231 protein-coding genes, 3 tRNA genes and 2 riboswitches (1 of these 236 only partly in view) are annotated in these 226,076 nt (G+C 60.7%); of the genes, 97 read left to right on the top strand and 137 right to left on the bottom strand.

Annotated elements, in window-relative coordinates:
- The first annotated feature begins 65 nt into the window (after positions 1–65).
- From VOI22_RS10090 to VOI22_RS10130, 9 genes are all read left to right on the top strand, one after another.
- Positions 66–608, top strand: a complete 543-nt coding sequence (locus VOI22_RS10090; RefSeq protein ID WP_323796395.1) for a hypothetical protein — start codon at positions 66–68, stop codon at positions 606–608.
- Between the two features lie 55 nt (positions 609–663).
- Positions 664–754, top strand: a riboswitch (glycine riboswitch).
- A gap of 2 nt (positions 755–756) precedes the next feature.
- Positions 757–846, top strand: a riboswitch (glycine riboswitch).
- A 52-nt stretch (positions 847–898) separates the two neighbouring features.
- The gene (gcvT, locus tag VOI22_RS10095) at positions 899–1,996 is read left to right on the top strand and encodes a glycine cleavage system aminomethyltransferase GcvT (RefSeq protein WP_323796396.1); all 1,098 of its coding nucleotides are present in this window, start codon (positions 899–901) and stop codon (positions 1,994–1,996) included.
- A gap of 25 nt (positions 1,997–2,021) precedes the next feature.
- Entirely contained in the window at positions 2,022–2,393 is a 372-nt protein-coding gene (gene gcvH / locus VOI22_RS10100; protein ID WP_028466825.1) for a glycine cleavage system protein GcvH, read from the top strand.
- Between the two features lie 70 nt (positions 2,394–2,463).
- Positions 2,464–5,349 (top strand): aminomethyl-transferring glycine dehydrogenase, encoded by a 2,886-nt coding sequence (gcvP, locus tag VOI22_RS10105; RefSeq protein WP_323796397.1) that lies wholly within the window; start codon positions 2,464–2,466, stop codon positions 5,347–5,349.
- Positions 5,350–5,352: 3 nt separating this feature from the next.
- Entirely contained in the window at positions 5,353–6,063 is a 711-nt protein-coding gene (locus tag VOI22_RS10110) for an HAD family phosphatase (RefSeq protein ID WP_323796398.1), read from the top strand.
- Positions 6,064–6,216: 153 nt separating this feature from the next.
- The gene (locus VOI22_RS10115; protein ID WP_323796399.1) at positions 6,217–6,873 is read left to right on the top strand and encodes a response regulator transcription factor; all 657 of its coding nucleotides are present in this window, start codon (positions 6,217–6,219) and stop codon (positions 6,871–6,873) included.
- A 2-nt stretch (positions 6,874–6,875) separates the two neighbouring features.
- Positions 6,876–8,216: an ATP-binding protein gene (locus VOI22_RS10120; RefSeq protein ID WP_323796400.1), complete on the top strand. Its 1,341-nt coding sequence runs from the start codon at positions 6,876–6,878 to the stop codon at positions 8,214–8,216.
- Between the two features lie 107 nt (positions 8,217–8,323).
- On the top strand, positions 8,324–9,121 hold the full coding sequence (locus tag VOI22_RS10125; RefSeq protein ID WP_323796401.1) for a calcium-binding protein: 798 nt from the start codon (positions 8,324–8,326) through the stop codon (positions 9,119–9,121).
- A gap of 196 nt (positions 9,122–9,317) precedes the next feature.
- Complete coding sequence (locus tag VOI22_RS10130) at positions 9,318–9,785, top strand: YbaK/EbsC family protein (RefSeq protein WP_323796402.1); 468 nt, start codon at positions 9,318–9,320, stop codon at positions 9,783–9,785.
- Here VOI22_RS10130 and VOI22_RS10135 read toward each other — a convergent pair.
- From VOI22_RS10135 to VOI22_RS10155, 5 genes are all read right to left on the bottom strand, one after another.
- Positions 9,782–10,324 carry a helix-turn-helix transcriptional regulator gene (locus VOI22_RS10135; RefSeq protein ID WP_323796403.1) on the bottom strand — a complete coding sequence of 181 codons (543 nt, stop codon included), beginning with the start codon at positions 10,322–10,324 and terminating at the stop codon, positions 9,782–9,784. The two genes, VOI22_RS10130 and VOI22_RS10135, sit on opposite strands and share 4 nt — an antisense overlap.
- 10 nt (positions 10,325–10,334) lie before the next feature.
- Positions 10,335–10,895, bottom strand: a complete 561-nt coding sequence (locus VOI22_RS10140; protein ID WP_323796404.1) for a cytochrome b/b6 domain-containing protein — start codon at positions 10,893–10,895, stop codon at positions 10,335–10,337.
- A complete protein-coding gene (locus tag VOI22_RS10145) occupies positions 10,895–11,164 on the bottom strand; it encodes a PepSY domain-containing protein (RefSeq protein WP_323796405.1) in 270 nt (89 codons plus the stop codon). The genes VOI22_RS10140 and VOI22_RS10145 overlap by 1 nt, the downstream gene beginning before the upstream one ends.
- A gap of 137 nt (positions 11,165–11,301) precedes the next feature.
- The gene (locus tag VOI22_RS10150; protein ID WP_323796406.1) at positions 11,302–11,580 is read right to left on the bottom strand and encodes a hypothetical protein; all 279 of its coding nucleotides are present in this window, start codon (positions 11,578–11,580) and stop codon (positions 11,302–11,304) included.
- 66 nt (positions 11,581–11,646) lie between these two features.
- Complete coding sequence (locus VOI22_RS10155; RefSeq protein WP_323796407.1) at positions 11,647–12,108, bottom strand: MarR family transcriptional regulator; 462 nt, start codon at positions 12,106–12,108, stop codon at positions 11,647–11,649.
- 131 nt (positions 12,109–12,239) lie between these two features.
- Here VOI22_RS10155 and VOI22_RS10160 point away from each other — a divergent pair, with 131 nt between their 5' ends.
- A complete protein-coding gene (locus VOI22_RS10160) occupies positions 12,240–12,671 on the top strand; it encodes an organic hydroperoxide resistance protein (protein WP_323796408.1) in 432 nt (143 codons plus the stop codon).
- A 1,033-nt stretch (positions 12,672–13,704) separates the two neighbouring features.
- Here the strand turns inward: VOI22_RS10160 and VOI22_RS10165 are convergent.
- From VOI22_RS10165 to VOI22_RS10175, 3 genes are read right to left on the bottom strand one after another with little or no spacing between them, the layout of a single operon-like run.
- Positions 13,705–14,541, bottom strand: coding sequence for a PhzF family phenazine biosynthesis protein (locus tag VOI22_RS10165; protein WP_323796409.1), 837 nt, complete (start codon positions 14,539–14,541; stop codon positions 13,705–13,707).
- 16 nt (positions 14,542–14,557) lie between these two features.
- Positions 14,558–17,083, bottom strand: coding sequence for an ABC transporter permease (locus VOI22_RS10170; RefSeq protein WP_323796410.1), 2,526 nt, complete (start codon positions 17,081–17,083; stop codon positions 14,558–14,560).
- On the bottom strand, positions 17,083–17,820 hold the full coding sequence (locus VOI22_RS10175; protein WP_323796411.1) for an ABC transporter ATP-binding protein: 738 nt from the start codon (positions 17,818–17,820) through the stop codon (positions 17,083–17,085). The genes VOI22_RS10170 and VOI22_RS10175 overlap by 1 nt, the downstream gene beginning before the upstream one ends.
- A 166-nt stretch (positions 17,821–17,986) precedes the next feature.
- Between VOI22_RS10175 and VOI22_RS10180 the strand changes: the two genes are divergently transcribed.
- From VOI22_RS10180 to VOI22_RS10205, 6 genes are all read left to right on the top strand, one after another.
- Complete coding sequence (locus VOI22_RS10180; RefSeq protein WP_323796412.1) at positions 17,987–18,589, top strand: arylesterase; 603 nt, start codon at positions 17,987–17,989, stop codon at positions 18,587–18,589.
- Positions 18,590–18,833: 244 nt separating this feature from the next.
- Complete coding sequence (locus VOI22_RS10185) at positions 18,834–19,814, top strand: thaumatin family protein (protein WP_323796413.1); 981 nt, start codon at positions 18,834–18,836, stop codon at positions 19,812–19,814.
- A gap of 190 nt (positions 19,815–20,004) precedes the next feature.
- Positions 20,005–21,048 carry an NADP(H)-dependent aldo-keto reductase gene (locus tag VOI22_RS10190; protein ID WP_323796414.1) on the top strand — a complete coding sequence of 348 codons (1,044 nt, stop codon included), beginning with the start codon at positions 20,005–20,007 and terminating at the stop codon, positions 21,046–21,048.
- Between the two features lie 31 nt (positions 21,049–21,079).
- Complete coding sequence (gene thpR / locus VOI22_RS10195) at positions 21,080–21,703, top strand: RNA 2',3'-cyclic phosphodiesterase (RefSeq protein WP_323796415.1); 624 nt, start codon at positions 21,080–21,082, stop codon at positions 21,701–21,703.
- A 71-nt stretch (positions 21,704–21,774) separates the two neighbouring features.
- Positions 21,775–22,524 (top strand): DUF1194 domain-containing protein, encoded by a 750-nt coding sequence (locus VOI22_RS10200; RefSeq protein WP_323796416.1) that lies wholly within the window; start codon positions 21,775–21,777, stop codon positions 22,522–22,524.
- Positions 22,491–23,249: a DUF1194 domain-containing protein gene (locus VOI22_RS10205; RefSeq protein ID WP_323796417.1), complete on the top strand. Its 759-nt coding sequence runs from the start codon at positions 22,491–22,493 to the stop codon at positions 23,247–23,249. The genes VOI22_RS10200 and VOI22_RS10205 overlap by 34 nt, the downstream gene beginning before the upstream one ends.
- On the opposite strand, the gene VOI22_RS10210 is transcribed toward VOI22_RS10205, so the two are convergent.
- Genes VOI22_RS10210 through VOI22_RS10255 form a run of 10 tightly spaced genes read right to left on the bottom strand, consistent with a single transcriptional unit; the run spans position 23,246 to position 35,717 of the window.
- Positions 23,246–24,295 (bottom strand): histone deacetylase family protein, encoded by a 1,050-nt coding sequence (locus VOI22_RS10210; protein ID WP_323796418.1) that lies wholly within the window; start codon positions 24,293–24,295, stop codon positions 23,246–23,248. The two genes, VOI22_RS10205 and VOI22_RS10210, sit on opposite strands and share 4 nt — an antisense overlap.
- Before the next feature lie 27 nt (positions 24,296–24,322).
- On the bottom strand, positions 24,323–25,855 hold the full coding sequence (locus VOI22_RS10215) for an acyl-CoA carboxylase subunit beta (RefSeq protein ID WP_323796419.1): 1,533 nt from the start codon (positions 25,853–25,855) through the stop codon (positions 24,323–24,325).
- Positions 25,856–25,906: 51 nt separating this feature from the next.
- Entirely contained in the window at positions 25,907–26,602 is a 696-nt protein-coding gene (locus tag VOI22_RS10220; protein WP_323796420.1) for an ATP12 family chaperone protein, read from the bottom strand.
- A gap of 4 nt (positions 26,603–26,606) precedes the next feature.
- Entirely contained in the window at positions 26,607–30,005 is a 3,399-nt protein-coding gene (locus VOI22_RS10225; RefSeq protein ID WP_323796421.1) for an AsmA family protein, read from the bottom strand.
- A gap of 13 nt (positions 30,006–30,018) precedes the next feature.
- Positions 30,019–30,699, bottom strand: a complete 681-nt coding sequence (locus tag VOI22_RS10230; RefSeq protein ID WP_323796422.1) for an HAD-IA family hydrolase — start codon at positions 30,697–30,699, stop codon at positions 30,019–30,021.
- Positions 30,700–31,698 (bottom strand): RluA family pseudouridine synthase, encoded by a 999-nt coding sequence (locus tag VOI22_RS10235; protein WP_323796423.1) that lies wholly within the window; start codon positions 31,696–31,698, stop codon positions 30,700–30,702.
- Entirely contained in the window at positions 31,695–32,075 is a 381-nt protein-coding gene (gene crcB / locus VOI22_RS10240) for a fluoride efflux transporter CrcB (RefSeq protein ID WP_323796424.1), read from the bottom strand. Before crcB ends, VOI22_RS10235 begins: the two co-directional genes overlap by 4 nt.
- A gap of 14 nt (positions 32,076–32,089) precedes the next feature.
- Complete coding sequence (locus VOI22_RS10245) at positions 32,090–32,971, bottom strand: hypothetical protein (RefSeq protein WP_323796425.1); 882 nt, start codon at positions 32,969–32,971, stop codon at positions 32,090–32,092.
- A complete protein-coding gene (locus VOI22_RS10250; protein ID WP_416366165.1) occupies positions 32,961–34,271 on the bottom strand; it encodes a replication-associated recombination protein A in 1,311 nt (436 codons plus the stop codon). The genes VOI22_RS10245 and VOI22_RS10250 overlap by 11 nt, the downstream gene beginning before the upstream one ends.
- A 3-nt stretch (positions 34,272–34,274) precedes the next feature.
- Complete coding sequence (locus tag VOI22_RS10255) at positions 34,275–35,717, bottom strand: Do family serine endopeptidase (protein WP_323796426.1); 1,443 nt, start codon at positions 35,715–35,717, stop codon at positions 34,275–34,277.
- A 154-nt stretch (positions 35,718–35,871) separates the two neighbouring features.
- Here VOI22_RS10255 and VOI22_RS10260 point away from each other — a divergent pair, with 154 nt between their 5' ends.
- Entirely contained in the window at positions 35,872–36,993 is a 1,122-nt protein-coding gene (locus tag VOI22_RS10260; RefSeq protein WP_323796427.1) for a hypothetical protein, read from the top strand.
- 87 nt (positions 36,994–37,080) lie between these two features.
- Here VOI22_RS10260 and rplQ read toward each other — a convergent pair whose 3' ends face one another.
- The 43 genes from rplQ to VOI22_RS10475 all read right to left on the bottom strand — a co-directional run bounded on the left by rplQ (position 37,081) and on the right by VOI22_RS10475 (position 69,486).
- The gene (gene rplQ / locus VOI22_RS10265; RefSeq protein WP_028466802.1) at positions 37,081–37,521 is read right to left on the bottom strand and encodes a 50S ribosomal protein L17; all 441 of its coding nucleotides are present in this window, start codon (positions 37,519–37,521) and stop codon (positions 37,081–37,083) included.
- Positions 37,522–37,590: 69 nt separating this feature from the next.
- On the bottom strand, positions 37,591–38,607 hold the full coding sequence (locus tag VOI22_RS10270; protein WP_028466801.1) for a DNA-directed RNA polymerase subunit alpha: 1,017 nt from the start codon (positions 38,605–38,607) through the stop codon (positions 37,591–37,593).
- A gap of 119 nt (positions 38,608–38,726) precedes the next feature.
- A complete protein-coding gene (gene rpsK, locus VOI22_RS10275) occupies positions 38,727–39,122 on the bottom strand; it encodes a 30S ribosomal protein S11 (RefSeq protein WP_028466800.1) in 396 nt (131 codons plus the stop codon).
- 36 nt (positions 39,123–39,158) lie between these two features.
- The gene (gene rpsM / locus VOI22_RS10280; protein WP_028466799.1) at positions 39,159–39,527 is read right to left on the bottom strand and encodes a 30S ribosomal protein S13; all 369 of its coding nucleotides are present in this window, start codon (positions 39,525–39,527) and stop codon (positions 39,159–39,161) included.
- 183 nt (positions 39,528–39,710) lie between these two features.
- Positions 39,711–40,286 carry an adenylate kinase gene (locus VOI22_RS10285; protein WP_028466798.1) on the bottom strand — a complete coding sequence of 192 codons (576 nt, stop codon included), beginning with the start codon at positions 40,284–40,286 and terminating at the stop codon, positions 39,711–39,713.
- Complete coding sequence (gene secY / locus VOI22_RS10290) at positions 40,283–41,626, bottom strand: preprotein translocase subunit SecY (RefSeq protein ID WP_028466797.1); 1,344 nt, start codon at positions 41,624–41,626, stop codon at positions 40,283–40,285. The genes VOI22_RS10285 and secY overlap by 4 nt, the downstream gene beginning before the upstream one ends.
- A gap of 14 nt (positions 41,627–41,640) precedes the next feature.
- Positions 41,641–42,144: a 50S ribosomal protein L15 gene (gene rplO / locus VOI22_RS10295; RefSeq protein WP_323796428.1), complete on the bottom strand. Its 504-nt coding sequence runs from the start codon at positions 42,142–42,144 to the stop codon at positions 41,641–41,643.
- A 57-nt stretch (positions 42,145–42,201) separates the two neighbouring features.
- Positions 42,202–42,411: a 50S ribosomal protein L30 gene (rpmD, locus tag VOI22_RS10300; RefSeq protein WP_028466795.1), complete on the bottom strand. Its 210-nt coding sequence runs from the start codon at positions 42,409–42,411 to the stop codon at positions 42,202–42,204.
- A gap of 15 nt (positions 42,412–42,426) precedes the next feature.
- A complete protein-coding gene (gene rpsE / locus VOI22_RS10305) occupies positions 42,427–42,981 on the bottom strand; it encodes a 30S ribosomal protein S5 (RefSeq protein ID WP_323796429.1) in 555 nt (184 codons plus the stop codon).
- Positions 42,982–42,994: 13 nt separating this feature from the next.
- A complete protein-coding gene (gene rplR, locus VOI22_RS10310; RefSeq protein WP_323796430.1) occupies positions 42,995–43,357 on the bottom strand; it encodes a 50S ribosomal protein L18 in 363 nt (120 codons plus the stop codon).
- An 11-nt stretch (positions 43,358–43,368) separates the two neighbouring features.
- Positions 43,369–43,902, bottom strand: a complete 534-nt coding sequence (gene rplF / locus VOI22_RS10315; protein WP_028466792.1) for a 50S ribosomal protein L6 — start codon at positions 43,900–43,902, stop codon at positions 43,369–43,371.
- Between the two features lie 14 nt (positions 43,903–43,916).
- A complete protein-coding gene (gene rpsH / locus VOI22_RS10320) occupies positions 43,917–44,315 on the bottom strand; it encodes a 30S ribosomal protein S8 (RefSeq protein ID WP_028466791.1) in 399 nt (132 codons plus the stop codon).
- A gap of 15 nt (positions 44,316–44,330) precedes the next feature.
- A complete protein-coding gene (gene rpsN / locus VOI22_RS10325; RefSeq protein ID WP_028466790.1) occupies positions 44,331–44,636 on the bottom strand; it encodes a 30S ribosomal protein S14 in 306 nt (101 codons plus the stop codon).
- 18 nt (positions 44,637–44,654) lie between these two features.
- On the bottom strand, positions 44,655–45,194 hold the full coding sequence (gene rplE / locus VOI22_RS10330; RefSeq protein ID WP_028466789.1) for a 50S ribosomal protein L5: 540 nt from the start codon (positions 45,192–45,194) through the stop codon (positions 44,655–44,657).
- Between the two features lie 23 nt (positions 45,195–45,217).
- Positions 45,218–45,541, bottom strand: coding sequence for a 50S ribosomal protein L24 (gene rplX, locus VOI22_RS10335; RefSeq protein ID WP_028466788.1), 324 nt, complete (start codon positions 45,539–45,541; stop codon positions 45,218–45,220).
- The gene (rplN, locus tag VOI22_RS10340; protein ID WP_028466787.1) at positions 45,541–45,909 is read right to left on the bottom strand and encodes a 50S ribosomal protein L14; all 369 of its coding nucleotides are present in this window, start codon (positions 45,907–45,909) and stop codon (positions 45,541–45,543) included. The genes rplX and rplN overlap by 1 nt, the downstream gene beginning before the upstream one ends.
- Before the next feature lie 18 nt (positions 45,910–45,927).
- Positions 45,928–46,176, bottom strand: coding sequence for a 30S ribosomal protein S17 (gene rpsQ / locus VOI22_RS10345; protein ID WP_028466786.1), 249 nt, complete (start codon positions 46,174–46,176; stop codon positions 45,928–45,930).
- A 26-nt stretch (positions 46,177–46,202) separates the two neighbouring features.
- Positions 46,203–46,403 (bottom strand): 50S ribosomal protein L29, encoded by a 201-nt coding sequence (gene rpmC / locus VOI22_RS10350; RefSeq protein WP_028466785.1) that lies wholly within the window; start codon positions 46,401–46,403, stop codon positions 46,203–46,205.
- A gap of 17 nt (positions 46,404–46,420) precedes the next feature.
- Positions 46,421–46,834 (bottom strand): 50S ribosomal protein L16, encoded by a 414-nt coding sequence (gene rplP, locus VOI22_RS10355; RefSeq protein WP_028466784.1) that lies wholly within the window; start codon positions 46,832–46,834, stop codon positions 46,421–46,423.
- A 28-nt stretch (positions 46,835–46,862) separates the two neighbouring features.
- Positions 46,863–47,543: a 30S ribosomal protein S3 gene (gene rpsC / locus VOI22_RS10360; RefSeq protein ID WP_028466783.1), complete on the bottom strand. Its 681-nt coding sequence runs from the start codon at positions 47,541–47,543 to the stop codon at positions 46,863–46,865.
- A complete protein-coding gene (rplV, locus tag VOI22_RS10365; RefSeq protein WP_036554656.1) occupies positions 47,543–47,923 on the bottom strand; it encodes a 50S ribosomal protein L22 in 381 nt (126 codons plus the stop codon). Before rplV ends, rpsC begins: the two co-directional genes overlap by 1 nt.
- A gap of 16 nt (positions 47,924–47,939) precedes the next feature.
- A complete protein-coding gene (gene rpsS, locus VOI22_RS10370) occupies positions 47,940–48,215 on the bottom strand; it encodes a 30S ribosomal protein S19 (RefSeq protein WP_028466781.1) in 276 nt (91 codons plus the stop codon).
- A 13-nt stretch (positions 48,216–48,228) separates the two neighbouring features.
- A complete protein-coding gene (gene rplB, locus VOI22_RS10375) occupies positions 48,229–49,053 on the bottom strand; it encodes a 50S ribosomal protein L2 (protein WP_028466780.1) in 825 nt (274 codons plus the stop codon).
- A gap of 3 nt (positions 49,054–49,056) precedes the next feature.
- Complete coding sequence (locus VOI22_RS10380) at positions 49,057–49,380, bottom strand: 50S ribosomal protein L23 (protein ID WP_036554653.1); 324 nt, start codon at positions 49,378–49,380, stop codon at positions 49,057–49,059.
- 2 nt (positions 49,381–49,382) lie between these two features.
- On the bottom strand, positions 49,383–50,000 hold the full coding sequence (gene rplD / locus VOI22_RS10385; RefSeq protein WP_028466778.1) for a 50S ribosomal protein L4: 618 nt from the start codon (positions 49,998–50,000) through the stop codon (positions 49,383–49,385).
- 5 nt (positions 50,001–50,005) lie between these two features.
- Complete coding sequence (gene rplC / locus VOI22_RS10390; protein WP_323796431.1) at positions 50,006–50,782, bottom strand: 50S ribosomal protein L3; 777 nt, start codon at positions 50,780–50,782, stop codon at positions 50,006–50,008.
- 18 nt (positions 50,783–50,800) lie between these two features.
- On the bottom strand, positions 50,801–51,109 hold the full coding sequence (gene rpsJ, locus VOI22_RS10395) for a 30S ribosomal protein S10 (RefSeq protein ID WP_323796432.1): 309 nt from the start codon (positions 51,107–51,109) through the stop codon (positions 50,801–50,803).
- A gap of 43 nt (positions 51,110–51,152) precedes the next feature.
- Positions 51,153–52,343 carry an elongation factor Tu gene (gene tuf / locus VOI22_RS10400; protein ID WP_323796433.1) on the bottom strand — a complete coding sequence of 397 codons (1,191 nt, stop codon included), beginning with the start codon at positions 52,341–52,343 and terminating at the stop codon, positions 51,153–51,155.
- Positions 52,344–52,399: 56 nt separating this feature from the next.
- Complete coding sequence (gene fusA / locus VOI22_RS10405; RefSeq protein ID WP_323796434.1) at positions 52,400–54,475, bottom strand: elongation factor G; 2,076 nt, start codon at positions 54,473–54,475, stop codon at positions 52,400–52,402.
- A 23-nt stretch (positions 54,476–54,498) separates the two neighbouring features.
- The gene (gene rpsG / locus VOI22_RS10410) at positions 54,499–54,969 is read right to left on the bottom strand and encodes a 30S ribosomal protein S7 (protein ID WP_028464331.1); all 471 of its coding nucleotides are present in this window, start codon (positions 54,967–54,969) and stop codon (positions 54,499–54,501) included.
- Positions 54,970–54,980: 11 nt separating this feature from the next.
- Positions 54,981–55,352, bottom strand: coding sequence for a 30S ribosomal protein S12 (rpsL, locus tag VOI22_RS10415; protein WP_028464332.1), 372 nt, complete (start codon positions 55,350–55,352; stop codon positions 54,981–54,983).
- 455 nt (positions 55,353–55,807) lie between these two features.
- Positions 55,808–59,986 (bottom strand): DNA-directed RNA polymerase subunit beta', encoded by a 4,179-nt coding sequence (gene rpoC, locus VOI22_RS10420; RefSeq protein ID WP_323796435.1) that lies wholly within the window; start codon positions 59,984–59,986, stop codon positions 55,808–55,810.
- A 131-nt stretch (positions 59,987–60,117) separates the two neighbouring features.
- Entirely contained in the window at positions 60,118–64,299 is a 4,182-nt protein-coding gene (rpoB, locus tag VOI22_RS10425; RefSeq protein ID WP_323796436.1) for a DNA-directed RNA polymerase subunit beta, read from the bottom strand.
- A gap of 237 nt (positions 64,300–64,536) precedes the next feature.
- Positions 64,537–64,917 (bottom strand): 50S ribosomal protein L7/L12, encoded by a 381-nt coding sequence (gene rplL, locus VOI22_RS10430; protein ID WP_028464335.1) that lies wholly within the window; start codon positions 64,915–64,917, stop codon positions 64,537–64,539.
- A 49-nt stretch (positions 64,918–64,966) separates the two neighbouring features.
- Entirely contained in the window at positions 64,967–65,479 is a 513-nt protein-coding gene (gene rplJ, locus VOI22_RS10435) for a 50S ribosomal protein L10 (protein ID WP_028464336.1), read from the bottom strand.
- Positions 65,480–65,767: 288 nt separating this feature from the next.
- On the bottom strand, positions 65,768–66,466 hold the full coding sequence (gene rplA / locus VOI22_RS10440; RefSeq protein ID WP_028464337.1) for a 50S ribosomal protein L1: 699 nt from the start codon (positions 66,464–66,466) through the stop codon (positions 65,768–65,770).
- Positions 66,467–66,470: 4 nt separating this feature from the next.
- Positions 66,471–66,899, bottom strand: coding sequence for a 50S ribosomal protein L11 (gene rplK, locus VOI22_RS10445; RefSeq protein ID WP_028464338.1), 429 nt, complete (start codon positions 66,897–66,899; stop codon positions 66,471–66,473).
- Between the two features lie 82 nt (positions 66,900–66,981).
- Positions 66,982–67,512 carry a transcription termination/antitermination protein NusG gene (gene nusG / locus VOI22_RS10450; protein ID WP_028464339.1) on the bottom strand — a complete coding sequence of 177 codons (531 nt, stop codon included), beginning with the start codon at positions 67,510–67,512 and terminating at the stop codon, positions 66,982–66,984.
- Positions 67,513–67,516: 4 nt separating this feature from the next.
- Positions 67,517–67,714 (bottom strand): preprotein translocase subunit SecE, encoded by a 198-nt coding sequence (secE, locus tag VOI22_RS10455; protein ID WP_028464340.1) that lies wholly within the window; start codon positions 67,712–67,714, stop codon positions 67,517–67,519.
- Positions 67,715–67,781: 67 nt separating this feature from the next.
- Positions 67,782–67,857, bottom strand: a tRNA-Trp gene (locus VOI22_RS10460).
- Positions 67,858–67,927: 70 nt separating this feature from the next.
- A complete protein-coding gene (tuf, locus tag VOI22_RS10465; RefSeq protein ID WP_323796433.1) occupies positions 67,928–69,118 on the bottom strand; it encodes an elongation factor Tu in 1,191 nt (396 codons plus the stop codon).
- Positions 69,119–69,218: 100 nt separating this feature from the next.
- Positions 69,219–69,292, bottom strand: a tRNA-Gly gene (locus tag VOI22_RS10470).
- Between the two features lie 109 nt (positions 69,293–69,401).
- A tRNA-Tyr gene (locus VOI22_RS10475) sits at positions 69,402–69,486 on the bottom strand.
- 200 nt (positions 69,487–69,686) lie between these two features.
- Here VOI22_RS10475 and rlmB point away from each other — a divergent pair.
- Both rlmB and VOI22_RS10485 read left to right on the top strand, forming a co-directional pair.
- Complete coding sequence (gene rlmB / locus VOI22_RS10480; RefSeq protein ID WP_323796437.1) at positions 69,687–70,496, top strand: 23S rRNA (guanosine(2251)-2'-O)-methyltransferase RlmB; 810 nt, start codon at positions 69,687–69,689, stop codon at positions 70,494–70,496.
- Positions 70,497–70,646: 150 nt separating this feature from the next.
- The gene (locus VOI22_RS10485; protein ID WP_323796438.1) at positions 70,647–72,116 is read left to right on the top strand and encodes a hypothetical protein; all 1,470 of its coding nucleotides are present in this window, start codon (positions 70,647–70,649) and stop codon (positions 72,114–72,116) included.
- 21 nt (positions 72,117–72,137) lie between these two features.
- Here VOI22_RS10485 and VOI22_RS10490 read toward each other — a convergent pair whose 3' ends face one another.
- On the bottom strand, positions 72,138–72,788 hold the full coding sequence (locus tag VOI22_RS10490) for a c-type cytochrome (RefSeq protein ID WP_323796439.1): 651 nt from the start codon (positions 72,786–72,788) through the stop codon (positions 72,138–72,140).
- A gap of 147 nt (positions 72,789–72,935) precedes the next feature.
- The gene (locus tag VOI22_RS10495; protein ID WP_323796440.1) at positions 72,936–74,072 is read right to left on the bottom strand and encodes a zinc-dependent alcohol dehydrogenase family protein; all 1,137 of its coding nucleotides are present in this window, start codon (positions 74,070–74,072) and stop codon (positions 72,936–72,938) included.
- Here VOI22_RS10495 and VOI22_RS10500 point away from each other — a divergent pair.
- Complete coding sequence (locus VOI22_RS10500) at positions 74,071–74,256, top strand: hypothetical protein (protein ID WP_323796441.1); 186 nt, start codon at positions 74,071–74,073, stop codon at positions 74,254–74,256. The two genes, VOI22_RS10495 and VOI22_RS10500, sit on opposite strands and share 2 nt — an antisense overlap.
- 151 nt (positions 74,257–74,407) lie before the next feature.
- Positions 74,408–74,863, top strand: a complete 456-nt coding sequence (locus VOI22_RS10505) for a GNAT family N-acetyltransferase (protein ID WP_323796442.1) — start codon at positions 74,408–74,410, stop codon at positions 74,861–74,863.
- Positions 74,864–74,883: 20 nt separating this feature from the next.
- On the opposite strand, the gene VOI22_RS10510 is transcribed toward VOI22_RS10505, so the two are convergent.
- Entirely contained in the window at positions 74,884–76,131 is a 1,248-nt protein-coding gene (locus VOI22_RS10510) for an FkbM family methyltransferase (RefSeq protein ID WP_323796443.1), read from the bottom strand.
- A 418-nt stretch (positions 76,132–76,549) separates the two neighbouring features.
- Positions 76,550–77,317 carry a short-chain dehydrogenase/reductase gene (locus VOI22_RS10515; RefSeq protein ID WP_323796444.1) on the bottom strand — a complete coding sequence of 256 codons (768 nt, stop codon included), beginning with the start codon at positions 77,315–77,317 and terminating at the stop codon, positions 76,550–76,552.
- 616 nt (positions 77,318–77,933) lie between these two features.
- Between VOI22_RS10515 and VOI22_RS10520 the strand changes: the two genes are divergently transcribed.
- Positions 77,934–78,521 (top strand): 3'-5' exonuclease, encoded by a 588-nt coding sequence (locus VOI22_RS10520; protein ID WP_323796445.1) that lies wholly within the window; start codon positions 77,934–77,936, stop codon positions 78,519–78,521.
- A 10-nt stretch (positions 78,522–78,531) separates the two neighbouring features.
- Here VOI22_RS10520 and VOI22_RS10525 read toward each other — a convergent pair whose 3' ends face one another.
- From VOI22_RS10525 to VOI22_RS10560, 8 genes are all read right to left on the bottom strand, one after another.
- Positions 78,532–79,017, bottom strand: a complete 486-nt coding sequence (locus VOI22_RS10525) for a gamma-glutamylcyclotransferase family protein (protein WP_323796446.1) — start codon at positions 79,015–79,017, stop codon at positions 78,532–78,534.
- 4 nt (positions 79,018–79,021) lie between these two features.
- The gene (locus VOI22_RS10530; protein ID WP_323796447.1) at positions 79,022–79,486 is read right to left on the bottom strand and encodes a hypothetical protein; all 465 of its coding nucleotides are present in this window, start codon (positions 79,484–79,486) and stop codon (positions 79,022–79,024) included.
- A gap of 24 nt (positions 79,487–79,510) precedes the next feature.
- The gene (locus VOI22_RS10535) at positions 79,511–80,443 is read right to left on the bottom strand and encodes an acetamidase/formamidase family protein (RefSeq protein WP_323796448.1); all 933 of its coding nucleotides are present in this window, start codon (positions 80,441–80,443) and stop codon (positions 79,511–79,513) included.
- A 34-nt stretch (positions 80,444–80,477) separates the two neighbouring features.
- A complete protein-coding gene (locus tag VOI22_RS10540) occupies positions 80,478–81,080 on the bottom strand; it encodes a DUF2062 domain-containing protein (RefSeq protein ID WP_323796449.1) in 603 nt (200 codons plus the stop codon).
- Between the two features lie 155 nt (positions 81,081–81,235).
- Positions 81,236–82,051: a phosphonoacetaldehyde hydrolase gene (phnX, locus tag VOI22_RS10545; RefSeq protein ID WP_323796450.1), complete on the bottom strand. Its 816-nt coding sequence runs from the start codon at positions 82,049–82,051 to the stop codon at positions 81,236–81,238.
- A gap of 17 nt (positions 82,052–82,068) precedes the next feature.
- A complete protein-coding gene (locus VOI22_RS10550) occupies positions 82,069–83,205 on the bottom strand; it encodes a TIGR03364 family FAD-dependent oxidoreductase (RefSeq protein WP_323796451.1) in 1,137 nt (378 codons plus the stop codon).
- 77 nt (positions 83,206–83,282) lie between these two features.
- The gene (locus VOI22_RS10555; protein ID WP_323796452.1) at positions 83,283–83,831 is read right to left on the bottom strand and encodes a PAS domain-containing protein; all 549 of its coding nucleotides are present in this window, start codon (positions 83,829–83,831) and stop codon (positions 83,283–83,285) included.
- A gap of 220 nt (positions 83,832–84,051) precedes the next feature.
- Entirely contained in the window at positions 84,052–84,558 is a 507-nt protein-coding gene (locus tag VOI22_RS10560; protein WP_323796453.1) for a TIGR01244 family sulfur transferase, read from the bottom strand.
- Between the two features lie 169 nt (positions 84,559–84,727).
- Here VOI22_RS10560 and VOI22_RS10565 point away from each other — a divergent pair, with 169 nt between their 5' ends.
- The gene (locus tag VOI22_RS10565) at positions 84,728–85,933 is read left to right on the top strand and encodes a pentapeptide repeat-containing protein (RefSeq protein WP_323796454.1); all 1,206 of its coding nucleotides are present in this window, start codon (positions 84,728–84,730) and stop codon (positions 85,931–85,933) included.
- 18 nt (positions 85,934–85,951) lie between these two features.
- On the opposite strand, the gene VOI22_RS10570 is transcribed toward VOI22_RS10565, so the two are convergent.
- Positions 85,952–87,067: a hypothetical protein gene (locus VOI22_RS10570; protein WP_323796455.1), complete on the bottom strand. Its 1,116-nt coding sequence runs from the start codon at positions 87,065–87,067 to the stop codon at positions 85,952–85,954.
- A gap of 192 nt (positions 87,068–87,259) precedes the next feature.
- On the opposite strand from VOI22_RS10570, the gene VOI22_RS10575 reads away from it, so the two are divergent.
- The 7 genes from VOI22_RS10575 (at position 87,260) to VOI22_RS10605 (ending at position 94,710) form a co-directional block, all read left to right on the top strand.
- The gene (locus tag VOI22_RS10575; protein WP_323796456.1) at positions 87,260–88,501 is read left to right on the top strand and encodes a pentapeptide repeat-containing protein; all 1,242 of its coding nucleotides are present in this window, start codon (positions 87,260–87,262) and stop codon (positions 88,499–88,501) included.
- 211 nt (positions 88,502–88,712) lie between these two features.
- A complete protein-coding gene (locus VOI22_RS10580) occupies positions 88,713–88,874 on the top strand; it encodes a hypothetical protein (protein ID WP_323796457.1) in 162 nt (53 codons plus the stop codon).
- Between the two features lie 192 nt (positions 88,875–89,066).
- Complete coding sequence (locus tag VOI22_RS10585) at positions 89,067–90,356, top strand: imelysin family protein (protein ID WP_323796458.1); 1,290 nt, start codon at positions 89,067–89,069, stop codon at positions 90,354–90,356.
- Positions 90,357–90,467: 111 nt separating this feature from the next.
- A complete protein-coding gene (locus VOI22_RS10590; protein ID WP_323796459.1) occupies positions 90,468–91,967 on the top strand; it encodes a di-heme oxidoredictase family protein in 1,500 nt (499 codons plus the stop codon).
- 10 nt (positions 91,968–91,977) lie between these two features.
- Positions 91,978–93,072 (top strand): imelysin family protein, encoded by a 1,095-nt coding sequence (locus VOI22_RS10595; RefSeq protein WP_323796460.1) that lies wholly within the window; start codon positions 91,978–91,980, stop codon positions 93,070–93,072.
- Between the two features lie 5 nt (positions 93,073–93,077).
- Positions 93,078–94,205 (top strand): DUF1513 domain-containing protein, encoded by a 1,128-nt coding sequence (locus VOI22_RS10600; RefSeq protein WP_323796461.1) that lies wholly within the window; start codon positions 93,078–93,080, stop codon positions 94,203–94,205.
- Positions 94,206–94,326: 121 nt separating this feature from the next.
- A complete protein-coding gene (locus tag VOI22_RS10605; protein ID WP_323796462.1) occupies positions 94,327–94,710 on the top strand; it encodes a cytochrome c family protein in 384 nt (127 codons plus the stop codon).
- Between the two features lie 48 nt (positions 94,711–94,758).
- On the opposite strand, the gene VOI22_RS10610 is transcribed toward VOI22_RS10605, so the two are convergent.
- The 4 genes from VOI22_RS10610 to VOI22_RS10625 all read right to left on the bottom strand — a co-directional run bounded on the left by VOI22_RS10610 (position 94,759) and on the right by VOI22_RS10625 (position 97,694).
- Positions 94,759–95,733 (bottom strand): ChaN family lipoprotein, encoded by a 975-nt coding sequence (locus tag VOI22_RS10610; protein WP_323796463.1) that lies wholly within the window; start codon positions 95,731–95,733, stop codon positions 94,759–94,761.
- Positions 95,733–96,257, bottom strand: coding sequence for a hypothetical protein (locus VOI22_RS10615; RefSeq protein WP_323796464.1), 525 nt, complete (start codon positions 96,255–96,257; stop codon positions 95,733–95,735). The genes VOI22_RS10610 and VOI22_RS10615 overlap by 1 nt, the downstream gene beginning before the upstream one ends.
- 121 nt (positions 96,258–96,378) lie before the next feature.
- On the bottom strand, positions 96,379–97,263 hold the full coding sequence (gene sigJ / locus VOI22_RS10620) for an RNA polymerase sigma factor SigJ (RefSeq protein WP_323796465.1): 885 nt from the start codon (positions 97,261–97,263) through the stop codon (positions 96,379–96,381).
- The gene (locus VOI22_RS10625; RefSeq protein ID WP_323796466.1) at positions 97,263–97,694 is read right to left on the bottom strand and encodes a carboxymuconolactone decarboxylase family protein; all 432 of its coding nucleotides are present in this window, start codon (positions 97,692–97,694) and stop codon (positions 97,263–97,265) included. The genes sigJ and VOI22_RS10625 overlap by 1 nt, the downstream gene beginning before the upstream one ends.
- A 148-nt stretch (positions 97,695–97,842) precedes the next feature.
- Between VOI22_RS10625 and VOI22_RS10630 the strand changes: the two genes are divergently transcribed.
- From VOI22_RS10630 to VOI22_RS10650, 5 genes are read left to right on the top strand one after another with little or no spacing between them, the layout of a single operon-like run.
- On the top strand, positions 97,843–98,577 hold the full coding sequence (locus tag VOI22_RS10630; protein ID WP_323796467.1) for a DUF1538 domain-containing protein: 735 nt from the start codon (positions 97,843–97,845) through the stop codon (positions 98,575–98,577).
- Positions 98,578–98,579: 2 nt separating this feature from the next.
- The gene (locus tag VOI22_RS10635) at positions 98,580–99,410 is read left to right on the top strand and encodes a DUF1538 domain-containing protein (RefSeq protein WP_323796468.1); all 831 of its coding nucleotides are present in this window, start codon (positions 98,580–98,582) and stop codon (positions 99,408–99,410) included.
- The gene (locus tag VOI22_RS10640; protein ID WP_323796469.1) at positions 99,407–99,757 is read left to right on the top strand and encodes a P-II family nitrogen regulator; all 351 of its coding nucleotides are present in this window, start codon (positions 99,407–99,409) and stop codon (positions 99,755–99,757) included. The genes VOI22_RS10635 and VOI22_RS10640 overlap by 4 nt, the downstream gene beginning before the upstream one ends.
- The gene (locus VOI22_RS10645) at positions 99,754–100,155 is read left to right on the top strand and encodes a CBS domain-containing protein (RefSeq protein WP_323796470.1); all 402 of its coding nucleotides are present in this window, start codon (positions 99,754–99,756) and stop codon (positions 100,153–100,155) included. The genes VOI22_RS10640 and VOI22_RS10645 overlap by 4 nt, the downstream gene beginning before the upstream one ends.
- Before the next feature lie 21 nt (positions 100,156–100,176).
- Positions 100,177–101,544, top strand: coding sequence for an MFS transporter (locus VOI22_RS10650; protein WP_323796471.1), 1,368 nt, complete (start codon positions 100,177–100,179; stop codon positions 101,542–101,544).
- A 55-nt stretch (positions 101,545–101,599) separates the two neighbouring features.
- Here VOI22_RS10650 and VOI22_RS10655 read toward each other — a convergent pair whose 3' ends face one another.
- The 8 genes from VOI22_RS10655 to VOI22_RS10690 all read right to left on the bottom strand — a co-directional run bounded on the left by VOI22_RS10655 (position 101,600) and on the right by VOI22_RS10690 (position 107,535).
- The gene (locus VOI22_RS10655; RefSeq protein ID WP_323796472.1) at positions 101,600–102,043 is read right to left on the bottom strand and encodes a VOC family protein; all 444 of its coding nucleotides are present in this window, start codon (positions 102,041–102,043) and stop codon (positions 101,600–101,602) included.
- Between the two features lie 103 nt (positions 102,044–102,146).
- Positions 102,147–102,779 carry a 2-dehydro-3-deoxy-6-phosphogalactonate aldolase gene (locus VOI22_RS10660; protein ID WP_323796473.1) on the bottom strand — a complete coding sequence of 211 codons (633 nt, stop codon included), beginning with the start codon at positions 102,777–102,779 and terminating at the stop codon, positions 102,147–102,149.
- Positions 102,780–102,816: 37 nt separating this feature from the next.
- Positions 102,817–103,785 (bottom strand): zinc ABC transporter substrate-binding protein, encoded by a 969-nt coding sequence (locus VOI22_RS10665; protein ID WP_323796474.1) that lies wholly within the window; start codon positions 103,783–103,785, stop codon positions 102,817–102,819.
- Between the two features lie 78 nt (positions 103,786–103,863).
- Positions 103,864–104,667: a metal ABC transporter permease gene (locus VOI22_RS10670; RefSeq protein ID WP_323796475.1), complete on the bottom strand. Its 804-nt coding sequence runs from the start codon at positions 104,665–104,667 to the stop codon at positions 103,864–103,866.
- A gap of 27 nt (positions 104,668–104,694) precedes the next feature.
- A complete protein-coding gene (locus VOI22_RS10675; protein WP_028466384.1) occupies positions 104,695–105,078 on the bottom strand; it encodes a RidA family protein in 384 nt (127 codons plus the stop codon).
- Positions 105,079–105,194: 116 nt separating this feature from the next.
- Positions 105,195–106,136, bottom strand: coding sequence for a diguanylate cyclase (locus tag VOI22_RS10680; protein ID WP_323796476.1), 942 nt, complete (start codon positions 106,134–106,136; stop codon positions 105,195–105,197).
- 148 nt (positions 106,137–106,284) lie between these two features.
- Positions 106,285–106,713, bottom strand: coding sequence for a thioesterase family protein (locus VOI22_RS10685; RefSeq protein WP_323796477.1), 429 nt, complete (start codon positions 106,711–106,713; stop codon positions 106,285–106,287).
- A 3-nt stretch (positions 106,714–106,716) separates the two neighbouring features.
- Positions 106,717–107,535, bottom strand: a complete 819-nt coding sequence (locus VOI22_RS10690) for an alpha/beta hydrolase (RefSeq protein ID WP_323796478.1) — start codon at positions 107,533–107,535, stop codon at positions 106,717–106,719.
- 132 nt (positions 107,536–107,667) lie between these two features.
- On the opposite strand from VOI22_RS10690, the gene VOI22_RS10695 reads away from it, so the two are divergent.
- The 3 genes from VOI22_RS10695 (at position 107,668) to VOI22_RS10705 (ending at position 111,277) form a co-directional block, all read left to right on the top strand.
- On the top strand, positions 107,668–108,144 hold the full coding sequence (locus VOI22_RS10695; protein WP_323796479.1) for a MarR family transcriptional regulator: 477 nt from the start codon (positions 107,668–107,670) through the stop codon (positions 108,142–108,144).
- A gap of 134 nt (positions 108,145–108,278) precedes the next feature.
- The gene (locus VOI22_RS10700) at positions 108,279–109,247 is read left to right on the top strand and encodes a phosphate/phosphite/phosphonate ABC transporter substrate-binding protein (RefSeq protein WP_323796480.1); all 969 of its coding nucleotides are present in this window, start codon (positions 108,279–108,281) and stop codon (positions 109,245–109,247) included.
- Between the two features lie 86 nt (positions 109,248–109,333).
- Positions 109,334–111,277 (top strand): ATP-binding protein, encoded by a 1,944-nt coding sequence (locus VOI22_RS10705; RefSeq protein WP_323796481.1) that lies wholly within the window; start codon positions 109,334–109,336, stop codon positions 111,275–111,277.
- On the opposite strand, the gene VOI22_RS10710 is transcribed toward VOI22_RS10705, so the two are convergent.
- Both VOI22_RS10710 and VOI22_RS10715 read right to left on the bottom strand, forming a co-directional pair.
- Complete coding sequence (locus VOI22_RS10710; protein ID WP_323797018.1) at positions 111,274–111,975, bottom strand: GntR family transcriptional regulator; 702 nt, start codon at positions 111,973–111,975, stop codon at positions 111,274–111,276. The two genes, VOI22_RS10705 and VOI22_RS10710, sit on opposite strands and share 4 nt — an antisense overlap.
- A complete protein-coding gene (locus VOI22_RS10715; protein WP_323796482.1) occupies positions 111,972–113,348 on the bottom strand; it encodes a formimidoylglutamate deiminase in 1,377 nt (458 codons plus the stop codon). The genes VOI22_RS10710 and VOI22_RS10715 overlap by 4 nt, the downstream gene beginning before the upstream one ends.
- 91 nt (positions 113,349–113,439) lie before the next feature.
- Here VOI22_RS10715 and hutI point away from each other — a divergent pair, with 91 nt between their 5' ends.
- From hutI to VOI22_RS10735, 4 genes are all read left to right on the top strand, one after another.
- Positions 113,440–114,639: an imidazolonepropionase gene (gene hutI, locus VOI22_RS10720; RefSeq protein ID WP_323796483.1), complete on the top strand. Its 1,200-nt coding sequence runs from the start codon at positions 113,440–113,442 to the stop codon at positions 114,637–114,639.
- On the top strand, positions 114,636–116,183 hold the full coding sequence (hutH, locus tag VOI22_RS10725) for a histidine ammonia-lyase (RefSeq protein WP_416366181.1): 1,548 nt from the start codon (positions 114,636–114,638) through the stop codon (positions 116,181–116,183). Before hutI ends, hutH begins: the two co-directional genes overlap by 4 nt.
- Positions 116,184–116,198: 15 nt before the next feature.
- Entirely contained in the window at positions 116,199–117,866 is a 1,668-nt protein-coding gene (gene hutU, locus VOI22_RS10730; RefSeq protein ID WP_323796484.1) for a urocanate hydratase, read from the top strand.
- A gap of 111 nt (positions 117,867–117,977) precedes the next feature.
- Positions 117,978–118,856 (top strand): protein-methionine-sulfoxide reductase heme-binding subunit MsrQ, encoded by an 879-nt coding sequence (locus tag VOI22_RS10735; protein WP_323796485.1) that lies wholly within the window; start codon positions 117,978–117,980, stop codon positions 118,854–118,856.
- 6 nt (positions 118,857–118,862) lie between these two features.
- Here the strand turns inward: VOI22_RS10735 and VOI22_RS10740 are convergent, their stop codons facing one another.
- The gene (locus VOI22_RS10740; RefSeq protein WP_323796486.1) at positions 118,863–119,489 is read right to left on the bottom strand and encodes a 2-hydroxychromene-2-carboxylate isomerase; all 627 of its coding nucleotides are present in this window, start codon (positions 119,487–119,489) and stop codon (positions 118,863–118,865) included.
- Between the two features lie 135 nt (positions 119,490–119,624).
- Between VOI22_RS10740 and VOI22_RS10745 the strand changes: the two genes are divergently transcribed.
- Positions 119,625–119,777: a DUF2256 domain-containing protein gene (locus VOI22_RS10745; protein ID WP_323797020.1), complete on the top strand. Its 153-nt coding sequence runs from the start codon at positions 119,625–119,627 to the stop codon at positions 119,775–119,777.
- A 4-nt stretch (positions 119,778–119,781) separates the two neighbouring features.
- Here VOI22_RS10745 and VOI22_RS10750 read toward each other — a convergent pair whose 3' ends face one another.
- Entirely contained in the window at positions 119,782–121,308 is a 1,527-nt protein-coding gene (locus VOI22_RS10750) for a cryptochrome/photolyase family protein (protein WP_323796487.1), read from the bottom strand.
- A gap of 175 nt (positions 121,309–121,483) precedes the next feature.
- Between VOI22_RS10750 and VOI22_RS10755 the strand changes: the two genes are divergently transcribed.
- The 7 genes from VOI22_RS10755 to VOI22_RS10785 all read left to right on the top strand — a co-directional run bounded on the left by VOI22_RS10755 (position 121,484) and on the right by VOI22_RS10785 (position 126,953).
- The gene (locus VOI22_RS10755; RefSeq protein WP_323796488.1) at positions 121,484–121,891 is read left to right on the top strand and encodes a DUF2946 family protein; all 408 of its coding nucleotides are present in this window, start codon (positions 121,484–121,486) and stop codon (positions 121,889–121,891) included.
- Between the two features lie 56 nt (positions 121,892–121,947).
- The gene (locus VOI22_RS10760; RefSeq protein ID WP_323796489.1) at positions 121,948–123,069 is read left to right on the top strand and encodes an ABC transporter substrate-binding protein; all 1,122 of its coding nucleotides are present in this window, start codon (positions 121,948–121,950) and stop codon (positions 123,067–123,069) included.
- A gap of 70 nt (positions 123,070–123,139) precedes the next feature.
- Positions 123,140–124,216: an iron ABC transporter permease gene (locus tag VOI22_RS10765; protein ID WP_323796490.1), complete on the top strand. Its 1,077-nt coding sequence runs from the start codon at positions 123,140–123,142 to the stop codon at positions 124,214–124,216.
- Positions 124,213–124,995 carry an ABC transporter ATP-binding protein gene (locus VOI22_RS10770; RefSeq protein ID WP_323796491.1) on the top strand — a complete coding sequence of 261 codons (783 nt, stop codon included), beginning with the start codon at positions 124,213–124,215 and terminating at the stop codon, positions 124,993–124,995. Before VOI22_RS10765 ends, VOI22_RS10770 begins: the two co-directional genes overlap by 4 nt.
- A 108-nt stretch (positions 124,996–125,103) precedes the next feature.
- On the top strand, positions 125,104–125,778 hold the full coding sequence (locus tag VOI22_RS10775; protein ID WP_323796492.1) for an ABC transporter ATP-binding protein: 675 nt from the start codon (positions 125,104–125,106) through the stop codon (positions 125,776–125,778).
- Positions 125,775–126,374: an energy-coupling factor transporter transmembrane protein EcfT gene (locus VOI22_RS10780; protein ID WP_323796493.1), complete on the top strand. Its 600-nt coding sequence runs from the start codon at positions 125,775–125,777 to the stop codon at positions 126,372–126,374. The genes VOI22_RS10775 and VOI22_RS10780 overlap by 4 nt, the downstream gene beginning before the upstream one ends.
- 27 nt (positions 126,375–126,401) lie before the next feature.
- On the top strand, positions 126,402–126,953 hold the full coding sequence (locus VOI22_RS10785; protein ID WP_323796494.1) for a biotin transporter BioY: 552 nt from the start codon (positions 126,402–126,404) through the stop codon (positions 126,951–126,953).
- Positions 126,954–127,014: 61 nt separating this feature from the next.
- On the opposite strand, the gene VOI22_RS10790 is transcribed toward VOI22_RS10785, so the two are convergent.
- From VOI22_RS10790 to VOI22_RS10815, 6 genes are all read right to left on the bottom strand, one after another.
- A complete protein-coding gene (locus VOI22_RS10790) occupies positions 127,015–127,311 on the bottom strand; it encodes a hypothetical protein (protein WP_323796495.1) in 297 nt (98 codons plus the stop codon).
- Positions 127,312–127,421: 110 nt separating this feature from the next.
- The gene (locus tag VOI22_RS10795; RefSeq protein ID WP_323796496.1) at positions 127,422–128,378 is read right to left on the bottom strand and encodes a PLP-dependent transferase; all 957 of its coding nucleotides are present in this window, start codon (positions 128,376–128,378) and stop codon (positions 127,422–127,424) included.
- Positions 128,379–128,380: 2 nt separating this feature from the next.
- The gene (locus VOI22_RS10800) at positions 128,381–129,523 is read right to left on the bottom strand and encodes a hypothetical protein (protein WP_323796497.1); all 1,143 of its coding nucleotides are present in this window, start codon (positions 129,521–129,523) and stop codon (positions 128,381–128,383) included.
- A 21-nt stretch (positions 129,524–129,544) separates the two neighbouring features.
- Complete coding sequence (locus VOI22_RS10805; protein ID WP_323796498.1) at positions 129,545–131,089, bottom strand: acetolactate synthase large subunit; 1,545 nt, start codon at positions 131,087–131,089, stop codon at positions 129,545–129,547.
- 117 nt (positions 131,090–131,206) lie between these two features.
- On the bottom strand, positions 131,207–132,475 hold the full coding sequence (locus tag VOI22_RS10810) for a polyhydroxyalkanoate depolymerase (RefSeq protein ID WP_323796499.1): 1,269 nt from the start codon (positions 132,473–132,475) through the stop codon (positions 131,207–131,209).
- Between the two features lie 157 nt (positions 132,476–132,632).
- Entirely contained in the window at positions 132,633–133,589 is a 957-nt protein-coding gene (locus VOI22_RS10815) for a S1C family serine protease (protein ID WP_323796500.1), read from the bottom strand.
- A gap of 553 nt (positions 133,590–134,142) precedes the next feature.
- Here VOI22_RS10815 and VOI22_RS10820 point away from each other — a divergent pair.
- The 3 genes from VOI22_RS10820 to VOI22_RS10830 all read left to right on the top strand — a co-directional run bounded on the left by VOI22_RS10820 (position 134,143) and on the right by VOI22_RS10830 (position 137,420).
- Entirely contained in the window at positions 134,143–134,658 is a 516-nt protein-coding gene (locus tag VOI22_RS10820; protein WP_323796501.1) for an HAD family hydrolase, read from the top strand.
- Between the two features lie 125 nt (positions 134,659–134,783).
- Complete coding sequence (locus tag VOI22_RS10825) at positions 134,784–136,955, top strand: malate synthase G (RefSeq protein WP_323796502.1); 2,172 nt, start codon at positions 134,784–134,786, stop codon at positions 136,953–136,955.
- A gap of 9 nt (positions 136,956–136,964) precedes the next feature.
- Positions 136,965–137,420 (top strand): GIY-YIG nuclease family protein, encoded by a 456-nt coding sequence (locus VOI22_RS10830; RefSeq protein WP_323796503.1) that lies wholly within the window; start codon positions 136,965–136,967, stop codon positions 137,418–137,420.
- Positions 137,421–137,429: 9 nt separating this feature from the next.
- On the opposite strand, the gene VOI22_RS10835 is transcribed toward VOI22_RS10830, so the two are convergent.
- Positions 137,430–137,642 (bottom strand): hypothetical protein, encoded by a 213-nt coding sequence (locus VOI22_RS10835; RefSeq protein ID WP_323796504.1) that lies wholly within the window; start codon positions 137,640–137,642, stop codon positions 137,430–137,432.
- 375 nt (positions 137,643–138,017) lie between these two features.
- Here VOI22_RS10835 and VOI22_RS10840 point away from each other — a divergent pair, with 375 nt between their 5' ends.
- The 11 genes from VOI22_RS10840 (at position 138,018) to VOI22_RS10890 (ending at position 146,605) form a co-directional block, all read left to right on the top strand.
- Positions 138,018–139,088, top strand: coding sequence for a methyl-accepting chemotaxis protein (locus VOI22_RS10840; RefSeq protein WP_323796505.1), 1,071 nt, complete (start codon positions 138,018–138,020; stop codon positions 139,086–139,088).
- A 29-nt stretch (positions 139,089–139,117) separates the two neighbouring features.
- The gene (locus VOI22_RS10845) at positions 139,118–139,354 is read left to right on the top strand and encodes a hypothetical protein (RefSeq protein WP_323796506.1); all 237 of its coding nucleotides are present in this window, start codon (positions 139,118–139,120) and stop codon (positions 139,352–139,354) included.
- Entirely contained in the window at positions 139,351–139,497 is a 147-nt protein-coding gene (locus tag VOI22_RS10850; RefSeq protein WP_323796507.1) for a hypothetical protein, read from the top strand. Before VOI22_RS10845 ends, VOI22_RS10850 begins: the two co-directional genes overlap by 4 nt.
- Positions 139,494–140,549, top strand: a complete 1,056-nt coding sequence (locus VOI22_RS10855) for a Rieske 2Fe-2S domain-containing protein (RefSeq protein WP_323796508.1) — start codon at positions 139,494–139,496, stop codon at positions 140,547–140,549. Before VOI22_RS10850 ends, VOI22_RS10855 begins: the two co-directional genes overlap by 4 nt.
- Positions 140,546–141,307, top strand: a complete 762-nt coding sequence (locus VOI22_RS10860) for a hypothetical protein (protein WP_323796509.1) — start codon at positions 140,546–140,548, stop codon at positions 141,305–141,307. Before VOI22_RS10855 ends, VOI22_RS10860 begins: the two co-directional genes overlap by 4 nt.
- Positions 141,307–141,579: a hypothetical protein gene (locus VOI22_RS10865; RefSeq protein ID WP_323796510.1), complete on the top strand. Its 273-nt coding sequence runs from the start codon at positions 141,307–141,309 to the stop codon at positions 141,577–141,579. Before VOI22_RS10860 ends, VOI22_RS10865 begins: the two co-directional genes overlap by 1 nt.
- Positions 141,580–141,749: 170 nt before the next feature.
- Positions 141,750–142,931 (top strand): acetyl-CoA C-acyltransferase, encoded by a 1,182-nt coding sequence (locus VOI22_RS10870; RefSeq protein WP_323796511.1) that lies wholly within the window; start codon positions 141,750–141,752, stop codon positions 142,929–142,931.
- A gap of 12 nt (positions 142,932–142,943) precedes the next feature.
- On the top strand, positions 142,944–144,143 hold the full coding sequence (locus tag VOI22_RS10875; protein ID WP_323796512.1) for an acyl-CoA dehydrogenase family protein: 1,200 nt from the start codon (positions 142,944–142,946) through the stop codon (positions 144,141–144,143).
- A 12-nt stretch (positions 144,144–144,155) separates the two neighbouring features.
- Complete coding sequence (locus VOI22_RS10880; RefSeq protein WP_323796513.1) at positions 144,156–145,298, top strand: acyl-CoA dehydrogenase family protein; 1,143 nt, start codon at positions 144,156–144,158, stop codon at positions 145,296–145,298.
- 179 nt (positions 145,299–145,477) lie between these two features.
- Complete coding sequence (locus VOI22_RS10885) at positions 145,478–146,140, top strand: HAD family phosphatase (protein WP_323796514.1); 663 nt, start codon at positions 145,478–145,480, stop codon at positions 146,138–146,140.
- 180 nt (positions 146,141–146,320) lie between these two features.
- Positions 146,321–146,605: a GIY-YIG nuclease family protein gene (locus tag VOI22_RS10890; protein ID WP_323796515.1), complete on the top strand. Its 285-nt coding sequence runs from the start codon at positions 146,321–146,323 to the stop codon at positions 146,603–146,605.
- Between the two features lie 94 nt (positions 146,606–146,699).
- Here the strand turns inward: VOI22_RS10890 and VOI22_RS10895 are convergent, their stop codons facing one another.
- The 5 genes from VOI22_RS10895 to petA all read right to left on the bottom strand — a co-directional run bounded on the left by VOI22_RS10895 (position 146,700) and on the right by petA (position 150,789).
- The gene (locus VOI22_RS10895; protein ID WP_323796516.1) at positions 146,700–147,158 is read right to left on the bottom strand and encodes a tetratricopeptide repeat protein; all 459 of its coding nucleotides are present in this window, start codon (positions 147,156–147,158) and stop codon (positions 146,700–146,702) included.
- A 48-nt stretch (positions 147,159–147,206) separates the two neighbouring features.
- Entirely contained in the window at positions 147,207–148,094 is an 888-nt protein-coding gene (locus tag VOI22_RS10900) for an S-methyl-5'-thioadenosine phosphorylase (protein WP_323796517.1), read from the bottom strand.
- Positions 148,095–148,219: 125 nt separating this feature from the next.
- Entirely contained in the window at positions 148,220–148,990 is a 771-nt protein-coding gene (locus tag VOI22_RS10905; protein ID WP_281169434.1) for a cytochrome c1, read from the bottom strand.
- Positions 148,990–150,246 carry a cytochrome b gene (locus VOI22_RS10910; protein ID WP_028466425.1) on the bottom strand — a complete coding sequence of 419 codons (1,257 nt, stop codon included), beginning with the start codon at positions 150,244–150,246 and terminating at the stop codon, positions 148,990–148,992. Before VOI22_RS10910 ends, VOI22_RS10905 begins: the two co-directional genes overlap by 1 nt.
- Positions 150,247–150,258: 12 nt before the next feature.
- Complete coding sequence (gene petA / locus VOI22_RS10915; RefSeq protein ID WP_028466426.1) at positions 150,259–150,789, bottom strand: ubiquinol-cytochrome c reductase iron-sulfur subunit; 531 nt, start codon at positions 150,787–150,789, stop codon at positions 150,259–150,261.
- A gap of 198 nt (positions 150,790–150,987) precedes the next feature.
- Here petA and VOI22_RS10920 point away from each other — a divergent pair, with 198 nt between their 5' ends.
- The 4 genes from VOI22_RS10920 (at position 150,988) to VOI22_RS10935 (ending at position 154,107) form a co-directional block, all read left to right on the top strand.
- A complete protein-coding gene (locus tag VOI22_RS10920; protein ID WP_323796518.1) occupies positions 150,988–151,470 on the top strand; it encodes a tRNA (cytidine(34)-2'-O)-methyltransferase in 483 nt (160 codons plus the stop codon).
- A 316-nt stretch (positions 151,471–151,786) separates the two neighbouring features.
- On the top strand, positions 151,787–152,401 hold the full coding sequence (locus VOI22_RS10925; RefSeq protein WP_323796519.1) for a TetR/AcrR family transcriptional regulator: 615 nt from the start codon (positions 151,787–151,789) through the stop codon (positions 152,399–152,401).
- Positions 152,402–152,540: 139 nt separating this feature from the next.
- Positions 152,541–153,107 carry a peroxiredoxin-like family protein gene (locus VOI22_RS10930; protein ID WP_323796520.1) on the top strand — a complete coding sequence of 189 codons (567 nt, stop codon included), beginning with the start codon at positions 152,541–152,543 and terminating at the stop codon, positions 153,105–153,107.
- A 115-nt stretch (positions 153,108–153,222) separates the two neighbouring features.
- The gene (locus VOI22_RS10935) at positions 153,223–154,107 is read left to right on the top strand and encodes a lipid A biosynthesis lauroyl acyltransferase (RefSeq protein ID WP_323796521.1); all 885 of its coding nucleotides are present in this window, start codon (positions 153,223–153,225) and stop codon (positions 154,105–154,107) included.
- 39 nt (positions 154,108–154,146) lie between these two features.
- On the opposite strand, the gene VOI22_RS10940 is transcribed toward VOI22_RS10935, so the two are convergent.
- Positions 154,147–155,994, bottom strand: a complete 1,848-nt coding sequence (locus VOI22_RS10940) for an ABC transporter ATP-binding protein (RefSeq protein ID WP_323796522.1) — start codon at positions 155,992–155,994, stop codon at positions 154,147–154,149.
- 237 nt (positions 155,995–156,231) lie between these two features.
- On the opposite strand from VOI22_RS10940, the gene VOI22_RS10945 reads away from it, so the two are divergent.
- The 5 genes from VOI22_RS10945 to VOI22_RS10965 are packed head-to-tail and all read left to right on the top strand — an operon-like array spanning position 156,232 to position 163,338.
- Positions 156,232–157,815, top strand: a complete 1,584-nt coding sequence (locus VOI22_RS10945) for an ABC transporter substrate-binding protein (protein WP_323796523.1) — start codon at positions 156,232–156,234, stop codon at positions 157,813–157,815.
- A gap of 26 nt (positions 157,816–157,841) precedes the next feature.
- Positions 157,842–158,798: an ABC transporter permease gene (locus VOI22_RS10950; protein WP_323796524.1), complete on the top strand. Its 957-nt coding sequence runs from the start codon at positions 157,842–157,844 to the stop codon at positions 158,796–158,798.
- 13 nt (positions 158,799–158,811) lie between these two features.
- Complete coding sequence (locus VOI22_RS10955; protein ID WP_323796525.1) at positions 158,812–159,639, top strand: ABC transporter permease; 828 nt, start codon at positions 158,812–158,814, stop codon at positions 159,637–159,639.
- Complete coding sequence (locus VOI22_RS10960; RefSeq protein WP_323796526.1) at positions 159,636–161,300, top strand: ABC transporter ATP-binding protein; 1,665 nt, start codon at positions 159,636–159,638, stop codon at positions 161,298–161,300. The genes VOI22_RS10955 and VOI22_RS10960 overlap by 4 nt, the downstream gene beginning before the upstream one ends.
- A gap of 22 nt (positions 161,301–161,322) precedes the next feature.
- Positions 161,323–163,338 (top strand): CocE/NonD family hydrolase, encoded by a 2,016-nt coding sequence (locus VOI22_RS10965; RefSeq protein WP_323796527.1) that lies wholly within the window; start codon positions 161,323–161,325, stop codon positions 163,336–163,338.
- A gap of 12 nt (positions 163,339–163,350) precedes the next feature.
- Here the strand turns inward: VOI22_RS10965 and VOI22_RS10970 are convergent, their stop codons facing one another.
- From VOI22_RS10970 to VOI22_RS11015, 10 genes are all read right to left on the bottom strand, one after another.
- The gene (locus VOI22_RS10970; RefSeq protein WP_323796528.1) at positions 163,351–164,289 is read right to left on the bottom strand and encodes a methyl-accepting chemotaxis protein; all 939 of its coding nucleotides are present in this window, start codon (positions 164,287–164,289) and stop codon (positions 163,351–163,353) included.
- Between the two features lie 39 nt (positions 164,290–164,328).
- Positions 164,329–165,195 (bottom strand): hypothetical protein, encoded by an 867-nt coding sequence (locus VOI22_RS10975; RefSeq protein ID WP_323796529.1) that lies wholly within the window; start codon positions 165,193–165,195, stop codon positions 164,329–164,331.
- A 199-nt stretch (positions 165,196–165,394) separates the two neighbouring features.
- A complete protein-coding gene (locus tag VOI22_RS10980; protein WP_323796530.1) occupies positions 165,395–165,898 on the bottom strand; it encodes a F0F1 ATP synthase subunit B in 504 nt (167 codons plus the stop codon).
- A complete protein-coding gene (locus tag VOI22_RS10985; RefSeq protein WP_084608314.1) occupies positions 165,898–166,491 on the bottom strand; it encodes a hypothetical protein in 594 nt (197 codons plus the stop codon). Before VOI22_RS10985 ends, VOI22_RS10980 begins: the two co-directional genes overlap by 1 nt.
- An 89-nt stretch (positions 166,492–166,580) precedes the next feature.
- The gene (locus tag VOI22_RS10990; protein ID WP_028466437.1) at positions 166,581–166,805 is read right to left on the bottom strand and encodes an ATP synthase subunit C family protein; all 225 of its coding nucleotides are present in this window, start codon (positions 166,803–166,805) and stop codon (positions 166,581–166,583) included.
- 77 nt (positions 166,806–166,882) lie between these two features.
- Positions 166,883–167,617, bottom strand: a complete 735-nt coding sequence (locus tag VOI22_RS10995) for a F0F1 ATP synthase subunit A (RefSeq protein WP_028466438.1) — start codon at positions 167,615–167,617, stop codon at positions 166,883–166,885.
- Between the two features lie 11 nt (positions 167,618–167,628).
- Entirely contained in the window at positions 167,629–167,886 is a 258-nt protein-coding gene (locus VOI22_RS11000; RefSeq protein WP_323796531.1) for an AtpZ/AtpI family protein, read from the bottom strand.
- Positions 167,887–168,181: 295 nt separating this feature from the next.
- A complete protein-coding gene (smc, locus tag VOI22_RS11005) occupies positions 168,182–171,655 on the bottom strand; it encodes a chromosome segregation protein SMC (RefSeq protein WP_323796532.1) in 3,474 nt (1,157 codons plus the stop codon).
- Between the two features lie 46 nt (positions 171,656–171,701).
- Positions 171,702–172,319, bottom strand: a complete 618-nt coding sequence (locus VOI22_RS11010; RefSeq protein ID WP_323796533.1) for a DsbA family protein — start codon at positions 172,317–172,319, stop codon at positions 171,702–171,704.
- 126 nt (positions 172,320–172,445) lie between these two features.
- Positions 172,446–172,997 (bottom strand): DUF721 domain-containing protein, encoded by a 552-nt coding sequence (locus tag VOI22_RS11015; protein WP_323796534.1) that lies wholly within the window; start codon positions 172,995–172,997, stop codon positions 172,446–172,448.
- 60 nt (positions 172,998–173,057) lie between these two features.
- Between VOI22_RS11015 and mutY the strand changes: the two genes are divergently transcribed.
- The gene (mutY, locus tag VOI22_RS11020; RefSeq protein ID WP_416366248.1) at positions 173,058–174,116 is read left to right on the top strand and encodes an A/G-specific adenine glycosylase; all 1,059 of its coding nucleotides are present in this window, start codon (positions 173,058–173,060) and stop codon (positions 174,114–174,116) included.
- Positions 174,117–174,135: 19 nt separating this feature from the next.
- Here mutY and VOI22_RS11025 read toward each other — a convergent pair whose 3' ends face one another.
- The 11 genes from VOI22_RS11025 to VOI22_RS11075 form a co-directional block, all read right to left on the bottom strand.
- Complete coding sequence (locus VOI22_RS11025; protein WP_323796536.1) at positions 174,136–174,867, bottom strand: DUF3137 domain-containing protein; 732 nt, start codon at positions 174,865–174,867, stop codon at positions 174,136–174,138.
- 371 nt (positions 174,868–175,238) lie between these two features.
- On the bottom strand, positions 175,239–175,820 hold the full coding sequence (locus tag VOI22_RS11030) for a LemA family protein (protein ID WP_323796537.1): 582 nt from the start codon (positions 175,818–175,820) through the stop codon (positions 175,239–175,241).
- A gap of 137 nt (positions 175,821–175,957) precedes the next feature.
- Positions 175,958–176,968, bottom strand: a complete 1,011-nt coding sequence (locus tag VOI22_RS11035; protein WP_323796538.1) for a DUF3137 domain-containing protein — start codon at positions 176,966–176,968, stop codon at positions 175,958–175,960.
- Positions 176,969–176,978: 10 nt separating this feature from the next.
- On the bottom strand, positions 176,979–178,565 hold the full coding sequence (gene purH, locus VOI22_RS11040; RefSeq protein WP_323796539.1) for a bifunctional phosphoribosylaminoimidazolecarboxamide formyltransferase/IMP cyclohydrolase: 1,587 nt from the start codon (positions 178,563–178,565) through the stop codon (positions 176,979–176,981).
- A 70-nt stretch (positions 178,566–178,635) separates the two neighbouring features.
- Positions 178,636–179,568, bottom strand: coding sequence for a DMT family transporter (locus VOI22_RS11045; protein WP_323796540.1), 933 nt, complete (start codon positions 179,566–179,568; stop codon positions 178,636–178,638).
- 95 nt (positions 179,569–179,663) lie between these two features.
- Positions 179,664–180,554: a folate-binding protein gene (locus VOI22_RS11050; RefSeq protein WP_323796541.1), complete on the bottom strand. Its 891-nt coding sequence runs from the start codon at positions 180,552–180,554 to the stop codon at positions 179,664–179,666.
- A 96-nt stretch (positions 180,555–180,650) separates the two neighbouring features.
- Positions 180,651–182,381 carry an ABC transporter ATP-binding protein gene (locus VOI22_RS11055; protein WP_323796542.1) on the bottom strand — a complete coding sequence of 577 codons (1,731 nt, stop codon included), beginning with the start codon at positions 182,379–182,381 and terminating at the stop codon, positions 180,651–180,653.
- A gap of 7 nt (positions 182,382–182,388) precedes the next feature.
- Complete coding sequence (locus tag VOI22_RS11060; RefSeq protein ID WP_323796543.1) at positions 182,389–183,327, bottom strand: ABC transporter permease; 939 nt, start codon at positions 183,325–183,327, stop codon at positions 182,389–182,391.
- A gap of 3 nt (positions 183,328–183,330) precedes the next feature.
- A complete protein-coding gene (locus VOI22_RS11065) occupies positions 183,331–184,305 on the bottom strand; it encodes an ABC transporter permease (protein ID WP_028466450.1) in 975 nt (324 codons plus the stop codon).
- 88 nt (positions 184,306–184,393) lie between these two features.
- Positions 184,394–185,962 (bottom strand): ABC transporter substrate-binding protein, encoded by a 1,569-nt coding sequence (locus VOI22_RS11070; protein WP_323796544.1) that lies wholly within the window; start codon positions 185,960–185,962, stop codon positions 184,394–184,396.
- 179 nt (positions 185,963–186,141) lie between these two features.
- On the bottom strand, positions 186,142–188,583 hold the full coding sequence (locus VOI22_RS11075; protein WP_323796545.1) for an FAD-dependent oxidoreductase: 2,442 nt from the start codon (positions 188,581–188,583) through the stop codon (positions 186,142–186,144).
- Between the two features lie 282 nt (positions 188,584–188,865).
- Between VOI22_RS11075 and VOI22_RS11080 the strand changes: the two genes are divergently transcribed.
- From VOI22_RS11080 to VOI22_RS11105, 6 genes are all read left to right on the top strand, one after another.
- Positions 188,866–189,960 (top strand): ABC transporter ATP-binding protein, encoded by a 1,095-nt coding sequence (locus VOI22_RS11080; protein ID WP_323796546.1) that lies wholly within the window; start codon positions 188,866–188,868, stop codon positions 189,958–189,960.
- A 103-nt stretch (positions 189,961–190,063) separates the two neighbouring features.
- On the top strand, positions 190,064–191,170 hold the full coding sequence (locus VOI22_RS11085) for an extracellular solute-binding protein (protein WP_323796547.1): 1,107 nt from the start codon (positions 190,064–190,066) through the stop codon (positions 191,168–191,170).
- Between the two features lie 83 nt (positions 191,171–191,253).
- Positions 191,254–192,939, top strand: a complete 1,686-nt coding sequence (locus VOI22_RS11090; RefSeq protein ID WP_323796548.1) for an ABC transporter permease — start codon at positions 191,254–191,256, stop codon at positions 192,937–192,939.
- A gap of 3 nt (positions 192,940–192,942) precedes the next feature.
- Positions 192,943–194,121 (top strand): ABC transporter permease, encoded by a 1,179-nt coding sequence (locus VOI22_RS11095; RefSeq protein WP_323796549.1) that lies wholly within the window; start codon positions 192,943–192,945, stop codon positions 194,119–194,121.
- Between the two features lie 79 nt (positions 194,122–194,200).
- On the top strand, positions 194,201–194,740 hold the full coding sequence (locus VOI22_RS11100; protein WP_323796550.1) for a hypothetical protein: 540 nt from the start codon (positions 194,201–194,203) through the stop codon (positions 194,738–194,740).
- A 254-nt stretch (positions 194,741–194,994) separates the two neighbouring features.
- Positions 194,995–195,360 (top strand): hypothetical protein, encoded by a 366-nt coding sequence (locus VOI22_RS11105; RefSeq protein WP_323796551.1) that lies wholly within the window; start codon positions 194,995–194,997, stop codon positions 195,358–195,360.
- Between the two features lie 36 nt (positions 195,361–195,396).
- Here VOI22_RS11105 and VOI22_RS11110 read toward each other — a convergent pair whose 3' ends face one another.
- The 4 genes from VOI22_RS11110 to pdxH form a co-directional block, all read right to left on the bottom strand.
- Positions 195,397–196,137: an SDR family oxidoreductase gene (locus VOI22_RS11110; RefSeq protein ID WP_323796552.1), complete on the bottom strand. Its 741-nt coding sequence runs from the start codon at positions 196,135–196,137 to the stop codon at positions 195,397–195,399.
- A 74-nt stretch (positions 196,138–196,211) separates the two neighbouring features.
- Positions 196,212–196,571, bottom strand: a complete 360-nt coding sequence (locus tag VOI22_RS11115) for a hypothetical protein (protein ID WP_323796553.1) — start codon at positions 196,569–196,571, stop codon at positions 196,212–196,214.
- Between the two features lie 40 nt (positions 196,572–196,611).
- Positions 196,612–197,481: a universal stress protein gene (locus VOI22_RS11120; protein ID WP_323796554.1), complete on the bottom strand. Its 870-nt coding sequence runs from the start codon at positions 197,479–197,481 to the stop codon at positions 196,612–196,614.
- A 139-nt stretch (positions 197,482–197,620) separates the two neighbouring features.
- On the bottom strand, positions 197,621–198,217 hold the full coding sequence (gene pdxH / locus VOI22_RS11125) for a pyridoxamine 5'-phosphate oxidase (protein ID WP_323796555.1): 597 nt from the start codon (positions 198,215–198,217) through the stop codon (positions 197,621–197,623).
- Positions 198,218–198,492: 275 nt separating this feature from the next.
- On the opposite strand from pdxH, the gene VOI22_RS11130 reads away from it, so the two are divergent.
- Positions 198,493–198,966 carry an RT0821/Lpp0805 family surface protein gene (locus tag VOI22_RS11130; protein ID WP_323796556.1) on the top strand — a complete coding sequence of 158 codons (474 nt, stop codon included), beginning with the start codon at positions 198,493–198,495 and terminating at the stop codon, positions 198,964–198,966.
- An 83-nt stretch (positions 198,967–199,049) separates the two neighbouring features.
- Positions 199,050–199,997 carry a J domain-containing protein gene (locus VOI22_RS11135; RefSeq protein WP_323796557.1) on the top strand — a complete coding sequence of 316 codons (948 nt, stop codon included), beginning with the start codon at positions 199,050–199,052 and terminating at the stop codon, positions 199,995–199,997.
- Between the two features lie 50 nt (positions 199,998–200,047).
- On the opposite strand, the gene VOI22_RS11140 is transcribed toward VOI22_RS11135, so the two are convergent.
- Positions 200,048–201,373 (bottom strand): YihY family inner membrane protein, encoded by a 1,326-nt coding sequence (locus VOI22_RS11140; RefSeq protein ID WP_323796558.1) that lies wholly within the window; start codon positions 201,371–201,373, stop codon positions 200,048–200,050.
- A gap of 179 nt (positions 201,374–201,552) precedes the next feature.
- On the opposite strand from VOI22_RS11140, the gene fabI reads away from it, so the two are divergent.
- The 4 genes from fabI to VOI22_RS11160 all read left to right on the top strand — a co-directional run bounded on the left by fabI (position 201,553) and on the right by VOI22_RS11160 (position 205,826).
- Complete coding sequence (gene fabI / locus VOI22_RS11145) at positions 201,553–202,365, top strand: enoyl-ACP reductase FabI (RefSeq protein ID WP_323796559.1); 813 nt, start codon at positions 201,553–201,555, stop codon at positions 202,363–202,365.
- Positions 202,366–202,384: 19 nt separating this feature from the next.
- Positions 202,385–203,470 carry a chorismate synthase gene (gene aroC / locus VOI22_RS11150; RefSeq protein ID WP_323796560.1) on the top strand — a complete coding sequence of 362 codons (1,086 nt, stop codon included), beginning with the start codon at positions 202,385–202,387 and terminating at the stop codon, positions 203,468–203,470.
- A 93-nt stretch (positions 203,471–203,563) separates the two neighbouring features.
- Positions 203,564–205,333 carry a signal peptide peptidase SppA gene (sppA, locus tag VOI22_RS11155; RefSeq protein ID WP_323796561.1) on the top strand — a complete coding sequence of 590 codons (1,770 nt, stop codon included), beginning with the start codon at positions 203,564–203,566 and terminating at the stop codon, positions 205,331–205,333.
- 10 nt (positions 205,334–205,343) lie between these two features.
- A complete protein-coding gene (locus VOI22_RS11160) occupies positions 205,344–205,826 on the top strand; it encodes a hypothetical protein (protein WP_323796562.1) in 483 nt (160 codons plus the stop codon).
- A gap of 15 nt (positions 205,827–205,841) precedes the next feature.
- On the opposite strand, the gene VOI22_RS11165 is transcribed toward VOI22_RS11160, so the two are convergent.
- Complete coding sequence (locus VOI22_RS11165; RefSeq protein ID WP_323796563.1) at positions 205,842–207,467, bottom strand: acyl-CoA synthetase; 1,626 nt, start codon at positions 207,465–207,467, stop codon at positions 205,842–205,844.
- 157 nt (positions 207,468–207,624) lie between these two features.
- Between VOI22_RS11165 and VOI22_RS11170 the strand changes: the two genes are divergently transcribed.
- From VOI22_RS11170 to VOI22_RS11180, 3 genes are read left to right on the top strand one after another with little or no spacing between them, the layout of a single operon-like run.
- On the top strand, positions 207,625–208,422 hold the full coding sequence (locus VOI22_RS11170) for a phytanoyl-CoA dioxygenase family protein (RefSeq protein WP_323796564.1): 798 nt from the start codon (positions 207,625–207,627) through the stop codon (positions 208,420–208,422).
- 17 nt (positions 208,423–208,439) lie between these two features.
- Complete coding sequence (locus VOI22_RS11175) at positions 208,440–208,730, top strand: cupin domain-containing protein (RefSeq protein ID WP_323796565.1); 291 nt, start codon at positions 208,440–208,442, stop codon at positions 208,728–208,730.
- Positions 208,731–208,748: 18 nt separating this feature from the next.
- Positions 208,749–209,921 carry an amidohydrolase gene (locus VOI22_RS11180; protein ID WP_323796566.1) on the top strand — a complete coding sequence of 391 codons (1,173 nt, stop codon included), beginning with the start codon at positions 208,749–208,751 and terminating at the stop codon, positions 209,919–209,921.
- Here VOI22_RS11180 and VOI22_RS11185 read toward each other — a convergent pair.
- The 5 genes from VOI22_RS11185 to VOI22_RS11205 form a co-directional block, all read right to left on the bottom strand.
- Positions 209,918–210,682, bottom strand: coding sequence for an isocitrate lyase/phosphoenolpyruvate mutase family protein (locus VOI22_RS11185; RefSeq protein ID WP_323796567.1), 765 nt, complete (start codon positions 210,680–210,682; stop codon positions 209,918–209,920). The genes VOI22_RS11180 and VOI22_RS11185 overlap by 4 nt on opposite strands.
- Positions 210,636–211,751: a trifunctional transcriptional activator/DNA repair protein Ada/methylated-DNA--[protein]-cysteine S-methyltransferase gene (locus tag VOI22_RS11190; protein WP_323796568.1), complete on the bottom strand. Its 1,116-nt coding sequence runs from the start codon at positions 211,749–211,751 to the stop codon at positions 210,636–210,638. Before VOI22_RS11190 ends, VOI22_RS11185 begins: the two co-directional genes overlap by 47 nt.
- A 209-nt stretch (positions 211,752–211,960) precedes the next feature.
- A complete protein-coding gene (locus VOI22_RS11195; protein ID WP_323796569.1) occupies positions 211,961–212,767 on the bottom strand; it encodes a PhzF family phenazine biosynthesis protein in 807 nt (268 codons plus the stop codon).
- Positions 212,768–212,794: 27 nt separating this feature from the next.
- Complete coding sequence (locus tag VOI22_RS11200; RefSeq protein ID WP_323796570.1) at positions 212,795–213,499, bottom strand: alanyl-tRNA editing protein; 705 nt, start codon at positions 213,497–213,499, stop codon at positions 212,795–212,797.
- The gene (locus tag VOI22_RS11205) at positions 213,496–214,485 is read right to left on the bottom strand and encodes a threonine dehydratase (RefSeq protein ID WP_323796571.1); all 990 of its coding nucleotides are present in this window, start codon (positions 214,483–214,485) and stop codon (positions 213,496–213,498) included. Before VOI22_RS11205 ends, VOI22_RS11200 begins: the two co-directional genes overlap by 4 nt.
- Before the next feature lie 207 nt (positions 214,486–214,692).
- Between VOI22_RS11205 and VOI22_RS11210 the strand changes: the two genes are divergently transcribed.
- Positions 214,693–216,093 (top strand): PLP-dependent aminotransferase family protein, encoded by a 1,401-nt coding sequence (locus VOI22_RS11210; RefSeq protein ID WP_323796572.1) that lies wholly within the window; start codon positions 214,693–214,695, stop codon positions 216,091–216,093.
- 31 nt (positions 216,094–216,124) lie between these two features.
- A complete protein-coding gene (locus VOI22_RS11215; RefSeq protein ID WP_323796573.1) occupies positions 216,125–216,709 on the top strand; it encodes a GNAT family protein in 585 nt (194 codons plus the stop codon).
- 56 nt (positions 216,710–216,765) lie between these two features.
- On the opposite strand, the gene VOI22_RS11220 is transcribed toward VOI22_RS11215, so the two are convergent.
- The gene (locus VOI22_RS11220) at positions 216,766–217,977 is read right to left on the bottom strand and encodes a M20/M25/M40 family metallo-hydrolase (protein ID WP_323796574.1); all 1,212 of its coding nucleotides are present in this window, start codon (positions 217,975–217,977) and stop codon (positions 216,766–216,768) included.
- A gap of 389 nt (positions 217,978–218,366) precedes the next feature.
- Between VOI22_RS11220 and VOI22_RS11225 the strand changes: the two genes are divergently transcribed.
- The 6 genes from VOI22_RS11225 to VOI22_RS11250 all read left to right on the top strand — a co-directional run bounded on the left by VOI22_RS11225 (position 218,367) and on the right by VOI22_RS11250 (position 225,150).
- Entirely contained in the window at positions 218,367–219,320 is a 954-nt protein-coding gene (locus VOI22_RS11225) for an ABC transporter substrate binding protein (protein WP_323796575.1), read from the top strand.
- Entirely contained in the window at positions 219,317–221,236 is a 1,920-nt protein-coding gene (locus VOI22_RS11230) for an ATP-binding protein (RefSeq protein WP_323796576.1), read from the top strand. Before VOI22_RS11225 ends, VOI22_RS11230 begins: the two co-directional genes overlap by 4 nt.
- A gap of 94 nt (positions 221,237–221,330) precedes the next feature.
- Positions 221,331–221,492, top strand: coding sequence for a YqaE/Pmp3 family membrane protein (locus VOI22_RS11235; RefSeq protein WP_193173203.1), 162 nt, complete (start codon positions 221,331–221,333; stop codon positions 221,490–221,492).
- The gene (locus VOI22_RS11240) at positions 221,489–222,919 is read left to right on the top strand and encodes a mechanosensitive ion channel family protein (RefSeq protein ID WP_323796577.1); all 1,431 of its coding nucleotides are present in this window, start codon (positions 221,489–221,491) and stop codon (positions 222,917–222,919) included. The genes VOI22_RS11235 and VOI22_RS11240 overlap by 4 nt, the downstream gene beginning before the upstream one ends.
- 134 nt (positions 222,920–223,053) lie before the next feature.
- Positions 223,054–223,443, top strand: a complete 390-nt coding sequence (locus tag VOI22_RS11245; RefSeq protein WP_323796578.1) for a DoxX family protein — start codon at positions 223,054–223,056, stop codon at positions 223,441–223,443.
- A gap of 147 nt (positions 223,444–223,590) precedes the next feature.
- The gene (locus tag VOI22_RS11250) at positions 223,591–225,150 is read left to right on the top strand and encodes an adenosine deaminase (RefSeq protein WP_323796579.1); all 1,560 of its coding nucleotides are present in this window, start codon (positions 223,591–223,593) and stop codon (positions 225,148–225,150) included.
- A 12-nt stretch (positions 225,151–225,162) separates the two neighbouring features.
- On the opposite strand, the gene VOI22_RS11255 is transcribed toward VOI22_RS11250, so the two are convergent.
- On the bottom strand, positions 225,163–226,076 hold the 3' portion of the coding sequence (locus VOI22_RS11255) for a succinylglutamate desuccinylase/aspartoacylase family protein (protein WP_323796580.1). Its footprint extends 124 nt past the window's final position; the window shows 914 of its 1,038 coding nt (coding positions 125–1,038); the start codon falls outside the window, past its right edge; the stop codon is at positions 225,163–225,165.

The raw sequence follows: 226,076 nt of genomic DNA on the forward strand, positions 1-226,076 counted from the left end.
CCAATTGCGGGGGCGCCTGTGAGCGAGTAGTGTGGGCGCCGACCGAACCCTAGCAGAGCTGAGCCATGTTTTCTCAATCGCGATTCCGCTTTCCAACCCGCGCCCTGCTGCCGCTCGTGCTGCTGGCGTTCGTGGCCGCCTGCGCCGGTGACGAGGCCCCGCCCCCGGGATGCCCGGTGACGAATTTCGTCAACGATCTGGACCATGTGACGGTCTTTGTAGACGGCGCCGTCGGCGATCTCACCGATGTCCGATTCGACGCCCAATTGAGCAGCCTCAGCGCGATCTGCAATTTCGAGAGCGACGAGCTGGTCATGGATATCGCGTTCCAGGTCATTGCCACCCGCGGCCCGGCCAACAAGGACAATCAGGCGGCGGTGACCTACTTCCTTGCCATCGCAGACGAGACCGGTGTCGTCATCGCCAAACAGACCTTCGACAACACTCTGCCGTTCAAGGGCAACCTGCGCCGCGTCGCCATCAAGGACGAGTTCGAGCCGACCATCCCCTATCCGGCGGACCAAAAAACCCTGAACAGATATCGGGTGCTGATCGGCTTCCAGCTCACCCCGGAACAGCTCGCCTATAACCGGGCACGGCGGCGTTAGTCGCCAACGCCCCTTTTCTTTTTATCGGGCGAGGACTATTGTTTCGCCACTACCGACGACCCTCAAGGGAGAGACCGGCCACATGGTCGGCGCCGAAGGAGCAACCGCCCCCGGAAACTCTCAGGCAAAAGGACCTTGAGGCGAGGAACTTCTGGAAAGTAGACGGGAAACCGTCTCACCCACGGTGAAAGCCCGGCACAGAGTTCGCCGGGTGAATCTCTCAGGTTAGCGACAGAGGGGGCAGGTTCCGGCGTTTTGCCGGGGTGCCTTTACGCTGACCGGAGAGTGCCATGACGGAACAAACCCTTCTCAAGACTCCCCTGCACGGCCTGCATGTCGAACTCGGCGCCAAAATGGTGCCGTTCGCGGGCTATGACATGCCGGTTCAGTACCCCGCCGGGGTCAAGGCCGAGCATCTGCATACCCGCACCAAGGCCGGGCTGTTCGATGTCTCCCACATGGGGCAGGTCAAGCTGACCGGCGCCGATGCCGCGCGCGATCTGGAACGGCTGGTGCCCGGCGATCTCGACGGGCTCTCTGTCGGGCAGATGCGCTACAGCATGTTCACGAACGACAAGGGCGGCATTTTGGATGACCTGATGGTCTGCCGGATCGAGGATGGCCTGATGGTCGTCGTCAACGCTGCCTGCAAGGATGCCGATATCGCCCATATGCGGGCCAACCTTTCCTCCGAGATCACGGTTCTGGAAGACCGCGCGCTGATCGCCTTGCAGGGCCCCGGCGCCGAGGTCGCGCTGTCCGCCCTCGCCCCGGCCGCCGCGACACTCAGCTTCATGACCGGCGCCGAAATGAATGTGGACGGGGCAGCCTGTTTCGTCACCCGGTCAGGCTATACGGGCGAGGACGGTTACGAGATTTCCGTGCCCGCCGATCAGGCCGACGCGCTTGCCCGCAAATTGCTGGCGCAGAACGACGTGGAAGCCATTGGGCTTGGCGCCCGGGATTCCCTGCGCCTCGAAGCCGGACTTTGCCTGTACGGCCACGATATCGACGAGACCACAACACCGATCGAGGCCGCGCTTGCCTGGTCCATCGGCAAGCGCCGGCGGGAGGAAGGCGGCTTTCCCGGCGCGGATATCATTCTCGACCAAATCAAGAACGGCGCCCCGCGGAAACGGGTCGGCATCCTGCCGGACGGCCGGGCACCCGCCCGCGAAGGCACCGAAATCCAGGCACCCGACGGCACCAGCATCGGCATCATCACCAGCGGCGGTTTCGGACCTTGCCTGGAGGCTCCGCTGGCCATGGGATACGTCACCACCGAACACGCAGCCGCCGGTAGCGCTGTAAATGTTGTCGTTCGGGGCAAAGCCCTGCCCGCCAAAACCGCCAAAATGCCGTTCGTCCCGAATGGCTACAAACGTTAAAACAAAGCACCAGAGGGGATCAGATATGAGCGAGCGTCGCTTTACCGAAGACCATGAATGGATCGATCTCGACGGCGAGATCGGTACCGTGGGGATTACTGATTTCGCGCAGGAACAGCTTGGCGAAGTCGTGTTCGTGGAAGTCCCGGATGTCGGCAAGACCGTCGCCAAGGGGGACGAAACCGCCGTCGTTGAATCCGTGAAAGCCGCAAGCGAGCTTTACGCACCGGTGACCGGTGAAGTGGTCGAGGCCAATGCGGCACTGGCCGACACGCCGGATCTGGTGAACAGCGACCCCGAAGGCGCTGCCTGGTTCTACAAGATCAAGATTTCCGACAAGGCCGAGTTCGACGCCCTGATGGACGCGGACGCCTACAAGGCGCACGCGGAGGCCTGAGGCCGGGCGCCGTTCGGGCGCCTGATGCACGAGATGACGTATGGCCTGCGGGCCACAAGGAGCAGAAGAGATGATGGACAACAGGCTGGCCTTCGCCGAACAGGAAGAAAGCGAAGAGTTCATTCGCCGTCATATCGGCCCCGGCCCGGAAGATCAGGCAACGATGCTGAAGGCGCTCGGCTACGAGAACCTCGGCGCCCTGATTGATGCCGCCGTTCCGGCAAAGATCCGCATCAAGGAGCCGCTCGACCTGCCGCCCGCACAGACCGAAAGCGCGGTGCTGCAGAAGCTCCGGCAATATGCCAACACCAACACGGTGAACCGCACCCTGATCGGCATGGGCTATTACGGCACCCGCGTGCCCGCCGTCATCCAGCGCAACATCCTGGAAAACCCGGCCTGGTACACGGCCTATACGCCGTACCAGCCGGAAATCAGCCAGGGGCGGCTGGAAATGCTGCTGAACTTCCAGACCATGATCGGCGATCTGACCGGTCTGGAAATCGCCAATGCATCGTTGCTGGACGAAGGCACGGCGGCAGCGGAGGCCATGGCTTTCTGTCACAAGGCCTCGAAGAACAAGGGCAACGTCTTCTTCGTCTCAAAGAACTGCCATCCGCAGACCATCGACATTCTGCAGACCCGCGCCGCTCCAGCCGGGCTGACTGTCATGGTCGGCGACGAGAACGACACCCTGCCGGAAGACGCCTTCGCCATCCTGCTGCAATATCCGGATACCAACGGCGCCGTGCATGATTATGCCGGCATCGTCGAGAAAGCCCATGCCCAGGGCGCGCTCGCCGTGGTCGCGGCGGACCTGCTCGCCCTGACTCACCTCACCCCTCCGGGCGAGTTCGGCGCGGATGTCGCCATCGGCACCAGCCAGCGCTTCGGCGTGCCGCTCGGCTTCGGCGGCCCGCACGCGGCCTATTTCGCCACCAAGGACGAATACAAGCGCTCCATCCCGGGCCGCATCGTCGGCGTATCGGTCGACAAGAATGGTGACCCGGCCTACCGGCTGGCCCTGCAGACCCGCGAGCAGCATATCCGCCGCGAGAAAGCGACCAGCAACATCTGCACCGCCCAGGTCCTGCTCGCCGTCATGGCGGCGGCTTATGCCTGCTATCACGGGCCGGACGGGCTGACCAAGATCGGCCGCCGGGTGCACCGCCGGACCGCGATCCTCGCACAGGGCCTGCGCGAGCTCGGCTACACCATCGCGCACGACAATTTCTTCGACACCATCATCGTTCAGACGGACGACTGGACCGGCTCCGTCATCGAAGCAGCCCGCATTGAAGGCGTCAATCTGCGCATCTTCGAGAACAGTGTCGGCATCTCGCTGGACGAGACCTGCACCCGCGAGCTGGTCGAGCGGCTCTGGGCCATGATGGCCTTCGACAGCATGAAGGAACTCACCTACGAGGCCGTCGCCGACCGCACCCCGGACGCCATCCCGGCGAAACTGGAACGCAGCTCGGACTTCCTGACCCATCCGGCCTTCAACAGCTATCATTCCGAGACCGAGATGCTGCGCTACCTGCGCCGCCTCGCGGACAAGGACGTGGCGCTGGACCGGTCGATGATCCCGCTCGGCTCCTGCACCATGAAGCTGAACGCGACGACCGAGATGATCCCGGTCACCTGGGCATCTTTCTCCGACATCCACCCGTTCGCACCGCGCGATCAGGTCGAAGGCTATCATCTGATGATCACCGAGCTGGAGCACATGCTGGCGGAGATCACCGGCTATGCCGCCGTCTCCCTGCAACCGAACGCCGGCTCACAGGGCGAGTATGCGGGCCTCTTGGTGATCAGTGCCTATCATGAGAGCCGGGGCGAAGGGCATCGCAATATCTGCCTGATCCCAAGCTCCGCGCATGGCACCAACCCGGCGTCAGCCGCGATGGCCGGCATGAAGGTCGTGGTCGTGAAATGCGACGATCACGGCAATATCGACATGACCGACCTGAAAGCCAAGGTCGAGCAGCACAGCGACACTCTCGCCGCCTTGATGATCACCTATCCTTCGACCCACGGCGTGTTCGAGGAGACCGTCACCGAGATCTGCGATCTGATCCATGAACATGGCGGACAGGTCTATATGGATGGCGCCAACCTCAATGCCATGGTCGGTGTCTGCAAGCCCGGCCAGTTCGGCTCCGATGTCAGCCACCTGAACCTGCACAAGACCTTCTGCATCCCGCATGGCGGCGGCGGCCCCGGTGTCGGCCCGATCGGCGTCGGCGCGCACCTGGCGCCGTTCCTGCCCGGCCACCGCAACATGAACGCTCAGGAAACCGCCATCGGCCCGGTCAGCGCTGCGCCCTATGGCAGTGCCGGCATCCTGCCGATCTCCTGGAGCTATATCGAGCTGATGGGCGCCAACGGTCTGAAGCAGGCAACCGAGGTCGCGATCCTCTCCGCCAACTATCTGGCCCACCGCCTCGAAGAGCATTTCCCGGTGCTCTACAAAGGCAAGAACGGTCTGGTGGCGCATGAATGCATCATCGATCTCCGCCCGCTGAAGGACGAGACGGGCGTTACCGTCGACGATGTCGCCAAGCGCCTGATGGATTACGGCTTCCACGCACCGACCATGTCCTTCCCGGTGCCGGGCACGCTGATGATCGAGCCTACCGAGAGCGAACCTCTGGCCGAGCTGGAGCGGTTCTGCGCGGCGATGATCGCCATCCGGCAGGAAATCCGCGATATCGAGGACGGCAAGCTCACTCGCGACGAAAGCCCGCTGGCCCACGCGCCGCATACGGCAGGCGATCTGATGGCGGATGACTGGGACCGGAAATATTCCCGCGCCCAGGGCGCCTTCCCGGTCGAAAGCCTCCGGGCCGATAAGTATTGGCCGCCGGTCGCCCGGATCGACCAGGCCTACGGCGACAAGCACCTGATCTGCTCCTGCCCGCCGCTGGAGGCCTATCAGGACGCGGCAGAGTAAACCGTGCAAGGCGGCATCTTGCGGGGGACGAGCAAACGCCCCGTCCCTCTCCGCCTTGATGCGTTGCTATTCGATCTAGACGGCACGCTCGTGGACACCACCGAACTACATGTCGCCGCGACCAACGCCGCTCTCGCGACATTCGACCGACGAATCTCCCGCCAGGAGTATGAGGAGCACCTGCATGGCGGCGCCAATGACGACACCCGGCACTTTCTGTTTCCCGACGATCCCGAGGGCAAGGGCCGGGACTATGTCGAGCTGAAGGAACAGCTGTTCCGGAACAGCGTCGTCCAGCTGGAGAGAATGCCAGGACTGACCGAGCTTCTGGACTGGGCCGCCGAGCACAGTCTGAAAACCGCCGTGGTAACCAACGCTCCACGCGCGAATGCGGATCTGATGCTGCGCGCTCTTGGCCTCGCGGACCGCTTCGACGCAATTGTTGTCGCGGAAGAAGTGCCCTTGGGTAAACCGGACCCGGGACCTTATCTGGAAGGCCTGTCCCGCATCGGCTGCACGGCAGAGGCGGCAATCGGGTTCGAGGATTCGCCAAGCGGGCTGACCGCGCTGATCGGCGCCGGCGTCTTTTCAGTCGCAATTACCGGTGCGGGCGATCCAGCTCCACTCATCGGGGCTGATCTCTTAATTGACGACTTCCGGTCGCCCGCGCTTCAATCGCTTCGTCACGTCATCCTCAAGCCGGACCCCTCATAACAGCCCGTTCCGGAAGCGGCCCAAGCCAATCGGCTCCTATGTGCCGCGTGTTGGACCACGAGCCCGGATATTTGCATTTCCAGCGGCATTGCCGGAAGGTGTGCGGCATTGACGGAACGACATGTCGTCACAACCAGTTGAGAGAGGCTTTGCGTGCGCATACTCCTGATTGAGGATGAGCATCATCTTGGTGCGGCTGTCCAGGAGCAGCTTCGAAGCGAGAGCCATGCCGTCGACTGGGTGCAGACGCTGGCCGATGCAGACGCGGCGGCTGTCGCAACGGACTACGATCTCTTGCTTCTGGATCTGAATCTGCCGGACGGAAATGGCATTGATCTGCTCAAGTCCATGCGTGAGCGGGGTAGTAGCTGCCCTGTTCTCATTCTTACCGCACAAGACCAGATCAGCGACCGGATCGCAGGCCTTAACGCCGGTGCGGACGATTACCTTGTAAAACCCTTCGACCTGGAAGAGCTGTCGGCGCGCATTCATGCGGTGATCAGACGTTATGTTGGAAATCTGAAGCAGGTTGTCGATTTCGGTGACGTTTCGGTCGATATTACGGCCAAGCTGGTTCGAAAGAACGGTGAGGAAATTGCTCTCACGCGGCGGGAATGGGCGATACTCGACCAGCTCTCGCGCCGGCCCGGCACGGTCATATCGAAGGAAAAGTTTGAGGAAGCGCTCTACGAGTTCGGCGAGGAAGTCGAAAGCAACGCCGTGGAGGTGCATATCAGCCGTTTAAGGAAAAAGCTCGGCGCCGAGTTGATCAACACGCAGCGGGGCGTGGGCTACAATCTGGTGATCTGAATATGGCACGATGGAGCCTTACGCAGCGATTGACTGTCCGCCTGAGCGCGGCTCTCGCACTCCTCTGGATCGCGGCGGCGGTAACGACCGCGTTTGTTATCCGGTACGAATTCAACGAAGTATTCGACAGCGCACTTCAGGAAATCGCACAGCGATTGTTGCCACTTGCGGTCGAAGACCTGAAGGAGCGAGGCGAGCCCGTGGAATGGTCGCGCGAGATCCGCGAAGAGATCGTTGTCGCAGAGCATGAAGAATACCTCATATACCAGATCCGGGCATCAGACGGCCGCGTGCTCATCCGTTCGCACGATGCGCCGAAGCAGGGTTTCAAGACACCCCTGACCCCAGGCTACGCGAACCGGAATGGCTGGCGCGTCTATACCGAGCCGAGTGCCGGTCAGGATGTCTTCATCCAGGTCGCCGAAGCCCTGGATCACCGTGACGAAGCACTCTTCAATCTGGTGCTTACCCTGACGGCGCCTTTGTTCGTGTTGTTGCCCCTTTCCGCCTTCATCGTTCGCTGTTTCGTTCTGGGAACGCTACGTCCGATTACAAGCGTCCGCGCGTCGATCGCTTCTCGCGGAGGCGGTAACACAGCGCCTATCGACGATGAATCACTCCCGCAGGAACTGAGCCCGATCGTGGAAGATGTAAATCGGTTGCTGGAACGCCTGCAGAAATCACTGCAGGCGGAACGCGCCTTTGCCTCAAGCAGCGCTCATGAGCTGCGCACACCCGTGGCCTCTGCCTTGGCGCAGGTATCCCGCCTCAAGGCTGACCTTCAGCAGCATCCGGCAACGGATCGGGTTAGACGGATCGAAGAGATCCTTCGTGAGCTTGGTGGCCTGGTCGAGAAGCTGCTGCAGCTTTCAAGAGCAGAAGCCGGGGTGGCCCTGAAACGCGAGCCGATGAAACTCGGCTACGTCGCACAGTATCTCGTGGATGAATTCGACCGCAAGACACCCTATGCAGGGCTGGTGAAGCTCGTCAATGAGACCCACGAAGAAGGTCAGGATGTTGTAGAGACCGATCTCGATGCGCTCGCGATCGCCCTCCGGAACCTGATTGAAAATGCCTTGGTTCACGGCGCGAAGGATTGCACGGTGATCGTGCTGATCGGGAAAGACCGTTCGATTCGGGTGATCAACGAAGGCGCGGTCGTTCCCGGTGAGAAATTGTCTCACCTGACGGACCGGTTTTCCCGCGGCCGTTCCAGATCCGAAGGCAGCGGTCTCGGGCTCGCGATCGTGAAGACGATCGTGGAGCAGGCTGGAGGAACGCTCGAACTCCGGTCCCCGGCGACCGGACGCAATGACGGGTTCGAGGCGATCATCCGCTTTTAGTAACCCAACCGTTTTTTTTCAAAGCTGTCAGGTTCACGTCAGGTTTGCGTGAGAGTGTTACACGCTATACGGCGACTCTCGTCGCGAATGGAGCCGAGGAGAAACTAATGGCTAGCTTCGACGAACTCGATGACGACTGGAACGAAAAGTTGTTCGCAGAACTCGCCCATGACGACGACGACGACGACGATGATGAAGATGATCATTACGACCATCTTTATGATAGCGATGACGATGACGATGACGATGATGATGATCTGGATGATGACCATCTGGAAGGGCACGAAGGTCATGACGATCTGTATGGCGGCATCGGCTCGGACTTGTTGTATGGCCGAAACGGCGATGATGATCTCTACGGCGAAGCCGACGATGACATCATCTACGGCAACACTGGCTCCGATCACCTCGACGGAGATGATGGGTACGACATTCTCTACGGGGGACAAGACAACGATACCGTCCTCAGCGGGAACGGCGACGATTTTGCCTATGGCAACTTCGGCGATGACACGCTGGATGGTGGCGCTGGCAATGATTGGCTGCATGGCGGGCGGGACAACGACACGATCGACGGCGGTGACGGCAACGACGTCGTGAACGGCGGCCGCCATGACGATCAGCTGACCGGCGGAGCCGGTGCCGACACGTTCGTGTTCGCAGGCCAGTCCGGTCAGGACACGGTCTATGATTTCGCCCCGGACAACGGTGATGTCATCGCGTGGGACCCGATTGATGTCGAGGGTGATGCCAACGATGGTCCCGAAAGCGCTCAGGAATTGCTGTCTCGGGTTACCGAGAACGAAAATGGCGATGCGGTGATCGCGCTCGGTGGGGACAACACTGTCACCCTTATCGGCGTCGCGCCAAGCGATCTCAGTGCGGCAGACTTCTTGATCATCTGATTGCAGATTAATGTGGACGAGCCCCGCAATCACTGTTGCGGGGCTCGTTCTTTATTTCCAACCTCGGTTGAAGAGCCCGCCCAATTCCGCACGGCCAATAGAGAGACACGCGCCGCTGCCATCGGGTGGCGATTGACGACTCCTCCGCGCCTGCGCTCCACTCCTCTCTTGCCCCCCTCCTGAAAGACGGACCCCCATGAGCAAGAGCGTCAATCGTGTGAAAGCAGCCGCCGAGGCGGCCGGGCTGACCATCGAGATCCTGCGTATGCCGGACTCTACACGGACCGCCGCCGAAGCCGCCGCCGCCTGCGGCTGCGATGTTGCGCAGATCGTGAAGTCACTGATCTTCAAGGGTGGCGAGACGGGCGCGCTGAAGCTGCTGCTGGTCTCCGGCGCCAATCAGGTGGATCTGGAAAAGGCGGCGGCGCTGGTCGGCGAGCCGCTGGAACGGGCCGATCCGAAGGAAGTCCGCGAGATCACCGGGTTCGCCATCGGCGGTGTCTCCCCGCTCGGACATCTGACCCCGGTCACGACCTGGATGGACGAGACTTTGCTCGGCTTCGGAACAGTCTGGTCGGCGGCCGGAGCGCCGAACGCGGTATTCGAGATCACCGGCACCGCGCTGCGTGACGCCACCGGCGCCACAATCGCAGATCTCGGTTAACGCTCGGCCGAAGAGGTTTCTTCCGGCGCCTCCATCCCTGGCAATGGGCCGCCGAGCAGATCGTCAATGAACAGGCTGACCAGTTGGGAGCGGCTGGTCACCCCGGCCTTGGCATAGATACGGGTAAGCTGGGCCCTTACGGTGCTTGCCGCCGTCTTTCGGATCTCCGCGATTTCCGCAATCTCGAACCCCTTGATGGCAAGCATCGCAACGTTTGCTTCGGCACCAGTCAATTGCCAGTGCTTGAAATGCTCTCCGATCATCGTACCAAGCGCGCCGGACGCAATCGTCACCGCTTCTTCCGCCCTGCCCGCCTGCTCGATCGTACGGCGCATTTCAATTGCACCGAAGACGATGCCTGACACAAGTGCGACAGCAACAGCCGCCTCCAGCACATCGTGCCCGGACAAGCCGGAGAAGTGCAGATCCCTGATCGCGTCGCCGACAAAGAACACCGCGCAAACGGACTGCAGAACAAGAACGGCGGCGAGCCCATAGACCCGCCGCCGTAATCTGGCTTTTGAATCAGTGTCGCCCAAGAATGCCCCCTCACACAGGCCCGGACTTGCCGCGCCGGCTCCATGTCATTTGCCGGATCAGATTGATCCCGGAAAGTTTCGACTCCAGCAATACACCGCCGACATGCAGAGCCGCCATGAGAACCAGGAGATTTGCCGTAACCTCATGCACCTCTTCAGCAACCTCGCCAATCTGGCTGGCCTCACCGAAATTTTCCAGCAGGATGCCCGTTCCGGCAACCGCGAACAACATGCCCCACAGCCCATAGACCATCAGCGCGCCCAGCGGATTGTGGGACCGGCCAGCTTCCGCGTTCCCGTGCCTGCCGGGGCTCAACATTTTCCGGGCATGATCCCGCGCAGCCGTCAGGCTCGGAGGGAAGGAAGAGAACCGGGCGCGCCGGGTCCCGACGACACCCCAGATCATCCGCAACACGACCATCGCGAGCGCCACATATCCGAGCCATTCATGCAGTTCCGAATGTTCCGAAACGACAGTGAAATTCAGCAAAACACAAACCGCGACGGTCCAGTGCGTGATGCGGACGACCGGGTCCCAGTGTCGAAGAGACACCGGCCGACGCCCGTCCATCAGTGCTTGCGCTCCTGTTCGCGGATGTTGCCGGTCACCGGGTCGAGTTCCAGCTCCCAGGTCTCGCCATTGCGTTTCACATAGACTTCAATCTCATCGCTGTCGTGTTTCAGTCGGATGATTTCGTATCCCTGCTTTTCGAGCAGGGTCCGGACCTGTGCATCCGACAGCCGCTCACCGGACTTGTTGTCCGTTCCGGCAACGCTGTAACCGACCAAGGGAATGGCGATGAGCGCCGCAGCGCAGGCACCGAGCATCAGCTTCTTCATGACTGTCTCCAATCTTCAGATTGTCCGACAACATGATTGCCGCCGGTGATCTGCAGATGGCGCATGACAAAGCGTCGCGGAATGCGCTTTTCGCTTATGGCCGACTTTGTAAGCGGATGCTTACGCGGGAAATTGGCTCAGAGCTTCAGCCCCTTGCCGTCGCCGTCATTGTCGCCTGACTTGTCCGTCTCTCCGGCTTTTGGATTGACCCGTCGAATGATGATATCGCCGTTCGGCAAGACCTCCGGCGCTTCATATTGCGGGATCGAGGAAAAGAAGGCGCGCAGGCCGTCGAGCACCATCTGCGCTCCGCGCTCGATCGTGTCTGCAGGCGGCTCTTCGGCGGCCCTTGCAGGTCCGGTGGCGACGGCCATGGACAGGCCAAGAATTACTGCTAGCGACGGTAGAGTCTTCATCTATGGCTCCTTTGTCAGGACAACCCATCATAGCCATGATTTAGCCGATAAAAAGGCAAAGGCACGCTACCTGCCCCGGCCTGCGACCACGGCACCGGTGACACCGTTTACATCCTCGATGAGTGCTCCGATCTCTTCCCGGGTCATGCCGATAGTCTCAAACAGACAGGCTGCGACCTCTTCAGACCTCTGCTTCAGCGCCCGCCCCTCCGGCATGAGGGAGACCAGCACCTGACGTTCGTCATTGGCGGCGCGGCGGCGGCGTACCAGCCCCGCGCTTTCCAAACGTTTCAGCAAGGGCGTCAGGGTGTTCGATTCAAGATGCAGCAGCTCGCCAAGCTGACCGACGCTCTGATCATCCTGCTCCCACAGGGCAACCAGCACCAGATATTGCGGATAGGTCAGTCCGAGCTTCCCCAGAAGCGGCTTGTAGAACCGGTTCATGGCGTGATGGGCCTTGTAGAGTGCGAAGCACAGAAAGTCGTCCAGATGGGGCGGACGATGCTTTTCCGAATCCGAGTCCGTCATGGATCTCTCCAGAGAGGTTCAGAAGAAATTTAATCGCACACGATTTAATCGCAAGCCCTTGACGCTATCGGCATAGGCATTATTTATATCGTGCACGATATAAATACCCACTCAAACCAAGGAGCCACATCATGTCAGTGAATGTCCTCTATACCATCGGCGCCACCGCAACCGGCGGCCGGGACGGTCAGGCAAAAACCAGCGACGGCGCACTCGATGTCACGCTCTCGACCCCGAAGGAACTCGGCGGCGCGGGCGGCACGGGTAACAATCCGGAACAGCTTTTCGCGGCGGGCTATGCCGCCTGCTTCCTCGGCGCCATGAAGTTCGTCGCCTCCCAGGGGGACTCGTCGGTGAAGATCACGCCGGACACCACCGTCTCCTCCGAAGTCGGCATCGGCCCGCGCTCGGAAGGCGGGTTCGGGCTTGAGGTATCGCTCTCGGTTTCTGTCCCCGGCGCCAACAAGGACGCGGTGCAGAACCTGATCGAGAAAGCCCATCAGGTCTGCCCGTACTCGAACGCTACGCGGAACAATATCGACGTGAAACTGTCCGTCGGCTGAAGCCGAACGCAAATGAGAACGATGGCTAGATGTTGTCCTCGCATTTGATGTGCCAAGGGGGCGTAAAATTACGCCCCCTTTACTCTACTCGAATAAATTCTCATAAAAATCTCTACCAAACACCGCTCGCTGCATCGATGGATGGTTCTTTCGATCTTTGCTCACACATCAGCGATGGAGCCGTCAGGCTACGCCTGCTAACCTTCTTGCCATTCCCCTCGCATTGAATTCCTCACCTGTAGAAGCGGAAGATTTCATGCTGCCTCTCCACCGCACATTAGCGGTTATCGTCGCCACTCTTGCTCTCGCTGCGTGCCAAACTCCCCAGACCATACATGCACCAACAGCCATAACACTTGCCGCAGGACCAAAACTCCCACCGGCACCCCTCCAATACGCACCAGCCGGCACAAAGCTATATTGGACCGGGTGGAGACTTAAGCATGGCACGCGCACCAGCTGGGAGAACTCCCCGACGGTGTTCGAGACCGCAAACGGCATAGAAGCGAGATACCGCAATGAATACGGGAACGAACTGAGGCAAATACGCTTTTGTACTTACTGCGAAAACGCCCTTAACACGTTCGAGAAGGATAAATACCTGGCACTCTGGCCTCTTGAAACGGGCAAAAGGGTCACGTATCTACGCAAACGCAAGAGCCAAGATCTCGCTTGGCAACATACGGTCACGGTGCTGGGCACCGAAACCATTGACACCGGTTTCGGACCAGTGGACACATATGTTGTACGCGAAGACATGGCAGCCGTCTTCCGCACATGGCAAGGCACACGCACCCACTGGTGGGCTCCCTCAATAGGGTACGCGGTGAAAGCTATCAGAACTGATAATAAGGGATACAGTAGCGAGGTGCGCGTCGTGAGAGTCGAGCGCCCATAGCCCTCTTCGCCACTCTGTTTCTCTTCGTTGTCCAGATCTTGGCGGTGGCATTATTGCGCCACCGTCTCGGATACTGGAATACTTGGCTCGCGTGCGTCCGGATTAGCTATTCACTAATTGTCCGGTCACAGATACCTACTCCGCGGCCATGATCCGGGCCTGCCCGGATACCCGGATCGAACTCCCGGGCTCGGATGAAAACGCGGCATGCAGGCGTGAGAGCATGCCCATGTCTTCGCCCTGGATGACCTCAATCTTCCCCGCATGCGGCCAGCCGATATCCCGGAGGTATCCAGCGAAAGCTGCTGTCGCGGCACCGGTGGCCGGGTCTTCATAGACGCCACCCGATGCAAAGGGGTTCCGCGTGTGAAACATCTGCGGGCCTTCCGGGTAGACCAGCAGGATCGTCACCAAACCGTGCCGCCGCATCAGTTCCTGACCCGCCCCCAGATCGTATTTCATGTCGGCCAGTGCCTGACGGGAATTCAGCGCCAGCACGAAATGATCCGCTCCACCATGGATACGGGCTGGCGGGATATCCGAGTCCAGGTCCTCCGCGGAATAGCCGAACAGCGCCATCACCTCGGATGTGAGCTCGGCCGAAGGCGTGTCACTGCGGGTCGGCGGGGATTGCAGTGCCGCCGATAAGGCACCGTCTTGGTTGGCGCCCTCGACGGTGATGTTCGCATTGTTCAGTGTCAGCCCGAAAACGCCATCACCCTGCTTCAAAGCAAGCGCGGCTCCAAGGGCGATCGTTGCGTGCCCGCAAAACGGAACCTCGGACTCCGGGGAGAAATACCGCACCCGCCAGCTCTCGCCTTCCGGCACGGCGAAAGCTGTTTCAGAAAACTCCACCTCGGCAGCAACGCGCTGCATCTCTTCCGCAGGCGGTAATACATCGGCGATGACGACACCAGCGGGATTGCCGCCTTTGTTTCCTTCGGAGAAGGCCGAGATCCGTTGCACGTTCACTTTACAGACACCCTCTTCATTCGTTGCGCAGCAGCGGTCCGGCTTTCTGGGACAGGGCGCTCCAGGTGCCAATCAGGCCGAGCGTGATGGTGATCAGCGTCGAGAAGGCAGCCGTCAGCACCACCGACGGCGTGTCGAAGGCGAAATCGCCCCGCATCAGCTGGGTGATAACCACATAGCCGATGACCGTGCCGATCAGGGCCGCCACCAGAGAGGTGACGAGGCCGAGCAGGCCGTATTCCATGACATAGGCGGTCAGCACCTTGCGTCGGGTCGCCCCCAGCACCTTCAGCACGACCGCATCGTAGATCCGCCTCTGATGGCCGGAGATCACCGCCCCCGCCAGCACCAGCACGCCAGCCAGCAACGTAACCGACGCTGTAATCCGAATGGCAATACCGACCGCGTCCATGATCCGCCCCGCATTGTCGAGCGCATCCTTGACCCGGATGGCGGAGACATTGGCGAACCGGTCCGTGACCGCTCGCTGCACCGCTTCTTCGGCCTCCGGCGTTTCCGCATAGACCGTGGAAATAATGCTGTGCGGCGCCGCCTCCAACGTGCCTGGGGCAAAGACGAAGACGAAATTCATGCCCAGCGACTGCCACTCGATATTGCGCAGGTTATGCACCGTCGCGGTGATCTCACGGCCGAGTACGTTCAGGGTGATGGTATCGCCGACGCCAATGCCGTAGCCGCGCGCGATTTCCGCATCGAAAGAAAGCAACGGCGGTCCACTGTAATCCTCCGCCCACCAGTCACCTTCAACCAGATCGGTGCCAGCTGGCGGCGTGGCGGCATAAGTCAGGCCGCGATCGCCATTGATCGTCCATTGCACGTCCGGATCGACCTTGCGTTCCGCCACCGGGGTTCCGGCGATCTTGACGATCCGGCCGCGCACCAGCGGCGTGCGCTCCATCTTGGTGATGCCGGGCACGCTCTCCACCGTCTCGATAAAACCGTCAACCTGATGCGGCTGGATGTCGATGAAGAAATAGGACGGCGCGATTTCCGGAATCTGCTCCTTCAGCTGGCGCGACAGGTTGGCCTCGATCAGGGCAATCGCAACCAGCACCGTGAGGCCAAGCCCGAGAGATAGGATCACGCTGGCAGTCGGCGCACCGGGCCGGTGCAGATTGGCAATGGCGAGCCGCAGGTCCGGACGTTTTGGCGCCGGCATCATGCGGGCGCCCCGGACGATAAGCTGCGCCCCGCCGCCGAACAGCAGCAGGACACCCACCGCCCCGGCGATAAACCCGCCCGCGAGTTTCGGATCGTCCGTCGCGACCACGGCCAGACCGGCCAGGATCAGGGCACTGATCGCACTGGCGACAATGTATTTACCGGCAGGCCGTCCGGACGGCGGGACGATCAGGGCGCGGAAAAGTTGCGCCGCACGCACAGCCCCCGCCCGGCCGAGCGGCCAGAGCGAGAAGGCGACGGTGGTCAGGTAGCCGAAAGCACCGGCAGTCAGCAGCGGCTTCCAGTAAAGTCCGCCCGGCACCTCGAAAGGCAGCATGCCGGAAATGAGCTTGCCCGCCACCAGCGGTGACAGCGCGCCGATGGCAAGCCCAGCGCCGATGCCCACAGTGGCGACAGCCAGTATCTGGATGAAGTAGGCAGTGAAAACGGTTCCGGTCGTGGCACCAAGGCATTTCAGGGTAGCGATGGTCGCCATCCGCCGGTCGAGGAATGCCCGCACCGCATTGGCTATGCCCACACCGCCGACCAGCAGCGCCGTCAGCCCGACCAGAGTCAGGAATTGCGTCACCCGGTTGATGAACCGATCAAAACCCGGGGCAGCGCGGTCCACGCCGCGCAGGCGCCAGCCCGCATCCGGGAACTTCTCGTTCGTCTGCTCAATCCAGTCAGCGCCCGTGACACCCTGATTCAAGCCAATCAGATAGTGGAAGCGGATCAGGCTGCCGCGCTGGACCAGGCCGGTCTCCGGCAGGGCCGCCGCCGGGATCATCACGCGTGGCCCGAAAGAGGCAAAGCTGACGGCTCGATCCGGCTCCTTGGCGATTACGTCGCGGACCTCGAAGACGGCCTCGCCGATCTTCAGGCGATCGCCCGGGACAAGCTCAAGCCGGGTTGCAAGGGCGGCATCCACGACCGCGCCGTAAGTTCCATCGCGCAGCGCCAGTTCCGTCTGGATTGCGCCACCCTTCTGCAGATCGAGGGAGCCGAACAGCGGATAGGCGTCGCTCACCGCTTTCAGTTCCACCAGGGTGCGCCGGTCCGCGTCCGTTTTCCGCGCCATGGCGCGCATCTCGACCGTTTCGGCGACTGTGCCGGACCGGCGGAACCAATCCACCTGCTCCGGACCCGCCTCGCGATGGGTGTAGCGGATCTCGATATCGCCGCCGAGGATCTCACGAGCATCCCGCTCTACCCCCGCCATCATGGCAGAGGAAACGGACCCGACACCGGCCATTGCCGCCACGCCAAGGGCGAGACACGCCAGGAACACGCGGAAGGAAGAGACCGCACCACGCAGCTCCCGGCGGGCAATCGTCAGGGCAATAAAAAAATTTCGCATCAGGCGCGCTGCCGCTCGGCTGCCGCACCGTCATCCGGTTGGGCGACCTCACCGGGTGCCGCGCGTCTGGTATCCCCCACGATCTTGCCATCGGCCATGGAGATCACCCGGCTGCAATGCTCGGCCAAGGCCATGTCGTGGGTGATCAGCACCAGGGTAGTGCCGTGCGTCTCGCTCAACTCGAAAAGCAGTTCCATGATGGTGTCGCCGGTAGCACCGTCGAGATTTCCCGTCGGTTCGTCCGCCAGCAACAGTTTCGGCCGGGTGACAAAGGCACGGGCGATAGCCACGCGCTGTTGCTCGCCGCCGGAAAGTTGGTCCGGGTAGTGCGTCACCCGATGCGCCAGTCCTACCTTGGCGAGGCTCTCTTCTGCGACGGCAAATGCGTCGCGGGAGCCCGCGAGTTCGAGCGGTATCGCCACATTCTCCAGCGCGGTCATGGTCGGCACCAGGCGGAAGGCCTGGAAGACGATCCCCACCGTGTCCCGGCGAAACACGGCAAGCGCATCCTCGCTCATGGCGGAGAGATTGTGATCGGCGACGGAGACGCTGCCCGAGCTGGCTTGCTCCAGCCCGCCCATCACCATCATCAGGGTCGACTTGCCGGCGCCGGACGGCCCGACGATGCTAACCGTCTCACCGGCTGTGACGTCGAGATCAATACCGCGGAGGATATTGACCTCGCCCGCCCCGCTCCTCAGGTTAAGGTGCAAGTCGGACAACCGGATCAATGCCATGAGTGAGTCTTCCAAGATTAAGAGGCGGGTCAAAGTAAAACTCTGGGGCAGTCCGGCAATGCCAGACACCCCGGAACTGTGCGCACCTTCGCCATATAGGGTCACCATTGTGCATTGCAACGCCGTCAGCCGTGCTTTTCGCTTCTGTTCAGCGGCTGTTTTCCCTGTGTTCTTGTTGGTTTTTCTCGCGTTCAGCTCCGCCACAAAGGCCGAAGTCCGTCTCCTCGGCCTCGGTGACAGCCTGATGGCGGGGTACGGCCTGCCCCCGGGCGACGGCTTCCCCGATCAGCTGCAGGACGCACTACAGGCAGCGGGTATCGACGCCGAAGTGGTGAATGCCGGTGTCTCCGGCGATACCAGCGCGGGCGGGCGGGCCCGACTGGACTGGGCTCTTGCCTCCAATCCGCACGCAGTGATCCTGGAACTCGGTGCCAATGACGGACTGCGCGGACTGGAGCCGACGGAGACCAAGCGCAATCTCGATGCCATCCTGACCGTCCTCGGCGAGAAAGGCCTCCCAGTCCTGCTCGCGGGCATGCTGGCGCCGCCCAATCTCGGTCAGGAATACGGCACAGAGTTCGAGGCCGTGTTCCGCTATCTGGCCGAGAAGCATGGGGTGCTTTTCTATCCGTTCTTCCTCGACGGGGTCGTGGGAGACCCAGCGCTTAATCAACAAGACGGCATTCACCCGACCAAAGAGGGCGTAGCGATTATCGTCGAGCGCATCCTGCCGAAAGTGCTGGAACTCACCGGTCAAACTGGCCAGTAGCCCAACGGTTACAAGCCTCTCCGCAATCGTGACTTCATGCGGCCGCCTCTTCCGGCGGCACGAACATGTAGTAATGATATTTTTATCTTGTTTTACACGTTTTACGTGCATATAAATTGAATACTAAAATACTCACCCCGCTTTGCCGTCCCGGAAAAGGAGATTTGGCATGTTGGACCGGATTTCAGAAAGAATACGTTCATTCGCTTGCCTCGCCGGCAGGCTTTGTGCGGCAACAATACTGTTGCTCACGACCTTGCCCGCACTTGCCCAGGACGTCTCTACCCACCCCCGCCTCAAGATCATCAACGGATGCAGCGAAGTAATTTCAATCAACCACATCGTCGGTCACAACGGCGGAAAACTGACCGCACCGAACCCCGCTGTCCTGCAACCCAGCGGCCAGGCCGGGGATTCCGTGACATTCAATATTCCGGACAAAGGGCTTGCCGGCACACGGTTCTGGCCGAGCATGAAGGTGCAATGCGCCGATGGTAGCTCAGGCTGCTCGATCGGGGAAAGCGGCGGTCCGGGTCTCGTATGCCCTGCCGGGATCGGCTGCGCGCCGCCGGTCGACTCGAAATTCGAAGGGACCTTCGGCTGCTTCGCGGCGGAAGCGGCAAAAGGCAATTGTCAGATCAACCCGTCCGGTAATGGCGCTCCTCTTCCGGATACCGACGGCTGGGACACCAGCATGGTCGATGGATATACGCTGCCCTACAAGGTCGAGATAAAGGGAAGCTGCCCGAACGGTCCGAAGAAGAACAAGATCGATTGCAGCAAACTCAATCTCTCGCAATGCCCGACCAGTGAGGATCTCAGCACCAACGGCGCCTATCCGACGCTCGCCAACGAGGATCTGACCCTCAACTTCCCGACACCGAGTGGCGGCACAACCGATACTCAGACAGGCTGCTATTCACCCTGCTCCAAACTCTCCATCGGTGACTGGCAAAACATCCCGCACCCGCCATTCTCAAACGGCCCGACCACCTATGAGCCCTCCGCCCCCCAGGCCGACTATTATTGCTGCGGCGGGTCGGTCGGCGTTGAAGCCTGCCGGAATGGTCCTGTGGTCAAGACCGACTACGTGAAATTGATCCACAAAATCTGCCCGCAGACCTACGCCTATGCCTATGACGATGGAACCGGCAATTTCTCCTGCCCGGCCACCGCCGAGACGATCTACGAAGTCACGTTCTTCTGCCCGCTGCAAGACAGCTAGACCGCCCGGACGAGACACCCTGCTCGTCCGATGCTCCCACCTCAGGATCAGGGCTCGTTCAGGGCCTTGATCCTTCTTTCCGTTCCTTCCCGTTGATCCCGAACGCGCCGCGCGCTTAAACTCGCCGCCTTCGGGCCCGGCAGGCCCGGTCATCAACCGCCCGTCTGCAATCAATGGAAGTGAGTTGCCAATGGAATACCGCCCGCTCGGACGAACGAACCTGCGCGTCAGCGTCATCTGCCTCGGAACCATGACCTATGGTGAGCAGAACAGCGAAGCCGAAGGCCACGAGCAGATGGACTACGCGCTGGAACGCGGCGTCAATTTCTTCGACACGGCGGAAATGTATTCCGTGCCGCCCCGGGCCGAGACCTATGGTCGGACAGAGGAAGTCATCGGCACCTGGGTCAAGGCCAGCGGCAAGCGGGACAAGGTGATCCTGGCGACCAAGGTGGTCGGTCCGGGAGAGCGTTTCGCCCATGTCCGCGACGGCAATCCGAAGTTCAACCGCGAACACATCACAGCCGCTGTCGATGCCAGCCTGAAACGGATGCAGACGGACTATATCGACCTCTACCAACTGCACTGGCCGGAGCGCTCCACGAACACTTTTGGCAAACTCAACTATGTGCATGCCGAGGAACAGGACTGGACGCCGCTGGAAGAGACCCTCGGCGTCCTCGCCGACCTGATCAAGGAAGGCAAGATCCGGCATATCGGTCTTTCCAACGAGACGCCCTGGGGCACCATGAAATGCATCGCGCTGTCCGATGCCATGGGCCTGCCGCGACCCGTTTCGGTTCAGAATCCCTACAATCTGCTGAACCGCAGCTTCGAGGTCGGCCTCGCCGAAGTGGCGATCCGCGAGGATTGCGGGTTGCTGGCCTACTCGCCCATCGCCGGCGGTGTGCTCAGCGGCAAGTATCTTGATGGCGCTCAGCCGGAAGGCGCCCGCATGACGCTGTTCCCGGGTAATTTCTCGCGCTATCTGAAGCCGAATGCCGAGGAAGCCACAATCGCCTATGCCAAGCTCGCCAAGGAGTACGGATTCGCGCCTGCGGACCTCGCAAACACATTCGTTAACACCCGCCAGTTCACCACCTCGAACATCATTGGCGCGACAACGATGAAGCAGCTCGAAAGCAATATAGACACTGCCGAAATGGTGCTTCCGGAAGCCCTTCTGGAAGAGATCGAAAAGGTTAACCAGCTGTACTCAAATCCCTGTCCTTGACAGCCTGCGCGAGCGTGATAGCCAATTATGTATGAACAGGTTGTTCGTCGCGCTCGCGCTACCCGACCATGTCCGCGCCGCACTCTCCCGGCTGCGCCGCGGTTTTCCCGGCGCCCGTTGGGTCGCGGAAGAAAACTTTCACCTGACATTGAGATTTATCGGCGCGGTCGATAACCGGGCGATGGACGACATCGCCGCGCAACTGGATCGTGTCCGCGAGCCGGGTTTCGACCTTGAGCTCGACGGTTTCGGCTGCTTCGAGACAAAGGGCCGGGCCCGCGCGCTCTGGGCCCGGGTCCTGGCCAGCGACGAATTGCTTCATCTGCAACGCAAGATCGACACCGGGCTCGATGCGGTCGGCGTTGAACGCGAGACCCGCAGGTTCAAACCACATGTGACACTGGCCCGCTTCAAGGACGCGCCGCTCGGTCCGGTGAATGATTTCATCTGCGAGGCGAGCCCTTTCAGCACCGGGCCGTTCCCGATCGGCTCCTTCACGCTCTATCGCAGTTTTCTCCATCGGGACGGACCGATCTACCGTCCCGAAGTGGTCTATCCGTTGGACGGTGATGCCTTTTCAGATCCCTATTTCGACGAATTCAGGGACGAAGAGGATTACGAAATCACAGACGGCACCGCCATTTCGTCGCATTAAGGCGGCATCGACACGGTTTTTTCACAAAGACCTGCAAGGATAGCTGACCGGCAGGAAGGCTTTGGTGAACCATGCTTCGTCTCTTTTGTTTTGTGCTCGTGTTGGTCTGTTCCCTGCCGCGCATCGGTGCGGCTGATATCCCGGTCGATATCGAGCTGGTCCTGGCCGTCGACTGCTCCTCCAGTGTCGATGACGAGGAATTCGCACTGCAGGTCTCCGGCATGGCCAACGCATTCCGCGACCCGATGATCCAGGACGCCATCCAGAATGGCGTCGAGGGCGCCATCGGGATCTCCATCATCCAGTGGTCCAGCGAGCGCTTTCAGAATGTCGCCGTGCGCTGGCGCCTGCTGACAGGTCCTGACGACGCGCACAAACTCGCGAACGAGATCGAGGCAATGCCGCGCACCATCGGCACCGGCGCGACCTCGATCTCCAATGCGCTGCTCTTCGCCGCCAACAGTTTCAGCGGCAATGGCATGGAGGGATACCGCCGGGTAATCGACATGTCCGCGGACGGCGAAAACAATCAGGGCCTTGATATTCATATCGCCCGTGCACAGGTCCTGGCCCGTGGCATCACCATCAACGGCTTGGCGATCCGCAACGAATTCCCGAATCTCGATATCTATTTCGAGGATCGGGTGATCGGCGGCGACAGGGCTTTTACCGAAGTGGCGAAAGACTACGAGGACTACCGAAACGCCATCTTCCGGAAACTTTTCCGCGAATTGCGCGATGTCCCCGTTGCGGACGGGTCCGGCATTGCCCCATCATGGGATCCGTCATGGAAAGAAGCGCGGCTTATGCAGCGGCGCTGACGGGACACTTCAAACACGAAAAACAGGGTGACGGCTTGAGACTTCTGAAAACGGTTCTGGGCCTGCTTTTTTTCTGCGCCGCACCGTCTTCCGTTGCCCAGACCGAATATCCGGTCGATGTCGAACTGGTGCTCGCCATCGACTCCTCCGCCAGCGTCGACCGCGATGAGTTCGATCTGCAACTGCGCGGCCTTGCCCTCGCTTTCAACGATCCGGACGTGCAGCAAGCCATCAGGAACGGCGCATTTCAGGCCATTGCGGTGACTCTGGTCGAATGGTCCAGCGTCGACCGGCAGGCGATCAACATTCCATGGCGTCTCATCAACAGCGCCGAAAGCGCCGAAGCTTTCGCCACGGACCTCGCCTCCTCCGCCCGTGTGGTGGAGACCGGCGCCACCTCGATCTCGGCCGCCATTGCTTACAGCGTGCCCCTGTTTGCCGCGAACGGCTTCGCCGGACAGCGTCAGGTGATCGATATTTCCGGAGACGGCTTCAACAATTCCGGCCGGTTGATGCAGGAGGGCCGCGAGATCGCCAGCAATGCCCGCGTCACCATCAACGGCCTCGCAATCCAGAACCAGGTGCTGGATCTCGGCGGCTATTTCGAGGAAAACGTCATCACCGGCCCCGGCGCCTTCGTCATCACCGCCGCGGACTACGAGGACTACATCCAGGCAATCCGGCGAAAATTGCTGCGGGAAATCAAGGCAGCGCCGATTTCCTAGCCGCGCACGCCCTCGAAGCCATCCAGAAACGCCGCCAGATTGTCCCCAAGCTGGTCGGAGATATACCCGCCTTCCTGAACAAGCAGGCTTGGATACCCGGCCCCCGAGATCGTCCGCCCCATGCGGCGGAAGCCTTCCGTGGTGACCTTGCAGAACGCCAGCGGATCGGCCTCGGAGGCGTCGAGACCGAGGGCGACGACCAGCACGTCCGGCTTGAAGGCGGCCACGCTTTCCAGCGCGTCGGCAAGGACGTCCATATAGGCGTCGTCGCCGGTGCCTTGCGGTAGCGGGTAATTCACGTTGCAACCCGCACCGTCACCTTCTCCGGTCTCGTCGGCGAAGCCCGTGAAGAACGGATAGTAGGTCGCCGGATCGCCATGCAGGGAGACGGTCAGCACGTCGCCGCGCTCGTAGAAAATGCCCTGCGTGCCGTTGCCGTGATGCACATCCACGTCGAGGATCGCGACCTTTGCCGCTCCCTTGTCGCGCAGGCGCTGGGCGGCGATGGCGGAATTATTCAGAAAGCAGAAGCCCCCAGCCTGATCCGCATAGGCATGGTGCCCAGGAGGGCGGCAGAGGGCATAGAGATAGGCGCCCCGCTCTCCACCGCCGATATCCTGCGCCAGCATGTCCGCAGCGGTCACGGCGACGTCTGAGGAGGCCAGAGCACCTTCCCAGGTGCCGGCCCCGATCGGACAGGCCGTGTCCGCTTGGTAATGGCCGGACTGAGCCACGATATGCTGCGGCGGCTGCGCCATGTTGCGGCCGGAATGCACGTTCGGGATGATCTCGTCCGCATGGTCCGGCAGGGCGCACCAGCGCTCCCAGGCGTTTTCCAGAAAGTCGAGATAGCCCGCATCGTGTATCCGGGCCGCAGGAGCAGCACCGTGGGTACTGGTCGGGATCAGCGCATGGGCGGCATCCGTCGCCGCCTTGAACAGGATTTCCGCCCGCTCTGGCCGCTCCGGGCACTGCACGATCGCGCCCCGGGTAATGAAGCGTTTCGGGGCATGCACCGCATGCCCGTCCGTATAAACCACACGCATCTTGTCTACTGCCGCCAGAGAGGAAGGTTAGAGAGGAATGTTGTCGTGCTTCTTCCAGGGATTTTCGAGCTGCTTGTTCTTCAGCATCGAGAGTCCCCGGCAAATCCGCCGCCGCGTGTTATGCGGCAAGATGACATCGTCGATATAACCGCGCGCACCGGCCACGAAGGGATTGGCGAATTTCTGACGGTATTCCTCGGTCCGCTCGGCGATCTTCTCCTCATCGCCAAGATCGCCGCGGAAGATGATCTCCACCGCGCCCTTCGGCCCCATCACGGCAATTTCCGCCGTCGGCCAGGCGAAATTCAGATCGCCGCGCAGATGCTTCGAGCTCATCACGTCATAGGCGCCGCCATAGGCCTTGCGGGTAATGACTGTGATCTTCGGCACCGTGGCTTCTGCATAGGCATAGAGCAGCTTGGCGCCATGCTTGATGATGCCGTTGAATTCCTGCGAGGTCCCCGGCAGGAAGCCTGGCACGTCGACGAAGGTGACGATCGGAATGTTGAAGCAGTCGCAGAAGCGGACGAAACGGGCCGCCTTCTTCGAGCTTTCGATATCGAGGCAACCGGCCAGCACCATCGGCTGATTGGCAACGATCCCCACCGTCGAGCCCATCATGCGAGCGAAACCGACCAGGATGTTGCCGGCATAGTTCGGCTGAATCTCGAAAAAATCGCCCTCGTCGACGACCTTCTCGATCAGCTCCTTCATGTCGTAGGGCTTGTTCGGATTGCTCGGGATCAGCGTATCGAGGGAAATCTCCGGCCGGTCCATGGTGTCGGCGGTCGGCCGTACCGGCGGTTTTTCCCGATTATTCAGCGGCAGGAAGTCGATGAAACGGCGGAGCTGCAGCAGCGCCTCGACATCGTTCTCGAATGCCATATCGGCAACGCCGGACTTGGTCGAGTGCGTGATCGCACCGCCCAGTTCTTCCTGAGTCACCGTCTCGTGGGTCACCGTCTTCACCACGTCCGGGCCGGTGACGAACATGTAGGAGCTATCCTTCACCATGAAGATGAAGTCGGTCATGGCCGGGGAATAGACGGCCCCACCGGCGCACGGGCCCATGATCATAGAAATCTGCGGCACCACGCCCGAGGCCAGAACATTGCGCTGGAACACTTCGGCATAACCGCCGAGCGAAGCGACGCCTTCCTGGATGCGGGCCCCGCCACTGTCGTTCAGACCGATGACCGGCGCACCGACCTTCATGGCCTGGTCCATCAGCTTGCAGATCTTCTCCGCATGGGCTTCCGAGAGGGAGCCACCGAAGACGGTGAAGTCCTGGCTGAAGACGAAGATCATACGGCCGTTGACGGTGCCGTATCCGGTCACCACGCCATCGCCCGGCACCTTGTTCTCGGCCATGCCGAAATCGGTGCAGCGATGCTCGACGAACATGTCCCATTCCTCGAACGAGCCTTCGTCGAGCAGTACCTCGATACGTTCTCGCGCTGTCAGCTTGCCTTTGGCATGCTGCGCCGCGACCCGCTTCTCGCCACCGCCCGCACGCGCTGCATCGCGCATTTCCCCGAGCCGCTGAATGATTTCCTGCATACGTCTAATCTCCCTAGATTGCGCCACGATAGGCGCAGCCCGCGCGGTGCGTCAAACCCGGCAGAAGGTAATGAAACGGGCGGCGTTCGTCATGTCCTCCGCCATCGCCTTGCGACGGGCCGTCGCTTCCCAGTCCTCGCCCCAGCGCTCGGCCTGGAACAGCTCGTCCAGCAGTGCGTATTCGATGCCTTTTTCCGCCTCGATGCGGCCTTCCAGAACGGACAGCGCGATGACGAGCGAACCGAAACCGGTTGTCAGCTGATAGAGCCCGGAGAGCACCAGATGATTGTGATCGGCAATCCCGCCACGCAGTGCGGCAAGAGACTCTTCACTCTGGGTCAGAGGCATGATCCCCGCCGTGACAGCAAGCTCCGCCCCGAATCGCTCCCGGCACCAGTCCAGCAGCGGCTGCCAGGACTTGGCCTGCCGGACCACCAGATCGTCGGGATCTTCCGCCCGGTAGCAGACCAGATCGGAGCCGCCATAAGCAACGATCTGCTCGATCACGGCGTCGCGCTGCGGCGTCACCCGATCGATGCCGGTCGATGCCAACGACATGAACGGCATGGAAGCCGGGAGAATTTTCTCCTCCTGGGCATTCCATTCGGTCGCGATTTCCGCCGCGAGTTCCTCCCCCGGCAGCAGCAGCGGCGCCTTCGCCGGGGTAAGGACCGGTCGGTCATCAAGCAGAACCTGATAGCCGCCTTCCGCCGCCCCGACCGAGGCGGCCTTGTAGAACCGTTTCACGCACTTACTCCAAGACTTTTTTGATCCCGCCGAACAGACCCTCGACCGCCTTGCCGGGCAGTTTCAGAACATCCTTGCCGGTCTCGACAGCACCGCCGTTCTTGCCGGAAGCCTTGTTCGCCGCCTTGCCGATTGCAGCGGCTTCTTCCGGACTCTTGCCTTCTGCCAGCGCCAGAGCCGCCGGGCAAGGGTCATCCGACTCACCGGAGAAGATCAGGGGCAGCACGAGAGCAAGTGGATTGACCGCCGTCAGGGCTACGGTACCAGCTCCGCGCACAACGGTTTTCGCCGCGCCCGCGGCGTCAGGCAGGAAAGTCGGGTCGGACAGCGGACCAGATATCCGGATCGGGGTCGCCAGACTGAGGAAAGCGAAGTCCTTGGGCTTTGGATGCAGCAGGAAATCGATCTTCTCATCCCGCAGGTTGATATTGCCCGCCCCGCCGACTGTGACCCGGGCGCTATCGACCAGAAAGACCGTCGATTCTGCCATGCCTTCGGCAATATCAAAACGGGTGGCCATGCAATTCAGTTTCGATTCCCGTTCCGCCTTCTTGCCGATAGAAGGCAGCAGGCTGGTTACCAGATCCGCGGCGATCAGCTCCCAATAGGAATTCGAAACAGTCCCGTCTTTCAGGTAAAGCGCGACATGGCCGTTCACCGTATCCATCGCCTCACGCGGGGTGCTTCCGTCCGCGGTCAGCTTGGCCGACATATTGCCGTAGCCGCGGAACACGTCGGTATCGAAATATTCCCGCAGCGCGTTCCCGAAATGAGCGCCGGTCCAGGCGCTGTCCATCGAGAAACCCGTCATCGGCGCCTTGCTGCCGTCGACCTTCGCTTCCAGCTTGACCAGCCCCTCGTTGAAGACGCCTTCGGACGGGTAGACGGTGAACACCTTGTCCTGCAGGGCAGCGTTCAGGTCCAGATTGGTTACGACCAGACCCGGCAGGCGAAGATCACCAACAGTAAGCTTGATGGTTCCGTCGGCCCGGTCCAGCACTTCCGTCGGAAACGGCTTGTCCAGCGCCTCGTCGGACGGCACATCTGCCTTGACCTTCTTGGCCGGATCACGTGGTTGCGCCGGCTCCCCGTCATCAAGATAGGGCTCAAGGTCGAGGAAAGTGCTGGCCAGATCTATGGACCCTTTCGGCCGCACGCCTTCCATGCTGAGCTTCAGGGAGCCAGTCAGATCCGACTTACCGATACGGGCATCCAGGCTGGAGATCTTGAAACTGGTGAAACGGTCGTCTACCTGCACCAGTGTCAGCTGGCCCTTGATCGCCACCTTCTCGCCAGCAGCCATACCGTTGAAATCGAACGGCAATGCCTGTTCCTTTTCAACCAGGGCCTTGAGGGAGGGAAACTCGCCGGCGATATCGATCTCATTCTTGCCGAACCGCCCCGCGATTTTCCCGGCGATCGGTTTCAACATGGACACAGCCGCCAGGGACAGAGTGTCGATTTCGACACGCTCGTCCGGACCGGCCGAAGCCGCCGTGTAGCGCACTTTGTCCATTTCGATGCCGAAGGTACCGTCAATTGAGGACAGCATCGTGGCAATCGTGCGGCCCTGACCGATCAGATCGATATCGATATCCGCCTTCCCGGAAGCCTTGCCGTCGACGCCGAGACGGTCCGCGGCGGCACCGAGATCGATACCCTTCCAGAGCACGCGAGAGGACACCTTGGTGCGAATACCCGACGGCTCGACCCGCACGGAAGCGGACAGTTTCGCCTTGGCCAGCATCATTTCCGGAATGGAGACCGACAGCACCTGATCCTGCAGGCTCACCGCGATATCGAGATCCCGCACCTTGTCCTGCGCCGTCGTGACTTCTGCTGCCCGGATATGAGCCTCACCGGAAATGCCTTTCAGAACGATCTTGTTCAGCGGCGTATCGAGTCGGATATCGGCAACATTCTCAACCAGCTTCAGGACCGCTTCCGGATTGGTGCCGCTGGCGTCGAGCTGGATATCAAGCTTGGATATGGTGGCATCCCGGCCCGCGCCCGGGCCAGCCGGGTCAGTGTAACGGACCAACGGAAGCGCGGCTTTGGCGTTGACCGTAGCGCCCGCCATCAGCTCTCCCACGGTCTTGCCGGATGTCTTCACGGAAACGCTCAGATCGCCACCTGCCTCAAGGCCGGCCGTATCCATTGCGGTGCCGGCGAGCCGGTCGAAATCGGCGCCCTTGATGGAAAGATCCACCGCGGCCACCAGGGCGCGGCCGTCCTTCTCTACCTCCGCCTGCAACTTGATCGGCGAGTCCGCATAGACTGCCCAGAAGGGAGAAACCGACAGCTTTCCGTCCTTCAAGGCGACGGTCAGCGCAATGTCCGAGGCCTCGGCGGCGCTCGATTTGAAGGCCTTCACGTTCAGCGAAAGATCGATGTCGGCCTGCTCCAGCCAATCCGTGGAGATACGGTCGTCCAGGATCTCCCGGATATCGCCGGTCGCCGAACCGCTGCCGCTCTTCGCGCCACGGCCGGATTCCGCCAGCGCTTCGATCTGACGCAAATCAATGAGTTGGGACTTCAGTGTACCGGAAAGACTGGGAACGCGACCGGCAGTATCGAGTTTCAGATCGCCCGAGATATCGGAGGAAAACAGCCGGGCCTCCAGCCCCTGAATGGCGATGTTGGCGGGCACACCGTCCTCATAGGCGAACAGCAATTTACCCGCGACGCGGAAAGGCTGGCCCATGGCCTCGCCACTGATATCGAAGGGCTGCGGCGCGCTGGCATCTCCAAGCGCCACGGCGGGCGGCAAGGTGCCTGCCACATCGATGCGCTTGCCGTTGACGGACATCTTGACGATGGCCTCAACCGGGTTTTCGAAATCAGGCGCAACCAGATCGACGGAATCGATATCGACGCGATGCTCCTGTCCCTCAAGCTTGTCGCTGTAGATCACATCGACATCGATCAGGGTGATGCTTTCGATAACCGGAAAGATGCTGCTGCGAGAGGGTCCGGCCTCGCCGTCCTTGTCCTCGCCTGCCTCGTCGGCACCAAGCAGCCAGTTCGCCCGGCCGTCGGCTTCCCGTTGCAGGTTCACCTTGGCATGCTCAAGAAACAACCTCTCGACGATCACGACACCGTCGAACACCCGGTTGAGATCGAGGTCCAGTTCCATGATCCCTACCGAGACCATGTCCTCGTCACCGGCCCAGGCCGCATTCTGGAAACGCACATCCTCGACCCGGATTTTGGGCTCCCAGGACAGCTCATAGGTCAGGGGACCGGTGATCGTCAGCGTGCGGCCCGTGGCCTTCTGAACCTGTTCCGCAACGATCCGCTTAACATCCTCCTCGTCGAGGGACGTCAGGTAGACCGCAGCACCTCCCGCAAGGGCAACAACCAGCCCAAGGAAAGACAACAGGAGAATTTTCAGAATGCGCATTTAGCCGCTCCTATCAGATTGCGAGAAGCCGCTCGACCTCCGCATCCAGCTCATCAAAATGATCAATCACCGCTCCGGGACGGAAAGACACAAGGTCTTCACGACCGTGATAGCCCCATGTAACCGCCACCGAGGCGACAGAGGCGTTCCGCGCCGTTTCCAGATCGTACACCGTATCGCCGACCATGATTGTGGCGGAAGCCTCAACCCCAGCCTCGTTCATCGCCTGACAGATCATACCGGGATGTGGTTTCCCCGGGGCCGTGTCAGATGTCTGAATACTGACGAAGCGATCGATCAGCCCATGCACTTCCAAAGCATGTCGTGCGCCCCGGCTGCCTTTTCCAGTCGCCAGCGCGATCAAATATCCCGCCGCGTCCAGCCGCTCGACTACTTCGCGGGCCCCCGGCATCAACGGCTCATGCCGTTCGCCCCGGTCCAAACGTCCGCGATGGTCGTCGCGATAATCTCGTGCCAGCCGCTCACGCTGTTCCGGTGAAATGTCCGGCAGCAGCGACCCGATGATGGCTTCCAGCGGCAGGCCAACCCCCGCCCGCACGACGGCCGGATCGGGAGCGGCAAAACCATTGCTCTCAAATGACCGGGTCATTGAGGCGATAATATGGTGCTGGCTGTCGATAAGGGTACCGTCCATGTCGAAAACGACCAGCCGCAATGGATCGGATGACCGCATTCAGACACCCTCGCGCAGCGCATCCGCGCCGCCTTCAGGATCGAAACCGAAGAAATCCCATGCCTTCAGCATATGGTCCGGCAAAGGTGCGGTGACCTTGAGCAGGGAGCCGTTCGGCCGCTTCACCTCGATCTCGCGGGCATGCAGATGCAGCTTGCGGGACAGGCCCTCGGCCACCAGGAAGGCTTCCGGGCCACCATACTTGCCGTCACCGAGGATCGGCGCCCGCCGTTCCATCATATGAACGCGGAGCTGGTGGGTCCGGCCCGTGATCGGGCTGAGCGCCACCCAGGCGACGCGTTTGCCGAGCTGCTCGACCACCTCGTAGTCCGTCAGGGCCTTTTGACCCGTTTCGTAATCAACCGCCATCTTCTCACCGGCCTTGCCGGGCAGCTTGGAGATGGGAATGTCGATCCGGGCCGCCCGCGGCTTCACCTCGCCGAGCACCAACGCCCAGTAGATCTTGCGCGTGGTCTTTTCCCGGAACGCCGCCGTCAGCCAGCGGGCTGCCGCGGTCGAGCGAGCGATCAGCAGGATGCCGGAGGTATCCTTGTCGAGCCGGTGCACCAGCTTCGGCCGCTCGGAGCGGCCAAAGCGAAAGCCGTCCAGCATGCCGTCGACATGTACCTTCTGTCCGGTTCCGCCCTGGGTGGCAATGCCGGCCGGCTTGTCCAGCACGATCACGTCGTCATCCATGAACAGGATCCGCTCGCGCATTTCCTCCAGCAGGGCCTCGTCGATCCGGGATTCCTTGCCGGGCCGGCTATCGGCTGTCGGCGGGCTGGTTTCCTTTTCGCCAAGCGGCGGCAGGCGCAGGTACTGGCCCGCTTCGAGGCGCTGGTTTGCCTTCACCCGCTTGCCGTCAACCCGGACCTGTCCGGTGCGCAGCAGTTTCTCCAGCCGGCCGTGGCCGAGGCCCGGATAATGCTTCTTGAACCAGCGGTCGATGCGCATATCCGCATCGTCGCCTTTAACCTGAACTGTCTGAACCCCGCTCATGCGAAGAGTCCTCTCATAACGGCGAGACCGCCAAACATGGCAATAATGGCACCCGCAACCGACAGCGCGACATAGAGGCCCGCGAGCATCAGATTGCCGCGCTCCGTCAAGGTCGCAACGTCGAGTGCAAAGGTGGAGAAAGTGGTAAAAGCACCGCAGAAGCCGACTATCAGGAAGGCCCGCGCTTCCAGCGGCAGACTGAACCTGAAGGCCAGCCCGCCGGCCAGCAGGCCGAGCAGGAAGGAGCCGACAATGTTCACCATGATTGTGCCGTACGGGAAGCCGCTGCCAAAAAGATGCATGGCAACGGAACCGACTTTATGGCGGGCGAGCGCACCGAGCGCTCCGCCGCACGCAATGGCAAGGAGCATGTACATCAGCGCTTGCTAGCCTAAGCCGCGCCGAATATCCAGCCTTCCTTGGAGGCACCAGCCCTGCGTGCCTGCCGCCAGAGCGCGGGATCGGCTTGTAGCAGCCTTAATGCGGCCGCCGCGATCAGGGCATCCGCCTCGTCTTCGGTGCGGATCTCGGGGATTTCCCCTGCACTGGCGCCGAAGTGACCGCAGACGGCAGTGAGATTGTCCCGGTTGCCCCAGGCCCGTGGATCGCCGCCAGCCAGCTTGTAGTAAAGCCGGGGGAAGATCTCGATCATGGTCAGCTCCCCTCCCGGTTCCGGGTCGAACGGCCAGACACGGATATCCCGGTTCAATCCACGCAGCCGGTGCAGCAATCGCATCCCGGCGAGGGACCCCGTGCCGACATTGGCCGCGCCGATACATTTGAAGACCGGGTGCGGCGTGGTCACGGAAGCGGCCGCCTGTTCCGCCAATCTCTGCCGGTATCGGTACTTCTTCCCGCGCCAGCCCGGCGCCAAGAAGTAATCCCTGTAGGGCAGGTCCGCGCGCTTGTAGAGAGCTGCACCATAGAATTCGGGGTCATCCTGCCCAACGTGCTCCACAAGCGACCAGACCGCCTCCGGAGAGCCTGGTGCGTCCGGCAGGCCGGGGAAATAGGCACCCTCATCCTCGAAGGCGTAGCAGAAGGCGAAATCGAACCCGGCCAGCACGCGCCGGCCTTCATCCATTTGAGCAATCAGGTAAGCCAGCACATCGGGCCGGGACCAGATGCCGTGCGGCCGGTAGGGGTTGGCGATCAGACGAGGCACTGCCTCACCGGGGCCGGCGGCAGCAACCTGAATTCCCCTGGTACGCGCGCCCTTTGCCCCGGACCAGTCGATGCCGAGGAAAAGATCGAAGCCGGGATCAGCCGTCACCGTCCGGACCGCCGGCCACGCGCTGGCGGCGCAGCTTGTCCCAGTAAGCCAGACGCTTCTGGATTTCCCGCTCGAAACCGCGCTCGACCGGACGGTAGAATTGCTCCCGGCGCATATCCTCCGGGAAGTAATCCGCACCGCTGAAGCCGTCCGGCGCATCGTGATCGTAGGCATAGCCCTTGCCGTAGCCGAGATCCTTCATCAGGTTCGTCGGCGCGTTCAGGATATGCGCTGGCGGCGCCAGAGAGCCGGTCGTCTTGGCCGCGCGCTTCGCCGCACCGGCAGCCTTGTAGGCGGCGTTCGATTTCGGCGCGGTTGCCAGATAGATCACACATTGCGCCAGCATCAGATCACCCTCGGGGGAGCCGATCCGCTCATAGGCATCCCAGCAAGCCAGCGCCTGGGGCAGCGCGGCCGGATCGGCCATGCCGATATCCTCCGACGCAAACCGGGTCAGCCGCCGCATGATGTAGCCCGCATCTTCCCCACCAGCCAGCATTCGCGACAGCCAGTACAGCGCCGCATCCGCGTCCGAGCCGCGCAGGGATTTATGCAAGGCGCTGATCAGGTTGTAATGCTCTTCCCTGTTCTTGTCGTAGACCGGCGCCCGGTGCTGCACCGTCTTCGCCAGTCCGGCACCGTCCAGCAGAGGCTCCGGCGGCAGCAGAAAGACCTCTTCGGCAAGATTGAGCAGATAGCGCCCGTCTCCATCCGCCATCGCCTTGAGAGCCTCACGGCCGTCCGGCGTCAATGGCAGGGCGCGGCCCTCGATCTCTTCGGCACGGGTCAGCAGCAGATCCAGCGCGGTATCGTCGAGCCGCCGCAGAACCAAGACCTGGCACCGGGAGAGCAACGCCGCATTGAGCTCGAAGGACGGGTTTTCCGTAGTCGCGCCGACCAGGACGACCGTGCCGTCTTCGACATAGGGCAGGAAGCCATCCTGCTGGGCCCGGTTGAAACGGTGGATCTCGTCGATGAAGAGCAGCGTACCGCGCCCCATCTGCCGCCGCTCTTTAGCCTTCTCGAACACCTTGCGCAGATCGGCAACGCCTGAGAATACAGCCGAGAGCGGCTCGAACTCCATGTCCGTGCCATCCGCCAGCAGGCGGGCGATCGTGGTCTTGCCGCAGCCGGGTGGCCCCCAGAGCAGGATCGAGGCGACCCGCTGGCGCGCCAGCATACGGCCGAGCGGCGCTTCAGGGCCGAGCAGATGATCCTGCCCGACCACTTCGGTAAGCACCTTCGGACGCAGCCGGTCGGCCAGCGGCCTCGGTGCGTCGGCTTCAAACAGACTTGCCACCAGTCAGCCCTTGATTTCCGTCGTCAGCACCTGCCCCTCACGGCGGATCGAAATCCGCCAGGCATTATTGGCTGACATCAGGGCCGGCTCGAGGCTCGAGACCAGATCGATCGTCTCGTCATTGATCTTCAGCACAACGTCACCCGGCCGGAGTCCGACACGAGCCGCAGGCGATTGCCGCGCAACCTTGAGAACCACGACGCCCCGCGCCATGTCGTCGAGCCCGTGCTCCAGGGCGAAAGCCGGCGACAGGTTTGCCACGCGGGCCCCGGACATCGGATGCTGGCCAATCATGTCCCGCAGGTCCGGGGCAGGTTCGGTGAGCGGCGCCCGCATCGAAACCTCGACAACCTGATGCACACCACCCCGGAGAATCTCGATCCGCGCCACCCCGCCAAGCGGGCGCGTTGCCACGCGGTACCGCAGGGCTTGCTCGTCGACAATCTCCCTGCCGCCCACATTCAGAATAACATCGCCGACCCGGATCCCGGCTTTGGCGGCCGGGCCGTCAGGATAGACGTCGGTCACGGCAACGCCGATCGGCCGGGGCAATCCGAACTGTTCGGCTAGGTCTGAGGTCATGGTCTGGCCGGAAACGCCGATCCAGGGCCTCACCACATTGCCCTTGTCCACCCCGTCAAGAATAGTCCGGACCATGTTCGACGGGACGGCAAAGCCGATCCCGACAGACCCACCGCCGCCTTTCTGATTGCTGAAAATCGCTGTGTTCACGCCGACCAGGCGCCCGTCCATGGAAATCAGCGCGCCTCCGGAATTGCCTGGGTTGATGGCGGCGTCGGTCTGAATAAAGAAGCTGTAATCGGTGATGCCCAGGGCTGTCCGGGCCAATGCCGAGACAATCCCGCTGGTCACCGTCTGGCCGACCCCGAACGGATTGCCGATGGCCAGAACGAGATCTCCGACCTCCAGCTCGTCGCTGTCCCGGATCTCAAGATGCGGAAGCTTTTCACCATCGGTTTCGATCTTCAGCACGGCAAGGTCGGTGCGCGCCTCCTGAAGCAAGATCTTGGCGTCGAACTCGCGCCGGTCAGACAGCACAACGGTGATCTCGTCCGCGCCCTTGATGACGTGATGGTTGGTCACGACCAACCCATCCTCGCGCATTATGACCCCGGAGCCGAGCGATTGCGCCGTTCGCTTGCGGGCTTCGCCTGGAAACACATCGCCGAAGAAACGCCGGAAGAAGGGATCGTCGAACAATGGCGATGCACGGCGCTCGGTCACTTCCGCTCGGGCATAAATATTCACGACTGCCGGCCCGACCTTGCGCACCAGAGGGGCGAAGGAATACTGGATCTCCGCTCGCGTCCCCGGCACCTGTTTCACGGCTTGCGCCGTCACCGTCCCAGCCCCGGCAAATACCAGAAAAAGCCCACCAAGACAGGCCGCCGCCACCATGTGGCGCGGCTTGAAAGCGACTGGCAAAGAGAAAAACCGAGAAGAATCAGGGCGGCGCATCGGTTGCTATTCCGTTTGTTGTCACAAAATTAAGTCGAAGGTAGGCTATCCTATATGGGTTGTCGGTGCATGGGGCAAAAGGGACGCACCAGACAGCGCCAGACCGGGAATGGAGGGGTCAATGCCAGGCGCCCAGAACGCCGGGAAAGCAACGATTTCCAAAGCCGGAGAGTTGGCCGATACGATCAGCTCTCTCGGCGATAGCGACGGCGAGATCAAACACGCCCGCGCCTGCTACGATACTCTCTACACTCTCGCCAGCGCCCATGCGAATTCAGCAGACATACGAGACCGCCTTATATGCGGGGCTCTCAGGCTCGCCGCCTGCCACGCCCGGCGCAGCGAGTTGAGCGCCATTCACGACATCCGGACCCATCTGGAGCGCTACTCTCTGGGGCACCCGCATGACCCGGGTATGCGGCGCGGCTATTGCGAATTGTCGGTCACGCTTTGTCTGGAATATACCCGCCAGGGAAAAACCGCCGAGGCTGACGCCACCTTCGACGAAATTCAGGTCATCGCCGCCCGTCATCCGTCTGACCGTCTGCTGCGCTCCACCCTGGCCAAAGCCATCGCGAACAGGATCGCGGCCCATTGCGACGCGGGCCGGACAAGCGAAGCCCAACACCTGCACAGCTCTCTCTGCGCCCTTGCCGCGGTATCAAACAGCGAGCCAGACACGATGCTGCACAGGGCAAACGGCAGCTTCAATCTAGCGACCCACCTAGCGCAAACCGACGCGTCGAAGAAAGCCATCGATCTCTACTTCAATCTGGCTGTCTTCGTGGATAGTAAAAGACGCACCGCCAGCCTCCGGGACGTGCTGGCAGATGCGGGCTTTGGTCTCATCACCGTATTCGGCGACAAGAAAAAACTGGCTGCGGCCGAGACCATTTATATGGATTTGAGGAAACGCGCGGCGACGGACATAAAGATGCGCGAGAAGACGATGCTTGCGGCGTTTAATCTGATGACCGATTTCTGCCGGGACGGCGCAATCGGAAAGGCCCGGCACATCTATGACGACATCCTCGCGGCATCATCCGAAGAGCCCGCTAACGAGCAGATGGCCCTGCTCCATGCCAAGGCCTGCACGAACCTGCTCCTGACCGCAGACGCACTCGCTGAGGAAGCGCACGCGGATCTGCTCTGTCAGGAGCTTACGGCACTGGTCTCCGCCTGGCCTGACGATCCCGAGATCTGGGATATCGCCGCCCGGCTCAGCCTGCTCCACACGACCTAGCCAGGTCCCGGCTGGATCAGGACGAACCAACAAAAAGAAAAGGCGGCCCGAAGGCCGCCTTTCGTATTCCTGGAGCGACAGGCGCGATCAGATCGCGGCCGGCATCGCACCTTCGAGGGCTTCTTCTTCCTCGACCTGCACCGGACCGGAATCCTGGCCGCGGGCATCTTCGTCACGATCCACAAGCTCGATCACAGCCATCGGCGCGGAGTCGCCATAGCGGAAACCAGCCTTGAGAACCCGGGTATAACCGCCCTGACGTTCCTTGTAGCGCTCAGCCAGGACGTCAAACAGCTTGCGGACCATGATCGGATCCTGCAGCGCCGACGTCGCCTGACGACGGGCATGGAGGTCCTGGCGCTTGCCGAGGGTGATCAGCTTCTCAACAACACTGCGCAGGTCTTTGGCCTTCGGCAGGGTCGTGATGATCTGCTCATGCTTGATCAGCGCGTTGGCCATGTTCTTGAACATGGCTTTGCGGTGGCTGGACGACCGGTTGAAACGGCGGCCCTTAAAACGATGTCGCATCGCGAAAACTCCAGTTTCGTATTCGTCAGCGCCTCACGGCACAAACAGTATTCAATTACGCTCAGCCGATCAGAACGGCTCTTCGAGCCGCTTGGCGAGCTCTTCGATGTTGTCCGGCGGCCAATTCAGGATATCCATGCCCAGTGCCAGCCCCATCTGACCAAGAACTTCCTTGATCTCGTTGAGGCTCTTCCGGCCGAAGTTCGGCGTGCGGAGCATTTCCGGCTCAGTCTTCTGAACGAGATCGCCAATATAGACGATGTTGTCGTTCTTCAGGCAGTTCGCAGAACGGACGGACAGTTCCAGCTCGTCGACCTTGCGAAGCAGGTTCTTGTTGAACGGCAGCTCGGTCTTCTCTTCGGCCTCGACAACCTGCTGCGGCTCTTCGAAGTTGATGAAAAGTTGAAGCTGATCCTGAAGAATGCGCGAGGCGTATGCCACGGCGTCTTCCGGGGTGAGCGAGCCATCGGTTTCGACGAGCATGGACAGCTTGTCATAATCGGTGACCTGTCCGACGCGGGTGTTGTCGACCTTGTAGGTGACCTGGCGCACCGGGCTGAAGATCGCATCGACCGGGATCAGGCCGATCGGGGCGTCTTCCGGACGGTTGGCACTGGCCGGGACGTAGCCCTTGCCGGTCTCGACCGTGAACTCCATGGACAGGGTGGCACCATTATCGAGGGTGCAGATCACCAGATCCGGGTTCATGACCTCGATGTCGGACCCGGCTTCAATCATGCCGGCCTTCACTTCGCCCGGACCCTCTGCCTTCAGGCGCATTTTGCGCGGGCCTTCGCTGTGAGCCCGCAGCGCGATCGCCTTGATGTTGAGGACCATGTCGGTCACGTCCTCACGGACGCCGGCGACGGAGGAGAATTCATGCAGCACGCCGTCGATCTGTACAGCCGTCACCGCCGCGCCCTGAAGGGACGACAGCAGGATACGGCGCAGCGCGTTGCCGAGGGTCAGACCGAATCCACGTTCCAGCGGCTCGGCCACGATCGTTGCCTTGCGGGCGGGATCCGAGCCCAGTTGCACATCGAGCTTGTTCGGCTTGATAAGAGCCTGCCAGTTGTTCTGAATCACGGGAGTGACCTCATCGCTAACGAGACCCGCGGGCCTCTAACTTATGCTTTCGGCCCCAAAACCGTTCGCTTCGGGGCCACGGGCTGTACCGGTCGGGCGGCCGAGGCCGCCCTAACAGCTTAAACCCGGCGCCGCTTCGGCGGACGGCAACCGTTGTGCGGGATCGGCGTGACATCGCGAATGGAAGTCACGGCAAAACCGACGGCCTGCAGTGCGCGCAGAGCGGATTCACGTCCCGAACCCGGGCCGCTGATTTCGATCTCGAGGGTCTTCATGCCATGCTCGGCAGCTTTCTTGCCGGCATCCTCGGCCGCGACCTGCGCCGCGTACGGGGTGGACTTACGGGAACCCTTGAAGCCCATCGTACCGGCGGAAGACCAGGAAATCGCATTTCCCTGGGCGTCGGTGATGGTGATCATGGTGTTGTTAAAGGTCGCATTCACATGCGCGACACCGGAAGTGATGTTCTTCCGTTCGCGGCGCTTCACGCGTCCCTGGGTCGGTTGTTTTGCCATTAATTTGCCGCTCCGGCTTGTCGGGTCAGACCCGAATTATTTCTTCTTACCCGCGATAGCCTTCGCCGGGCCCTTACGGGTCCGTGCGTTGGTATGAGTACGCTGTCCGCGCACCGGCAGGCCTTTACGATGACGCAGACCACGATAGCAGCCCAGGTCCATAAGACGTTTGATATCCATCGCGATCTTGCGGCGGAGATCGCCCTCGACCACCTGATCGCGGTCGATGATCTCACGCAGCCGCGCGACTTCGTCTTCAGTCAGTTCATGCACACGGCGTTCGCGCGGAATACCAACGTTCTCACAGATCTTTGTGGAAGTGGTCCGGCCGATACCATGAATGTAAGTCAAAGCAATCTCGACACGCTTTTGCGTCGGGATATTCACGCCTGCGATGCGCGCCACGGGCAAACTCCTCAGTACAACGCTTGTCAGCGTCCAACAAAAATACGGGTCATTCGACCCAGGCACCGAACTCGGAAAATCCGCGCGAGCAAGTGCGCACGGTTTCACTGAAACCGAGGGCGCGGAGTATACTCAACCGGATTGCCGAGTCAACCGGTTTACCCACACCTTCAAACAGCTTGGTCAGGCCGCAACAATGCTGTCGATCTGACCACTTACTTCAGTAATGGACGCCATACCGTCCACACTCTTCAGCGCACCGCGATCCGAATAATACGGAATGATCGGTGCGGTTTGTTCCTTAAAGACACCAAGGCGCTTGCGCAGCGTCTCCTCGGTGTCATCAGCACGCCGTTCGGCTTCCGGGGTCTCCGCGATGCGGGACCGGATGCGGTCAAACAGAATGCTCTCGTCCACTTTAAGCTCGATCACGTGATCGATCTTCAGTCCCTTGTCGGCCAGCATCGTATCGAGAGCTTCCGCCTGCGCGACCGTGCGCGGGAAACCGTCGAGAATGAAGCCGTTCTTGCAATCCGGCTGGTCGACCCGCTCGGAGATAAGCTGAACCATGATACTGTCGGAAACGAGATCGCCGGCATCCACAAGGCTTTTCACCTTATTGCCGAGGTCCGAGCCCGAAGCCATTGCCGCCCGCAGCATGTCACCGGTGGAGAGCTGGATGATTTTGAATTTCTCTTCCAGACGTTTCGCCTGGGTACCCTTTCCTGCGCCCGGAGGGCCGAGCAGTATCAAATTCATCGACGTTTCCCCCGCAATTTCGATTTTTTAATTAGCCCCTCATACTGATGTGCCAGCAAATGCGACTGGATCTGGCCCACGGTGTCCATTGTCACCGTCACCACAATGAGCAGGCTCGTTCCCCCGAAGTAGAAAGGCACCTGGTACTGGCTGATCAAAATCTCCGGCAGGATACAAATCGCTGCGAGATAGGCGGCACCGAGCACCGTCAGCCTGGTCAGAACATAGTCAAGATAGTCGGCGGTATTCTTGCCCGGACGGATACCGGGGACGAAGCCACCATATTTACGCAGATTGTCTGCCGTATCGGCCGGATTGAACACGATAGCCGTGTAGAAGAAAGCAAAGAATACAATCAGGCTGACAAAGATCGCGAGGTACAGCGGCTGGCCTCGGCCGACCATCGCCGTAAAGGTACTCAGCCACTCCGGACCGCCGCCGCCCGCCGCGCTCATCTGCGCGACCGTCACCGGCATCAGCAACAGCGAGCTGGCGAAGATCGGCGGGATCACACCCGCAACATTGATCTTCAACGGAAGGTGCGAACTCTCGCCGCCAAACATCCGGTTGCCCTGCTGACGCTTCGGATACTGCACCGTGATCCGGCGCTGCGAGCGCTCGATGAACACGATGCCGGCAATAACGGCGACCGCCATGATCATGATCAGCACGATCACCACGGCTGAAAGAGCGCCTGTACGGCCAAGTTCCAGCATCCCGACCAGCGCCGTCGGCAGCTGAGCCACGATACCGGCGAAGATGATCAGCGAGATGCCGTTACCGACACCGCGGGCGGTAATCTGCTCGCCCAGCCACATCAGGAAAACCGTGCCGCCAACCAGCGTGATCACTGCGGTTGCCCGGAAAAAGTATCCAGGATTAGCAACAGCCGTACCGTCAGCCATTGATTCAAGGCCAGACGCAATACCGTAGGCCTGAACGGCAGCCAGCAGCACTGTCAGATAGCGGGTATACTGATTGATCTTCTTCCGCCCGGCCTCGCCTTCCTTCTTCAGGGTCTCGAGGCTGGGGGATACCGCGGTCATCAACTGCATGATGATGGCCGCGGAAATGTACGGCATGATATTCAGCGCAAAGATCGTCATCCGCCCGAGGGCACCGCCCGCGAACATGTCGAACATGCCGAGGATACCGCCCGAGTTCTGCTGAAAGATCTGCTCCAGCACCGCCGGATCGATGCCCGGAATCGGGATATAGGTCCCGAGGCGATAAATGATCAACGCACCCAGTGTAAACCAGATGCGCTTTTTCAGTTCCGCCGCTTTCGCGAAGGCTCCGAAATTGATCGATGACGCGTATTGCTCGGCGCTGGAAGCCATTTCACTGAACCCAATCAGTCGGTGGAGGAGTCGCCCGCCTCATCAGCCGGCTTCGCAGCAGGTGCCGCAACCGTCACGGAGCCGCCGGCCTTTTCAACAGCTGCGATAGCAGCCGCGGAAGCACCGGAAACATCCACCTTTACTTTGGCTTTCAGCTCGCCATTTGCAAGCAGGCGCACACCATCACGCACCCGACCGACAAGACCAGCAGCCTGAAGGGCAGCGATATCGATCGTTTTCTTGGCATCGAGCTTGCCGGCATCAATCGCCGCCTGGATCGAGCCGACGTTAACCGGCGAGAATTCCTTGCGGAACGGATTTTTGAAGCCACGCTTCGGCAGACGCCGATGGATCGGCATCTGGCCGCCTTCGAAGCCATTAATGGCAACGCCGGAGCGAGCGCTCTGACCCTTATGACCTTTACCGGCAGTTTTGCCGAGGCCGGAACCGGCGCCACGACCCACCCGTTTGGCGGGCTTGTGCGCGCCCGGATTGTCGCGAAGTTCGTTGAGTTTCATCGTTCTTGCCCTCGTTCCGGCATTGACCGGATCGCCTATATGTTCTGCCCGGTTGCCTTAGGACGCGTCTTCGACGCGCACCAGATGAGCAACCTTGCCGATCATGCCGCGAACCGCCGGAGTGTCTTCCAGCGTACGCGTGCGGTGCATTTTGTTCAGGCCCAGGCCGACAAGCGTCTGCTCCTGGTCCTTGGTGCGGCCGATCGGGCTGCCGGTCTGAGTGACCGTAACAGTCGTCTTGGCCGCTTTCTTCTTCGTTGCCGCCATGGCTCTTCTCCGTCCTTAGGCCTGAGCCGCTTCGGCTTCGCCAGGAGCCCGGCCGAAGATCTCAGCGACCTTCTTGCCACGCTTGGCTGCTACCGCGCGCGGAGACCTGACGTTCTTCAGCGCTTCAAAAGTGGCCTTGATCATGTTGTGCGGGTTGGACGTACCAGTGGACTTCGCCACCACATCCTGCATACCCAGCGCTTCGAAGATGGCGCGCATCGGGCCACCTGCGATGATACCGGTACCGGCCGGAGCCGAACGCAGGATCACGCGGCCAGCGCCGAAGCGCCCGCCAATATCATGGTGCAGCGTACGGCCTTCGCGCAGCGGAACGCGGACCATGCCACGCTTCGCCTGTTCGGTTGCCTTGCGGATTGCTTCCGGCACTTCACGGGCCTTGCCCGCGCCGTAGCCAACGCGACCGCGACCGTCACCGACGATCACGATGGCGGCGAAGCCGAAACGACGGCCACCCTTCACAACCTTCGCGACGCGGTTGATACCGACTAGCTTTTCAACCAGTTCCGGATCTTCGCGCGTGTCGCGATCTCTTCTTTCGCCTCGTGCCATGTCCCGGCCCTTTCTAGAACTTCAGTCCGGCTTCACGAGCGGCGTCGGCAAGTGCCTTGACGCGTCCGTGATACCGGTAGCCGCCACGATCGAACACGACGTCGGTAACGCCTTTGCCCACCGCACGCTCGCCGATCAGCTTGCCGATCTCCGTAGCCGCGGACTTGTCCGCGCCTGTCTTGAGCTGCTCGCGCATTGCCTTCTCGAGAGAAGATGCGCTCACCAGGGTCTCGCCCTTCAGATCGTCGATGATCTGAGCATAGATGTTCTTGGAAGACCGGAACACAGAGAGCCGGGCCTTGCCGTTTGTCTTGGCGCGCAGCGCGGCACGGGTCCGCTGGCGGCGACGCTGGAAAAGTTGTTTTGATGTCAGCATGCCACGAATCCTTACTTCTTCTTGCCTTCCTTGCGGAGGACGGTCTCGGTCTCGTACTTGACGCCCTTGCCCTTGAAAGGCTCCGGCGGACGATACCCGCGAATTTCAGCCGCGATCTGACCAACCTGCTGCTTGTCGGCACCATGGATCGAAATCGCTGTCGGGCGCTCACACTTCATGGTGATGCCTTCCGGGATCGGATAGTTCACCGGGTGGCTGAAACCGAGGGCCAGAACGAGGTTCTTGCCTTCGACCGCCGCACGATAACCGACGCCGTTGATTTCCAGGTTGATCGTGAAACCATCAGACACACCGGTTACGGCGTTCTGGACGCGAGCACGCATGGTGCCCCACATCGCCCGCGAACGCTTGGAGGCATTCTTCGGTTTCACAGTGACCAGGCTGTCCTCGATCACGATGTCTACGGCATCGCTGAGCGGAACAGAAAGCTGGCCGAGTTTGCCCTTCGCAGAGAAAACGTCAGCGCCGATTTCGGCGGTAACGCCACTCGGAAGAGCGACTGGGTTTTTACCAATACGTGACATTCGCCCGGCTCCGATCAGAATACCTTGCAGAGGACTTCGCCGCCAACATTGGCAACGCGGGCCTCATTGTCGGAAAGAATGCCGCGCGGCGTCGACAGGATCTGGATACCCAGACCGTTGTAGCACCGCGGCAGATCCTTGATCTTCGAGTACACCCGGCGGCCCGGACGGGAAACGCGATGGATCTCGCGAATGACCGGCTCACCGTCATGGTACTTCAGTTCGATCTGCAGCTCGCCAATGCCCTTGCGCACTTCGGCGCTGGAATAACCGCGAATAAAACCTTCGCGCATCAGCACTTCGAGCACATTGCTCCGCATTTTCGACGCCGGGCTGACCACAACGCTTTTACCAGCAGTTTGGCCGTTCCGGATTCGGGTCAGCATGTCCCCGAGAGGATCACTCATCGTCATCGTAAGACTCCTCTCTTACCAGCTTGACTTAACCATGCCCGGGATCTGGCCAATCGAGCCAAGATCACGCAGGGCAATACGGGACATCTTCAGCTTGCGATAGTAACCGCGCGGGCGGCCACTGACCTCGCAGCGGTTACGAAGACGGATCTTCGCACCATCGCGCGGCAGCTCGTTCAGCTTCAGACGGGCTTTAAACTGCTCTTCCAAAGGAAGATCCTTGTCGCAGGCAATCGCCTTCAGACGGGCACGCTTTCCGGCGTCCCGCTGGACAATCTTCCCGCGGCTCTTGTTCTTTTCAATCGCGCTTTTCTTCGCCATGACTCTTCTCCAGCCCGATCAGTTTACGAACGGGAAGTTAAAGCGACGCAGCAGTTCGCGCGCCTCATCATCGGTATTGGCAGTCGTCACCACGACGATTTCCATGCCCCGGATATGGTCGACCTGATCGTAGTCGATTTCCGGAAACACAATCTGCTCTTTCAGGCCCATCGAGTAATTTCCGCGTCCGTCAAAGCTTTTCGGGCTGAGACCACGGAAGTCACGCACGCGCGGCAGGGCGATGTTCACCAGACGATCCAGGAACTCGTACATCCGTTCGCGGCGGAGGGTGACTTTACAGCCAATCGGCATACCCTCGCGGAGCTTGAAGCCGGCAATCGACTTCTTCGCGCGGGTTACAATCGGACGCTGACCGGTGATGATGGCAAGCTCTTCCGCAGCGGCTTTAACCCGCTTGGAATCCTGTACCGCCTCACCGACGCCGATATTGACGACGACTTTCTCGATCGACGGGCACATCATCGGGTTCGCATATTTGAACTCCGACAGCATTCCCGGCTTGATCTCGGCTTCGTAAACTTCTTTTAATCGCGACATGTCTGGCCTCGTTTCGAGCGCGCTTAAGCGTCGAGCACTTCGCCGGACCGTTTCGCGAAGCGGACCTTGCGGCCATCCTCGAGAAGACGAATCCCGACGCGCGTCGGCTCGTTGGATTTCGGGTCGATATGCGCAACGTTCGAAACATGAACGGGCGCTTCTTTCTCAATAATACCGCCGGCTGAGGTCTGGGTCGCACGCGTGTGGCGCTTGACCATGTTCACACCCTGGACCAGGACACGGTTCTCGTCCGTGATGACGCGCAGAATTTCGCCCGTCTTTCCTTTGTCCCTGCCGGTGGTGACGACGACTTTGTCGCCCTTCTTCACCTTGAACTTCGTTGCCATCACAGCACCTCCGGTGCAAGCGAGACGATTTTCATGAACTTCTTGGCACGAAGTTCACGGGTCACCGGACCAAAGATACGGGTCCCGATCGGCTCGTTCTGCTTGTTGATGAGCACCGCGGCGTTGTTGTCGAACCGGATCGAGGAGCCGTCATTGCGACGGATTTCCTTGGCGGTCCGGACGATAACGGCCCGAAGCACTTCACCCTTTTTAACGCGGCCCCGCGGAATTGCTTCCTTAACGGAGACCACAATCACGTCACCGACGGCAGCGACTTTGCGCTTGGAGCCGCCGAGAACCTTGATGCACTGAACACGGCGAGCGCCGGAGTTGTCTGCGACATCAAGGTTGGACTGCATCTGGATCATGTCGTCGCTCCTCGCCGCTTAGGCGTTGCTGCCAGCAGCATCGGTGACAACGGTCCAGTTCTTGCGCTTCGAAATCGGAGCACATTCTTGGATCCGCACAATGTCGCCGACCTTGTACTGGTTCTGTTCATCATGTGCAGCGAATTTCTTCGAGCGCTTGATGAACTTCTTGTAGATCGGATGCATGACGCGGCGTTCGACGCGAACGACGATAGATTTTTCGCCCTTATCGCTTACCACGGTGCCCTGCAAAATTCGCCTCGGCATTTCTCGTCTCCTAAATCCAACGCTGCTTAAGCGCTGGCCTGCCCGTGCAGGATCGTCTTGATGCGCGCGATCTCACGGCGCACCTGCCGCATCCGCGCAGTGTTTTCCAGCTGACCGTTGGCACGCTGAAAACGAAGGTTGAATGCCTCCTTCTTCAGGTCCACCAGGCTGGTTTTCATCTCATCGCCCGTCTTCGCGCGAAGATCTGTTGCTGCCTTGTTTGCCATCATTCTCTCCCGCGGCCTTATTCGCCAAGCCGGGCTATGAAGCGCGTATCGAGCGGAAGCTTGGCAGCAGCAAGCGTAAACGCTTCTTCTGCCAGGTCCCGCGGAACGCCTTCGAGCTCGAACATGATCCGACCGGGCTTCACACGGGCAACCCAGAATTCCGGGGTACCCTTACCCTTACCCATACGTACTTCCGCCGGCTTCGACGACACCGGAACATCCGGGAAAATCCGGATCCACACCCGACCGGAACGGCGGATGTGACGGGTAATCGCACGACGTGCGGCCTCAATCTGACGAGCGGTGACACGCGCTGGTGTCAGTGCCTTCAGACCGAAAGAACCGAAATTCAGCGTCGTACCGCCTTTTGCATTTCCGTGGATCCGGCCTTTGTGGGCCTTACGGAATTTTGTGCGCTTCGGACTAAGCATCTATCTAACCTCTATCCTATCCGCCGGCTCAGCGCTGATGACCAGGCTGGTCGGTCAGCCGCTTTTCGTGGGCGAGCGGATCGTGTTCAAGAATCTCGCCCTTGAATACCCAGACCTTGACGCCGCAGGCGCCGTAGGTGGTCTGCGCGGTGGATTCGCCATAATCGATGTCCGCACGCAGCGTGTGCAGCGGAACGCGACCTTCGCGGTACCATTCGGTCCGGGCGATTTCCGCGCCGCCAAGACGGCCTGCGCAGTTGATCCGGATACCCTGGGCACCAAGACGCATTGCCGACTGAACGGCCCGCTTCATGGCGCGACGGAAAGCAACCCGGCGCTCCAGCTGCTGCGCAATGTTATCGGCCACCAGCTTGGCATCGATTTCCGGCTTGCGGATCTCGAGGATATTCAGGCTGACCTCGGTGCCGACCATCTTCGAGAGATCCTGACGGAGCTTCTCGATATCCTGGCCCTTCTTGCCGATCACAACGCCCGGGCGGGCGGTGTAAATGGCAACGCGGCAACGCTTCGCCGGACGCTCAATGACGATCCGGGAAATCCCGGCCTGCGCCAGACGCTTGTGGAGGTAGCGCCGCATACGGATGTCTTCGTGCAGAAGATCGCCATAATCCTTGGCAGCGAACCAGCGTGAGTCCCACGTCCGGTTGATGCCGAGGCGAAGCCCGATCGGATTAACTTTATGACCCATTATTCGGTCTCCCCGCGCTCACGCACGACAACGGTAAGGTGCGAAAACGGCTTCAAGATTTTGCCGACACGCCCCCGCGCCCGCGGACGGAAGCGCTTCATGACGATGCTCTTGCCGACGGAGGCTTCCTTGATGAAAAGCCGGTCAACATCGAGCTGATGATTGTTCTCAGCATTCGCGATCGCGGACTGCAGAAGCTTCTTAACATCGTTCGAGATGCGGCGGCGGGAGAAGGTCAGGGCCGCGAGGGCCTTTTCCACATCCATGCCGCGGATCATCTGTGCGACGACATTCAGCTTTTGCGGGCTAACCCGCACATTGCGGAGCACCGCTTTCGCCTCGGTATCGTCCAGTCGGCGTTCGACCGCACTCTTGCCCATGGTCTCTGCTCCAGTCCTAGCGCCGCGACTTCTTATCGGCCGTGTGGCCGTAATAAGTGCGGGTCGGCGCGAATTCGCCGAGTTTGTGTCCGACCATGTTCTCGGTCACGAGGACCGGGATGAATTTCTGGCCATTATGAACCCCGAAGGTCAGTCCTACGAACTGCGGCAAAACCGTCGACCGACGTGACCAGGTCTTGATGACCTCGTTACGACCGGACGCGCGCGACGCATCGGACTTCTTCAGGAGATACCCGTCTACAAACGGGCCTTTCCAAACAGAACGTGACAACGTCTATCTCCTCTTACTTCCGGCGCCGACGCACAATAAGGCGATCGGTTTTCTTGTTGCTGCGCGTACGCTTACCTTTGGTCGGCTTACCCCACGGGGTCACCGGATGGCGACCGCCCGAGGTCCGGCCTTCACCACCACCATGCGGGTGATCGACCGGGTTCATAACGACACCGCGAACGTGCGGGCGTTTGCCGAGCCAGCGGGAACGGCCCGCCTTGCCAAGCTTGACGTTCTGCTGATCCGGGTTTGACACCGCACCGACAGTTGCCATGCATTCGCCGCGAACCATCCGCACTTCACCAGAGGTGAGGCGCAGCAGGGCATAACCCTGATCGCGACCGACGATCTGCACGTATGCACCGGCCGAACGGGCAATCTGACCGCCCTTGCCTGCCTTGAACTCCACATTGTGGACGATCGTGCCCACCGGAATGCTCTTCAGCGGCATAGCGTTGCCCGGCTTGATGTCCGCGCGCTCACCGGCGATGACCTTGTCACCAGCCTTGAGACGCTGCGGAGCCAGGATGTAAGCCTGCTCGCCGTCGTCATATTTGATCAGCGCAATGAACGCGGTCCGGTTCGGATCGTATTCAAGCCGCTCGACCGTCGCCGCCACGTCGAATTTGCGGCGCTTGAAGTCGATGATGCGGTATTTACGCTTATGTCCGCCGCCACGCCAGAAAGACGTTGTGCGGCCCGTGTTATTCCGTCCGCCGGACTTGGTCAGGCCACGGGTCAATGCTTTGACCGGCTTGCCTTTCCAGAGTTCCGAGCGGTCGACGATCACCAGGTCGCGCTGGGACGGCGTCGTCGGATTGAATGTCTTCAACGCCATGGATCAGACCCCCTGCGTAACATCGATGTCCTGACCGTCCTCGAAAGTGACGATCGCTTTCTTGTAATCCGACCGCTTGCCGAGTTTGCCCCGGAAGCGTTTCACCTTGCCTTTGGTCAGCACGGTGTTGACGGCTTTAACCTTGCGATCGAACAACCTTTCGACGGCGACCTTGATTTCCGGCTTGGTCGCATCGAGGGTGACTTCGAAAGTCACCTGGCCGAACTGCGATCCGAGGCTGGATTTCTCGGTGACGATCGGGCGGACGATAATGTCGTACGCGCGCTCGTCGCTCAGCCGAACTTGGCTGGCATTGTAAGGACGCATGCTCATTTCAGGCGAGCCTCCAGGCTTTCCACCGCGGCCTTGGTCAGCACCAGGGTATCCCGGCGGAGGATGTCATAGACGTTCGCGCCCTGCTCCGGCAGCACATCCACATTCGGGATGTTCCGCGCGGCCCGGGCAAAGCCCTCGTCGAGCGCACTACCGCCGATGAACAGGACCGAATTCCAACCGAGAGCGGTAAGCTTCTTGGCCAGTTCCTTGGTCTTGGTTTCGCCCGCCGCATCGTCGATCACGATCAGCTTGCCTTCGGCCTGCTTGGCTGACAGCGCAGAGCGCATGCCGAGCTTGCGGACCTTCTTCGGCAGAGCAAACCCGTGGTCACGAGACATCGGACCATGGGAGATACCGCCACCGCGGTACTGGGTAGCCCGCAGCGAGCCCGCACGAGCCCGGCCGGTACCTTTTTGCTTGAACGGCTTCTTTGTCGTGCCGCTGACCTGGGAAACAGTCTTGGTCGCGTGGGTACCGGCTCGGCGCTTGGCCAGCTGCCAGTTTACCACACGGGCAAGGATATCCCGGCGCGGCTCGACGGCGAACACGGAGTCCGCGACTTCAATGTCGCCAGACTTCTTGTTGTCGAGTGTCGTAACAGGAAGCTTCATGACCCTCAGTCCTTATTCTCGGCGTTGTCGTCAGCCGAGGTTTCGGCTTCAGCCGGCGCATCAGCAGCGGCTTCGACAACTTCCGGCTCGGCCACCTCTTCCGCGGTCGGCATGCGCACGGCAGCCGGGAACGGAAGATTTTCAGGCTGCTTCACCTTTACGGCATCGGAAATCAGAACCCAGCCGCCCTTGGCGCCCGGAACCGATCCCTTGACCAGGATCAGACCACGATCGACGTCGAGCTGAACCACTTCGAGGTTCTGCGTCGTCACCCGCTCGTCGCCCATGTGGCCGGCCATCTTCTTGCCCTTCCACACACGTCCCGGATCCTGGGAGTTACCCGTGGAACCGTGTGCGCGGTGGGAGATGGAGACACCGTGGGAGGCGCGCATGCCGCCGAAATTGTGCCGTTTCATGGCACCGGCGAAACCCTTACCGATCGAGGTGCCGACAACGTCGACCTTCTGACCTGCAACAAAATGGTCCGCGGTGATTTCCGCGCCGACCTCGATGAGAGCATCGGGGCTGACACGGAATTCGGCCAGCTTACGCTTAGGCTCGACTTTCGCTTTCGCGAAGTGGCCGCGCATCTGCTTGCTGACGCGCTTGACCTTGGCTGCGCCAACGCCGAGCTGAACGGCGCTGTAGCCGTCATTCTCTTCGGTTCGAACACCTACCACCTGGCAGCTGTCCATCTTCAGGACCGTGACCGGAACGTGATCACCTGAATCGGTGAACACTCGGGTCATGCCCATCTTCTGTGCGATTACTCCGGAACGCATGAATCTAATCCTTCAGCGTTAGAGCTTGATTTCGACGTCAACACCGGACGCGAGATCAAGCTTCATCAGAGCGTCGACCGTCTGCGGGGTCGGGTCGACGATGTCCAGAACCCGCTTGTGTGTGCGGATTTCGAATTGCTCACGGCTCTTCTTGTCGACGTGCGGACCGCGAAGAACGGTGAAGCGCTCGATACGGGTCGGCAGCGGGATCGGGCCCTTGACCTGCGCGCCAGTGCGCTTCGCCGTGTTCACGATTTCGCCGGTCGATTGATCAAGGATCCGATGATCAAACGCCTTGAGGCGAATTCTAATGTTTTGACTGTCCATATTCTTCTATCTCCGGCTCGGTGACCGAGCCCAATGTCCAGCTTTACTCGACGATTTTGGCAACGACGCCGGCGCCAACGGTGCGGCCACCTTCGCGGATAGCGAAGCGCAGGCCTTCATCCATGGCAATCGGCGCGATCAGGTTAACCGTCATCGCGATATTGTCGCCCGGCATCACCATCTCGGTACCTTCCGGAAGCTCAACCGTCCCGGTCACGTCCGTCGTACGGAAGTAGAACTGCGGACGATAGTTCGAGAAGAACGGCGTGTGACGGCCACCTTCATCCTTCGTCAGGATGTAAGCCTCACAGGTGAACTTCGTGTGCGGCGTGATCGAACCCGGCTTGGCCAGAACCTGACCGCGCTCAACGTCTTCACGCTTCGTGCCACGCAGAAGAACACCGACGTTGTCACCGGCTTCACCGCGATCAAGCAGCTTGCGGAACATCTCGACGCCCGTGCAGGTCGTCTTCACCGTGTCCTTGATACCGACGATTTCGATTTCGTCGCCAACATTCACAACACCGCGTTCGACGCGACCGGTCACAACCGTGCCACGGCCAGAGATCGAGAAAACGTCTTCGATCGGCATCAGGAACGGCAGATCGATCGGACGCTCCGGCTGCGGGATGTACTTATCAACTTCGGCCATCAGCGCGAGAATGGCGTTCTTGCCGATTTCCTCGTTGCTGTCTTCCAGAGCCGCGAGAGCTGAGCCCTTCACGATCGGAATGTCGTCGCCCGGGAAGTCGTAGGAGGACAGAAGCTCACGAACTTCGAGCTCAACAAGCTCAAGAAGCTCTTCGTCGTCAACCTGATCGACCTTGTTAAGGAACACAACAAGCGCCGGAACACCAACCTGGCGTGCCAGAAGGATGTGCTCGCGGGTCTGCGGCATCGGGCCGTCAGCGGCCGACACAACCAGGATCGCGCCGTCCATCTGCGCGGCACCCGTGATCATGTTCTTCACATAATCGGCGTGGCCCGGGCAATCGACGTGCGCGTAGTGACGCGCTTCCGTCTCGTACTCAACGTGGGCCGTCGAGATCGTGATACCACGAGCACGCTCTTCCGGCGCCTTGTCGATCTGGTCGTAAGCCGTGAAGCTCGCACCACCGGACTCCGCCAGGACCTTCGTGATCGCTGCCGTCAGAGACGTCTTGCCGTGATCAACATGGCCGATCGTGCCAATGTTGCAGTGCGGCTTATTCCGCTGAAACTTTTCCTTAGCCATCGTTCTAGGCTCCGTACCTTTTGTTCTTCGTTTTCGTTACCGACACCAGCGGAGCATTAGGCCAGTTTGGCGCGGACTTCATCCGCGACAGCCTGAGGCACCTGCTCATAGTGGTCGAACTGCATGGTATACTGCGCACGTCCCTGGCTCATCGAGCGCAAGGTATTCACATAGCCGAACATGTTGGCCAGCGGGACCATGGCTTCGATCACGCGCGCATTTCCGCGCTGATCCATACCGCCCACCTGACCACGACGACTGTTCAGGTCGCCGATGATGTCGCCCATATAGTCTTCCGGGGTCACAACCTCGACACTCATGATCGGCTCGAGAAGCCGGGGTCCGGCTTTCTGCATGCCTTCCTTGAAGGCGGCACGGGCCGCGATCTCGAACGCCAGCACGCTGGAGTCGACATCGTGAGACGCACCGTCAGTCAGCGTGACCTTGAAGTCGATGACCGGGAAACCGGTGAGAACACCGCTATCCTTGGAGCTGTTCAGGCCCTTTTCGACGCCAGGGATGTATTCCTTCGGAATGTTACCGCCGACGACCTTGTTCTCGAAGACAAAGCCTTCGCCGGTTTCAGCCGGAGCAAACGTCATCTTCACCCGGGCGAACTGACCGGAACCACCGGTCTGCTTCTTGTGGGTGTAGTCGATATCGGCGGTCTTCGTAATCGTCTCACGATAGGCAACCTGCGGCGCGCCAACATTGGCGTCGACCTTGAATTCGCGACGCATACGGTCAACCAGGATCTCGAGGTGAAGCTCACCCATACCCTTGATCACCGTCTGGCCGCTTTCGTGGTCAACGGACACGCGGAAGGACGGATCCTCGGCCGCGAGGCGCTGCAGAGCGGTCGACATCTTTTCCTGGTCGCTCTTGGTCTTCGGCTCGACCGCGACTTCGATGACCGGATCCGGGAACTCCATGCGCTCCAGGATGACCTGTGCTGTCGGTTCCGTCAGGGTGTCACCGGTCGTGGTGTTCTTCAGGCCGGCGATGGCGACGATGTCACCAGCGCGCGCTTCCTTGATGTCTTCACGGCTGTTGGAATGCATGAGGAGCATGCGGCCAACGCGCTCGCGCTGATCCTTAACCGTATTCTGGGTCGACGTACCTGTTTCAAGCACACCCGAATAGACACGCACAAAGGTCAGGGTCCCGACGAACGGATCGTTCATGACCTTGAAAGCGAGGCCGGCAAACGGCTGGTCATCGGACGGCTTGCGCTCGATCACCGTTTCGCCGTCCATGGCAACGCCCTTGACGGCGCCAACATCAAGCGGGCTCGGCAGATAATCGACAACCGCGTCGAGGAGCGGCTGAACCCCCTTGTTCTTGAATGCGGAACCACAGGTCACCGGGACGAAAGCGCCAGTAACGGTACCCTTGCGGATGCAGGCCTTGAGGGTCGCCTCATCCGGCTCGGTGCCTTCGAGATACGCTTCCATCGCGGCATCGTCCTGCTCGACGGCAGTTTCGATGAGCTGGGCGCGGTACTCTTCGGCCTTGGCTTTCAGGTTGTCCGGAATATCGATGATCTCGAATTCGGCACCAAGGCTCTCGTCCAGCCAGCGAATGGCCTTCATCTTCAGGATGTCGACAATACCGACAAAATCGGACTCAGATCCCATCGGCATCTGCATGACCAGCGGGGTCGCACCAAGGCGATCGATGATCATGTCGACACAGCGATAGAAGTCAGCGCCGATGCGATCCATCTTGTTGATGAAGCAGATCCGCGGGACATGATACTTGTCCGCCTGACGCCAGACCGTTTCGGACTGCGGCTCGACACCGGCAACGGAGTCGAACACGGCAACCGCGCCATCGAGAACCCGAAGCGCACGCTCGACCTCAATCGTGAAGTCAACGTGACCCGGTGTATCGATGATGTTGACCCGATGATCGTTCCAGAAACAGGTCGTTGCAGCCGAGGTGATCGTGATCCCCCGCTCCTGCTCCTGCTCCATCCAATCCATCGTGGCGGCGCCGTCGTGGACCTCACCGATCTTGTAGGAACGGCCTGTGTAATACAGCACGCGTTCCGTGGTCGTGGTCTTACCAGCATCGATGTGAGCCATGATGCCGATATTACGATAGCGCTCGAGCGGATGTGTCCTAGCCATGGCGTCCGTCCAAAATCCCTGGGTTACCAGCGGTAATGCGAGAATGCTTTGTTGGCGTCAGCCATACGGTGCGTGTCTTCACGCTTCTTCACTGCGGCGCCGCGATTGTTCACGGCATCCATCAGTTCACCGGAAAGCCGATCAACCATCGTGTTTTCAGAGCGCTTGCGCGCTGCGTCGATGGTCCAACGAATAGCCAGCGCCTGCGCCCGCTCGGTGCGGACTTCGACCGGCACCTGATAGGTCGCACCACCGACACGGCGGGAACGAACTTCAACAGTCGGCTTCACGTTGGCGAGCGCCTCGTGGAACACGGCGACCGGCGCCTGGCCGGTACGGGCCTCGACGCGATCGAAGGCACCGTAAACGATGCTTTCAGCCACGGACCGCTTGCCGTCATACATGAGGCAGCTCATGAACTTTGAGACCACTTCGTCGCCAAATTTGGCGTCGGGAAGGACCTCGCGTTTTTCTGCGCGGTGACGTCTGGACATCCGGTCTCTCCTTACTTAGGACGCTTCGCGCCGTATTTCGAGCGGCGCTGACGGCGGTCCTTGACACCCTGGGTATCCAGCGTGCCGCGAATGATGTGATAGCGCACACCCGGAAGATCCTTCACACGGCCGCCGCGGATCATCACGACGGAGTGTTCCTGAAGGTTGTGGCCTTCACCCGGAATGTAGCTAGTGACCTCGAAGCCGTTGGTAAGACGGACACGCGCGACTTTACGAAGCGCGGAGTTCGGCTTTTTCGGCGTCGTTGTGTAAACGCGCGTGCACACGCCACGCTTTTGCGGGCAGGCTTCCAGCGCAGGTACTTTATTGCGCTCGACAGGAGCCTTACGGCCCTGCCGAATCAGCTGGTTGATCGTCGGCATTCAGTCGACCCTCTCGACTTAAAACAATTATGCAAACAACAATCGGCCCCAGGGCACCGCCCTGCCGGCCAACCATTTCTTTGCGCGGCGTTCGAATTCGAACCTAGTGTTCAAGCGTTTCGCCGAGACTGCGTCTGAACAAACGTGCCGTTACCGACATCCTTGTCACCACCAGCCTCCAAAGGCTGGCGGATACTATTGACGCACCCTTGTGCGGTCAAGGACTGAATCCCGCTTTTTTCCGCATAGCGCCTATTTGCTGTCTGCAGATCGGAAAGCCACTAGATCCGGGCTTTCCAAGGAAATACCCGAACCCGGTTAAGGCTTTTCGCGCAAGATTCCGTCCCTCGTATGCCGAAGTCGCGCTCCGGCCGGAAAGACAACGGCGCCCGGAAGGTAATCCGGGCGCCGTCTGCGTTCGACTCGAACGATGTTTCGCGCTTTCGCGCCGTGTCTTATTCCGCGGCCGGGGCCTGCGCCTCCGACTCGGCTGCTTCCGCAATTGCCGGAGCTTCTTCCTTTGCCGGAGCCAACACCCGGTCGCGATCGGCGGCGATGCGCTTCAGGCGATTCATCACGCTGCCGGTACCAGCCGGGATCAAACGACCAACGATGACGTTTTCCTTCAGGCCTTCGAGCTGATCCTTCTTGCCGGAAACTGCCGCCTCGGTGAGGACGCGGGTGGTTTCCTGGAAGGACGCGGCGGAGATGAAGGACCGGGTCTGCAAGGATGCTTTGGTAATACCATGCAGGATCGGGATCGCCTTCGCCGGACGAAGATCTTCGGCAAGAGCCTTTTCGTTCGCCTCGTCGAACTCATCCCGGTCGACGGTCTCGCCAATCAGCAGCGTGGTATCGCCGGCGTCGGAGACTTCGACCTTCTGCAGCATCTGACGGACGATCACTTCAATATGCTTGTCGTTGATCTTCACGCCCTGCAGTCGGTAGACGTCCTGGATCTCGTTGATGATGTACTCGGCAAGCGCCTCGACACCAAGAACGTTCAGAATGTCATGCGGAACGGGGTTACCGTCCATCAGCAGATCGCCGACTTGAACAAAGTCGCCTTCCTGAACCGCCAGGTGCTTGCCCTTCGGGATCAGATATTCGACCGTTTCCTTCTCGGCCTCCTGCGGCACGACCATGATCCGGCGTTTGGTCTTGTAGTCCTTGCCGAATTCAACGCGACCTTCGGATTCGCTGATAATCGCGTAATCCTTCGGCTTGCGAGCCTCGAAGAGTTCCGCAACCCGCGGCAGACCACCCGTGATATCGCGGGTCTTGGAAGATTCCCGCGGGATACGGGCCAGCACGTCGCCTGCACGGACCTGCGCACCATTATCAACCGACAAGATGGCGTCGACAGACATGAAGTAGCGAGCCTCAAGACCGTTGGCCAATTCGATGACCTCGCCCTTCTCGTCCCGCAGGGTAACCCGCGGGCGCAGGTCGCCACCGCGCTGCTGCTGCTTCCAGTCGATGACCACGCGTGAAGCGATACCCGTTGCTTCGTCCGTGACTTCGTTCATGGAAACACCGTCAACGAGGTCGACATAGTGCGCCGTACCTTCCCGCTCGGTGATGATCGGGATCGTGTACGGATCCCAATCAGCGATCTTGTCGCCCGGCTTCACGATCTGCTCGTCATCGACGAACAGGCGGGAGCCGTACGGGATCCGGTGACGGGCGCGCTCACGGCCCTGGTCGTCCTGCAGGATCACTTCCGTGTTCCGGCTCATCACGATCAGGATGCCTTCGGAGTTCGTCACAACGTTCCGGTTCAACACCTTCACACTGGCGTCGAACGCGGCTTCGATGCTCGACTGCTCGGCACCACGCTGGGCCGCACCGCCGATATGGAAGGTCCGCATGGTCAGCTGTGTGCCCGGCTCACCGATGGACTGAGCGGCAATGACGCCGACCGCTTCACCGATATTGACGCGGGTACCACGGGCCAAGTCACGACCGTAACAGCTGGCGCAAACGCCGACCTTGCTATCGCAGGTCAGCACCGAACGCAGGCGCACCTGGTCGATACCGGCACGCTCGATCGCGTCAACCAGCGGCTCGTCGATGATAGTCGTCGCATCCGCAATCTTCTCGCCCGTCAGCGGAGCGATCAGTTCGTCCGCACAGGTCCGGCCAAGGATACGCTCGCTCAGCGGATCGATCACTTCGCCGCCTTCGACAACAGCCTTCACCGTGATGCCGCGCTCGGTGCCGCAATCCTCTTCGGTGATGATGCAATCCTGGGCGACGTCGACCAGACGGCGGGTCAGGTAACCGGAGTTCGCGGTCTTCAACGCGGTATCGGCCAGCCCCTTACGGGCACCGTGGGTAGAGTTGAAGTATTCAAGGACGGTCAGGCCCTCCTTGAAGTTCGAGATGATCGGCGTCTCGATGATCTCACCAGACGGCTTGGCCATCAGGCCACGCATGCCGGCGAGCTGCTTGATCTGCGTCGCAGAACCACGGGCACCGGAATGGGCCATCATCCAGACCGAGTTGACGGGCTTGCCCGGCTCCTCGTTGGACATGTGCTCCATCATCTTTTCGGCGACCGCATCGGTGCAACGGGACCAGACGTCGATGACCTTGTTGTACTTCTCACCCTGGGTGATCAGGCCGTCGAGATACTGCTGCTCGAATTCCTTCACCTCGGAATGGGCCTCATCGACCAGTTCCTGCTTGGCGTCCGGGATGATCAGATCGTCCTTGCCGAACGAAATACCGGCGCGGCAGGCATGACCGAAACCGAGGGTCATCAGACGGTCGGCGAAGATCACCGTGTCCTTCTGACCGCAGTGGCGATAGACCTGATCGATAACGCTCTGAACTTCCTTCTTCGTCATCAGCTTGTTGATGACAGTGAAGGGAAGGTTCGGGTTTTTCGGCAGCAGCTCCGCGATCTTCAGGCGACCCGGCGTGGTTTCAACGCGCTTGGTCACTTCTTCACCGGTCTCATCGAACGTGTCGACACGGGCGTGGATCTTGGTATGCAGATTTACCGCGCCGGCATTCAGCGCGTGCTCAATCTCGGCCATTTCTGAGAAGACCATGCCCTCACCTGGCATGTTCTCACGCTCAATCGTCAAATAGTAGAGACCAAGAATGATGTCCTGAGACGGCACGATGATCGGCTTACCGTTCGCGGGGCTGAGGATGTTGTTGGTCGACATCATCAGCACGCGCGCTTCGAGCTGGGCTTCCAGGGAAAGCGGTACGTGGACCGCCATCTGGTCACCGTCGAAGTCGGCGTTGAACGCAGTACAAACCAGCGGATGCAGCTGGATCGCCTTGCCTTCGATCAGCACCGGCTCGAAAGCCTGGATACCAAGACGGTGAAGGGTCGGTGCACGGTTCAGCATGACCGGATGCTCGCGGATAACCTCTTCGAGGATATCCCAGACTTCCGGACGCTCCTTCTCCACCATCCGCTTTGCAGCCTTGATGGTGCTGGCGAGGCCATAGAGCTCTAGCTTCGAATAGATGAACGGCTTGAACAGTTCGAGCGCCATCTTCTTCGGCAACCCGCACTGATGCAGCATCAGGCTCGGGCCGACGACGATGACCGAACGGCCGGAATAGTCGACGCGCTTGCCGAGCAGGTTCTGACGGAAGCGACCCTGCTTACCCTTCAGCATGTCGGAGAGGGACTTCAGCGGGCGCTTGTTGGCGCCGGTGATGACCCGGCCCCGGCGGCCGTTGTCGAACAGGGCATCGACGGATTCCTGCAGCATACGCTTTTCGTTACGGACAATGATGTCCGGCGCACGCAGCTCGATCAGCCGCTTCAGACGGTTGTTCCGGTTGATCACCCGGCGATAGAGATCGTTCAGATCCGAGGTAGCGAAACGGCCACCATCCAGCGGAACCAGCGGGCGCAGTTCCGGCGGAATGACCGGGATCACGTCGAGGATCATCCATTCCGGACGACAGCCGGACTCCTCGAAAGCCTCGATCAGCTTCAGACGCTTGACGAGCTTCTTGCGTTTGGCTTCGGAACCGGTTGTCCGCAGCTCTTCGCGAATGGTTTCCTTCTCCTCGTCAAGATCGAGGTTAACCATCATTTCCTTCAGCGCCTCGGCGCCGATCATGGCCTTGAAGGTATCCTCGCCGTACTCGTCCTGCGCGTCGTAGAAATCTTCTTCGCTGAGGAGCTGGCGGTATTTGAACGGCGTCAGTCCCGGCTCGACGACACAGAAGCTCTCGAAATAGAGGATCCGCTCCAGATCCTTCAGGGTCATGTCGAGCAACAGACCGATGCGGCTCGGCAGAGACTTCAGGAACCAGATATGGGCAACCGGGGAGGCCAGTTCTATATGGCCCATCCGCTCGCGGCGTACCTTCGAGAGCGTGACTTCAACACCGCACTTCTCGCAGATAATGCCGCGGTATTTCATCCGCTTGTACTTGCCGCACAGGCATTCGTAGTCCTTGATCGGGCCAAAGATCCGGGCGCAGAACAGGCCATCGCGCTCCGGCTTAAAGGTCCGGTAGTTGATGGTCTCGGGCTTCTTGATTTCACCGAATGACCATGAGCGGATCCGCTCCGGGCTCGCGATAGCGATCCGGATGTGATCAAAGCTCTGAGGGCCGGACGGCTGACCAAAGATGTTCATCAACTCGTTCATCAAGCATCTCCTTACGTCACTGGGACGTTGTGCGCCGACTTACCATAGTGTGGGCGACGCGGCCGGGTACGGCAAGTCCGCACCAGGGAGGATAGAACCGGGCGGCCTCTTAAGAGACCACCCGGAATGGCTTACTGCTGGTCTTGTCCGAGCTCGACATTCAGACCGAGGGAGCGGAGTTCCTTCACGAGAACGTTGAAGGATTCCGGAATACCCGCCTCGAAATTGTCGTCGCCGCGAACAATCGCCTCGTACACCTTGGTCCGGCCGGACACATCGTCCGACTTCACCGTCAGCATTTCCTGCAGGGTATATGCAGCGCCGTAGGCTTCCAGGGCCCAGACCTCCATTTCCCCGAAACGCTGACCACCGAACTGCGCCTTACCGCCCAGCGGCTGCTGGGTAACAAGGCTGTACGGGCCAATTGACCGTGCGTGGATCTTGTCATCCACCAAGTGGTGCAATTTCAGCATGTAGATGTAGCCGACGGTCACCTTCCGATCGAACACCTCGCCGGTCCGGCCATCGATCAGGGTAACCTGACCGGTGGAGTCGAGACCTGCCGTGTCCAGCATGGCGACAATGTCGTCTTCCTTGGCGCCATCGAACACCGGCGTACCCATCGGCACACCGCGGCTGAGGTTCCCGGCGAGTTCAAGAATCTCGCCGTCATCCAGCGGCTCGATCTCGGCCTTGTACTGCTTTTCGCCGTACACTTTCTCGAACAGCGCCTTGAAGCCGCCGGTCTTGGCCGTGTTGTGGATGTCGGACAGCATCTCGTTGATCTGCAGCCCGAGGCCATGCGACGCCCAACCGAGGTGGGTTTCAAGGATCTGCCCGACATTCATGCGGCTTGGCACGCCAAGCGGATTGAGCACGATGTCGACGGCGGTACCGTCCTCGAGATAAGGCATGTCCTCGACCGGGTTGATCTTGGAAATGACACCCTTGTTGCCGTGACGGCCGGCCATCTTGTCACCCGGCTGAAGCTTGCGCTTCACCGCGACGAAGACCTTGACCATCTTCATGACGCCCGGCGGCAGCTCGTCACCGCGCTGCAGCTTTTCGACCTTGTTGTCGAAGCGGGACTGGAGTTCTTCGACACTCTTGTCGAACTCGCCCTTGATCCCTTCCAGATATTCCATCCGGGATTCGTCTTCGACAGAGAACTGACGCCACTGGCCCTGGGTGTATTCGGCGAGCACCGCTTCGGTAATCTCCACGCCGCCCTTGAAGCCCTTCGGGCCCTCGACCGACTTCTGACCGAGCAGCTGTTCTTTCAGGCGGGCAAAGAAGCCACGCTCCAGAATCTTCCGCTCGTCATCACGGTCCTTCGCAAGACGTTCGATTTCCGACCGCTCGATGGCCAGAGCACGCTCGTCCTTGTCGACGCCACGGCGGGAGAAGACGCGCACCTCAACGACCGTACCGGTGCCCCCCGGCGGAACCTTCAGGGACGTGTCACGAACGTCGGAAGCCTTCTCACCAAAGATCGCACGGAGGAGCTTTTCTTCCGGCGTCATCGGGCTTTCGCCCTTCGGCGTCACCTTACCGACGAGAATATCGCCCGGGTTCACCTCGGCACCGATGTAAACGATACCGGCCTCGTCGAGGTTCTTCAGGGCTTCTTCGCCGACGTTCGGAATGTCGCGCGTGATTTCTTCCTGACCCAACTTGGTATCGCGGGCCATGATCTCGAATTCCTCGATATGGATCGAGGTGAAGACATCGTCACGGACGATGCGCTCGGAGATCAGGATCGAATCTTCGAAGTTGTAGCCATTCCACGGCATGAAGGCGACGAGCACGTTACGGCCGAGCGCGAGCTCGCCGAGATCAGTGGACGGGCCATCAGCCATGATGTCGCCGGACTGAACCCGGTCACCAACCTTCACCAGCGGACGCTGGTTGATGCAGGTGTTCTGGTTCGAGCGCTGGAACTTCAACAGCGAATAGATGTCGACGTTGCTTTCCGTGCTGGCTGTCGCGTCGGTCGCACGGACAACGATACGGGTCGCATCCACCTGATCGACAATACCGGAGCGCTTGGCGACGATGGTCACGCCACTGTCGCGCGCGACGCGGGCTTCCATGCCGGTGCCGACATACGGCGCTTCGGCTTTCACCAGCGGCACCGCCTGCCGTTGCATGTTCGAGCCCATCAGCGCGCGGTTCGCGTCATCGTTCTCGAGGAACGGAATGAGCGCTGCGGCAACGGACACCAGCTGCTTCGGCGAGACGTCGATCAGATCGATATCTTCCGGACGGGCCAGACCGAAGTCGCCCTGACGGCGAACCGGGATAAGCTCTTCGACGAAACGGTTGTTGTCGTCGACCGGGGCGTTGGCCTGGGCCACCGTGTACCGGCCTTCTTCCATCGCGGAGATGTAACGGACATCGTCGGTCACCGTGCCGTCGACAACCTTGCGGTACGGAGTCTCGATGAAACCGTACTGGTTGACGCGGGCATAGGTGGCGAGAGAGTTGATCAGACCGATGTTCGGGCCTTCAGGCGTTTCAATCGGGCAGATCCGGCCATAGTGGGTCGGATGCACGTCACGCACTTCGAAGCCTGCACGCTCACGGGTCAGACCGCCCGGGCCAAGCGCCGAAAGACGGCGTTTGTGGGTGATCTCGGAGAGCGGGTTGGTCTGGTCCATGAACTGGGACAGCTGCGATGAACCGAAGAATTCACGAACGGCAGCGGCCGCCGGCTTCGCATTGATCAAGTCATGCGGCATCACGGTGTCGATCTCGACCGAGCTCATCCGCTCGCGGATCGCCCGCTCCATGCGCAGCAGACCGACACGATACTGGTTCTCCATCAGCTCGCCGACGGAACGGACACGGCGGTTGCCGAGATGGTCGATATCGTCGATATCACCCTTGCCGTCCTTCAGGTCGACCAGGATTTTCAGGATCGCCAGGATGTCGTCCTTGCGCAGGGTACGCAGCTGATCGTCGGTTTCCTGATCGAGACGCGCGTTCATCTTCACCCGGCCGACCGCAGAAAGGTCGTAGCGCTCGGAATCGAAGAACAGGCCGTTGAACAGGTTTTCCGCAGTCTCGAGGGTCGGCGGCTCACCCGGGCGCATGACCCGGTAGATATCGACCAGCGCTTCCTCGCGGGTGGTGTTCTTGTCCATCGCCAGCGTATTGCGCAGGTAGGCACCGACCGTCATGTGATCGATTGCCAGCACCGGCAGCTCTACAATATCTGCTTCGGCAATCGTCTCGAGCAGCTCCTCGGTGATCTCGTCACCGGCCTCGACGATGATTTCGCCGGTGTCCGGATTGATGATGTCGATCGAGATGTACTGGGTGATCAGCTCTTCGCTCGGGACGTAAACGTCCTTGAGGCCGGCTTCAGCCAGTTTGCGTCCCAGTCGCGGGGTCATCTTGTCACCGAGCGAGGCAACAACCTCGCCGGAATCCGCATCGACCAGATCGCGGGTAAGCTTCTGGCCGCGCAGGCGGGAAACATCAAAAGCGGTTTTCCAGCCTTCGCCGTTCTTCTTGAAGGTGATGGATTCGTAGAAGTAGCTGAGGATGTCCTCGGCGGTGAGGCCGGTCACCTGAGAGCGGTCCACGTCGACACCGGTCTCGTGGCACTGCTTCAGATAGGCTTCAGCCTGGTCGCTCATCAGCGCCAGCAGCAGCGTGGTCGCGGGCAGCTTGCGGCGGCGGTCGATGCGCACATAAAGGATATCCTTGGCATCGAATTCAAAATCGAGCCAGGAGCCGCGGTACGGGATCACGCGGGCTGCGAAGAGAAACTTTCCGGACGAGTGGGTCTTGCCCTTGTCATGGTCGAAGAACACGCCCGGGGACCGGTGCATCTGGGAGACGATGACACGCTCGGTGCCGTTGATCACGAAGGTACCGTTCTTCGTCATCAGCGGCATGTCGCCCATATAGACGTCCTGCTCCTTGATATCGCGGATGGAGCGTGAGCCGGTCTCTTCCTCGACGTCCCAGACGACGAGACGCAGGGTCACCTTGAGCGGCGCCGCGAAAGTGATTCCGCGCTGCTGGCATTCCTCAACGTCATATTTCGGCGTCTCGAGCTCATAGCTGACAAACTCGAGCATTGCGCGCTCGGAGAAATCCTTGATCGGGAAAACCGACTTGAAGACTTCCTGGAGACCCAGAACCTGCCGGTCTTCAATCGACACGTCTTTCTGCAGGAACAGATCGTAGGAGCTTTTCTGAACCTCAATGAGATTCGGCATTGGGGACGCTTCGGAAATGCGCCCGAAATCCTTGCGCACACGCTTGCGACTGGTGAAGGAACCAACGGAGGAAATCGCCATGGTCAAACCTCGCCCACCTTTCGTTCGAACAGGAGCGGTCGGGACGGGTATCCGTCCGCTCCATGGCTCACGCGCCCGCCGCGAGAACCGCCTTATCAGCCTGACCGGGGAAACCGGTCTCCTAGCCTTACCGCTGATGCCGGGGCAGCAACGGTAAGAACAGGAAAAGGGCAGGGCGACGAGCGCGTCTACCGACGCGCCCGCACCCCACCCGTATTCCAGAGTAACGCCAAGGCGTTACTTCAGCTCGACGGTCGCACCAGCTTCCTCGAGTTTCTTCTTCAGCTCTTCGGCTTCGTCCTTGGAAGCACCTTCCTTCACAGGCTTCGGTGCACCTTCGACGAGATCCTTGGCTTCTTTCAGGCCGAGACCGGTGATCGCGCGAACTTCTTTGATCACGTTGATCTTCTTGTCGCCAGCAGCCATCAGGACTACGTCAAAAGAGTCCTTCTCTTCTGCAGCGGCACCACCGGCATCGCCACCACCTGCAACGGCTGCAACAGCAACCGGAGCAGCGGCGGAAACGCCCCATTTGTCTTCAAGCAGCTTGGACAGTTCGGCCGCTTCGAGGACCGTCAGTTTGGAAAGCTCATCAACAAGCTTCTCAAGATCAGCCATTAGTAAATACTCCAGACTTGAGCTTCGTTAAACGGAGTGGAACGCCCACTCACCCCTCTTGACTGCCACGGGCGGAAAGCACCCGAGCCATTTGACCGGCAGGTGCCTGCAGAACACCAGCGACCTTGGTCGCCGGGGCTTGCAGCAAGCCCAGCAGCTTTGCACGCAGTGCGTCGAGAGACGGCAACTTGGCGAGAGCCTTGACCTGCTCGACATCGAGCATTTTTGTGCCGAGAGCCCCGGCGACAATGGACAGTTTCTCGTTGGCGTTGGCGAACTCGACGGCAACCTTGGCAGCGGCAACCGGATCTTCTGACGTAGCAATCGCCGTCGGACCCGTGAAGGACGCTTCAAGGTTTTCGTACTCCGTGCCTTTCAGAGCGAGACGAGCGATCCGATTTTTCGTGACTTTGTATCGGGCCCCTGCTGAACGCATCTTGCCGCGAAGGTCATTGACCTCATCGACAGTCAGACCGACCTGATGGGTAACCACGACGAGCGCGGAATCCGAAAAGGTCTTGTTCAGGGTCTCGACCAGAGCCGCTTTTTCAGTACGGTTCACTGATCATCTCCGCATCTGCGGGCCTCAGCACAATGCCGAAGCCCCCTTTGCACATGAACCGACGAACACCATGCCCGTCGGCCCGGTTCGCCTGTCCCAGAAGCTCAAACGTTAGTCTGACCCGGCATACCGGGATCGAATTCCGTTTTCACCCCTGTCTGTACGGGAAGATTAAGCCGCCGTGGCCGAAGCCGCTTTGGCACCCGTAGTCTCGGACAGGTCAGGGCCGATCCGAAGGCCGGCCCCTGTTTCCGGCGCCCTTTCAGGCACCGGAAATCACACTCAATACTAGGAAGCGCCCAGTATCGAGGTATCCACTTTCACACCCGGCCCCATCGTGGAGCAAAGCGCGATACGCTGAACGTAAGTGCCCTTGGCACCTGTCGGCTTCGCGCGGGTGATCGCATCAACAAATGCGTTCGCATTCTCGAGCAGCTGCTCCTCGGAGAAGCTGGCCTTGCCGATGCCGGCATGAACGATACCGGCACGCTCGACGCGGAACTCAACCTGGCCTGCCTTGGCGGCAGTCACGGCCGCAGCCACATCCGGGGTCACGGTACCGAGCTTCGGGTTCGGCATCAGGCCGCGCGGGCCCAGCACCTTACCGAGACGACCGACGAGGGCCATCATGTCCGGCGTCGCGATGACACGGTCGAAATCCATCCGGCCATCCTGGATTTCCTTCATCAGGTCATCCGAACCGACGATTTCGGCACCAGCCTCACGCGCTTCGTCAGCTTTCGCATCTTTCGCGAAAACCGCGACGCGAACGTCCTTACCCGTGCCGTGCGGCAGGGCGACAACGCCACGAACCATCTGATCGGCGTGACGCGGGTCAACACCGAGGTTCATGGAGATCTCGACGGTCTCGTCGAACTTCGCCTTGGCGCCGTTCTTGACCAGTTTCACAGCTTCGTCGAGAGCGTGCAGCTTCAGCCGATCGACGCTCTCATAGGCGCCCTTGAGACGCTTACCCAGTTTCGCCATCGTCTTACTCCACAACCTCAACGCCCATGGACCGGGCGGAACCGCGGATCATCTGGCATGCGCCTTCAAGATCGACGGCGTTCAGATCCGGCATCTTCGTCTCGGCGATCTCACGGACCTGGTCCATGGTGATCTTGCCGACGATTTCCTTGCTCGGGTTGCTCGCGCCCTTCGGAAGCTTCGCGGCCTTCTTGATGAAGAAGCTGGCCGGCGGAGTCTTGGTCACGAACGAGAACGTACGGTCCTGATAAGCGGTGATCACGACCGGGATCGGCATGCCTTTTTCAAGGTTGCCGGTAGCCGCGTTGAACGCCTTGCAGAATTCCATGATGTTAAGCCCGCGCTGACCCAGCGCCGGGCCGACCGGCGGAGACGGATTCGCCTCACCGGCCTTGATCTCTAGCTTGATGTAGCCAGCGATCTTTTTCGCCATTGTACTTACCTCTCATAGTGCCGGGTGGTGCGGGCTCCCAAGGTTTTCAGGAAGACCTCCCACGCGAACATCAATTTGAACGTTAGATCTTTTCGACCTGGGTATATTCCAGCTCGACGGGTGTCGACCGTCCAAAAATCGACACCGCAACCTTGAGACGGGATTTTTCTTCGTCCACATCCTCAACATATCCGTTGAAGGACGCGAACGGTCCGTCGGAAACACGTACCTGCTCGCCGATCTCGAAGATGACGGAGGGCTTCGGCCGCTCCACACCTTCGGCGACCTGCTTGATGATCCTCTCGGCCTCGGACCTGGAGATGGCCTGGGGCTTGCCCTTGCTGCCGAGAAAACCAGTGACCTTCGGCTGGTCCTGAACCAGGTGCCAGCTTTGATCGGTCAACTCCATCTTCACGAGGATGTAGCCCGGGAAAAACTTGCGCTCAGCGTTCACTTTCGCGCCGCGTCGCATTTCCACGACTTCCTCGGTCGGAACCAAAACTTCTTCGATCAGGTCTTCCATCTCATGCGCGGCTGCCTGCTCGCGAATTGATTGCGCGACCTTCTTCTCGAAGCCGGAATAGACATGGAGGACGTACCAACGCGGTGCCAATGGCCTAAGCCCCCAAACCCAATATAAATTTCACACCCCACGACAGCGCGCCATCGACGAGGAAAAAGAAGATAGACGCAAGCGTCACCATGATGAAAACCATCATGGTGCCCACACCCGTTTCCTTGCGGCTCGCCCAGGTCACCTTGGAAACTTCCTGGCGAACCTGCCGGACGAACTGCGCCGGAGAGACCTTTACCATCGTGATCCGTTTCTGTCAGCCGGGCTGTATAGCGCCCCGGCGGAATGAAATCAACTGTAGTGAAGCGTGGCAGGAGTGGCAGGGATCGAACCCGCAACCCCCGGTTTTGGAGACCGGTGCTCTACCAATTGAGCTACACTCCTATACCGCGCTGCAAGTTGCCGCCCCAATCTCTCATGCTGAGAGGCAGGGCGGCAGCCTGTTATTCAAATCTTACTCGACGATTTTGGCAACGACGCCGGCGCCAACGGTGCGGCCACCTTCGCGGATAGCGAAGCGCAGGCCTTCATCCATGGCAATCGGCGCGATCAGGTTAACCGTCATCGCGATATTGTCGCCCGGCATCACCATCTCGGTACCTTCCGGAAGCTCAACCGTCCCGGTCACGTCCGTCGTACGGAAGTAGAACTGCGGACGATAGTTCGAGAAGAACGGCGTGTGACGGCCACCTTCATCCTTCGTCAGGATGTAAGCCTCACAGGTGAACTTCGTGTGCGGCGTGATCGAACCCGGCTTGGCCAGAACCTGACCGCGCTCAACGTCTTCACGCTTCGTGCCACGCAGAAGAACACCGACGTTGTCACCGGCTTCACCGCGATCAAGCAGCTTGCGGAACATCTCGACGCCCGTGCAGGTCGTCTTCACCGTGTCCTTGATACCGACGATTTCGATTTCGTCGCCAACATTCACAACACCGCGTTCGACGCGACCGGTCACAACCGTGCCACGGCCAGAGATCGAGAAAACGTCTTCGATCGGCATCAGGAACGGCAGATCGATCGGACGCTCCGGCTGCGGGATGTACTTATCAACTTCGGCCATCAGCGCGAGAATGGCGTTCTTGCCGATTTCCTCGTTGCTGTCTTCCAGAGCCGCGAGAGCTGAGCCCTTCACGATCGGAATGTCGTCGCCCGGGAAGTCGTAGGAGGACAGAAGCTCACGAACTTCGAGCTCAACAAGCTCAAGAAGCTCTTCGTCGTCAACCTGATCGACCTTGTTCAGGAACACAACAAGCGCCGGAACGCCAACCTGGCGTGCCAGGAGGATGTGCTCGCGGGTCTGCGGCATCGGGCCGTCAGCGGCCGACACAACCAGGATCGCGCCGTCCATCTGCGCGGCACCCGTGATCATGTTCTTCACATAATCGGCGTGACCCGGGCAATCGACGTGTGCGTAGTGACGGGCTTCCGTCTCGTACTCAACGTGGGCCGTCGAGATCGTGATGCCACGAGCACGCTCTTCCGGGGCCTTGTCGATCTGGTCGTAAGCCGTGAAGCTTGCGCCACCGGACTCCGCCAGGACCTTCGTGATCGCAGCCGTCAAAGACGTCTTGCCGTGATCAACATGGCCGATCGTGCCAATGTTGCAGTGCGGCTTATTCCGCTGAAACTTTTCCTTCGCCATCGCGCACGTGTTCCTGCTTGATTAGGCGGCCAAACCGACATTGCGCCGAGAATGACCAGAATTGATCCCTGTGCTTGGCCTGTCCGTGGCGTCCGCGCGATGGAGCGGGTGATGGGAATCGAACCCACGTATTCAGCTTGGAAGGCTGCTGCTCTACCATTGAGCTACACCCGCCCAGCACATCGCACACCACGGCGGTGCCCGCGACTCTCATCCCGAACACCAACCAACCTCTATATTCTCGTCCCTACCCTAACACCGGAAACCGGCGTCGGAAGCAGGATGGTGGTGGGGGTTGGATTCGAACCAACGTAGGCATAGCCAACGGGTTTACAGCCCGTCCCCTTTAGCCACTCGGGCACCCCACCAATTTCCCCAAACGCCGATTTTGAAGGCCACCGAAATGGCTCAACAGGCTTCCGCGTTGGAAGGGAGTGCGAAATATGAGAAATAGACTCTGTTTGTCAACGTGAAAAACATGGCAAAAGCGGCAACGAGGGCAATTCATCGATTGGCCCCTGTTTCCTCCCGCAACATTCCGGAGCAATCCGGGCATCAGGTAGTCACCATGGCAAAACCCCAGTCCCGCAAGCCCAGCAACGCCAGACGGCACGGCAAGCCTGCCCCGAAACCCAAGGGGCGCGATATCTTATGGGGCTGGCACGCCGTCGCCATGGCTCTGCAGAATGAAAAGCGCCGGATCACCGGACTGCTTTGTACGTCGCGGAACGAGGAGGAACTCGGCCAGCGCCTGGACGCATTGACCGACTCGCGGCGCGGCGAAATCCCCGAGCCGAAGATTGTCGAGAAAGATACACTCGACACGCTTGCCGGACTGGATGCCGTGCATCAGGGGATCGCCGCTGAAGTTCTGCCCCTGCCCGACGTGGCGATTGAGGACATTCTGGAAGATGTAGGCGAGCAGTGCCTGCTGGTTCTGCTCGATCAGGTGACCGACCCGCATAATGTGGGCGCGATACTGCGCTCGGCTTCTGCCTTCGGTGCTCGTGCCGTGATCGCACCGGATCGCAATGCCGCACCGACAACGGGTGTTCTGGCAAAATCGGCTTCCGGTGCGCTGGACGCGATTGATCTTGTGCACATCACAAATCTGAGCCGCACCATGGAACAGCTGAGAGATGCCGGGTTCTGGTGCATCGGGCTCGACGGCGAGACGGACGGCACGCTGGATCGGGCCGACTTGAAGGGCCGGATCGCGATCGTCATGGGCGCGGAGGGGAGTGGTCTCAGGCGCCTGACACGCGAGAAATGCGATCTGCTCGCACGCCTGCCGACCTCGGGCCCTGTAGCGACCCTGAATGTATCGGCCGCAACAGCAGTCGCCCTATACGAATACGCTCGGCAAAATCAGGAATGAGCCGGATGCCCCTATGAGTGAAATATGTCACATGCATATCCTGTTGCGCGTTATAGAACACTCCCGTTATTCATGTTCTAATTCCATGGATAACAAGAATAAAACCGATCGAATTAAGCTTTCTTTCAGTTAAGTCGTGCAGAAAGAGTGATGGACCCGCAAAAAGCAGAAGCGCAAAGTTTCAAGGATGCCGTCTGCGAAGACGTCTCCGACTTCTATTCACGGAAGTCACGTGATGCTATCGGCCGCGCTGCCGGTCGGTATCTGCAATCCGTGCGCCTTACCCCGATGGAATTACTCCATTCGAGCCGGCATCAACGCGCTTTCAGCGATGCCGGAACCACCCTTATGCAAGCGGTCCAGAAGGCCGCCATCGCGCAGGTCAAGGGCACCAACGTCCCCGTCAGTGAACGGGTGCGCCGCCTCTATGAGATTACCGACAGCCTGTATAAGGAAGCGTTGGAGAAGCACGAAAAGGAGCCGCCGGAAAAACTCGTTAAAAGCATGATTCCGGATGTCATCGCACTTCGGGATGGCGAAAGCCCCTCTGAACAGGCCTTTCGGATTCGGGCCGCGCTGACGGCGACACTTGATGGCATCAATGACTGGATCAAGAAGTTCGAAACCCTCTACGAGCTCGGCCATGACATTGCCGGTCTCGAGGCATTCGGGCATTTCGATTCCTTCATCGCCGAAATCCTTCGCGCTCCGAATATCAGCAAGGAGATTTTCGGCGAACTGCCAACCGCCGGAGAAGAAATAGACCGCCTGCTTGCTCTTTACGATGGAGACATCGAGCCGTCCCACGCCCCCAGCAAGCCGGCGAATGCGAAGAAATTCTACACCCTCGCAAAAACCGGCTACATCCCAGAAACACGGGATGTCCTGCTGCGCATGCTGACGCTGGCACTGAATTCAAGTGGCAGGTTGACGCGCGGGGATCTTCGCACGGAGCTGGAACGGGTACGTGCGATCTTCAGGCGCCTGTCAACGCCCAACGGCTTCCTTGGCGGCGAGGATTGTGAGATTGGGCTGCAGAAACGCGAAGCGTCCCTGCTGAGCGACGAGACCATCGATCTCCTGCTTGGCGGCCGCATCGATGTCGGCGAGAAGGTTTACCTGGCTCTCCAGATACGCAAGCAGGCGATCAGCGAGAGAGGTGCGGATTATCTCTCTAAATACGTCACCTCAATCGTCGGTCAGCCGGACTTCTCCCGCGCCGTGTCCGGCAAGGAGGGATCGATTGAGGAAAAGCTCGGCTTCCTTGGCAAAGTTCACAAGGAGACCAAGGCCAACGACCTTCCCCCACGCATCGAAGACCGGATCTGCCGGACTTTGGAAGAGCTTCAGGAGGAACTGTTGGAGAGCAACGACTACTTCAAGAAGCTGGAAACACGCTCGGGATCCACAGCTAAAAAAGCCCTCATCGTGATCGATCTGATCGGCGAAGGCTCCCTGATCGGAGCCGCGACCCTGAAAACGGCACGCAAATCGGCGCACGATTTCATGAAGAAGGCCGATTTTCTGGAAAGCTATCTCGCGGATAGCGATGCCGCACAGAGCAAGAGAGCTCGCATGCAGGACCTGGAACGCCGACTGAAATCAGCCGGGCTCGCGTGACCGGACCGCCCGGCAATAAGGCTATCCGCCAACTCCCCGTTCACTTTCCAGTTTGGCCTGCCGCTGTCGGACGTCCTCCGGCCAACGACTCTTCAGAAACGCCACGAGGGCCCATATCCCCGGGTCGGCGAGCTGAATTTCGAACCCCGGCATATTATTCCTGTAACTGCGTGGCGAGAATGGCTGGCCGCCATATTTGATCACATCGAATATATCGTCATCGCTGAGGCGCCAGATCGGCGCGGTTCCGTCCAGCGGTAACCCCGGGCGGTTGCCGGACGGAAAATCGCCATCCCAGCCGGCCTGCCCTTCCAGAGAATCGCCGTGGCAGAAGGCACAGTTATCCCGGTAGAGTTTATGTCCCTGCGCGACCAGGACCTCGTCCTGCCAATCCGCATGGACCGCCGTATCCACCATCCTGCGCTCATAATAGATAGAAGCGGCCGTGATAAGCGCGCCGATCAGCGTTGCTGCCGCAAGGAAGCGCCCCTTCGGGCCAAGCTTCCGTGAGATCCGGTCGGACAGCCCCATCCCGATTACGGCTTCGTCCTCCTCGGCCGCATCGACCATCTGGCGGAGCAGTCTGTCGCTGCGCCGTTCCCCACCGGAGAAAGCCTTGGCGCGGATCCGCGCCTTGCGACGCGCACTGCGTTCGTTATCGGTACGGCTCACGATCCATCTCCGGGGCGGTCGGACAAGACACCATGCCATGGATCATACGCGATTGTAGAAATGGCTGTCATCTCACGCACTGATGCCTGTTCTCTTTTGCCCGTTCTTCCAGCGCCCGCCCCAAGGCACCGGAAGAACGAACCGCCCTCAGGCCGCGTGCGGCATCAGGATCTGCCGGATGGCCGAGCCGTCGGCAAGCCGGTCAAAGCCTTCATTGATATCGTCAAACCCGACCGACCGGCTGATCAGAGCGTCGATCGGCAACCGGCCTTGCTGATAGAGATCGATATAGCGCGGGATATCCCGCACCGGCACGCAACCGCCCATATAGCTGCCCCGGATCGCCTTTTCGTCCGATACCATCGCCGGCGGCGTGAAGCTGAAGGTGCTGTCGGCCGGCGCCAGACCGGCGACCACAAGCTCACCGCCAGCACGCAGCAATCCGTACCCGGTCTCCATCGCCGGGATTGCTCCGGCAAAATCGAACGCGAAATCGACCCCGCCGTGCGTAATGTCCCGGACCTGTTCGGCCAGGGTGGGATCCTTGGCATTGAATGTATGTGTCGCACCAAGCTGACGGGCGAGTCCCAAACGGTCGTCATTCAGGTCAATGGCGATGATCGCGCCCGCGCCAGCCACCTTGGCACCGAGCAACCCGTTCAGCCCGACGCCGCCGAGACCGATCACTGCAACGCTGTCTCCCGGCCGGATGCGGGCCGTGTTCAGCACCGCTCCGACACCGGTCATTACAGCGCATCCGAAGATCGCCGCCTTATCCAGTGGAATACTGTCGTCGACCTTGACGCAACTGCCCCGATCAATCACCGCATATTCGGCGAAACAGGAGACACCCGAATGGTGTGCTAGTGATTCTCCAGAAGCGGATTTCAAGCGGCGTCCGCCGCCCATCAGGTCGCCCTTGGCCCTGGCCACGGCATTGACCTCACAGATTTGCGGGCGGCCTTCAAGGCACCGGCGACAGCGACCGCAATTGGCACTGAACTGGAAAACAACCGGATCGCCCGCTTTCAAATCGCGGATGCCGGGGCCAACCTCGACCACCTCGCCGGCGCCTTCATGGCCAAGCACCAAAGGCACCGGGCGCGGCCGGTTACCGTTGATCACGGAAAGATCGGAATGGCACAACCCGGCGCCGATTACCCGGACGAGAATCTCGCCCGCTTCCGGCTTCGACAGCTCCACTTCCTCGACGGAAATCGGCTTGGATTTTTCAAAAGGCGCCGTCGCCCCCGACTGCCGCAATACGGCCGCACGCATCTTCATGACTGTTTCCCATTCCCGTTTTTTGCTTTGTTTTGCCGCCGGTCGGCAGCGCGGTTTTGCCGCCGGTCGGCAGCGCGGTTTTGCCGCCGGTCGGCAGCGCGGTTTTGCCGCCAGTCGGCAGCGCGGTTTTGCCGCCAGTCGGCGGCGCGGCCCGGCATTGAACACGCCGACCCTGAAAGAATGACACCAGCAGTTTACGCCGCCCCTGCCCTTGCGGCAATCGTATGACAAACCTCTCCAGGAGACCGGGCCAGGGACTGAGCGGCGTTTATGTCTCGCGTCCAGTATGCCCGGGAGCTATAGAAAACGCTCCGAAGACCAACCGGATCAGCCCCATGTCTCTCATCTTCCGCCGTGCCGCCGAGACCGATCTTCCCGCCATCATCGCCATGCTCGCCGACGACGAACTCGGACGGGAGCGAGAGGATACCAGCGTGCCCGTTGCCGACTGTTACCGGACTGCCTTCAAAGCAATCTCAGCGGACAAGAACCAGCTTCTTGCGGTCGCGGAGAAAGACGGCGCCGTCATCGGTACCCTCCAACTCACCTTCCTGCCCGGCCTTTCGCACCAAGGCCTCTGGCGCGGCCAGATCGAATCCGTGCGGATCTCCTCAGCCATACGCGGCGGCGGGGTCGGGCGGCAATTCCTGGAATGGGCCATCGCCACCTGCAAGGAAAACAGATGCGCGATCATACAGCTGACCAGCGACAAGAGCCGGTCGGATGCCATCCGGTTCTATGAAAGCCTCGGCTTCAAGGCGAGCCATGAGGGTTTCAAGCTGAAGATCTGAGCGCCTCGGTACCTCTCGGTTCAATCACGCGGCAGGCAGTAGAAGATCGACTCGTACCGGGTCATCGAATAGCTGCCAAAATAGAAATCATACCCCTCGCACATCTCCATCAGCGCAAGCGGCATTTCCCAGAGATGCCGTGTTGCATGATAAACGCTGAAAGCGAGCTTGGGGCGGTATCGGGCGATGATCGGCGCGATGTCCTTGAGGATCATCTCCTCAGCCCCCTCCACGTCGAACTTCATGAGGTCGATGCGGTCTGGAGCCATTTCCTCGACCAGCGACGTGATTTTCCGGGTCGGGAAGGTTTGGAGCTTGTCGGGGCTTCGCTCCTTCGCCTCCTGCGTCATTGAATACTCGTGGGATGCCGCCTGCCCGTCGTCATACGCGAGGAAATCGGCCACACCATCTTCGTTCGTGACGCAGTAAGGCCAGATTTCAGCGACGCCCTCGAATTGCTCCATTGCCGTGCGAACGGAGCGTGACAGGAAACGGTAGCCCAGCGGATCGATATTGATGAGCCGGCCGCGTCCCTTCATCAGCGCGGCGAAGACCGGGAGCTCAAACCCGTCGAAAACACCGAAATTCAGGACTGTATCGCCCGGAAAAACCCGCGCGTATTCGAAATATTGCTGACCCCGGAGCATTGTATTGACGAAACATTCCGCCCTATTCGCCGGAGTGCCGAGAAGCACGGACCGGTAGGCATTCTTGCTGCACTCATCAGCGAGCGCAGACCCTACAACATTGATCTGCCCTACATGCGCCTTGATCCGGTTTGGATCGTTCAGAGACGGAAACAAGTGGGGCGCGATGCTGATCTTGCCATCCTCGGCCTTGGCATGCCCGTCCCGCAGCAACATTTCCGTGGCAACGTTCGATGGCAGCTGGATAACGTCCGTACGGTCCGCCACCGGATCGCGGCCAACCATCTGGGCATACCTGGTCATGAAAACCGCGAGCCCGTTCGACGGGCAATCCGTCGCGAAAGGAAACACGAGGATACGGTCTGCCGTCCACCCTGCTGAACCGAGTTCGGCGACGCGGCGAAGCCAGTCCGGCTCGGGAATGAGGACGACATTGTCACCGGTTGGTGCCGGGACAGTTCCCTCTTCAACCACTCCTGAAAACAAGGCTCCAGGCCGGATCAGCTTGATCAGGTTGATGAGCCCATGGGTCAGCGCATCCGTGCCGTAGATCAGATACGGGCAATCCGGCATCTCTATCGGGTGGGTGATCGGCGTGTAATCGGATGCGGATGAAGTCATTGATCGCCAGGAAAACAGATTCGGTTATGAGGAGAAATACATCGTCTCCCGTTGCGCGGAAACAAATTGCCGCTATAGGGCTGCGGTCCCGGGCGATTCCGCGCCTCCATTTTCAGTGAGAGCGACGAAGGGCCAATACCTATTGCTCATCCCGCACCGATTCTAGATCCTTGATGGTGATAATGGTTCCATAGAAGGCAAAGCCTGTGGACTAAGAGGGAACACGGAAGGGACGCCCCAAAAGGGGCCCGAGCCGTCACTGCCTCCGCAACTGTAAGCGTGAGCGCTTCCAAGACGTCACTGACCAACGGCCGGCTCTGTCGCACCGGCGTCTGACGCATCTGGACCTGAACGAAAAAACGGCCTCCGAAGAGGCCGTTTTTGTTTGTGGCTGGACTGTAACTCAACAGGCCATCGCTCAGCGGTAGGTTTGCCCGCCATCGAGATCGACCACGATCCCTGTCGCCCAGCCCGCACGCGGCGAGCAGAGGAACGTCACCACGTCGGCGATCTCCTCCACAGTGGCGGCCCGGCCCAGAGGCTGGCCAGCCAGGAAATCCTGCCAGCGATCCGCATCGCCCTTCTCGTCCGCAGCCTTGGTCTTCAGCAGGGTGACAAGACGGTCTGTCGCAACCAGTCCCGGATTGACGCCAAGCACGCGCATGCCATCCGCCAGCGCGTTCGAGCCCATCGCCTTGGTGAAGGCGTTGAGCGAGGCATTGCCCGCGGTGCCGGCGATGTATTTCGGATCCAGTTTCACGCCCGCGAGACCGATGACATTGAAGATCACGCCCCCGCCCTTCTCTTTCATCAGGGCATAGAAGGTACGGGTCATGTTGATATAGCCGAACACCTTAAGGTCCCAGGCAGCCCGCCAGGTGGCCTCGTCGATGGCCTGCAAATCACCGCCCGGAATGGCGCCCGCATTGTTCACGACAATATCCGGCACCGGCAGTGCGCCGCCGAGCGCTTCCACGGCACCCGGGGCGGACAGATCCACAGGATGAATGGTGCAGGTGGCGCCTGCCGAGACCAACTCATCCCGCGCCTGCTCCAGCCGCTCTCCATCTCGGGCAACCAGATGTACCCCGCACCCCTCAGCCGCGAACACGTTCGCGCAGCCGAGACCAATTCCCTTCGATGCGCCGGTGATCAGAACGCTTTTACCTTCAAGTCCTAGATCCATCTCGATCCTCCCTGTCACTGACTGGAGCGGTCGGGCCGCTCCAGTCCAGCTTTCGAACAGTATCAGGAGGATAAAGGCACGGCGCCATGCTCCTCTCGCCAGTCGGAAAGGAAAACGGCCCAGTCAGCACCGGATGAAAGCCGGGAATATCAAGATCATATCAAGCTGCCGGCGCTTTCCACGGATCCCGCTTCGGCCATAAGAACAGCAACGAGATAAAAGCGGCATGCATTAACCGCAAGGCTAAACCCTGACCTATGCGGGGGAAAACCCGGTCTATCCATTGACCCCCATCCGATTCGGAGTCACCCTTCTCTTGTCCCATCCGGACACACGGAATCCACAACAGGGAGGTCGTATATCGCGATGGAGCCACCGAATCAGGCAACGCGTTCCTGAGAACGGAACGCGACGGCAACAAGCGGCAGCTGACGCTTCAAGTCCGCAGACATACCAAGTTTTTGAGAGCTAAACGCTCGATAGTCTGTTTTATGCAAGAAGCATGTAATCATGCTATGCCCCACTCGACGCTTATGCGCGGTGGGGCTTTGCATTTCAGCCCCTCTTATCCCGCGTCAACTGAAAACGAGCCCGGGAATCACGGATAGCCCCTGCAATGCATAAAAACCTGCGCCATGACCGGGTGCTGGTCGTCGATCTTGAGCTGACCTGCTGGGACGGGCTGCCGCCCAACGGTGAGCGTCCGGAGATCATTGAGATCGGTGTTGCCGAGATTGACCTGAAGCGGGACGAGATCAGCCGTACAGTTTCCATGCTGACCAGACCCACCGCCTCCCGCATTTCCCCGTTCTGCAACGGTTTCACAGGCATTACGGATGAAATGATAGAGGCTGATGGGATTCCTTTCGAGGATGCCTGCCGGCAATTGCGCAAGACCTACGGGTCGACGTCAAAACTCTGGGTCGGTTGGGGCAGCGACGATGCGCTGCTCGATACCGAGGTTCAGGCAAAGGGCGCCATCGATCCGGCCTCGCACTGCTACCTCGATCTCTGCCAGGTCCAGGAATATGTCCTGGCCGGGGGACGCCGGATTTCTCTCGACGAAGCATTGAAAGTGATGAAGCTGGAGCGGGCCGGAACGGCGCATCGAGCTCTCGGCGACGCTATCGATACGGCCCGCCTGTTTCTGGCCTGGCGGGAGCGGTTCGGTCTCGGCGCCTTGCCGCACGAGCACTTCGACTGAGACCGTTCTCTCAGCTCCCGTAGATTTCCCTGACCGTATTGAGCCAGAGACGATCCGCCGCTTCAGGGTCAAGCACGCCAAAGCCGGCCATATAGATCCCGGCGACCTTCAGGAACCGGTCTTTCTCGTCACGGACCCAATCCGCATAGGACCAGGTGATATCCATCGGCGCGATATTCCGCACGGCGCCGCAATAGAGAGCCCTCGCCGGCCCCGATGCGGTCTCGACTGAACATTGCTCAATGGCGAAATCGAAATCCTCGAAGAACCGGATGCGCTGATCGTCCTCACGCCCATAGTCACGCAGGAGAAGGCCTTCGACCTGCCCATCGGGAGCTTCGACCAGGGCTGGATAAGGCTCGCCTTCTACCCGAACACGGGCAAAGCCGGACAGGGTTGCCACCGTCGAGAGCCGTCCCGGATCACGACCTAGGACAAGGGAGAGCACGTCCGGATCCATCAGGGTACCGAAAAAGAAGTACGGAATAACTTTCATCGGACTAACGTTTATCCGCCAGATAGACCGTACAGCGGGTCGATCCCTCATGCCTGAACACATAGATTCCGTCTTCGACTTCCATGCGTCGTGGCCGCCGGATATCTCGTGAGCGTGCGGCACGGTAGAATTCGCCGCCGATCCGGACGAAACCACCGCCAAAGCGCCGGAACTGACCACCCCGGCATGCATCCGTCGCCGTTTTATCCAGCTCGACGACTTGCCTCAACGGCCTGCTATCCATGAAAAACATGCCGGCTTTCCGCGGGTTCTCGTAGATCGTTTTTTTAACCACCGAGACGCGTTTCATCCGCCATTTCGGCTTCTCCGCCACCCGTGACAGGTGGCGCGGGTTGGTGCGCTCAGGCGACATGCGGTCCGCCACGGACGATGAGACCGGCACAGTGCCACCGGCCGCAAGCGCAGCCAGCAAGCACGCCGTACGAACAAATCGAATGGGGTTCTTCATTTTATCACCCGTTCATCGTTCCGTTCAGCTGGCATCCGCCAGCAGGTGTTTGGCCAACATAACATGGATCCCCTTGTTTCCGTTGACCATTTGCGTGACCCGAAGGTCCGCGGCCAGGCTGCACAGCATGTAAGCTTCGGCTCGGGTACGGCTCGTACGGGCCGTGATCAGATCGAGCATCTGACGCAACGCGTCCCGGCCCGCTTCGTCCAGGTCCTCGTTGAAGGCCATGGTAATGAAATGATCCGGCGTTTCGGCGCGCGGCAGGGTCAGACTCATGTCATCCCGCACCGTCAGGCGGAAGCGGCCCTCAAGAGCGGTTTCGATGGCTGTCACGCAGACTTCGCCGTCACCCTGGGCGCCGTGCCCGTCACCAGCGGAGAACAGCGCTCCCTCGACAAAGACAGGCAGGTAGAGGGTTGTGCCCGCCACCAGTTCCTTGTTGTCCAGATTGCCGCCGTTCGCGCGCGGCTGAATGGTACTGACCCGGCCCCATACCGGCGGCGGCGCAACGCCCATTACGCCGAAAAACGGATGCAGCGGCAGCTCAAGCCCCCACGGCAGGCGACCGATATTCCGCTCGGTATCGATGGCGATGATGGAAAGGGTGATCTCGTCGAAGTCATCCGGCAACGCGCCCTTGAGCGGCGCGCTGTAATTGAAGCCCCAATCCTGCCGGACCTTCACGTCGAGAATGTCGACCTGCAGCACATGTCCGGGCTTGGCGCCTTCGACATAGACCGGGCCGGTCAGAATATGGCCAGGCAGTCCCGGGCGCACCTCGTCGATAACGGCCTGATGTTCGGGGAGAACGGTGTAGCCATCACCCGGCAAGACCGGCGTGTCACCGGAGATCGACTGGATGGTGACCTCCTCGCCCGAGGAAATCGTCAAGGCCGGAGTAAGATCTGCATCGAAGAATCCCCAATGCACCGTATCCGGACTGCTCTTGAGCATATGCCCCCGCATAGCTACCCCTTCCGTATTTGAATCAATGATGATTGTCAGCGGCCGGTTGGCCGGCTTTGAGCGCCGCCGCCTGCTTGCGTGCGGCCTTCCGATCCTGTCGCTCGCGTCGCGCGACCTTGAAGCGCTCGATGTAGATATGGCTCCAACGATACCCTATCCAGCCGCCAACGATCATCCAAGGCACGCAGCCGACGAACAGAGGCAGGCCCCATTCGTTCAGCATCGCCGTCAGATAGGTCCAGACAGCCGTAACTCCTGAGACGTCCAGACTCAGAATTGCATCCAGTCTCTCGGAAAAATGGCCGAATGCCGACAGGTTTTCCCAGCGGCCGAGCATCAGATTCCCGGTCTGCAAGAAAACATAATAGACGATCGGGACTGTGAAGACGTTGGTCGCCCAAGTCCAGGCGAGCGCCACGACCAGATTGAAGGTCCAGGACGGGCGCATCAGCCTGATCAACGACCAGATACCTACCACAATCGGCATTTGCACACCGACCAGCGGCGTCAGAGACACCGCGACACCGATACCGACACCCCGCGCCGTATAGTCCGGCAACCCCGTCCCACGGAGGATCGGAATGACGAGCCGGTAACGCAAAAGGCGGCTGAGAGGATTTATCATCGGACAGTTCAATTCGTATCGAGTGTGTCAAACGGCGTGACGGACCAGCCATAGCAACCAAGGGACGGCATCGTCACGCCACAACAGGACGATTTCATAAATCTCTTTATATTTGGTGACCGGGCCCCGCGATTACACGCCCTTACCCAGATTCTCTAGGGACGCTCGCCTTTGGCCAGCCGTGCCTCGATATCGTCCACCACGTCGAGGAGCGATGCGACGCTGTCGATCAGATAGTGCGGATTGCAGCTGCGCAGCGTCTTTTCGGCCTGGCGCTTCTTCTCCGCGAATGCGGCTTCGTCCAGCGCTTCGGTTTCTTCCAGAGACAGTCCAAAGGCATTGCCGGAAACTGTCACACCCACAGTCCAGCAACCGGCCGCGTTGCCTTCGGCAATTCCCGGCTCGGTGTCGTCCACCTTGATGCAGGCCGAGGCCGGCCAGACATCGAGATCCAGGAAACACTTGTACATCATCAGCGGAGTTGGGCGGCCATGCGCCAGATCGCCGGCGCAAACAATGTTGTCCGGCGCGTAGCCTCGATCCCGCGCGATCGGCACCAGCCTTTCCATGATCTCGCGGTTGTACCCGGTCGTGGAGCCGATCTTCATGCCCCGTCCGCGCAGAGCCGCGACCGTGTCGAGTGCGCCCGGAATGATATCGGCGAAGTCCGGAACCACATCGACATTCATCGGCACGAAGATCTCGTAGATCCGGTCGACATCGTTGTCGGAGAATGCAGCCCCGTGGGCTTGTTGCCACGCTTCAGCGATACGCGGCTGAGTGCCGACGGCCTTGATGTGATCCCATTTCGGCAGGCCCATCGGGGCCCTCGCTTCATCGATGCTGATCTCGACATCGAACGCGGCGAACGCCCGCTGGAATACTCCCATCGGTGCCCGGCTACCATGATCGACGATGGTTCCGGCCCAATCGAAAATGACGGCTTTGACATGATTGTCGGCGTTGGACATCTGAATTTCCTTTTCGATTAAGCTGCGGCCCCGTAGAGCGAGGCAATGGTTTCCTCGCCGAGGGCAAAGGCGGTGCTCATGCCAGTACCGCTGGAGACGACCAGCAGCCGAACACCGTCCTCCGGCGTGTCGATGAAAGCGGTGCGGTCCGGTGCGGACGGGTAGATGCCGGTCCAGCGCTCGATCACCCTGGGGTTCGCGAGCTGCAGCATCCGGCCGGCTTCCTCCATGATCAGATCCTCCACCACCGCTGGCGCGAATGGATCCGGCGTCGTTGCATAATGGTGTGAATCTCCGACGACGAGAGAGCCGTCCGCCCCCTGCACCACGATCAGGTGGATGCCGTGCGCCAGCCATTGCGGCTGTTCCCGCTCCAGCCGCGCGCGCAGCACCTTCGAGGCCGCGCAGCCGGTATAGCCTTCGTAGCGCACCAGGCTGAGATCCGACATGATCGCGCCCGGCAATTTCCATTCCGGCGGCTGCGGCGCGACCCGCAGCATCTGCAGCTTGCAGAGCCTGAGATTGTAGGATGCCAGCCGTTCCGGATAGAGCGTCGCGATATCGGGACCGGGGCAGACAATCACCGACTCGGCCCGGATCGTCCCCGTCGTGGTCGCCACCGTTTCCGCCGAAACACCGGTCACCGCCGTCGACCAGCGGAATTCAACGCCACAGCTGGCTTCCAGATACTGCGCCAGCCGCGGCAGGGCCTGACGCGGCTCGACCCGCGCTTCATGCGGGCTCCACAAGCCACCAAGCACAGCCTTCTGCCCCAGCATTGGCGCCTTCGCTTTGGTCTGTTCGGCCGTCAGAAGGGTGCAGTCGCGCCCCATCTCGGTGGCGGCGAATTCTTCGAGAACCCCAACCGCTTCCGGCCTTTGGGCCGTCACAAGCAATCCGTCATGCAGTACCGGTATGCCGGCCTTGGGAGCGATATCACGCCAGATCGACGCCGATTTGTAAGCCCGCTCCCATGTCTCGCCCTGTTTCTGCCCCGTGACCGTCACGAAACCAAAATTGCGGACGGACGCTCCATTCGATTGCGCGTCCCGGTCAATGATCACGACGCGCTTGCCGCGCTTTGCGGCCGCGAGCGCACTCGCAAGACCACAAATTCCCGCGCCGACGATCGCCAGATCGTAGCTGTGTCCCATATCGCCCATCCGAGTTGATCAATTCCCTGCCGATAGCATAACGGTATGACAAAGAAGTTATCTAAGCGAGTGCGGGGTCAGGCGGGATCGACGCTTAAATAGGAAAATTTCCCGGAGACATCTTCCCAGGCATCATCTGCGACGATGAAAACCCGTGGGTGGTTGGCCCCCTCACCCGCCTCGAAGATCTGGCAGGTGAGGCACATATCCGTGCGGGAGCCGTCTTTCGACAGCGGCATAATAAGCCGGGACGTCTTCAGGAGGCGGCCCTGGTCCCACATGAATTTGCTGTGCGCAACAACGGGCGCCCGGCGCTCGCACGCCAGCGTGTAAAGGCCGAGGATGAAATCCAGGTAATTCCCGCTGAGAACACTGGAAAGATCCTTTCCCGTGATATCGCTGCCGAAAAAATCCGTGAAATTCGTGCCGACCACGCGGTGACGCACCGTCCGGAGGCTTGTGTCCACGTCGGTCAACAGGCTGTAAGGTAAAAGCTTCGGCCCGATCTCTGCCGGATCAAGATCGCGCCGAAGCGGGATATCATTCCCGCCCTTTATGTCGGTCCAGTAGGCGTACATCGCGATCAGCGTTGCGTCGCCCAGAACCTCTTCCGTCTCTAATTGCAACGCCTCTAGCCCCAAAATCCGAAGCGCAGGAAGCCTGAAATGAAATCAGGCTGGTCGAGGCGACAACTTACCATTCAAATTGATTTTGTCTAAAATTTTTATCAGATTGAGTGCTCAAGTATAATTTAACTTTATTCTTGCAAAGTCATTATAACAAAATGGACTTTATTGGTCGGCTTCACACGAATGCTTTACTGCGATCTGCCGGCCAGAATTCCCCCTATCCAGCAAGTGCTTCCCTATAGCCCTCCAGCAACGGCGCCATGCCGGACAAATCGTAGCCCTCCCGTGCGGCCGCAGATGTCACTTCAGCGATGGATTTTCCGTGAAAACACACCTGCGTAAGGGCCCACAGGATTGTCGAGCGGGTCCCGCTGCGGCAAAACGCAAAAACCGGCCCGCCAGCCGCCTCCATCGCCGCATGATGCTGCGTGACCAGTTCCGGAGATAATGTCGGCAAGGTTATCGGGATGAAAACATAGGACAGGCCCGCGGCTTCCGCGGCGGCCTTGAGCTCGGCATCTTCCGGCTGCCCCATTTCCTCGCCGTCGGGGCGATTGTTGATAATCAACTTGAACCCGAGTCCCGCAATCTCACTCATTTCCTGCTGGAGAACCTGGCCTTTTGCGGCATAGTTTTCGCTGATCTGCTTAAAATCCATCGGGTTCAACCCTCCTGCTTTTATTGAATTCGGGAGACGCCCCACCAGAGGTTCACCCAGCGGCATTCGTCGATTTCTTCCTGAATAGGGAGACTCATGTCAAAGCCCCGACCACCCTAGTCCAGAGGCTAGTTCAATATGAAACCCGATCTGGTATATAAAAATCTCCAGCAAACAACCATACTGTTTGCTTAGTGCCCGGCCAGCATCAGATCATCCGGGTTTGGGGGACTCTATGACCTCAGGGTCACTAGATCAGCATCTTCTGCAGGAGGATGCCCAAAAATTCATGGGCGCCTATCTTGCCGAGCACAAAAAATGGCTCCAGCGAAAGCCCGGAGGCAAGCAATGCGACCTGTCCCGCCTGGATTTAAACGGCATTGACCTCACGAACGCTTTGCTCGCCCGCGCCATTCTGGTTGGCACCCAACTGCAGAATGCCACGCTTGAAGGCGCCGACCTCAGCGAATCAGACATGTTCGGCGCGAAACTGCAGGGCGCCAACCTAAAGCGCGCGAAACTGAAGCGCACAATCCTGCGCGGGGTTAATCTGAAGAATGCGGATCTGTCTCATGCGAATCTGGAAGACGCGGACTTCCGGGGTGGGCTGGTGCTTGGAAACTCCCCCGACGAACGCCTCGGCATGGAGCAAAGCGATCTGAGCGAATGCCTTATGGATTTCGCCCGCGGACAACGCGCCAAACTTTCAAATGTCGATCTCAGCGGCGCAAGCCTGCGGGAAGCGAACCTGAAGGGCGCGGAGCTGTTCGGCTCGGACCTGTCGAATGTCGATCTGACCGGCGCCAATCTCGAAGATGCGGATCTTTCCGATACCCGGCTGACGAACGCCAAACTTGAGCGGACGATCCTTAAAGGTGCCCGCCTGGCAAACAGCATGGTCAGCGAAGACGCGCTGGCAAAAGCGGAAATCGATTCGGATGCGCTCGACCAGATCAACAACCTGAAACTCAGCATCGATCTGGATACCACTGGCGACTTCAAGTCCCTGCCGCCGGAACTGCGCACCGCCCTCGCACAGCACTTCGAATGGCTGCAATCGAATGGCGTCCGCGGGTCCCGCGCGACCATAAAGTCGATGTCGCTGCGGAAACTGAAGCTGCGCCGGCAAAACCTGACCGGAGTGGCATTATATTCCTGCGATCTGAGCGATGCGGACCTGTCCTTCGCAAATCTGGTGCTGGCGGATCTCGAGAAGTGCAACCTGATGAATGCAAACCTGGCAGGCGCGCTGATGTTCGGCACCAATCTCAAAGGCGCTTTCATGAGCGGCGCGGACCTGTCGAACGCCCATGTTGGCGCAATGCCGATTTTCGGGGCCGACGGCAAGCGGACCGGGAAAGTGCGCAAGACCGATATGAGCGCGGCGAACCTCAATAATGTGAAGTTCGAAGGCGTCGATATGAACGGTATCGTGAAGTAACTTCGGCGCGAAGCGGCTTCAGAGCTTCGGAACGCCGCGCAAATCGCTATGCTGCAGGCCCGCGAATACCGCGCTCCCGTCCTTCATATGCGTGTTCACCTTGGCATTGTAGCAAATGTGCTCGAAGCCATGCTTGTCGACGATCTTGATCTTCTGGTTGCGAAAGCGCGCTTCGTCGCGCGGCCCCGTCAGGTAGAACCGGCTCTCTTCGACTTCATTGCCAAAGACTTTCAGGTTTTTGAAACCGTCCAGGACCTTGTTCGCCGCCAGCACGTAGCGTTGCGTGGTCCAGGGCTCCGGGCCCTCGGCCAGATTCACGCAGTCCCCGACCAGAATCTGGTTCGTCCGCGCCTTGCCTATCAGGCGCGCCACATTGATCGTTACATCGCCGACGATGTATTCGTGCCTGGCGACATATTTCGGGCTCGGCTCATAGAAGACGTAATGGCTTCCGCCACTCAGAGCCATGCGGAGTTCCGGCAGAGGCATTTTCTCCGACATTTCACGCTGCAGGCTCTTGTAGTAGAGCGAGAACAGCGTCATCAGCACGAACAGGCTGACATCCTGGTTGAGCCCCATCTCCAAGTTCCAGACGTAATATCCGTCACCCGTTGTCGAACGCCCCATCTCCATCGGCAGGCCAGCACGATGCAACGTCGCCTCAGCGAGGGACAGACTGAACTTCAGTGTCGAGAGATGGCTCGCCTGCTCTTCGGGCGTGTGTTTCGAAAACCCGACCACATCGATCAGGAAAACCGTACGGAACGGTGCGAAACCAATCGAATAGCGCGACATGACGGATTCGACATCGTCGTGGGACAACCCGTTTGGCCCGCCTCCAATCGAGAAATCCAACCTGATCTCGGTCGGCTGGACACCGACGAACTGCGTGACCTGCTTGAATTCTTCATCGCCCAGATGGCGAGGCCCTTCAAAAACCCGGCTTATCGGGTCCTTCAGTTCAAACAAGCGGGTCTTCGGCAACAGGATGAGTTCAAGCCCCTTACCCGACGGACGCCAGGCCACAACCGCGTTCGAGCCGAACTGGGACAGCCCGAACAGCAACTGGTTCAGTGACAGGCGCAGGTCGTCGCGCCGTCCGGAAGCCTGATGTCCCTGGGTATCGCCGTGCATGGATCTTCACCTTGCGTAAAGGAATCACAATTACACTATGTCATTGCTTACTGGGCGGAAACTCCATTGCACTCAAACGCTTTGGGGTTGTCCCACTGAATCCTGAGTCTCTCTTTCCGAGGGTTTCAGCACCGGATTAAAAACAATACTCCGAGCTAAACTCGGAAAAGACCTGGGACACTGAATGAAGTCATGACCGTGGCATTCGACAACACTGAGTTCAAATCGCTTCCCGAAGAGTTTATGGCGGCGGTTAAATCGCACCATACCTTTCTCACGGGGCGTCCAGGTGGATTGCGCCTGAAGAACGACGATCTCGACGCATCTCATTGTCGTCTCGACTATATGTCCCTGATACAAACCATCCTGCCATGTGCCGAGTTTTCCGAGAGTTCATGCATAGGGACCGACTTCAGCGAGGCAGACCTGTACGGATCGAATTTCGCCTGGGCAAATCTGCAAGGCGCGATTTTCAATAAAACGGATGTCCGAGGCTCCAATTTCGTCATGGCCGACCTTACCGGCGCCACGATGACGAACGCCGATCTCCGGCCCGGTCAGATCGTCCGCTGGTCCGGCAATAGCGGTGATGGTCCCGTCAACACGAACCTCGACAGCGCCAACCTGAGCGATGCCAACCTGAAGGGCGCCGACCTTGAGGACGCGAATCTGAAAAACGTCCGCGCGATCGGAACCATGTTTGCCGATGATGACATGCACGCAACGAACATGGCCGGCGCGATCCTGGATGGCGCCGACCTGTCCGGCTCCAAATTGCGTGGCGCTGTGCTTGCCGGTGCATCCGTCAAGGGAACCAATCTGAGCAACTGCGATCTCTCCGGGGCAAACCTGCGCAATGTGGACCTGTCGAAGGCGACCCTCCACAACACCAACCTCGACGGCGCCATCACATTGGAGAACGCCGCGGATCTTCCGGACGACATCGCTGAAATCATCCGGCAGCATAGCCAGTGGATTATCTCGGACGGCGAAATCGGTGAACGGGCCGACTTCGGCGGAATGGATCTGAAGAACCTCGCATTGACCGGCTGCGATCTGCGCGGTGCTACGTTCGCCAAAGCGCAGCTCGAAGGTACGCAATTCAATCAGTGCGAATTGATGCTGGTGAATTTCGCCGGAGCGGAACTGAACCGAGCAAGCTTCGTCGGGGCAACATTGCGCGGAACGAATTTCGCCAAAGCGAGTCTGGTCGAAGCCAAGTTCCTCGGTGCCCGGCTTGAGGTCGCTGAAATCTACAATGCACAGCAACAGCGCACCGGCAAATCAATCCCCGTGATATTCAACGGCGCAGTGTTGCAGGGCACCGATTTCTCCCGGGCCAAGATATCTGGCGCTAACTTTACCGATTCGATACAGTTCGGAACGATTTGGACTCATGCGAAAATCGAGAATTGCACCGGCATTCTCGGTTAGACCGGGACAGATGACGGCAAACACAAATAGACCTGCTTCCAGCGAGCCCCTCAACCGGCGCGAATTTTCACGCCGGGAGTCATCCCTGTCTGGCCGACTGTCTCAGACTCCGGATTTTTCCAAATCCTGGGCGGTGAAAGTCACCAACATCTCACTCACAGGCATGCTCCTCACCGGGGAAATACCGCAAATTTCTCCAGGGCCGCTTTATGTGCGCCTTGACGGTATAGACGTCACTATCGATGCACTGTTCATCATGCAGAGCGAGGGAGGATTGCGGGTCAAGATCACTCTCGACGATCTCCAATTGGCCGAACTGGTCATGCATTCAGAGATCTATACCTCCCTGGTTCTCGGGGCGATTCCGGACTAGCGCCTCTCAGCGCCAGCGCAGCTAGAATAGCTCAAAATATCAAACAAACACCTGATTTATATCATTTTTAAAGAAGACCAATTTAGTCACTTATTTGTTGTTGCAATTGAGAATGACTTTCAATAAGGTCCCTTCATCGACGTCGGAACCAGCGAGACGGAGATCTCGCGGACGGTCTTTGGAGAACCAGATATGCGAACGAAATCACTGGCAAAAATGGCGGTTGCGGCCTTCGCAATCGCAGGCGGTCTTTCCGCCGCGACGGTCCAAGCAGACGACATGAGCGCGAAGAAAGACATCATCAAAACCTATTCAAACATCGCGGCCGCCGCCTACGGGGACTCCCTGGCTGGCGCCAAGAAACTCCAGAGCGCTATCGCAGCGCTCGTCGCCAAGCCGACTGACGCTACCTTGAACGGTGCCCGCAGCGCCTGGATCGAGGCCCGCGAGCCTTATCAGCAGACCGAGGCTTATCGCTTCGGCAATGCCATCGTGGACGATTGGGAAGGCAAGGTGAATGCCTGGCCGCTGGATGAAGGCCTGATCGACTACGTGCAGACCGACATCTACGGCGCCGAGTCGGATGGTAACCCCTATTATACCGCCAATGTGATCGCCAACCCGAAGCCGACCATCGCCGGAAAGGTGCTGGACGCCACGAATATCGACCGATCGCTCGTCCGGTCGCTGCATGAGATCGACGAGATCGAGTCCAATGTCGCGACCGGCTATCACGCCATCGAATTCCTGCTCTGGGGCCAGGATCTGAACGGCACCGGGCCTGGCGCCGGCACCCGTCCGGCCTCGGATTTCGATACGAATAACTGCACCAACGGGAACTGCGCGCGTCGCGCTGCCTACCTCACCACAGCGACCGACATGCTCGTCGATGAACTGGCATGGATGACGGCACAGTGGGCCGATGGTGGCGCCGCGCGCACCGGCCTTGTCGATGGAGACGCAGACAAGGGCATTGCCACCATTCTTACCGGCATGGGCAGCCTCTCTTACGGCGAGCTGGCCGGCGAACGGATGAAGCTCGGCCTGATGCTGCACGATCCCGAGGAAGAGCATGACTGCTTCAGCGATAACACCCATCGCTCGCACTACAACGACGCCCTCGGTATCCGGAACGTTTATCTCGGCGAATACAAGCGGACCGACGGGTCTGTCGTGAAAGGTGCGAGCCTCTCCGCTTTCGTCTCCGGCAAGGACAGCAGCGCGGACAAGGAACTGCGCGCCGCTCTCGATGCCACCATGAACAAGATGACCTCCCTCTCCGACACTGCGGAAAAAGGGGAGCGTTATGACCAAATGCTTGCGGAAGGAAACACACGGGGGAACGAGATCGTTCAGGCCGCTGTGGATGCCCTTACCGTGCAAACCAGGTCGATCGAGCGCGTCGTCGCAGCGCTCGGTCTGTCAGCCCTCGAATTTGAAGGCTCTGACAGTCTAGACAATCCGGGGGCTGTTTTTCAGTAACCGGTGCGGCACCAGCATATCTCTCCCACTCAAAGGGGACGGCTCACGCCGTCCCCTCTTTTCTGTTCGAGTTTCTATTCCAGTCGGGCCACTTTGCGCTAGAACCGGATCATGCTGAACCGACCAAGACTATTGTCCTGCGCGCTGCTTATCTACTGCACCTGCCTGTCCATCGCTTTTGCGGAGACGGAACAGGACCGTATTGCCAGGATCACTGCGCCAACTTCCGATTTCTCCAAACCGGAGAAGTACGAGATCATGCAGGCTGGCGCCGCCACACACCGGAAACGGATCAACGGCGACGCCTTCTCCCATCCCTCCGCGAACATGGCCTTCGACCGCCGGCTCTATTTCGAGCTCGGGGACGGTATTTTCAAAAAGATGTGGGTCAGCTCGCCCGCCAGCACTAAATCCTCGGACGGTCTGGGGCCGCTCTACAATGCGCGATCCTGCCAGCGCTGCCATCTGAAAGACGGGCGCGGTGACGCGCCGGACGGCCTGCAGGCCGAAAGCGGCTCGGTCGCCCTGCTGCTCCGCCTCAGCATCCCGCCACAAAACGACGAAGATCATGCCAGGCTAGATTCGGGTGCGGCGACTTCCATTCCCGATCCCATCTACGGCGGGCAGCTGCAAAACTTCGCAACACCGGGCCAAACGGCGGAAGCAGCCGTCACCGTGAATTACGAGGAAATCCCTGTGCCCCTGTCTGATGGCACAGTCGTCTCCCTTCGCAAGCCGGTGATCGCCCTTAGCGCGTTGGGCTACGGCCCTCTCCGGGACGACCTGATGATCTCCCCGCGCATTGCCTCTCCGATGATCGGACTCGGCATGCTCGAGGCTCTTGCGGTTGAAGACATCCTGAGCTGGGCCGACCCCGATGATCGCGACGATGACGGCATTTCAGGACGTGGCAACCGGATTAACAGCAAACTGGCCCAGGAAGTGATGCTTGGCCGGTTTGGCTGGAAAGCCAATCAGGCGACCCTCAAGGATCAGGTTACCGATGCCTTCTCCGGCGACATCGGAATTTCCTCCAGCCTTCACCCGGGGAATGCCGGTGATTGCACACCGGCCCAGATAAACTGCATCAACGCCCCGGACGGCGGAGACGCAAAAAGCGGCAATGTGGAAATCAACGATCATCTGCTGGACCTCGTGACCTTCTACAGCCGCAACCTCGCAGTCCCGGCCCGACGAGACGTCAGCAATCCCGGCGTGCTGGCCGGCAAGAAAGTATTCTACGAAGCGGGCTGCATTGCCTGCCATCGGCCCAAATTCGTCACCCCGCGCGACCCTCTGCGGCCGGAACAATCCTTTCAGTTGATCTGGCCATACACAGACATGTTGCTGCACGATATGGGGGACGGGTTGGCCGACAACCGACCTGACGGATTTGCCGATGGCCAAGAATGGCGTACGCCGCCGCTCTGGGGCATCGGCCTGACAAAAACCGTCAGCGGACACACGAACTTTCTGCACGATGGCCGCGCTCGCAGCCTGCTTGAAGCCATTCTCTGGCATGGCGGCGAAGCGAACGACGCACGTAACCGGGTAATCGCCCTCCCGACCGGGGATCGCGAGAACCTTCTCCGTTTTCTCAACTCGCTTTAGGCGACACGCCATGCAACGCATATTGATCCTGTTGGTTTCCTTCCTGGCAATTTCAGCCGCAGGGCCAGCCGGACCGACGCATGCGGCTGATGTGGACGAGACCTTCAGGGCGATCACGAAAGCGAGCGTCTTCGATCACATCATCCCGCGTTATGAACATCTCGCCACCGCCGGAGCCGGGCTTGAAGCTGCCGCAACGACCTACTGCCAGGACCGCACGGCGCAGAGCTTCACCGCCCTCGACAGCGCTTTCCGGAGCTACTGGCTCACCTGGGCAGGCATCCGGCATATCCAGTTCGGCCCGGTGCAGATCGAGAACCGGGGATTCCGCATCCAGTTCTGGCCTGATTTCCGGAACAAGATCGGCAAACAGCTGTCCCGGGTACTCGCGGCGGAAAACAGCATTGCGCTCGAGAAAACGACCTTCGCCAAAACCAGCATCGCGGTTCAGGGCCTCCCGGCTCTGGAGCGGCTGCTGGTTGACGGGCATGCGGGATTTGCCGGCTCCAAAGGCTCTTTCAAATGCGCCCTGACGGAGACGATCGCCAGCAATCTCGCCACCATGGCCAAAGGCATTGCCGCCGACTGGAACCCGACCGACGGCTACGCGCATACAGTTGCCATGGCAGGCACGGAGGACAGCCTCTATTCGGAAGCCTACGAGGTACCGGTCGAGCTGTTGCAAAGCCTGCTCGGTGAGCTGGAAGCAAGCCACGACGTGCGGCTCGGACGGCCGCTTGGCTCCGAGGTGGACAAGGCCCGCCCGAAACTGGCCGAAGCCTGGCGCAGCGGCCTGTCCAAAGCCATTCTTGTCGAGTCTCTGAAAGGCGCGGGGGATTTGTATCGGAACGGCGGGTTCGACCAGGCTCTGCGGGAGGTTGGAGAGATCGCGCTCGCCGACCGGATAACGGCCGGCTTCCAGACAGTGGTCGCTCAGGCCACCGCACTCGACGGCTCTCTTTATGATGCTTTCACAGCGCCGGAGCGGCGCGACGCATTACGGGCACTCCGCGCGGACCTGAAAACGCTGACAGGCCTGCTCGGCACCGAGCTTGCGCTTGCCCTCGATATCTCGCCCGGTTTCAACAGCCGGGACGGAGACTGATTACCATGATCACACGCAGAACCCTGATTGCGGGCCTCGTCGCCTCCGGGGCAACGTCCCTGGTCTCCGCCCCGCTCACCGCTGGTCAGGCCGATGACCTCCTGCTGATGTCCTGCGCCCGGAAGTCCGATGGAAGCTTCGTCCTGGTCGGCTTCACCGAGAACGGCTCGGTTCCGTTCGAGTTGCCGCTGCCCGGCCGTGGCCACGCCACGACCATCTCACCGGACGGCAAGACTGCGGTCCATATGGCCCGTCGACCAGGTCGCTTCATGCTGATCGCGGACCTTGAGACCGGCGCCTTGAAGGATCTGGTGAACGCGCCGGAAGGCCGCCATTTCTACGGTCACGCCGGGTTCTCCCCGGACGGCCGCCTGCTCTTCACCACCGAGAACGACTTCGACAATGCGAAGGGCGCCATCGGCATCTGGACCGTCGGCGCACGTTATGAGCGGGTCGGCGAATGGAACAGCCACGGTATCGGCCCGCACGATCTCAGCCTGATGCCCGACGGCACGACCATGGTCATCGCCAATGGCGGTATCCTGACCCACCCGGACAGCGGCCGTGCCAAGCTCAACATCCCCGACATGAAACCCAGCCTGGTCTTTCTCGACGCTCGGGATGGCAGCTTCATCCGCAAAATCGAACTGCCGACGGAGCTGCACAAGAACAGTATCCGTCACCTCGATACCGGACCTGACGGCACCGTGCTGTTCGGCATGCAGTATCAGGGCGATGTCTCCGATGCGCCGCCGCTTGTCGGTCTGATCGGGCGTGATGGGAAGAGCGATTTATTCGATCCGCCTGAAACCCAGTCGGCGGGACTCAAGGGGTATTGCGCCGACGTCGCCATAGATGCGAGCGGCAAGTTCGGCGCCAGCACCTTCCCGCGCGGCGACCGGATCGCCATCTGGTCGATCCCGGACGGCAAACTGGTGTCTTTCAACGGCGCGCGCGACAGCGCCGGTGTTGCGGCCGGGCCTCATCCGGGCGGGTTCCGCTTCTCCACCGGTTTCGGCAAACTCCTCTCCCGCATAGCCGACCCTTCCGCACATGTTACAGAAGGCCACACCCAACGATTTGCCGGATTGGCATTCGACAACCATATGACTGTACTGGAGCGGCCTCTATAGAGGCTGTCCTGGTGCAACAACCGGTGCGACAGTTCGGCGGCTGTGTCTGATCTTCGCAACCCGGTATAAGTAAAAACAACAGATCGTCGACCTAGAACGACTGACTAATTTGGAGAGAGTAATGCTGCGTAAAGTCGCTATGACTGCCGTCCTCCTCGCCCTGTCCGTAAGCCCGGCACTGGCCGAAGGCGATGCCGCGAAGGGCGAGAAAGTCTTCCGGAAATGCAAAGCCTGTCATGTCGTCGACAAGGAAAAGAATCGGGTCGGCCCGCATCTTGTCGGCATCATGGGCCGTTCCGCCGCAGGCGTTGAAAAATTCAAATATTCCAAGGCAATGAAAGCCAAGGCCGCAGAAGGCTTGGTATGGGATGAAGCCAGCCTTGCGGAGTTTCTGAAGGCTCCGAAAAAATATCTCAAGGGCACAAAAATGGCATTTGTCGGTCTGAAAAAGCAGGACGATATCGACAACGTCATCGCCTACATCAAAGCCGAGAGCAGCAAGTAAGACGCCTGACCACGATAACTGCGCCGCGCACCGGGAACTGGTGCGCGGTCAGTTCTTGGTGAAGGCTTTGAACCGGGCTTCCAGATCCGCGCAGTAATCCTTGTCCGGCTGCGCCGGGTCCGTGTACCAGACATAATCGAACCTGCTGGCCGGAACCGCATGTTCCTCACCGGCCCAGACAATTTCCAGATCGCCTTCCAGCAGACCAATTGACGCTATGTTTTTGCCGCCGAACCGCTGTTCAAGGTGAAAACCCGCGCCAGTATCGCGGCGCGCATGCTGGCCTCCGGCGATCAGCACAGCACCATCGGCCATCACCGCCGATCGCACCATCGCCTCCGCCAGACTGGCATCCCGGGCGATCTGCACGGCGACCATCGGAGAGAGCTTCGTCTTGGGAATGAGCCCGCAATGGCCGCGATAAACCGCATCCAGAAGCATCTCCATGACCCGCTCCGGAACGGGCTCGTCCAGCCGGAGTGTCTTGCCGAGATCGGTTTCCGCCAGATCGTCCCGGCTGATGGCCCGGACCGTCTCTGAATCCAGATTACCGGCGATTATCGGCAGACCCGCTGCCAGTGCCTGCGCCGCGATCGGCCGATAGAATTGCCAGTCGGGCCAGCCGGTCTCAGCCCAACCGACGGCATCCGCAAACGCGTCCGCATCGGTACCACCCGCCTCCAGGAAATCATCAATCGCGGACTGCTTGCCGCGCCCGATCATCTCCCAGACCAGGGCTGGCTTGCGCCCGGCCGCGATCATCCGGCGGAGAATTTCGGCCTGGATTTGGTGATGCTCCGGGTTGTCGTGCTTCTCGCCAAGGAGCACGAAGCGCCGGTCCACGAGATCTGTCGCCAGGCGATCCAATGACAGCGGCTCACCCGTCGCCGTTTCAAACAGGGCGGGCGGCGGCGAGGCAGCGGCCGGAGCAGCAACCGAAAGGGCTGCGACGCCGACGATCAGGGCAACGCCCAGAACGCCGCGCCACCGCCCGGTAAAATGTGAGGTGTGGGATATGGCCATCAATCAAACAGGCTGTCGATCGCGCCCTGGTCCATGATGTCGTCGATCTCAGCCTGGTCGTAGCGCGGCACTGCGCCGTTAATCACGCCGGAGATCTGCTCCAGCGTCAGTCTGACCTCGCGCACCTTCGCCATCGTCTGATTTCGGAACTCATCCTCGGGCACCGCTCCGTTCAGCTTCTTCAGCAAATCCCTTGTCGCGAAGATCTGTTCGTTCGCCGATGCCACCAGATCCTCGAAGGCCTGGGTATATTCGTGCGGAGCGTTTTCATAAGCCCAGATCGCCAGTTCCTTGTCAGAGAATCCGCTAGCCGCGAAATGCTCGATATAGGTCGCCGGTTTCCATTCATCGACATCCTCAAGCATCTCCGGCATATCCGGGACGAGCTCAAGCAACATCACCACTTCATTGAAATGGTTCAGGTAATCAGTCGCAAGCAGGGAGGTCTCGTTGATATTGGTTCCCCGGACCAGCAACCTGTATGTCTTGGTAAGGCGAGGCTGTGTCTCCATCGCGACAACCATACCGCATTCCCCAAACGTTTTAGACCCAATTCTATGACATATACCTGCAACTCCTTAAAATTGCGTATATTTTTAGATAATTAATGATGTTTCGATGGGCTTCCGGCGAATCTATGGAAATTCAGCCCGCGAGGTCGAAGCCGCTCAGCTTGTCTGGATTGCGCATGACCATGATCTCCGAGATCCACTGGTCAGCATTCACCCGGAATGTCACGACAGCATGCGCGGCGGGGCCGTCCCGGACGATCAGGGCAAGCTGCGCATTGATCTCCGCCACCGTGATGGAATAGCCGGACCAGAATTTCGGCAACGCCCTGGTAACAAAGGTGAGTATCCGTTCCGCCCCTTTGACAGGCCCAAGAATTGACACCGCCTTGCCCCCGCTGTCAGCTGTCAAAATTGCGTCGCGCGCCAGCAACCCGGCGAGGTCGTCCGCAGCTCCAGTCCGCAACGCGGTCTGGAAGGCATCGATCAGGCATTGCTGCAGATCCCTCGGGGCAGGCTTGGTATTACCCGCCTGCCTGACATTGACCCGCGCCCGGGAGACCAGCTTGCGGCAGGCCGCCTCGGAGGTCGCGAGTTGCCCCGCGATTTCCGCATACTCCATCGCGAACACATCGTGCAGCACGAAAGCCGCCCGCTCTTTCGGCGTCAGCCTCTCCATCACAAGCAGGAAGGCCATGGTCACGCTCTCGCTGACCATGAGATCCGTTTCCGGCGTGGCGCTTTCCCCGGTTGCCATCGGCTCCGGCAGCCAGTAGCCGACATAATCCGTCCGGCTTCGCCGCGCCGATTTCAACACATCGAGAGAACGCCGCGTGCAAACCGACGTCAGCCAGGCACGAGGCTGCTCGATCACATCACGATCAGTCCCGCTCCAGGCCAGGAAGGTGTCCTGCACGACATCTTCCGCTTCGGCGCGGGAGCCAAGCAGACGGTAGGCGAGGCCGATCAGCATCGGCCGCGCCTGCTCGAACTCACGAATGTGATGCCCGTTCTGTGTCATCAATGCTGCGAGACCTGAATGCGGTTCCAGAGATTGATCATGGCAATGATTGCGGTCAGCGTCGAAATATCCTTATCCGAAAAATGCTTCCGGAGCTCTTGCCGCAAGGGGCCAAGATCCGCCACAGGATCGAGCACTGTCAGAGCCTCGGTCCAGGCCAGCGCCGCCTTCTCCCCGTCGGAGAAAACCCCAACATGCCGCCAGACGATCAGACGGTCTATCCGGTCCTGGGTCTCACCATCCTGGCGCGCCTCGTCGATATGCATCTTCACACAGAATGCGCACTGATTGATCTGCGAGGCACGGAGCTTCACCAGATGATGAAGCAGCTTGTCGAATCCAGTTTCGGCGATACTCGCCTCTACCGCTTCCAGCTTGCCGAGAATGGCCTCGGCGTTGGCGTAAAGGTTCACGGGTCCGGTGGCTGCCATGTCTATCTCCTGCGTGGCGTTGCAATGTGCTTTCACAGACATGTCGAGCCAGCGCTCTCCGCTGTGACATAGGCCTCACAAAAATTGTCCCGCACCATTGCGACAGCAGGGCTGGAAGTCAGCGGATCAACAGGTTAGCTTGCGCTTTATGGTCAATCGACTCCTCGCGTTCGGCTCCCTTTTGCTCGGCACCGCCCGCGACGTGTTACCGATCGTGCTGGTCGTCGCCTTCTTCCAGTTGGCCGTCCTGCAGCAACCCTTCCCCAACCTCGGACAAACCTTGGCTGGCCTGGTTGTCGTGGTCCTCGGCCTGACATTGTTCCTGCAAGGCCTCGAGATGGCCTTGTTTCCGATCGGCGAATTTCTTGCCGGCGCCCTCGCGCGCAAGGGCAGCTTGATCTGGCTTCTGCTGTTTTCCTTCGGGCTTGGCTTCGGAACCACTGTGGCCGAACCGTCTCTGATCGCGGTCGGCGACGAGGCCGCACGGGTCATGGCGGAAGGCGGCTTCATCGCCAATGCGCCGGACGCCATGAGTTCCTACGCGCGCGCTCTCCGTTATACGGTCGCGGCCTCGGTCGGCATCGCCATCGTGGTCGGCGTATTCCGTATTCTGAAAGGCTGGCCGCTGCACTGGATCATGATCGGCGGCTATGTGGTCGTGCAGGCGCTGACCGTCATCGCGCCGGAAGAGATCATCGGCATCGCCTACGATTCCGGCGGCGTCACCACCTCCACCGTCACCGTGCCGCTGGTCACCGCGCTCGGTGTCGGACTGGCAACGGTTATCAAGGGGCGCAATCCGGCAATCGACGGTTTCGGGCTGATCGCCTTTGCATCACTCTCGCCGATGATCTTCGTCCTTATTTTCGGGATGGTGTTCTAGGTATGGCGATGGAATGGATCACAGCCTTCTACGAGGCTTTTCTCGGCACGCTCCTAGACGTGTTTCCGATCGCGGCGATCCTCGCCTTCTTCCAGCTGGTCGTCCTGCGCCAGAGCATTCCGCATCTCCGCCAGGTGCTGCTTGGTTTCGTCTATGTGATCCTCGGCCTCTCGCTCTTCCTGGTCGGGTTGGAGGAGGCGCTGTTCCCGGTAGGCGAGCTGATGGCGACACAGCTGACCGACCCCGCCTTCATCGCCCCCGGCCGGGATATCGCAAGTCTCGACTGGACTGACTATTACTGGGTCTACCTGTTTGCCGCGGCCATCGGATTTTCGACGACCATCGCCGAGCCGTCCCTGATCGCCGTCGCCAACAAGGCCAGCGTTCTCAGCGGCGGCACCATCGACGGTCGAGGCCTGCGCATCGCCGTTGCCGTCGGCGTCGCCCTCAGTATTGCCGTCGGCGCTTTCCGGATCATTACCGGCACGCCTCTCTACCTCTACATGATCGCCGGCTACGCTCTCGTTGTCCTGCAGACATTGTACGCGCCGCGCATGATCATCCCGCTGGCATACGATTCCGGCGGCGTCACCACGTCCACCGTCACCGTCCCGCTGGTCACCGCTCTCGGTCTCGGCCTGGCCTCGACCGTTCCGGGGCGGGATCCGGTGCTGGACGGGTTCGGGCTGATCGCCCTCGCCAGTCTCTTTCCGATGCTCAGCGTGATGAGTTATGCCCAGGCCGGCGCCTGGATGGCCGCACGACGCAAGAAGCGTGAGGCCGACCTTTCCAATTCCGAAACAACACCCCCACAGCCAGGGAGCCAGCCATGAAGTTCAAGCTGATAGTTGCCGTGGTAAGCGATGCTAAAACCGAGATCGTGGTCGATACCGCACGACAATGCGGCGGCACCGGCAGCACCGTTATCACCAATGTCCGGGGCGAGGGCCTGAAACCCTCCTCCACCTTCCTTGGCCTCACTCTTGAGGGTCAGCGCGACATCGTTCTGCTGGTGGTCGAGGAACATATGTCCCGTCATATTCTGGAAGAAATCGGCCGGGCCGGCCGGTTCGACGAAGACCTTGGCAGCGGTGTCGCCTTCCAGATCGATATCGAGGACGCCGTAGGGCTAACCTCGCAAATTAAAGAGATCGAAAAAGAGATCGAGGAAGAAATATGAGCCACCATCCTTATGTGAAGGTCGAGGACGTGATGAGCGGTGATCCTCACGTCATCGACGGCCTCGCCACAGTGCGGAATGCCATCGACCTGATGCGGGAGCACAATGTGAGCTCTCTCGTCATTGAGCGGCGGGACGAAATGGACGAGTACGGCGTCGTCACGGTCGGCGATATCGCGGCACACGTGGCCAGCAAGGACCGCTCGCCGGAACGTACCAGTGTCTACGAAATCATGTCGAAGCCGGTGCTGTCCGTCGATGTCGGCATGGACATCAAATACGCGATCCGCATATTGAACCGCTTCAAACTTACCCGGGCGCTCGTCATCCGCCATGGTGAGATGGTCGGTATCGTGACCCTGCGTGACATGGTTGTGCGCTATACTGCGCCTGACTGACCTCGATCCGAGTGGGGGAATATGATCGGTATTCTGAGCCATTCCGCCTACAGGCATCTTTTCTTCGCGCAGGCGCTGTCTTTGCTGGGCAGCGGTCTGACAACGGTCGCACTCGGATTGCTCGCCTACCAGATCGCCGGACCGGATGCCGGGCTCGTGCTCGGCACCGCCCTCGCTATCAAGATGATCGCCTATGTTGTGCTCGGCCCTGTCGGAGCGGCCCTCTCCTCCCGGTTTCGCAGAGGACCCTTTCTTGTCACGCTGGATCTTATCCGGGCGGGGTTCGTGATCCTGCTGCCGTTCGTGACCGAAATCTGGCAGATCTACCTGCTGATCTTTCTCTTCCAGGCCTGTTCCGCCGCCTTTACCCCGACATTCCAGGCAACGATCCCAGACCTCCTTCCGGAGGAGCGCGATTACACGCGGGCACTTTCCCTGTCGCGGCTGCTTTATGATCTCGAGCAACTGGCCAGTCCGCTCATCGCGGGACTGCTCCTGTCGATCATGACATTCCACGGTCTTTTTGCCGGCAACGCGCTCGGCTTCCTTGCCTCCGCCGCCCTTATTCTCACGGCATCGATACCCGCACAGAAACCTGACCCGATGCGACGCAGTTTCCGTGCCCGGGTGTCTCGCGGCAGCTGGATCTACCTCAAAACGCCCCGGCTGCGCGGGCTGCTCGCGCTGAGCTTCGCGGTTTCCGCGGCGGGGTCCATGGTGATCGTCAATACCGTTGTGTTCGTTCGGGATGTGCTTGGCGGCTCCGAGCGGGACGTCACGCTGTTCTATGCGGCTGCCGGTCTGGGCTCGATGGTCGTCGCCCTGACCCTGCCGAGGCTGCTGGAGCACCGGCCGGCGCGGCCAATCATGCTCGCGGGCGGCCTGCTCCTGTCGCTATCGCTCTGCGCCGGCATCGCGGCGGAAACATATCTTCAGGCGCTGGCTGCATGGTGCGCTATCGGTATCGGGACATCCATGGTGATGACCCCCTCGGGACTGCTGCTGAGGCAGTCTTGCCATGCCGAAGACAGAACCGATCTGTTCGCCGCCCAGTTCGCGCTTTCGCACGCCTGCTGGCTCGTCGCTTATCCGTTGGCCGGATGGGTTGCGACATCTTTCGGGATGGATGCGGCTTTCGCGACACTCTCTGTCGGTGCGGCGGCTGGTCTCGCAGCCGCCCTGCATTTCTGGCCGAGGCATGACCCGACCGAACTCGCGCACGAGCACGAGGAGATGGTTCACGAACACCCGATTTCAGACGATGGTCATCATGAGGCCGCGCACCGCATGCCGATCGATCCGACCGGGCAAAAGCACCGGCATCGCAGGTTCCGGCACCGCCATGCCTTTGTCATCGACGATCACCATACGGCCTGGCCGCAAGGGTGAAGACGCCGCTGGCTAAAGCACTGCCGGAACGAAGCAATACAAGGACGATTGCGGCTTACCAGGAGCCGGTATTCGCCATAGACGCCCAAGGCTCAGCCGGCGCCAGCGCCTCGCCTTCCTGCAGGATTTCGATTGAGATACCGTCCGGCGACTTCACGAACGCCATGTAACCATCCCGCGGCGGGCGGTTGATGGTGACACCCGCATCCATAATTTTCTGGCAGGTCTCGTAGATATTCTCGACGCGGAAAGCGAGATGACCCCAGGCCCGGCCGGTCGTGTACTCTTCCGGATCCCAGTTATGGGTCAGCTCGATCACCGGCGCGCGTTTGTCAGAGGCAGCCGTTGCCTCGTCGCCCGGCGCATAGAGGAAGATGTTGGTGAAACGGCCTTTTTCGCTGTCATAGCGATGAACTTCCTTGAGGCCGAGAATGTCGCAGTAGAATTTCAGGCTCTCGTCGACGTCGCTGATCCGAACCATCGTGTGCAGATACCGCATGTGCTCGCTCCCGCTTGGCATGCTTGTGAATTGGCGTTGAGGTTATGACATTGCCCAAGCGCCGCTGTGTTACAAGTCCGGTTTCCGAAATGGGCCTATTCCATCATTTCCGCATGCCCTCACGCCACGCGGCAATCAGGGCTGCAGCATCGGCGCCAATCCGGTCCACTGGCTTGCCCGGTTTGAAGATCGAGGAGCCGACGGCAACCGCCCGGGCACCGGCGGCGAAAAAATCCGCGATGTTATCGAGCCCAACGCCGCCGGTGACGACGATCCCCCTGTCCGGAGGCAGCACGGCGCGCAGCGCGCCGACGATTTTCGGCTCGATCGCATCTCCCGGGAACAACTTCAGATAATCCGCACCCGCCGCCAGCGCCTGGAACGCTTCCGTCGGCGTAAAGAAGCCCGGCATAGAGATCAAACCGCACCGTTTCGTCTCGTCGATCACCCGCCTGTCCGTGTTGGGAGACACCACAAGGCGTCCGCCTGCCGCCGCGACCGCACGCACATCCTCGTCCGTCAGCACCGTCCCGGCACCGATCACCGCCCGGTCTCCGAGAAGACGGGCCAGGCTGGCAATGCTCTCGAAAGGCTGAGGTGAGTTGAGCGGCACCTCGATCACACGAATGCCGGCATCGAACAGCGCCTGACCGATCTCTTCCGCACGCTCGGGTTCCAGGCCACGCAGAATTGCGACGATAGGACAGACGCTGAGCGCCTCTTCGATACTGATCACGGCCAGCCTCTCGATTGAGTTCAACCGATGCAGTATGTCACTTCAGGCAGGATTCGAAACCGTCCGCAAGTCCAAGCATCAAAGCATTGTAAGCGTCCGGCCCGAACGGGATGGTGCTGCCGACCGGATCAAGCGTGCCGAGTCTCGCCCCGGAGCCTTCCGCCACAACCTCTGCAAGGCGTGGCCTGAACTGCACTTCCTTGAAGATACAACGGATGCCGCCATCAGCGACCCGTTGCCGGAGAGCCCGCAGCCGTGCCGCCCCCGGAGGCGCGCCGGTGCCGAGGCTGATCGCGCCGGCTGCCGTCAAATCGAACGCGGCTTCGAAATACTGGTAAGCATCGTGGAAGACGAGAAACGGCCGGTCACGCACCGGCGCGAGCTTCAGCCGGATGGTTTCGGAAAGCTTCTCAAGATCCAACATTGCCGCCGCCGCATTGGCATTGTAGAGCCCGGCCCGATGCGGGTCCCGCGCGGCAAGAGATGCTGCAATCGCGGCGACAAAAGCCTTTGCGTTGGACGGACTCAGCCAGACATGTGGATCGTCAGCACCATGGTCGTGCGCGGCGTGCCCCTCGGCTCTCTTGTCGTCCTCATCATGCCCGTGCTCGGTGTGCTCACCATGCTCGGGAGAGTCCCACAAGGCGCCCTCGCGAACGCTCAGATGCGTGACGCCTTTGGCTTCGCTCAATTCGACAACGCGGTCACCATAATCAGCATCGCGGTCAACCGCGGCCCCGAGAAAGCTCTCGATGTTATGGGATACCAGAATGATCAGGTCGGCATTCTCTATCGCCCGGGCATCGGAGGGACGCAGTGCATATTCATGCGGCGACTGCCCGTTCCGAAGAAGGAGATGCGGCTCTCCGGCACCCGCCATGACCTTCGCAACGAGGCTATGCACCGGCGGAATCGACGTGACGACCGAAAGCTCGGCTCGTGCAGGCAGGGCGGAAAGCAGAATGGCGGCCAACAAGCCGCCGATCTTCAGAAACAGATATCTCATGGGGGATCTCAATAGGTGAATTCAAAAAATGTTATAACATAACAAAATCTGAATTCAAGCCCGATCTGACCAAGCCGTCTATTCCCTCGATGAGAGCCTGCCCGGCCAACGCGGCAGACCGACCAGGAAAACGGCAAAGGCAACAAGCACGATTGACGGCCCCGCCGGCGTGTCGAACTCCAGCGAGCCCAGCATTCCGATCATCACGGAGAACACGCCGATAGCGACGGCTCCGGCGACCATCGCCTCCGGGCTCGTAGCCCAGCGCCGCGCCCCAGCGGCGGGCAGGATCAGCAGGGATGTGATCAGCAAAACGCCGACGACCTTGATCGCAACCGCGATGACCAGGGCAAGCAGCAGAGTGAAAATCAGGTTGGCCCGGCGGCCGCCCAGCCCCTCGGCCTGGGCCAGATCGCTGCTGACGGTGGTTGCCAGCAAAGGCTCCCAGATCCGCCATAGGCAAACCAGAACCACTGCAACGACAGCGTAGATCAGCATGATGTCTTGCATGGAGACCGACAGCACGTCACCGAACAGCACGCCCATCAGATCGACCCTGAGCCAACTCATCAGCCCGATGGCGACAAGCCCCATGGCCAATGCCCCGTGCGAGAGAATGCCGAGAAGCGTGTCGGTCGGCACAGTGCTCCAGCGCTCAAGCGACAGCAGGAGCGCTGCCACGGCAACCGTCACGGCGAAGATCCCCAGCACCGGCTCGATATTCATCAGGAAGCCGAGGGCCAGCCCGAGCAGCGCAGAATGGGCCATGGTATCGCCAAAATAGGCAAGCCGGCGCCAGACCACGAAACAGCCCAACGGGCCGGCAGCGAGCGCCGCTCCGATCCCGGCCGCCAGTGCCCGCAGCAGAAAGTCGTCAATCACCCAATCGTCCCCCGATCGTCACGCCCGTCAGAGCGCGACGGCCTCGCCCTCGACCTCGCAAAGGAAGTCGGGCGTCGCCAGGGCGGAGATTTCCAGATAGGTGCAGGCTGGAGCGTGTCCGTCGAACATCCGGTCTCGAATCTCCCGGAAAGACGCGACCGAACCCGGCACCGTGGAATAAAACACGATCTTCACAATATCCGTCTTGGTCATACCGGCGCCCTCGATAACCTTGAACAGGTTCTCGAAAGCCTGGACCGTCTGGGCTTCCAGCCCTTCGCATATGCTTCCATCGGGAGCGATGCCGATCTGGCCCGACGCAATCGCCCGGCGGGCGTTAGCCGGCACCGTCACAAGCTGGGAGTAATGCGAAGCTGGCGCTACGACGCCTTTCGGATTGGTGAATTCCATCGGATGACTTCCTTTCGGTTCAGCAAAACCATGCGTACACGCCGCGAAAGAAATCGCGCGGTCTTGCAAAGATCACTTAGAGGGAATGTCAGGCGAGGGCAAATGCGCGATGCAACTCACACCAATTCAGAGGCGTCCCCAACGACAACCCGGTCCCGGCCGCTCTCCTTGGCTTCATAGAGAGCGAGGTCCGCCGCTTTCAGGATAGCTTCCACTTTTGGGCAATCAGCACCGAACTCGGTACAGCCGATACTGATCGTGAACTGGAGCTTATTCCCACCCGCTTCGATGCTCGCCGCCCGGACGACGCCAAGCAGACGCTCCGCAGAAACCATGGCTTCTTTTTTGCCCGTCTCCGGCAGCAAAACTGCGAACTCCTCGCCGCCAATGCGCGCCACCGTATCAAGCTGCCGGACTTGGCCTTCCAGAAGCTTGACCAGCTGGATCAGGACGGTGTCGCCAACATCATGGCCAAAGCTATCGTTGATGCGTTTGAAGTGATCGACGTCAATCATAAGCAACGAGGATGGATGCTTGTAACGGCGCGCTCGCTCGACTTCATCCTCCAGCTTGGACATGAAATAGCGCCTGTTGAAAGCCGATGTCAGCGCGTCCGTTGTCGCCAGGCGCTCCAGCTCCTCGTTCAGCTGTTCAAGACGAAGCGCATATTCCCTCAGTCTGAGATGATTCCGAACCCGGGCTGTGACCACGGTCGGCTTGTACGGCTTGGTGATGTAATCGATCGCCCCGAGCTTCAGGCCTTTTTCCTCGTCACCATCATCGGAGAGGCCAGTGACGAAAATCACCGGCACATTTTCTGTCCGGGGATCGTTCTTCAAAGCCTTGATCACGTCGTACCCATCCAGCTCCGGCATCTGGATATCGAGCAGGATCAGGTCCGGCGGGTTTTCGAGGGCCTTGTCGATAGCCTCACGCCCGCTCAGGGCAGAGGAAACAGTGCCGAGATCTTTCAGGATAAGACTGAGCAACATGACGTTCTCAGGAGCGTCGTCGACCACGAGGATCGCGAACTCCTGATTTTCCACAACGTTACTCATCACTCTCTCCGTCAGGCCCGCAAGGCTTGGATATCGGTATCAATTGGTTCCTATACTATCTACCCGGAATGGTTAACCTCACGTAAAAGAATGCGCATAAAAAGACATCCTGAAGCTGGCATTCATGCCAAAAGCTCCCGCATAAAAACTATTGATCGGCAGCAACCTGTCCTTCGAACGCACGTATCCTGTCCCGGATCGGCCCGTCCCAGGCGACCGGCCGGCCGGTGCTTTTAACGAACTGAACAAGGGTTGACCGGCAGGTAAGCCTCACCTCCCCGTCACAGCTTGCAACGATCTCGACATCGAGGCTCGATGTCCCGATCCGCTTGACTTCGAGGCTCCAGTCCAGCACATCGCCCAGCCTACTGGGGGCACTGAAATCAACAGCAATTTTGGCCGTTGGAATCCCCCGGTCATCAACCTCGTGCATCTGGTGGAAGCCCCAATCGAGCCCGGTGCGGAACCACTCCTCGACGGTGAGATTGATCATTTCGAAATAGCGCGGATAGAAAACCATCGCCGCGGGGTCGCAATGCTGGAAGCGCACGTGCTGCTGCATCTGAAAAGCGGCCATTAATCAATATTCTCCTTTGGTGAAGCATCGGGTCAGATCAGAGGTGGCATCCTCCAGATCCCCGATGACGTCGAAGTGATGTTTGCCGTCTGCATGGACCGCCGCCGTCTCGGCGCCAAGCCCACCCCAGATTGAGGCGAGAAGGTCGTTCTGCCGGATGAATTCCGGACGCTCGCCGGAACCGACCCAGCAGGTCAAGCGGGCATCGGGCACTGGATATTGCAAGACAGGGCTCTCCATAGCAGCCTCGGCTTCGTCAAGTTTCAGATCGGCATTCATTTCAAGGTTCAGCAGCGGGCGCAGATCGTGCAGCCCGCTGATCGAGACGACCTGCCTGATTCGTGCCCGGAGTCCGGCGGCCAACGGCTCGTTACGGCACAACATGCGGCTGACCAGATGGCCTCCGGCTGAGTGACCGGCAAGATGAACGGGACCTTCGACGCGCTCTGCTGCCGTCGCAATCGCGCGGGCAATCTCGCCCGTTATTTCCGCAATGCGCGCTTCCGGCGCCAAGGTGTAGCTCGGTATGGCAACAGTCCAGCCTCGTTCGACCGCGCCGCGCGCCAGGTGCGACCAGGTACTTTTGTCGAAAGCCCGCCAGTAGCCGCCATGAACGAACAGCGCAAGCCCGGTCGCTGGACCAACAGGCCGGAACAGATCGAACAGGTTCCGCCTGCCCTCTCCATAGGGAATGTCGAGCTCTGCCCGGTCTCCAAGTTCATGTCGGAATGCGGCGGCTCGCTGTTGCCACATCGGCGGATAAGTCTCCGCTCCGGCAATGTGCGGACCGTTCGCGTAAGCATCGTTCCAATCGGCAATCATGCGCCGCCATTTCACGTTAACTACCAGAAAAGCGTCTAAACGCGATCCTAGGAGACGCACCAACCGTCGGCCAGTTTCAATTAAGACTCAATTTTTTGCTGCGAAATTAATTCAAAAGCCTAAGATTCACGAATGGCGCAAGCACCAAGCACACGTCTCGCGGAAAATGCAGAGACACGCAAGACTCGGCTCCGGCTCTGGCTAAACATCCTTCGAACGACGCGCTCGGTCGAGAACGCGCTGCGTGAGGAAATGCGAGTCTCCTACGATCAAACCCTGCCGCGGTTCGAAATCCTCGCAGTGCTGGAACGTAGCGAGAGCGGTCTCCGAATGAGCGCCCTTTCCGAAAAACTCATGGTCTCGAATGGCAATGTCACGGGGATCGTCGAACGCCTGGTACAGGACGGGCTAGTGGAGCGGATGGCGGTGCCGGGCGACAAGCGGGCCACACTGGTCAGGCTGACCCACAAGGGAGAAGCCGTCTTCGCCGAGATGGCCGACGTACACGAGCGTTGGGTCAATGAGCTTTTGCACACGGTCTCAGAACAGGAAGCGGGCCGGCTCATCGAAAGCCTGACAGAGATTCGGAAGCGAAGCACTGCTCCCTGACCCGGATCACGATGCCATGGATTGACACTCCGAATCAGATACCTGCCGTTAATCGTTTATTGTTTTTTTACCACTTAAAATAAGCCTCAGGATTAATCGGATCCGAAACAGATGAACCGGTAAAGGGGCGGGACGTGTCCACGACGAAGGTCACCGGCAAGTTAAAGGCGCAGGCTTCGAAAGAAGGGCGTTCCTGTCTGCTTGCTCGTGTCGCCGCAGTTATCCTCCTGGCGATGGGAATTTCAGCTTGCGACGATCCGGAGCCGAAAGCCACTGCACCAAAGTTTGGCGAAAAAGCCGCTGGCTCCGCTCTGCAGACGACATACAGTTTCGGGATACATCCACTCCACAATCCTGCGCGCCTGCATGAAATCTTCGGACCAATGATGCGCCACCTCGAAAACCGGATACCGGGTATTCAGTTCCGCCTTGAGGCTTCCAGAAACTACGCCGCCTACGATCAGAAACTCTATGAGGGAAAGTTCCACTTCTCCCTGCCGAACCCGTTCCAGACGATCAATTCATTGAACCACGGTTACCGCGTGTTCGGGAAAATGGGCGACGATGATAACTTCAGGGGGATCATCCTTGTCCGCAAAGACTCCGGCATCGAAAATGTCAGCGATCTGAAAGGTAAGGCGGTGAGTTTTCCGGCCCCGACCGCGCTGGCAGCAACAATGATGCCTCAATATTACCTTCAGTCGCATGGCCTCGATGTCATGAAGGACATCGACATCCGCTATGTCGGCTCGCAGGAATCCTCTGTCATGAATGTGTTTCTCGGCGATACGGTGGCCGGTGCCACTTGGCCGCCACCATGGTGGCTGCTCTCCGCGGAGCGCCCGGAGCTTGCGGAAAACCTGGAGGTGAAATGGGAGACCGACCCGCTTCCCAACAATGGCCTGGTCGTCCGCGAGGACGTGCCGGGCGACGTCGTCGACAAGGTCGCGGCGGTGCTGTTCGCCCTGCATACCCACGATGAAGGCAAAGAGATCCTTTCCCGTATGGATCTCTCCCGATTTGAAGCAGCCAGCAACGAGACCTACCGGCCCGTCGTTGAGTTTGTCGCGACGTTCAGCAGCGCTGTCCGTCCGGTGAAATAAAGATCCTTCAAGGGGGCGGATTTTTGATCAACCGTTTATGGCGCCGCATCGTAGGGCTTTGGACAGCGTCACTCCGGCGCCAGCTCATGCTCGGCATCCTCGCCGTGCACGCTGTGCTCATGACCATTTTTGTCTACGATCTCGTCAACCGTCAGCAGACCTTTCTCGCAGAGCAGGGCGTTTCCCAGACCAGAAGTCTCGCAGAGACACTGGCGGCGAACAGCACCTCCTGGGTGCTGGCAAACGATGTCCTCGGACTGGAAGAGGTCGTAACGTCCCAGTCCAAGTATCCTGGCCTCGTCTATGCGATGATCATTAATCCGGAAGGGCGCGTTCTAAGCCACACTGATCGGCAGTATGTCGGCCAGTTCCTCCAGGACGAGCAAAGCCTGTGGCTTCTCGTCTCTGAGCGCTCGACTCTCGTCCTCCATCAGAACGATCGCCTGATAGATGTCGCCGCGCCGGTCAAGATCAATGGACAACATATCGCCTGGGCCAGGGTGGCCATTTCGCGGGATGATGTCGCCCGCAGCCTCGAAATCGTCACCAGAGATGGAATCCTGTACACGCTCGCCGCAATTGCGATCGGCATGTTGTTCGCTTTCTTCATGGCCCGCGGCATGACGGCAAGCCTGCAGCATATGGTTTCGGTCGCAAACGACCTCCGGGAGGGTGGGAGCGATGCCCGGATCACCCTCGACCGTGCTGACGAATTGGGCAGTCTCGGCAATTCCTTCAACGCGCTGGCGGACGCCGTCGACAAGCGTGAAGCGGAACTTCGCCACCACCAAGATCATCTCGAGGAGATGGTTGCGGCAAGGACCCAGGACCTGATCAGGGAAGTCGCCGAGCGCAAACAGGCTGAAAAGAATTTGCGGGAATCCCGCGCAGTCATTGAGACGAGCGAGCGGAAGATTCGCCGCATTCTTGACAGCTCCTTCGCCGGAATATCCGTCGTACAGCAAAAACCGCTAAAGCGGCTTTATGCAAACCAGCGCTTCTTCGAAATGTTCGATATCGATCCAAATGCCCCGATCGAAACGACTGAATTCAGAATCACATACAAGTCCGACGCCGACGCAGAGATGTTGCTGGGCCACATTTCCAGAGGCGAAGCGTTCGAAAACTGCGTGATGGAACGAACAACCCTGGATAATAGGGATTGGTGGGTCTCTATGGACGGCATCCCGATCGAGTTCGAGGGGTTGCAAGCCATGATTGTCTGGCATTTTGACATCACCGACCAGAAACGCGCCGAGGCCGAACTAATTCAGTCGGAGAAGATGGCGTCGCTCGGCGGCCTGGTTGCCGGCGTCGCCCATGAAATTAATACTCCGCTCGGAATAGGAGTTACCGCGAGCTCTCATATCGTTGATCTGTCGAAAAAAATTCGCGATGTCGTCTCGGGTGGCCGGGTAACCCGGCAGAAGCTCGACCAGATGCTCTCCGATCTTGAGGAAACCGCTGGGATCACGTCCAGTAATCTCCTGAGGGCCGCGGAACTCATTCGCAGCTTCAAGCAAGTCTCTGCAGACCAATCAAGCAACTCCCGCAGAGAGTTTGAGCTCGGGAACTATCTCGGTGAGATCGCGACCAGCATCAAACCCCGGATAGCCCAGAGCGGACATACATTGTCTCTGGATTGCGAAGACGGACTCTCCGTGGATTCGTTCCCAGGGCCACTATCCCAATCCGTCACGAACATCGTGCTGAACGCGCTGATACATGCGTTTGACGGCCGAGCCGACGGCACGATCCGTTTGTCCGCACGAAAAGACGGAAACCATGCGCTCTTGACGATCAGTGACGACGGATGCGGGATGGACGCAGACATCGTCCGGCAAATTTTCGACCCGTTTTTCACGACCGCTCGCGGGCGTGGCGGAACCGGCCTTGGGCTTCATATCGTCTTCAACCAGATGACCCAGATTCTCGGGGGCACGATCGAATGCACATCATCGCCGGGTAACGGCACGACCTTCAAGATCCGCTTCCCATTGACGGCGCCGAAACGGGGAGACGACAGCTAGATGGTCGTCGTCATCCGATAGCCTGGCCTGTAGGCAAGGCGAACAAAAGTAATCGGCGCCGCCTCGTTCCAGGTCGTGCGTTCGATGGCAAAGAGAGCCGCCCCCTGCTGCGTGCCAAGAGCGGCCGCCTGTGCGACGGACGCCTCCTCCGCCAGAAAACTGATATCGCCCCTGGTGAAAGGCTGGTTCCTGACCAGCCACTCGTTCGGGCTGATGGCTGAGAAGTCGGCTTCGGCGAATTCCGGCACGGCCTCCAGATTGATCCAGCGATCTTCGTAGAGAAACGGCTGCTCATCCGCGCGGTGCAGACCCCGCATATGAAGCGCATCGAAAGCGCCCTCCAGATGCATCGCTTTGGCGGCCAACTCGGGCAGGCGGGCGCGCCGGCACTCCAGAATGTCGAAGCGATAGGCGCAGCCCGCGGCTTCGACCTCAATCCGGGTGATCGGGATTTCCAGCGTGGCCTTTCGCACCGGGTCGAGCGCGACACGGGTTCCCGCCTTGCGCTTCCGTTCCAGCAGGCCGCTATCGGCAAGCCCCTGCAAGGCCCGGTTCACCGTCGCACGGGCGCAGCCGAATTCCGCCGCAAGGTCCGTCTCGCCGGGGATGAGCTCGCCTGGCCGCCAGACTCGGTCGGCGATGCGGCGTTTGATTTCTGCCTGAATACCTTGCCAGGACTTGAGCGCTGACTGTGTCAGAGTGCGTCCTCCAGATCACGGAGTGCTTCACGGTAGCGGGCCCGGATCTGGTCCCGTGCGATATGCCGGCCGTCTGTTACCACATGCCGTCCAGCGGACCAGACATCGCGGACCCAGCGATCGTCACCGGCGAAAATGAAGGTATCGAGAATGCGGTCCCCGGTCCTCCCGGCAATATCGAGCGCGGCTCCGTCCAGAGCCACCAGATCGGCAACCCGTCCCGGCGCAATCGCCCCGCTGTCCCGCCCGGCTGCCTGAGCACCGCCCCGCACTGCTTCCTCGAACAACACGCGCCCGGCAGAGCGTTGCTGCTCGGCCAGAACGGCGCGGCCCTTGTCCCGCAACCGTTGGGAATATTCCAGCGTCCGCAGCTCCTCACTGAGAGAAATCCGGATGTTCGAGTCGGACCCGACACCGAAACTGCCGCCTGCCGCGCGATACCGGACACCATCGAAGATCCCGTCGCCAAGACTGGATTCGGTGATCGGGCACAGCCCGGCGACAGCACCGCTTTTCGCCATCGCCTCGGTCTCCGTTGGCTCCATCTGGGTGGCATGGATCAGGCACCAGCGCTCATCGACTGCGTGGTTTTCCAGGAGCCAGGTCATTGGCCGGGCGCCCCAGGCGGCCTCGACCTCCTCGACTTCGGCCACCTGCTCGGCGACATGGATATGGATCGGCCGGTCCGGACGGAGTGCCGCCGCCCCGGCAAGCGCCTCTCGCGTCACCGCGCGCAAAGAATGTGGCGCGACCGCGATACCGCAATCCGATGTCAGCTTTGCCACCGTCGCTTCCGCTTCTTCGAGCAAGCGCGCATAGCGGTCCGGATCGTTGCCGAAGCGGATCTGCCCCGGCCCGAGAGCGCGCCCGTCACAGCCGCCGACCTGATAGAGCACCGGCGCAAGAGTAAGGCCGACACCCGTCTCCGCCGCCGCCTCGACAATACGCTCGCTCATCTCGCCAAGAGCGGCATAGGGCGTGCCGTCGACCTGATGATGCAGGTAGTGGAACTCCACCGACCCGGCATAGCCCGCCTCCAGCATCTCCATCTGCACCAGCGCCGTGATAGCGCTGACATGCGCCGGTGTCAGGGATTGCAGAAAGCGGTACATCAACCGCCGCCAGGTCCAGAAACTGTCTTTGGGATCGGGTCCCCGGCCCTCCGTCAGCCCCGCCATAGCCCGCTGGAACGCATGCGAATGCAGGTTCACCGGCGCGGGCAGCAACACAGCCACGCGATGGTCCGCGCCAGCGGCGGCGGAAGCGTCGCCAGTCCGGACAGAGCCGATACGGCCAATGCCGTCAATCGTAACCAGCGCATCCCGCTGCCAGCCGTCTTCCATCAGAAGTGTCTCTGCGAAAACCGTCGTCACGGTGGCGTCTCCTTGTTGACAGCATTTATTATGTATAGACATAATATTCAAATCAGCCTTCCGGGCAAGCTTCTATTCGGACCAGACGGCCATGCAGATCCTCGGCAATACCACGCTCGCCACCATGCTCCCCAGCACCGTTTCCTATGGTCTGGTGAAGAACGGCGCCGTCGCGCTGAGGGACGAGAAAATCGTCTGGGCCGGTCCTGAACCGGATCTTCCGGCCAGCTATGCGGACTGGCCGCGCGAGGATCTTGGCGGGCGGCTGGTCACCCCCGCGCTGGTGGATTGCCACACTCATATCGTCTTCGGCGGCAACCGGGCCCGCGAGTTCGAACTGCGCCTTGAAGGCGCCAGCTACGAGGAAGTTGCCCGTGCCGGCGGCGGCATCGTCTCCACCGTGACGGCCACCCGCGCGGCCAGCGAGGACGATCTGGTCGCCGATGCCCTGCCCCGCGTCGATGCGTTGCTGGCGGAAGGCGTCGCCACAATCGAAATCAAATCCGGCTACGGCCTCGATATCGAGACCGAGCTGCGCATGCTGCGCGCCGCCCGCCGGATCGGGCAAGAGCGGCCGATCCGGATCCGCACGAGCTTCCTCGGCGCGCACGCTGTTCCGGCGGAATACAAGGACCGGGCGGATGCCTATATCGACGAGATCTGCCTGCCTGCCCTGACGAAAGCAGCAGAAGAAGGTCTCGCCGATGCGGTGGACGGTTTCTGCGAAGGCATCGCTTTCAGCCCGGCCCAGATCGAACGGGTTTTCAAACGGGCAAAAGAACTCGGATTGCCGGTAAAGCTCCACGCGGAGCAACTTTCCGATCTCGGCGGCACGGCACTGGCCGCACGACACGGCGCGCTGTCGGCGGACCATCTGGAATATCTCGGCGCTGTCGGCATTGCTGCCATGGCCAAAAGCGGCACCGTTGCCGTGCTGCTGCCCGGTGCCTTCTACACATTGCGCGAGACGCGGCTGCCTCCAGTTCAGGCCCTGCGTGACGCGGGCGTATCGATTGCGATCGCGACCGACTGCAATCCCGGCTCTTCGCCACTGACCTCACTGCTTTTGACTATGAACATGGCCTGCACGCTGTTCCGGATGACGCCGGAAGAAGCGCTGGCTGGCGCCACCCGGATCGCCGCGCAGGCGCTTGGCCTTGACGATGCCGGCACCATCGAGGCCGGAAAGCGGGCCGATCTCGCCGTCTGGAATGTCAACGAGCCGGCCGAGCTGGCCTACCGCATCGGTTTCAATCCTCTCAACAAGCGCATTTTCGCGGGGACTTCATGAGCGACATCATCCTGACGCCGGGCAGCACCACGCTGCTTGATCTGGAGGGCCTGCGCGGCCAGGGCCACCGGTTCCGGCTTGACCGGGCGGCGAAACCCGCTGTCGATGCGGCCGCCGCGCTTGTCGCCCAGGCGGCGAACGGGGATGAGGCCGTCTATGGCGTCAATACCGGCTTCGGCAAGCTCGCCACCGTGCGGATCGCACCGGAAGACACCTCCACCCTGCAGCGCAACCTGATCCGCTCCCACTGCGCAGGTGTCGGCACGCCGACGGAGACGCAGGTGGTGCGGGCCATGATGATCCTGAAGCTGCTGTCCCTCGGACGCGGCGCCTCCGGTGTGCGCTGGGAAGTGATCGAACTGATCGAGGCAATGTTGCGCGCCCGGGTGACACCCATCGTGCCGAGCCAGGGTTCCGTCGGCGCTTCAGGCGACCTCGCCCCGCTCGCCCACATGGCGGCTGTGCTGATCGGCGAGGGCAAGGCCGAGTACAAAGGCCGGATCATGCCGGGCAAGGAAGCGCTGGACTCCGCCGGGCTGGCGCCGATTGAGCTGGGCCCGAAGGAAGGGCTGGCGCTGATCAACGGCACCCAGTTCTGCACTGCCTACGCGCTGGCCGCCCTGTCCCATGCCTGGCGCAATGTCGAGGCGGGTGTGGTTGCGGCAGCCCTCTCCACCGACGCCATCATGGGCTCCACCGCGCCCCTGCATCCCGCCATTCATGCCCTGCGCGGCCATCCCGGTCAGATCGACGTCGCCGCCGCCATGCGGGCGCTGATGGACGGATCGGAGATCCGAGAAAGTCATGTGCTCGGCGATACCCGTGTGCAGGACCCCTATTGCATTCGTTGCCACCCGCAGGTCTCCGGCGCCGCCATCGACATGATGCGCCATGCGGCCCGCACGCTGGAAATCGAGGCCAACGCGGTGACCGACAACCCGTTGGTGCTGGTCGAGGACGGCCAGATCATTTCCGGCGGCAACTTCCACGCAGAGCCGGTCGGCTTCGCCGCTGACCAGATGGCCATCGCCATCGCCGAGATCGGCGCCATCGCCCAGCGTCGCATCGCGTTGATGGTCGATCCGGTGCTGTCCTTCGACCTGCCGGCGTTCCTGACACCCGAGCCGGGGCTGAATTCCGGCATGATGATCGCGGAGGTCACCACCGCCGCGCTGATGAGCGAAAACAAGCATCTCGCCAATCCCTGCTCGACCGATTCGACGCCGACCAGCGCCAATCAGGAAGATCATGTTTCCATGGCCGCGCACGGCGCCCGGCGGCTGATGCGGATGAATGACAACCTGACCCGGATCATCGCCGTCGAGCTGCTCTGCGCTGCACAGGGCGTGGAATTCCGGGCTCCACTGAAAACCAGCGCAGCCCTGCAGCGCGTGGTTTCCACCATCCGCACCGTCTCGCCAACCCTGACCGAGGATCGCGAGGTCGCGGTCGATATCGAAGCTGTCGCCGAACGCATCCTCGACAAAACCGTCGCGGAGGCCACCGAGCACGGCCCGCTGATGACCCTTTCCGCCCGCTACTAAACCGGAGCCGAAACCATGACAAATCCCCGCAAGAATGCCCGCGACATCTTCCCGCCGACCGGCCCGGAGCTGAGCGCCAAGCATTGGACCACTGAAGCTCCGATGCGAATGCTGATGAACAATCTGCATCCGGACGTGGCCGAGAACCCGCATGAGCTGGTGGTCTATGGCGGCATCGGCCGGGCCGCGCGGACCTGGGAGGATTTCGACCGGATCGTCGCAAGCCTGAAGACGCTGGAAGAGGAAGAGACCTTGCTGGTGCAGTCCGGCCGCCCGGTCGGTGTTTTCCGCACGCACAAGGACGCCCCGCGCGTGCTGATCGCCAACTCCAACCTTGTCCCCCACTGGGCCACCTGGGAGCATTTCAACGAGCTCGATCGCAAGGGCCTGATGATGTACGGCCAGATGACGGCCGGCTCCTGGATCTATATCGGCAGCCAGGGCATCGTGCAGGGCACCTATGAGACCTTCGTCGAAGCCGGGCGCCAGCATTATGGCGGCGACCTGAAGGGTAAATGGATCCTGACCGCCGGGCTTGGTGGCATGGGCGGTGCCCAGCCGCTCGCCGCCGTCTTTGCGGGCGCCTGCTGCCTTGCCGTTGAATGCGACGAGACCCGGATCGATTTCCGCCTGCGCACCGGCTATGTCGACGAGAAGGCCACCAGCCTCGATGAGGCACTGGCGATGATCGAGCGCTGGACAGCGGCAGGCGAGGCGAAATCCGTCGGCCTGCTCGGCAATGCCGCCGACATCGTGCCGGAGATCGAGCGGCGCGGCATCCGCCCGGACATCGTCACCGACCAGACTTCGGCCCATGATCCGGTGCACGGGTATCTGCCGCAGGGCTGGAGCGTTGCTGAATGGCGGGAGAAGCAGGAGAGCGATCCTAAAGCGGTCGAGAAAGCCGCCCGCACTTCGATGAAGACCCATGTCGCGGCGATGGTCGCCTTCTCGGAACGGGACGTTCCCACCGTCGATTACGGCAACAACATCCGTCAGGTCGCGCTGGAAGAAGGGCTGGAGAACGCCTTCGCCTTCCCCGGCTTCGTGCCCGCCTATATCCGTCCGCTGTTCTGCCGCGGCGTCGGCCCGTTCCGCTGGGTCGCTCTCTCCGGCGATCCGGAGGATATCTACAAGACCGACGCCAAGGTGAAGGAGCTGATGCCCGACGACACGCATCTGCATAACTGGCTCGACATGGCGCGGGAGCGGATCTCCTTCCAGGGCCTTCCGGCGCGGATCTGCTGGGTCGGCCTCGGTGACCGGCACCGGCTCGGCCTCGCCTTCAACGAAATGGTCCGCAATGGCGAACTGAAAGCCCCGGTGGTGATCGGCCGCGACCATCTCGACAGCGGCTCTGTCGCCTCGCCGAACCGCGAAACCGAAGCGATGAAGGACGGCTCCGATGCGGTGTCCGACTGGCCGCTGCTGAACGCTCTCCTGAACACGGCCTCAGGCGCCACATGGGTCTCGCTGCATCATGGCGGCGGCGTCGGCATGGGTTTCTCCCAGCATGCCGGTATGGTCATCGTCTGCGACGGCACCGAGGATGCCGATCGGCGGCTGGAGCGGGTGCTATGGAACGACCCGGCGACCGGCGTCATGCGGCACGCCGATGCGGGCTATGAGATCGCCGTGGACTGCGCAAGGGAGCACGGTCTCAACCTGCCCGGTATTCTCTGAGGCCGCCTGCGAACACGCCGCAGTCACGGGATAGTGGGTTGCGGCCGGGCGGAAACTGCCCAGCTTGACCGGGAGCGTTGATATTCCGGCGCAGGCAAGGAAAAGTACCGCATGAGTGTTGTTACCGGCAGCCCAGGACTGAACCATTTCCTTACGGCATACCTCCCCTGGACAAGCAGGACCGGAAGGATCTGCCCGTTGAGGCTGTCTGTCTTCCTTGCCCTGCTCGCCCCGGCCCTGCTGCTTATTTTCGACAGCGTCACCGGTACTCTCGGCCCTCGTCCCTGGGAAGCGGCAATCCACCGGATCGGCTGGTGGTCCGTGGTCTTCCTGCTGACGTCACTTGCCGTCACACCATTGCGCCGGGTTCTGCGCTGGAGCGGCCTGATCGCGGTACGCCGGATGATTGGCGTCAGCGTCTTTCTCGCCGTGGCACTGCATCTGCTGCTCTATATGGGCCAGCAGTCCTGGGATCTGATCAAGGTCGCGAGCGAGATTGTCCTGCGCTTCTATCTGACCATCGGCTTCGTCGCCCTGCTCGGCCTCGCCGCCCTTGCCGCGACATCGACGGACGGTATGATCCGGCGCCTCGGCGGCAAGCGCTGGCAGCTCCTGCACAAGCTGGTCTATCCGATCGGCCTGCTAGCTCTGGTGCACTTCTTCCTGCAGTCCAAGAACGACGTAACCGAGCCGATCCTGTTCAGCGGACTGTTCGTCTGGCTGATGCTGTACCGTGTCTGGCGCTGGCGCTTGGGTGACCCGCGCATTCTCGGACTCGTGCTTTTAGCCGTTGGCGCCGCCATCTTGACCGGAACCGGCGAGAGCGTGGTCATCTCGCTCAAACATAACGTCCCGCTCTCGGTGATGCTGCAGTCGCAATTCGATCCCGAACTCGGAATCCGGCCCGCCTGGTGGGTTCTGGGAATCGGACTTGCCGTGACCATGTTTGCCTCGATCAGGCAGTATCAGCGCCGCCCTGCCTCCGCCTGAAAAGGTTTAGGACGGCAGGGTCCAGTCGTTCGCGAAGGGCTTCTTCAGGGCACGTGCGACCAATTCCAGCCGGTCCTGGCCGTAGAACGGATCGCCGTCGACGACATAGGTGGGCGAGCCGAAGAAGCCCCGGTCGATGGCTTCCTGGGTATTGGCACGGTGCCGTGCGTCGATCTCCTCCGCCCCCGCGGCGTCAAAAAGCGCCGGGCCGTCGAGCCCCACCGATGCGGCAATGGCAAACAGCGTCTCGCGGTTCGACAGATCCGCATCGTCGGCCCAGTGCGCTTCCAGAAAACCATGCGCCAGCCGGTCCGTCGCCGCGCCTGTCTCGCCACAGGCGATCAACATACGGTTTGCCATGTCGTAGGATTCATGATGATAGGTCGGCCGTCGCTTGATGATTCTGGCCTCGCGATATTCGGCCCAGCGGCCGATTTCCCTGCCAAACCAGTAAGCAGTGTAGGTTTCATCGCGAACCCGCTCAGCATTGCCGCGCGCCGTCACCAGATCGCGCAAGAAGAACGGCCGGTGCACCACTTTCGCTCCGGCCTTGGCGGCGATCTTCTGGAAGAGGGACGAGCCGATATAGGCGTATCCGGAATAGGCGGCATAGAAATATTCGATGGTTTTCATGCGGAGACTCCGGAAACGGTGCGGTCAATCCGGTCTCGTTCTTGCGACAGACCGATGGCACTGATCCTTTGCGCCGCGGCTCTCGTAAAGCAAGTCAGAACCACCGTTAAGTGATGGAGTGTGCGCAGCTTGAAGATGCGGAGAAAAGGCGATTTGCCCCAGAAGACCTGCGCCGCCTGTGCCCGACCGTTCGCATGGCGGCGGAAATGGGCGCGAGACTGGGACTCAGTCCGGTACTGTTCCGAACGCTGCCGGCGCGGAGCAAAATCACCGGGCGCGAAAGGCTAGATGCTCAGGAAAGAGCGTCGAGAAAAGCATCCGCACTCTCGCGGTAAGCCTGCTGCTTGTCCGCTGTCATACGATCCCAGGTGCGGTAGACCGGGCCAAGACGCGGATTTCCGTCCAGTTTTTCCCGGTTCCTGTCGAGGAAATGCCAATACAGGGAATTGAAGGGACAGGCGCCATCGCCGGTCTTCTGTTTCACGTCAAAACAGCAATTCCCGCAATAGTCGGACATTTTGTTGATGTAGTTCCCGCTTGCCGCATAAGGCTTGGAGCCGAGCAAACCGCCATCGGCGAACTGGCTCATCCCCACTGTGTTTGGCATCTCCACCCATTCATAGGCATCGGCATAGACCGCCAGATACCATTCATGCACCTGATGCGGATCAATCCCGGCCAGCATCGCGAAATTGCCCGTCACCATCAGTCGCTGAATGTGATGGGCATAGGCCTCTTCCCTCGTCTGGCCGATAGCTGCGGCAAGGCAGGCCATGTCGGTCTTGCCCGTCCAGTAGAAGTCAGGCAAAGGACGGGTGGCGCTGAAGAAGTTCGAGCCCGCATAGTCCGGCATCTTCAGCCAGTAAATACCCCGGGCATATTCCCGCCAGCCGATGATCTGCCGAATGAAGCCTTCGGCCGCATTCAACGGCACGTCGCCATCGAGATAGGCCCGCTCGACACGGCGGCAGACAGCGAGCGGATCAAGCAGGCCTGCATTGAGATAGTGGCTCACAACGGCGTGGTAGAGAAATCTTTGCCCCGTCAGCATGGCATCCTGAAAGTCCCCGAAGCGCGGTAAGGCCTGCGCTACGAAATTCTCGAACGCCGCGTCCGCATCCGCACGGGTCACAGCGAACCAGAACGGCTCCAGGTCGCCGAAATGGTCAGCGAACTCAAGGTAAACGAGATCGAGAACCTGCCGGGTGATTTCATCGGGGTTGGTCCGAAATGGCTTGGGCATGAAGAGGTCACCCGCAGCGGGCTTCCGGTTTTCCGCATCATAATTCCACTTGCCCCCAGCCGGCTTATCCCCCTCCATCAGCAGACCGGTCTTGCGGCGCATTTCACGATAGAAATACTCCATCCGGAGCTGCTTACGACCGTCCGCCCAGGCCGCAAACTCTTCTCTAGATGACAGAAAACGGTCATCCGGCAGAACATCCACCGGTCGGCCAAGCGCATCGCTCCAGCGCCGCATTTCCTCCTGCAAACGCCACTCCCCGGCCTCGGTGACGATGACACGAGCGGGGTTCCAGCGCTCTGAAAACCGCGCCACCTCTGCACCGAGCGATCCGGTATTCTGCGGATCGTCCAGCCGGACATACTCGACCGTCCAGCCGTCTTCGCGAAGTTCTTCAGCGAAATGCCGCATTGCCGAGAAAAGAAAAGCGATCTTCTTCTTGTGGTGTTTTACATAGCTCGCCTCTGTGGCGACTTCCGCCAACAGGACAACATCACTGTGCTTATCGCCAGCCTTGAGCGAGGAAAGCACCGGAGACAACTGGTCGCCGAGAACAAGGATCAGATTGCCGACCATGACAGGCTCCGCACAAGAGAGGGACATTGTCACGGGTACGCTCTTGCCGCGGTGATGGATTGGTTAGCGGTCGAATAAGGAGCCGCCCGGTTCCGCACCTCACGGTTTTGACATTGCCTTTCGTCCATCGGCGAGACATTGTGCCCGCCGATCTTCACCGGTACCCAGTGAGGCCATGCAGTCTCTGAGGCAGAAACGGACATTGGCGCTGCTTCCCGCGATCCTCTGGATCGCGGTGCAATTCGCCATGACCGGCGTGTTTTCCACGCCGGCTTCTGCCGCCTATGCCGCGCTGGGCTCCGGGCAAGCCAAGCAAATTGTCCAGATCTGCTCCCCGGACGGCAGCCTCCGGACCATCGCTCTCGATGCGCAGGGCCTTCCCGTTCAGGAGACCGGCGGCGCCAACGGCTGCGACTGGTGCCAGTCCTTCGGTGCTTTCATTCTGCCGGCACCGACGGCGGACGGCCTCCCGCACCGCCTGTTATCCGGACATGCCCGGCAAGCGATACCAGACACGCAAAACCACCGTCTGACGGCATCCCAGAGCCGTCATCCGACCCGCGCACCTCCTTCTGTGACCTGATCCACCCCAACAGGTGCTCCGGCACCGCGATCAGTACTCACAAAAGGTTTTATCCCATGTTCCGCACTCTTCGTGCGGCCGGGGCCGGTCTGGCCCTCGCCGCCGCATCCCTTGTTGCCGTCCCGGCGGCGGCGTCCGCCGCTCCTGAAACAGTCACCGTGACAGATACTCTGGGCCGGACCGTGACCGTGCCGCACGGCGCAAAACGCGTTCTCCTCGGTTTCTACTTCGAGGATTTCTACGCCATCGTCGGCCCCGATGCCTTTCAGCGTGTCGTCGCCATTTCCCGCGATACCTGGGAAGGCTGGCGTAATTTGCAGTGGAAGGCCTATAGCGCGGTCGAGCCACGCCTCGAGACTCTCGTCGATATCGGCGAAGTCGATTCCGGAACGTTCAATATCGAGGCAGCGCTGGTGGCAAAACCGGACGTCGCCATCGTCGCCGCCTGGCAGTTCCGCAGCATGGGCAATGCCGTCGACAAGCTGGAGAAGGCCGGCATCCCCGTGGTTGCCGCCGATTTCAATGCCCAGACCCTCGAAAAACATCTGGCGAGCGCCCGGCTGATCGGGACCGTCATGGCCTCCGAAGACCGCGCGGAACAGTTGGCCGGTGAATATGAAGCCGCCTTCAAGGACGTTCTCGCCCGCGTGGCAAAGGCCACCGGTCCGAAAAAGCGGGTCTATGTCGAACTCGCCCGGAAGGGAGCTTCGGAATACGACAACAGCTATGCCGGACGAATGTGGGGCGGTGTGATCGACCTCGCCGGTGGAGACAATATCGCCAACGGCCAGATTACAAACTGGGGCGCCCTCAGCCCTGAATATGTGCTCGCCTCGAAGCCTGAGATGGTCCTGCTTGCAGGCTCCGGATGGCTAGGCCGGGATAAGGCGGTTCTGCTTGGCTTCGGCATTGACGAGAAACAGACCCGTGCGCGTGTGACCCCATACCGGTCCCGTCCCGGATGGCCGGATCTGCCAGCCGTCCGGAACAACGAGATCTATGCCGTCTATCACGGCGGCGCGCGGACCCTGTACGACTACACATTCCTGCAATTCATCGCCAAGGCGCTGCACCCGGATGCATTTGCCGATGTCGACCCGCAGGAAAACCACCGGCGCTTCTACGAGAAATGGCTGCCTGTCGCGGCCTCCGGAAGCTTCATGCTGAAGGCTGACTGACGCCCTGCGGCCCCGGCGGTTCGGACAGTTCCGCCGGGGCCGGCCAGCTTCCTCCTATTGCGAGAAAAGCATGACGCATTCGCTCCAGCAGAACCGGCCCCGGCGCCGGACCCAGGACCAGAACGACTACAGCTCACTGACAAACAGGCGGTTCGGTGTGGCCCTCGCCGGCTTCATGCTGGTTGCCATGGCCGCTATCGCCGACATGCTGATCGGGCCGTCTTTCCTGAATGTCTTCGATGTCGTCGCCGCCCTGATTGATGCCGACGGCGCAGGCGATCCGATGGCAGTCGTGATCGTGCACGATATTCGCCTGCCGATGACCCTGACGGGCCTGATCGTCGGGGCTTCGCTCGGAATTGGCGGCGCACTCATGCAGACAATCCTGGGCAACCCGCTCGCCAGCCCCTACACGCTCGGCTTTTCCGCTGCGGCTGGCCTCGGCGCGTCGATCGCCATCCTGACCGGCTTCTCACTCGGCCCCTTGTCCGCCTTCAGCGTTCCACTCGCCGCTTTCAGCACCGCATCACTCGCGGCCATTCTCGTCCTCGGACTTTCCTGGCGGCGCGGCATGAGCGCGGAGGTCATGGTTCTGGCCGGCATCGCAACCCTGTTTCTGTTCCAGTCGCTGCAATCCCTGATCCAATACATGGCCTCGCCGGAAATCCTGCAGGAGATCGTGTTCTGGGTCTTTGGCAGCCTGCTGAAAGCCGACTGGACCAGTGTCCGGGTTTCCGGCTCGATCCTGATCCTCGGGTGCCTTCTGATCCTCCCGAATTTATGGCAACTGACGGCGCTCCGCCTTGGCGATGCGCGCGCAGCCAGCCTGGGTGTGAAGGTCAAACCGCTCCGGCTCAGGGTCTTTGCAATCGTCGCCCTTCTGACGGCTGGCGCCGTCTCCTTTGTCGGCACCATCGGCTTCATCGGCCTGGTCGCCCCGCATATCGCCCGCATGCTGGTCGGCGAGGATCAACGCCTGTTGCTGCCCCTGTCCGGCGTCGCGGGTGCAGGCATCATGATCGGCGCATCGATCGCCTCGAAACTCATCGCTCCCGGCGCCATCGTTCCGATCGGCATCGTCACCGCGATTATCGGCGTGCCTTTCCTGTTCGGGCTGATCCTGAAGCAACGGAGGGCATACTGGTGACACTGCTCGTGAAAGACCTGTCCCTTAGCTACGGCCGCACGGAGATCCTGCGGGATATCAGCTTCAGCCTTCCAGCCGGGTGCCGGGCCGCGCTGATCGGCCCGAACGGCACCGGAAAATCGAGTCTTCTGAGGGCAATTGCCGGCCTGCAACAGCATGGCGGAACCGTCTCTCTGCTCTCGGGCGAACGGCCGGAAGATGCCATTGCCTATATGCCACAGGATACCGGAACGGCTTCAGCCCTGACCGTTCTCGAGGTTGTGCTGCTTGGCCGGCTGCGAAGCCTCGGCATGCGGGTCGCCGAGAAAGATCGGGAGGCAGCCCTCGAAGCGCTTGCCATCTTCGGACTCACTGACCTGCAATTGCGAACACTGGGGCACCTCAGTGGCGGCCAGCGCCAACTTGTGTTCCTGGCCCAGGCGCTGGTTCGCGCGCCAGCCGTCCTGCTGCTTGACGAGCCGACAGCCGCTCTCGATCTGCGTCATCAGATCCTTGTCCTCGATATTGTTCATAAACATTGCCGGGAGCACGGGATCCTCGCCATCGCCGCCATGCACGACCTTGGTCTGGCAACCCGCTTCGCCGACCAGATTATCAGCCTGTCGGATGGAAGCATCCTGGCGACCGGCACTCCCGAAACGGTCCTGACGACCGCGACGATCGAAACGCTTTACGGGGTCACCGCCGAGATCACCCGTACTGCCTCTGGCGGTTTTGCCATCACGCCGACCGGGCTTTCAAACCCGCCCGGCAGCCGGGAAGAGCGCGTTTCGGCTTGAATTTCCGCGCTTCCTCAGGCAGAAGCCCTGCACTCCCTATCCGGTTCATGACCGCGCGGCATATCGGCACGCGCCCTGGTTTTGAGAACCGGCGAAGAGGAAGTTGCATTGATCGCATTCGAAACTGTCAGCGTGACGGCGGGAGACCGGACCGTTCTCGCGGACATCAACCTGACGCTGCGGGAACGGCGGATTGCCGTGATCGGCGCCAACGGGTCTGGTAAATCGACCTTCGCCCGGCTGATCAACGGCCTGCGCCGGCCAAGCACCGGTGCCGTCACCGTGGACGGCCTCGATACCGTGAAGGCCGCGAAGGAAGTCCGTCGGCAAGTCGGCTTTCTGTTTCAGGATCCGGACAACCAGATCGTCATGCCGCTGGTGGAAGAAGACCTCCGCTTCAGTCTGAAGGCTCTGAAACTCAGCCCGGCGGACGAGGACGAGCGGATCGAGCGCATCCTCGACAGCTACGGGCTGACCCATTTGCGCAATCAGCCTTCCCACAGCCTGAGCGGCGGCGAAAAGCAGCTGCTCGCGCTCGCCAATTCAATGCTCCGTGAGCCGCGCTATCTGGTGCTGGACGAGCCGACCACCCTGCTCGACCTGAAAAACCGGAAGCGGGTGATGGCTGCCATCGAAGAACTGTCGCAGACGGTGATCTGCGTCACCCATGATCTTGAGATTGCGGCGACCGCTGAACGTGTGCTGGTGCTGGCGGACGGCCGTATCGCTTTCGACGGCCCCGCGACGGATGCCATCGCGGCTTACAGGGAGATGGCAGGGTGAAACTGTCGCTCTATGTCCGCCGGGACTCCCTGGTTCATGCCCTGCCCGCCGGATGGAAACTCAGCCTGCTGCTCATAACCGGGCTGCTGATCCTGTTCACAGATGACGCACGGCTGCTTGGTGCCGGTCTAGTCATGGTGTTGATCGGGTTTCCGCTGGCCCGGCTGCCGTTATCGGAAATCCTCCATCAGGCCCGCCCGCTGCTGATTGTTCTCGCGATCTTCTTTGCGGCACATGCCACGTTCACGTCGATCGATACCGGAACAGTCCTGACGTTGCGGTTCGCCATCATGATCGCCTGCGGCCTGCTGCTGACGCTTACGACACGCGTCTCGGATCTGATGTCCGTGCTTGAGCGCGCGCTTCGGCCGCTTGCGCCGCTCGGGCTCAATCCGGAGAAGACCAGCCTTGTTTTCGCCATGACGATCCGCTTCATTCCGGTCTTGGCTGAAACCTGGGAAACTGTCCGCGTGGCACAACAGGCCCGCGGCATGGACCGCAATCCGCTCGCCCTGCTGATCCCGATGACGGTGCTGACCCTGCGCCGCGCCGAGCAGATCAGTGATGCCATAGAGGCGCGCGGTGTCGATCTCTAACGCCAGAATTTTCGGAGGCTCTCAATCATGACCACACGCGACCTTGTCCTGATCGCGCTTTTCGCAGCGATTACCGCCGTGCTCGGGCTTTTCCCGGCCCTCACGCTTCCGATTACCGGAGTGCCGGTGACGGCGCAGACGCTTGGCGTCATGCTGGCCGGCTCCATCCTCGGCGCCCGGCGCGGCGGCCTGGCGCTGGTCGTCTTTCTGGTGCTGGTCGCTGTCGGCCTGCCACTGCTTGCCGGCGGACGCGGCGGCGCGGCGGTCTTCTCGGGCGTCACTGCCGGTTTCCTGTTCAGCTGGCCGGTTGCGGCCTTCGTGATCGGATGGCTGACGGAAAAGACCTGGGACCGGTACGCGCTCATCCACGCGGTCTCGATCAATGTCTTTGGCGGCATCCTGATCGTTTACGCCGGCGGGATTGCCTGGATGGTAGCGGTTGCCGGCATTCCGCTCGACAAGGCGCTCTATGGCTCCCTGCCGTTTATTCCGGGCGATGCGCTCAAGGTCATCGCCGCAGCCACGGCCGCTGTCGCCCTGAAGCGGTACCAGCAACATCCACTCGGCCGGACGGCTTGAGAGGTTCAGAAATAAAAAAGCGGCCCTCAGGGGCCGCTTTCATTCCAGTCTGAAGAAAAATTCAGACTGCGATATCGAGGGTCGTGCCCCTGTTCGGATCACCGGAACCCGGCAACCGACTGTCATTGCCCAGTGCGGCCGCACCTGGATTCTGGTTCTCGCCACGATCAGCCGAAGTGTCCGTCACGTTCACCACTGTCGGCTCGCTCGGGGTAGCATCGACACTGGCGCCGTTTGCGCCGATCTGCTGCTCGCCCTCATCACCTTCGGCCGCAGGCCGTGAAATCGGCTCTTGCTGCGTCTGAGTGACGTTTCTGAGGTCTGCTACCGATGCGCTTACTGCTGGCCCAACAGCCATGTTAGCCTCCAACCGACATTAGGAACCGATCCTGTTTCCTGCTCACAGAATAGAGATATTCGTTCGAAGTTTCAATTCAAGTCTGATTACAGGCATTTCGGCAGCCCCATTCAACCGAACGCCGCCTGAAAGTCCTCTATCAGACCATCCGGGTCTTCTGCCGGAACACCGAACCGGACAAGCCCGTCCGGAAATCCGAGGACGCGGCGGATTTCTTCCGGAACAGCCTCATAATCCCTGTGTGCATAGTGCCAGAAGGTTCCCGGCTGGCCCGGAACCAACCCTGGCCGAAACCAGGCCAGGCGCGCCAGAGCCGCATCCACTTCTTCCGACCGGCCCTGAAAGGTAACCGACAGATCGGGGCAGCCGCCGCCGGGGTAGAAAAGCTCCGCAACGCACGCATGATCCTTGAGGAAAGCGGCGAGCTGCGCCGCCGCCGCCGCACGCGCGGCTATATGCCCGGGTGCGGCGCTCAAAGCCAGCCGCAGCGCCTCAGCCTCCGCCGGGCCCGGCATTGCATCAAATGCTCTCTGCAGATAAGCGAAGCGATCCTCGGCAAACCCGGAATTCTCGGAAAAAGCGACCAGTCCTCCGCGACCGGCATCGGCGGGTGCGGATGTGAAAACCATGTCACATCCTTCCGCAAGCGGCTTGACCGCTTCATGGCCCAGCACCGAGTTATCGACCAGAACCATAATGTCGCGGGCTTTCGCAAATTCCACGACCCGCGCGAGGTTCGCACGGGAAAGCCTGGGTCCAGATACGGTTTCGACCCAAAGCAGCCGCGTCTCGCCGGTGACAGCCACCGCCAGCGCGTCAAGGTCCGCCATATCAGCGAAACCTACCTTGAGACCGGCGGAACGGCGCCGGACGGATTCGATCACACGGTACGTATCGGGATGGGCTCCGTCGGAGAGAACCAGATGGGCGCCTCCGTCCAACATATCGAGCACTGTAGAAATCGCCACGGGAGCCGAGACGAAAGCATATCCGTTTCCGCCTCCATTGGCCGTTGCGAATGCGCGCTCGAGCGCGACCAGCTCGGCCGGTTTTTCCATCCGGAACATTTTTAGCTTCCGCTTAGGATACGAATGCTGACGCGCGAGAGGGAACTGAGCTGCTCGAACCGTAGATACCGCATCGAGGAATCCCCGACATAGGTCCGCCAAAGATCGATGGAATGGTCGATCCGACTCATGGAATCGCCAATCTGGAAAAAGCGCTTCCCGGACTTGTGCAGAAATTCGATGAACGGCTCCGGACTCTTGTGATCGCGGAAAAGTGTTTCATACGAGTTACGATATTCAGCCAGCATCAGATGCACTGCTTTCCAGCGCTTCTGGTAAAGCTTACGCCATTGACCGACCTGATCATTCAGGGTCGCCTGCGCAGTAGCCGGCATGCTGTCAAGCGGACGAGACTCTGTATTGAGCCAATTCGCAAAATCTTTCCAGATTTCCTGCCGGCGAGAAAAAATATGCTCGTAATAGATGACGCCTTTCCAGGCGTACAAAGTGTCCGACGCGTCGCTATCCTGGATCTGCATGGCCTGGAGCAACGGCTTCAGGGCCTCCATGTCGCTGGCGTCCCAGAGCTTGTTGACCAGCGTCTTCAGATAGCTGGCGCGGTTTGCATCGGTGACACCTTCAAATGCCGTTTCCACGATCGGCTGGAACTGCTTCATGACATGGTCGCGTACACGACCGAATTCAGCGGCGGTCATCTCGAAATAACCCGGATGCGGATCGAACCCCTCGGCCTCCATCCGCTCCCGAAACAGGAACGGGTCGACCGAGGGAAGATCATCCAGAATTTTCAGAATCTTGAGATCGGCTTCGGCTTCCGCGGACTCCGGGGAATCCGACATGCCGGCCTGAAATTGCAGCGCGGTCCGCAGGTTCCGGTCATTCAGGAAAATGGACCGGCCGCCGTCGAGATCCGCCTTCTCGCTGTAGGAGAAGAAAACCTTGGTCCCGACAGGCTTCGTCGCCGATTCCCGCATATCGTCGTCGGGATAGGTTTCCTTCATGAAGATCGCGTTGTTCAGATCCCGCGTCTTGAACAGGAACTGCCCCGGCGCACCACCTTCGGCAAGAACGTTACGATGCAATGCCGCGCAGTTGAAAACCCGGGAAGACCCGGCCTGCAACATGCGCGACAGCTGCTCAACGGCTAGCCGCTCTATCGAGACACGTTTACGCGTATGACCCATTACAAGAATTTTATACCAAAATTACATCCAGGCCTCGATCAAATGTGGTCCCGGTTCATTCAACGCGCGTTCGAACTGCTCGTTGAATTCTTCCGCGGTCGTAGCCCGGGTCGCCGAAACTCCCATGCCGCCAGCCAGTTGCCGCCAGTCCAAATCCGGACGGCCGATCTCCAGCATGTCGAAGGCCTTACGGCCCGGGTTTTCGGCGCCGACATTCATCAGTTCGCCCTTCAATATCTCATAGGTTCTATTCGCGAAGATAACGTTAACGACGTTGCACTTCTCGCGCGCCTGGGTCCAGAGCGCCTGCAACGTATACATGCCGCTTCCGTCGCCTTCGAGGCAGATCACCTTGCGGTCCGGACAGGCGATCGCCGCACCGGTCGCGAACGGCATGCCGATGCCGATGGAGCCACCGGTCAACGACAGCCAGTCATGTTGCTCGGTACCGGCAGTGAAGGGCATCAGCCCACGGCCGGACGTCACGGACTCATCGGCGATAATGGCGTCTTTCGGCATCAGGTGGCCGATCGCCGCCGCGATGCTCTCCGGCGTAAGCGCGCCGCTCATCAACGCCGGCTTTTCCGCCTTCTGACGGATCGGCTCGATATCAGTCGCTCCGAGCTCTTCCGCAATGGCGGTTAGGGCGTCCAGCAGGTCATACCCTTCCGGCGCCACATCGACGACAGTGCAGCCTTCAGGGATCAGCACGCTGGGCTTGTTCGGGTAAGCAAAGAACGCCACCGGTATGGGCGCGCCCAGCAGGATCAGGTTCTTGACCGTTTCAAGCTGCTTCAGGGCGATGTCCACCGGATACTGGATACGCTCGACCGGCACCCGGCCGGCACCACGCTCCCAACGCCTGTTGCTGGTCTTGCAGCTCAGGCGGCAGCCTGTCTTCGCCATGATGCGGCCGGCCATCTCCAGCGCCTCGCCCATCAGCGCGGTGTCGGAAATATGGATCATGCACTCCTCGCCGGAGGTCAGAGCCGCTGCGGCCGCGCGAATAGCATCGGCTGATGCTTTCGGACGGGCAACCGGCGCAACCGGGGCGGCCGGGCCGTTGGACTCTTCCCAGGCGGTGTTTGCCGGCAGGATCAATGTCGCCACCTGACCGGGTACGCCCATGGAAGCGGCCACCGCTTCCGCGCCATCGGCCGCAACGTCCTTGGAGGACCGAGAAGTCTTCACCCAGTCGGAAACCGGGCGGGCGATACCTTCGATATCGGCGGTCAGCGGCGCGTTATATTCGACGTGATAGGTCGCATGCTCGCCGACGATATTGACGACCGGCGTAAAGGCCTTCTTCGCATTGTGCAGGTTGGCAAGACCGTTGCCGAGGCCCGGGCCGAGATGCAGCAGGGTAGACGCCGGTTTCAGCGCCATCCGTGCGTAGCCATCCGCCATGCCGGTGACGACGCCCTCAAACAGGCCGAGCACGCAACGCATGCCCTCGACCCGGTCGAGCGCAGCGACGAAGTGCATCTCCGACGTACCGGGGTTGGAAAAACATACGTCCACTCCGGACGCGACAAGGGTCCGCACCAGGCTCTCAGCGCCGTTCATTTTTATCCTCTGGGATCAGGGAGTCGAAAAAAGAACAGCGATGATGGCGCCGCGCCTTGCAAAGCGCAAGCGCAGTCGCCTCATGCCATTCGTTCCGATTGCCGACGGATAAAGCAGTCAGCTCGCGATTGCGTGCACCTTTCGGGCCTTGCCGCCGAGCTCATGATCGTGCTCGCGGATGAAACCCTTGACCACCGGCGCAATCTCCCGGCGCCAGCGTCCACCGTTGAAGACGCCGTAATGGCCGACATTCTTCTGCAGATGGTAATGCTTCATCGAGTCCGGCAGGTTCGGCGTCATGTCGAGAGCGGCCTTCGTCTGGCCGACACCGGAAATGTCGTCGAGCTCACCTTCGACACACAAAATGGCGGTTCGGGTAATCTGCTCGGTTTTCACCGGATTCCACCGCGCCATCATCTCGCCTTTCGGCAGGGAATGTTTCTGAAACACGGTTTCCACCGTCTCCAGATAAAACTCCGCCGGAAGATCCATGACCGCCAGATATTCATCGTAGAAGGCCTTCTTCTTGTCAGCCTCCTCCTCGTCGCCCTGGACCAGGTGATCGAACAGCTCGTTAAGCGAGATCATATGCTTATCGAGATTCATCGAGATGAAATTGGTGAGCTGGATGAAACCCGGGTAAACCCGTCGGCCCATGCCCGGATAGGGTGGCGGGACCACGGTTACGACATGGCGCTCGAACCATTCGATCGTATGTTCCTTGGCAAGCTTGTTCACCGCCGTCGGGTTGCGTCGGGTGTCGATCGGACCGCCCATCAGTGTCATTGAGGCTGGTGCACAGATATCGCCCCAGCCTGACATGATGGAAACGGCGGCCAGCGCCGGCACACTCGGCTGGCAGACTGCCAAAACGTGGGTATTCGGGCCGAGGTAATGCAGGAAGTCGATGATGTAATCGATATAATCGCTGAGATTGAACCGGTCGGCCGTGATCGGCACGTAGCGGCAATCGGTCCAGTCGGTCACGTAGACATCATGGTCTGGCAGCATCGTTTCCACGGTACCCCGCAACAATGTTGCGTAGTGCCCTGAAACCGGCGCCACCACCAGCAGCTTCGGATCGTTGCGTTTGGTCTTCGTGTCGCGCTTGAAATTCACCAGGCTGCAATAGGTGCGGTGAATAACGACCTCTTCCTCGACCGCGACATCCTTGCCGTCGATCACCGTCTTCTCGAAACCCCAGTCGGGTTTGCCGTAGCGCCGGGTAACCCGCTCGAACATTTCCGCGGCGGAATCGATCTGTTTGCCCAGCGGGGTATAGGAAAGCGGACTCCAGGGCGCCGTCACCGTGTTACGCACAGCTTGCGCTCCCATCCGCCATGGCATGATCGCCATGCGGGTCGCTTCATACATATGATACAGCATCGCTTAAGCTCCGCGTTCCGGCGGACGCACACGTCCAGGCACGATCGCCTGTCGTAAGGTCCGCTCAATAACTACACAATATTGACATTCAAATTGCTGCATTGCACCAAAGAAAGCGTGCAGCCATTCCCGCCTGCCGGAATGTGCTGGCGCCGACTTAGTGCAGAGCGGGCGACTTCAGCAGCGCGTCCCGCGCTATGGACCGAACATTGGCGCTCAACATTTCGCCGTTGCGAACGAGAGACAAAGGCACGGTCACCCCGGCTTCGCCAAGGGACCAGACATGCCGGAAGAACTCCGCCAACGACTTGATCTTCTCATCATCCACGGCGACGACAATGTCGCCGACCTTGATATCGGCGTCCTCCGCGGGCCCGTTTTCGCTGAGCGCCGCGACCACCACCTGATCCTGAATTTCCGTCCCGAAAAGGCCAAGCCAGGGGCGCGGTGGCTTTTCCACCCGACCGAAAGTCGACAGTTGCTCAAGGATCGGCTTCAACAGATTGATCGGGACGACCATATTGCCGTCGACCGCCGTATCCTCACCGGTCTGCTGCACCATCAGCGATCCGATCCCAAGCAGGCTGCCATCCGGCCCGATCAGCCCGCAACCGCCCCAGCTAGGGTGCGCCGGCGCCGTGAAAATTGCATTATCGATAAGGTATTCCCAGTAACCGGCAAATTCGCGGATGGCGATCACCTCGGCTGCAATCGCGCCTTTACTACCGCCAAGACCGGCGAGCACGACAGAGTCACCCTCACTCAGAATATCCGAATCGCCGAGCGGCAGGGCCGGCAGGTCGAGATGGCCGAGGGCCTGGATGAGGCCGAAACCGGTCTCCTGATCGTAGCCCAGCACATGGCCTGCGACCGCACGGCCAAAATTATCCATGATCCAGACCTGCTCGGCTTCCGTGACGAGATAGCCGATGGTCAGAACCAGACCGTCTTCCCGGATAACGACACCATTGCCGCTGCGTTCCGTGCCAAGCAGGTTGGCGGTATAGGCGTCGTCGGGGATCGCCGTGCGAACGCCAACGATGGAAGCGTAGATACGATCAAGGTCGTACGCATAATCTTCCTGGTTGGGCGTGTTTGCGCTTTCCTGTTCCATCAATGTCCTGGCACTGCGACCGTTTCGTCCCTGTTTTGGGTCAGTATACAGGGCCGCTTCGCTGTTGGAAGGGCATCGCCCCATCTCGAGGAGAAGAGCATGATCCCGTCTCAGGGAGACAGGGAGACTCTACGGGCAAAGGTCAGTAGATCTGCACTGCGTCCGGCCTAGCGACCACGCATATAGCGCCTTTCCGGGCGATACGGATGCAACAGTGTATGTACCGACTTGCGAAGGATTTCCATAAAGCGGACCATTCTGTCCAACTCCGATTGTTGGATCGGTCCGCCCCGCACGCTCTTGCGGCTGGCCTGCCCGATCCGGGTTTGAACTGTTTCATGGCAATGCAATCGTCGGGCCAGGAAATGACCGCTACATCACGTTGCCCAGAATGCGATGTAGGGATGAAAATATCGTAAAGAAACCGGGGGCTTTGACTAAAAAACGCACATTGCGGACGGGCTGTGAACAATGTCACTCCCACCTCCGCGAAATCCGGAACGAACACCGCACGACTCTAATTTGACCAATTGATCATCATACTGGCTAGAGAATGAGTAAAAGACCGGCAGCCTTCCTCGATCGTGACGGTGTCCTAAACCGGGATACCGGCTATGCGCACCGCCCGGACGAGATTGAATGGATCGACGGCGCCATTGAAGCCGTCACCTTGCTCAAGGCGCGCGGATATCTCGTCTTTGTTGTCACCAATCAATCGGGGATTGCCCGCGGCTATTTCAGCGTGGCCGACGTCGAGGCGTTGCATCACTGGATGAATTCTCGGCTGCAAGAACATGGCGGCGCAATCGACGATTTCCGGATCAGCCCCTTTCATCCGGATTTCGACGATGGCCGGTTCACCGACCTTGCGGACTGGCGCAAACCGAAGCCGGGAATGCTGCTTGATCTTCTCGCGCACTGGGATGTCGACCTCTCCCGCTCCTTCATGATTGGCGACAAGACAACCGACATGGAAGCCGCCGAAACGGCAGGGCTTCCGGGCTATCTCTTTAAAGGCGGCGATCTGCTGGAGTTTGTAAACGGCCTCCTGCCTCAAGCCCCGGATTGAGCGCCCGCACAATAAAATGGTTTCGGTTTCCGCATTGCGGAACCGGCGCTTGCGCGCCGGGTGGCAGATCAAGAGGATGCGCCGCAATTCACGAAACATAGAACCTACGCGGAAAGGGCCTCGCGATGACCAGCCGGATCCAGATCGGCACTCTGCAGATCGACCAGACGCTCTACAATTTTATCAATGACGAAGCCCTCCCTGGCACCGGCGTCGCTCCGGAAGCTTTCTGGGCTGGATTCGAGCGCATCGTCGGCGAATTCGCGCCGAAGAACCGGGCGCTGGTCGCCAAGCGCGGTGAGCTGCAGAATAAGATCGACACCTGGCACAAAGCCAATCGCGGCGCCGGTTTCGATCTCGAGGCCTACAAGCTCTTCCTGAAAGATATCGGCTACATCGTGCCGGAAGGCCCCGCCTTCTCCGTCGGCACCGATCATGTCGATGCGGAAATTGCTACTGTCGCCGGGCCACAGCTCGTCGTTCCGGTGATGAATGCACGCTACGCCCTGAATGCCGCGAATGCGCGCTGGGGCAGCCTCTATGACGCGCTCTACGGCACTGACGCGATCTCGGACGAGGGCGGTGCTGCCGCCGGCGGCGCCTACAACCCAGCCCGTGGCGCCAAGGTCATCGCCTGGGCCCGGGATTTCCTGGACAAATCTGCGCCGCTCTCCAGCGGCAGCCATGCGGATGCGACCGGCTACAGCGTTGTCGAAGGCCAGCTTTCCGTCTCGCTGAAAGACGGCACGACGACCGGCCTGAAGGCCCCGATCCAGTTCGCCGGATACAAAGGTGATGCGAGTGCGCCGAGCGGCATCCTGGTGCGCAACAACGAGCTGCATTTCGAGATCGTCATCGATCGCGGCCACATGATCGGCAAGGACGATGCGGCCGGTATCGCCGACGTCATTGTCGAAGCGGCACTGACGACCATCATGGATTGCGAAGATTCGGTCGCGGCGGTCGACGCAGAGGACAAGGTGCTGGCCTATCGCAACTGGCTCGGCCTGGCGAAAGGCGATCTCGCCGACAAGTTCGTGAAGGGCGGCAAGGAAGTCACCCGCACGCTGAACCCGGACCGCATCTACACCGCCCCCGATGGCGGCGAAGTCCGGTTGCACGGGCGCAGCCTGATGCTGGTCCGCAATGTCGGCCTGCTGATGACCAACCCGGCCATCCTCTATGATGGCGACAAGGAAATCCCGGAATGCCTCATGGACGGTGTGTTCAACGCCGCCATCGCCCTGCATGACCTGCGCGGCGAAAACAAGGGCGGCAACAGCCGCGCCGGCTCGGTCTATACCGTGAACCCGAAAATGCACGGCCCCGAAGAAGTCGCCTTCATCGAAGCGCTCTTCACCGAAACCGAAAAGTTGCTCGATCTCGCGCCGAACACCTTGAAAATGGGCATCATGGACGAGGAGCGCCGGACCACGGTGAACCTCAAGGAATGCATCCGGGCAGCCAAGGACCGCGTGGTCTTCATCAATACCGGCTTCCTCGACCGCACCGGCGACGAGATGCACACCTCCATGGAAGCGGGCCCGATGATCCGCAAGGGCGACATGAAAGCCTCTTCCTGGATCAAGGCCTACGAGGACTGGAACGTCGATATCGGGCTGGAATGCGGCCTGCAGGGCCATGCCCAGATCGGCAAGGGCATGTGGGCCATGCCGGATCTGATGGCGGAAATGCTGAAGCAGAAGAAGGGCCATCCGGAAGCCGGCGCAAACACCGCCTGGGTGCCGTCCCCCACCGCCGCCGTGCTGCATGCCACGCACTATCACGAGCTGAACGTGAAGCAGCGACAGGATGAGCTGAAGACCCGCGGCCGCGCCAGTCTGGACGATATTCTGTCGATCCCGGTTGCCACGCGCCCGAACTGGGACGCGGAAACCATCCAGCAGGAACTCGACAACAACGCCCAGGGTATTCTCGGCTATGTGGTCCGCTGGGTCGATCAGGGGGTCGGTTGCTCCAAGGTGCCGGACATCAACAATGTCGGGCTGATGGAAGACCGCGCGACCCTGCGGATTTCCAGCCAGCATATCGCCAACTGGCTGCATCACGGCGTCTGCGATGCGGCCCAGGTCGAGGAGACCATGAAACGCATGGCCAAAGTTGTCGACGGCCAGAATGCCGGCGATCCGGCCTACACGCCGATGGCCCCTGACTTCGACAAGAGCATCGCCTTCCAGGCCGCCTGCGACCTGGTGTTCAAGGGCCGTGAGCAGCCGAGCGGTTATACCGAACCGGTGCTGCATGGCCGCCGTCTGGAAGTTAAAGCGAAAGCGTAGAGAGGCGGCATGACCAATCCGGCGTTGGGGGAATTTGCCCCCATCGTCCGCGATCTTGTCGGAATACCGGCACCGGAACTCCTGAGTGGTGATGCCGCCCAGCCGGTACCGGGGAGTTACCTGCTCCTGCTCGAAATCGCAGAGCCCCAGACAATCACCATCAGGAAAAGAGACTCGCGCCTGCCCGCCGGTCTCTTTGTCTATGCGGGCAGCGCCCACGGCGCGGGCGGGCTGAAAGCCAGGCTGACCCGGCATTTCCGCAAGGAAAAGAAACAGCACTGGCACATCGACCGGATCACGACAAAGGTCCGGGCCATGCGGGCGCTCTGTTATCAAGGCATCTCGGAGTGCGAATTACGCGCGCGGCTTCACGCCAGCGGCAGATTCTCGGCCCCGATAACGGGGTTCGGCAGCAGCGATTGCACAAGCTGCCCCACACATTTTCTGGAGTTCAGCGGAGGCTAGGTTCCGGACCTAGTCGTCGTCTTCCGATCGCGGCCGCAGACCGAGATCCATGACCTGCTTGCGGGCGTCCTCATCCTCGACACCTACCATTGCTGACAACAGCATTGCTGCAGCAACGACACCTTCCATGTGCGCTTTCAAAGGCGAAAGACCGCGCTCGAAAGATTCTTCGACCGTCTCATGGTAGGCGTCTTCGATCATGCTTCTGGTGCTGTCGTCCACGATGACCTCTGTCAGGAATGAATCGTCTCAAGGCCTAGTGATTCGAGAGAAGCAATGCAACGCGTTTGCCCATGAAAAATACTCGCTTTTCGGAAAATATCTTTTTGGCTTTCAGGCATGGAAACACGGCAGAACGATCGGGGGAAACAGATACACTCGCGAGACGGGAATCCACTGCGAGGTATTTGGTGCGGAGATCCTGCGCTTCAATGCACTTATTTCGGGTTTCCGCGAAACCGCCTTGTTGCGATCACCCCCTGACAAATGATCACAAAACCTTGATGCGGCATTTGAATACACATCCCGCTACCAATCTGGCCTTAGGTTGCCCTCAACGCAGGCGCGAGCAGCGCAAACTTACGGGAATGCGGCTTAATGGATGTAACAGAGCTGATCGCCGGCTGCGGCCTCAATCGGGAACGAACCGCAGCACTACCCAGAGTGTGGGAAAACCACGTTGAAAAGGAACTGGGCGACGCCCTGAGCGCGGTCTACAGATTCTGCCACTCCTACGATGGCCTGACCGGTTTTCTGTGGGAACAGGACGAGGCGACGTGGGTCACCAATCAGAAAACCCGGTGGGATTCGGTATTCAAGTCGGGCATTGGGCCTGCCCATGTCGAACAGGTCCGGGAATTCGCTCGCAGCGATCTGGAAAGCGCCATGAATCCGGCGGTCTATGGGCAGTTCTTTGCCTGTATGGGGCGCGAACTCGCGACGCGGGTGCTCGCGACCGGAAAGGGCTCGCCGGACTCGCACGAGGCCGCAATCCTGATCGGCACGCTGATGAACGCCGAGGCGACAATCGCTTCCTCCGCCTATAGCGAGGCGCAGACCGAAAAGAACCAGTCCACCATCGAAGAGCTGACCGGCATGATGGGCCAGAATGTTGGCGATATCATCGGCGGGGTGGCGGGCGCCTCCGACAAGCTTTCCTCGAGCATGGCCACGATCAGTCAGAATGTCGGGCGCAACCTCGATCTCGCGACAGGCATCTCCGGCACCGTGGATTCAGCGGTCTCCAAACTTTCCGAACTGTCCTCCGCCATTGACGGCATCCTGAAACTGCTCGACGGCATCAAATCGATTGCCGGACAGACCAACATGCTGGCGCTGAACGCGACCATCGAGGCGGCCCGGGCCGGCGAGGCCGGACTCGGGTTCGCCGTTGTCGCCCGTGAGGTCAAGATGCTGGCCACGGACAGCCGGGAGGCCGCCGACGGCATCGCGGAAATGACAAACCGGCTGAGCGATACGCTCGGCATGGTCCAGTCCGGGTTCGCGGAGATTACCGAGCGGGTGTCGACCATGGTGCGCTCTATCGAGGAAAACGGCGCGGCGGCTGACGAGCAGCACCGGGCGACTGGAGAAATCGCGGACCGTATGGCCCGGCTCGGACAGGAAATTGATGAGTCCATCTCGGGCATTCGTCGACACTACGGCTGACGAGTGGTGAACAGGGGGAGAGCACACCGATGATTGAGGTCACGGCTGTCGAAACAGTGCAGAGCATTTTCGCCGCCGCCAGTTATTACGGCTATATCGGCATCGCGGTGGCTGCAGCTTTTCTCCTCTACGGGGTCGACAGGATCGATCCCAGCGCGCGGGGAAGCTACCTCTTCCGGCTGTTCCTGATCCCGGCAGCGGTGGTGTTCTGGCCGGTGATCCTGTGGCGCTGGGCGCTTGTCGCCCGGGGAAGGACTGAGCCATGAAGCGCCCTCATCAGCGCTGGCACCTGCGGATCTGGATCGCTCTGGCCATCTTGCTCCCGGGCTTCCTGCTGGTCACTGTGTTGCAACGCCAGGACCGACCGATCGAACCGCCGCTCCAGCTCGACACGGGAGCGGCGCAATGAGCGTACAGTACCGGCCCGTCACCTGGACCCGCAACAAAGTCGCCTACGATCTCGTCCTCGGGTTTGGCATCGCCGCCTTCATTATCCTGTTCCTGCGTTATGTGCCTGGCTGGCTGGAAAGCCCCCGTATCAGCGGCCCGCAACTGCGCATGCGGGCCTTCGGCACCTGCGCTTTCCTGCTATTGACCATTCTTCTCAGCATCGGCCCGCTGGCCCGGCTGGACAGCCGATTCCTGCCGCTGCTCTACAATCGCCGGCATTTCGGTGTTGCCATCTTCTTCGTCGCACTGGCGCACTCACTTGCCGTGGTCGGCTGGTATCAGGCTTTCGGTCCGATCGACCGCTATGTCGCCCTGCTGGCATCGAACACCTCCATCACGTCCTGGCAGGCCTTTCCGTTCGAATATCTCGGCATTTTTGCTCTTGGCATCCTTTTCACCCTGGCCGCGACCAGTCACGATTTCTGGCTGAGTTTCCTCGGCGCGCCCGTCTGGAAAGCGATCCACATGTCCGTTTATGCGGCCTATGCCGCCATCGTCGCTCATATTGCTCTCGGCATTTTGCAGTCGGAACACTCTCCCTGGCTGCTCGGCCTGACTGGCGTCAGCGTTTGTCTGGTCTGCGGTCTGCACATCGCGGCAGGACTACGCGAGCAGGAGGCATCGGTAGCCCCCTCCGTCAGCGCCCCTGACGGTAACTGGGTTCACGCCGCAAACATCGTCGATCTGCCCGACGAGGGCGGCGTCACGGTCTTCCTGCCGACCGGCGAGAAGGCAGCCCTCTTCCGTTACGACGGCAAGGTATCCGCGCTCTCCAACGCCTGCGCGCACCAGAACGGGCCACTGGCGGAGGGACGAATCATCGACGGCTGCGTCACCTGCCCCTGGCACGGCTACCAGTACCGGCCGGAGGATGGCTGCTCGCCAGCGCCATTCACCGAGAAAGTGGCGACCTACCGCCTACGCCGCGAGGGGGACCGCATCCTGATTGACGCCAACGCACAGCCTCCCGGAACGCCGGTGCCGCCAATTCAACTGGAGCAAGGCGGATGAGCCAATCCTCCAACGACTTCTTCGTCGGCTACCTGAAAACACCGCCGAAGCTCGCGGCCTTCCTCGCTGTTGTTACGATTCTGCTGATCGGGCTCGGCATCGGTGGCGGCTTCGCTCTGCTGGCGGGACAGCCGGATTACGGCGATGGCGGTTTCAAGGGCGGCTACAAGGAGCATCTCGGCGTACTGCAAGCCGCGCCTTATCCGATGCTACGGCTCCCGCCGGACGAGGCACACCCCGACGGCCGAACCATCCTGCTTTCCAACCCCGGCAAGCGTGGTGCACAGAAGCGCGCGGCGCAGCATGACGGCAAAATCGTCGACGTGGGCGGAGTGTTCATCACCCGAGAGGGCACAAGCCTGCTTCAGGTCGGCGGCGCCGCGAAAATCCGCCCTGCACAGGAACCAGCTCCCCTCGCCGGATTTGTGCCCGCCGCGGATATTCCGCTCGGTCCGGTGACGTTACGAGGCGAGATCGTCGATACGAAATGCTATCTCGGTGCCATGCGGCCCGGTGAAGGCAAGGTGCACAGGGCCTGCGCCAACCTCTGCCTGATGGGGGGCATCCCGCCAATGCTTGCGGTCTTCCACGAAAACGAAGCCCCGACGCTGCTGCTGCTGACGAATGCAGCGGGCGAAGCCTTCGACGCCGATATTCTCGACTTTGTCGCGCCCTATGTGTCCGTCACGGGCGATCTCTACCGCCGGGGCGATCTGCTGATGCTGCGCACCGACGCCAGCCGGATCGGCTTTCTCTGATGCGCCCGGCGGATCTCCTCCGGCTCCTGCTCGGTCTGGTCTATGCCGCCGCGGCCGGATGGCTGCTTTACGATTATTCGGACGAAGCGGCATCCCTCCTGCGGGGTCGCTGGCTGAAGGATCTGTGGCCCGGCGCGGAGAAGGTCATACGGGTGAGCTGGCTTTACGATCTGCGGATCGTCGCGGTGCCCCTCTATGCTGCGCTCGGCCTCTGGATTGCCGAACGGATCTGGCAGTGGCTGACGGCTTTCCTGCCGAAAGGGCACCGCTAAGTTAATCTGTCGGCCCGTCCCGCACACCCGCCCCCGTGCCATAGCCCGACGATTCCGCAGCTCTTCTGATCGCCTTCAATTTCGCCAAGCGAAACCGAATTTCGAAAATACTTGTCGGCCTCCCCGGCTCTTCGATATGACTTAGGAAAAGCACTAGGGAGGAAAGAAGAGTGAAAGAGGCAGTCGTTCTATCGACCGCCCGCACGGGACTGGCAAAATCCTTTCGCGGCGCCTTCAACGACACGCACGGCGCGACCATGGCCGGGCATGCGCTCGAACATGCGGTCAAGCGCGCCGGTGTCGAACCCGGCGAGATCGAGGATGTGATCCTGGGCTGCGGCCTGCCGGAAGCAGCAACGGGCAAGAATATCGCGCGGCTCTCCGCGATCCGCGCCGGCCTGCCTGTGACCGCCGGTGGCGTTACCGTCAACCGGTTCTGCTCGTCCGGCCTGCAGGCCATTGCCATGGCGGCCCAGCGCGTCATCGTCGACGGCGTGCCGGTGATGGCGGCGGGCGGCGTTGAATCCATCAGCCTGACCCAGGCCAACCTGAACCAGACACGGCTGGAAGAGGCCTGGCTAATGGAGCATAAGCCAGAGCTCTATCATTCCATGATCGAGACGGCGGATCTGGTCGCGACCCGCTACGGCGTCAGCCGCGAGGCTCAGGATGCTTATTCCGTACAAAGCCAGCAACGCACCGCGGCCGCCCAGGACGCTGGGAAATTCGATGACGAGATCGTCCCGATCACCGTCGAGAAGCTGGTGAAGAACAAGGAAACGGGCGAGGTCAGCCGGGAGACCGTTACCCTCGTGAAAGACGAATGCAACCGGCCGGGCACCACACAGGAGGGCCTCGCGGGCCTCGCTCCGGTGCGCGGCGACGGGCATTTCATCACCGCCGGCAATTCCAGTCAGCTCTCGGACGGAGCGTCGGCATGCATTATCATGGACGGCAAGCTTGCGGAGCAGCGCGGACTTGAGCCGCTCGGCATTTTCCGCGGCCTCGCCACCGCCGGCTGCGAGCCGGACGAGATGGGCATTGGCCCGGTCTTCGCCGTGCCGCGCTTGTTGGAGCGGACCGGCGTCAAGCTGGAAGATATCGGCCTCTGGGAGCTGAATGAGGCCTTCGCCTCGCAGGTTCTCTATTGCCGCGATAAACTCGGCATTCCGGACGAGATACTGAACGTAAACGGCGGCTCGATCTCGATCGGCCATCCCTACGGGATGACCGGCTCGCGCATGGTCGGGCACGCCCTGATCGAAGGAAAGCGCCGCGGCGCGAAATATGTAGTGACCACGATGTGCGTCGGCGGCGGAATGGGCGTCGCCGGGCTCTTTGAAGTGGCATAAGGGAGCAGACAAATGGACTTGAATTTCACCCCGGAGGAACAGGCGTTTCGTGATGAAGTACGCGCCTTCCTGCAGTCCGATCTTCCGGACGATATCCGGGCCAAGATGAAGGGCGGCAAACGCCTCGTCAAAGACGACTATTTCCGCTGGCACCAGGCACTGTCCAAGCGTGGCTGGCTGGCTACGAATTGGCCGAAGGAATATGGCGGCCCCGGCTGGACGCCCGTGCAAAAGCATATCTTCGACGAGGAATGCTACTCGGCCGGCGCCCCACGCATCCTGCCCTTCGGCGTCAACATGGTCGCCCCTGTGATCATGAAATTCGGCAGCCAGGAGCAGAAGGACTATTACCTGCCGCGTATCCTCGACCTGACCGACTGGTGGTGCCAGGGCTATTCCGAACCGGGCTCCGGCTCCGACCTTGCCTCCCTGCGATGCAGCGCGAAACGCGAAGGCGATCATTATATCGTCAACGGCCAGAAGACCTGGACCACGCTCGGCCAGTATGCCGATCACATCTTCTGCCTGGTCCGCACCGATCCGGATGCGGCCAAGCCCCAGCAGGGCATCTCTTTCCTGCTGATCGACATGAAGACGCCGGGCATTACTGTCCGCCCGATCATCCTGCTCGACGGCGAGCACGAGGTGAACGAGGTCTGGTTCGACGATGTGAAGGTGCCCGCCGAAAACATCGTCGGCGAGGAGAACAAGGGCTGGACCTACGCCAAGTACCTGCTGACGCACGAGCGTACCGGTATCGCCAATGTCGGCGCCTCCAAGGCCGGCTTGCTGCATCTGAAGGCGATCGCCCGCGACCAGATGAAGAATGGCCGCCCGCTGATCGAGGACCCGCTGTTCCGCAACCGCCTCGCCAAGGTGGAGATCGACCTGTTGGCCCTGGAGATGACCAATCTCCGGGTTCTGGCTGAAGTCCAGTCCGGCGGCGCGCCTGGGCTGGAAAGCTCGATCCTGAAGATCCGGGGGACCGAGATCCGTCAGGAGCTGACCGACCTCGCTCGCCGGGCCCTTGGTCCGTACGCACTGCCTTTCCAGTCGGAAGCGCTCGACGAAGGCTTCAACGGCGAGCCGGTCGGCCCCGATTACGCGGCGCCGAAGGCCCAGCAATATTTCAACATGCGCAAGCTCAGCATTTATGGCGGATCGAACGAGATCCAGAAGAACATCATCGCCAAGGCCGGGCTCGGACTCTAAGGGATCAGGAACATGGATTTTTCGCTCAGCGAAGAGCAGCGGATGCTCAAGGACACGGTCGAGCGCCTGGTACGCGAGACGTATGATTTCGAAAAGCGGCAGAAGATTGCCGACACAGAGGAAGGTTTCTCCCGGGAAGTCTGGGGTCAGCTTGCCGAACTCGGCCTGCTCGGCGTGCCGTTCCCGGAAGAATTCGGCGGCCTCGGCGGCGGCGGTATCGATCTGATGATCGTCGGTGAAGCAATCGGCCAGGGCCTGGTTGTCGAGCCCTATCTCGCGACCGTGGTGCTCGGCGGCGGGTTGGTCGAACTTCTCGGCTCCGATGCCCAGAAGGAAGAGATCCTCGGTGCCGTTGTCGGCGGCGAGAAACTGCTGGCCTTCGCCCATGGCGAGCCGGATGGCCGCTACGAGACCGCCCATGTACGCGCCACGGCCGAGAAAATCGACGGCGGCTGGAAACTCACCGGGCGCAAGTCCGTGGTGCTCAATGGCGGCGAGGCGGACACCCTGATCGTCTCCGCCCGTGTCAGCGGCGCCCATGATGACGAGGACGGCATCGGTCTGTTCCTGGTCGACAAGGACGCGGCGAACCTGAAGCTGCACAGCACGCCGGCCATCGACGGCACCCGCGTGGCCGAAATCGCGATCGACGGTGTCGAGATCGCCGAGGACGCGGTGCTCGGGACGCCAGGCGCCTGCTTCCATGCCATCGAGGAAGTACTGGCCCGCGCCATCATCCTGCTCTCCGGAGAAGCGGTCGGCGCCATGACCATGGCGGTCGATACAACGGTTGAGTACCTGAAGACGCGCAAGCAGTTCGGCAAGGCTCTCAGCCAGTTCCAGGTGCTGCAGCACCGGGCCGTCGAGATGCGGATCGCGCTGGAGGAAGCCCGGTCACTCGCCATCCTGGCCGCCGCCCGTCTGGGCGAGCCCCGGGGCGTGCGCGAACTTGCCGTGAGTGCCGCCAAATCCGGCATCGGCCGGCATGCCCGCTTCGTCGGCGAGCAGGCGGTCCAGCTGCATGGCGGCATCGGCATGACCTGGGAAGTCCCGGTCGCGCACTACACCAAGCGGCTGATCATGCTCGACCACCTGTTCGGCGATACCGACCACCACCAGGAACGCTTCGCCACCCTGTCCGACGCGGCGGCTTAAAGCCTGCGCTCTACACACAAACCGTCATCCCGTCTTTCGACGGGATGACGGAAACTGGGATAACGGTTTGGTGTGGAGATGAAGGTTTTGTTTTAGCTTTCAGGTGCCGACCATCCAGCGGTGACAGCACCCTCTAAATTGCGTAGACCGGAGCTCCCTTCTCCTGACCGGAAGCACTCATGTTCTCCGCCATCATCTTCGACTGCGACGGCGTCCTCATCAATTCCGAGTCGATTCTCAGAGACTATTACCGGCGCTTTCTCGCCGGACTCGGCCTGAATTACGAACAGCATGCCTACAGCCAGCGCTTCAAGGGCAAGTCCTGGCCACAATTCACCACGATGATCGAGGCCGAATATCTGGAAACCTTCGGCAAGCCGCTACCCGAAAGCAGCTATGACGGCATCAAGGACGGAACCTGGGCGGAGTACCAGCGCTCGCTGAGACCGACTGACGGCATAGACGCTCTGCTCGACAGCATCACACGCCCCAAGGCCGTCGCCTCGAACAGCCATGCAGCGTCGCTCGAACGCAAACTGCGCCATACCGGGCTTATCGAGCATTTTGCCCCGCACATGATCTCCCTCGAAGATGTCGAGAACGGCAAACCGGCGCCGGACATGTTCCTTCTTGCCGCCGAGCGGCTTGGTGCCGCCCCTCGCGAGTGTCTCGTCATCGAGGACAGCGTGACCGGTGTCGCCGCAGGCGCCGCAGCGGGCATCACGGTCTGGGGCTATGTCGGCGAAAGCGGCGGCGACCCGGACCTGCCGGAGATGCTCCGGACGGCCGGTGCGAGCGAGATCTTCGCCCATCACGACGAGATCCGGCAGCGGCTTGGTTGAGTCATTTCTAAGACGAACGAGGACGCCTTCCCTAGGTTCCTGCTTTCGCAGGAATGACGACCGGAGAAGATCCAGCCTCACTCAAAAACCGTCATCCTCGCGAACGCGGGGACCCAGGGGATCGCTAAATCACACCTCAGCAAAGCTAAAAAGAACGGCTGCCCCTCCCATGGCACAACCATGCAGCCATTCATCTACATCCTTGCGAGCAAACGAAACGGAACACTCTATACCGGAGTGACATCGGACCTTGCCGGGCGGGTATCCCAGCACAGATCAGGGTGTGTGCCCGGTTTCACCGCCAGGTACAACCTGCAGAAACTCGTCTATTTCGAACCACACGATTCGATGGACAGCGCTGTCAGACGAGAGAGACAGGTGAAAAAATGGCGGCGGCGCTGGAAGCTTGAGATGATCGAGCGCCACAACCCGCAATGGCACGACCTTTATTCGCAGCTGTTCTGAGTGCATCGCCCTTTGATCTTCTGGGTTCCCGCGTGCGCGGGAATGACAATTGAGGGAGAGCAGGCAAAAGAGGTGGTTGGGGTAAATCCCGATACTACCCCAGTTCCATCTCCGCCATCGCGATGCGGGCGTCGTGGAAACGCGGGTTCAGGGCGAGACACTGCTCGTAGCAGGTCCGGGCGTGATCCTTGTTGCCGGCGGCAGCGTAGACCTGGCCGAGCGTGAACCAGGGATCCGGATCCGATGGATTGAGGTAGATGGCCCGGTTGAGGGCACTGGCGGCGGGCTCAAGCCAGCCGGCCTGGAAGCAGGTCATGCCGAGCTGGCGCTGGTGATCCGCGTCCGCCGGATCGAGCACGGCGGCCTGACCAATCAGCCGGGCTGCCTCGTCATGCCGGCCATTCTGCATCGCCAGGATACTCTTGACGTGGAGCGAACGCGGGCTTTCCGGCTGATCTTTCGTGACCCGCCGATAAAGGTTCTCCAGCCGTGCCGTGCCGATGTTCACCACCCGTCCCACTCGGGACTGGCTGTCTTGCGAGGTCCGTTCCATGACGAGACCACCTTAACCTGCCTCAGCCGATAGCACCACAGGCGAGCGTCAGCCACCCAGCACGCGCCCGGCAACGGCATCCAGTTTGGCGACCAGTTCTGGGTCGCGGGCTTCGGGATGGGTGATCAGGGCGTACTGCAATGCGTTGTCGCCGCCCTGCTCGTCTACCTCCGGCCGCTTCGCCAGCATCGGGGCGACGGTACGGACCAGATCGCGGGCCTTCTCCGCGTTTCCGGTCAGCACCTTGATGACCTGCTCGACAGTGACGCTGTCATGTTCCGGATGCCAGCAGTCGTAATCGGTAATCATGGCGACGGTGGCGTAAGGGATCTCTGCCTCACGTGCGAGTTTTGCCTCGGGCATGTTGGTCATGCCAACCACATCACAGCCCCAGGAGCGATACAGCGTGCTCTCGGCGAAGGTAGAGAACTGCGGGCCTTCCATGCAGATATAGGTCCCGTTCATGCTGTACGGCAGGCCGAGCTGCTTGCAGGCACCCGCCAGCGCTGCCTGGACCCGTTCGGAGACCGGATGGGAGAACGAGACGTGCGCGGCGCAGCCGTTCGTGTAGAAGGTCTTCTCGCGGGCGAAGGTGCGGTCGATGAACTGGTCGATCAGCACGAAATGGCCGGGCGCGTATTCTTCCTTGAGAGAACCGACAGCGCTGAGCGAGATGATATCCGTCACCCCGGCCCGCTTCATCGCGTCGATATTGGCGCGGTAGTTGATCCCGCTCGGGTTCAGCTTGTGCCCACGGCCGTGGCGCGGCAGGAAGACCAGTTTCTGACCATCCAGCTCTCCGAAGAGCAGCTGGTCCGACGGCGTGCCGAAGGGTGAGGAAACCGTTTCCCAGCGTGTATTGGAGAGGCCATCGATCTCGTAGATCCCGCTGCCACCGATAAAGCCGAGAATCGCGTCACGCGTCAGTGCCGTCATGGGATGCAACCTTCCTGCAGAAACAACTCGGCTCCCTGCCTAGCGGATGGCCGCGTGCTTGCCAACGGCAAAAGAAAAGGCCGCATCCAAAGACGCGGCCCTCTCAAAGAATATGCTCGGTCAGATCAGTGCACGTTGGCCCAGATTTTCCGCTTGGAGGCATAGAACAGGCCGCTTGCGACGATCAGGAACAGGATCACCGCAACACCAGTCCGCTTGCGCTCTTCCAGGTTTGGCTCGGACGCCCAAGTCAGGAACGTCGTCACATCCTTGGCCATCTGTTCCACGGAGGCTTTGGTGCCGTCCGCATAGGTCACGCCGTCCTCATAGAGCGGCTGTCCCATGGCAATCTGGAAACCAGGGAAGGCTTTGTTGTAGCTCATGCCTTCCGAGACATTAACGCCTTCCGGCGCCTCGCCGTAACCTGTCAGAAGACCATAGATGTAATCCTCGAAACCAGCCCGCGCCTCGACGATGAGGGACAGGTCAGGCGGCAGCGCGCCGCCATTGCCGGCCCGCGCCGCGTTGTCGTTTGCGAACGGTGCCACGAAGCGGTCGGACGGTGTGCCCGGACGGGTGAACATCTCACCTTCGTCGTTCGGGCCATCGACAACTTCATACTCGGCCGCGATCGCTTTCACTTCGGCTTCCGAATAGCCGAGGTCGGCCAGGTTCCGGAAGGCGATGTAGTCCAGCGAGTGACAGGTTGCGCAGACTTCCCGGTAGACCTGGAGGCCGCGCTGTGCGGCCGCCCGGTCGAAGGTTCCGAACAGGCCGGAGAAGGACCAGTCCTGCTTTTCCAGGTGAATGGCGTCACCGGCGGCGTGTGCAGCAGGACCATTCATGGCGAGGGCCGCGAATGCAACCGTCGCCGCGATCAGAGATTTCATACGCATTATGCTTTCTCCTTCGCGGCAGCAGGCGCGGCAGCGGGGCCACCAGAGCCGCCGAGCACGGACTCACTGATACTCTTCGGCAACGGCTTCGGTGTCTCGAAGATCGAGAGCAGCGGAAGCGCGACGAGGAAGTAGAAGAAGTAATAGACCGTCGCGATCCGGGACGCGGTGACGTACCAGCCTTCAGCCGGCTTGCCGCCGAGCCATGTCAGCGCGATGCAATCGACGAACAGCAGCCAGAAGAAGATCTTGAAGACCGGCCGGAAGCTGCCGCTTCGCACCGGAGACCGGTCGAGCCACGGCAGGATGAACAGCACCGCAATGGCGCCGAACATGGCCAGAACCCCGAACAGCTTGTCCGGAACCGCACGCAGGATCGCGTAGAACGGCAGGAAGTACCATTCGGGCACGATGTGCGCCGGCGTGACCAGCGGGTTGGCCGGAATGTAGTTGTCCGGATGGCCCAGGAAGTTCGGCGCGAAGAAGATGAAGAAGGCGAACGGGATCAGGAAAACGAAGAGGCCGAACGCATCCTTGACGGTGTAGTACGGATGGAACGGGATCGTGTCCTGCGGGCCCTTCACATCGATGCCCAGCGGATTGTTCGAGCCGAAGCGGTGCAGCGCCACGATGTGCAGCACGACGACCGCGAAGATCACGAACGGCAGCAGATAATGCAGCGCGAAGAACCGGTTCAGGGTCGGGTTGTCGACCGAGAAGCCGCCCCACAGCCAGGTGACGACATGCTCGCCGACGAGCGGGATCGCAGAGAACAGGTTGGTGATGACGGTGGCGCCCCAGAAGCTCATCTGGCCCCAGGGAAGCACGTAGCCCATGAAGGCGGTTGCCATCATCAGCAGCATGATCACCACGCCCAGCATCCAGAGCAGCTCACGCGGGGCCTTGTAGGACCCGTAATAGAGGCCGCGGAACATGTGGATATAGACGGCGATGAAGAAGAAGCTGGCGCCGTTCATGTGGATGTAGCGGATCAGCCAGCCTGAATTGACGTCGCGCATGATGCGCTCGACCGAGGCGAAAGCGTAATCGACATGCGGCGTGTAGTGCATCGCAAGTGTGATGCCCGTAACCAGCATGATGACCAGCATGATTCCGGCCAGCGAGCCGAAGTTCCACCAGTAGCTGAGGTTCTTCGGGGTCGGATATTCATGCGCTTCATGGTGCAGGAAGCTGAAGATCGGAAGACGGTGATCAATCCACCGGACGACCGGATTGGTAAAATTAGCAGTGCTCATCGATCACGCTCCTCAACCGATTTTAATCGCGGTATCGCCGGTGAAGACATATGGCGGTACGGGAAGGTTCAGCGGAGCCGGACCTTTGCGAATTCGTCCAGAGGTGTCGTAGTGCGAACCGTGACAGGGGCAGAACCAGCCGCCGAAGTCGCCTCGCGCTTCCGTCGTTTTCTGCCCCAGCGGCACACAGCCGAGATGGGTGCAGATACCGATCAGGATCAGCCATTCCGGCTTCTCCGCGCGATCCGCGTCCGGTGTCGGATCCCGCAACTCGCCGAGATCGACATTATTCGCTTCTTCGATTTCCGCCGCCGTGCGGTGACGGATGAAGACCGGCTTTCCGCGCCAGACGACAGTAATCGCCATGCCTTCCTCGACCGCGGAGATATCCACCTCCGTACTCGAGAGTGCCAGCGTGTCAGCCGCCGGGTTCATTTGATTGATGAACGGCCAAGCCGCCGCCGCGATACCAACCACGCCAACCGCGCCGCTGGCGACATTGATAAAGTCGCGCCGTGTCGCGCCTTCTTCTACCTCAGCCATTGTAAATCAGCACCTCTCGCCCACTTATTGATTCGTCAAGGAACTTATCTTGTCCCCCGCCGCTGTGAGTGCGACACAGGGTCGCGCGCTACAGGCAGGCAAAAGCTCTGCTCTGACGCTATTGCATCGTCCTATACTGCACCCAGAAACCAATTGCAAAGCCTCCCTAGTTTCCCCGCCAGCAATAGGCCCCTGCCCGTGCGAATTGCGCTCTATCAACCCGATATCCCACAAAACACCGGTACCATTCTCCGTCTTGCCGCCTGCTTTGGCTTTCCGGTGGACATAATCGAGCCCTGTGGCTTCGCCCTGAGCGATGCCCGGATGCGCCGTGCAGGCATGGATTATATCGATCATGTGGACTGGACGCGGCACAATTCGTGGGAGCGTTTTCTGGAGCAGAGAACGTCCGGGCGCCTGGTCCTGCTGACGACGAAAGCGGACTCATCCCTGCAGGACTTCACATTCAAGGCGGACGACATACTCCTGTTCGGCCAAGAATCCGCCGGTGTGCCGGAAGAGGTTCACAACCGTGCCGATGCCCGCGTCGCGATTCCGATGCAAAGCGGCCTCAGATCACTCAACCTGGCGGTCAGCGCCTCCATCGCTGCGTGGGAAGCCCTCCGCCAGACAGGTTTTGGCCACGACGTCCCGCCTCATACAGGCGGAGACCTGGCCTAAAGTCTCCGACCGGCTGTTCATGCCAGCAGAGCGCCCGTTCAAGCTGCAACCACTCTGGGGAATCATGAAGTCGATATATTCTTCACCGGAGCGCCGAAACGCGCCCCATCGCCTCGTCTTCAAAGCATCTCGCAAACAAATCCAGCGCTTTCATTTTCACAACACCAGCCATCCGCTTTTTCTAGTTAAAGAAAAGCGCTTTCGATTAACCATATTTTAGGCAAATCACATCATTCTTCTCGTTAGAGCAGTTCAAATCCTCGGGCTACACCAGTCCAGAACTTGACATTCTTCACACAGCAACCATCCTGAAATCATGGCCAGACAAAAAGAATTCGATCAATCCGATGTCCTGCTGAAAGCCATGCAGGCCTTCTGGCGCCACGGCTACGAGGCAACCTCCGTTCAGGATCTGGTCGATGCGACCGGCATCAACCGCGGCTCCATGTACGACACCTTCGGCGACAAGCGCGGGCTATTTCAGGCTGCGGTTGATTTTTACATTTCAAACGTCAGCGCCAAGCGCCTTTCCAAGATGCTGGAGACAGAATCGCCCCTGGTGGCGATCCGGACCTATTTTGAGGATCTGATTTCCTTTTCTGTGGGCGATGGCCGGAAGCTCGGTTGCCTGATTACGAACTCCGTGGTTGAACTTGCCCCGCACGACCCCACCATCGGCAAGATCCTTCGCGGCAGCTTCGCGCGGGTTGAAGATGTCTTCCATCAAACCCTGCTGCGCGCGCAGGACGAAGGCGAAATCCCCTCCCAGATCGATGCCCGGGCGATTGCCCGGTTCATGACAGCGACAGCGAACGGAATCCGCGTATTCGCCCGTGCCGACGCCGACGCAGAAACCTTGCGCGATGTGGTCAACAGCGCGCTGTCCGTGATCGAGGGTCGACACCCCGAACTGCCCGTCGCGGCCGAATAGAAGCCCCGAACAGTACCTTTGCGTCCATCACCGATGGCTTCCTTGGGACACGTTTTCTTGAGGAGTGGCTATTCGTTTTGAATTCTGGAACAATTGTTCCATATTCATGTTCATTAAATCCATCCACGGGAAAACATCCATGACTCAGCTTACCCCGCTCTTTCCGCGCCAACAGGTACCGGCCCTTTCCGTCAAAACACTCGACGGCGGGACCTGGAGCATCTCCGACGCGAAGCCCGAGAACTTCACGATGATCGTTGTTTATCGCGGCCTGCATTGCCCGATTTGCGGCATGTATCTGAAAGACCTCGACCGCAAGCTCGCGGATTTCAAGGAACGCGGCGTCGACGTGATCGCACTTTCCAGCGACGATGAAGCCCGCGCCAAGCAGGCCAAGGACGACTGGAAGATCGAGAACCTCACACTCGGTTACGGGCTGACACTTGAGAAGGCTCGCGAATGGGGACTCTACATCTCTGCCGGACGCGGCAAGACCTCCGTCGGCATCGAAGAGCCGAAGCTGTTTGTTGAACCGGGCCTGTTCGTGGTCCGGCCGAATGGCGAGCTGTACTTCGCCAGCGTCCAGACCATGCCTTTCGCGCGGCCGGATTTCGCAGCGGTCCTGAAAGCCCTCGATTTCGTTATAGCGAAAGACTATCCGGGTCGCGGCGAGATCGTCGACCACCTGGCACAAGCCGCCGAGTAACCGGACCTTTGGGGAAGTCGCCCAGCGGCTTCCCCGGCCTTGCCCTGGCGACGCGCCGTGCCTCCAGACCCGAATTCCACTGGCACCGGGTCCGGCCTTGGGCTACTAGGGCAGCGTGACAAATCATCCGCTGAAGACACTCCGTTTCCGTCTCGAAGCCGCTCTCTTGGCGGTGCTGTTGTTCGTTGTGCGCCTGCTGCCTCTCACCGCTGCCTCCTGGATCGGCGGCAAGGTCCTGCAAATCGTCGGGCCTTTCCTGCCGGCGCACCGCATCGCCCGCAGGAACCTGGAGCGCGCCTTCCCGGAAAAAGACAGTGCCGAGATCGGCCGCATCCTGAGCGGCATGTGGAACAATCTCGGCCGGACAGCCGCCGAATACCCGCACCACGATACAATCAAGGCTGAAGCTTCCAGCCGCCTGGAAGTCCATGGCGGTGAACGGCTTGAGGCGCTCGCCGCGAACCCGCGCCCGGCCATCTTCTTTTCAGCTCATCTTGCGAATTGGGAAGTGCTGCCTATCGTCTCCGCCCTGCGCGACCTTCCGGTGAACCCGGTGTTCCGGAGCCCGAACAATCCCTATCTGAAAGATCTGTTCGAGGCCCGGAGGCCTCACCCGGAGGTACAACTGGTCGCCAAAGGGCCGCGCGCCGTGCGGGAGCTGATCAAGATCCTGAAACAGAACCGCTCCGTTGCCCTGCTGATCGACCAGAAGTTACGGGAAGGCATTCCCGTCAAATTCTTCGGGCGTGACGCCATGACCCCCAGCGCCTTCGCCGAACTCGCCCAGATGCTCGATTGCGAGATTTATCCGACCCGGGTCGAGCGACTGCCAGGCGCCCGGTTCCGGGCAACCATCTACCCGCCGCTGGAAAAGCCTGACACGGCAGACCGTAAAGAGGCCGTGCGCATCCTCACCCAGACGGCGACAGCCATGATCGAGGAATGGGTGCGGGAACGACCGTCCGAGTGGTTCTGGGTACACCGGCGCTGGCCCGATTAAGGCGCCTGGCTCGCCGCCTCGCTTCTGGCAGGCTGATCCTTAGATCGCACGATCCCTGTGCGCGGCATCGCTCGGTCCGAACTGCAAGGCATGCAGATGTGCGTAGAGACCGGCCTTACCGATCAGCGCATCGTGGGTCCCGCTTTCGACCACACGACCGCCATCGAAGACATGGATCACGTCCGCATGTTGAATAGTCGACAGCCGATGCGCGATGACGATGGTTGTCCGCCCTTTCATCAGAACCTTGAGAGCGTTCTGGATCTGCCGTTCTGATTCGGTATCCAGAGCGCTGGTGGCTTCGTCCAGCAGCAGGATCGGCGCGTCCTTCAGAATGGCCCGAGCAATCGCAAGCCGCTGACGCTGCCCGCCGGAGAGCTTCGTGCCCTGCTCGCCGATCACGGTTTCATAGCCATCAGGCAATTCAGTAATGAATCCATCCGCCGCCGCCGCCTTGGCTGCCGCCCGGACCTCCTCGTCACTCGCATCGAGCCGGCCGAAGCGAATGTTGTTGATGACGGAATCATCGAACAGGACGACGTCCTGACTGACAATGGCAAGCGCCTCGCGGACACTTTCGAGGGTCACGGTCCGGATATCGAGCCCGTTGACCATGACGCAGCCGTCCGCCGGATCGTAAAAGCGCGGGATCATGGAAAGCACCGTGCTCTTGCCCGCGCCGGAGGGGCCGACCAATGCTGTGACCTTGCCGGCCGGCGCCTCGAAACTGACGCCATTAAGCGCGACCTCCGGCGCCATACCCTCCCCAGCCGCCACATCCTCAGCCGGAGCCGTCGCGCCATAGGCAAACCGGACGGCATCGAACTTCACCGAACCGGCAGCCCGTGGCAGCGATCCGGCACCCGGTGCGTCCTTGATCTTCGGTTCTTGATCAAGCAGGGCGAACACCCGCTGTGCAGCGGCAAGGCCCTCCTGGATATTGGTGGCGATCTTGCCGAGCGCGCGCATCGGCTGATACGCCATCAGAGTGGCAGCGATGAACGAGAAGAAGGCGCCGGGAGACGTATGCCCCTCGATCACGCGGGCGCCACCATAGGCGATCACAGCCGCCACAGCGACACCGCCGAGGAAATCGATGATCGGCTGCGGTGCGGCCTTCACTCGGATACCCCGGTAGTTCAACTGGAAGAGCCGCTCCACCAACCCCTGGATCCGGCCGGTCTCATTCTCCTCCAGCCCAAAGGACTTGATCATGCGGATGCCCTGAAAGCCCTGGGTCAGCAGGGTGGTCATCGCGCCCATTTCTTCCTGTGTCTCGGCCGAGACACGGCGCATCCGCTTGCCGAGCTGGCGGATCGGATAGGCAGAGATCGGGGCGACGATGAAGGTGATGCAGGCCAGCATCCACTCCTGATAAAACATCACAGCGACGAGGAAGATGACGGACAGGGTGTCCCGGCCGAGACCGACCAGAGCATTTGCCACCGCGTTACGCATTGCGTTGATGTCGAACGTAAAATGCGAAATCAGGGTGCCGCTGTGCCGGTCCTGGAACAGGCCGAGATCGAGATGAATCAAATGCCTGTAGAGCCGGGCCTGGGTATCCGCGACAACCCGCTGGCCGACATAGCCGACGAGCACTTCCTGGATATAGGTGGCAACACTCTTCACGAAGAAGGTCGCGACGACGGCGCCGGCAACCAGCCACAGCACCGACAGATCCTTCTCGATGAAAATCTTGTTCACCATCGGATCCATCAGCCAGGCCGAGGCCGCAGTCGCGCCGGCGACCAGCACCATGCAAAGCCCGGCCAGGATCAGACGTCCCGTATAGGGTCTCACAAGATCGCGGACCACACGCCTCAGCAGTGAAATGCTGGCCTCGTCCGTGAGGCTGATTTTAGTCCGGTCGGGTTTATTAGCCATTCAGTCCAGTCCAAGCAATTCGGCGCTCTGCATATAGCATGGCACCGTCTGACCGCCACCGATTTGCGCTGCCAATATCGCGCCGATACCCACAATCCCGAGCGGACCGTGTTGATTTAAATTCGGTATCCCGTACTATTACCGTCTTGGATTCAAATTCATCCGATCAATCGGATTAGCGCCTAACAAAGCAAGAATAATAATCGGCGCAACACTTTGGCAAAACAGGAGGCTCGTATGAAATCGGACAACAAGCTCTCGTCAGCGATGAACACTGACGTATCCCGTCGAGGATTTCTCGGCGGCACCGCAGCACTCGGCGTGACTGTAGCGTCTACTTCGGCACTGATGGGAAAAAAGGCCTATGCGGCCAAAAAGGGCGGCCATCTGCGCGCTGGTATCGCGCACGGCTCGACCACTGACTCGCTCGATCCGGCAACCTACGAAAACGGCTTCTCTCTCGCCCTTGATTACACCCTGTTCAATCATCTCGGCGAAGTCGATCACACCGGTGCGGTGAGACCGGAACTGGCGGAAAGCTGGGAAGCCTCCCCGGATGCCACGACCTGGTCCTTCAAACTGCGCCAGGGCGTCGAGTTCCACAACGGCAAGACCCTTGAAGCCTCCGACGTGATCGCCTCCATCGAGTACCACATGGGCGAGGACACCAAGTCAGCGGCGAAATCCCTGCTGAAGCAGGTCAAATCGATGAAGGCCGACGGCAAGAACGAGGTCGTGATCGAGCTCGAAGCCGGCAATGCCGATTTCCCGTATGTGATCAGCGACTATCATATTGCCATCAAGCCGGCCAAGGACGGCAAGATCGACCCGACCGAAGGTATCGGCACAGGTCCGTACGCGCTCGAAAACTACGAGCCGGGCGTCCGCCTGATGGCCAACAAGAACAAGAACTACTTCAAGTCCGACCGCGCCCATTTCGACCAGGTCGAACTGATCACCATCATCGACCTTGCTGCCCGTCAGAACGCGCTGACCACCGGCGAAATCGACATGATGGACCGGGCCGACCTGAAGACGGTTCACCTTCTGAAGCGTCAGAAGGGCATCAACGTCATGGAGACGGTGGGCTACAAGCACTACACCATGCCGATGCGCACGGACACGGCACCGTTCGACAAGAACGACCTGCGGCTGGCTCTGAAATATTCCCTCGACCGGGAAGAGCTGGTGAAGAAAATCCTGCGCGGCCACGGTGTTGTCGGTAACGACCACCCTATCAGCCCGACCAACCAGTATCATGCAGAAGGCCTCGCCCAGCGGATGTACGATCCGGACAAGGCGAAGTTCCACTTCAAGAAGGCCGGCTTGGAAGGCACGACGATCCAGCTTTCAGCCGCCGACGCTGCCTTCCCGGGCGCTGTCGACGCTGCCGTGCTCTACAAGGAGCATGCGGCCAAAGCAGGCATCGATATCGAAGTCGTGCGTGAGCCGAACGACGGCTACTGGTCGAACGTCTGGATGAAAAAAGGCTGGTGCGCCTGCTATTGGGGCGGCCGTCCGACCGAAGACTGGATGTTCACAACGGCTTATGCCGCCGGTGCGGACTGGAACGACACGTTCTGGAATCACGACCGGTTCAACGAGCTGCTCCTCGCGGCCCGTGCCGAGCTCGACAGCGACAAGCGCCGGACCATGTATTACGAGATGCAGGAAATCGTCAGCAACGACGGTGGCGTGGTTGTCCCGATGTTCGCGAACTATGTGTTCGCCGCATCCGACAAGATCCTGCCGTCCGAGCAGATGGCCGGTAACTGGGAGCTTGACGGTTCCAAGTTTACGGAACGGTGGTCCTTCGCCTAAGGGCGGGGGCACCGTAGGCCAACCGCATGTCACAAATCCTCAAAATGGTTGCCCAGCGCTTTGCGCTGGGCTTCCTCACCCTTTTCATTGTTTCGCTCATTATTTTTCTCGGCATTGAGCTCCTTCCCGGCGATATCGCGGAAGAAATCCTCGGCCAGAGCGCCACGCCCGAGACCGTTGCTGCTTTCCGCAAGGAACTCGGCCTCGATGTTCCCGCCCACATCCGTTATTTCGACTGGCTCTGGGGCATGCTCAATGGCGATATGGGCCGCTCTCTCGCCAACAAGCGCGAAATCTCCGAGCTGATCGGCCTGCGTTTCGGCAATACGCTCTTCCTTGCAGTCACCGCCGCGGCGATCTCCGTGCCGCTCGCCCTCACTCTCGGAGTCCTGGCAGCGCTGTACCGCCATTCCTTCTACGATCGCGCGGTCAATGTGGTGACACTGAGCTCCATTTCCTTTCCTGAATTCTTTGTTGCCTATATCCTGATATTCCTGCTCTCCGTGACCTTTCCGATATTCCCCTCCATCGCCAATATCAGCGATGCGACGCCCTTCTGGGAAAAGGTCTACAAGGTCCTGCTGCCCGCTCTGACACTCACGCTTGTCGTTGTCGCGCACATGATGCGGATGACCCGGGCAGCGATTATCAACCTGCTCGCCAGTCCCTATATCGAGATGGCGAACCTCAAAGGCCTCAGCCGGGCACGGGTCATCGTCAAGCACGCCCTGCCGAATGCCCTGGCACCGATCATCAATGTCGTCGTGATCAACCTCGCCTATCTGATCGTCGGCGTGGTCGTGGTCGAAGTGGTGTTCGTCTATCCGGGCCTCGGCCAGCTCATGGTCGACTCGGTCTCGAAGCGCGATCTGCCTGTGGTGCAGGCATCCGCAATGATCTTTGCCGGCACATACGTCTTACTCAACTTGCTCGCGGACATTCTGTCGATCCTGACAAATCCGCGCCTGCTGCATCCGCGATGAGGGAGGAAGTCCAATGAACGCCACCCTCAAACTGCTGGCCAGCGCGCCATGGAGCGCCAGATTCGGCATCGTCGTCATTCTCGGCTACGCCTTCGTAGCCATCTTCGCACCGGTGTTGACGCCTTATGGCGAAACGGAAATCGTCGGTGCGGAATTCGAGCTCTGGGGCGAGGAGTTCATCCTCGGCACGGACAGTCTCGGCCGGGACATGCTGACCCGGCTGATCTACGGCGCACGAAACACCATCGGCATTGCCTTCCTGACAACCGGCCTCGCCTTTCTGCTCGGCTCGGTCACCGGCTTTCTTGCCGCTGCCATCTCCGGCTGGGTCGATCAGCTTCTGTCCCGGATCGTCGATGTGCTTATGGCGATCCCGGCCCTGATCTTCGGCCTTCTCGTCCTCACCATCGTCGGCACATCGATCGTCAACATGGTGCTGGTCATCGCCGTTCTCGAATCGACCCGTGTGTTCCGTCTGGCCCGCGCTGTTGCGATGGGGGTCGTGGTCATGGATTACGTTGAAGCGGCCCGTCTGCGCGGCGAAGGTCTGTGGTGGATCATGAGCCGCGAAGTGCTGCCGAACGCCCTGCCCCCGCTGGTGGCTGAATTCGGCCTGCGCTTCTGCTTCGTATTCCTGTTCATCAGCGCCCTCAGCTTCCTCGGCCTCGGCATCCAGCCGCCGACCGCCGATTGGGGCAGCATGGTCCGTGACAACGCCACCCTCATGACCTTTGGCGATATCACGCCTTTGGTGCCGGCGGCGGCCATTGCGCTGCTGACCGTCGCTGTGAACTTCGTCGTCGACTGGTTCCTCCACAAGGCAAGCGGATTGAAAGAATGAGCGAGCAAGGCGAACAAGACATTCTGCTCCGTATCCGTGGGCTGCGCATCGAAGGCATGAGCGGCGACAGCTGGCAGGAGATAGTGCACGGGGTCGATCTCGACCTCCGGAAGGGCGAAGTCCTCGGGCTGATCGGCGAATCCGGGGCCGGCAAGTCGACCATCGGTCTTGCCGCCATGGGCTACGCTCGGGACGGCTGCCGGATCACCGGCGGAGAAATCCAGTTCGACGGCATGGACCTTGCCGCGATGGAGGACTCTGAAAAACGGCATATCTGGGGAGCGAGGATCTCCTACGTCGCGCAAAGCGCGGCAGCCGCTTTCAATCCGGCGCACCGCCTGATCGACCAATTCACCGAAGCACCCGTGCAGCATGGCCTTTCCGACAAGGCCACGTCACAGGAAGAAGCGCGGGAACTTTTCGCCCGTTTGCAGCTGCCTGACCCAGACGGCATCGGCCTGCGCTATCCGCACCAGGTCTCGGGTGGCCAGCTGCAACGCGCCATGACCGCCATGGCGATGTCCTGCAAGCCGGACCTGATCATCTTCGACGAGCCGACCACGGCGCTCGACGTGACCACGCAGATCGAGGTTCTCGCTGCGATCCGCGATGTCGTCGAAGCGTATAATACGGCGGCCATCTACATTACCCACGATCTCGCCGTCGTCGCCCAGATGGCGGACCGGATCATGGTGCTGCGGCACGGAAATCTGGTCGAAGAGGGCGAAACCCGCTCCATGCTGGCTGCCCCGAAAGAGACCTATACCCAGGAACTTCTGGCAGTGCGCAGCTTCAAAAGCGCTGAAATGGCCAATCCGGCAGGTGAAGAGCCGCTGCTGAAAGTCGACAACGTCACGGCATCCTACGGGGATGTTCCGGTCCTGCACGGCGTCTCCGTCGATATCCACAAGAAGCGGACTGTCGCAATCGTCGGGGAATCGGGATCCGGCAAGAGCACGCTCGCGCGTGTCATTACCGGCTTGTTGCCGGCAAAGAGTGGCACCGTCAGCTATAATGGCGAGATCCTGCCTCTCAGCTACAAGCAGCGCGACAAGAGCCAGTTGCGCCGGATGCAGATGATCTACCAGATGCCGGACACCGCGCTTAACCCGCGCCAGCGCATCCGGGACATCATCGGCCGACCGGTCGCTTTCTATCTCGGGCTGAGCGGCAAGCAGCTTGAAGACCGGGTGCGCGAACTCCTGTCCCTGATCGAGCTGGAGCCGGACGATTACATCGACCGGCTGTCGACGGAGCTTTCCGGCGGCCAGAAGCAGCGCATCTGCATCGCCCGCGCGCTTGCAGCCGAGCCGCAGCTGATCATCTGCGACGAAGTTACCTCCGCACTCGACCAGCTTGTCGCCGAAGAGATCCTGAAGCTGCTGCAGCGCCTGCAGGACGAGCTCGACCTGTCCTACATGTTCATCACCCATGATCTGGCGACGGTTCGCGCCATCGCGGACGAGGTCGTGGTGATGCTGCAGGGCGAGGTCGTGGAGCACGGCTCGAAGACGGAAATGTTCAAGCCGCCGCATCACGATTACACCGACCTGCTGCTGTCTTCCGTGCCGGAGATGGATCCGGACTGGCTCGACAAGCTGCTGGCCGAACGGGCCGAGTTGGCGAAGCAGGGCCGGATCTTGAAAGCTGCCGACCACTAAACCGAAGGCGCCTGGAGCCTCCATGCAAACTGTTGGACAGTTTCCCCACGCCGTGCGGGAAATCGAGAACTGCTGGATTACCCTCAGTGACGGCTGCCGCGTGGCCGCCCGGATCTGGCTTCCGGAAGGGGCCGAGAGTGCCCCGGTCCCGGCTATCCTCGAATATCTCCCCTATCGCAAGCGAGACGGCACATCGGTCCGCGATGCCCTGACCCATCCCTATTTTGCCGGCCATGGCTATGCCGCCATCCGCGTCGACATGCGCGGCAACGGCGAGTCCGACGGCATCATGGAAGACGAGTACCTGCCACAGGAGCAGGACGACGCGCTGGAGGTGATCGACTGGATCACCAGGCAGCCCTGGTGCTCCGGCGCCGTCGGCATGATCGGCATCTCCTGGGGCGGCTTCAATGGATTGCAGGTCGCCTATCGCCAACCCGAAGCCCTGAAAGCCGTGATCACCATCTGCTCCACGGATGACCGCTATGCGGACGACATCCACTACAAGGGCGGGGCGATGCTGAACGAGAATATGGGCTGGTCCTCGACCATGCTGTCCTATTCCTCACGGCCGCCGGACCCGGCACTGGTCGGCGAGAGCTGGCGCGAGACCTGGCTGAAACGGCTTGAGGCCGAGCCGCTGCTGATCGCCAACTGGCTGGATCACCAGACCCGCGATGAATTCTGGAAACACGGATCGGTCTGCGAGGATTATGCCCGCATGACCGTGCCAGTGCTGGCCGTCGGTGGCTGGTCCGATGCCTACAGCAACGCGGTGCCGCGCATGCTGGAAAACCTGCCGGGCTTCGTCCGCGGTATTGTCGGCCCCTGGCTGCACAAGTATCCGCACTTCGCCGTTCCCGGCCCGGCCATCGGCTTCCTGCAGGAGTCCTTACGCTGGTGGGATCACTGGCTGAAAGGTATCGATCGCGGTGTCGAACAGGACCCGGCGTTCCGGGTCTATATGCAGAACTCCGTGCCGCCGAAAGCCGCTTACGAGACCCGAGACGGCCGCTGGATCGGCGAGCCGGTCTGGCCCAGCCCTAATGTCGAGATCAAACGCTTCTATCTGCAGGATGGGCGCCTGAAAGACATTCCCGGCGATAAAGTCGAAACCCCGATCCGCTCGCCCGAGACGGTCGGTCAGGCCGGCGGCGAATACTGCATGATCTGGCTCGGCCCGGAAGGGCCGACGGATCAGCGCGTGGACGATGCGGGCTCCGTCTGCTTTGAGACAACGGCTCTTGCCGCGCGTATGGAGATACTTGGCGCGCCGGTACTCGATCTGGAGATTGCATCGGACAAGCCGGTCGCGCACCTGATCGCCCGGCTCAACGATATCGCGCCGGACGGATCGGCGACCCGGATCACCTACGGCATCCTCAACCTGACCCACAGGGACAGCCATGAGCATCCGGAAACGCTTTCGCCCGGCAAACGCTACCGTGTGAGCCTGCGGCTGGACGATATCGCCTATGCCGTGCCTCCGGGCCACCGGGTACGGGTCGCCCTGTCGACCAACTACTGGCCGATGATCTGGCCCGCACCGGAAGCCGCCACGATCACCCTCCAGGAGGGCACAAGCAGCCTCTCTCTGCCCCTGCGCCCCACGGACGGGACGGATGCCCCCTATGAGCCCTTTGCCGAGGCTGAGGCGGCTCCCCCGCTGCAGAAGGATATCCTGCGGCCCGCAACGAACACGCGGACGATCACGACCGACGCGGAAACCGGCCTTCAGAAGATCGCGATTTTCGATGATTTCGGTAGCGACCGGATTGTCGAGATCGACCTGACGACGGACCATGTCGCCCGGGAGACCTATTCAATCCAGCCGGGCGACCCGCTCAGCGCCCGAATGGAGACCCACTGGAGCCAGGGCCTGTCCCGAGGCGACTGGAATGTCAGCACGGAGACCTATTGCACGCTGACCGGCGATGCGACCCGTTTCCATGTCACCGGACGGATCGAGGCATACGAGTCGGGGGCGCTAATCTTCGAGAAAGATTTCGAAGAGTCGATCCCACGCAACATGCTCTGAACCCGGCGTCGCCTATTCTGCGGGCGCAACCCGGATATCCTGAAAGAAGCTCGTGCTGAGCATCCGCAGACGGCGGCTGAGCGCACTCATGGCATCGGCCGTCGCATCAACCTCGCGCGCCGCGTCCTCGCTCTGCACCGTCGCTTCCGCGAGGCTGGCGATACCGGAATTGACTTCGTTACTTGCCGCCGCCGCGCCGTCGGCACTGCTCGCGATCTCCCGCGTTGCTTCGGTTTGCGCGGTCATGGCGGAAACCGCGTCCTGGGTATTCCGATCAATCGACGCGACGCTTTCGATCGCCTCACCAATGGCGGACACCGCGGCATCGATGACGGATCGCATTTCGGCAACCTGACGCGAAATCTGCAAAGCCGCGTCTTCGGTCTGCCCTGCGAGCGATTTGACCTCACCGGCGACAACCGCGAAACCGCGCCCCATCTCACCGGCCCGTGCCGCCTCGATTGTCGCGTTCATGGCCAGCAGGTTTGTCTGATGGGCAACCGTGCTGATGATATCGGCAAAGCCGCCGACTTCACCGGCCAGCGTTGTCAGCTGCCCGACAGTAGCCGTCGTGCTCTCGGCACGCTGGGACGCCAAAGCGGAAGATTCAGCCGCGGCACGGATAACCAGCCCGAGATCCGATATCGACCGGTCGAGAGAGGCCGCAGCCTCCGACACACCGCCTGCACCGGCAGCCGCCGTAATTGACGCCGAGCGGGCTTTCTCCGCGCTGCCGGCAGCTCCGGAAACCGAGTCCTTCATCGTTCGCGTGACGTCCTCCATCCGCTGCGTCGCCCCGGCGACTTCGGTGAGGATCAGACCGATCTCCTTCTCGAAGGATTTCAGGATCTGCTCCCGGCGGTCGACTTCCTCTGCCTGTGCGTTGTGCGCCGCACTTGTCCGCTCCTGCAGCAAGGCGTTTTCTTTCAGTACCGACTGGAACTGGCCCACACGGCGCGCGATCGTGCCTATCTCGTCCTTGCGTTCAAGTTAGGGAACCGTCACCTGCTCGATCGAGGCAACGGCCCGGATCGCTTGCGTCACCCGTTCAAGCGGCCGCGTAACGATGATTCGGCTTGACGCATAGGCCGCCGCAATGGCGAGCAGAGTGCCCACACCGGCCAGGATTGCGAGCAGGGCTCTGGCCTGGCTTTCAAAAACATTCAGTTCGCTCTCTTTCGCCAGGATCTTTTCGTTTTCCTGCACGATCGCGTTGCGGACCTGCTCCGCCGCCAGCGCCTCGTCCACCAACTCGCCCTTAACGATTGCCAGACGTTGCTCGAGACTGGCCGTGTTAAAGAGGTCCGCGATTTTCCGATTGGCCGCGTCGGCGGTCACGCCGGGGATCGTCAGCTCGGTCACAGCGTCCGCATATTCACCGCCCTCGAACACCCCGAATGAGATGGCCGCACCGCCATCCACATCTTCAACAATGAAGTTCGCCGCTTTCTGAAGGTCCCGACGCTGTCCGCGCTTCTTGTAGCGCGCGACGATAGCGTCCCGGCCGGAATGCACGGTCTCAGCAGCACCATTCTCGACAGCCCAGTTCTTCAACTCCGCCGACGGATTCACTTCAAGGCGCTTCGGGATCTCAAAATAGCTCTGCTGCAGGGTCATCACCTGGGCGCGGAGATCCTGGTTCATTGCCCGAAGCAAGGCCGCCCGCTGGTCTTCCCTCTCGGCAACCATCGACACAATGATGTAGATGGCGACGAGCAAGCCGGCGAAAACCAGGGCCGTCATCACGGCAGCCGACAGGACCAGTTTCGTGCTGATGCGGGAGCCGAGGCCTGAGGATGGCGCCCGCTGTTCCGTCTCCGAACCGATGTGCTGTTGTTCAAAAACAATGTCCGACATGACTATCTCTTGCGCCCGAATACGGATCATGACGGCGGTATACCGTCATGGACATTTTACGCTTGAGGGTTAGTTCCAGCCGAAACCGAGAGCAAATGACCGTTTGATGTAAAAAACAGCCAATTTCCGGCTGATTTACATAAAAATGACAATAAAAAACCCCGCCGAAGCGGGGTTTTTCGAAACATTTTATGTTCGTTTACTGGAGCCGGGCGGGAAGGTCCGCGACCGCGCTCTTGACGATCTTTTCGTTGACCTCGGGTGTCATTTTCTCGGCCAGCAGGTTACCGGTCGCAGCCATGGCCAATTCAACGGCCTGGTTGCGAACATCCTGAAGAGCCTGAGCTTCGGCCCGCGCGATTTTCTCGGCGGCCTGTTCTTCACGGCGTTTCAGGGATTCGGTGAGATGCTGCTTCGCTTCCTTGCGGATGCGGGCGGCTTCTTCCTTGGCGTGACCGACAATCTCTTCTGCTTCCTTCAGCGCATCGCGCTGAAGACGCTGATAGTTCGCCAGAGCGGCCTGCGCTTCTTCACGCAGGGCTTCGGCTTCCTTCAGCTGGGCACCGATGGCTGCGGACTTTTCGTCCAGCATGCCGCCAACCTTCGAGACGATCGGCTTGATCGTGGCAACGACGAAGATAATGAAGGCAACCGCGACCCAGCCTGTAGCGCCCAGGCCCAGCAATGTTGGATCATGTTCCATCACTTCGTCTCCATGGCCAGTGCAACCGCCTTCTTGAGGTCAGTCTTGGTCACCTTGACGCCGATGAGCTTGGCAACCGCATCACCTGCAACCTCGCTCACCACGTCTTTGACGTTCGCGAGTGCTTCGGTGCGGGCTTCATCGATCCGGGCTTCGGCTTCCTTGACCTGCTTGGCTGCGACGGCATCGGCTTCCGCCTCTGCTTTCGCATTCTTGCCGGCAGCCTCGTCCTTGGTCTTGCCGATCAGCTTCTGGGCAGAGCCACGGGCATCCGCCAGAGCCTTCTCGTAGTTGGCCTGAACCTCTTCAGCATCCGCCTTGAGCTTCCCGGCCTTATCGAGATCTTCAGCAATCCGGCTATGCCGTTCTTCCAGCACATATTCGATGCGCGGGATGGCAACCTTCGACATCGCGATATAGAGCACGATGAACGTAACAAAGAGCCAGAAGATCTGGGTCGGAAACGTGCCGACATCGAGCTGCGGCAAGGTACCGCCGCCGCCACTTTCGCTGGCAGCCATGGCTCCCTTGGCAATAAGCGCAAAAGCGCCAGTGCCACCGAGCACAGCCGAAAATCTGAGCAAGCGCTTCATACCGCTGTCCAATTCCGTTCCAGTATTCTCATTTAAACCGGAGAGAGCCGGACCGCACATGCGGCCGGCGGCTCTCACTCGAACCGGTCTTACGAGAACAGGATCAGGAACGCGATCAGCAGCGCGAAGAGCGCCACGGCTTCGGTCAGGGCGAAGCCCAGAATGCCGATGCCGAAGACTTCGCTACGCGCCGCCGGGTTGCGGGCGATGGAAGCAACGAGGGTGGAGAAGATATTTCCGATGCCAACGCCAACACCCATGAGGGCAATAACAGCGATACCGGCGCCAATCATCTTCGCGGCTTCAACGTCCATGTTCAAATCCTTCCTTTGGATCAGGTAGTGCACATATCAGGCCGGAGATCCGGCCCGGTTTCTGGTTCCCTCAGGCCTCAATGCAGATGGATCGCATCATGCAGGTAGAGGCAGGTGAGAATGGTGAAAACATAGGCCTGGAGCACCGCCACCAGGATTTCGAAGGCGGTCAGTGCCACAATCAGGGCAAGGGGCGCAACCCCAAAGACGCCGAGTGCGACGACAAAGCCGCCAAACACCTTCAGCATCGTGTGACCGGCCATCATGTTCGCGAACAGACGAACAGAGAGACTGACCGGACGAACAAAATAGGAAATCACCTCAATCGGGATCAACAGCGGCGCCATGTAGACAGGCGCGCCGGACGGAAAGAAGAAGGTGAAAAATTTCAGGCCATGGCGGGCCAGTGCGATCAGCGTCACGCCGATGAATACAACGAAGGCCATGGCGAAAGTGACGATGATCTGGCTGGTCGGCGTATAGTGGATTTCCGGAATCGGAACCATGCCGAACAGATTACTGAACAGGATGAACATGAAGAGTGAGAAGATGAAGGGGAAGTACTTGCGTCCTTCGCTCCCGACATTCTCTTTCACCATGTTGGCGACGAACTCGTAGGAGAGCTCAGCCATCAGTTGCCAACGTCCCGGAACCAGCTTCCGGCCGCTCATCGATACGGTCAGGAACGCGACGATACCGACAATCGCGACGACCATCATGGCAGCGGAATTGGTAAAGGAGAGATCGACTCCGCCGACCTCGATCTGGGGGCCGTAAGATTTCAGCTCAAACTGTGCGACCGGTGATGCCACGCTTCGTTCCCCTATTCGTCGCCGGCCCGATCATCGGGCCGTTTATCTGTCGGAGACCGGCGGTAACCCATCTGCAATCCTTCCCCAGTCGCAGCGCGATAGACATTCATCATGCCGCCGGCAGCGCCCAGAAAGAAGAACAGTATGAGCAGCCAGGGACCGGTCCCAAGCCATCTGTCCAAGAGATATCCGATACCGGCACCAACACCGACCCCGGCAACCAGCTCCACTCCGATCCGCATCGCCATTCCGAGACCCTCGGAAGCCATGGGACCGCGACCGCCTTTCGGACCGCTCTCACTTTTATCCTCGCCACGTGCTCGCCTTAATCTGGTTTCCAGATCGTCGAGTGAGGGAGGATCGCTAGGTTTATCACCTGTCATGGAGCGAGCCCGATTGGCCGAAGCCAGTTGATGTATCCCACCTCCGCCAGCCAAGGCCTGCGAAAGCGCCGCAAACATACGGAGGGGTCCTTTCGCTGTCAAGACGGAAGCCGCACTGCGAAAACACGCCTAATATACTGATCTATATGTATTTTTAGAAAGACGCGTGCAATGCGGCTCTCTAAACGACGTCGCGAAGCTCCACCGCGCCCGCCAAATCGACCGAAACAAGCTGGCTGACGCCCCTCTCGGCCATCGTCACACCGAACAGCCGATCCATCCGTGCCATGGTCAGGCGATGGTGGGTAATGACCAAAAAGCGGGTGCCCGTGGTCTTGCTGATTTCCTGCAGCAGCGTGCAGAAGCGGTCGACGTTCGTATCGTCCAGCGGCGCATCGACCTCGTCGAGCACGCAGATCGGCGACGGATTTGTAAGGAACGCGGCGAAAACCAGCGCCACCGCGGTCAGGGCCTGCTCGCCGCCGGACAACAGCGACATGACCTGCATCTTCTTGCCCGGCGGGCTGGCCATGATTTCCAATCCGGCATCCAGCGGATCGTCATCCTCGACCATCTTCAGATGCGCCTGCCCGCCACCGAACAGCCGGCTGAACAGATCCTTGAAATGCGCATTTACCCGCTCGAATGATTCGAGCAACCGTTCCCGGCCTTCCCGGTTCAGGGTCTGAATCGCGCCGCGCAGCCGGGAGATCGCCTGGATCAGATCGTCCCGCTCGCTCTCCATGCCGGCGATTCTCTGCTCCAGCTCCTCGACTTCCTGCTCCGCCCGCAGGTTCACAGCCCCGATCCGCTCCCGCTCCCGGGTGAGCCTCTCCAGCCGGTTGCTGACTTCGTCCGCATCCGGCAACGGGCCTTCGGGATCAATCCCGGCTTTCGCCAGGATCTCGTCCGGGCGGCATTTCAGTCGCTCGGCGATTCTCTCGCGCAAGGCATTGGTCGCCTGATTGACCTGCTCCAGCGCGCCTTCAGCCCGGATATGTGTCTCGCGCGCCTCCGCCAGCTCCCGTTCCGCCTGACGCGCAACTTCATCGGCAGTGCGCTGGCGCGTCTCGGCTTCGCTCAGCACGTCCGACGCCTGCTGACGCCTGGCCTCCGACTGGGTGATCTGATCGATCAGCGCCTTGCGCTGGGTCTCGATTTCCGCAGGGCGTGCTTCCAGCCGGGCAATATCCGTCCGTTCCGCAATCTGCCGCTCGGTCAGCTCTTCCTTGCGCGATGCGGCCCGTTCGTTCCGGTCCGACCAGGAGCGCAGCTCGCCCTCGATGGCGGACAGCCGGGTCCGCCGGACTTCCGCCTCCCGCACCAGATGATCATGAGCGCTTCGGGCTTCCGCCAGTGCGTTGCGCTTGTCCGCCAGCTCCTGCCGTAGCGCGGCGCTCTCGGCCCGCAGGGTCGCGACATCATCAAGCTCGACCTCTGCCGCCTCGGCGGACACAAGCTGGCCCTCGGCCTCCTCGATCTCGTCCTCGTACCGCACCTTGGTATCGTCGATGGCGGAGAGCTTCGAATCGATCTCAGCGAGCAAAGCCGCCAGCTTTGAGCGCCGGGTCCGCGCCGTTTCACTTTCGCTGAAGGCCGAGCGCATCGCTTCGCGCGCCGCCTTTTCAGCATCCACGGCTTCCCGCTGCGAGGTTCGGGCCGCGTCGAATCGCTCGCTCGCCTCCGCCCGGTTCTTCTCCACCGCCGAGATTTCAGACTGCAGGGCCCCCAACCGGTTCCGCTGCTGCAGCCGGATCGCGGCACTGCTCGGCGCCCCGGGAGCGACAACAAAGCCGTCCCAGCGGCAGAGCCCGCCATCTCTGCTGACCAGGCGCTGGCCGTCCCTCAGGGCGGGTTGCAGCGCCTGCGCAGTCTCGAAGTCCGCGACCACGCCGGTTGCCGCAAGACGGCGCGCCAGAGCGGCCGGTCCTTGCACACGCGTTGCGAGGGGCTCGACACTGTCCGGCAGGGAGCTTCCGGAATCGGCTCCAGGCTTTCCGCTCCAGTAGCGCACATGATCGCCGCCCGATTCGGACAGCGGTGCCGTCAGATCGTCGCCAAGCGCGGCACCGAGCGCGGTCTCGTAGCCCGGCTCGGCAGAAACGGAATCGAGAATCGGCGCCGCATCACCATCTTCGCCGTCACCGGACAGCAATTGTTCGAGTGCACCGGCCTCCGCCGTCAGCTTCGCCAATCCGGCTTCAACGTGCTGCAAGGCCTCGCGGGCAGCACCCTCAGCTTCCGATGCGGCCTCCCGGGCAGCTTCAGAGCCGTCAGCGGCCGAACGCGCCGCTTCAAGCGCGGCCTCAGCCTCCGTTACGGCCAGCTCCGCCGCCTCGACTTCTCCCGGACCGGCCGCCGATTCCTGCAACCGCTTCCGATTATCCTCAAGCCCTGCAATCTGCCGCGTGAGTCGCTCTATCTGCTCCCGCGCCATCCGGGCCTGGCGTTGCAGGCTGGCCCGCCGCGCCTCGGTCGTCGCGATATGTTCCGTCATCCCTGAAAGCTTAACTTCCAGCGCATCGGCGGCACGGTTGATCTCGGTCAGAGCCTCGCTGGCCTTGGCCTGCGCTTCCGCCTCGCCCTCGCGAGCCGTGGCGATCCCGGCATGTTCGCCCTTCAGCCGTTCCAGTGCCTCTTCCGCATCGGCGGACAGGAGCTGCTCGCGCTCAAGATCGTCGGCGATCTGGCGCAGGCGCAGTTCAGCCTCGCTCTTCGCGGTGACAATGCGGCGTTCTTCATTATCGAGTTCAGCCCGCGCCAGGGTCAGGCGCTGCAATTCGGCCGCCGCCTTTGCCTCATCCTCGCGCAGCGACGGCAGGCTGGCCGCTGTCTCGGTCTGGATGGTGCTCGCCTCAGCCGCCTTGCGGGTCGCCGCCGCCACAGCGTCACCCGCTTCGGCCACCGCCTTCCCGGCGACAGCGCGCTCTTCCCTGGTCGCTTCCCAGCGCCGGTGCAGCAGCACCGATTCGGCCGAGCGCATCTGCTCGGCGACAGTGCGGTAGCGCTGAGCCTGCTTGGCCTGCTGACGCAGCCCGTGCAACTGGCCTTCCAGCGCTTTCAGGACATCCTCAAGCCGTTCGAGATTGGTCTCCGCCGCCCGCAGGCGCAGCTCAGCCTCCCGCCGGCGGGCATAAAGGCCACGGATATTCGCCGCCTCTTCCAGGAGGATGCGGCGTTCCGACGGTTTCGCGTTGATGATGGCGCCGATCCGGCCCTGACTGACCAGCCCGGCGGAGCGGGCGCCGGTACCGGCATCGGCGAAGAGAAGCTGCACATCGCGGGCCCGCACTTCCCGGCCATTGACCCGGTAGGCGGAACCCTTGTTGCGTTCGATGCGCCGGATCACTTCCAGCTCCGGCGCATCGTTGAGGGCGGCGGGTGCCTTGCGGTCCTCGTTATTCACCAGCAGACCGACTTCGGCGAGATTGCGCGCCGGGCGGCCGGTCGTGCCGCCGAAGATAACGTCGTCCATCTCCCCGCCGCGCATCTGCTTGGCGGAGGTCTCTCCCATCACCCATCTCAGGGCCTCGACGAGATTCGACTTGCCGCAGCCATTCGGCCCGACAACCCCCGTCATGCCCTCCTCGATCAACAGTTCGGTCGGATCGACGAAGGACTTGAAGCCTGAAAGACGCAGCTTAGAAAGATGCAACCGTTAGACGCTCCTTACCCAGCCCCAGCATGTTGCGGAGAGCGCCCTAGAGCGCGTCCGCAATCGCCTCCTCGAAGGACTCAAAGCTGAACACATCGTCCAGCTTGCGTCCATTCATGAGGAAAGACGGGGTCGACTTGATGTCGTGATCCTTGGTCGCAGCGAGACGCTCGTTCAGGATGTAATCCAGCAACTTCTCGTCGGTCATGCATTCCTCCACACGCGCTTCGGAAAGCCCGGCGAGCCTGCCCAGCTTGACCAGTTCGGTGAACGGATTGTCGCCGCGCGCCCAATCGGCCTGCTTCTTCATCAGCAGATCGACCATGGCGACATAGCGTTTGCCGTCGAGGCAGCGGGCCATGGCGGATGCACGCAGCGCCCACTGGTCTAGCGGGAAATCCTTGAACTCGATCTTCACCTTGCCGGTATCGACATAGGCTTCCTTCAGCTTCGGAAGTACTTCGGTGTGGAATCGGGCGCAGTGCGGGCAGGTCATTGAGAAATACTCAACGATGGAAACCTTCGCATCCGGATCGCCGATCACCCGCGGAGCTTTCGCCGCCTCCATGTCCACTCCGGCAGCCAGTGCCTGCAGCGGCAGCCCGGCAGTGAAGGGCGCAATCAACCCAAGACCCAACACAAGATTTAGCGTTCTACGGCGCACTATTGGCCTCCTGTTACAATATGTTGAATATTAATGCGGCTTATCCCAGTCCGCAACAATGTGACCGCACGATGCGGTTTTCCGCCCTGTGGGCGCCCTGACCGGACACTTTGCAGGCCAATCATGTCAGGAATTAGTCCGTTTCCTGGAAACCCCTTTGGCACCGGCAGCAACCACCGCCTTGCCGAGATCCTCCAGCGCCTGCCGCAGATCGTTCCTCTCGACCCCGGCGACGCTGTCTGTGACCTGTTTGACCTCTTCCGGTTTCAACGGCCGCAGCTTCGGCCGCAGGCTCTCGCGCCGTTTCGGCAGCGGGCCCTGCTTCAGGGCAATACGCGCAATGGCGCTGTAGCCGAAAACCATATTGATGCGTTCGATCAGAACCGGGATCTGATGCTGGATTTCCAGCGCCGCCGCCCCGGCAACACGCAGATGCAGCGTACCGCCGCCCGTGGCGCCTCTGGCGAAAACCATCTTTTCGGGGGCGCATTGCAGTGAGAGCACCTCACCGACGATAGCCGGCCAATCGCTGATAATGCGCGATTCGGCGAAACCGCGGCGGCGCAGCGCCTTGTCACTGAGCGTCGGCGCAACGGCGGCAAGCCGCGCAAGGCCGCCGATACGGCGGCGCCACGTTGACGGTTGTAATGTTTTGTCTGCTGCCGTCTTCTCGGACATTGCCGCGCTCCCCATGCACACTAATGTAAGGGCTCCCGCGCCTGACCCAACGGAAATAACATACACGTGACCACGCCTGAAATCCTGCCCGGCCTTCTGCTCGACTGGTACGACCGGCACCGCCGCCGTCTGCCCTGGCGCGCCGAGCCGGGAACGCAGGCCGATCCCTACCATGTCTGGCTCAGCGAAATCATGCTGCAGCAGACCACCGTGGTCGTCGTCGGGCCTTATTTCACGCGCTTTCTGGAGCGCTGGCCAAGCGTCATCGCGCTGGCCGATGCGCCGCAGGAAGACGTGCTCGCGGAATGGGCCGGGCTCGGCTACTACGCTCGCGCCCGCAACCTGCATAAATGCGCCGGCGTTGTCCGCGATCTTCATGGCGGCCGTTTCCCCGACACCGAAGACGCCCTGCTGGAGCTGCCGGGAATCGGCACCTACACCGCCGCCGCCGTCGCCGCCATCGCCTTCGGCATCCCGGCAACGCCCGTGGACGGCAATTTCGAGCGGGTGATGGCCCGGATGCATGCGGTAGAGACACCGCTGCCCGATGCCAAACCGGAACTGAAACGCCTCTCCGCCGCGCTCACTCCACAGCAAAGGCCCGGCGACTACGCCCAGGCAGTAATGGATCTCGGTGCCACCATCTGTACCCCGCGCAAACCGAAATGCCTGACCTGCCCGTGGAGCGCCCCCTGCGAAGCCCGCATCGCCGGGATCGCCGAGGAACTGCCGAGAAAGAAAAAGAAACCGCAGAGGCCAACCCGCAAGGGCGTCGCCTTCTGGATCGTCAACGGCCGTGGAGACATCCTGCTCCGAAGACGGCCGCAAAAGGGCCTGCTCGGCGGCATGGTGGAAATCCCGTCAAGCGAATGGCGCGAGGCGGAACACCCGCTGCACCAATCCCTCGCCGAAGCCCCGATCAAGGCGCAATGGACGGAACTGCCGGGCATGGTCCGCCACACCTTCACGCATTTCCATCTGGAGCTGATTGTCTATCGGAGCCGGGCCACAGGGACGCGCCCGCCGGACAGTTTCTGGCATCCGGTGGAGAAGATCGGCGAGGCGGGACTGCCGTCGGTGATGGCGAAGATCGCCAAGCACGCGCTGCGGCATCAGTAGAAGGCCAAGAGCGGCGCTTTCAGGTTTTACTCGTCGTCGCCAGATCCAGCTCGCGGAAAATGACCGCGATATAGTCGAGCTCTTTTTTCATCTCGTCGAGATAGGCCGGATCGGCGGCATCGCCGTTTACGCCCGGGTCCGGGAACCAGTCCCGCCGGTCATTGAAGGCAATCCAGACCTTCCCCTCATCGAAACCAAGGCTCAACTCCCGCACGGTCGGCTTCCGAAGCCGCAGCAGCCGTTCCATCATCGTCGGTGTCAACAGGTAGCGGGCTTCCACCTGATCGGTTGAATAGACAATGAAAGCGCTGTTGAAATCGTCCGACTCAAGCTCAACCCTCTCGCCGATATTCTGGAAGGCACCGGAGAACAGATTGCGGGGATGGAGATCGTTCGGCAGGACAACAGTCCGCCCATGGAACGGCTTGGGGCAATCGGCAACGATCAAACCACCCACGAACCTGTCAGACGCACGAGACCTGCGGAGAGCGCCGGTTAGGTCGAATCCGCCGACTCGGAAAGACGACCTCTTGCGGCGCTTCTTTTCGATCTTCTCCGCCTTGCAAATCTCCGTCCCCACTCCGTCGATCACGCCTTCAATATGATCCGCGATCCGGAAATCCGCCCGTGAGGGCACGAGATAGAGCTGTTCAAATCGCTGAAACGGGAACTTCTGCGCTCTCCGATCATAGAAATATCCGAGATGCTCGAACACGCAGGCCTTGGCCCGCCAGGGTCCATAGTCGGACATCCCTCTCGCCACCAAGAACATCGCCCCGAAACAGGCAAAGCCCCCCAGAATGACGAAAACCGTGAACGCTCCCTCGCCTGGCTGCATTGGCCTTTCTGTGCATTTGCCATTGATGCAGGTCTTTACGGTTCCCGTTGTCCCTGCAGGAACCGGATCATTCTCCACGATGGACGAGAAAAGAAACTTCGACAGAACGAGACAACCGAACAGCACAAGGAGAATTTGGACGATTCTCCGCCGCTTGCGGCGGTCCGTCTGCCATTTTTCAATTTCGGGGCGGATGCGGTTCCATTTCGCATTGAAGGCGTCGCGATCTTCTTCATCGGATGGAGCCACAAATGACCCTGAACCGAAACCAGGAACCGAACCGCTCACGAGCGCATCACCGAATCAACATCCACCGGCTTGCGCCATTCCGGATTATCGATCTCGTAGAAGGGCATCGTCTTCACCCTGGCAAAACCCGCGATCACGCTGCCGGGAAAGATCTCGACCGCATTGTTCAGATCGCTCACGGCTGCGTTGTAATATCGCCGCGCGGCAGAGATATGCCCTTCGACCTCTTCATAGGTTTCCTGCGCCCGTATGATCGTCGCATCGGATTTCAGGTCCGGATAATTCTCCGCCAGCGCGAAGAGGCGGCCAAGGCCGGTCTCCAGTGCCTGCGAGGCTTCAAGATGGGCGGCAAGTTCCGTTGGATCGGTCGGACTGTAGGGTTGCTGTACCTTGGCGCGAAGCTCGACGACGCGTGTCAGCAGCTCCTTCTCATGATCCATGAAACGCTGCGCCAGCTTCAGAATGTTGGGAACGAGGTCGAACCGCTTCTGCAGCTGCACGTCGACAGAGGACAGAGCCTCAAGCGCCTTGTTCTTGCGCGAGATGATCGAGGCATACCAGAAATAGAGACCGATAAAGATGATGGCCGGCACGCCGTAGACGATCATTGGATCCATCGAAAGACCTCCCCCAAAGGGTCAAAAAACTGCGGCACACTCCTGCGGGGAGAAGCATGCCGCCGACGTATCAGTCTATGAGCTATTATCCGGAATGTGCAGCCACGGAATGCCTCTGGCCCAACTTTAGGCTGTCCTTAAACCCGGCTGGACGCCCCGAGGTTCAGCTCCCGCAGGATCGCGCCGACATATTCCAGATCCTCCCTGATATCATCCAAATAAGCCGGGTCGGTCACCTCCCGCCCCATACCCGGATCCACGAACCATTCCCGTCCGTCGTTCATGGCGATATGAATCTTGCCGCCCGAGAAACCGATGCCGACCTCGGCTCGGAATATCGATCTCAGGCGCAAAATCCTATCGATCATCGATGGTGTCAGCAGATAGCGGGCTTCAACCTGATCCGTCGAGTAGGCCAGGAATGAATCGTTGAAGTCTTCGGACTCAAGCTCCACCCGTTCGCCTACTCCCTGAAAGAGTCCCGAGAGCAGTGAATGCGGCTGAAGATCCTTCGGCAGCACCGCTGTCTGACCCTGGAACGGCTTGGGGAACTCGGCGACGATCAGTCCCCCTTCGAACTTCCCGGACGACCGGGATGCTGCATGCAGGACGTTAAGCAAGTTCGCCTGATTGCCGCGCACTTCAAGCCGGTCGCCTTTTCTGGACTCCTGGAAATTCTTCGCCTTGCAAGCCATGGCTTTCACACCGGCAAAGTCACCTTCAACAATATCCGAGGCTTTGTATCTCAGATGCTCCGACAAGAGGTAGAGGCGCTCGAATTGTCGAAACGGAAACCGTTGAGCATCCTTGCTGTATCTATAACCGAGGTGCTTGAGGATGTACTTCTTGACTCGCCGGAACGGGTCTTTCGGAAGGATATGGATAAGGAGCTTGATACCGAGAAAACAACAGCCCGCCAACGCCATGAAGAAGACTGCGATTCCGCCGGATAAAATCCCCGCGAACCCTCCGAGCAGAGGGAGGATGATGCAGCCGATGAAAGTGTAGAACAGGGCGGCAGCAATCGTACCGTACCGCTGCCGTTTACGCTCCCACCCTGCGAACTCCTGCCGGAGACGCTCCAGCTCCGCACTATTTGCATCTTCGCCTTCCGTCAGGCTGGGTTCGGAAGGGGCCTCCGGTTTCATGATCCCGATCTCAGTGCCGGAAGTGACGCATCCCGGTCATGACCATCGCCAGCCCCTTCTCGTCCGCCGCCGCGATCACTTCGTCGTCCCGCATGGAGCCACCCGGCTGGATCACCGCCGTGGCACCGGCCTCTGCCGCTGACAGCAACCCGTCGGCGAAGGGGAAGAAGGCATCGGAGGCGACGACGGAGCCGATGGTGCCCGGCTCTGCCGCACCGGCGGCTTCTGCCATGTCGCGCGCCTTGGAGGCGGCGATGCGGGCGCTGTCGACCCGGCTCATCTGGCCGGCGCCGATGCCGACCGTGGCGCCGTTCTTCACGTAAATGATCGCGTTCGACTTCACATGCTTGCAGACCCGGAAGGCCATCAGCATGTCGGCCAGTTCCTGCTCGGTGGGCTGGCGTTTGGTGACGACTTTGAGGTCGGCAGCCGTCACCCGGCCATTATCCTTGTCCTGCACCAGATAACCACCGGCGACATTGCGCACGGTGCGTGCAGCAACGCTCGGGTCCGGCATGCCGTGGGTCAGCAGCAGGCGCAGGTTCTTCTTCGCCGCCAGCACCTTGCGGGCGTCTTCGTCCGCGTCCGGCGCGATGATCACCTCTGTGAAGATCTTCGAGATCTCTTCCGCCGTGGCGCCATCGAGCGTCCGGTTGGCGGCGATGATGCCGCCAAAGGCGCTGACCGTGTCGCAGGCGAAGGCGCGCTGATAGGCGGAGACCAGATCGTCACCGACGGCAACACCGCACGGATTGGCGTGCTTGATGATGGCGATGGCGGGCTGGGCGTCGAACTCGGCCACCAGCTCGAAGGCGGCGTCCGTATCGTTCAGGTTGTTGAAGCTCAGCTCCTTGCCCTGGATCTGCTCGGCATTGCCGACGCCCGGACGCGGATCGCCGCTGCTGTAATAAGCGGCGGACTGATGCGGGTTCTCGCCATAGCGCATGATCTTCGGGGCGGCGCCGGAGAAGGTGATACGGCGCGGATAGGTGTCGCCGATCTCGGCCGCCAGCCAGGTGGAAATGGCGCTGTCATAAGCGGCCGTACGGGCATAGGCGACCGACGCCAGCTTGCGGCGGAGCGCGTAGCTCGTCGCGCCCTTGTTCGTGTCCAGCTCAGCGATCAGATCGGCGTAATCTTCCGGATCGACCACGGTGGCGACATGGCCGTGGTTCTTGGAGGCCGCACGGATCATGGCCGGGCCGCCGATATCAATATTCTCGACGCAATCGTCATAGCCGGCGCCGGAGGCCAGCGTGCTTTCGAACGGGTAGAGATTCACCACCAACAGGTCGATTGGCGCGATTTCGTGCTTTTCCATCGCGGCGACATGCTCGTCATTGTCGCGCAGGGCCAGAAGGCCGCCATGAATTGACGGGTGCAGGGTCTTCACCCTTCCGTCCATGATTTCCGGGAAGCCGGTATGGTCCGCGACCTCTTTCACGGGCACACCCGCCTCGGCCAGCGCCTTGGCGGTACCGCCGGTCGAGAGGATCTCGACGCCATGCGCCGCGAGCGCCTTGCCGAGCTCTACCAGGCCGGTTTTATCGGAAACAGAGATAAGAGCGCGGGAAACGCGGACGAGATCAGCTGCCATCTTTCGGGACCCGTTCCTGTGGATGAATTGCGGAATTCGGGGCAGCTTATGCGCGGGATGGCGTCGTGGGTCAACCGGACGACTTGTCGCTGGATGGCACCGCCTGCTTTTTCAGGCGCGACTCGCGCACCGCGATATAGGTGGTGCTGACGAAGATCATCGCCCCGCCGATCCAGGTATAGAGGTCCGGCAATTCGTCAAAAATGAAAAAGCCAATGAACGCCGCCCAGATAAGTTTGCTGAAATCCACCGGCAGGACGACCGAGGCATCGGCAAGCTTCAGGGACTGGTTCATCGCGACCTGGGCAATGGTGCCGAGAACGGCGATCAGACAGAGCCAGCCCGCCTCCTCCACCGTCGGCCAGCGCCAGAAGAAACTGGCGGCGACGAGTGTGAAGGGAGACAGAAAGATAGAGGCATAAACGGTAATAGTGACGCTGGATTCGGTGCGGGTGAGGAACTTGATGATGATCAGCGCAAAAGACCAGACGATTGTCGCCGAAAGGATCAGGATCGGGCCGAGACCCACCTCGGTCACGCCGGGCTGTATGATCACCAGCGTTCCGGCAAAGCCGATCAAAATGGCGATCCAGCGCCGGATTCGCACGACTTCGCCGAGGAACAACATCGCCAGCAGGGTGGCAAAGAGCGGTGCGGTGAAACCCAGCGCCGTCGCCTCGGCCAGCGGTGTGATCGACAGGCCGTAGAAGAACATCAGCATCGCCGCCGCATTCACCGCGCCGCGCAGAAACAGCAGTTTCATATTGTTGGTGTGGAGCGGCCGGAAGCGCTGTCGAATCAGCAGCGGAGCGAGAACGAAGAGCCCAAGGAAGGAGCGGAAGAAGGCAATCTCGAACGGATGCAACTCCGCGTTCTTGCCAAGATCCCTGATGATCGCGTGCATGCAAACGAACATGGCCGCGGCAAGGGCCATGAGGAGGACGCCACGAACCGGAGCCGGCAGGCGGGCGACATAAAGTTTGAAAACAGCGAGTTTGGACACTGAAATACGCTATGCGCGCCGGTCATCTCGCACAAGCGAACAGCCGGCACAGTAATGGTGCCGCGCCGCCGCGAATTGCGGCTAGTGGTCCCGGGTCAGAAGGTTGCCCAGTCCGGCTTCACGGGGAGAACCGTACTGCCGCCAGCGCTGAGCACGGCATGCTCCAGATCCTCGAGCACATTCACCCGCAGCATGGCCAGCGCCATAGTGCCCGCGCCGGAACGGATCTCGCCGACCTCGCGGTCGTCGCGCATCACGGGCGTGCCCGGTGCGGGCATCTCGCCGTCGAGGATACGGACCGGCATCAGCCGCCGCTTCACCAGCCCGCGATATTTGGTCCGGGCCGTCAGTTCCTGGCCCATATAGCAGCCCTTCTTCCAATCAACGCCGTTCAGTTCGTCGAACCCGGCTTCCAGAAGAATAGTTTTCTCAAGCTGCATGTCCCGACTGCCGTCCGGCACGCCGAGCTTGATGCGGGCAAAATCGTACGCATCAAGCGTGCCTTCAGTGAGACTGGACGCAGTGAGGAAAGCAGCCAGCGTGTCCGTCCCGACGATTGCACGGGCGCCCAGCCCGGCATGGCGCGGATCGGCGAACACAGCGCCGCCCTCAACAGCTTTCGCCGCTCCAGCTTCGGCGTCGATCCCAAGCGCTCCGAAGGCGTCGTCCCCAGTGATGGCAAGCACCGTGAAGCGCGCGCTGACGTCCTCAAGGGTTACGTCGGAGCGCAGCTTGTAGAGCTTCAGCCGCTTCTGGAAATCAGCCAGCCGGTCGGCCTCGCAGTCCAGCAGCAGCGTGCCGCCAACCTCCGCGATCATGAAATCGAAGAGGTATTTACCCTGGGCGGTCAGGAAAGCCGCATGGATCGCCCGCTCCGGCGAAACCTTCTCGACGTCGTTGGAAATCAGCCCCTGCAGGAACTTCCGCGCATCCGGCCCGCTGACCGACAACACGCCCCTGTTCTTGAGCTCGATATATTCGGCCATGACCGGTCCCGACTTTCAAAATGATCTCATGCACAGGTGCGTCCGCGCTGCTTCTCTGTCAAGCGGCAGTCGCCCCAGCACCGATGCCCGCAGGCTTTAGTCGGCCATCTCCAGCCCGGCGATCAACTCGTGCGACAGCACTTCCAGCCTCGGCATCAGGTCGAGCAGATGCTGCGAGTATTCATGCTGCGGCTTCTCGAACAGGGTTTCGGTCTCGGCCACTTCCAGGAGTTTGCCATGCCGCATCACGCCCACCCGGTCGCACATCTGCCGGATCACCGGCAAGTCGTGACTGATGAAAAGCATGGTGAGCCCGAGTTCTTCCTGCAAATCCTTCAGCAGGTTGAGGATCTGGGCCTGGATCGAGACGTCGAGCGCGGAAGTCGGCTCGTCGCAGATCAGGAAGCGCGGACGGGTGGCAAGGGCACGGGCAATGGAAATACGCTGACGCTGACCGCCGGAAAATTCATGCGGATATTTCCGCGCCGCCTCGGCCCCGAGACCGACATGCTCCAGCAGGTCCATGACGATCTGCCGAGTTTCCGCACCGCCCGAGGCGAGGCCATGGAAACGGATCGGCTCGGCGACGATATCCAGCACCTTCATGCGCGGGTTCAGCGACGAGAAAGGGTCCTGGAAAATCATCTGCATTTGCCGCCGGTAGCGATCCATCTCCGACTCTGTCCTGACCTCGGTGAGATCGGCACCGGCAAAGTGGATATGACCGCCTGCCGGCTTGTAGAGTCCGGCGATGGCACGGGCGATGGTCGACTTCCCGCTGCCACTCTCGCCGACAAGACCGAACACTTCACCCTGACGGATATCGAAGGAAACCCTGTCGACCGCATCGAGATAGATCCGGTTCTTCTTGAGAAAAGAGAACTTGGTGAGGAAGCGAACGTGCAGGTCCTCCACACGGAGCATTGTCTCGCCGCCCGACTCCGTCTGCCCGGCGCCGAGCCAGTGTGTAGCGACATTGATACTGTCCCGCCGGTCACCGGCGCTCTCAATATATTCGACCACCGGGAACCGGGCGAGACGCACATCGGGCCGCGGCACGGCGCTGATCAGGCTCTTGGTATAATCGTGGTCGGGATCTCCAAGGATTTTTTCCGTCGGGCCTTCCTCGACAAGACGGGAGCGATACATGACCGCAACCCGGTCGGTCACATCGGCGATCACCCCCATATCGTGAGTGATCAGAATCATGCCCACGGACCGTTCCCGGCACAACTCGCGCATCAGCTCAAGGATCTGCGCCTGGATGGAGACGTCGAGCGCGGTTGTCGGCTCGTCCGCGATGATCACTTCCGGGTCCGCACAAAGAGCGAGCGCGATCACCACACGCTGGCGCATGCCACCTGAAAACTGATGCGGATACTGCTTGATCCGGAGCTCGGGATCAGGGATGCCGACACGGTCGAGCAAGCTCACGGCGCTCGCCCGCGCTTCCTCGTCGCTCTGTTTCAGATGCAGCTGGATCGTTTCCACCAGCTGCTGCTCGACGGTCTGCAGCGGGTCGAGAGAGGTCAGCGGATCCTGAAAGATCATGCCGATCCGCTTGCCGCGGATCGCACGCAACGCGTCCTCGTCCAGATTGTCGATCCGGCTGCCCTTGAGATAGATCTCGCCGCCGGCGAGGCGACCCGGCGGCTCCAGCAGGCCGATGACCGCGTTTCCGATGGTCGATTTACCAGCGCCGGATTCCCCGACCACGCCGAGGATCTCGCCCGGGTCGACCGAAAGACTCACGTCCCGAACAGCGGTGAAAACGCCCCGCCGGGTCGGAAACTCCACGGTCATATTCTTGAATTCGAGCAGGCTCATCTGGCGATCACCGGAGTTTCGGGTTGAGCGTATCGCGCAGCCAGTCGCCGAGCAGATTGACGGCGAGGACAAGCACGACCAGCGCGATGGCCGGGAAGAAGGTGATCCACCAGAGGCCGGAGAACAGGTACTCGTTTCCGACCCGGATCAGCGTTCCGAGCGAAGGCGTCGTCGGCGGCACCCCCTGCCCGAGGAAACTCAGCGTCGCCTCGGAGATGATCGCGAGCGCGAGGCCGATGGTCGCCAGCACCAGCACCGGGCGCATCACGTTCGGCACGATGTGGCGTGCCATGACGAGCGCGGGGCGCAAACCGATGACCCGGGCTGCCTGGATATATTCCTTCCTGGCCTCGACCAGCGTCGCCCCTCGGGCAACCCGGGCGAACTGCGGCCAGTCACTGAGGCCGATGGCGAGGATGACGACATAGATCGCCATTTCGTCACGCAGCTCCGGCGGCAACACGGACCGTAGAATGCCGTTTATGAGGATTGCAGTCAGGATCCCCGGAATGGTCAGCTGGATATCGGCAAGCCGCATGATAAGGGTCTCGAACCATCCGCCGACATAGCCACTGATCACGCCAAGCGCGACACCAAGAAACATGCCGAGAAACACCGAGGCAAACCCGACCAGCAAGGAAATCCGGCCACCATAAAGGATGGTCGAAAGCATATCCCGGCCCTGATTGTCCGTGCCGAGCAAGTAGGCGGGATCGCCTCCAACTTCCCAGGCGGGCGGCTTCTTGCCGTCCCAAAGCGAGATCTGCGCCGGATCGAAAGGATCGAATGGTGCAGTGAGCGGCGCACCGAAGGACGACAGCACGATCAATGCCGTGACAAAGGCCGCCGCCATGGCGATCGGGGAATGGAAAAAGGAATAGGCGATATCGTTGTCGTTCAGACGCGCCCAGAGTCCCGGTTTCTTTTCATCCTGTTGAATCGCCATGGGTTAGTGCCCTCCCTCGGCGCGCAGACGCGGATCGATGACGAAATAGAGGATATCGACCACAAGATTGATGGTGACGAAGATCAGCGCCACGAAACAGAGATAGGCGGCCATGATCGGCACATCGACGAAGTCTACCGCCTGGATGAACATCAACCCGGTACCCGGCCACTGGAACACAGTTTCGGTAATGAGGGAGAACGCGATCAGGCCGCCGATATTGAGGCCGATGATCGTGATGACGGGCACCAGCGTGTTCTTCAGCGCGTGGTTATAATTGATCCGGTTTTCCGGCAGGCCGCGCGCACGGGCGAACTTTATGAAATCGGTGCGCATGATCTCAAGCATTTCAGCCCGTACCAGCCGGAGGATCATGGTCACCTGGAAAAGACTGAGAGTGAGTGCCGGCAGAAGGATGCTGCGCCAGCCATCCACAGTCAGCAGACTTGTCTTCCAGCCACCGAGCGCGACGGTACCGGCCCGGCCGGAAGATGGCAGAACGCCCATGTTCACGGCGAAGATATAGATCAGGCTGATGCCGATAATGAAGGTCGGCAAACTGACCCCGACAAGGGAGACAGTCAGCACCGCCTTGCTGATCCAGCTGGTCCGGTTGATCCCCGTGAACACGCCGAGCGGGATACCCAGACCGAGCGCGATCAATGCAGAGACAAAGACCAGCTCCAGCGTCGCCGGGATCCGTTCGGCGATCATCTCCGTCACGGACCGCTTGGTCCGGTAGGAAAGACCGAACTCGCCCTGCAAGGCGTTTTGCATGAAGCGGGCATACTGGACGAAGAACGGGTCCTCGAGGCCAAGCACCTCGCGGATCCGCTGCCGGTCCTCAAGCGTTGCTTCCTGGCCAACCATGTTGTCGACCGGATCGCCAACATAATTGAAGAGCGAAAAGGAAATGAAGGACACCGCAGCCATGACCACAAGGGCCTGCAGCATGCGGCGCGCGATATAAGTGATCATACGTGTGAGGCTCGCCTGAAACTGTTTTTAGGTGCCCGGAAGGTTAAGGGCGGCGGATATACCGCCGCCCTCGAAACCCGGCAAGCTGTTACTGCAGTTTCGCCCAGCGGAACTGCGGCGAGTCGTTCGGAGTGATCGGAAGATCGAGCTTCGTCGACATGCCCCAGCCGATGACCTGGTGATGAATTGGCAGGTAGACGATTTCGTCCTTCACGATGCTCCATGCCTCGGCGATCATCTTGTCGCGTTTGGCGAGGTCGGTCTCGACGGCAAAGGTATCCGTCAGCTCGTCAACCCTTGCATTGGCGAAGCCGGTACCGTTCCAGCTGCCTTTGCTGTGCAGCAAGTAGCTGAAAACATAATGGGAATCGAGCGTCGGAACGCCCCAGCCCAGCATATAGAAGTCGCTGACCCGGTTTTTGATTTTCGGGAAATGCTGGCTCTTCGGAATGGCGTCGAGCTTCACCGTCACGCCGATCTTGGCCAGCATGGCCACCGCCGCCTGACAGATCTTTTCGTCGTTGTTATAGCGGTTGTTCGGGCAGTCGAGCTGGATGGTGAAACCGTTCGGATAGCCAGCGTCAGCGAGGAGGCCCTTGGCCGCTGCCGGATCAAACGGCCGCCGTGCATCGAGTTCCTTGGTGAAACCATGCACGCCCGGGGACGTGATGATACCAGCCGGGAAGGAAAGCCCCTCCATGACCACACGCTGGATCGCCGCAACGTCGAGTGCCTGGTAGAAGGCCTGGCGCACACGCTTGTCCTGGAACGGGTTCTTGCCCTTGACGTCCGAGTTGCGCAGTTCGGCGACACCCTGATCCATACCGAAGAAAATGGTCCTGATCTGGTTCACCGTCACCGTCTTCAGCTCGGCGGTGGAATCGATACGTTTCAGATCCTGCAGCGGCGGATCGAGCACGAAATCGACCTCACCGGAAAGCAGCGCCGCTACGCGGGTTGCAGCGTTCTTGATCGGGCGGTACTCGATCTTGTCGATATTGTGCTCGGCATTCGCAGCGCCCCACCAGTTCGAGTTCTTCACCAGAACCGTCAACTCATCCGGCAGGCGCTGATCGACGACGAAAGGACCGGTGCCATTGGCATTGCGGACCGCGAAGGTTTCCTCGCCAGCGGCGAAGTCCTGCGGCTCCAGAACGTTGTTCTTCTCAGCCCAGCCTTTGTCCATCATGTAAAGGTTGGTGATTTCGTTCGGCAGGATTGGATTCGGCCCATCGGTCAGAAACTGAACCGTATGGTCGTCGATGATCTTCACTTCCGTGATCGACTTGACCTGCTCCTTGAAGTCGGAGCTCTTCGCCTGTGCCCGCGTGACACTGAAGGCAACGTCTTCGGCGGTGAAGTCCGCGCCGTCGTGGAATTTCACACCCTTGCGCAGCTTGAACTCCCAGCCGGTCGCTCCCAGCGGCTTCCAGCTCTCTGCAAGCCCGGGCTCCAGAACCATGTCCCGGTCGCGCGTGACAAGCGGCTCGTAGATCTGACCGTTCATGCTGTTGGTCGGACCTTCGTTCTGGCCCATCGGGTCAAGCGTCAGGGCGTCGCCCTGGCTGGTCCAGCGCAGCACTTTCTCTGCGTGGGCGGCGCCGACTAACATCGTCGTCGACATCATCGCGGCAATCGCGATCGTGCGGATACTCATAAGGATAGTCTCCCGTCTCTGATGCACATGCGTCCCTGCGATGTCCGAAATTATTTTTTCTCTCGCCGCTTTGCGGCATTCCGGATCATCAGAGAGGAAATCTAGCAGGCAACAGGCGGAAGGAAAGGGGTAAAGCGCAACCGGGCATTGTTAAATACCCGGCTGCGATCACATCTCTATCAGGCCTTCAGGGCTTCATTGTCCGGATCGTACGGGCTTTCGGCGACGATCCGGGCCGGGCGAAGCTGGTCCAGAACGCGGACCTGGCATTCGGCACCGATCACCGCCTTGTCGGTTCGGATGTAGCCGAGCATCAGCGATTTGCCGACATAGTGGCCATAGCCGCCAGCGGTGCCGCGGCCGACAACCTCACCGTCCATGAACACCGGCTCGTTGCCGAACGGATCTGCATCGTCCGCATCGATCTCGATGGTGCAATAGGTGTTCGGAATACCCTCTTCCTGCTGCCGGACCAGTGCGTCGCGGCCGGTGAACTCGCCCTTGTTCAGACGCACAAAGCGTTTCAGGCCGGCTTCGAGCAGGGAGTTCTCCGCGTTCAGGTCGGTGCCCCAGAGACGGTAGGTCTTCTCCAGTCGCATCGAGTCCATCGCCCGCATGCCGACGAGGCCGATATCGAACTCCTTACCGGCTTCCATCAGCGCATCGAACAGATGCAATTGATACTCGATCGGATGATGCAGCTCCCAACCGAGAGAGCCGACGAAGTTCACGCGCAAGGCACGCACGCTCGGGCAATAGCCGACCGGGATGTCCTGCATGGTGAGCCACGGGAAAGCCTCGTTGGAGACATCCGCGTCCGCCAGCTTCTGCAGCACCTTGCGGGAGTCCGGGCCGGCCAGAACGAAGACACCGTACTGGGTCGTAATGTCCTTCAGGAAGACGGAGCCGTCGCGCGGCAGGCGCTTCTGCAGGAAGTCGAGATCGTAATCGTGACCGGCGCCAGGGCCGATAACGAAGAAACGCTCGCCGTAAAAACCGTCCGGCATCCGGGTAATGGTGAATTCGGACCGGACCGAACCCGACGGGTTCAGCGCATGACAGAGATTGATCCGGCCAACGCCTTTCGGGATCGCGTTCGCGACCATCCGGTCCAGCCATTCCCGGGCGCCTGGTCCCTCAACCTCGTATTTGCCGAAAGAGGATAGCTCCAGCAGCCCGACACGCTCGCGCATGGTGCGGACTTCGTTTCCGACGTGGCTGAACCAGTTGGACCGGCGGTAGGAATAGATATCCTTGCGTTCGACACCCTTCGGCGCGAACCAGTTCGGCCGCTCCCAGCCGAAGCGCGCGCCCCAGACGGCACCTGCATCGTCCAGACGCGGATAGGCCGGCGTGGTCTTGGCCGGACGGCCTGCTTCGCGCTCTTCCATCGGGAAGTGGTTGAAGAAGACGTGCTCGTAGGCTTCCTCGTTCTTGATCTTGGCGAAGTTCTTGGAGACGACACCGAAGCGGCGCGGGTCGACGCCGATCATGTCGACAGACGGCTCCCCGTCCACGATCCAGTTGGCAAGCTGCCAGCCGGCACCGCCGGCGGCGGTTACGCCGAAGCTGTGGCCTTCCGAGATCCAGAAATTTTCCAGACCGAAAGCCGGACCAACCATCGGGTTTCCGTCCGGTGTGTAGGAAATCGGGCCGTTCACGATATCCTTGATGCCGGCATTCTCGAAAGAGGGCACGCGGGCCATGCAAGCCTCGACATGCGGCATCAGGCGCTCAAGCTCGCCCGGGAACAGGTCTTTCTCGAAGGTGGACGGCACACCGTCGACGAAGCAGGCCGGCGCGTGGCGCTCGTACGGCCCGAGGATCCAGCCGTTCCGTTCTTCACGGAAATAATACTGGGAGTCGGACTCGCGCAGCACCGGCAGCTCGTGGTTTCCGGCCTCGCGATATTCCTTCAGGGTCGGATCCACGTCGGTGACGATATATTGGTGCTCGACCGGGATGGCCGGGATTTCCAGTCCAACCATCTTGGCAGTGGTGCGGGCATAGTTGCCGGTCGCGCAAATCACATGCTCGCAGCGGATATCGCCCTTGTCGGTCTTGACGATCCACTCACTGTTCTCGCGCTCGATGCCGGTGACCTGGGTCTGCTGATAGATCTCCGCGCCGTGCATTCGCGCGCCCTTGGCCAGCGCCATGGTCAGATCCACCGGCGCGATATGGCCGTCGGACGGATGCCAGAGAGCGCCAACGAGATCATCTGTCATCGCCAGCGGCCAGAGCTTCTTGATCTCGTCAACACCGACCAGATGCGCCTCGACGCCGATGGTCTCGGCCGTACACTGATAATTCCGGTATTCGTCCATGCGCTCACGGTTGGTGGCGAGGCGGAGGTTACCGGTCTGGTGGAAGCTGACGGCCTGGCCGGTTTCTTCCTCGAGTTTCTTGTAAAGCTCAACCGAGTACTGATGCAGCTGGCCAACGCTGTAGCTCATGTTGAACAGTGGCAGCAGACCGGCCGCGTGCCAGGTCGAGCCTGCCGTAAGTTCGGTGCGCTCAAGCAGAATGACGTCGCTCCAGCCTTTCTTGGCCAGATGATAGAGGGTGCTGACCCCGACCACACCGCCACCGATCACCACTGCCCGTGCCTGAGTCTTCATTTGCCCATTCCCCTGTAAACCGGCCAGCCGGTTGAATTTCTTTACCGAAACAGAGATGGCACCATTTCTTCGCATGCAATTCACGAAAAGCGACCGGATGATGTCGGATTCGGAACGTTGGGATTCCCCATAATTTGGCGGATTGCGTCCATATTGACGCGAGCACTTTGACATTTGGGAACGAGCGTGGTTAGGCTTGGACCAGATCGTGACAAACACGACATTAAGCCGGTATGCGAGAGGAACACGCGACCGCAAGGGCAGAACAGGGGCGCAAAATCAATGGCAAACGGCAACCAGCCGTTCGTTCAGTTTAAGAACGTTCAAAAGACCTATGACGGCGAAATTCTCGTCGTTAAAAATCTCAACCTTGATATCGCGGATGGCGAGTTCCTGACCATGCTGGGCCCGTCCGGCTCTGGCAAGACAACCTGCCTGATGATGCTGGCAGGCTTCGAGACTGCGACCCACGGTGAGATCCTGCTCGACAGTAAGCCGATCAACCGGATCGCGCCGCACAAGCGCGGGATCGGTATGGTTTTCCAGAATTACGCGCTGTTCCCGCATATGACAGTCGCCGAGAACCTCAGCTTCCCCTTGGAAGTTCGCAAGATGAGCAAGCCGGATCGGGAGGCGAAGGTCGCCCGCGCATTGGACATGGTGAAAATGTCCGACTTTGGGGGACGGCGCCCGGCTCAGCTGTCCGGCGGACAGCAGCAACGTATTGCCCTTGCAAGAGCCTTGGTCTTCGAGCCGAAGCTGGTGCTGATGGACGAACCGCTTGGCGCGCTCGACAAACAGCTGCGCGAACACATGCAATTCGAAATCACCAATCTCGCGCACGATCTTGGTATCACGACGGTCTATGTGACCCATGACCAGACGGAAGCGCTGACAATGTCAGACCGTGTCGCGGTCTTTAACGATGGCAAGATCCAGCAACTGGCGAAACCGGCAGATCTTTATGAACGCCCGGAGAACGCTTTCGTTGCCCAGTTCATCGGCGAGAACAACACACTCGAAGGTGTGGTCAAATCGATCAACGGCGAGACATGTGTCGTCTCACTTGACGACGGGAGCGAGATCGACGCCATGCCCGTCAACGTCAACCAGCCTGGTGAGCGGACCCGCGTGTCGATCCGGCCAGAGCGGGTGGAATTCAACAAGGACCGGTTGCACCCTGACGCACATACGCTGAAAGCGACGGTCAAGGAATTCTACTATATGGGCGATATCTTCAGATTCCGCCTTTCCGTGGCAGGCAATGACGATTTCATCGTCAAGGCACGCAATGCGCCTGATGCAGTGCGCTTGAAACCCGGTGAACAGATCGAAATCGGATGGCTTCCGGCGGACTGCCGGGCGCTCGATGCGTGATGCACCGGATTGCCGGCACTTTATCAGGATAACAGAGGGTGGGGCCGAGGCCCGTGGCGCCGATCCTTTCGTTTGAAATAACGGGTAAAGAACAGGAGCAGCTATGAAATTCGCCAAAGTTTTGGTGGCCTCATCGGCACTTACCATGGCGGTTGGCATCGCCCATGCCGCTGATATGGCCAAAGATATGACGCTCGTGAGTTGGGGTGGGGCCTACCAGTCATCACAGCAACGCGCCTATACAGAACCCTATATGGCCAAGAATGCTGGCGTGAATGTGGTCTGGGACGAGAGCTCCGCAGAGGCTGTCGCCAAGCTGCGGGCCATGAATGAAGCAGGTAATGTCACCTGGGATCTCGTGGACGTCGTCGCGGCGGATGCCATTCGCCTTTGTGACGAAGGTCTGGCAATGGAAATCGATGCGGACACCGATCTGGCCGCAGCCCCCGACGGCAAGTCGGCCTCGGAAGATTTCGGAGACTTGCTGGTCAGCGACTGCTTCATCCCGCAGATCGTCTATTCGACAACCTTCGGCTATCGCACGGACCTCGTTGGCAGCACCCCGCCGACTGATATCTGCGCAGTCTTCGATCTCAAGGCATACCCGGGCAAGCGGGCTCTTGAGAAGCGGCCGATCAACAACATGGAATGGGCGTTGCTCTGCGACGGTGTAGCGAAGGACAAGGTTTACGATGTCCTCGCCACAGCAGCCGGACAGGAACAGGCGCTGAAGAAGCTCGATAGCATCAAAGACCAGACGGTCTGGTGGTCCGCCGGCGCTGATACCCCGCAACTCTTGGCCGACGGCGAGATTGTGATGGGCTCCACCTACAACGGTCGTCTTTTCTCGGTGATCGAAGAGCAGAAACAGCCGGTCGCCATGCTCTGGGACGCCCAGGTGTTCGATCTGGACGGCTGGATTATCCCTGCTGGCCTGCCTGCCGATCGGCTTGCCCGCGTCAAGGATTTCGTGAAGTTCGCGACCGACACACAGCGGCTCGCAGACCAGGCGAAGTACATCTCTTACGGTCCGGCACGTGCCTCTTCGGCACCGTTGGTGGGCAAGCATGCCGATCTTGGGATCGAAATGGCGCCACACATGCCGACAGACCCGAACAACGCCAAGAACACGTTCCTCTACAACTACGAGTTCTGGGCCGACTATCGGGATGATATCGACGCCAAGTTCCAGGCCTGGTTGGCCAAATAATAAGACTTAATGGGCTGGGGCCGCCTCGGCGGCCCCAGCTTTTCTCTTGGCGAAGACAGCGAATAATTGATGGAGTGACCACAATGTCCGGGCAAGAGACACTGGAAACGGGTCCGATACTGGCCTCTGACGGCACACCGCTGAAACAGCGGCTCGCTCGCTCACTCCGTATGCAGAAGCTCCGCGCGCTGGCACTGATCGCGCCACTGCTGATTTTCGTCCTCGTTACATTCATCGCCCCGATTGCGGATATGCTTTTCCGCTCCGTGGAGAATGAGATCGTCTCGAATACCCTGCCGGATACCGTCGTTGCGGTCTCTGACTGGGATCCAAAGACTGATGAATTGCCCCCAGAGCCGGTTTTTCAGGCGCTTTACTTCGACCTGTTCCTCGCAGCTGAAGCGAAGCAGCATACCAGGCTCGGATCGCGCCTCAACTACGAGCAGGTGGGTATATCCTCGCTGTTCCGAACCTCCGGCCGCAAGCTCGACGATATTGGCAAGGTCTATCAGAAATGGCTGGTCGGGCTGGATCAGACATGGAAGAGCGGCGCGTTCTGGACCGATATGATGCGCGGCGCGGAGAGCTCCGCATCCGATACCGCCCTTCTCGCCGAGCAGCGTGCAAGGCTGACTGCGCTGACCAGTGACTCCATGAAGGGAGATATCGGCTTCGCACCCGGATCGGAGATCGCCCGGATACTCCCTCTGACCACCAGCGAATACACCGCTTATGCGGTCTTCGCCACCATCGCCAAGAACCGGGAAATCGGCAAGAGATCACCTTGGGAGGCCGTCTATGCCGCCCTGGCGGTCGAACTTGGAAAACCGGATGTCCAGAGCGCCGTCGCGGGCTATCAGGGCCCCGGCGGAGATGAACTGAGGGCTGCCGTAGCAGCAATCAGCACGGCTCCTCCTCGTGACTTTACGGCATCGATGATCAAGGCCGACAAAGACTGGGCTAACCCGAAAAACATCGAGGCGATCAAGGTCTATTCGGCGAAATACACGGCCGGCTATTACCTGAATGCGGTCGACCTGCAGAAGACACTGGACGGCATCGCAGAACGGCCGGAGAACCAGCAAATCTACGGCATGCTGTTCGGCCGCACTCTGTTCATGTCTCTCGTTATTACCGTTTCCTGCATCCTCCTCGGCTATCCAATCGCGTGGATCCTCGCGAATCTGCCGCTACGGACCTCCAATCTTCTGATGATCCTTGTGCTGTTGCCCTTCTGGACATCGCTGCTGGTGCGCACCTCGGCATGGAAGGTCATGCTGCAACAGCAGGGGGTGATCAACGACACCCTGGTCTGGCTGGGACTGCTGGACGATGCCGACAGGTTGATCATGATCAACAACCAATTCGGCACCATCGTCGCAATGACGCATATTCTCCTGCCCTTTATGATCCTGCCGCTCTACTCGGTAATGCAGACCATACAGCCTACCTATCTGAGGGCAGCGAAATCGCTTGGCGCGAACAATTGGACGGCGTTCTGGCGCGTCTATTTCCCGCAATCTATTCCGGGCATCGGCGCCGGCTCGATCCTCGTCTTCATTCTGGCCATCGGCTACTACATCACGCCGGAAATTGTCGGTGGCACCACAGGAACCTTCATCTCTAACCGGATCGCCTACCACATTTCCAGTTCGCTGAACTGGGGCCTGGGTGCAGCGCTCGGGTCAATTCTATTGGCCGCGGTTCTCGCCCTCTACTGGACCTACGATAAGATCGTCGGCATCGATAACGTGAAGTTGGGAGGCTAAATCATGGCGCAGATCACTTCGGTCTCCCCTTCCTCACCCACCTTCTATGTTCCGGTATGCGCTGCTGTCGGCGGCTTCGCGGGGCTGCTTGTCGGCACCGCCCAGGGAAACCCGCTGATCGGACTTATCGTTGGCGCGGTGCTCTTGGGGGCCACCGCCTATGCAGCGGCTCATTTCGTTTCCCAGGAACGCATCGCCCGCTGGGCGATCCTGTTAATCGTGGCACTCGGTGGCGGCTTTCTTGGCGGGCTGCCGGGTCTCATTGTCGGCGCCGGCTTCGGTTGGTTCTTCGGCTGGTTTATATACTGGCTATCCGAGTCCCGGTACCGCATGAAACTGCCACCCTACCTTACGGCGGGTCAGGTGCTCTGGCACTATGGCCTCCGGGTAATCTGTGGCTTGATCTTCTTTTTCCTGATTACGCCGATCGTGGTGGTGATGCCGCTTAGCTTCAATGCTCAGGACTTTTTCACCTTCACGCCGGAAATGCTGCGGTTTGATCCTGCCGGCTATTCGCTCAAGCACTACGAGGATTTTCTGACCAGTTCCAACTGGCAGCACGCATTGCGGAATTCCATCAGCATCGCGCCGGCGGCAACCCTGCTATCGGTCAGTTTTGGCACCCTTGCGGCCATCGGTCTAAGTTCCGAGCATGTGCCGTTCCGGCGCACGATTATGGCTATCTTGATCTCGCCGATGATCGTCCCCCTGATCATTTCCGCCGCCGGTATGTTCTTCTTCTACAGCCGCATCGGCCTGCAGGGGACCTATATCGGCGTAGTGCTGGCGCATGCCGCCCTCGGCATTCCGTTCGTGATTATCACGGTGACGGCGACGCTTGTCGGGTTCGACCGCTCACTGACGCGCGCGGCGGCGAATATGGGAGCCGGCCCGATCCGGACCTTCTTCAAGGTTCAGATGCCCCTCATCCTGCCTGGGGTGATATCTGGCGGTCTGTTTGCCTTCATCACCTCGTTCGACGAGGTGGTTGTGGTGTTGTTCGTCGGGTCGGCCGGGCAGAAGACACTGCCCTGGCAAATGTTCATCGGCCTCCGCGAACAGATCAGCCCTACGATCCTCGCAGTAGCCACCATCCTGGTCGCCATCTCTGTCTTGCTGCTGACGACGATGGAATTGCTGCGGCGGCGCTCCGAGCGACTGCGGGGCATGAGTCCGGGTTAATTTTTCGTGTCCCCCTTTACATCTGCAGCAAAAGGCACCATTTTAAGAACGGTTCGCAAAAACCTGTGCGAGGCGATGGATGTACCGCGATAATTCACTGATCCCCAAGGAAGCAATCCGCATGGCGGCGCTCGGCGCACTGTCGGGTGGCCCGCGGCCTTATGCGGATATAGCGGGTGAAGTGCGCCAGTTCGCCGCCCGTATCGTCGGCCCGTCCCTCGATCTGCTCGGCAGCTCGATCGAACTGCTGAAGTTCGAAGGGTTGATTGCGCCGGTTACCGGTGAAGGCTTCGAGGATAATGCCGAGCTCCGTTTGACGGATGCAGGCTGGACCGCCCTCAAGGACTATCTGACCGCGGCCGTGCGTCCGGGCTCAAACGACCTGAACAAATTGGTCGTCGCCCTGAAACTGCGCTTTCTGCATCTTCTCGAAAAAGACGAACAGGTCGAGCAGATCGATAATCTGCGCGCGCTCTATCAAGGTGAACACGCCCGCCTGTTTGACCTCCTCACCCATGAGGAATGGCAGCAAGGCCATCTGCGCGCCTGGATCGAGATGGAAATCTCCCAGGTCGAAGATCGCATGGCCTGGTGCGACCGTATCGCCGCCGAGCTTTAAAAAACCGTTTCTTTCAGACAGTCGTAGACCGTGCTGACGTGCGCGCGGACGATGCTTCGTCCTGTGTAAGCGTGAGCAGGCGAGTATCCTTTCCGCGTCTTTCTGGCGGACCCCTGACGTTCAAGTAAACACCCAAGGGTTTATTATTAAAGAGAAAACATCATTATTTTGAATTTTAGATATTTTTAATATATATTAACGACACTGAAGTGCCAGAGCTGGAATCGGCTGAAGCTGAGGAAAGGAGACGCACGATGATGACCTTATTCAGGTCGCGCATAGAATCCCCAAAACCCGCGAATACATTCGCGGCCGCACAGGTACTCCGGCCACGCGGTGATTCCTATGTCCGCATAGACCGGCGAGATTATCCGCTGCAATGCTGGTCTCCGGCAGGGTTCACCCTCTCGCCCTACAATGGCTCCCTGATCCAGCGCCAGAAGGCACGCGTAAGCATGCTTGTTCGGGACATCCATGATCCGGACGGCCCGCTGGAGATCGACGGCGAAGTCGTTGTCGACATTGTCGCGAACGGGATTCTTGCCGCCCGATGGACCGGGCTGCCGAAATACAAACTGGCCGCGCTTGCACAGTATTTCACCGGAAAACTTTCTGCCTGACGACCAAAACCTGGTCCAGGAAAGCCGGAACCCGGCTCAGAACATGTGCTGTCCGCCAGTCACGAAGATTTCCGTGCCGGTCACATAGCTGGAATCTTCCGAGCAAAGGTAGTGGATCGTCGACGCCACGTCTTTCGGGGTCCCCATCCGGTTCAGGGGAATGCGCGGGATCAGCATCTCGTATTCCGGGGACAGCATCGCCGTCTCGATCTCGCCCGGCGCCACGGCGTTGACACGCACACCGAGCTCGGCGAACTCATTCGCCATTTCCCGGGTCAGCGATGACAGCGCCGCTTTCGACGTGCTGTAGGCGGAGCCGGCGAAGGGATGAATGAAATGCCCCGCGATCGAGGTGATATTGACGATCGCGCCCTTGCCCCGGTGAAGTGGGGCCGCGAAGCCGCGCGCGAGCCGGAGCGGAGCAAAGAAATTCAGCTCGAACACCCGCCGCCATTCGTCGATATCGCCGTTGAGGCAGCCGAGCCGCTCCTTGAAAGGCGTCTTCGGCGACCAGCCGGCGTTGTTCACCAGAGCATGCAGCGGTTTTTCCCCGAGCAACTCGTTTGCCTCATCGATGAAATTGTCGAGGCTGTCCGAGTCCGTCAGGTCGGCGGTGATATGGTGGCTCCAGTTCGGATCGCGCCGGCACTCTTCCGGCGGCGCATCGCGCGAGCAGGTGATGATTTCCCAATTCCGTTCGCTGAAGAAACGGACGGTGGCGTGGCCGATGCCCCGGCTGGCGCCGGTCAGCAGCATTGTTTTCTGGATCGTACTCATGGCGCCGGAGTGTAAGCAAATACGGCGGCCCGAGAAAGGCCGCCGCACGCATCACATATGTTTGTCACTGAAGCTTATTTTACCGAGACGATCCGGAAGGTTCGCTGCACGCCGTCATGCTCGGTAATGGAGACATATTCTCCCTCGACGAAATGATGACGGTCGAACTTGAAGATCGGCTCGTCATCCTCTTCGCCTTCCGCATAGCTGAAAAGCCAGCGCCGGCCACGGGTATGAAGCAGATGGCCTTCCTCGTCCGGCTCACCTTGCCAGAACCGGTGCACGGTGCAGTCGGGTTTCACTTTCTGCCAGGCATCAAGGTCGAGACTGCCATCCCCGGTCAGAGGAGCCTTGAACTCATAGCCGTGGTTGCTGCTGCCTTCCGGGAAATCCGGGTTCCGCGCCAACTCAAGGCGAATGGTACGCACACTCACGGGGATATCTCCTTTGTTCGATCAGATACGGTCATCAAGCCTAGTGCGCCATCAGAACCGGAATTCGTGCTGCGGTCAAAATATCGTCGGTAACACCGCCGAAGATCGACTCGCGGAGCCGGCTGTGGCTGTAGGCACCAAGCACCAGCAACTGCGCACCCGCCTCGCGTGCTTCGGCCTGAAGTCGGCCGGAAATGCTGCCGGAGGATGCATCGAAGCTTTTCGCTGTCGCCTTCACGCCGTGCCAGCGCAGGGAGTCGACGAAAGCTGCAAGATCTTCCTCTGTCAGATCCTCATCGATTCCAGCCATCACGGCAACTGTCTCTGCTGTCACCAACAACGGCATGGCGTGTGCGACGGCTGCTGCCGCTTCCTTGGACGCATTCCAGCCGATCGCAATCCCTTTGATCGCCGGCATCTCAACATCGTGCGGCACCACCAGCGTTGCCTTGCCGCTCTCCAGCATGGCTGCCTCGGCGATCACCGCGGCGTCGCTACCATCGTTGTCTGACGGGGCGACCACGCAGATCGCGTCTACGATCCGGGCACGACGCGCGACCACCCTGCCCGGCTCACCCACCAGAGTCTCGAAAGAAACACTAACCCCGTCCGTCGCTGTCGGTTTCTCGACCACCGGAAAATTGTTCGCCTCGCGCCAGCGGTCAAATTCGGCAAGCGATGCGGCGCGTGCCTCGTTCGCTGCATTCTCCGCCTGCTCAATGATCGTTTCGATCATCGACGCACTCATGCCCATGCCGATCTGCGGCACCAGCACTTCGCGGGGATCACGGTGAATATGAGCAACAAAAATATGTGCCCCATGCAGCGTCGCAAGAGCGCACGCAGCCTTAAGAACCGCCGCATCAGCTTCATTACCAAGCACGGGAGCAAGAACAGTTTTCAGAGACATGGTGCACCTCGTTGTAAGTATGATTCTTTCGTTAACCTTATCTGAGCCGAGAATGCCTCCACATTGACCTAGGTCAAAACTTTAAAAAACATCCAGCCAGAATTCGGCACAGAATCCCTCTGTGCGCCTTGCTCCCCGCTCACGGATAAAGCCGGTTCACGGTCCAGGCTTCACTTTCGCTCGCCCGGCTGAAGCGGAACCGGTCATGCAGACGGAACTCGCCATCCTGCCAGAATTCGATCACGAGCGGCGTCAGCCGCCAACCGGACCAGTATGGCGGACGGGGGACCGATTCCCCGGGATACTTGCTGTCGGCATTCTCAACCGCCGCCATCAGGGCCGGGCGGTCTGCCAGTGGACGCGATTGCTGCGAGGCCCAGGCACCGACCCGGCTGCCACGCGGCCGGGAATTGAAATAAGCATCCGCTTCTTCGTCTGTAACCCGCGCCACCGGCCCGGTTACGCGGACCTGCCGTCGCACCGACTTCCAGTGGAAGCAAAGCGCCACGAACGGATTGACCTCGATCTCCCGGCCCTTCTGGCTTTCCATGTTGGAGTAGAAAACGAAGCCCTGCTCGTCGAACCCCTTCAGCAGCAAAATCCGCGCAGACGGGCGGCCATCGGCATCGGCCGTCGCGACGGTCATGGCATTGGCGTCGTTCGGTTCCGTTTCGGACGCCGCCTGAAGCCAGCCATCGAAAAGCTCAAAAGGATTGTCTGTATCGGGTTCAAACATGCTCAAGCCTCACTCTGAAGGTGGCGAATCACACAGGAAACGCAACTTCGGTCTTTTTATTGCCTTATTGATCGCCAAATAAGGACCGAAGGGTACCTATCACTAGCGAGCGTCAACATGGCCTGTCCAGCGCTGAAACGTCGCAGCATGCCTCCAAGGAACAGCGGGATGCCATCGCCAGAGCGAGGTACTATCAAAAAGGATTTACCGCGCGACGGTTTCAGTGGCTTCATCCGTTATAGATCCCGTCGGCCGCAATTGTGAGGAACAGAACCATGAGAACTCAAGCCGTGATTGTCGTCGTCGCCTCTCTGGCCCTCGGCGCGTGTCAGACAGATCAACTCGGGGCGAAGCAGACAGCTGGCGGCCTGTTCGGTGCGGTCGGCGGTGCGGTGGCAGGCTCCCAGATCGGGGGCGGCAAAGGTACGGTTGCGGCCGTTGCCATCGGCACCCTGCTTGGCGCCTTCATCGGCAGCGAAATCGGCAAGTCGCTCGACAATGCCGACAAGGCGGCGATGGCCAGAACAACGCAGAACACGCTGGAAACCCAGCCGGTCGGCACGACATCGACCTGGCACAATCCGGACAGCGGTCACTCTGGCACCGTGACCCCGACCAGCACCTATCAGGCCCCTTCCGGAGAATATTGCCGTGAATATTCCCAAACGGTGAATATCGGAGGACAGACCGAGGAAGCCTACGGGAAAGCCTGCCGTCAGCCCGACGGCAGCTGGAAAATCCAGAACTAGGCAGCGGCCTTCGGCTCTGCAATGATTGGACCGGGCGGATTTTTGCATCCGGTCCAATTGCTTTTTCCATATACTCCCGGGCCATGAGCGATCCTTACAAGATATTGGGTGTAAAACCCGACTCCTCGCAGGACGAGATCAAGAAAGCGTACCGCACGCTCGCGAAGAAGCTTCATCCCGATCTCAATCCCGGCGACACGAAAATCGAGCAGCAGTTCAAGGAAGTCACGGCGGCTTACGACCTGCTTTCGGATGCGACAAAGCGCGCCAAGTACGATCGCGGCGGCATGAACGCGGGCGCGGGTGGTGCCGGCGGCGCATCGGCGAAGGCGACAAGCGGTTTCTGGAAGGCCTGGACGTCGGCCCGCAAGAAGCAGTCCGGCGGCTTTTCCGACATGTTCGATGGTGACGACGCAGACATGTTCGACGACATCCTGCGCCGACATGGGCAGGCCGGCGGCGGTTCAAGCCAGGGCGGCAGCGCCTACACGGTCGGGCCGGACGTCAATTACAAGCTCAAGGTAAGTTTTGCCGAAGCAGCCGCAGGTTCCACGAAGCGCGTCACGCTGTCCGACGGCAAGTCCCTCGACCTGAAGATTCCGCCCGCGACGGAAAGCGGCAAGACGCTCCGGCTGAAGGGCCAGGGCCGCAAGGGCAGCAATAGCGGCCCCGCCGGCGACGCCTTCGTCGAGATCACTGTGGAGCCGCACGACTATTTCCATCGCGACGGTCGGAATGTCAAAGTGGAAATGCCGGTCACGCTCTACGAAGCGGTCCTTGGCGGCACCATCACCGTGCCGACCGTTCATGGCAATGTCTCGCTGAAGATCCCGCCGAAATCCAATACCGGCGCGACCCTGCGCCTGAAAGGCAAAGGCGTCCCTGCGCATGGCGGCAAACCGGCCGGCGACCAGCTCGTCACCCTGAAAGTGGTTCTGCCCGACACCGAAGACCCTGACCTGATCAAACTGATGCAGAAATGGGCCGAGGAAAAAGGCTACAACCCGCGCCACAAGATGCGCTTCAGCTAACCTCTGAAAACCGGGGCGGATCGCTCTCAGCTATCCGGTACAGCGTCCGGTTATTCCGCGACTGCCGGTATCTCCGGCAACTCCCTGACACCGCCTCTCTCACCGGTGAGTTCGTCGAGCACATCCGCCGCCGGACGGGACAAAGCGTTGCGCTCTGATTTCGAAAGGGCGTCGACTACGGCAGCAATGGAGGCCGGCTCCTTGCTCTTGCCCGGCTCCGCCGCATCCACCGCGCAACCGAGCCCCCGATAGAGATCGTAAAGGCTGAAGCGGGTTGGGTCGCGCGCCAGGACAAAGCGGCCATCCTCGATCCGCGCGACGAACTCGGCTGCAAGCAAGCGCTCCAGCACCTGACCCACCGCATCGGCGGAGGCCACGTCATCCAGCGCCGACTGCTCCACCGGCCCCGCCTTTTCCCGAATGGCCGCAAGAGCCGACAGGGCAACGGAGAACAGACGGGCCGGGCCGAGCTCCGGTGCCGCGTCGAGAGCGCGGGAATGCCACCAGTCAGGGAAGGATGCGGCGAAGACAGCGCCCAGCAGGATCACGGTCCAGGAGAAATAGACCCAGACCAGAAAGATCGGGATCACGGCCATCGCGCCGTAGATAGTCTGAAAGGTCGGAAACGCCGCCAAATACCAGCCGAAACCAAGCTTCAGGATTTCAAACGCGGTGCCGGAGAGACAACCGCCTATCAGCGCATCCCGCCAGGCGACCGAACGGTTCGGCACGACCATGAAGAGCAGCGTGAAGCCGACACTCTGCAGAATGATCGCAATGACGTGATTTCGGAACTCACCGCCGACATTGAGCGATTCCGCATCCAGACCGGCATCCGTCCAGGTCTGTCGCAAGAAGCCGAATGCATCGCTGGTGGTGGAAAGGGTCAGTCCCATCAGGATCGGACCGAGAGACAACACCGCCCAGAAGATCAGGAAACGGATCAGCAGATGCCGCTGTCTCTCCACATGCCAGATTGCATTGAAGGTCGATTCGATGGTCGCCAGCAACAGAATCGCGGAAACGGAAAGGCCGATGATGCCCGCCGCGCCAAGTTTCGACGCGTTTTGCATGAAGCTGTTCAGATAAGTCCGGACGGGACCTGCGATCTCCGGCACCAGATTCTCAAAGATCGTCGCCTCGATGGCCGTCCGGGCCGTCTCGAAAGCCGGAAAAGCGGTGAAAATCGCGAAACCTATGGCCAGCAGCGGCACCAACGCCAGCAGCGTCGTGTAGGTCAGCGCGGCGGCCGACTGCATGCCCCGGCCGCGATAGAACCGCATCATCGCGAAACCGATATATTCCGCCAGATCAGCGACAACGGCTGCGGCGGCGAGGGTTTTCCAACGGTCTAGTCGATTGGCTTTTTTGCTCATGTTGTCAGCTTATCACGAAAGCCTGTAGAAGAACCCGCGCCCGCACCCGGACAGGATCGCGCTACGGCAGATTCCGCAGCCTTCAGGCCACTGCATGCAGTTTGCCGCACGCTGCCTTTAGTGTAGGATCGCGCGAATCATGCGTAACTTTTTACGTCAACCTGCGTCGTGAGGCATCAATGAGTGAACCAAGCCCGATCATGAGTGGCAAAAAGGGGCTTGTCATGGGGGTCGCGAACGACCGTTCCATCGCCTGGGGCATCGCGAAAGCGGCAGCTGCCCAGGGCGCGGAACTCGCGTTCACCTTCCAGGGCGAGGCATTGCAAAAGCGGGTCGAACCGCTGGCCGCGCAACTTGGCTCCAATCTGGTGCTTCCCTGCGATGTTACCGATGACGCAAGCGTCACCAAGACATTCGAGACGATCCGCGAGAAGTGGGGCAAGCTCGACTTTCTGGTGCATGCCATAGCCTATTCAGACAAGGACGAGCTGAAAGGCAAATACGTCAACACGACGCGGGATAACTTCCTGAAGACGCTCGATATTTCCTGCTATTCCTTCACCCGAATCGCAAGAGAAGCGGCCGATCTGATGACGGATGGCGGCTCGCTGCTGACGCTGAGCTATTTCGGCGCCGAAAAAGTGATGCCGCATTACAACGTGATGGGCGTCGCCAAGGCCGCGCTGGAAGCCAGCATCCGCTACCTGGCCGCCGATCTCGGAGGTGACAATATCCGGGTGAACGGCCTCTCCGCCGGCCCGATGAAGACGCTTGCCGCCTCCGGCATCGGCGACTTCCGCTATATCCTGAAATGGAACCAATACAACTCGCCTCTGCGCCGGAATGTGAGTCTGGACGATGTCGGCGGCGCCGGCATGTATCTGCTGAGCGATCTTTCCAGCGGCGTCACCGGCGAAGTGCATCACGTCGATTGCGGCTACAACATCGTCGGCATGAAGGCGGTGGACGCGCCCGACATTTCCACGGTCTGACCCGGGACAACCAACGTACATGGCCAGCAATTCCTTCGGTGAGGTCTTCCGCTTCTCCACTTGGGGCGAAAGCCACGGGCCCGCTATCGGCTGCGTTGTCGATGGTGTACCGCCGCGCCTGCCCGTCTCCGAGACGGACATCCAGTTCTATCTGGACCGGCGCAAGCCCGGACAGAACCGCTTCACGACCCAGCGCCAGGAGCCGGATCAGGTGAAAATCCTGTCCGGCGTCTTCGAGGGCCAGACCACCGGCACCCCGATCGGGCTGATGATCGAGAATACGGACCAGCGCTCGAAGGATTACGGGGACATCATGAGCCGGTTCCGGCCGGGTCATGCCGACTTCACCTACGAGGCCAAATACGGCATCCGCGACTATCGCGGCGGCGGACGGTCTTCCGCGCGGGAAACCGCAATGCGGGTGGCCGCCGGCGCGATTGCGCGCAAGATCATCAGTGCCCGTCTCGGCAACGCCTTCCATCTGCGCGGCGCTCTGGTTCAGGTCGGCCCACACAAGGTGAACCGGGACAACTGGGACTGGGAAGAAGTCGAGCGTAACCCATTCTGGAGCCCGGATGCGAAAGCCGCCGAGGTTTGGACGGACTATCTCGACGGTGTGCGCAAGGCTGGATCTTCCGCCGGCGCGGTCATCGAGATCGTCGCCGAGGGTGTCCCTGCCGGACTGGGCGAGCCGGTCTACGGCAAGCTCGACAGCGACCTGGCAGCGGCAATGATGACCATCAACGCGGTCAAGGGCGTCGAAATCGGGGACGGGTTCGCCGCCGCTGAAATCCCCGGCCATGAAGCCGCGGACGAAATGCGGATGGACGGCGATAATCCGGTCTTCCTGTCGAACCATGCCGGCGGCGTGCTCGGCGGGATTTCCTCCGGCCAGCCGGTCGTGGTGCGGTTCGCCGTGAAGCCGACCAGCTCCATCCTGACCCCGCGCCAATCCGTCGACAAGGATGGCAACGAGGTCGATGTGGTGACCAAGGGCCGGCACGATCCTTGTGTCGGTATCCGTGCCGTTCCTGTCGGAGAGGCCATGATGGCCTGCGTTCTGGCGGATCATCTGATGCGCCACGCGGCCCAGTGCGGAAGCTGAGAGCGGCCAGAACCTCCTCTGCCTTTGTAAAGCCATCGTTTTGCTCTAGCGGAACTCCTATATGTAGGGGAGATAACGAGGGGTGCTGCCGCAATGCTTAGATTTCTGAAAGGGCTCTTGATCAGTTTCGGGGTCCTGTTCCTGGTTCTGGTCGTCGGAGCGGTCGTCGGCCTGCGCTATGTTGCGAACCAATGGCAGCCAGAGCCCCTGCCCGAGCATATGGTGCTCTCCCTCACGCTGAAGCCCGAGCTGCGCGAGACATCGGTCGGCGCACTTCCTTTCGAGAATGTCTTCAATCCCGGCTCGCCGTCGTTGTTGGATCTCGTGAACATTCTGAAAGCGGCAAGCGAAGATGAACGCGTTCAGGGCCTGTTCCTCGATCTTTCCGCCGCCGACGTTCGCCCCGCCGAAGCGCAGGAGCTGAGAGAGGCGATCTCGCGTTTCCGGGCAAGCGGCCGTTTCGTGCAGGCCTATGCGGACAGCCTGGAAGGCAATGGCGGGATCTCGACCTATCACCTTGCGACCGGCGCGGAGAGCATCGCCCTGCAGCCCTCCGGACTGCTCGACATCCGCGGCATAAGCCTCTCGACGCCGTTTTTCGGGGAGGCGCTGGAAAAACTCGGGATCGAAGCCGACTTCCGCACCCGCCACGAATACAAGGGCGCCGCAGCGTCCATGACGAGCGCGGCGTTCCCACCCCCGATCCGGCAGAACTACCGTCGGCTTGTGGACTCGCTCTATGCCGGGATTGCCGCCGATATCGCCACCGCCCGACGGCTCTCCCCGTCTTCCGTCAACGGGCTCATCGATACCGCTCCGCTGACAGCCGGAGAAGCCAAGAGCAACGGCCTGATCGATCAGATGCTTTACCGTGACCAGGCAATCGACGCCGCAAGAGCACGGGCGGACGGCGCCAGACTGGTCCCGCTCACCCGATACTGGAACGATGCAGATACGGAAAACGACGACGAAACCCCGACGCGGATCGCGGTGATCGCGGTCGACGGTCCGATCGTGCGCGGCCGCGCACCGTTGTTCGCACGCGATCGTCAGGCAGCGGCTCAAAGCATCGTCGATACCGTCGAAGATGCCCGGAAGGATACAAGGGTCAAGGCGATCATCCTCCGGGTCAGCAGCCCCGGCGGCAGCTACGTGGCGTCGGACACCATTCTGCACGCCTTGTCGGCGGCCCGCGCCGACGGCATGCCCATCATCGTTTCGATGAGCGACATGGCGGCATCCGGCGGATATTTCGTCGCGCTCGCGGCAGACCATGTCGTCGCCCATCCGAACACCATCACCGGCTCCATCGGGGTTGTCAGCGGCAAGCTGAACCTGTCCGGGTTTCTGGGTGAATACGGCGTCCGGACAGACAGCGTCAGCGCCGGCCGCAATGCCGACATGTTCAGCATGACGAAGCCCTTCAGCGCCGATGAAAGCGCCCGGCTCGACGCTGTTCTGGATACTATTTACGAGGATTTCACGACCAAAGTCGCCACCGCCCGGCGCCTCGGCCCGGCGGAGATTGACGCCGCCGCGCGCGGGCGTGTGTGGAGCGGCGAAGACGCGAAACGTATCGGCCTTGTCGATGTACTCGGCGGCTATGCGGAGGCTGAAGGGCTTGCTCGGGACGCGGCCGGAATTGCTCCGGAAACCCGCACCGCTCTGGTTGCCTATCCGGAACCGCGCCAGGATCTGAACGCCTTCGTGACCGCGCTTGAGGACGGCGAGATCGGTGAATCCGTGAGTCGTCTAGACGCGCTGTTAACTTTTATACGATATCGTGGAATTATAGAGTCAGTGCTGAACAGCACCGGAGGTGACCGAATCGACGCTTCGGCGCCCCCCATAAATGTCCGCTGAGGAGAATCCGATGTCGCGACTTTTGCCTGTATTCGGGCTGGCTATTTTGCTTGCAATGGGTCACGCCCCCAACGCGCTGGCCGCCAGCGACGGTGATGAAGCGAACGCAAAAGTCGAGGCTGAGCGCCTGCAGAAGGACAAGGACCAGCGTAAAAAGGACAAAAAGTTCAATCGCGACATTACCTACCGGCACGCCATCGGGCCGGACGTGCTGCCGCTGGGTCCGTTCACCATTTCGCTCTATATCGACGGACGCCTGACGGAGCACCGCCTCAAGGTTGCCTTGCAGGCGGTAGACACGGCCAAGAAAAGTGAGCTCGAGGCCGCCAAGACACAGCTCTACGGAATCGTCTATCCGCTCTGCCTGAAGCTGTTCGAGAAGGGCCGACCGTCCTCGTCCGACATTCTCGCGTTCAAGGCGCAGGTGCAGAAGAATGTATCGACCCGGTTCAAGGACAGCCTGAAGGGCGTCTATATTGAGTCGGTGCTCTAGAAACCCTCAAAGGGATCAGAGCGCTTTCGCCTGATCCCGCAGCACGAATTTCTGAATCTTGCCGGTAGAAGTCTTCGGCAACTCGCCAAACACCACGGTTTTTGGCGCCTTGTAATGCGCCATATTCTCCCGGCAGAAGGCGATCAGATCGGCTTCCGCGACCGTCGCCCCCTTTTTCAGGGTAACAAAGGCGCAGGGTGTCTCGCCCCATTTCTCGTCCGGTCGTGCCACCACCGCCGCATCCAGCACTGCCGGATGACGATAGAGAACGCCCTCCACCTCGATGGTCGAGATATTCTCCCCGCCGGAGATAATGATGTCCTTCGAGCGATCCTTCAGCTCGACATAGCCATCCTCGTGCCAGACCCCGAGATCGCCGGTATGAAACCAGCCGCCGCGGAAGGCGTCATCGGTCGCTTTCGGATTCTTCAGGTAGCCCTTCATGACGATATTGCCGCGCATGAAGACCTCGCCCATGGTCTCGCCATCCTGCGGCACCGGCTCCAGCGTCTCCGCTCCGGCCACCATCAGGCCTTCCTGCACCGGATAACGCACGCCCTGTCGTGATTTCAGCCGGGCCTGCTCCTCGATCGGCAAGCCGTTCCACTCCTCGTGCCATTCACAGACCACCGCCGGGCCGTAGACCTCTGTCAGGCCGTAGACATGGGTGATCTTCACGCCCTTCGCTTCCATGCCCTCGATCACTGAGGCAGGCGGCGCGGAGGCGGCGGTCATCATCTGCACCTGATGATCCCAGTCCCGGCTTTCTTCTTCCGGCGCGTTCAGCAGCATCGACATGATGATCGGCGCACCACAGAGATGGGTGACACCATGATCGGCAATGGCGTCGTTGATGTCCTTGGCGGCAGTCCGGCGCAGGCAGACATGAGTGCCTCCGAGCATGGTGATGGTCCAGGGGAAGCACCAGCCGTTGCAGTGGAACATCGGCAGTGTCCAGAGGTAGATCGGATGGTGCGCCATGCCCCAGACCAGCGCATTGCCCAGCGCGTTCAGATAGGCGCCGCGATGGTGATAGACCACACCCTTCGGATTGCCTGTCGTTCCCGATGTGTAATTGAGCGCGATGGAGTCCCATTCATCGTCCGGTGGCACAGCGGCAAAGTCCGGGTCGCCCGTGGCGAGGAACGCCTCATATTCCATCTCGCCAAGACGCTCGCCCGAGGTTGCCGCCGGATCCTCGATATCGATCACCAGGATGTCCCGCTTCACCTGTTTCAGCGCCTCCCGGATCACCGGCGCGAACTCTGTGTCAGTCAACAGCACGCTGGCTTCGCCATGGTCGAGGATAAAGGCGATGGTCGGCGCATCGAGCCGGACATTCATCGCGTTCAGCACGCCGCCGGTCATCGGCACCGCGAGGCTGGCTTCAAATGCGGCGGTGATATTCGGCGCCATGACAGCGACCGTCTTGCCCTTGCCAATCCCGCGTTTTGCCAATGCGGAGGCCAGACGATGGCAACGCTCCCGCGTTTCGGCCCAGGTGAACCGGCGGTCGCCGTCGATCACGGAAGTCCGTGTCGGGAAGACAGCGGCGGTTCTGGCAAGAAACGAAATCGGCGTCATCGGCACGTAGTTCGCCGCGTTCCGGTCCAGATTTTCCTCGAACGGATTCCCGCTCATTCCGCTGTTCCCCCTGATTTTTGGCCGACCCGGCATTTCGCTTTGCCGAAGGCTAACGTCCGATGGACCGGGCTGCAATGCACTCGGCGTATTAGGGCGTTGCAGAGCCGGTCGCGGCAGGGTTAGCCTTCAGCTTCCTGCCTTCCGGAGCGACCCCATGCTGCATCCACTTCTCACCCAGAATCTGGTCGACGCCTATTGGCGTGACGGCGCAGTTTTGATCAAGGGCCTGTTCAAGGACCATGTCGATCAGATCACCGCCGGGATCGAGCGCAATCTGGCCGAACCGGGTCCGTTCGCCGGGGACAATCTGAAACCCGGCGAGGGCGGACGCTTCTTCGAAGATTACTGCAACTGGGAGCGCATCCCGGAATTCGCCGACGTGGTCAGGAACTCGCCCGCCGCCGAAGTTGCAGCAGGTCTGATGGGCTCGAAGCGCACGCAGATGTTCCACGAGCATGTGCTGGTGAAGGAGCCCGGCACGTCAAAGCCGACGCCCTGGCATCAGGACAGCCCGTATTATTTCGTCGACGGCATGCAGAATGTCAGCTTCTGGGCGCCGGTCGATCCGGTGACCGATGCCTCGCTGCGCTGCGTTGCCGGCTCACACCGCTGGGAAAAAGAAGTGCTGCCGACGCGCTGGCTCTCCGACACCAACTTCTATCCCGGCGATGACGATTATATGCCTATCCCCGATCCCGACGCCGAAGGCATGCCCATCCTCGAATGGCCGCTTGAGCCGGGCGATGCCGTCGCCTTCCACTTCCGTAACCTGCACGGCACCCGCGGCAACGAGACCGGCAACCGGCGGCGGGCGTTCTCGCTGCGCCTTGTCGGTGACGATGCCCGCTATGTGGAGCGCCCCGGCCCGACCTCCCCGCCCTATCCCGGCCATGACATGAAGCCGGGACAGGTACTCAGGGAAGACTGGTTTCCGTTTCTTTACTCCGCCTGATCCGGAAGGAAATCGCCATGTCCGAGGCCCGCCCTCAAGCCGTTCCCACGACCCTGCTGGACGACGACGTCGTCCGCATCACCCGATGGGATTTCCAGCCCGGCGCCGAAACAGGCCATCATGTCCACGGCATGGGCTATGTCGTCGTGCCGATGACCGACTGCCAGTTCCTGCTGGAAGAACCCACCGGCCCGCGCCGCGTCGACATGGCCGCCGGTGCAGCCTACAGGCGCGATGCCGGGGTTGAGCATAACGTGGTCAATGGCGGCGACGCGCCGATGGCCTTCATCGAGATCGAATACAAGTAAACGGACAGACCGGACACCATGCGGAACTTCGACCATTTCCTGACGCCGGAAGAAGAAGAAACTCTCGTCGCCTTCCGGCACGACCTGCACCGCCACCCGGAGCTGTCCGGCGAGGAGGAATGGACCGCACGGCAGGTCACGGAGTTCGTCGGCGCGCGATCGCCGGACAAGGTGCTGACAGGCCTCGGCGGGCATGGGGTCGCGGCGATCTATGAAGGCGCGGAGCCGGGGCCGACATTGCTTGTGCGCTCCGAACTCGATGCCCTGCCGATCCAGGAACTCTCCGGCCTCGACTACAGCTCTGAAATTGACGGCAAGGCACATCTCTGCGGCCATGACGGCCACACGACCACGCTGGCCGCGCTGGCCTACGGGCTGGAACGGGAACGTCCGGCGCGGGGCCGTGTCGTGCTGATGTTCCAGCCGGCGGAGGAAATCGGCGCGGGCTCAGCCGCCGTCATCGCCGATCCGCGCTATGACGAGATCCGGCCGGACATGTCGATCTCCCTGCACAACATGCCGGGCATTCCCATTGGCCACGCAACGCTGGCACCGGGGATCGTCACCTGCGCCTCGCGCGGCATGGAAGTCCGGCTGACCGGCAAGACAGCTCATGCCTCCCAGCCGGAAACCGGCACCTCGCCGATGGCTGCGCTCTCTACCCTGATGCCGGCCCTGTCCGCGCTCGGCGGTGGAGACATCAAGGGCGCGCATTTCTCCATGGTCACGGTCACCCACGCGTCCATGGGCGAGCCCGCCTATGGCGTCGCCCCCGGTGCGGCCCGGCTGATGGCGACACTCCGCACCAAGTCGGACGGGGAAATGGCGGCCCTGGTGGCCGAGGCGGAAGCGACGGTCGACCAAGCCGCGAAAGCCGCCGGACTGGGTTTCGAGATTTCCTATGATGACGTGTTCGACCACACGGAAAACCATCCCGAAGCCGTGCAGTTACTCGAAGAAGCACTGGACGCGCGCGGCGTCACCCATGATCCGGGCGACCTGCCATTCCGCGGCTCGGAGGATTTCGGCCGCTTCGGGCAGGGCTCGAAAGGCGCGATGTTCTTCCTCGGCGCCGGTGAGAACCGCCCGCATGTCCACAATCCGGACTATGTCTTTCCGGACGAGTTGATCTCCATCGGATCAGGCGTCTTCATGCGGGCGATCCGGAACTATCTGGGAACTGCACGTTAGGCGTAGACCGCCGACGCCTGCTCCGTCACCCAGGCCATCATGTCCCGCCACGGACCCGGCCCGTAGCTGATCCTGGAAACGCCCAGTGCCGACAGCTCTTCCGGCTCGGGCACGCCCGGCATGATCAGGATGTTCAAGGGCAGGGAGACTCCCTCGGCCGCGCGGCGGATCAGCTCCGGCGTCTTCAGGCCTGGCATGAAAATCCCACTGGCGCCCGCATCGGCGTAGGCTTTGGCGCGGGCGAGCGCCTCGTCCATCAAGCGCGGGTGATTGGCAGCATCCCGGTCTTTCAGGAAGATATCCGTGCGGGCATTGATGAAGAACGGCAGGCCCGCGTCCTCGGCGGTGGCTCGTGCGGCGCTGATTCGCTCCGCCTGTTTCGCCACCGGATAGAGCCCCTCCCCGCCGACCTTCTGGTCCTCGAAATTCACCCCGACGGCACCGGCGGCGATCATCCGCGCGATGTTCCGGCCCACTCCGCTCGGGCCCGCAGCATAGGCGCCTTCGAAATCGACGCTGAGCGGTAATGCGCTGGTCGTCGTGATCCGCTTCACGATCATCTCCAGCATGTCGAGCGGCAGCGCTTCGCCATCACCGTAGCCTTGCGCACCCGCAACCGACCAGCTTCCCGTCGCCAGCGCTTTCGCCCCGGCATCGGCAACCGCCTTGGCGCTGCCCGCATCCCAGATATTGAAGAGAATGACCGGATCGCCCTTACGATGCAGATCCGCGAATGCCTGTGCCTTGTCCGCTTGCGACATGTGTTTGTTCTCCCCCTTGGCTTGCATAGGCCTGTTCAAGTTCGATCAGTTTCTGTTTCCGCCAGATCCCGCCGCCATAGCCGGTGAGCGAGCCGTCGGCCCCGATCACACGGTGGCAGGGAATGGCGATGGCGATCTGGTTGGCACCGTTGGCGCGCGCGACCGCCCGGGTCGCGGACGGGCGGCCGATGGCCTTTGCCAGATCGCTGTAGCTCCGCGTCGCGCCCGCCGGGATGCGTCGAAGTTCCAGCCAGACTTCCCGCGTGAAGGGGCTGCCGTGATAGGTCATCGGCGTTTCAAACCGGGCGCCCTCTCCCGAGAAATAGGCCTTCAGCTCGGCCTCGATCTGCTCCGTCGGAGCAAAGCGGCCGATACCGATGCCACCGCGCGTCGCATCGCGCAGCCGCTTCAACTCGCGCGGCAAAGCCTTGCGGTCGACAAATTCCAGAAGATGCAGGCTGGACCGGTCACTGACCGCGACCAGCGCACCGATCGGGCTGTCGATCCAGTCCGCCTTCAGGAATTCCTCGCCAGTGAAACTTGCGGGCGACTGGCCGAGTAGCCGGGCAAAAGCGGATCGAAACCCGCTTGGTGAGTCGAACCCGGCCTCAAGCTGCGCATCGATTACCCGCCCGCCATCGGAGAGGGTGACGAAGCCGTCCCGCAAGCGGCTGAGCCGGGCCATTTCAAGGAAGGTCACGCCGAACTGGCGCTTGAAACTGCGCCGCACGGTTGAGGGGTCGAGACCGCGCGCGATCACGTCCGCCTCGGTCCAGCGACGCGCCGGGTCGGCCTCGAAGGCGGCGATGAGAGTTTTCACAGCCGGGTCGGCCTCGGTCGCCGTCGCCACCGGCTTGCAGCGCTTGCAGGGCCGGAAGCCGGACTCGATGCATTCACCGACCGTGGAGAAGAAACGGCAGTTTTCCGGCTTCGGATTCCGCGCCGGGCAGTTCAGCCGACAGAAGATCCCGGTCGAGGTAACGCCGACATAGACCCTACCGTCATAGGCCGGGTCCCGCCGGACAAGAGCGTCATAGAGAAGGTCATGATTTTCAATGTCGTACAGCATGCCCCTCCTCTATCAAACCGCGCCCGGAGCGTCCGCCGCATTTCGGGCGGGGATATTTCTTTTCCGCTGTCCCGGCTTCTCTACGGTCGTCATCCCGGCCGGAGAGCCGGGACCTAGATGATCGAAAGGCACCGCCCTCCGCCCCTGGGTCCCCGCGTGCGCGGGAATGACGGTGAGGGAAGCGCCGGGATGACGCCCGCTAACGTCCCTCAGATCTCGATATGCCCCGAGAGATACCGTGCGGCCTTGCCGGCCATCTCCACCCGGTCGCCCAGAAGGGAGCATTTCAGCTCGCCGCCACGGGCCGATATCTGCCGGCCGACCAGCTTCTTCTTGCCGAGCCTGTCTGCCCAGTAGGGGATCAGCAGGCAATGGTTCGAGCCGGTCACCGGATCCTCATCAATGCCGTGGTTCGGCGCGAAATAGCGGGAGACGAAATCGACCTGCCAGCCCGGCGCCGTCGCCATGATGGAGACGGTCGGCAGCTTTCTCAGCGCACCGAAATCCGGGCTGAGCGCGCGGATCTGGTCCTCGTTCTCGAACACCGCCATCAGCCGGTCCCGCTCAGGCTCCTGCGGCGCGTCAAACAGCGCGACGGGTTCCGTACCAAGGGCTTCGAAAAGTCCCGCCGGGGCATCCCGCTTCGCAGGCGGGTAGCTCGGGAAATTCATGACGTAATAGTCGCCGTCCCGCCGCACGCGCAGGATGCCGCTGCGGGTCCGGAAGCTGATCTCCGGGCGATCCGGCATCAGGTCGTCGAAGATCAGCGCCGCACTCGCCAATGTCGCATGGCCGCACAGGTCGACTTCCACCGCCGGTGTGAACCAGCGCAGGTGAAAGTCGGCCTCGCCGGTATCGTCGGGCACGAAGAACGCGGTTTCCGCCAGATTGTTCTCGGCGGCGATCGACTGCATGGTCGGATCTGTCAGCCAGCTATAAAGCGGACAGATAGCCGCCGGATTGCCCCCGAACACATTCTCGGTAAAGGCATCGATCTGGTAAATTGGAACCCGCATTTCCTTGTTTCCTTCTGGTACGGATGACTACTCAACCAGCGTCAGATTGATCCGCCGGTTCTGCTTGCCCTTGTTCTCGATCTTGCCGATCTGGATGCTTCCGATCTCCTCCGTGGAGCGGACATGGGTGCCGCCGCAGGGCTGGAAATCGACGTCGTCGCCAATCCGGATCATGCGCACCTTGCCGCTGCCCATCGGCGGTTTGACGGACATGGTGCGGACCAGATCGGGATTGGCTGCCAGCTCATCGTCTGTGATCCAGGAAATGGAGATCCCGTGGTTGCCTGCGATGACCTGGTTCAGTTGCTCGGTCAGGGCCTCTTTTTCTGGACGCTCACCCGGAATGTCGAAATCGAGCCGGCCCTTGCCCGCGCCGATCTGCCCGCCGGTCACACCGCCATCGACCACGGAGCAGAGCAGATGCAGCGCCGTATGGATGCGCATATGCTTGTAGCGGCGGTCCCAGTCGAGCGTGACTTCAACCTCATCGCCGACCGCCGGTGCGGCCGCGCCCTCTTCCAGCTTGTGCAGGATGCCGCCTTCGCCCTTCACCGCCTCGATGATGGCGAGAGTTCCGCCGGGGCCTGTCAGCGTGCCGCTGTCGCCGGGCTGGCCGCCGCCGGTCGGATAGAAAACGGTGCGGTCCAGCACCACCCCGTCCGGGCCGGATGCCAGCACTTTCGCGGTGCAGGATTTCAGGTAGGAATCTTCCCGGAACAGCTCTTCGGTCACGTCGCAGTCTCCTCTTGTGTCTCCGCGCCCATCAACACCTCGCGATAGAGCGCAAGGTCGACATTGGCACCGCTGAGAATGAGCGCAACCTTTTGCCCCGCATTGGAGTCTTTCTCTTTGAGGCAGGCCGCAAGCGGAGCGGCCGCGGCGCCTTCGGCGACATTATGGGTATCGGTGAAATAGTGCCGCATGGCCGCCTTGATCTCCTCCTCGGAGACCCGGACGATCCGCTCCGCGCCTTTCAGGATCACCTCCACCGCCTGCGGCACCGGCACCCGGCAGGCAACGCCGTCCGCCATGGTGTCCGCGCTGTTGGTCGAAACCGGCTTTTTCTGCTCGAAGGAAAGTGCGTAGGCCGGCGCATTTTCCGCCACCACGCCGATCACCTGCGTCTTCAGGCCCAGCGCATCCCGGGCCGCGATCACCCCGGAGATGCCGGAGCCGAGCCCGATCGGTACATAGACACGGTCGAGATCCGGGCAGGCCGTGAACAGCTCGAGACCATAGGTCGCCACCCCGCGCACCAGATCCGGATGATAGCTCGGCAGCAGGTGTAATCCCTCGCCCTCAGCGAGCGAGATCGCATGTTCGAACGCCGCCTGGAAATCCTCGCCATGCTCGATCAGCTCGGCGCCGAGCGCGCGCATGGCGGCGTTCTTCTCAACAGAATTTCCGTGCGGCACCACGACCACGGCCCGGAGACCGGCCCGCGCGGCGGCGAAGGCCACGCTCTGTCCGTGATTGCCCCGTGTCGCCGTGATCACACCGGCACATTCCGGCATGCGGCGCTTCAGGCCATCCATATAAACCACCCCGCCACGCATCTTGAAGGCGCCGAGCGGTGTCTGGTTCTCGTGCTTGACGTGGATCTCCGCCCCGGCGCGCTTCGAAAGCAGCGGCCAGTGATGTTGCGGCGTCGGCGGCACGACCTGATGTACCAGCCGGGCCGTATCCTCAAGTTCGTCTCGCGTGAATGAAAATGTCACGGTCCGTCCTTCCCGGTTGCAGTCAATCAACCCGCATCATGTCAAAGCCATCAGCATCAATCCATGGCGCCAGACTGGGCCGCCACACTGGATTGTCACTATTTTCAATCACATTTATCGATACAATATTACGATTGATGCGATCCAATACCTGCGTAATATCGGTTCAATCATCGATCAATCGATACATTGTCACAGAGACAAAGTATGCACAGCCAACCGATGGACTGGGTTCCCGACCTCAGCGACCGGCCCGGACCGAAATATCTCTCGATCGCCCGCGCCATGGCGGAAGACATCGCCACCGGCGCCCTGCAACCGGGCACGCAACTGCCGACGCATCGTGAGCTGGCCTATCAGCTCGGCGTGACCGTCGGCACGGTATCGCGCGCCTATGCCGAGGCCACGCGGCGCGGCCTGATCGATGGCGAGGTCGGCCGCGGCACCTTCGTACGCCGCCGGATCGGGCGGGATATGGGTGAGATACCGGCCGGCGCGAACCGGGGCGGGATCGATTTCGGGCTGAACTTTCCACCCATGGGCGATATGGAACGGGATGCCTTCTCCGATGCCCTGAAGGAAATCGCCGACAGCCGCGACCTGATGACCCTGATGGCCTATGCCCCGCACGGCGGCGCGCCGCGCCATCGCCAGGCGGCGGCGGACTGGATGCGTGCCCTCGGCGTAGAGACCGACGCGGGCCGTTCCATTGTTACCACCGGCGGACAGAACGGCATGCTTGCCGCCTTCGCCGCGCTTGTGCAGGCAGGGGATACAATCCTTGTCGAAAAGCTGACATATCCTGGCATTGTCCCCCTTGCCGAAATGCTCGGTCTGAAGGTCCAGCCGGTGGATATGGATGCCGAAGGCGTGCGTCCGGATTCCCTTGAAGAAGCCTGCCGCAGTTTCGCGCCACGGGCGCTCTATTGCATGCCGACCCTGCAGAACCCAACCAACGCGGTGATGGGCGAGCGGCGGCGCGAGGACATTGCCGCCATAGCGGAACGCTACAATCTGATCCTGGTCGAGGACGATCTCTACCGCTTCCTGGTGGCGGACGCACCGCCGCCACTCGCGAACTACCTGCCGGATCAGACGATCTTCATCACCTCGGCGGCAAAGCAACTGGCGCCGGGTCTACGCATCGGCGGCGTCAGCGCGCCGCGCGCCATGGTGCCGAAGCTGGAGCGGGCGATGCGGGCCTCAACCTGGATGGCGGCACCGGCCATGGCGGAAGTCTTCGCGCTCTGGGTCGACCGGGGCATCGCCGGTGTTCTCGCCCGGGAAAAGGCCGAGGAAATGCGCGTCCGTCAGGCCGCCGCCTCGGAAATCCTGCAAGGCTTCGAGTTCGCCGGGCACCCGACCAGCATGCATCTCTGGCTCACCCTACCGGAGCCCTGGACCGACCGCGACGCCGTGGCGGTGCTGGGCGAGCATGGCGTCATCGCCTCCTCCGGGCAGGTTTTCGCCACCTCCCCCGGCGCTGGCCGCAACCGGTTGCGTCTCTCCCTCGGCAACCCGAAAGACCTGAAGATTGTGCGCCACGGTCTCGGCGTCATCGCCGAAACCCTCGCCGGTGCGCCGCAACAGGCCGCCTCCATCGTCTGACCCACTTTTGCCTACTTAAGGACCATCCGAAATGAAAGTCGAACCCGTTACCCTGACCGGCAAGCATGTCCGCCTGGAGCCGATGAGCGAAGCCGCCATCCCGGCCCTGCAGAAAGCCGCTCTCGACCCGGCGATCTGGAAATGGACCTGGCCGGGAACGGACCCGGATGCGGTCGCGGCCTATGTGCGCCTTGCACTGGAGAACCAGCAAAAAGGCATTGATCTGCCCTTCGTCACCATCGACGCCGCCAGCGGCGACGTGGCCGGATCGACCCGCTACATGACCATCGACACCAAGAACACGCGCGTTGAGATCGGCAGCACCTGGCTAAACCCGCGTTTCCAGCGTTCCCCGCTGAATACCGAATCCAAATACCTGATGCTGACCCACGCCTTCGAAACCCTCGGCTGCATCCGGGTCGAGTTCAAGACCCACCACCGGAACGAGCAGTCCCAGAATGCCCTGAAGCGGATCGGTGCGATCTATGAAGGCACCCTGCGCCAGCACATGATCCACACCGACGGAACGCTCCGGGACTCGGTCTATTTCTCCATCCTCGACAAGGAATGGCCGGAAGTGAAGAAGATGCTGGAAGCGAAGCTGGCGGCGAGATAGCCCCTGCCGGGCCGGACACGCTCACAAAGCTATCCGGCCCGGGCGTTTTCAGTAGATCACCCTTCCACAAACCCCGCCGTTGCCACCAACGCCAGAAGTCCGGCATTCAATCCGCGCAAGCTCAACTCCGGCTCCACATCGATCCATTCATCAACCGTGTGGGCCCGACCGCCGGCGCCGCCGTGGGAGAATTTGACCGCGGGGACCCCGTGCGCCATCGGGATGTTGGCGTCTGTCGAGGAGGCGGAGAAGGCTGGCTCGAAACCGTAGGCCTTGATAGCGGCGACGCTGGCTTCGACGATGGTGGTGTTGTGCGCCGTGGTGCCCGCCGGGCGGTTGCCGATCTGGGTGAGCTCGACGCTGATTTTGCCGTTTGTGGAATCGCCGCGCGCATTCTCGCCCGCGACAGCCGCTTCGATCAGCGCTTTCACCTCACCATCCACCCGGTTCAGTACCTCGGCGGATTCCGAACGCAGGTCGATCTCAGTCCAGACCTCTTCCGGGATCGCATTCACAGACGTGCCGCCGCTGAAGGTGCTGGCGCAATAGGATGATCGGGGATCGCCCGGCACCTCGATCTTCGACATGCCGACAAGGAAGCTGCCAAGCGCATAGGCCGGGTTCACCGTGCCGAAGGCGCCAAGGCTATGCCCGCCCGGCCCCTTGAAAGCGACCTTGTAGCGGTAGGAGCCGACCCCGGCGGTCACCAGATCCTGGGTCTCGATACCGTCGAAGGTGAAGAAGGAGGCGATGCGTTCTCGATAGGCGTTCTCGGTGAAGAGATAGCGCACACCGCGCAGGTCGCCCTTGCCCTCCTCGCCGACATCGCCGACGAAGAGAATGTCCTGCTCGGTCTCGATCCCGCCCGCGTCAAGCGCCCGGATGAAGGCGAGCAGCGTCGCCAGCCCGCGCGTGTCGTCGCCGACGCCGGGGGCGAACAGCTTGGTGCCCTCCCGGCGCACTTTCACATAGGTGCCCTCGGGGAAGACCGTATCCAGATGGGCGGCGGCCACGACGATCGGGCCGTTGCCCCGGCCGCGCCGAAGCCCGGTGACATTGCCGATGCCATCCCGCTGCACGTCTTCCAGACCGAGCGCCCGGAACATTTCCTCATAAGCCGCTGCCCGCTTCTCTTCCTTGAAGGGCGGGGACGGGATCTCGGTCAGGGTGATGATCTCGCCGACGAACCGGTCGTGACCGGCACGGAGATCGTCGGTGGCTTTTTGGAACTGGGCGCTGGCGCGGATGGTATCGGTATCGTGGATCATGGCTTTGCTCACGGGGACGGTCGAAGAAGGGGCAACACAATCATAGCCTACAGGAAACAGAACGGGCTCAGCATCCACTGGATCGGCATCACCGGGTTGCCGATCAGGAAGCAGCCAAGGTCGGTCGATTCGAGCCATCTTGACCAGCAACCGCCCCGCTTTATCTTCTTCGTTCTGCACGGAACACGGTTCGGTGCTTTGCATTTTTATTGAAGCCCGTACAATCGCTAAAGCTTTAAACTAAAAACGTATTTGCACACAAACAGGGTGTTGCAGTGCCTTCAGCCGGGAGCCGTCCGACGCACGCATTTTTGAAATTACTGTTTCTTGTCCTCTGCTTCTGGCTGCTTCCACAGGGCGCGGTTGCGAGCGAAACGCCTAAGCGCGTTGTGATCCTCCAGACTCTCACGTCTCCCTTTCTGGAAAAGTCGACCGTACGGTTTCGCGCGGAAATGACCAGTTTGGGATTTAAGGACGGCATTGATGTCTCCTACACCGTCCTGAATGCCAAAGGCGACTTCGGGCGCGCCAAATCCCTGCTGACATCCGCAATCGACCAAGGCGCTCCGGATCTGGTCGTGACAGTCGCCACTCTTGCGACCCGCGCCGGACGAGAGCTGCTTTCAGGAACGACAATCCCGCAGATGTTCCTGATCGTCACGGATCCGGTGGGCGAGGGGTTCGTGAGCGAGATGGGGAAAACCAGCGGATCCAACATTACGGGTCAGAGCCACGTTGTGCCGGTGGAATCCCAGTTGGCCCTGGTCTCCCAGATCTTGCAGACGGTCAAGCGTGACGCACCGTTCCGCATCGGAATCCTGCGGTCCACCTACCCCTCCGCGGTCAGCGAATCCGCCCAGTTGCGTGCCGCCGCGCACCAGTTCCCGATCGTGCGTTTCACCGACCTCGGCTTCCCCTATCTGGCCGGAGACAGCGGACGCCCGAAAATGCACAAAACGGCAGTTGAACTGGTAAATGCGCACAGAGACAACCTGGACGGCATATGGCTCGTCGCCGGGCCGAACCAGACCAACCTCGATTTCGTAAACGCAGTCCTTGCCACAGGCGTGCCGATCGTGAACAGCGGCAACATCAGGAACGCCCGCCTGGGGGCAATGATCGCCTTACAATCCACCGAAGAGCTCAACGGCAGGGCCGCCGCAGAAGCGGCAAGCGCCATTCTGGCCGGAACCGATCCCGGAAACATTCCAGTAACCCGGCCGAGCAAGTTCATTGCCGGCGTCAATGTTCTGACTGCCGCCAGACTTGGCGCCGTCATTCCCTCCGGCATTCTGGAATTGGCGCAAGAGAACGTATTCTATCGACAAGGTCGCGAAAATTGAGCCTTTACACGAAATTCATCGCCGCGATCATTCCCATCGTTCTGCTGGGAACAGGCGCTCTCGGCTACTGGTCCTTCACACATTCCAGGGACGTCCTCTACAGGACCGAGCAACAGTCGATGAACCTGCGGCTTGAGAGTGCGATCGACCAGTTTGTCGCCCGCCGCTACAAACTTCTGGAAACGACCGGTCTGAATGCCCTGAAATCCTATGTCGACCAGTACAAATCCGAGGCCATGGCCGATTTCAGGACACTCAGCGAGAAAACCGGCCGGCGCATCCTTGTTTTCGACCGCAACGGCACCGCTTTGTTCTGCGGCGGCTGCGAGGACGCTGTCTTTCCCGACGGCTGGGGAGATCTTGCCTCCGGCGTTTCCGACAAGCTCTTCGGAACCCACTTTGCGTCACCCAGTGACGACGCCGTGTTCAGCGCGACCCGGTTCGCAAAACAGGAATGGAACTGGGTCGTTCTCCTGACGATCCCTGAATCCGTGGTCTCGAAGGATGTCGAGGATATCCGGCTGGCGACGATCATCGTCTCTCTCGCGTCCATACTCGCCGTCGCCGGAATGATCGCCTGGGTATCGCGCAGCCTCCTTGTCACGCCAATCCTGAAGCTCAAGCTTGCTGCAGATTCCATTGCCCGCCAGGAGCCGATCTCCCGGATCGACATCAACTCGAACGACGAACTCGGTCGCCTCGCCCGGGATATGGAGATGATGTCCCAAGCCACCCACGATTATGTCGAGCGCGCGAATGCCGCGAACAAGGCAAAGTCCGGATTCCTGGCGACAATGAGTCACGAGATCCGGACACCGTTGAACGGCGTGCTGGGCATTGCCCAGCTTCTGGAAGACACGGATCTCAATCCGGACCAGCAGCGGAAAGTCTCCAACATCGTGGCCTCGGGCAAGACCCTGCTTGCGATCATCAATGATGTGCTGGACATGAGCCGGATTGAGTCCGGCGCCATGGAGCTGGAAGACACGGTCTTTGATCTGAAAGAGCTGCTGTCCTCGATCATGACCCCGTTCCAGACCGTGGCCGGGCAGAAAGGCCTTTCCATACGGGGCGAGTATGCGATCTCGGATCCCGCGCAGATGCGCGGCGACCCTGTCCGCCTGCGGCAGATACTCTGGAATCTTCTCAGTAACGCCGTGAAGTTCACGGAATCAGGCAGCGTCGTTCTCACGGTCAAGGATATCAGTGCGGACTCTGCGCCGACTGCCCTGACCTCGCCGGAGAAAACGCGCGGGATCCGTTTTGCCGTAACCGATACCGGCACCGGTATCGCGCCGGACCGCCAGGCATCCATTTTCGAGGCCTTCACCCAGGAAGACAGCTCGATCACCCGGAAGTTCGGAGGCACCGGCCTCGGGCTGTCCATCGTCAGTCAGATCGTCGAGCTCATGGGTGGCCAGATAGGGATCGAAAGCGAACTTGGGAAAGGAACGACGATAGATGTCTTTATCCCCTTCGGCATCGTCACCGAGGAGGATCTGGCGCGCACGCAGTCTGCAAGCCTGGCAGCTTCCGGCGAAAGGCGAACGCTCCCTGTTTATAAGGTCCTGGTCGCGGAGGACAACGCAATCAACGCCATGGTGGTAACCGCCGTCCTCGAAAAACTCGGTCAGTCCGTCAAGCATGTCGAGAACGGCCGCGAAGCCGTTGACGAAGTCATGCGGGGCGAGACCGACTTCGTCTTCATGGACGTCCACATGCCGGAGATGGACGGGATCGAAGCGACGAGAGAAATCAGAGCCGCCGCATCCAACAACGATGTCCCCATCATCGGCCTCACGGCCGAGGCTTTCGTTGAGCGCCACTCGGAATTCAGGAACGCCGGCATGAATGATGTGCTGACAAAGCCCTTCACGGAAGACCAGTTGTTCAGGGTGCTGTCACAGTTCGGGTGATTGCCCCGGTTAGCAACAAGACATTCAAATGGGGGAACCTTATCGCCAGCCCGGCGTTATAGCTAAGATTGGAACCCTTCCTGAGGATAGAGACATGACCATACTCCGACTGATCCTGACCATCCTATTGCCGCCGCTCGGTGTCTTCCTGACTGTGGGGATCGGCGGCCATTTCTGGCTGAATATTCTGCTAACGATCCTAGGGTACATTCCCGGTATTGTTCACGGGGTATGGGTCATCGCAAAAAGATCATGATTATGTGGCTCCGGGCGGCACTGGCCACTGTATTCGCTATTGTCATCCTTTGCCTGGCGGCCGTCGCCATCCCGGTAAAGGCCCAAGACAGCACACCCGAGGCAGGTGAGGTTTCCGCGGCGCCACAGGCCGTTGCCGTTACGCCGGTCGCGCGCGACGATGAGATCGCAACGCGGATCGAGGACATTCTGCAAGCAACAGGGTGGTACCCCGACATTGAGGTCAACGCGACCGACGGCGTTGTCTTCCTCGACGGCGTCACCGGATCCGACGAGCACCGCGGATGGGCACGCGACCTTGCCTCCAAAACCCAGGACGTGGTTGCCGTTGTCAACCGGATCACGGTCAAGCCCGAGATCGACTGGAGCTTCCGGCCGGCCCTTTCCGAAATAACAATACTCCTGCGTAACGGCCTCGCCAGCCTGCCGCTGATCGTTCTTGCACTGGTGATCCTGCCGCTGGCGTTCTACGCCGCCGTATTCGTTGCACGGATGATCGAATGGATATTGCGCGGGCAGGTCGACTCGCCCTTCCTGCGCAGCGTCATCGCGCGGACGGCGGCGATCCCGGTTTTCCTGATCGGACTATACATTGTCCTGCAAGTCGCCGGCCTGACCCAGCTCGCCCTATCGATCCTCGGTGGCGCCGGGGTGGCTGGCATCGTTGTCGGCTTCGCTTTCCGTGACATTGCCGAGAATTTCCTGGCGAGCCTCCTGCTCAGCATCCGGCAACCGTTCCGGCGCGGCGACTATATCGCCGTCGGCGGTCAGGAAGGCACCGTCCAGAGCATGAACACCCGCAGCACGCTTCTGTTGTCGCTCGAAGGCAACCATATCCAGATCCCGAACGCGACGGTGTTCAAGAACACCATCGTAAACTATAGCGCAGCCCCAACCCGCCAGGAATTCCTCGAGATCGGCGTCGGCTATGACGTATCGATCGCCGCCGCGCAGGAGATCATCCGCAAGGTTCTTGTCGACCACGCCGCCGTTCTGGAACAGCCGGAGGAGCCACTTGTCCTGGTCGACTCCCTCGGCAGTTCGACCGTCAACCTGCGTGCCTATTTCTGGTTCGATGGCAGGGCTTATTCGGTTCTCAAGATCAGGTCCGCCCTGCTTCGATTGGTCAAGAAGGCCCTGATCGAGGAAAATATCTCGATGCCCGGCGAAACCCGCGAAGTCATCTTTCCACAGGGTGTTCCGATCATTTCGACGGACAGCGCCCCGGCGCCAGCCCAGCCGGCCCTTCCAGCTTCCCGCGAAGAGATTTCCGTGCCGGAACCGGAGGTCACGGAATCAGGCGCCGCCGCGACCATATCGGAAGGTGATCTGGAGAATGAGACAGAATCCTTGGAACGCCATGCAGCCTCGGCCAACATTCCGGAGGCTGGAGAGGATCTGCTGTCTGATTCAGACACCAAGCCCTAAAGAGGGTCGCCCTTGACGGCTCCGGGCCGAGCGGTTTCCTGTAGGCCCAGAGCCGCGATGAGAGGTTTTGCCAGCCCGAAAGCAATGCGCTACGGTCCGGGAAACACCCTCAGACAAGAATGGAACAGGCTCCGATGAGGAACAAGCTAGCGCCTTGGGCGCCGACTGTGCTCAGCATTACCCGCGCGGTCGCCGGGCTGATTTTCATGGCGCATGGCACGCAGAAAATTCTGGGCTTTCCGGCTGGCGGGAATACGCCGTCAATGTTTTCCATGTCCTGGACGGCTGGCATCATCGAGCTGATCTGCGGCGCGCTCATCGCCATCGGTTTTCTGACACGCCCCGCCGCGTTCCTGTCATCCGGCCTGATGGCCTTCGCTTACTGGATCGCACACGCGCCACGAGATTTCTATCCGGTGAACAATGGAGGCGACGCCGCGATCCTCTATTGCTTCCTGTTCCTCTATCTCATTTTCGCGGGTCCCGGCCCGCTGAGCATCGATGCCATGCGGCGCCGCGCCTGAGCCCGGCCGACCATACCGCTGCGCTCTCCCGTCGGGGCGCGCAGCCAGCCCCCGCCGGAAGCGCCCCGGACACCCGCCAAACAACATAAAAGTGCAAAACATAGAATTCGCATATACTCTGACTTCACCCTCACGAAGAAGGAGCAGATGATGCGGATCATCTCGATCATGGCTGTACTTGCCCTGGGGTTGGGAGCGTGCGCGGGTGTTTCATCCGGCAATCCCGAAAGCCGCACCAGCACCCACTTCGAAGCAATCCGGGACGACCGCACGCTGACACGCGCCTTCCTGCAGGAGATGCCGAAGGGTGCGGATCTGCACACCCATCTCTCCGGCGCCGTCTATGCCGAGGCCTATATCCGCTGGGCCGCCGATCCGGATCTCCAGCTTTGCTACGACCCGGGCGCCCGGTCGATCGTGCAATGTGCCGCCCACGTCCCGCCAATGACGAAGCCGGATTGCAAAAGCGCGACGCAGGTGCGGATGAGTGATGCGGCAACGAGCGACGGCTGCATCGCAGCAATCACCGACAATCTCTCGATGCGCAATTTCCAGCCAAACCCGCTCTGGGGCGAGCGGTCGGGCCACGACCAGTTTTTCTCCACCTTTGCCCGGTTTGGCGCAATTTCAGGTGACCGCAAGGCGGAGAGCCTTGCCTGGCTCGCACGGAACGCTGCGCTGCAGAACATTGTCTATGTCGAGCCGATGATGACCCTCGGTTGGGTCAATCCGGCTGCTCTCGGCGTGACGCAGAAACTTGCTGGCGGCAGCGACAAGGATCTCGCCGCATTCGAGAAGGCGCTGCTCGATCACGGTTTTGGTAAACTGGTGGATCAGGGCGCCAAAGTCTTAAACGACGCCATGACCGGCGCCCGGGAGCAGATGGGCTGCGGCACCGCCAAACCCGAGCCAGGCTGCACCGTGACACTCCGCCAGCTCGGCCAGAGTATCCGCACCCAGCCGCCGGAAAACACCTTCGCTCAAGTCATGCTGCATTACATGATCGCGGACAGGGAAAAGCTCAGCGTCGGTGTCAATTTCGTGGCACCAGAGGATTATCACGTCGCCCTCCGGGACTATTCCCTGCACATGAAGATCTTCGGCTATTTCAAACGGAAGTATGAGACGGTCGGCCTGTCGCTTCATGCGGGAGAGCTTTGGCTCGGCGTCACCGAGCTAGAAGATCTCACCTTCCATATCCGCGAAGCCGTGGAGATCGCCCACGTCGACCGCATCGGCCATGGCGTCGATATCGGCTTCGAGAAAGGTAGCGGAGACCTAATTGAGCGGATGGCGCAGGACGGCATCGCCGTCGAGATCAACCTCTCAAGCAACGAGCAGATTCTCGGCGTCGCCGGCAAGGACCATCCGTTCCCGACCTATCTGAAGGCAGGTGTGCCGGTGATGCTCTCCACCGACGACGAGGGTGTCGAGCGCATCGACCTCACCAGCCAGTACCAGCTCGCGAGCGAGCGGTACGGGCTCGACTATGTCGCCCTCAAAACCCTGTCGCGGCAAAGCCTGGAGAAGAGTTTCCTGGCCGGGAAATCGCTCTGGCACGAATTCCGAACACTCCTGCCCGCGACAGCATGCGGGAATGGCTATGCGACCGCAGCCTGCAAAGCCTTCCTTCACGATAGCGACAAGGCCCGCGCCCAGGTTGAGCTGGAAAAACGGTTTATGACTTTTGAGGCACAGTGGCGATAACCCAAACTCCGCCTAAAGGATCTCGTCCTCGTCGAGCAGCGGATCGTTGGCGAATTCTTCCTCGATCGCGCCCATCGTTCCCTCCATGGAAGCGGAATGCGGGAGCTGGGCGACATGGAAAAGCGCATCGCCCTGGTTGACGGCCGGATGGTTCGTACGGCCGACGATCAGCCCGGACACATCGCTTTTCAGCTCCGCTTCCTTTTCGCCGAACGGATCGGCGATGTAGCCCATGGTATCGCCCTTGCGGATAACATCGCCGACATTGCGCGAGGCCCGGAAAATGCCACCCTCGGAAGCCCGCAGCCAGGTAGATTTCTGGACCAGTGGCGGCGCCACGTTACCGATCTTGATGCTGCGCGCACTGATCATGCCGAGTTGCTTCAGCACCTTGAGGATACCCTTGACACCAACCCGCGCTGAAAACTCATCCAGCCTCAGCGCTTCACCGGCCTCATACAGCAGAATAGGCACACCTATTTTCGCAGCCGCCGCGCGCAGCGAGCCTTCACGCAATGCCGACTGGATAATCACCGGAGGCTCGAACACACGGGCCAGCTCCAGCGCTTTCGGGTCATCGGCATTGATCCGGACCTGCGGCAGGTTCACACGGTGAACAGCTGCCGAATGCAGATCGATGCCGAGATCGCAGAGCGAAACCACATCGTTCAGAAAACGATAAGCCAACTGGCTCGCGAGGGAGCCGGTCTGGCTACCCGGGAAAGTCCGATTCAGATCGCGGCGATCGGGGAGATAACGGCTGTGACTGATGAAGCCAAAGGCATTCACGATTGGGACAAGCAGAAGCGTTCCGGAAATCCGCTTTAGCGCCGAGCTCCTCGAGAGCCTGCGGATGACCTCGACACCGATAATCTCATCGCCATGGACGGCTGCACTGACGAACACCGTCGGCCCGTCCTTGCGGC

This window comes from Nisaea sp. (assembly GCF_034670185.1).
Lineage (GTDB): Bacteria > Pseudomonadota > Alphaproteobacteria > Thalassobaculales > Thalassobaculaceae > Nisaea.

Excerpts from the sequence above, each read along its gene's own strand:
- VOI22_RS10825 (WP_323796502.1), top strand. The coding sequence starts at position 134,784 with ATGACCAGCCGGATCCAGATCGGCACTCTGCAGATCGACCAGACGCTC.
- rlmB (WP_323796437.1), top strand. The coding sequence starts at position 69,687 with ATGGCAAAACCCCAGTCCCGCAAGCCCAGCAACGCCAGACGGCACGGC.
- aroC (WP_323796560.1), top strand. The coding sequence starts at position 202,385 with ATGGCCAGCAATTCCTTCGGTGAGGTCTTCCGCTTCTCCACTTGGGGC.
- VOI22_RS10905 (WP_281169434.1), bottom strand. The coding sequence starts at position 148,990 with ATGCGTATGAAATCTCTGATCGCGGCGACGGTTGCATTCGCGGCCCTC.
- VOI22_RS10210 (WP_323796418.1), bottom strand. The coding sequence starts at position 24,295 with ATGCGTGTGGTTTATACGGACGGGCATGCGGTGCATGCCCCGAAACGC.
- rplV (WP_036554656.1), bottom strand. The coding sequence starts at position 47,923 with ATGGGCAAGAGTGCGGTCGAACGCCGACTGGACGATACCGAGGCGAAA.
- VOI22_RS10675 (WP_028466384.1), bottom strand. The coding sequence starts at position 105,078 with ATGGAATTCACCAATCCGAAAGGCGTCGTAGCGCCAGCTTCGCATTAC.
- VOI22_RS10750 (WP_323796487.1), bottom strand. The coding sequence starts at position 121,308 with ATGGTCGGCAATCTGATCCTTGTTCTCGGCGACCAGTTGTCTCCGGTG.
- VOI22_RS10205 (WP_323796417.1), top strand. The coding sequence starts at position 22,491 with ATGGAAAGAAGCGCGGCTTATGCAGCGGCGCTGACGGGACACTTCAAA.
- VOI22_RS10885 (WP_323796514.1), top strand. The coding sequence starts at position 145,478 with ATGTTCTCCGCCATCATCTTCGACTGCGACGGCGTCCTCATCAATTCC.
- VOI22_RS11120 (WP_323796554.1), bottom strand. The coding sequence starts at position 197,481 with ATGTCTCTGAAAACTGTTCTTGCTCCCGTGCTTGGTAATGAAGCTGAT.
- VOI22_RS10500 (WP_323796441.1), top strand. The coding sequence starts at position 74,071 with ATGACTGTTTCCCATTCCCGTTTTTTGCTTTGTTTTGCCGCCGGTCGG.
- rpsL (WP_028464332.1), bottom strand. The coding sequence starts at position 55,352 with ATGCCGACGATCAACCAGCTGATTCGGCAGGGCCGTAAGGCTCCTGTC.
- VOI22_RS10850 (WP_323796507.1), top strand. The coding sequence starts at position 139,351 with ATGAAGCGCCCTCATCAGCGCTGGCACCTGCGGATCTGGATCGCTCTG.
- rplX (WP_028466788.1), bottom strand. The coding sequence starts at position 45,541 with ATGGCAACGAAGTTCAAGGTGAAGAAGGGCGACAAAGTCGTCGTCACC.
- VOI22_RS11170 (WP_323796564.1), top strand. The coding sequence starts at position 207,625 with ATGCTGCATCCACTTCTCACCCAGAATCTGGTCGACGCCTATTGGCGT.
- VOI22_RS10155 (WP_323796407.1), bottom strand. The coding sequence starts at position 12,108 with ATGACGGACTCGGATTCGGAAAAGCATCGTCCGCCCCATCTGGACGAC.
- VOI22_RS11175 (WP_323796565.1), top strand. The coding sequence starts at position 208,440 with ATGTCCGAGGCCCGCCCTCAAGCCGTTCCCACGACCCTGCTGGACGAC.
- VOI22_RS10610 (WP_323796463.1), bottom strand. The coding sequence starts at position 95,733 with ATGGCCATATCCCACACCTCACATTTTACCGGGCGGTGGCGCGGCGTT.
- rplQ (WP_028466802.1), bottom strand. The coding sequence starts at position 37,521 with ATGCGACATCGTTTTAAGGGCCGCCGTTTCAACCGGTCGTCCAGCCAC.
- rplE (WP_028466789.1), bottom strand. The coding sequence starts at position 45,194 with ATGTCGCGATTAAAAGAAGTTTACGAAGCCGAGATCAAGCCGGGAATG.
- VOI22_RS10225 (WP_323796421.1), bottom strand. The coding sequence starts at position 30,005 with ATGCGCATTCTGAAAATTCTCCTGTTGTCTTTCCTTGGGCTGGTTGTT.
- fabI (WP_323796559.1), top strand. The coding sequence starts at position 201,553 with ATGAGTGAACCAAGCCCGATCATGAGTGGCAAAAAGGGGCTTGTCATG.
- VOI22_RS11135 (WP_323796557.1), top strand. The coding sequence starts at position 199,050 with ATGAGCGATCCTTACAAGATATTGGGTGTAAAACCCGACTCCTCGCAG.
- VOI22_RS10840 (WP_323796505.1), top strand. The coding sequence starts at position 138,018 with ATGGATGTAACAGAGCTGATCGCCGGCTGCGGCCTCAATCGGGAACGA.
- rplO (WP_323796428.1), bottom strand. The coding sequence starts at position 42,144 with ATGAAACTCAACGAACTTCGCGACAATCCGGGCGCGCACAAGCCCGCC.
- rpmD (WP_028466795.1), bottom strand. The coding sequence starts at position 42,411 with ATGGCGGCAACGAAGAAGAAAGCGGCCAAGACGACTGTTACGGTCACT.
- VOI22_RS11215 (WP_323796573.1), top strand. The coding sequence starts at position 216,125 with ATGAAAGTCGAACCCGTTACCCTGACCGGCAAGCATGTCCGCCTGGAG.
- VOI22_RS10590 (WP_323796459.1), top strand. The coding sequence starts at position 90,468 with ATGCTGAACCGACCAAGACTATTGTCCTGCGCGCTGCTTATCTACTGC.
- VOI22_RS10190 (WP_323796414.1), top strand. The coding sequence starts at position 20,005 with ATGGAATACCGCCCGCTCGGACGAACGAACCTGCGCGTCAGCGTCATC.
- VOI22_RS10525 (WP_323796446.1), bottom strand. The coding sequence starts at position 79,017 with ATGAAAGTTATTCCGTACTTCTTTTTCGGTACCCTGATGGATCCGGAC.
- VOI22_RS10875 (WP_323796512.1), top strand. The coding sequence starts at position 142,944 with ATGGACTTGAATTTCACCCCGGAGGAACAGGCGTTTCGTGATGAAGTA.
- VOI22_RS10650 (WP_323796471.1), top strand. The coding sequence starts at position 100,177 with ATGATCGGTATTCTGAGCCATTCCGCCTACAGGCATCTTTTCTTCGCG.
- VOI22_RS10755 (WP_323796488.1), top strand. The coding sequence starts at position 121,484 with ATGCAGTCTCTGAGGCAGAAACGGACATTGGCGCTGCTTCCCGCGATC.
- VOI22_RS10810 (WP_323796499.1), bottom strand. The coding sequence starts at position 132,475 with ATGCTGTATCATATGTATGAAGCGACCCGCATGGCGATCATGCCATGG.
- VOI22_RS10150 (WP_323796406.1), bottom strand. The coding sequence starts at position 11,580 with ATGAAGACTCTACCGTCGCTAGCAGTAATTCTTGGCCTGTCCATGGCC.
- VOI22_RS10560 (WP_323796453.1), bottom strand. The coding sequence starts at position 84,558 with ATGCCGCTGGGTGAACCTCTGGTGGGGCGTCTCCCGAATTCAATAAAA.
- secE (WP_028464340.1), bottom strand. The coding sequence starts at position 67,714 with ATGGTAAAGGTCTCTCCGGCGCAGTTCGTCCGGCAGGTTCGCCAGGAA.
- rpsK (WP_028466800.1), bottom strand. The coding sequence starts at position 39,122 with ATGGCAAAACAACCGACCCAGGGACGCGTGAAGCGCCGCGAACGGAAG.
- VOI22_RS10965 (WP_323796527.1), top strand. The coding sequence starts at position 161,323 with ATGCAAACTGTTGGACAGTTTCCCCACGCCGTGCGGGAAATCGAGAAC.
- VOI22_RS10160 (WP_323796408.1), top strand. The coding sequence starts at position 12,240 with ATGTCAGTGAATGTCCTCTATACCATCGGCGCCACCGCAACCGGCGGC.
- VOI22_RS11085 (WP_323796547.1), top strand. The coding sequence starts at position 190,064 with ATGAAATTCGCCAAAGTTTTGGTGGCCTCATCGGCACTTACCATGGCG.
- VOI22_RS10170 (WP_323796410.1), bottom strand. The coding sequence starts at position 17,083 with ATGCGAAATTTTTTTATTGCCCTGACGATTGCCCGCCGGGAGCTGCGT.
- gcvP (WP_323796397.1), top strand. The coding sequence starts at position 2,464 with ATGATGGACAACAGGCTGGCCTTCGCCGAACAGGAAGAAAGCGAAGAG.
- VOI22_RS10615 (WP_323796464.1), bottom strand. The coding sequence starts at position 96,257 with ATGGTTGTCGCGATGGAGACACAGCCTCGCCTTACCAAGACATACAGG.
- VOI22_RS10955 (WP_323796525.1), top strand. The coding sequence starts at position 158,812 with ATGAACGCCACCCTCAAACTGCTGGCCAGCGCGCCATGGAGCGCCAGA.
- VOI22_RS10990 (WP_028466437.1), bottom strand. The coding sequence starts at position 166,805 with ATGGACGTTGAAGCCGCGAAGATGATTGGCGCCGGTATCGCTGTTATT.
- VOI22_RS10930 (WP_323796520.1), top strand. The coding sequence starts at position 152,541 with ATGACTCAGCTTACCCCGCTCTTTCCGCGCCAACAGGTACCGGCCCTT.
- VOI22_RS10790 (WP_323796495.1), bottom strand. The coding sequence starts at position 127,311 with ATGGCTGTTGGGCCAGCAGTAAGCGCATCGGTAGCAGACCTCAGAAAC.
- VOI22_RS10260 (WP_323796427.1), top strand. The coding sequence starts at position 35,872 with ATGCCAGGCGCCCAGAACGCCGGGAAAGCAACGATTTCCAAAGCCGGA.
- VOI22_RS10125 (WP_323796401.1), top strand. The coding sequence starts at position 8,324 with ATGGCTAGCTTCGACGAACTCGATGACGACTGGAACGAAAAGTTGTTC.
- VOI22_RS10635 (WP_323796468.1), top strand. The coding sequence starts at position 98,580 with ATGGCGATGGAATGGATCACAGCCTTCTACGAGGCTTTTCTCGGCACG.
- VOI22_RS10535 (WP_323796448.1), bottom strand. The coding sequence starts at position 80,443 with ATGCTCAAGAGCAGTCCGGATACGGTGCATTGGGGATTCTTCGATGCA.
- VOI22_RS10605 (WP_323796462.1), top strand. The coding sequence starts at position 94,327 with ATGCTGCGTAAAGTCGCTATGACTGCCGTCCTCCTCGCCCTGTCCGTA.
- rplP (WP_028466784.1), bottom strand. The coding sequence starts at position 46,834 with ATGCTTAGTCCGAAGCGCACAAAATTCCGTAAGGCCCACAAAGGCCGG.
- VOI22_RS10585 (WP_323796458.1), top strand. The coding sequence starts at position 89,067 with ATGCGAACGAAATCACTGGCAAAAATGGCGGTTGCGGCCTTCGCAATC.
- VOI22_RS11165 (WP_323796563.1), bottom strand. The coding sequence starts at position 207,467 with ATGAGCGGGAATCCGTTCGAGGAAAATCTGGACCGGAACGCGGCGAAC.
- VOI22_RS10795 (WP_323796496.1), bottom strand. The coding sequence starts at position 128,378 with ATGTTCCGGATGGAAAAACCGGCCGAGCTGGTCGCGCTCGAGCGCGCA.
- rpmC (WP_028466785.1), bottom strand. The coding sequence starts at position 46,403 with ATGGCAAACAAGGCAGCAACAGATCTTCGCGCGAAGACGGGCGATGAG.
- VOI22_RS10120 (WP_323796400.1), top strand. The coding sequence starts at position 6,876 with ATGGCACGATGGAGCCTTACGCAGCGATTGACTGTCCGCCTGAGCGCG.
- VOI22_RS10800 (WP_323796497.1), bottom strand. The coding sequence starts at position 129,523 with ATGGGTCATACGCGTAAACGTGTCTCGATAGAGCGGCTAGCCGTTGAG.
- VOI22_RS10695 (WP_323796479.1), top strand. The coding sequence starts at position 107,668 with ATGGCGCAAGCACCAAGCACACGTCTCGCGGAAAATGCAGAGACACGC.
- VOI22_RS11080 (WP_323796546.1), top strand. The coding sequence starts at position 188,866 with ATGGCAAACGGCAACCAGCCGTTCGTTCAGTTTAAGAACGTTCAAAAG.
- VOI22_RS11130 (WP_323796556.1), top strand. The coding sequence starts at position 198,493 with ATGAGAACTCAAGCCGTGATTGTCGTCGTCGCCTCTCTGGCCCTCGGC.
- pdxH (WP_323796555.1), bottom strand. The coding sequence starts at position 198,217 with ATGTTTGAACCCGATACAGACAATCCTTTTGAGCTTTTCGATGGCTGG.
- VOI22_RS11190 (WP_323796568.1), bottom strand. The coding sequence starts at position 211,751 with ATGCTGTACGACATTGAAAATCATGACCTTCTCTATGACGCTCTTGTC.
- VOI22_RS10645 (WP_323796470.1), top strand. The coding sequence starts at position 99,754 with ATGAGCCACCATCCTTATGTGAAGGTCGAGGACGTGATGAGCGGTGAT.
- VOI22_RS10785 (WP_323796494.1), top strand. The coding sequence starts at position 126,402 with ATGACCACACGCGACCTTGTCCTGATCGCGCTTTTCGCAGCGATTACC.
- rplR (WP_323796430.1), bottom strand. The coding sequence starts at position 43,357 with ATGCTGACATCAAAACAACTTTTCCAGCGTCGCCGCCAGCGGACCCGT.
- rplC (WP_323796431.1), bottom strand. The coding sequence starts at position 50,782 with ATGCGTTCCGGAGTAATCGCACAGAAGATGGGCATGACCCGAGTGTTC.
- VOI22_RS10945 (WP_323796523.1), top strand. The coding sequence starts at position 156,232 with ATGAAATCGGACAACAAGCTCTCGTCAGCGATGAACACTGACGTATCC.
- VOI22_RS11105 (WP_323796551.1), top strand. The coding sequence starts at position 194,995 with ATGATGACCTTATTCAGGTCGCGCATAGAATCCCCAAAACCCGCGAAT.
- VOI22_RS11025 (WP_323796536.1), bottom strand. The coding sequence starts at position 174,867 with ATGTCCGACTATGGACCCTGGCGGGCCAAGGCCTGCGTGTTCGAGCAT.
- VOI22_RS10655 (WP_323796472.1), bottom strand. The coding sequence starts at position 102,043 with ATGCGGTATCTGCACACGATGGTTCGGATCAGCGACGTCGACGAGAGC.
- VOI22_RS10540 (WP_323796449.1), bottom strand. The coding sequence starts at position 81,080 with ATGATAAATCCTCTCAGCCGCCTTTTGCGTTACCGGCTCGTCATTCCG.
- rplL (WP_028464335.1), bottom strand. The coding sequence starts at position 64,917 with ATGGCTGATCTTGAGAAGCTTGTTGATGAGCTTTCCAAACTGACGGTC.
- VOI22_RS10765 (WP_323796490.1), top strand. The coding sequence starts at position 123,140 with ATGACGCATTCGCTCCAGCAGAACCGGCCCCGGCGCCGGACCCAGGAC.
- VOI22_RS11055 (WP_323796542.1), bottom strand. The coding sequence starts at position 182,381 with ATGAGCCTGCTCGAATTCAAGAATATGACCGTGGAGTTTCCGACCCGG.
- tuf (WP_323796433.1), bottom strand. The coding sequence starts at position 69,118 with ATGGCGAAGGAAAAGTTTCAGCGGAATAAGCCGCACTGCAACATTGGC.
- VOI22_RS10975 (WP_323796529.1), bottom strand. The coding sequence starts at position 165,195 with ATGTCGGACATTGTTTTTGAACAACAGCACATCGGTTCGGAGACGGAA.
- VOI22_RS10865 (WP_323796510.1), top strand. The coding sequence starts at position 141,307 with ATGCGCCCGGCGGATCTCCTCCGGCTCCTGCTCGGTCTGGTCTATGCC.
- VOI22_RS11090 (WP_323796548.1), top strand. The coding sequence starts at position 191,254 with ATGTCCGGGCAAGAGACACTGGAAACGGGTCCGATACTGGCCTCTGAC.
- VOI22_RS10520 (WP_323796445.1), top strand. The coding sequence starts at position 77,934 with ATGCATAAAAACCTGCGCCATGACCGGGTGCTGGTCGTCGATCTTGAG.
- VOI22_RS10625 (WP_323796466.1), bottom strand. The coding sequence starts at position 97,694 with ATGGCAGCCACCGGACCCGTGAACCTTTACGCCAACGCCGAGGCCATT.
- tuf (WP_323796433.1), bottom strand. The coding sequence starts at position 52,343 with ATGGCTAAGGAAAAGTTTCAGCGGAATAAGCCGCACTGCAACATTGGC.
- sppA (WP_323796561.1), top strand. The coding sequence starts at position 203,564 with ATGCTTAGATTTCTGAAAGGGCTCTTGATCAGTTTCGGGGTCCTGTTC.
- rpsH (WP_028466791.1), bottom strand. The coding sequence starts at position 44,315 with ATGACGATGAGTGATCCTCTCGGGGACATGCTGACCCGAATCCGGAAC.
- VOI22_RS10090 (WP_323796395.1), top strand. The coding sequence starts at position 66 with ATGTTTTCTCAATCGCGATTCCGCTTTCCAACCCGCGCCCTGCTGCCG.
- VOI22_RS10815 (WP_323796500.1), bottom strand. The coding sequence starts at position 133,589 with ATGGAACAGGAAAGCGCAAACACGCCCAACCAGGAAGATTATGCGTAC.
- VOI22_RS11245 (WP_323796578.1), top strand. The coding sequence starts at position 223,054 with ATGAGGAACAAGCTAGCGCCTTGGGCGCCGACTGTGCTCAGCATTACC.
- secY (WP_028466797.1), bottom strand. The coding sequence starts at position 41,626 with ATGGCTTCCAGCGCCGAGCAATACGCGTCATCGATCAATTTCGGAGCC.
- VOI22_RS10745 (WP_323797020.1), top strand. The coding sequence starts at position 119,625 with ATGCGGAGAAAAGGCGATTTGCCCCAGAAGACCTGCGCCGCCTGTGCC.
- VOI22_RS10925 (WP_323796519.1), top strand. The coding sequence starts at position 151,787 with ATGGCCAGACAAAAAGAATTCGATCAATCCGATGTCCTGCTGAAAGCC.
- VOI22_RS10820 (WP_323796501.1), top strand. The coding sequence starts at position 134,143 with ATGAGTAAAAGACCGGCAGCCTTCCTCGATCGTGACGGTGTCCTAAAC.
- petA (WP_028466426.1), bottom strand. The coding sequence starts at position 150,789 with ATGGCTGAGGTAGAAGAAGGCGCGACACGGCGCGACTTTATCAATGTC.
- VOI22_RS10485 (WP_323796438.1), top strand. The coding sequence starts at position 70,647 with ATGGACCCGCAAAAAGCAGAAGCGCAAAGTTTCAAGGATGCCGTCTGC.
- VOI22_RS10735 (WP_323796485.1), top strand. The coding sequence starts at position 117,978 with ATGAGTGTTGTTACCGGCAGCCCAGGACTGAACCATTTCCTTACGGCA.
- VOI22_RS10380 (WP_036554653.1), bottom strand. The coding sequence starts at position 49,380 with ATGCGTCCTTACAATGCCAGCCAAGTTCGGCTGAGCGACGAGCGCGCG.
- VOI22_RS10665 (WP_323796474.1), bottom strand. The coding sequence starts at position 103,785 with ATGAGATATCTGTTTCTGAAGATCGGCGGCTTGTTGGCCGCCATTCTG.
- VOI22_RS11220 (WP_323796574.1), bottom strand. The coding sequence starts at position 217,977 with ATGATCCACGATACCGATACCATCCGCGCCAGCGCCCAGTTCCAAAAA.
- VOI22_RS10600 (WP_323796461.1), top strand. The coding sequence starts at position 93,078 with ATGATCACACGCAGAACCCTGATTGCGGGCCTCGTCGCCTCCGGGGCA.
- VOI22_RS11015 (WP_323796534.1), bottom strand. The coding sequence starts at position 172,997 with ATGTCCGAGAAGACGGCAGCAGACAAAACATTACAACCGTCAACGTGG.
- VOI22_RS10860 (WP_323796509.1), top strand. The coding sequence starts at position 140,546 with ATGAGCCAATCCTCCAACGACTTCTTCGTCGGCTACCTGAAAACACCG.
- VOI22_RS10880 (WP_323796513.1), top strand. The coding sequence starts at position 144,156 with ATGGATTTTTCGCTCAGCGAAGAGCAGCGGATGCTCAAGGACACGGTC.
- VOI22_RS10215 (WP_323796419.1), bottom strand. The coding sequence starts at position 25,855 with ATGCAGGAAATCATTCAGCGGCTCGGGGAAATGCGCGATGCAGCGCGT.
- rpsE (WP_323796429.1), bottom strand. The coding sequence starts at position 42,981 with ATGGCACGAGGCGAAAGAAGAGATCGCGACACGCGCGAAGATCCGGAA.
- VOI22_RS10235 (WP_323796423.1), bottom strand. The coding sequence starts at position 31,698 with ATGAGCGGGGTTCAGACAGTTCAGGTTAAAGGCGACGATGCGGATATG.
- rpoC (WP_323796435.1), bottom strand. The coding sequence starts at position 59,986 with ATGAACGAGTTGATGAACATCTTTGGTCAGCCGTCCGGCCCTCAGAGC.
- VOI22_RS10575 (WP_323796456.1), top strand. The coding sequence starts at position 87,260 with ATGACCGTGGCATTCGACAACACTGAGTTCAAATCGCTTCCCGAAGAG.
- hutH (WP_416366181.1), top strand. The coding sequence starts at position 114,636 with ATGAGCGACATCATCCTGACGCCGGGCAGCACCACGCTGCTTGATCTG.
- thpR (WP_323796415.1), top strand. The coding sequence starts at position 21,080 with ATGAACAGGTTGTTCGTCGCGCTCGCGCTACCCGACCATGTCCGCGCC.
- VOI22_RS10740 (WP_323796486.1), bottom strand. The coding sequence starts at position 119,489 with ATGAAAACCATCGAATATTTCTATGCCGCCTATTCCGGATACGCCTAT.
- rplA (WP_028464337.1), bottom strand. The coding sequence starts at position 66,466 with ATGGCGAAACTGGGTAAGCGTCTCAAGGGCGCCTATGAGAGCGTCGAT.
- VOI22_RS10980 (WP_323796530.1), bottom strand. The coding sequence starts at position 165,898 with ATGGAACATGATCCAACATTGCTGGGCCTGGGCGCTACAGGCTGGGTC.
- rpsC (WP_028466783.1), bottom strand. The coding sequence starts at position 47,543 with ATGGGTCATAAAGTTAATCCGATCGGGCTTCGCCTCGGCATCAACCGG.
- VOI22_RS11030 (WP_323796537.1), bottom strand. The coding sequence starts at position 175,820 with ATGGATCCAATGATCGTCTACGGCGTGCCGGCCATCATCTTTATCGGT.
- VOI22_RS11235 (WP_193173203.1), top strand. The coding sequence starts at position 221,331 with ATGACCATACTCCGACTGATCCTGACCATCCTATTGCCGCCGCTCGGT.
- VOI22_RS10285 (WP_028466798.1), bottom strand. The coding sequence starts at position 40,286 with ATGAATTTGATACTGCTCGGCCCTCCGGGCGCAGGAAAGGGTACCCAG.
- VOI22_RS11185 (WP_323796567.1), bottom strand. The coding sequence starts at position 210,682 with ATGTCGCAAGCGGACAAGGCACAGGCATTCGCGGATCTGCATCGTAAG.
- VOI22_RS10950 (WP_323796524.1), top strand. The coding sequence starts at position 157,842 with ATGTCACAAATCCTCAAAATGGTTGCCCAGCGCTTTGCGCTGGGCTTC.
- VOI22_RS10855 (WP_323796508.1), top strand. The coding sequence starts at position 139,494 with ATGAGCGTACAGTACCGGCCCGTCACCTGGACCCGCAACAAAGTCGCC.
- VOI22_RS10890 (WP_323796515.1), top strand. The coding sequence starts at position 146,321 with ATGCAGCCATTCATCTACATCCTTGCGAGCAAACGAAACGGAACACTC.
- phnX (WP_323796450.1), bottom strand. The coding sequence starts at position 82,051 with ATGTCCAACGCCGACAATCATGTCAAAGCCGTCATTTTCGATTGGGCC.
- rpsJ (WP_323796432.1), bottom strand. The coding sequence starts at position 51,109 with ATGGACAGTCAAAACATTAGAATTCGCCTCAAGGCGTTTGATCATCGG.
- rplK (WP_028464338.1), bottom strand. The coding sequence starts at position 66,899 with ATGGCGAAAAAGATCGCTGGCTACATCAAGCTAGAGATCAAGGCCGGT.
- VOI22_RS11075 (WP_323796545.1), bottom strand. The coding sequence starts at position 188,583 with ATGAAGACTCAGGCACGGGCAGTGGTGATCGGTGGCGGTGTGGTCGGG.
- VOI22_RS10760 (WP_323796489.1), top strand. The coding sequence starts at position 121,948 with ATGTTCCGCACTCTTCGTGCGGCCGGGGCCGGTCTGGCCCTCGCCGCC.
- VOI22_RS10570 (WP_323796455.1), bottom strand. The coding sequence starts at position 87,067 with ATGCACGGCGATACCCAGGGACATCAGGCTTCCGGACGGCGCGACGAC.
- VOI22_RS11210 (WP_323796572.1), top strand. The coding sequence starts at position 214,693 with ATGCACAGCCAACCGATGGACTGGGTTCCCGACCTCAGCGACCGGCCC.
- VOI22_RS10175 (WP_323796411.1), bottom strand. The coding sequence starts at position 17,820 with ATGGCATTGATCCGGTTGTCCGACTTGCACCTTAACCTGAGGAGCGGG.
- gcvT (WP_323796396.1), top strand. The coding sequence starts at position 899 with ATGACGGAACAAACCCTTCTCAAGACTCCCCTGCACGGCCTGCATGTC.
- VOI22_RS11160 (WP_323796562.1), top strand. The coding sequence starts at position 205,344 with ATGTCGCGACTTTTGCCTGTATTCGGGCTGGCTATTTTGCTTGCAATG.
- VOI22_RS10495 (WP_323796440.1), bottom strand. The coding sequence starts at position 74,072 with ATGAAGATGCGTGCGGCCGTATTGCGGCAGTCGGGGGCGACGGCGCCT.
- VOI22_RS10510 (WP_323796443.1), bottom strand. The coding sequence starts at position 76,131 with ATGACTTCATCCGCATCCGATTACACGCCGATCACCCACCCGATAGAG.
- VOI22_RS11100 (WP_323796550.1), top strand. The coding sequence starts at position 194,201 with ATGTACCGCGATAATTCACTGATCCCCAAGGAAGCAATCCGCATGGCG.
- VOI22_RS10505 (WP_323796442.1), top strand. The coding sequence starts at position 74,408 with ATGTCTCTCATCTTCCGCCGTGCCGCCGAGACCGATCTTCCCGCCATC.
- VOI22_RS10900 (WP_323796517.1), bottom strand. The coding sequence starts at position 148,094 with ATGACGGCACTGACGCGTGACGCGATTCTCGGCTTTATCGGTGGCAGC.
- VOI22_RS10630 (WP_323796467.1), top strand. The coding sequence starts at position 97,843 with ATGGTCAATCGACTCCTCGCGTTCGGCTCCCTTTTGCTCGGCACCGCC.
- VOI22_RS10830 (WP_323796503.1), top strand. The coding sequence starts at position 136,965 with ATGACCAATCCGGCGTTGGGGGAATTTGCCCCCATCGTCCGCGATCTT.
- rplF (WP_028466792.1), bottom strand. The coding sequence starts at position 43,902 with ATGTCACGTATTGGTAAAAACCCAGTCGCTCTTCCGAGTGGCGTTACC.
- VOI22_RS10595 (WP_323796460.1), top strand. The coding sequence starts at position 91,978 with ATGCAACGCATATTGATCCTGTTGGTTTCCTTCCTGGCAATTTCAGCC.
- VOI22_RS10680 (WP_323796476.1), bottom strand. The coding sequence starts at position 106,136 with ATGAGTAACGTTGTGGAAAATCAGGAGTTCGCGATCCTCGTGGTCGAC.
- purH (WP_323796539.1), bottom strand. The coding sequence starts at position 178,565 with ATGGCAGCTGATCTCGTCCGCGTTTCCCGCGCTCTTATCTCTGTTTCC.
- gcvH (WP_028466825.1), top strand. The coding sequence starts at position 2,022 with ATGAGCGAGCGTCGCTTTACCGAAGACCATGAATGGATCGATCTCGAC.
- VOI22_RS10685 (WP_323796477.1), bottom strand. The coding sequence starts at position 106,713 with ATGGCCGCTTTTCAGATGCAGCAGCACGTGCGCTTCCAGCATTGCGAC.
- VOI22_RS10690 (WP_323796478.1), bottom strand. The coding sequence starts at position 107,535 with ATGATTGCCGATTGGAACGATGCTTACGCGAACGGTCCGCACATTGCC.
- hutI (WP_323796483.1), top strand. The coding sequence starts at position 113,440 with ATGCAGATCCTCGGCAATACCACGCTCGCCACCATGCTCCCCAGCACC.
- VOI22_RS11095 (WP_323796549.1), top strand. The coding sequence starts at position 192,943 with ATGGCGCAGATCACTTCGGTCTCCCCTTCCTCACCCACCTTCTATGTT.
- rpsQ (WP_028466786.1), bottom strand. The coding sequence starts at position 46,176 with ATGCCGAGGCGAATTTTGCAGGGCACCGTGGTAAGCGATAAGGGCGAA.
- VOI22_RS11060 (WP_323796543.1), bottom strand. The coding sequence starts at position 183,327 with ATGGCGATTCAACAGGATGAAAAGAAACCGGGACTCTGGGCGCGTCTG.
- fusA (WP_323796434.1), bottom strand. The coding sequence starts at position 54,475 with ATGGCTAGGACACATCCGCTCGAGCGCTATCGTAATATCGGCATCATG.
- VOI22_RS10910 (WP_028466425.1), bottom strand. The coding sequence starts at position 150,246 with ATGAGCACTGCTAATTTTACCAATCCGGTCGTCCGGTGGATTGATCAC.
- VOI22_RS10230 (WP_323796422.1), bottom strand. The coding sequence starts at position 30,699 with ATGCGGTCATCCGATCCATTGCGGCTGGTCGTTTTCGACATGGACGGT.
- VOI22_RS10200 (WP_323796416.1), top strand. The coding sequence starts at position 21,775 with ATGCTTCGTCTCTTTTGTTTTGTGCTCGTGTTGGTCTGTTCCCTGCCG.
- VOI22_RS10145 (WP_323796405.1), bottom strand. The coding sequence starts at position 11,164 with ATGAAGAAGCTGATGCTCGGTGCCTGCGCTGCGGCGCTCATCGCCATT.
- VOI22_RS10940 (WP_323796522.1), bottom strand. The coding sequence starts at position 155,994 with ATGGCTAATAAACCCGACCGGACTAAAATCAGCCTCACGGACGAGGCC.
- VOI22_RS11050 (WP_323796541.1), bottom strand. The coding sequence starts at position 180,554 with ATGGCCGAATATATCGAGCTCAAGAACAGGGGCGTGTTGTCGGTCAGC.
- VOI22_RS11250 (WP_323796579.1), top strand. The coding sequence starts at position 223,591 with ATGATGCGGATCATCTCGATCATGGCTGTACTTGCCCTGGGGTTGGGA.
- VOI22_RS11180 (WP_323796566.1), top strand. The coding sequence starts at position 208,749 with ATGCGGAACTTCGACCATTTCCTGACGCCGGAAGAAGAAGAAACTCTC.
- VOI22_RS11110 (WP_323796552.1), bottom strand. The coding sequence starts at position 196,137 with ATGAGTACGATCCAGAAAACAATGCTGCTGACCGGCGCCAGCCGGGGC.
- VOI22_RS10140 (WP_323796404.1), bottom strand. The coding sequence starts at position 10,895 with ATGGACGGGCGTCGGCCGGTGTCTCTTCGACACTGGGACCCGGTCGTC.
- VOI22_RS10960 (WP_323796526.1), top strand. The coding sequence starts at position 159,636 with ATGAGCGAGCAAGGCGAACAAGACATTCTGCTCCGTATCCGTGGGCTG.
- VOI22_RS10895 (WP_323796516.1), bottom strand. The coding sequence starts at position 147,158 with ATGGAACGGACCTCGCAAGACAGCCAGTCCCGAGTGGGACGGGTGGTG.
- rpsG (WP_028464331.1), bottom strand. The coding sequence starts at position 54,969 with ATGTCCAGACGTCACCGCGCAGAAAAACGCGAGGTCCTTCCCGACGCC.
- hutU (WP_323796484.1), top strand. The coding sequence starts at position 116,199 with ATGACAAATCCCCGCAAGAATGCCCGCGACATCTTCCCGCCGACCGGC.
- VOI22_RS11065 (WP_028466450.1), bottom strand. The coding sequence starts at position 184,305 with ATGATCACTTATATCGCGCGCCGCATGCTGCAGGCCCTTGTGGTCATG.
- crcB (WP_323796424.1), bottom strand. The coding sequence starts at position 32,075 with ATGTACATGCTCCTTGCCATTGCGTGCGGCGGAGCGCTCGGTGCGCTC.
- rplB (WP_028466780.1), bottom strand. The coding sequence starts at position 49,053 with ATGGCGTTGAAGACATTCAATCCGACGACGCCGTCCCAGCGCGACCTG.
- rplN (WP_028466787.1), bottom strand. The coding sequence starts at position 45,909 with ATGATCCAGATGCAGTCCAACCTTGATGTCGCAGACAACTCCGGCGCT.
- VOI22_RS10705 (WP_323796481.1), top strand. The coding sequence starts at position 109,334 with ATGCTCGGCATCCTCGCCGTGCACGCTGTGCTCATGACCATTTTTGTC.
- VOI22_RS11140 (WP_323796558.1), bottom strand. The coding sequence starts at position 201,373 with ATGAGCAAAAAAGCCAATCGACTAGACCGTTGGAAAACCCTCGCCGCC.
- VOI22_RS10845 (WP_323796506.1), top strand. The coding sequence starts at position 139,118 with ATGATTGAGGTCACGGCTGTCGAAACAGTGCAGAGCATTTTCGCCGCC.
- VOI22_RS10130 (WP_323796402.1), top strand. The coding sequence starts at position 9,318 with ATGAGCAAGAGCGTCAATCGTGTGAAAGCAGCCGCCGAGGCGGCCGGG.
- VOI22_RS11195 (WP_323796569.1), bottom strand. The coding sequence starts at position 212,767 with ATGCGGGTTCCAATTTACCAGATCGATGCCTTTACCGAGAATGTGTTC.
- VOI22_RS11240 (WP_323796577.1), top strand. The coding sequence starts at position 221,489 with ATGATTATGTGGCTCCGGGCGGCACTGGCCACTGTATTCGCTATTGTC.
- VOI22_RS10805 (WP_323796498.1), bottom strand. The coding sequence starts at position 131,089 with ATGAACGGCGCTGAGAGCCTGGTGCGGACCCTTGTCGCGTCCGGAGTG.
- VOI22_RS11000 (WP_323796531.1), bottom strand. The coding sequence starts at position 167,886 with ATGGCTTCCGAGGGTCTCGGAATGGCGATGCGGATCGGAGTGGAGCTG.
- sigJ (WP_323796465.1), bottom strand. The coding sequence starts at position 97,263 with ATGACACAGAACGGGCATCACATTCGTGAGTTCGAGCAGGCGCGGCCG.
- rpsN (WP_028466790.1), bottom strand. The coding sequence starts at position 44,636 with ATGGCGAAGAAAAGCGCGATTGAAAAGAACAAGAGCCGCGGGAAGATT.
- VOI22_RS10640 (WP_323796469.1), top strand. The coding sequence starts at position 99,407 with ATGAAGTTCAAGCTGATAGTTGCCGTGGTAAGCGATGCTAAAACCGAG.
- VOI22_RS11070 (WP_323796544.1), bottom strand. The coding sequence starts at position 185,962 with ATGAGTATCCGCACGATCGCGATTGCCGCGATGATGTCGACGACGATG.
- rplD (WP_028466778.1), bottom strand. The coding sequence starts at position 50,000 with ATGAAGCTTCCTGTTACGACACTCGACAACAAGAAGTCTGGCGACATT.
- VOI22_RS10985 (WP_084608314.1), bottom strand. The coding sequence starts at position 166,491 with ATGAAGCGCTTGCTCAGATTTTCGGCTGTGCTCGGTGGCACTGGCGCT.
- VOI22_RS10530 (WP_323796447.1), bottom strand. The coding sequence starts at position 79,486 with ATGAAGAACCCCATTCGATTTGTTCGTACGGCGTGCTTGCTGGCTGCG.
- VOI22_RS10515 (WP_323796444.1), bottom strand. The coding sequence starts at position 77,317 with ATGGATCTAGGACTTGAAGGTAAAAGCGTTCTGATCACCGGCGCATCG.
- VOI22_RS10550 (WP_323796451.1), bottom strand. The coding sequence starts at position 83,205 with ATGGGACACAGCTACGATCTGGCGATCGTCGGCGCGGGAATTTGTGGT.
- VOI22_RS10565 (WP_323796454.1), top strand. The coding sequence starts at position 84,728 with ATGACCTCAGGGTCACTAGATCAGCATCTTCTGCAGGAGGATGCCCAA.
- VOI22_RS11035 (WP_323796538.1), bottom strand. The coding sequence starts at position 176,968 with ATGAAACCGGAGGCCCCTTCCGAACCCAGCCTGACGGAAGGCGAAGAT.
- rpoB (WP_323796436.1), bottom strand. The coding sequence starts at position 64,299 with ATGGCGATTTCCTCCGTTGGTTCCTTCACCAGTCGCAAGCGTGTGCGC.